Source organism: Variovorax sp. F042, from assembly GCF_057814215.1.
Genome location: NZ_JBVASX010000002.1, coordinates 794,103 through 959,637, shown reverse-complemented (window position 1 = coordinate 959,637; position 165,535 = coordinate 794,103). Strand labels below are relative to the sequence as shown.

Genomic DNA, 165,535 nt, shown 5'->3' with positions numbered 1-165,535 from the left:
CGAATTGCCGGCGCTTCCATCCGCGAAGACGTTGGCGCCTTGCTCGATGGTGATGGTGCTGTTGCTGTTGAACTCGACGGTGTTGGCGCCGATGCCGCCTGGGTACGGACTGTTTCCGTTGGTGGAGCTGTTCTGGACCGTGGCGCCGCTGCGGACCGTGATGGTGGCATTGTTGCCAAGGCTGATCGCGGAGCTGTTGCCCGTGCTGACCAATGCACCCGACTGGACATCCACCGAGGTGTTGTCAGCCGTGGCCGGTCCCGTCCCGACGGTCGTGCCTTGCGTTCCTCCCGCCGAACTGCAGGCGATGGCCGCACCCGTGGCCACGCAATCCGCCGCGGCCGGCATTGACACCGTGGCCAGAGCCAGTGTCACCGCTGCGCCTGCCGCGCTCACAGTGGCGCGAGCCTTCGCATGACCACGACTCAATTCCGAAGCTACTGTCCATGCTGCGAGAGCATCGTTCCACACGATTCGAAAGACTTTGTTCATGATGTTCCTGGTTGATTCCGCCGCCGCGGAGTAGCGACGCAATCCAAGCCAAGATCAGGGAGAACGGCCCTTGCCGAACAAGCCCTCAGTACTGGAGCGTCTAGCGTGAGGGCGCGAGCATATGTAACAAGTGGTCGCGCAGGGCGATGCTTTGTTAACTCTAGTTAACTTTTATTAACTAGTTCACACATATAACGGGATTTCGCTTCAAAACCTTGTTGCCTGGGCCCGACAGGGCTTGGAGGACGACGTCGATCATGGTCCTCAATACAACCCCGTCAGACGGAGCGGAGACAGGCGAGGGCCGACACACCAACCGACGTGAACATCATTGCGCGTGCGCGGCAACTGATACCACGGCACGCAGACCGAGCAGGTAGCTGTCCACGCCAAAGCCGCAGATCTGTCCTTTCACGATCTCGGCGAATACCGAGTGATGGCGAAACGTCTCGCGCGCATGGATGTTCGACATGTGCAGTTCGACCACAGGCACGGTGAGGATCGCCAGTGCGTCGCGAATGCCGTAGCTGTAGTGCGTCCAGGCACCGGCGTTGATGAGCACCGCGTCCACGCCCTCGGTGAAGCCGCGGTGGATGCGCTCGCACATCGCGCCTTCGCTGTTGGTCTGGAAGCTCTCGACCTCGGTGCCCAACTCCTTGCCGAGTGCCTGCAATAGCGCGTCGATCTCGGCCAGCGTCACCGTGCCGTACTGCTTCGGGTCGCGCTTGCCGAACATGTTGTGGTTGATGCCGTGCAGCATGAGGATCTTCATGGGGGTCGTCTCCTGCTCGTCGGGTCAGACCAGGGGAATGGTCATGCGGTCGATGAGGCTGCGCGTGTCGGGCCGCACGCCGCGCCACCACAGGAAGGCTTCCGCAGCTTGTTCCACCAGCATGCCGACGCCGTCGGCCAGCTTCGGCACGCCGGCGTTCTGCGCCAGCCGCAGGAAGGGCGTCAGGCCCTTGCCGTAGGCAAGCTCGTAAGCCAGCTTCGCACCCTGCAGCGCCTGCGCGGGCAGGGGCGGCAATTCGGCCCTGAGGCTCGCGGAGGTGCCGTTGATGACGATGTCGAATCGCTCGCCTGCCAGATCGCCGTAGCCGCAGCCTTGCACGCGGCCGTGCCCGGCGAACTGTTTTGCCAGGTCGACGGCCTTGGCCTGCGTGCGGTTCGCCAGCACCACCACGGCTGGTTGTCGCGCGAGAAACGGCTGCAGTGCGCCACGCACCGCACCGCCCGCGCCGAGCACCAGCATGCGCGCGCCCTCGAGCGGGAAGCCCAGGTTGCTCTGGATGTCGTTGGTCAGGCCCACGCCGTCGAAGTTGTCGGCAAGGATGCGGTCGCCATCGAACTTGAGCGCATTGGTGGCGCCTGCGAGTTCGGCGCGTTCGAGCCGTTCAGTGGCCAGTGCATAGGCCTGCAGCTTGAACGGGGCGGTGACGTTCATTCCGCGCCCGCCCGCCTTGCGAAATGCGTGCACGTCGTCGGCGAAGCGCTCCAGCGAGCCTTCGATCGCGCTGTAGTTGATGTCCTGGCCGGTCGCTTCGGCGAAGCTGCCATGGATCATCGGCGATTTGGTGTGTCCTATCGGGTTGCCGATCACGGCGTACTTGTCGGTCATCGCTGTTTCCTTACTTGCTGTAGAGCACGCCGTCGGCCTGCATGTCGGCGATCTGCGCGGCGTCGAAGCCGAGGCTGGCCGCGATTTCCGCGTTGTGCTCGCCCAGTTCGGGCGCCACCTGCGTGATCGAGGTGTCGCAACCCGACATGTGGAAGGGCAGGTTCGGCAGGCGGATCTTTCCGAGCACCGGATGGTTCTGCTCGACCACCATGCCGCGCGCGCGGATCTGCGGGTCGGCCAGCACTTCATCGATGCGCTGGACCTTGGCGGCAGGCACGTCGATGCCGTCCAGCATCTTCAGCACCTGCGCGACCGGCCGCGCAGCAACCCACGGCTTCACCACTTCGAGGATCCCGGCGCGATGGGCATTGCGCCCGGCCGACGCGTGCAGCCGCTTGTCGCCGCCGAAACCCGCGGGGCCGCCGTTCTGCTCGACCAGTGCGGCAAAGCGCTTCCAGGCGTCGTCCACCTGCGCGGCGATCACGAGGTCGCCGTCCTGCGCGCGGAACACGCCGTAGAGCGTGGAATTGGGCATGTCGTGCCCGGTCTGCACCGGCACCTCCTGTCCGTTGGAGAGCGTGTAGCACTGCACCGCGTACTCGTGCATGGACACCAGCGTGTCGTACAGCGCCATGTCGATGTGCTGCCCGCGGCCGGACTTCACGCGCCCCAGCAGCGCGGCGTTGATTGCGGCGACCGCATGGATGCCGGTGTACATGTCACCCAGCGAGATGCGCAGCAGCGGCGGTGCCTCGCCCGGGTTACCGACCATCTGCATGATGCCGCTCTTGGCCTCGGCGATGAGGCCGAAGCCGGCGCGGTGCGAGTCGGGGCCGGTGTGGCCGTAGGCCGAGATCGAGCAGTACACCAGGCCGGGGTTGGTCTGCGCGAGTTCGGCGTAGCCCAGGCCCAGTTTGTCGAGCGCACCGGGGCGGTAGTTCTCGACGAACACGTCGGCGCTGTCGGCCAGCTTCTTCATCAGTGCCCGGCCGCGTGGGTCCTTCGTGTTCACGCTGAGCCCCTTCTTGCCCATGTTCTGCTGCAGGAAATAGCCGCTGTGGTCGCCGACGAACCACGCATGCTGACGTCCTGCATCGCCCGTGCCGGGACGCTCGACCTTGATGACTTCGGCACCGAGCGCGGCAAGGCAGCGGCCGACATAGGGCCCGGCCAGGAAGTGGCTGTAGTCGACGACGCGGAAGCCGGCCAGCGGCAGCGCTTGCTTCGGCGACGCGCTCATGCCGGCTTTCTCGGCACCATCACGCGGTGCTCGCCCTTTTGCACGACCTCGTCGCGCTGGTTGATGAGTTCGGACGGCAGCACGAGGATGCCCCAGCCCGGCTTGCTCTTCGATTCGCGCTTGCTGCCGACGTGGAATTTCACGCGCACCGTGTCGCCGAGCTTGATGGGGCCGACAAAGCTCCATTCCCAGCCGAGCGACATGCCCGGCATGAAACGCATGTCGCTCTTCGTCTTGAGCCCGTCGGCCACCGACAGGCCGAACAGCCCGTGCGCCACGCGGGTGCCGAAGGGCGTGGTGCGTGCATAGGCTTCGTCGGTGTGAACGGGGGTGTGGTCGCCGGTGAGGTCGGCATACGCCATCACGCGCGCCTCCGTCACTTCATAGGGCGGGCTGGTGCACTCCTGGCCGACGACGGCGTCGTCCCAGTACTTGTCTTCGATGGTCAAGGTGGTCATTGGTGTGTGTCTCTGTATTGGGGGAGCGGCTCTTCAGGCGCGGGGATCGATGGCGAGCGCGCGTGCCACGGCGCCGGCGCTGGCCTGGATGAATTCGACGGCCAGGCCGTCCGGCAGGCGCAGCCAGTTGCGGCCCTGCGGCATTTCGGTCACGCCGAAGGCCTGTGCGGCGGCGAGTGCGGCTTCGAGGTCTTCGCACATCACGCCGAGATGGCCGAGGCGGCCTTCAGGCCCTGCGTAGTCGGGCTTGGCCATGAACTGCATGCCGCCGAGGGTCCAGTACTGCACCGGCTCTTCGAGCGTGCCCTGCACTTCGCGCATCGTCATGCCGCAGACGTCGTGGAAGAACTTGATGTGCCAGTGGATGTCCTTCACCCAGATGGCGACGTGCTCCACGTAGGCGCGCGGCGTGCTCATTTCGCCTCCAGCCGGCGTTCGATGCCCTTGATGGCCGCAACCAGCGTCTGGTTGACCGGCGTCGGCACGTTGTGCAGGAGCCCGCCGCGCACTACCGCGCCGTTGATGAAATCGATCTCGGTGATGGAGCCTTTCTCCAGGCTCTGCAGCATGGAGGTCTTGAACTCGTAGGGCAGGCCTTCGGCGGCCATCACCCATGCATCGCGCGGAGACTGAATCGACAGCTTCACGCCGACGGCCCGCGCGACGGCCATGGCCTCGGCCACGGCGGCGATGGCCGTGGCCTCGATCTCGGGCACCGCGTAGAGGCTGCCGTACACCTGGCCCGTGATGCCGCTCAGCGCGCCGGTCGAGACGTTGATGAGCAGCTTGTCCCACATCACGCCCAGGATGTTGTCGCTGACCTCGCAAGGGAGTTCGGCGCGCTCGAATTCGGCCGCGATGGCCCTGGCGCGTTCGCTCACGCTGCCGTCGAGTTCGCCGATCACCGTGCGCTTGCCGTGCGTGCCGGCAATGATGCGGCCCGGGCCGAGCAGGACGCCGCCGACGTAGGTCTTGCCGGCCAGCACGTGCTCGCGGCCGGCGACGTCGGCCAGGATTTCCTCGTGGCCCATGCCGTTCTGCAGTGACATCAGCGCGGTGTCGGGTCCGATGATCGACAGCGCGCCTTCGATGGCCGAGCGCGTGTGGAAGGACTTGACCAGCACGATCACCAGGTCGGCCGGCGGCAGGCCCTCGACGCCTGTAGCTGCGCGCACCTTGATGCGGCGCTCCGAGTCGCCGTCCTTCATGAGGAGGCCGTCGCGGTTGACGGCGTCGACGTGCGCCTGGAACGGGTCGATGAGCGTGACGTCCGACCCGCCGGCGGCGAGCGTGCCGCCGATGGCACAGCCGAGGGCGCCGGCGCCCAGGAAGTAGATTTTCATGCCTGTCTCTTGAAGGAGTGTTTCGAAGGGATGCGTCGAAGATAGGGTTCGACGAACATTTCGTCCATGACATGGAGCGAATGGTCTACATTCCGTTTTGAAATGAATGCGGACGACGACAACCTCGATGCGAGCGCGGGCCTGCTCAGCCTCAAGCTGCTGCGCCTGTTCGACCTGATCTACACCACGCAGAGCGTGACGCGCGCGGCCGACCAGCTCGGCCAGAGCCAGCCGACGGTGAGCAACTGGCTGGGCCGGCTGCGCAGGCATCTGGGCGACGAGCTGTTCGTGCGTACCGCGGCAGGCATGCAGCCGACACCGCGCGCGGAAGAACTGATCGTTCCGGCGCGCGAGGCCCTGGCGGCGCTGCGCCGCGTGGCCGCGCCGCCGGAAGTGTTCGACCCGTCGAGCGCGACGCGGCGCTTTCGCATCTGCATGACGGATGCCAGCCACATCACGCTGCTGCCGCAACTGCTGGCGCACGTGCGCGCCGTGGGCCCCGGCATTCGCCTGGAGGCTGCGCGCATCGACGAGCAGACCGGGCAAGCGCTGCAGTCCGGCCAGGCCGACCTCGCGATCGGGCTGGTGCCCTGGCTCGAATCAGGCTTCTACCAACAGGTGCTGTATCCGCAGGATTGGGTGTGCCTGGTGAATGCACGGCATCCGCGCGTCGGCTCGAAGGGCATGGGCCTGCGCGACTACAAGGCCGAGGCGCACATCGGCATCGTCGGCGGTACGGGCGTGCAACTGCTGGAGGCAGCGCTGCTGCGGCACCGCGTCGAACGGCGCATCCTGCTGGAGCTACCCGGCTTCCTGGGCCTGGCCGCCATCGTCTCGACCACCGACCTCGTCGCCACAGTGCCCCGCCAGATCGGCGAGACGCTGGCCCGCACCAACGGGCTCGCCGTGTTCGATTGCCCGGTGCCCGTGCCGCCCTTCACCGTCAAGCAGCACTGGCACGCGCGCTACAACCAGGACCCGGCGAATCGCTGGCTGCGCGGTTTGTGCGAACGGCTTTTTGCCAAGAAGTCGAACGCGCGTAAATAGAGGATCGAGCCTGTCGACGGCCAGGGTGAAGAGCACGATGCGCTTTTGAGCGCCTGCTCCGGGCGATAGCTTCAACCCGGAGCGCGGTGAACGAAGTGGCCTTGATGGTGCGGCCCGACGGCACGACCGAATGGCATTGCGAGACCGACCTGGGCCCGATCACCGTCGCCCCAAGAAAACCCGAGTGGCCGATCAAGCTCTTGAGGGCCATGACCGAGCGCGTTTCGACGACCACGTTGGGCAGCGCAAGGTTCTGCCGCGCTGCACGTTTCGCCGTTTCGGAGAAATCCAACCGTCGCTTGGGTGGCACGCGCCACTGTTGGTAAAGACAGAGCCGCATCACCTGATCAATGCATTCACGCGTTGTCAGGCGAGCACCCCTCGCGAGACATCGAGCGAATCAGCTTCGCGCTTCCGGGGATGTCAGGTGCCGTTCGGCGTGTTGCGTGAGCGGCTCGCCGACATGGCTGTGGAGAAGCTCAGTCATCGGGATTGGGTGCCAGCATCCAGTGCATAGCGTTCAGAGGCTGCGCGCACGCGTGAGAGAACAACGCCATTCCTATGAAAAATGAATGAGTGAATCTCGATTTTCGACGCATTCAAAAAGCAAGAGATGAAGTCTTGGTTGCTCTACTCCGTCGATCGCTGCATCGTGAATGGAGCGCCTTGTAATGCACAAGTGTTGGTTGATGTTAGGCCTGATGCGCCGGTATTTCCTTTTTTGTCGGACTCCACTTAAGAGCTGGCCATAACTTGTCACACGGTTAATCCGAAGCGACGCTCCGCGTCACTTTCCGGGATCAATTGGCGCGTTCTCCTCCGGCGGGGTCTGAGGCATGAATCGTGCGCCTCATGGCGTGGTCGGCGAGTGCATCCGGGCCCGAGCCTGCGACATACATGCTGGCCATGCACGACGAAAGTATTCCCCCGCATGCGAAGTACGCAACGCGTGCGGCGGCTGGTTCTCTTCAATCTCAAAAAAACATTCCCATGATGATGTTCCCCCGAGGATGCGTTTCCGCACTGATGCTTTTGGTGCTCCTGTCTGGCTGCGGCGGTGGGGGTGGCGGCAACCAGGGCAGTGGCCTGGCCGGCCTGTCCGGTCTGGGCGGTGGCAGTCAAGGCAGCAATGGCACCGGCCAAAGTGGCGGTGGCACAGGCGGCGCGAGCGGCACAGGGGGCGGCATAGATGGGGGCACTTCGCCCGTCGCAGCGACCACAGCACTGGTGACCAGGCTCGGCAAGCCCGCCCGGGTGCTGTTCGGGCTCGGCTCCGGTTCCATCGACGAGATGAAGAAACAGGACATTCACCCGGACATCGTGGACACCTACCTGGTAGGCACTGGCGCAGGCGCCTGGCCTACCTGGAACAGTCCCGACGGCGCGTACCTCACATACACCGCGCAGGCCAAGCAGGCCTACGGCGCGATTCCGATGTTCACGCTCTACCAGATGCAGGGCGATCTAAGCGGCATCAACGACGCGGCCTTCATGAACAAATACTGGGGGCAGACGCGGCTGATGTACCAGCTCATTGCGGACCTGCGCGGGCCCGTTCTGATCAACCTGGAGCCGGACTTCTGGGGATTCCTTGCGTCGAAGAGGCCCGACCACGACGCGACGCAAATTCCGGCCGTCGTGAACAACCAGCCGGAATGCGCTGGGCTGCCGAACACCGCCGCGGGCCTCGGCCAATGCCTCGTGCAGATGGGCAGGCAGATCGCGCCCAAGGCGCTGGTGGGATTCCCGCCCTCCTTCTGGAGCGGCACCGCTGCCGAGATCGGCGCGCAGATGCGCGTGGTCGGGGCAGACAAGGCGGACTTCATCGTCGCCCAGACCAGCGACCGCGACGCGGGCTGCTGGGAAGCTGACTCGCCGCCCGACGAATGCAGGGGCCGAACCGGAACGTTCTACTGGGACGCAAGCAACAAGACCAGTCCGAACTTCCACGACTCCCAGAAGCAGATTTCGGACTACCGTGCCGCACTGGGCAATGGCCTGCCGATCCTGTGGTGGCAAACGCCGATGGGCGTGCCGTCCGACACGCCCGGCGGCACTGACCAGCACTACCGCGACAACCACGTCGACTACATGCTGCGCAATACCCAGGAGTACGGCGACACGCACACGTTCGCGATCGTCTTCAGCCCAGGAGGTAGCCACCAGACCTCCATCACCACCGATGGTGGCCAATTCGCCCGCCTTTCGGGCCAGTACCTCGCGCGAGGCGGTGCGGCCTTGAAGTAGCGATCGGACGCCGGAATCGCACTTGATCCGACGGCGACGTATTCGACCACCATGTATGTGGAAGGCGCCCCGGTTCTACATCCTCTTCCAGGATGAACACCAGGATCAGTCAGCCTCGCGAGCCGAAAGGCCTTCCAGGCGGATCGCAGGCTTATCAATGAAATCAGCGCCTCCAGGAAAGCTGGCGGCCCGTGCCGGGCTCCGCGACTTTTCAGCGCATTAACCAACGGCTCCCATGTTTGACAAAACTGATTTTGCTGCTGCGTTGCTCGTGTTGAGCGCGGTCGTGCTCCCGGGTTGCGGGGGCGGAGATTCGGAAAATTTCCAGGCAGGCGCTACGGTCCCTGTTGTCGCAGGGGGCACCCCAGAGGTCCCAGCTGTCGCGGGAGGCACACCGGAGACTCCCGCCACCACGGGAGTCACCCCCGAAGTCCCCGCCGCCCCGGGAGACACCCCGGTGGCCCGCGTCATCAAGCACCCCGGTGTTGGGGTCACCCTCTCGGATCTCGCGACGCTCAAGGCGTACGTCGATCAGGGCAGGGAGCCATGGGCGTCCGGCTTCGAGCAAGTGGCGGGCAGTCCCATGTCCAGGCTCAGCTACGGAGGGCATGGCCCGTTCGCGAAAGTGAGCCGCGCCCCTGACGAGAATCTCTGGGCCTGGCGCAACGACATGGTCGCGATCTCGAATCTCTCGCTGATGTGGTACTTCACCCGTGACGAGCGATACGCGGAGAACGCGCGCAAGTTTCTGCTTGGGTGGGCCACCACCCAGACCGAGTTCTCGGGTCGCGAGTCGATGCTCGACCTGGGCGACTACGCGCTCCAGTTCGTGGGCGGCGCGGAAATCCTGCGCGCCACATGGCCGGGCTGGAAGGAGTCCGACACGGCGACGGTGAAGAAGTACTTCAAGGACGTCCTGATGCCGGCGGCGAACCCCTACGGCGAAAGCTCGTTCGGCGCCGCCAACAAGGGCGCACTGTCCCTCACCGCGCTTGGGCTGATGGCGATCTACAACGACGACATCGAGGCATTGGACAAGGTCGTCTACCAGGCCCGCACGCTGGCCCACATCGGGCTGCGAAATTCCAACGACATCGGCATGCTCGGCGACTCGCTGCGCGACCAGGGGCATGCCTATGGGCAGCTCAAGTCGCTGACCATGCTCGCCGAGGCGCTCTGGAGCCAAGGCATCGACATCTATTCCGATTTCGACAACCGCCTGCTGGCGGCGGGTGAGTATTTCGCGAGGGTGAACGAGCGCGTGCCCACGGCAGCGCTTCCTTTCGGCACCACCGATCGCTACTACCTCACCGACGTCACCGGGCACGGCTGGGACGGCGCCAATGGCGGGAGCGTGGCGCTGACCCAGATCTATGGCGCCTACGTCCTGCGCAAGGGTCTCCAGGCCCCCTTCATCGCGCAGAGGCGCCTCCGGATGCCGGTGGACGGCAGCAGCTTCATGTTCCTCAAGGACGCCGACACGTCGAAGGCGACACCGCCGCCGGCGCTGCCCATTCCTTCGACCGCCTCGATCACCTCGGGATTCAGCAATGCCGACATCGGGGGCGCCAGCCCGGCCGGCACGGCCACATACGCCGACGGCAAGTGGAACGTGGCTGGGGCAGGCCGGGGTATCTGGGGCGCACTCGACAGTTCCCACTTCACCTACAAGGCCCTCACCGGCAACAGCGCCATCATCGCGAAAGTCGAGTCGCTCCAGAACACCCACCCGTCCGCAATGGCGGGCGTGATGATGCGCACAAGCCTGGATCCAGACGCTCCGCGCGCCTGGATGGCGATAAATTACAAAGGTGAAGCCTTACAGAACATGACGAAGCTGGCGGTGTATGGCGGCTCGAACTACGCGAACAAGGTTGCGAGCTCCGGGCCCACTTACTGGGTGAAGCTCGAGCGCATCGGGAACATCATCACCGGCTACGTTTCTCCCGATGGCACCAATTGGGCCGCCACCGATGTCGGCCGCATCAACGCCCCCGTTCCCGACACGGTCTATGTCGGATTGGTGGTCTCGTCGGTCACCAGCCAGCTAAACAACAGCGTCTTCAGCAACGTGCAGATCACCGGCGGCGACGGTGGTGCGCCGAGCGTCATCCCGGCGGCGCCCGCCATGCTGCTGGCCTCGCCGGGCGATGGCACCGTCCCGTTGCGCTGGCAGGCGTCCTTCGGCGCCAACGGATACACGGTCGGCCGCTCCGAGTTCAGCGGCGGACCCTACGAGACCGTCGCGTCGGGCGTCACGGGCAGCAGCTATACGGACACCTCCGTGGTCAATGGCACCACCTACTACTACACCGTCACGGCGAGCAACTCCGCCGGAACGAGCGGCCGTTCTCCCATGGACAGCGCCACGCCGGCCCGTCCGATGGTGAACGTTGCCACCGGCGGCACCGCAAGCGACAGCGCGGGCAATGCGACCCAAGCGAAACGCGCCTTCGACCGGAACTCGCTGTCGCAATGGCTCTACGTGGGCACGACCGGCTGGCTGCAGTACGACCTCGGCCATACGGAGCGCGTCCGGCGCTATGCGATCACCAGCACCACCAACCCGGTCCCGCGCGATCCGAAGGACTGGCAGTTCCAGGCCTCCAACGACGGCGTCACCTGGACCACGCTGGACACGCAAAACGACCAGGTGTTTGACTACCGCCTGGAACTGAAGACCTATGCGATCGCGAATCCGGCCTCCTATCGCTACTACCGGCTCAACATCACAGCCAACAACGGCGACAGCACCCTCACAGATCTTTCCGAACTGGGGCTGTTCGTTTCCAAGTAGCCGTAGTGAACCCGATGCGCGATGGACGGGCACGCCCATGGCACATCTCTTCCAGCTCCAAGCAATACGCCAAAAAATGCCACAGATTTCAAGAAAAATGAGTGAGGTGTCCATTGGCAGATCGTCTCCAGTTTCATCGACGTTCCCCCGTAACTGGAATTGCGCGCGGCTCATAGCGATCGGCCTGCTGAGCACATGGGTCGCGGCTTGTAGCGGTGGGTCGTCGGGCACTTCGACAGAAGCACTCATTGCAGGCACACCCGCAATCGCACCTGCACCTGCACCTGCACCTGCACCTGCGCTTGAACCCGCACCCGCCCAGGGCACCTCCTGGAAGAGCGTGAAGTTCGGCGGCATCGGCGTGATGGCGGCAGATCAGAACATCTATGGACGCATCTACGTGAGCGGCACCGGCCGGGGTGCGTTCTACAGCAACTGAACCCCGTCGCTTCATCCCCGCATCGCTCATGCGCAAGACCGTGCGGGGTGCTTCACATATCGACGCAGCGCTCGACTGCTTGTTCTTGCCGCCCTTCCAGTTGGCGATCTTGTGCCGGCCTTCAATGGCACTGAACACCTCCGCTTGCTGCCCTACGGAAGCTCCCGTGCGCTGACCGGATCGGCCGTCGGCGGCAGCGCACCGCGCGGGGAGCCGGGCGCAAGCTTGCGCGTATCGGGCAGCACCGGCGCGGCGTTCACCCCGCGCAGCATGATGTTGTCGGTGTTGGGCTGCGTCTGCAGCTGCTGGCCGCGGATCTCGTCGTAGCGGTCGTAGGCGAAGGCCTCGGTCGAGGCGCCATCGCGCATCACCGCCGGGCGCAGGAACATCATCAGGTTGCTCTTGGTGCGCGTGCGGTTCTCGTTCTTGAACAGGTTCCCCAGCACCGGGATGTCCCCGGCCAGCGGCACCTTCTCGATGTTGTTGTTGTAGGTGTCCGACAGCAGCCCGCCCAGCATCACCAGGCCGCCGTCCTCCACCAGCACGCTCGACTCGATCGAGCGCTTGTTGGTGGTCGGGCCGTTCACGTTGGTCAGCGAGTTCTGGTCGACCGTGGAGGTCTCCTGGAAGATCGTCATGCGCACCGTGCCGTTCTCGTTGATGGTGGGGCGCACGCGCAAGGTCAGGCCCACGTCCTTGCGCTCCACGGTGGTGAACGGGTTCACGCCCACCGAGCCCGAGGTGCTGGCATACGAGCCCGTAGGGAAGGGCACGTTCTGGCCGATGATGATCCTGGCCTCTTCGTTGTCCAGCGTCAGCAGGTTGGGCGTGGAGAGCACGTTGGCATCGCCATCGCTGTTGAAGAAGTTGGCGATCGCGCCCAGGATGTACTGGCCGCCGATCTTGCCGGCGATGCCCAGGTTCAGCCCCGGCTGGATCGAGGAGGCCAGCCCGGCGGCATTGCGGGTGGCCAGCGCCTGGGTCAGCGCCAGGATGTTGGTCTTGTTCAGGCTGGAGTTGGTGCCGATGACCCCGTTGTTGCCCAGCGCGCTTTGCCACTGCACGCCGAAGTTGGCGGCCTTGCTGGCGCTGACCTCCACGATCAGCGCCTCGATCATGACCTGTGCGCGTCGGCCATCGAGCTTGTCGATGACGGCGCGCATCTGGCGGTACTGGGACTCGGGGGCGGTGATGATCAGTGAGTTGGTCGTCGGGTCGGCCTGGATCTGGCCGCCGGTGGAGGGCTGGTTGGCGGCTGGCGAGCCGCTTTGGCCGCCCGTGCTGTTCTGCGTGGCCTGCTGTGGCACGGCGCTGCTGCCGTCAGCCGCACCCGCGCCCGTGGTGCCCGATGGCCGGTTCGCCGCCATCGCGGCGCGCAGCGTGGCCGCCAGGCGCACCGCTTCGGCGTTCTTCAGGTAGACCACATAGATGTTGCCGGCAGCGCCATTGCTGCTTTCGGCAGGCGGGCGGTCGAGCTTCTCGATCAGCGTGCGCACGAGTTGCGCGCGCGCCGGATTGGCCGCGCGCATGAGCACCGAGTTGCTGCGCGCGTCGGCCAGCAGCGTGGTGCGAAACGATGCATCGGCGCCACCCGGCGCTTCGCTGACGCTCGGTGCGCCCGACGCACCGCCATCGATGAGCCGCTGCACCAGCGGAATCAGGTCGGTGGCGATCGAGTGCTTCAGCTGGATGACCTCGACATCGGAGGCATTCGGCACATCGAGTGCCGCGATGATGCGTGCGAGCCGCCGCATGTTGTCGGCGTAGTCGGTGATCACGAGCGAGTTGCTGCCCGGGTTCACGTTGATGGTGTTGTTCGGCGGAATCAGCGGACGCAGCACCGGCATCAGGGCGTTGGGCGACTCGTGGTTGAGCCTGAAGATCTGGGTGACGACCTGGTTGCTTGCCGACGCTGGCACGGCACCGATGGAGGTGTTCACGGCGACGCTCTGCAGCTTGGCGTTGGCTTCGAGCACCACCTTGTAGAGGCCGTCGGCCTCCACCACCGCAAAGCCCTGCAGGCGCAGCGCCGCGGCGAACTGGTTGAAGGCGGCGGCCGGCTGCACGGCGCGGTCGGTCACGAGGTCCATCGTGCCCTTCACGCGCGGATCGACCACCACATTGCGCCCGGTCACCACCGCCATGGTGCGCGCCACGGCCTCGATGTCGGCGTTGGAGAAATTGAGCGTGATCGGACTGCTGCGAACAACAGGCGCTGCCGCGGCCTCGGCCGGCGCGGGCGTCTCCACCGTCCGTGGCTCGACAACGGCAACCGCCTGAAGCGTGACCCGCACCGAATTGCCTTGCAGCTCTGCCGTGTACGGCACCGGCTGCCGGAGATTCAACACCACCCGGCTGCGCTCGCCGGCCTGCACCACATTGATCGAGCGCAGGTTGGGTTGATTCACTTCGATGGCCGCGCGCCCGACATCGTTGGTGGCGCCAAGGAAGTCCAGTGCGATGCGCGCGGGGCTCGCGACCGAAAAACTGCTGGGCACGGCGGCGAGCGGTCGTGCCAGGTCGATCTGGATCACCTCCACACCCTGTTGCATGGCGCTTGCGACCGCCTTGATCGCGTTCTGCGCGCAGGCGGTGTCGACCGCGCCGGCTGCAAGCAGGCCCAGGCACACGGCCCGAAGGCGGAACCGGAGAGCGCCCCGTGCGCCGAGGTCTTTCACTGGCGGGCGGTTTGTCTCAGATCGAATGACCGAGCACCATCGCGACGCCGGGTTGCTTGTTCGGCCGGACGAAGCTGTCGCGTGTCAGGCGTCCCATCTTGATGGTGAGCGTCTGGGTGCTGAACCACTTGTCATAGAGCGCATTGATCTCGCCGCTGGCGTACAGCTGCGAGAGGCTCCGGTCGACCGCCGCGAGCAACGCGGTGTCGCCCTTGCGCACCATCACTGCGTACGGTTCGACCGACAGCGCAAGCCTGCTCAGGCTGAGCGTATCGATCCCCTTGTCGTTCGACACGAGGCCCTGCAGCAGCGAATCATCCTGCGCAAACGCTTGCACCTTGCCTTCCTTCAGGGCTTTGTAGGCCTCGCCGTTGTTGTCGTATGTGGTGAACTTCGCGTCGCGCAGCTCGCCGTCGCCCAGTTGCTTGAAAAGCTTCTCCGAGGTCGAACCCTTGGCCAGCGCGATCGGCATGTTCTTCAAGTCCTTTACCGTCTCCACGTGAAGGCTCTTGTTCGTCAGCACGCGCATCCCGGCGACGAAGAAGGTGTAGCTGAAGTCCACCTTGTCCTGGCGCGCCATCGTGTTGGTGGTCGAGCCGCACTCGAGGTCGATTTCGCCGGCGAGCAGCTTCGGAATGCGCTCCGGACCGGCCACGAGCTTGTACTGGACCTTGATGTCGGGAAGCTTGAGTTCGCGCTTGATCTCCTCGACCGCGTGCAGGCACAGATCGATCGAATAGCCGACCGGCTGCTTCTGTGCATTGACGAACGAAAAGGGCGGCACGGCTTCGCGCACGCCGAGCACGATCGTGTGCGTTTCGCGGATCTTGCTCATCGTGTCGGCGGCCTGCGCCGGCAGTGCCGCCAGCGCCATCAGCACGGAGACCAGGGGAATCATTGCGGCATGCAGCAGCCGCAGGGGAAAAGGGAACATGGGGGTACTACGCCAACGGCGGTTTGAATTTCGATGTCGATCACACGCCGTTGCTGTCTCGCCGACCCTCGGGGGTCGCGTTCGCACCCACCGCCCGGCATCGCTCGCAAGAGATTCGGTTCTTGCGAGCGATGCGGACCCCATGTGTCATTCGGTAACCTTGCGCGCTGATTGTTTACTGAAACGTGTGCCTTCCATTGGCATGAAAAATGGAATTCAAACGCTCGTTTTTCGAGGCAATCGCCACGTTCTGCCGGCGCTCGAGGGAGCCATGGTCGTTCCAGCTTTGTCCTGGACTTGCGACAACTCGCCCATCGGGTCAAAGACGCTCACGTTCCAGTAGGTCGGAACGTAGTCGTGTCCTGCCAGCGCAAGGGCATTGCCGATAACGATGTGCACTATATTTCTAAACGCTGATGACGAAAAAGGCCGAATCCAGACTGCTTTGTTGAGCCACTTCACTCACAGCCACTGCACGGCGTATTCCCTGACAGCGGGATAACCCGTACAAGCGAAGTTTGTGAAAGCTGCCTAATAGTTCATGTTGCATTTGAAGGCGGGCAAAAAAATGCACTTTCTTGCAGCTGGCCCTAACTTGAAGGAGACACATGAAAACTCATCAGCCTTTGGCAGTTTCCGCAATCGTTGCAGCCGTTCTCGCCAGTGGGTGCGGTGGCGGCGGCAACAACAACACACTTCCTTTCATCGGATTCGGCAATCCCCCTGTCGCCACGGTGCCGCCCCCGTCAGGCCCTGCGGCGCTGACATGTGATGACACGCTCAAGGCCAATTTCAAGCCTGACGCCAGCACCAGTGTTGTTGCGGTCAAGTCATTCAAGAAGGGAGACGCCCTCGTCCTGGGTGGCGCGGCGACGGCGACAACGCCGGTGGCTGCCAACGACGTCTGCATGGTCAAGCTCAATGTGGGGCCTGGAAACCCTGGACCCGAAGGCGCCCCTTCAACGTCGCCCGGCATCGGCATCGAGATCTGGCTGCCATCGAAAGCAGCCTGGAATTCGCGCATTCATGCGTTGGGAGGCGGTGGTTGGCAAGGGGGTGTCGCCGGCAGTGCGGCAGCGATTGCGAGCAGCGACGCGGCCAACGTGGCCGGCAAGGAAGGCGCTGTCTCATCGACCACGGATACCGGGCATTCCTCGCTCGCGGGCGGGTCGTTCGCAATGAACCCGGATGGCACCATCAACAAGACGTTGTGGACCGACTTTGCCAGCAGAGGCATTCATGAACAGGCCATCAAGACGAAAGCGCTGGCAGCGGCCTACTACGGAACGCCGGCCAAGTACGCCTACTGGGACGGGGGCTCGACAGGGGGACGCCAAGGCCTGAACCTGGCGCAGAACAATCCCACCGACTTCGACGGCATCGTCGCCAACTATCCTGCGATCAACTGGACGAGGTTCATCACCGCGGAGCTGTATCCGCAGATCGTCTTCCAGCGTGACCTGGGTGGTGTTGCACCGACCCAGGCTCAGCAGGATCTGGTTTCCAACGCTGCCATTGCCGCATGCGATGTGGTGGCCGGCCAGCACCTGGGCTATGTGCTCGACCCCGCGTCTTGTACGTACGACCCGACGACAGATCTCACGGTTCTCTGCACATCCGACGGTGGAACGAACGGCACGAGCGCGTGCGTCACGAAAGCACAAGCCACGGCCATCAACAAGGTCTGGTACGGCATGACCGCCGACGGCTCGGCACCGTCGCCGGCGACCGACAACGGCTGGTCTGCGGCTTCGTCCTCCACGCTGCTTGGCTCCGCAAACCAGCGCTGGTACGGACAGAGCCGCGGCACTTCGCTGTATGGCGCCATGTTCGCTTCTTTTGGTCTGAACGGCCTGACCAGCCCGAACGGTGCATTCCCCATCGCGTCTGATCAGGTGGCGCTCGAGTTGCAGAACTCGACCATCGGCGACCCTTCGTTCGTGAATGCGACCGGCAACGGCCAATCGCTTTGGAAGCAACTGAGCTACGCGCAGTTGAGCAATGCCTACGACCGCGGCGTGACGCTGCAGCCGCAGTTCGGAAACATCAACACGGACAACCCGGACCTCTCCGCGTTCAAGAATCGCGGCGGCAAGATGCTGACCTGGCATGGTTTGGCCGACGAGCTCATCATGGCGCAGGGGACGGTCAACTACTACAACAGCGTGGTAGCCAGGAACGGCGGGTTGAGCGATGTCCAAGGCTTCTATCGACTCTATCTGGTGCCAGGTGCCGGCCATGGCGATCCGAACGGAACGTCCAACCCGACAGCGGAAGTTCCCTACTTCACGCCGACCCAGTTCTACGACGCACTGACGGCGTGGGTGGAAAAAGGCACCGCTCCGGATGCCCTGACCCTGCAGACCCTTGGCGGTGCCCCGACGAAAACCCGTCCCATCTGCGTGTACCCGAAGAAAATCACCTACACCAGTGGAGACATCGGCTCAGCGGCGAGCTACACCTGCTCGTAGTTGCGGCCACTGTCAGAACTCGTGGTGTGGAGTCAGGCGACTGAACTGCGCTTGCAGCCACTCTGCGAGTGGATCCCAGCCATATCAACCCATGGTGACTGCCGTCAGGGTCAAAGCCGGCAGGTGCCGAGAGACTTCCTCGTTCCACATCGTCAGCCGCTAGCACGAGCGGACTGAGAGCCACACCCAGGCCGGCAGACGCAGCTTCCACAAGCGCGGCGGCGAGCAGGGCGTTGGCGTTGTTCGCCTGCAGTCTGCCGCTCGCCGGGATGGCGATTTCACGGCCATCGCGCAGGAACTGCCAATCGGTCGACGGCGAGCGAGTGCCCACGAATGCCAGGCATTCGTGGCCCTCAAGGTCTTTCGATGGCGCAGCACGCCAATGCCATGGCGGCAAAGCTCGCATCCGGCATCACCTCGGCGGGCCACGCACTGGCTGCGGATACCGAGACCAACCAGGTGTTCCCCATCCTGCCGGACCCGGTGATCGCTGCGTTGCAGAAAGACTTCGCGTTCTATGTGTGGGGAAGGGCGGGCGACGGCCACTCCGTGATCCGCCTGGTCACCTCATGGGCAACGGACGAAAGCCAGGTCGACTTGTTCTTGTCTCGCCTCGCCATTGCCGGTAGCGGCGCGTGAGCCGCTGCGTTCTTGCAAGCATCAAGACCGTGCTGACCAGCGGCGAATAGGCCCGCCGATTCGATCGCCCTTCACCAAGCGCCCAGAGCCGGCGCTTGACCATTGCCATCGATGCGAGTGCGGCCATGGTCTTGTCCTTCCAGCGCACAGGGGTGGTGTCGCCCGTCGGGTGCTTGCCTGCCAGCCACTGTGCGGGCAGATCGGGCACGAGTGCGAGCGCGGTGGCCATGCCGGCAATGGCCACGCCGCCTGCGATGACCTTCTCTGCCACCGCCATGCTCCGGATGCCACCCGTCGTCATCAGCGGCATCTTCGCCACGGCCGCGAGCTTCGATGCGAACTCGAGAAAGTACGCCTCGCGGGCCAGCGTGCGGCCGTCGGCGGTGGCGCCTTGCATTGCAGGGCTTTCGTAGCTGCCGCCGGACAACTCGACCAGATCGACTGGCAACTCGTTCAGCCAGAGAATGACTTGCCGCGCATCGTCTTCCGAGAACCCGCCCCGCTGGAAGTCGGCCGAATTGAGTTTCACCGCGACACAGAACCCCGGCGAGACACGCGTTCGGACCGCTTTCACGACCTCGAGCAGCAATCGCACACGGTTGGCGAGGCTTCCGCCCCAACGGTCGTCGCGCCGGTTGGTCAATGGCGACAGGAACTGCGAGATCAGGTAGCCGTGCGCCGCGTGGATTTCAACGCCGGTGAAGCCCGCGCGTTCTGCCGCCGTCGCAGTGTCGGCAAAGCGGGTGATGATCTCGGCGATCTCGGCCTCGCTCATTGCTTTCGGCATGGCGAACAGCTTGCTGTGCTTGCCAAGATCGAGCGCAACCGCAGACGGCGCCCACGCTTCTTCGCCCATGTTGGCGCGCACCTGCCGGCCTGGATGGTTGATCTGCATCCACGCTTGCGCACCGCGGCTGCGCGCGACCCTCGACCACTCGATGAACGGCTCGATGGCCGTTCCGGCGTCGAGCACGATCCCGCCAGGCCCCGTCAGCGCCCGCCCGTCGATCATCACGTTGCCGGTGATGATCAGGCCGGTGCCGCCACTTGCCCACGCCCTGTAAAGCTCGAAGATCGCGGGCCCGGGCAACTGCCCGACGGCCGCCATGTTCTCTTCCATGGCCGCCTTGGCGATGCGGTTGGGAACGACGCTGCCGTTGGGCAGGGTCAAGCTGGAGAAGAGGGGACTGTTCACGTTGCGCTGGCCTTCCGTACTCACGAAGAGAAGAATGCGGGTGATGCTAAGTTTGAAGTCAACTTGAAGGTCAAGCGCCATGAAGATCGGTGAACTTGCCGCGGCAACGGGCGTGGCCCCGTCCGCCATCCGGTTCTATGAAAAGAGTGGCCTGCTGCCGGCGGCACAGCGTGGCAGCAACGGCTACCGGAGCTACTCGAACGATGCGATCGAACGGCTCAGGCTGATCCAGGTCGCGCAATCGCTCGGCTTCTCGCTCGACACGCTTGGGGGCGTCTTCGCAAGCGCCGAAGGATTCAGGAAGGACGAGTTGATGCGCAACCTCGACGTTCGGCTCGCCGAGATCGACGGGCTCATGTCGACGCTGAGGTCGCAGCGCCGCGAGCTTCGTGATCTTCGGGAAACGCTGCGCAGCAGCTGGGCTGCGGGTGATTGTGTCGATGCGGTGGCGCTGGCAAAGGAGATGTCGGCGAAACCGGCGCCGATGTCGCGGCGCCTGACTATCCGGTCTTCAGAGGCCCGTTGAACCTGTAAGCACTGAGGATGATTCCGGACGGCATTGCTTTCGTGCTGACGAGCTCGAAGGAGCGCGGTGGCGTTCCCTCCGCAAAGAGGCGCTTTCCAGTGCCCAGCAGGACCGGATAGACGATCAGCATGGCTTCATCTGCAAGCCCATGTTCGAGCACCGTCGATGTCAGCGTGGAGCTGCCCCAGAGGACAAGGTCCGGGCCAGCTTGCGACTTGATGCGTTGAATGCCCTCGACGATGTCCGGTCCAAGGCCCTCGAACGGGCCCCACTCAAGACTGTCCGGACGGTGGGTAACGACATATTTGGTGGCCGCATTCAAGCCGTCTGCCATCGGGCTGCTCGGTGCCTTTGGCCAGAAGCCCGACCACATGTCGTAGGTGCGACGACCGAGCAGCAGATCGAAGCGCCCGCCGTGCGCGGCGAAGACTTCATCCCGGCCCTCGGGCGTCCGATAGGGCGCGGTCCAGTCAGCGTAGGGAAAGTCGTCTTCGCCGGAGGACTGGATCACGCCGTCCAGCGACACGTGCTCCATGATCTTGAGCTTTCTCATTCGGGTCTCCTTGCTTGGGGCCGATAGTACCCATCCGCACGTATGGGTGGAAGGCCGGCATCAAGCCTTCTCGGGAGCCAACGCGCCGGCCTTGGCTCTGGACTGCCGAAACAGGATGACAAGTCCGGAAATCAGAAAGTACACAGCCCCGACCGCCGCATAACCGCCAAAGGTCTGCACAACGGGCGCCGCACTGCCTTGCTGCACCACAAAAAATCCCCCGGCCAGCGCAGACTGCGCCCCGCTCAGCATCATCACCCACTGCCCCCGATCGCTCTTGCGGCGACGAATGGCCGTCGCCAGCTGAAGCAGCCCCGCAACGATGGCCCACACCCCGAAGATCACCAAGATGATCTGCAGCTTGAGCACGAGCGAAACCACCACGGCAACCGTGACCAGCCCGCTCATCCAGGCATTCAGGACCTGCGTGGGGTTGGCCTTTGCGCCCCCCGTCATCCTGGCGTCCAGCAGGTTTGCCAGCGCATCCCATGCGGGGTAGACGATCAGCAGGCCGCTTGCGAGTGCGGGCAACCCCTTGGCTGCGGTGAACGCCAGCGCGACCCACGCGAAGGAAAAAGCGGCGCGAGTGAAGTAGAGCTTGCGCAGCCACGCGGCTCGCTGAAGAGGGGACTGGTTGGTGTTGGACATGGCATTGGCGGTGAAGACCGCGAGATCGGGTAGGAAGGAAGGTCGCAGCCCCTTGAGCGGGGCAGGTGCAGGAGATTCTGTTTCGGCGGCACCATGCGCGGTATCGGTCGAATGACCGACAGGCCCCGAAAAAGAGCGACTGTGCGATGCTGGGCTTTTGCCCCAGCCATTTCATGTCCGACGACACGACCATTGCCGTTTTCGACGCAGTCCGCGCGCTTGCTTTCATCGGCGACCTGAGCATGGGCCAGCCGACCGACCATTCGCTGCGCACTGCGTGGCTCGCCGGCATGATCGCGACGCAGGCCCGCTGCGACCCATCGCAGGTCGAGGCCGCCCGGCACGTCGCGCTGCTGCGCTGGTCGGGTTGCACTGCCAATGCCCAGGAGTTCGCGGACTTTCTGGAAGACGACGTGCAAGGGCGAAGCGCCCTTCTTGCATCGCAGAAGCCGCGAACGGCGCAGCAGCCGTCCCGCAGCGTGCCCATTCCCAACGCCATGCTCGCCATGGCCAACATTCACTGCGAAATCGCCGGCGACATCGCGAACACGCTGGGCCTGGGTTCCGATACCGAAGCTGCGCTGCGCGCCATCTTCGAGACCTACGACGGCGGCGGCGTGCCCGGCCTTCTGCAAGGCAACGACGTGCCGCTTGCGACGTACGTCGTGGCCCTGGCGAGCGACCTCGAGATTTTCAGCCGCCTGTACGGGCTCGACGAAGCGCTCGCGCTGGCCCGCGGACGCGCGAACAGCGTCTACCCCGGCGCTCTTGTCGACGCCAGCGCACCGTGGGTCTCGACGTGGATGAAAGCGCTGGATTCCGCCGCCCCGCCGTGGACCGACGCTGCCGACCAGCCCGCTTCGATGCTTCGACGGGTCGGGCTGGAGCTCGTGGGCGACGTGATCGATCTCAAGCTTCCCTGGATGACGGGTTACTCGCGTCGCGTGGCCCAACTGGCGCGCGATTGCAGCGCGCGTGCCGGCCTGGACGAGGCCTTGTGCCGCCGCACGTACAAGGCTGGACTGATCCACGGCATCGGGCGGGCGTCGGTGCCCAATGCAATCTGGAACGCGCCCGAACCGCTGCCGGCCTCGTCACTGGAACGCCTGCGGCTCGTGCCGTACTGGACCTCCCGCGCCGCCGGACAGATCGACGGACTCGCGCTCGAAGCAGAAATCGCATCCTTCGCCTTCGAACGGCGCGATGGCTCCGGCTATTTCCGCGGCCGATCGGGTGCGGCGATGCCGCAGGAGGGACAGATCGTTGCCGCAGCCGAGCAGTGGGTTTCTCTTCGAACCCGCCGTCCGTGGCGAGCGGAGTTCACCGAAGCGGAGGCGCTCGATCGCATGAAGGAAGAGGCCGAGGCGGGCCGCTTCGACCAGGAAGTCGTTGCCGCTTTGCTTGCCAGTGTTCTGTCGCATACGTATACGCATACGCCCGCGAAACCCGTGGCGCCGGCGCGCGGCGAGCAGTCTCTGTCAGAGCGCGAACTGGAGGTTTTGCGCTGCATCAGCCGGGGCGAAAACACCAAGCAGGTTGCTCGTGCGTTGGGCATCAGTCCGCGCACGGTGCGAACGCATGTCGAGCGTCTGTTCCTCAAGCTCGAATGTTCGACGCGAGCGGCCGCGACGTTGAAGGCGGCGACCAGAGGGCTTATCTGACGAGACCTCGGGCATGGGTGACCCCAGCCCTTGCGGGACTCCTGAGCAAGCTCGCCACGCTCCCGGCCAATGCAGCCAGGGCCGCCACCGCCAGACCCCAGTGCACTGCGCTGTGGGACGGCAGCAGCCCGAACATCAGGCTCATCAACAGGCTGCCGAGCGTCAACCCCGTGAGTCGGGCGGTGCCCTGCGCGCCACCGGCCGCGCCACTGCGCTCCTTGGGTGCTGAAAGCAGCATGTTCTGGTTGTTGGGCGTCTGGAAGAAGCCGAAGCCCAGGCCGGCGAGGCTCGTGAACACGGCGATCGGCAAAGCCGGGTTGCTGCCATGCAGCGGCCACAAGGCACACAGCGCCAGCCCACTCGCGAAACAAGCGCTTCCAGCCGCGCAGAGCCATGCGCTCGGCACGCGCTGGGCCAGGCGCGCCGACAGCGGCGCGGCCAGCATCACCGCCAGAGGCCAGGGGGTCATCAAGAGGCCGGCGGTCACCGCGCTCTGGCCCAGCTCGTGCTGGATGTAGAACGGCAGCGCGACAAGGCTGGCCATCTGGCCGGTGAAGCAGCACACGGAGGCAATGACTGAGACCCGAAAGGAATGCACGCGCAGCAGGTCGAGCGGGATCAACGGCGCCGCCTTCGGCTTCTCGCGCCGTACCAGCAGGATCATGCAAGCGGCCGACAACACGAGCAACGCGCCGCCGTGCAACGGATGCACCACGAGCCGGTCGCTCCCGAGCACGAAGGAGGCGAACATGACCGCGTTGAGCGCGATGCTCCAAACGTCGATGCGGCGCACCGAGCGCGGCGGGCTCGGCAACCCCGCACAGGCGGCGAGCACGACCAGGCCGATCGGCAGATTCACCGCAAAGAGCCACGGCCAGCTTGCCGCGGAGAGTATGAAAGCGCCAAGCGTGGGCCCCGACGCGGAAGCGGCCGCGACGGCGAGCGCATTCCAGGCGATCGAGCGCGCCAGCAATCGACGCGGATAGGTAAAGCGCAAGAGCGCCAGCCCAAGAGGCATCACGGCCGCACTGCCCAGGCCCTGGAGGCACCTCGCGGCCACGAGCCATGGCAGCGACGGAGCCAACGCGCACAACACCGACGCCGCGGTGAACAGCGCGACGCCGCCAGCGAACACGCGCCGATACCCGAACCGCTCCCCGACAGCGGAAGCCGGCAACAGGAACATGACCACGGCCAGCTGGTAGGCCGTGATGATCCAGACGGCATCGGCGGGTGTCGCCTGCAGTTGCTGGGCGATGCCCGGCAGCGCGATGTTGGCGATGGCGCCGTCGAGCACCACCAGCACGCCCGCGCCCAGGATCGCGGCGACGGCTGCGAAGCGCCGCGGCAGAGGCAAGCCATCGGCGTCATGCACCGCGTTCACCTCCTGGGTTTCGGCGGTGCGGGCCATGGTGGAAGAAGAGTTCGGTCGAAGCGTGGAGGACAACATGATTGGGCAACTGGGAGAGGCACGCTCTATTGCGCCAAGCCAGCTTAGGACTGCACACACGGCTTGCCCAGCGCGTGGCGCGCAGCTTGTTCCTGCATGCGGCGCCTGTCGAAACCATCGCAGCCGTGCTAGGTTTCGGGCATGCCAACAGATGCCGACCTGAACCTGCTGTTTGCGTTGAACGCACTTCTTTCCGAGGGCAGCGTCGCGAAAGCTGCCGAGCGCCTGGGTCTGAGCGAATCGGCCATGAGCCGGGCGCTCGCGCGATTGCGGGAATCGACCGGGGACGAGTTGCTCGTTCGCGCGGGTCGCGCGATGGTGCTCACGCCGCATGCGCTGGCACTGCGCGACCGCGTCAGGGAGTTGGTGCAAGAGTCACGCGCAGCGCTTCAGCCCGCCGGCGCGAGCATGGACCCTCGCACGCTCCAGCAACTGTTCACCATACGGGCCAACGACGGCTTCATCGAGGGCTTCGCGCATCGGCTCGTGGCTCGCACGGCGCACGAAGCGCCCGGCGTTCGCCTGCGCTTCGCGCCCAAGCCCGACAAGGACGTTCGTCCCCTGCGCGAGGGATTGATCGATCTGGATGTCGGCGTTCTCGGCGAGGCGGGCCCGGAGGTGCGCGTTCAGGCGCTCTACCGCGACCGCTTTGTCGCTGCGGTGCGCGAGGGCCATCCCCTGCTCGCCGAACCCGGGATCACTGCCGAACGCTACGCAGCCTGCGACCACGTGGTCACTTCACGCCACGGCCGGACTGTGGGGCCGGTGGATGACGCTCTCGCAGCGATGGGCCTGGTGCGCAATACCGCAGTCGTCGTGCCCAGCTTCAGCACTGCCTTGTCGATAGCGGCTGCGACTGACCTGGTGGCACTGATACCGTCTTCGTACTTCGAACACTTGAGGGCGCGGGGCACGCTGCGCTCGTTCCCGCTGCCGATGCCCACGGAGCAGATCACCGTGTCGCAGATGTGGCATCCGCGTCTTGACCGGGACCCCGCGCATCGGTGGCTTCGCGCAGTGGTGCTGGAGGTTTGCCGGCCGCTGAATGAGCAAACAGGAGCGACGTGAGTTCGTGCTCCCGGCCAGAACCGGACACTCCATGAACGGTGGGTCAGGGCGTGGTGGAAGTCGCCGTGGTGGCTTGAGTCATCACGGTGGCCCATGCACCGTCGATGCGCTTCCAGACTTCCACTACCCATAGCCCGCCGCTGAAAAAGCGAGTGACTACAAGGTCTCCTTGCTGTTCGTGTTGCTCGCGTTCGCGTGGGACACAGGGCCGCTGCTTCTGCGTTTGAAGGTTGCCGATACGTTCGGCCCGAGACATGAACTGGCCGTTCTGCTGGACAGTCGTGAAGTCGCTTGCGGTGTACTTGCCCCACTGCGCCGAATCGACGGTATAGAAGGCTTCGTCTCGTGCACGCATGGCGGCTTGCAGGTCAGGAGGGAGCATGCTTGTGTCGGTCATGAGAGCACTGTAGCTTCCACAGTCGCCGCCGCGAATGCCGCGACGGGCAGGAGGCCGAGCTTTTCCACTTGTGCCCACTATGGAGTCCAGTGCGACCTGCCACGCATAAGATGCGAGGGTCGGGAGCGATTTCTCTTTGAGACGCTGGAGTCTTCCAATGACTACGATTGCCGAGAACACAGGTTTCGTCACGCTCATCAACGTATGCGTTCAAACCCTGTCACGTCTCCATCCCTTCCAGCGAGGGAGACGTGCAGCATCTGGCTTCGCCCTCCGTCGCCCGCCCCTCATGTCATCCGTTAGGCCTAGGAGCGCCATTCATGCCAAGCGAACTCACACTAGTAAAGCCGGTTGCTCTCCCCAGGCAGTCTGCCGTCGCTACTATTTATGAATCAACGAATCTCGCGGACGCATTTGCGGTTCAACTTCCCTTTGGCACCTCCAGCGATCCAGATGTCCTGTGGCGATTCCTTATTTCGCAGCAGCCATCCTGGATCGGATGGCTCACCAACGCCCGGGATGCAATCGTTGCGTGCTTTGGTCTGAAGACCGCCAAGCACCTCGCGACTCTCTCCAGCGAAGCCAACGCCGACCGCATTGGCATCTTCAAGGTCTATGCCAAAAGCGAAACCGAGATCGTCTTGGGCGAGGACGACAAGCACCTCGATTTCAGACTGTCGGTACTCCACACCCCCGACTTGTCTCCAACGCTCGGTGGCCAACTGACTGTCTCAACCGTCGTCCACTGCCACAACCTCCTGGGCCGAGCCTACATATTGGTTATCGCTCCTTTTCATCGCCAGGTTGTGAAAGCCAGTCTTCGTCGCGCCGCACATATCGGTTGGCCCAAGGCAGCCGCAAGGTAGAGGCGTGCCAGCCGCAACGACAATGCAGGGCATCACGCGCCGCCACCCGCCATGATCTCGCCCGACCTTCTGAAACGAATGTGCGATGCCCGCCATCGCCTCCAGTTCGAACTGGAGCCGCCGGCAAGCGTGGCGCATCTGGCGCAAGAGGCTGGCTTGTCGACTTCGCATTTCATCACCCAGTTCAGCGCGCTCTTCGGCGAGACGCCCTTGCAATGCCGGACGCGCGCACGCCTGGACCGCGCGCGCGAAATGCTCCTTGCCACTGACGAGCCCGCCACGCAGATCGGCCTGGCGCTGGGCTTCGAGAACCCGGGGAGCTTTTCGCGCCTGTTCAGCAGGCGCTTCGGTGTGCCTCCGCGGGCATACCGTCGGACGGCCAAGCTCATCGTTGCGCCTGCAGGGTGCATCGCGCTGATGAACCAGGCCCATGCGGGCGACCTCAATTTCGGCGAAGTCGTGCCGGGCCATGTCGGGCAGGATGGTGGCCTCACACCTCACTGATCCCATTCATCATGCGCATCAACCTCACGAGCATCTTCGTCGACGACCAGGACAAGGCCCTGGCCTTCTACACGCAGGTCCTCGGCTTCGTGAAGAGCCAGGAGATCCCGCTCGGGGCATACAAGTGGCTCTCGGTACGGTCTCCTGAGGGCGGCGACACGGAGCTTTCTCTGGAACCCAATGCCAACCCCGCGGCCCTCGCGTACCAGCAGGCGTTGATGAGCCAGGGGATCCCATCGACGGCCTTCGAGAGCGACAACCTCGAGGCAGACGTGAAGCGCCTGAAGGAGCACGGCGTGCGCTTCACCATGGACCCGATGGACAGCGGGGCGGTCAGGCTTGCGATCTTCGCGGATACGTGCGGCAACCTGATCCAGATCTACCAGCATCGCAAGAAATGAAGCTGGCTTGAAGCCGGGCGCGGTAGCGCCGATTGTCCGTTCCGGCTTGTCAATCCAACAAGCGTTTGCCGTCTATTCGGGTGTGGGTGCGGCTCCTAGACTGCGTGGATATTGCGTCCGCGCAGCCAACCTGGGAGAACCCGATGAAGCATTTCGCCGCAGCCGCGCTGGCCCTCTCGATGTTGCCGCCCGTGGCAGCCGCCGAGCCCGAGTTGCAGATTTCCCGGGCCGGCACACGCACGGCAAACAGTGCGCCTGCACAGAATTTCACAGGCAGCGTGCGTGTCGAGATGCTCTACACGCCGGCCGGGCCTGAGCGCACGTCCGCCGGCTCGGTGAGCTTCGCCGCCGGTGCGCGCACTGCGTGGCACACACATCCGCTGGGGCAGACCTTGATCGTCACCGCCGGCGTTGGCCGCGTGCAGCGCCTCGGCGGCCCGATCGAAGAGATCAAGGCAGGCGACGTCGTGCACATTCCGCCGGGCATGAAGCATTGGCATGGGGCCGCTCCCACCAGCGCGATGACGCACATCGCCATCACGGAAGCTCTCGATGGCAAGGCGGTGGATTGGCTGGAGCAGGTCAGCGATGCGCAGTACGGCGCGTCGCAGGCTGCCGCGGCCGCCGGGCCGTCGCAGGCCCAGCGCCTGCTTGGCGACGTCGCTCCGAAGCTGGCACAGCTCACCGACGACGTGCTGTTCGGCGACGTGTGGGCGCGGTCGGGTCTTTCGCCGCGCGACCGGGGCCTGATTACCGTGAGCGCGCTCATCGCAATGAATCGGCCCGACCAGTTGCGCTCGCACATGTCCCGCGCGCTCGACAACGGTTTGTCCAAAGACGAGCTGGCCGAGGCACTGACGCACCTCGCCTTCTATGCCGGTTGGCCCAACGCGGTGACGGCAACCGGCGTTGCCCGCGAAGTGTTCGCGACGCGGCCTTGATGAAAGAACTCGATATGCAATACGTGACTTTGAACAATGGCGTGCGGATGCCGATCCTCGGCTTCGGCGTCTTCCAGATTGCCGACCCGGCGCAGTGCGAGCAAAGCGTGGTCAATGCCATCGAGGCCGGCTATCGCTTGATCGACACGGCAGCTTCGTACATGAACGAAGAGGCTGTCGGCAAGGGGCTGCGCCGCAGCGGCGTGGCGCGAGACCAGCTGTTCGTTACGACGAAGCTCTGGGTCGAGGACAACGGCTACGAGCGCACCCTGCTGGCCATCGACAAGTCGCTGCGCCGCCTCCAGCTCGACTACCTCGATCTGTACCTGATCCATCAGCCCTTCGGCGACGTTCACGGATCGTGGAGGGCGATGGAAGCAGCCCACAAGGCCGGCAAGCTCCGCGCTATCGGCCTGAGCAACTTCCATCCCGACCGGCTGATGGACATCAAGGTTTTCAACGAAGTGGCGCCCGCGGTGAACCAGGTGGAAGTGAATCCCTTCCATCAGCAGACCGACAGCGCGACGTTCATGCACCACAACGGAGTGCAAGCCGAGGCGTGGGCACCGTTCGCCGAGGGCCGCAACAACCTGTTCGGCAACGAGGCCTTGCTGGACATCGGTGGAAAGTACGGCAAGTCGGTCGGGCAGGTCGTGCTGCGCTGGCTTGTTCAGCGCGGCATCGTGGTGCTCGCCAAGTCGGTGCGCAAGGAGCGGATGGCGGAGAACCTGAACATCTTTGACTTCCAGCTGGACGACTCGGACATGCTCCGCATCGCAGAACTCGAAACCGGCACGAGCAGCTTCTTCTCGCATCGCGATCCGGCAATCGTCAAGTGGATGAGCGAACGGCGGCTCGGCGTCTGAGATGCATTCCAGGCAGAACAATTCGCCAGTGACTGGCGTACTCATTGCCGCTGCACTGGCGCTCGCGACCTGCGTGGTGCCCGCCGTGCCCGCCCATGCGGCCGATGACAGAAACGCGCAGCCGGCTGCGCTGATGATCAAGGAACAGGGCAGCTTCGCCGTCGGCGGCACGGTGATCCGCAGCCCCGGCGCAGAGGGCCAGACTTTGCACGGCGACCATGCGCGTGTCTTCTATCAGGTGCCGCTCGACGCCCGCAAGCTTCTGCTCGTGATGTGGCATGGCTTCGGGCAGTTCGGCAAGACGTGGGAGACCACCACCGATGGCCGGGAGGGCTACCAGACCATCTTCCTGTGACGCCGCTTCCCGGTCTACCTGGTCGACCAGCCCCGGCGCGGCGGTGCGGCGCGAAGCACGGTAGGCACGACCATCAGCGCGGCACCGGACGACCAGCGCTGGTTCAACATGTTCCGTTTGGGCCGCTGGCCGATTTCTTCGCGGACGCGCAGTTCTCGCGAGATCCTGAGGCGTTGAACCAATACGTCAGGCAGGTGGTTCCGGACACCGGGCCGTTCGACTCGAAGGTCGCGACCGATGCCGTTTCGGCGCTCTTCAACCGCGTGAGAGGCGGGTCCGCGACGAATATGACTTCCTAAGGTGCTGTATGAGCATTTCAGACAGCAAACCCGCGATCAGGGTGATCGGGGTGCAGACGTTGTTGACGGTCCTTCCTGTCCTGTCTGGCGAGTTGTATGTCGTCGGTGTCCTGCTTCATCGAGGCCGTCGTCCGACGGCGTGCTGATCGACTGCCTCCACAGCACGACGCCTCCAATCGATGCGAAGACGCGGCAGCGCACCGCTGACGCGCGACAACGATCTTGCATGACAAGCAAGTGCGACGAGCCGTGGCTTCGCCCCGCTCGTGGGCAAGGCGAGTCTTCGCAGCCTTGATGCCCCGCGGAGCTTTTTGCGCACCAGGCAGGAGTTGATTCGGCGCGTTGTGGACGCAAGACTTGGCTTTCAATTCTCGAATCAGGTTTTGCCATGTCACTCTTGGTTTTTCGAACGCATGCCGCTCGTCTGCTCTGTCTTTTCGGGGCGCTCGCCTGTATCGGTATTGCCTGCGCGCAGTCGTCAGGCGCGAATCGCCCCGGTCCCGGCCTGGCGGGTGCCCCGAGCGCCCATCCTGCCGGCCTGAACTGGCCGACGCGACCGCTGCGGCTGGTCGTCGGCTTCGGCGGCGGCTCGTCGCCGGACTTCGTGGCGCGCATCCTGGCCGCTCCCATGGCGAGGGCGCTGGGCCAGCCTGTGATCGTCGAGAACCATCCAGGCGCCAGCGGCAACATCGCGGCGGACATCGTCGCGAAGTCCACCGACAGACACACGATCGGCATCCTGATCAACGGCAATATGACGATCGCCAAGATCCTCAATCCGGCGACCTCCTACGACCCGCAGAAGGACCTGGTGCCGCTGAGCATCATCTGCACGGCGCCACTGGTGCTCGCCACAACGTCGGAGGTCTCGAAGGCCGATCCCCGCAGCTTCCTCGAGGCGGCGCGGGTCGCAGGAAGCAAGTGGAGCTATGGCACGCCTGGCATCGGCACGATCGGCCACCTCGGCATGGAGCTTTTCAAGGCCCGCACAGGCATTGGCGCCGTGCATGTGCCCTACCAGGGAAATCCGCAGGTCATCACGGGTCTGGTCGGAGGGCAGTTGCAACTGGCGCTCCTTCCGCCGGGCCTCGCCCAGGAGCAGGTCAAGGCCGGAAAGCTGCGCGCAATCGGCGTGACCTCGGCGCGCCGCTCCGAACTTGTGCCGGACTACCCGACCCTGCAGGAAGCGGGCCTCAAGGATTTCGAACTTGAGATCTGGACCGCCGCGGCGGCACCCGCCAGCCTACCGGCTCCCATCGTGCAGCGCTTGACCCAGGTTCTCTCGGACGTCACTCGTCTGCCCGAGGTGCAGCAGAAACTCTTCCAACATGGCTACGAGGCCGCCGGCATCTCGGGCGAGGCGCTGGTGCGCCGGGTGAAGGCCGACACGACCACGCTCACCGAGATCATCTCGAGCCAAGGCATCAAGCTCGAATAAGGAGATATCCATGAATTCAGAACAAGGGCGCCCGAGCGGGCGCCAGGAAACCGCGGCAGCGGTCCATGACACAACCCCAGTTGATGCCGGCAGCCGAGAAGACGCCCAACGGATCCTGGGGTCGCTGCGCGACGAACTCGACGGGTTGGACAGAACGCTGCTCGAGACCGTAAGGCGCAGGCTCGATTGCTGTTGCCGGATCGGACTGCACAAGCGCGACCATGCGATTCCGATGATGCAGCCCCATCGCATCGGCGTGGTTCAGGCGCGTGCAGCCGCCTTTGCCGCCGAGCACGGCCTGAGCCCGGCGTTCCTGCATGCCCTCTACGAACTGATCATCACGGAGACATGTCGGCTTGAGGATGAGATCATCGGTGCGCCCTCGACGTCTGCATGAGTCGCTCGTTTTGCGCTCGAGCAAGCGCGGGTTCCGGCTTTGCCGACGCTCGCGCATGCCGCGAACCCCATCAGATGGCCGTCGAGGCCGACCCACTGTCACCGTCATGCGGCACCGCCAAGGCGAACACATGCTGATCTTTTCAACGCTGGGCCACGAGGGCAGCAACCATCACTTCGTTCTCCAGCAGTACCTTGCTGCGCATGGCATTGCGCAAGCCTGCCGCATCGTGTTGTTCGACGACTTCCACAGCGGTGCACGCGCGCTGATCGCCGGGGAGGCGGATTACCTGCTTCAGTGCGCCGTGCATCCGACCGCGGCCGAGATCACGGGCACCTATCGCACGGCCATGGTGGTGGTCGACGCCTTCATTTCTCCCAGCCAGCCCATGGCGCTGGTGCGGTCCATGGCAAGCGGGCAGGGCGTTGGCAAGGTGGGCGTGCAGACTGCGACGCAGAGCTATGCCGACCTTTCCGCCTGGCCGATCATCGTCCACGAGCCGACGGTGCTTGCGGTCCAGTCCGGTCTGACAGAAGGACGCTACAGCGCGGGTATCGTCTTCACTTCCTTCGCGATGGCGCATGCAGAGCGCTTCGAGGTGGTCCAGTCCATCGGCACCGTCTGCGATGCATGGATCGTCTACGGACGCAAGGCCGTCGACGATGGCAGGGCCGTCGTCTGGGACGACAGTCCGGTCGCACGGCAGTTCCGGATGCGGATCAAGCGATCGTCGTAGTCAGGCGGAAGTTGAAGCCGTGGTCCCCTGTCGTGGCGGTGCGTAGCTCCGGTGCTGTGAGGCGCTGTTCATCAGTGCGGATGCTGATGCCGATGTGGGGCGAAGGATTCGAATCGAGGATTTGTGTCTGCGTGGCGGCGGCGTCCCCTCTATTCATCCGGATGTCGCAGCCACCTGCGGTGAGCCGTCGATCGACAGCAGGCCGTCGAGGTGCGCGATGGTCCTTCGCAGTCCTTCGGCGAGGCTCACGTGGGGCTGCCAGTCGAACATCTGCTCGGCCATGCTGACCTCGGGCCGCCGCTGCACCGGGTCGTCGCGCGGCAGCGGCGCGAAGGCGAGCTTCGACGAAGAGCCCGTGAGCTCGATGACCAGTTGGGCGAGATCGCGCACGGTGAATTCTTGCGGATTGCCGATGTTCACCGGCCCGGTGCCGCCCGGGGCGGCCTCCATGAATCGGTGCAGGCCGGCGACCATGTCGTCAACGAAGCAGAAGCTGCGCGTCTGCAGGCCTTTGCCGTAGATGGTGAGCGGCTCTCCGCGCAAGGCCTGCACGATGAAGTTCGACACCACGCGCCCGTCCTGCGGATGCATGCGCGGACCGTAGGTGTTGAAAATGCGCGCGACGCGGATGTCCACGCGATGCTGGCGGTGATAGTCGAAGAACAGCGACTCGGCGCAACGCTTCCCCTCGTCGTAGCAACTGCGCATGCCAACCGGGTTGACGTTGCCCCAGTAGCTCTCGGGCTGCGGATGCAAGCCGGGGTCGCCGTAGACCTCGCTGGTCGAGGCCTGCAGGATGCGCGCGCGTTCGCGTTGCGCAAGGTCCAGCATGTGAAGCGCCCCCAGCACGCAGGTCTTCGTGGTCTGCACGGGGTCGCGCTGGTATTGCACGGGCGAGGCCGGACAGGCGAGGTTGTAGATCCGGTCGACCTCCACGTGCAGCGGCGCGGTCACATCGTGGCTCATCAGCTCGAAGCGCGGGTGGCCGAGCAGGTGTTCCACGTTGCGCCGGGCACCGGTGGAGAAATTGTCCACGCACAGGACGTCGTGGCCCTCGGCGAGCAGCAGCTCGCACAGATGGCTGCCGAGGAAGCCGGCTCCCCCGGTCACAAGAGTACGCCGCTGGGCGCTGTCGACACGCATGGGAGGGCCTTTCGGGTTCTTCACCGGCCTACGGCCCGGTAGTCGAACCCCCGGTCGCGGATCGCGGGGTCGTAGAGGTTGCGGCCGTCGAAGATCAGCGGCTGCCTGAGCGTCGTCTTCAGCGCGTCGAAGTCCGGGTGCTTGAATGTCTTCCAGTCGGTGAGGATCACCAGCGCATCGGCGTTGTCCGCAGCCTGCAGGGCATGGCCTGCAAAGCGCAGCCGGACCGCTTGGTTCGGCTGGCCGTCGAGGTCGCTCGCAAGCGCCTTGCGGGCCTCGGCGATGGCTACCGGATCGTGCGCGACCACCTCCGCACCGCGCCTGAGCAGCGCCTGGATGACGATGCGGCTCGGCGCCTCGCGCATGTCGTCGGTGCCGGGCTTGAAAGCCAGGCCCCAGATGGCGAAGCGGCGCCCGCGCAGGTCTTCGCCGAAGTGCCGCACGATCTTGCCGACCAGCACGAGCTTCTGCGCATCGTTGACCGCGTGCACGGCCTCCAGCACCTGCAGGCGCTGGCCGTGCGTGGCGGCCGTATGCACCAGCGCCTGTACGTCCTTCGGAAAACAGCTGCCGCCATAGCCGACGCCCGCCTGCAGGAAGCTGTCACCGATGCGCGGGTCGGCACCCACGCCGCGGCGCACCTGCTCGATATCCACGCCCACCTTCTCCGCCAGGTTCGCGAGCTCGTTCATGAAGCTGATGCGCGTGGCGAGCATCGCGTTGGCTGCGTACTTGGTGAACTCGGCCGACTCCACGTCCATGTGGATCGTGCGGTCGCGCTCACGGTTGAAGGGTGCATACAGGTGGCGCATGAGCTCGCGCGCGTATTGCCCCACTTCCCCTGGCTCGCTTCCGAGCACGATGCGATCGGGTTGCATGAAGTCGGCGATGCCCGTGCCCTGCTTGAGGAACTCGGGGTTCGAGACGATCGAGAGGTGAGGGCGCTGCGCCAGGTCGTCAGCAGCAGCGTCGCCGCCCGTGCGCCGGGTTGCGAGCTCTTCCTCGATGACGGCGCGCAGCCTGAGGCCCGTGCCGACCGGCACGGTGGACTTCGTCACAACCACCTTGGCTCCATGCATGTGGCGGCCGATGTTGCGGGCCGCGGCCAGCACCTGCTGGAGGTCGGCACGCCCATCTTCGCCGGCAGGCGTGCCGACAGCGATGAAGATCAACTCGCCGTGGTGCACGGCGCGCGCGATATCGGTCGTGAAGGCAAGGCGCGCGGCGCGCACGTTGCGCTCGATGAGTTGCGGCAGCCCTTCCTCATGGATCGGTACGTCGCCCGAGCGCAGCATCGCCACCTTGCGTTCGTCGACATCGAAGCAGACGACGTCGTTGCCGGTCTCTGCGAGGCAAGTGCCAGTGACAAGGCCGACATAGCCGGTACCGAGGACGGAGATTTTCATGGAATGGCGACAGCGATCAGGCCTTCGATTTCGCCGGCTGGGAGCAGATGCGAAACCACAGCAGGTACCACAGCGCCTTGAGTCCATCGCGCCAGTTGATCTTCTTGCCCTCTTCGAAACTGCGGCCGCGATAGCTCACGGGCACCTCGGCGATCTTCCAGCTGCCGGATCGCACGATCTGTGCGCTCATCTGGATCTCGCAGCCGAAGTCGGCGCAGGTCACATGCAGCGTGTCGTTCACCTCTTTCGTAAACATCTTGTAGCAGACCTCGATGTCGGAGAACCTCTTGCGATAGAGAACGCCGAAAAGGCTCGAGATCAGCCAGTTGGCCGACACCTGCGACAGGGAAATGAACTTCGCACTCCCGGTTCGCCGTCCTTCGAAGCGCGATCCGTACACCACATCGGCGACTTGGCGGTGCACGATCAGGTCGTACATGGCTACCCAATCGGCGGGGTCGTATTCGAGGTCCGCATCCTGGATGACGATGACGTTGCCGGTGACCGCGGCCAGGCCGGTTGCCACGCCTGCGCCCTTGCCCTGGTTGTGCGCGTGATAAAGCGCACGCACCGTGAGTCGCGAAGCCGCAGGCTCAAGGTTCCATGCCAGATTCCCGTCGCCGCCGATCGCCAGGTGCGAAGCCGTGCGCAGCCCCTGGGGCACATGGGTTTGGATCCATTCCCGGGTTCCATCGGTGGATCCGTCGTCCACCAGAAGGATCTCCTTGTCCACCTCGGGAAGCACGTTGGACACAGCAACGAGCACGCGAGGCAGCGTGTGGACTTCGTTGAGGACGGGAATGACGATGGAAAGCATGAGGCGTTGGATGAGGGGGGTGCGGGGTCTGGCGCCGGACGATGCGGTTACCAAGGCACAACGGTGGCCAGCATGGCCAGGCCGATGACCACGTGGATGTTCCTGTAGACGGTCTGCAGCCGGCGAACGCTCGCGTAGGTCAGGCCGTCGCGCAGAGCCTGCCACGCCGCGCCCAGGTGCAGGGCGTACAGCACGATGGCCAGCGACAGCACAAGGGGGACGAGCCCGCGCAACGCCATCACGGTCAGGGTGATGTAGGCCATGCTGAAGAGAAACAGGCCAGTGAGGAACGATGTTTTCTTGCCGAACGCGACGGCGTTCGTGCGGATGCCGTTTCGCAGGTCGCTGTCGTGGTCACGGGTCTCGTGGACCAGATGCCCTGCGGCAAAGACGAGCCCGAAGTAGCAACCGATGACCACGCCCTGCGGCGACAGGGGCGACAGCGCGAGGTACCCCAGCAGGAAGTGCAGCGTGCCGCCGACGACGTGCAGCAGGGAGTTCAGCATCGGCACGCCCTTGCCGTTGAGGCCCGGCAACGAATAGATCGCGCTCAGGAGCGCGATGAGCAGTGCGATGACGAACGGCGCTTGGCCGATCAGGGCGAAGACCAGCAACGCGAGCGCGAGCAGCGTCCATGCCAGGCGGCCCATCCTCGCGGCGTTTTCGCCCTTGGCCAGGTAGGTCCCGTCGGCGCGCATCGGATCCCTCTGGTCGCCATGCGTCCCCGCCCAGTCGTTGAGCACGAACACATGCGCCACGAGCAGGAGATTGCCGGCGATCAGCGCGGCAATCGTGAACAAGGTCGCGGCACGGAGGTCGGTCATCGCGAAGCACGCACCGATCACTGGCGCCCCCTGCAGCACGCAGACCTCGTCGAAGCGGATGCACGACAGCAGGCGCCACAGCGAGGCGGGGCGCCGATGGGCGAGGCCGGTCCTGGCCTCCGGCCGCGTCATGGAACGTTCCCTTGCTGGGCGCCGCCGGACGGCTCGGGCGGCAACTCCAGCCCCCTCGTGGAGTAGTAGAGCCGCAACCAGAGCGCATAGCCCATTTCCTGCGACCAGTAGAAGCGCCGCACGGAGGCGCTCATGTCGTTGTGATATAGCAATGGCGGATTGCCAGCCAGCGCGGCGAATTCATGGGATGCCAGGACCTGCAGCAGTCGCGTCGCTTCGGTTTTCTGCCCGGCGGTGGGCGCCGCGCTCTGCAGGTGCGTCACGAGCGTGGCGACCTGCGCCCATATTGCCTGCGCGGGAACTGCGGGTTGCAGGCGCGATGGCGGCACCTCCAGTGCACAGCCGGCACTGCGTAAATCCGCCAGCCTCAGGCTCATGACCGGCGGCGCACCGGCGTAGTAGACCCAAAGGCGGCCGTCGTCGGCGCGACGCATGACCGATGCGCACAGCGAGCGCGCTGCGGGCGGATCCTCCTGGGCGAGCAGCAGGTACAGGTGCATCTGGATGCCGATGTCCGCCGGATTCGAATCCGTTCCCGGATCGAGACATTGGTAGTCCGCGCGTGCTGCGAGCCAGGTGCGGTACAGGCCATCGTCGGTGCGAAAGCGCCGCATGATCTGCATCGCGGTCGCCAGCTTCGCGCGGTCGTCGCCCGGTGCCACGCGCCACACCAGCGCGGTGTCGTCCGAGTCCGGCGTGATCGCGCATCCGAGCACGCCGATGGTCGATGCATCGGGCCTGCCGTGATAGCGCACGAGGCCGTTGTCCTCGATCTGCCGCGCAAGGAAGCCGCGCGCGCGGGCCAGCATCTCCTCCATGTGCGCGACGTGCGCAATGGGCGCCGCGATGTCGAGCATGATCGCGTTGAGATAGGTGTTGAGTTCGGGCTGCGGCTGCTCGAAGCGCGTGCCGCTGGTGAACGCGGTGAGCCAGTAGCCCGGCGCCTGCTGGCCGGCGGCGATGCGCTCTACGGCCTGGCGCGATGCCCTGTCGAGGAACCGCGCCACGGCGTCGCCCATGCCCTTCGGCGCCAGATCGAAGGCCCGCTCCCGCAGCAGTCGCGCCTCGCCGCCGGGGTTGGCGCGTACGAGGACAGTCAGCGTGTGGCGTCCGGGCTTCAGTTCGCCCGCCGGCACGCGTAGGCGCCACCCGGCCGGACTCTTTTCGGCCAGCGTCCGGGCCACGTCAGGGCGCTCGAAGAAGTGGCTCGTGCCGCCCACCTCGCGCCCATCGATCAGCACCGCGATGTCCCGGGGCGAGTTGAAATCGACGAGCGCCCATCCGGCCACATCGAGTTGCCGCTCCAGGCGATCGCCCGTTGCCGCGTCATGCACGACCACGTCGAGCGTCTCGATCAGATCTACATTGCCGCGCAGATCCATGAAGAGATCGGCCGGCACGCGCGGGTGCGACAACTCCGCCACGAAGGCCGCGTTGCGCACGTCCCACATGGGTCGCATCCTGTCGTCGGTCTTCATCGTCAATACCGCCGTGTCGACGGCGCCGGTGTACCAGAAGGCCCCGATCACCTGGATGGCGATGGACACGACGCACGCCGCGGCGAACAACACGCGCGCGTTGCGCGACAAGCGCGCCACGATGGGCGGCAGCATCCACACGAGCAGCGGCACGATGTCCGTGAGCCAGCGCGGGCCCCAGGCGATGCCTTGCCGCCAGTCGACCATCGCATAGCCGATGACCTGCACGACGATGGCCACGCACAACGCCAGCGTCAGGCCGCGTGCGTCGCGATCACGGAGCGCAAGAATCAGCAGGCAGGGTACAAAAAGCAGAAAGGGCGAAAAGACGAACAGCCCGCGCGTCGGGCTGAACAGCAGGCCGGCGATGCCCTCGAGGGTGTTGTCGTTGAAATCGCTGGGGTGCACGGTCAGGGCATAGGCACCGGCCACGTGGCCGACCGTCCCAAGGTTGTAGGCCAGCGTGAGGAGGACCGGCGCGACGCCAGCCGCGATCAACCAGCCCCATCGCTTTCCCGCCCACCGCAGTCCGCACAGGCCGAGCGCAGCGGCCAGGATCGCGTCGGGCGGTCGATTCGCCGCAATTAGCGCGCACAGGAAACCGGCCATCGCCACGCGCGCCGGCGTCGCCTGCCCGGTGATCAGCCACATCGTCGCGAGGATGAGCAACTGCGCCAGGCCGTGCATCCACAACGCCTGGCTGCTGATCACCCATGCGGTGGTGCCGAACGCGAAGACAAGACTGAGCACGGATGCAGTGCGCGCATCGCAGCGCCGGCGCAGCAACAAGTACATCAAAGCGACCGATGCCGCCGCGATCAGAGAGGCACATATCTTCTCCATGATGCGGGCCACCTTGTCGACGACGTGCGGGTCCCAGTTGATCGTGTCGAGGTAGTGCACCGCCGGCAGGTACAGCGGCGCGACGACCAGCGGTACGACGACGGGATATTTGGAGACAAGATGCCCGTTGCGCCCGCGTTGGATCCAGAACGCCGTGCCGTCGTCGCCTGCTGAGGGGGCGGAGCGCCCCAGCGCGACGGCGCCAACGATCGGGTCGAGCAATACGGTGTGATGACGCAGAATCGAGAACGGCAGGTAGCGCGCCGCGAAGGTGTCGGCGGCGGAGATCAGGCGGCCGTTGGCGTTGTAGATCAGAAACGCGGCGATCGCGAGCACCAGAGCGATCGCCACGTCATGAAGAGGAAACCTCGCCCGCGGTCGTTGTTCTGTGCTGCTGCTTGGCCGTCCGGGTTCGTTTCCGCTCATCGCCATGCTTTCTGGATGCCAACTCCGCACGCCGTTGGCGGTTCTGCTGCCGGGCGGGATTATGCCTTTGCAAACTATAGTAACAAGGTCTCGCCGCCTCGCGGCCGGAGTTTTCAATGCTGCGCCGCCATTCTCTCGATCGGTATCCCACGTCCACCGATCTCGCCGTCTTCACCATCTGCGCAAGCAACTATCTCGCCCACGCCTGCGTGCTGGGCGCCTCGTTGCGCAAGCACCAACCAGGGACCACGCTGGTCGTTTTCCTGCTCGACGAGCCGCCCGAAGGCACAGAGCTGCCGGAACACGTGACCCTTCTCGCGGCCGAAGTGGCTTTCGAGCGCAGGGAATGGAACCATCGACGCAGCCACTACAGCCTGCTGGAGTTCGCCACTAGCGTGAAGCCGGCCTGCTTCCGCTATCTGCTCGACCAGGGCATGCAGCGTGTGGTCTATCTCGACCCGGACATTCAGGTGTTCCAGCGGATCGATCAGCTCTGGCAGGGCGATGGGAACGATGCCGAGCTCGTGCTCACGCCGCATGCCTTGTCGCCGCTGCCGGACGACGGATGCCTGCCAGACGATCTCGTCATCCTGCGTGCCGGCCTGTACAACCTCGGTTTTGCGGCGCTGCGAGACACACCGCGTGTGCGCTTCCTGCTGCAGTGGTGGGACCACAAGCTACGCACACTGTGCCTCGAGGACGTGCATACGGGCGTGTTCACGGACCAGAAATGGATGGACTACGCACCGCTGCTGGTGCCGGGTACGACCGTGCTGCGGCACATGGGCTTCAACGCCGCCTATTGGAATCTCCACGAGCGCGCCCCGTACTGGCTGGACGGCCGCTGGCGAATGCAAGGCCAGGCGGGCGATGTCCAGGATCTGGTCTTCTTTCATTTCAGCGGCTTCAACCCCGATTTGAAGCAACTCTCGCGCTACGAGAGCCGCTTCGGCTGGGACCTGCCCGGCGACGCGCGACGCCTGTTCGGCGAGTATGCGCAGTCGCTGCTGGACGCCGGCATTCACGAATTCCGCGCGCTCGGCCTTCCGCAGGTCACCTTTGCCGATGGCACCGGCTGGGACCGGGTATGCCGTGCGGTGTACCGTCAGTCGCTCGCGGAAGGTGTGGGCCTGGGTGACCCGCTGGAAGACCCAGCGTTCTTTCATTGGGCGGCAGGCGAGGCGCCGGGCGATCACCTGACGCGGTACCTGCGGGCGGTGCTGTGCATGCGCGGCGATCTCGTGAGCACCTTCGCCGATGGCCGAGACGCAGTGGGCCTGATGGCCTGGATGCGAACCTCGGGCGTGCGCGAGCTGGGCCTAGATCGCAAGCTCGTGGAACGCCTGGGCATGACCGGCAAGGCCCATCGCACAAGCGTGAACTATGTCGGCTACCTCTGCGCACATCTGGGCGTCGGGGAGGCCGCGCGCAACAGCGTCGCGGGTCTGGATGCGGCAGGCGTCGCGGTCCATTGCCACGACATCTCGTTCGACGCGTCGGCTCCAACGGGCAGGTACACCCTTCCGGCCCCGCGCTGGGCCGCTGGCGCGCCCACAGCGACCATCCTGGGCTGCAATGCGGACATGCTGCCCGACGTGCTGTCGAAACTCCCGCCGGAGCTTCTCACCCCCTATCGCATCGGCTGCTGGTATTGGGAAACGCCCGACTTCCCCGACGAATGGGCGGATCGTTTCGACCTGGTCGACGAGATCTGGGTCGGCACGCAATTCATTGCCGATGCCATCCGGCGCAAAACGAACCTACCCGTCAACGTGATGCCACCGATGGTGATGCCTCCACCTGTCCTGCGAGACCGCGCATGGCTTGCGACCGTGCTGCCGGAGGCCACGCACGACGAGTTCGTGTTCCTGTTCCAGTTCGATGTGGCCTCCGTCCCGTTCCGCAAGAATCCCGAGGGGGTGGTGGCTGCGTTCATCAACGCGTTCCAGTCGTCCGACGCCGTGCGCTTGATCGTCAAGGCGCTCAATGCGCAGGCGGCGCCGGCGCTGATGCAGTCGCTGCGCGATGCGGGCGCGGGCCACCGCGTGTCGTTCCTTACCGATGCGATGGAAAGCGACGATCGCTTTCGCCTGCTGGCGTCCGCAGACAGTTTCGTCTCGCTGCACCGCGCCGAGGGCTTTGGCCTCTCGATTGCAGAGGCGATGGCCTATGGCCTGCCTGTCGTGGCGACGGGCTGGAGCGGCAACGTCGACTTCACGCATGCCGGCAACGCCGCGCTGGTGCCCTTCGACCTCGTTCGCAGCAATGTCGCAAACGGGCCCTATCCGGCCGGCACGCTCTGGGCAGAGCCAAGGCTTGACGCCGCTGCCAGACTGATGCGGCGTGTGTGGTTGGACCTGGCATGGCGCGCACAGATCGCGCAGGCCGGCCAGGAGACCGTGGTCTCGACTCTTTCTGCCGGCGTCGTCGGCCCTGCCATGCGAGAGCGCCTCGATCAGGTCGCCGGTCTGCGCCGAGGCCAGGCCGCTCCTCGGCAACAACCGGCGACCGAGCGCGCCGCGCGAGCACCAGCCCCGCGCGGCACGCCGCTCTTCGTCAGGGTGCTGCGCGACATGCTGCGCTATCCCGGCTATTACTTTGTGCGGCTGCCGCGCGTGCCCTTGCTGCTGTGGCGCCATGGCATTTCCGGCGTGATGGCGAGGGCCGAACTGGTCGCCAGCACGGCCGTGGACGTCAAGGGCCAGTACTTCGTCGCACGCATGTTCACGCGGCTGCGCAAGCGAATCCTGCGCTGGCGATACGGCGGTTGACGCGCGCTAGCTGTTACGGCACTGTAGGTGGGCGAGCTGAAACACCTCTCAACTCGGTCGGTATCCCCCATTGATGATCAAACACTGGTGCTGAATGCCGCCTCCCCGAACCGCCTCATCGTTGGCGCGAAAGTAGGCTTGCGAACAATTGCGCAGACCCACCGCTCGCACGGTATTGCTCGATGAACGCGGCTGCTGGGGCGCCACTTGACACCATGATGATTGCCTGCGGCGAATCATCATGGTGGCGCAAGCGCGCTTGATTTGCCGGGCTGACATGCAACATCGCCCGAAAGCTCGGCAGTCACTTGCGAAGGCTTGCCACAGGTTCTTTCCAGTCATGCGGGTCTCAGCACCATAGCAATCAGTGACAGATGCGCAGGGTAGTAGGCGTAGAAGACCCATCGACAGCGGCGCAACGGAATGTCGACATGCCGGGCGCCCAAGATCAAGGGCAGGGCGGCCAGCGCGGAAAAGTTGCCGTTGACGATTGCGAGCGAGGCTGTCGCCAGGGCCCACAAGAGCAAGGTGACCCCATCGGGACGGCGTGCGAACCCCCAGGCACCGAGACAGCAGAGCAGTGCGGGCCACCAGAACTCCACCAGCGCACCTCCTATGAGGAAGGCGATCAATGCCGCGACGCGCGCCACCGCGCCGCCGCGTTCGAGGAGCCACACGATCAAGGTCGCCAACCCAAGGGTCACAAGTATGTTCAACGGCCACCAGCCGACAAGGCGAACGAAAGCGGGTGTCGCCAGCAGCGCGAAGACCGCCAGCCGCCTCATGACGCGCAGATGCATGCCGGCTTGAAACGCGCCGGGCCGCGCCAGGTTGGCCATGAGGACGAAGCCAAAAAGCGGCATCACCATGCGCCCCAGTGCGTAGAGCGTGGGACTCGCGTCCAGCAGCAGGTACTTGTTGACGTGATCGCCGGTCATGAGCGCCAGGCCGACCCATTTGAGCGCCTCGAGGGAGCCGTCCGAGATCGACCACGCCGTCGCGGGCGCTGCGGGCTTCGCCAGGAAGGGCATCGACACGCCCCCGCACACCTGGTTGGTTTTTTCGGAATTTCTTCGTGCCTTCACTTGCCGGCCGTCGTTCGATGGTGTGGTCCCGCGCCGCCTAGACGCGCTCATGGTTGGGCGCTGCTCGGTCTCTGGCCATGCGCTGGCGCACATGCACCGGTGCGGGATGCGGGCGGCGATCCGAGAGATGGAGCGAATGGCCTTGCGCCAGCGCGTCGGCGATGCGTTCCCGGATCAGTTGCACCAGCCGCTGCTGGGAGTCCTGATCGCTGGTCACGCGCGTCGCGTACTGCTCGGCCAACGCCAGGCCGGCAGCCGCGGCGGCCAGTTGTGGATGCTGACGACGAATCTCGGGGGACACCGTTTCGCCGCTTCGTATGCGCATCGCGCGCTCCTCCACGGCGCGAAGGTAGTCCGGTGTCTCGATGCTCCATACGGCACGCTGCGTGACGATTCTTTTCTCTCCAGTTAGCTCGCCCTGCGCATTGCGCTGCGCCACCAGGACTTTCACCGGACGTGCGCCGTGCCTCGTGAGGACCACCTGGTCGCCGGTGCGCGGTCGTGACGCGGATTCCGCGAGCGCGCGTTCGAGGTCCGAACCCCAAACCGTGCGCTTGCCAGTCTCGGTGCGAACCGTCACGTAGAAGGACACGTGCTGCGCCGGATCGAATTGGTAGGGTGCGGCGGCCGCTGCAACCAGCAGCCCTTGAACGGTCGACCCGGGGGCCGCGCGCGCCATCGCTGCCCCGCGTTTCTCCGGTGCGGTTCGGGGTGCCGGCGCCGAAGCGTCGCCCTTTTCATGGGATGGCTGAGATGGCTTCGAGGCGCGCTTCATCTGAAGGATTTCCACCTCCGTAGGTTCGTAGCCTTGGACCTCGATGCCGCGCAACGCGGCTTCGCGCCACATGCCTTGCCGGAAGCTCTTGGTGCCCTTGACGGTGAGAGCCCGCCAGCCGCGCGCTTCGGTGATCGCCACCACGCCGTGCAGCACCTCGCGGTTCTCGGTCTGCACGCGGATGCGGGCGCCGTCGTCGATGAAGGCGAGGGTGCGGTCCGGAAAGAAGTACCGGTTGTCGACGCGCAGGTAACGGCGTTCGATGGCATCGGGGACGCGGGGATGGCCGCGTCCCGCAGGAGGCGCACTGCCCTGGACGGAGCCGGCCTCGTCGTGCGAAGTGGAACCCGAGGCGCCGGAAGGCGGCGGGCTTTCGGGGGAACGGTCAGTGGACATCGCGGCTCCTTTTGCGCTGTGTGTGTTGTCGTGCGGGGCGACTCGGACTTTCCGAACGGACGGCGGGCGTCAGTCCAGGATGCGCGCCATGAACTCGTCGGCATGGCGCTTCAGGTCTTCCTCGCTGAGCTTCTCGGTGGGAATCTCCACGTCATCGAAATCGAACGAGAAATTGTCCAGCTTCAGGTCGGCGGCGAGCGCGTCGCCGCCCCTGGTCGCGGCGGCCGTGTTCACTGGTGCTGGGCCATCGTCTTTCGGCGTGACGCCGGTGACGGCTCCCGAACCCGTGCCAGCCGCAGCGTTCCGTTCATCGAACATGGCCCGCTGAACGGGCGCCAGCGCACCGCCGGGCCTGCTCATGTCGAGCCTCGGCACCGGCGGCGGCGGTCGCTCGCGGGGGGCGAAGAACCGGTCGCGAAAGTAGAGTACGCGATGCGCCAGCACAGGCCGCAGGCCTTCGTAGAACAGGAGCATCCGGTCGGAACCGAGCTCCTTGACCTCTTGGGGCAGCAGCAGGCGGCGCGGTTGCTCGCTGATGCTCACCGTCGGTGGCTTGCCCGCCCCGCCCCACATCGGGCGGCTGACGTTCTTCTGCCGGACGGTGTAGGTCCCGAGCTCGCGGGAGATGGCCTCGGCGTCCTCGTACTCCTTGGGCGGGAACACGATGCGTGCGGCCAGCATCTTGCGGATCGACTTGGCGCCCTCGATGCCGTACTTCTCGATCAGCTGCGAGTGGGATTGCAAGATGACGACGGTGCGCACGTTGTAGCCCGGCAGGAAGGCCGTGGAGTCGGCGATGACCGGGATGCGTCCGAGCGCCGCGAATTCGTCAAGCATCAGGAGCAGTTGGTGGTGAAGCTGCGGGTCGCTTTCGGGGAGCACGCGCGTCTGAAGCCCGATCGCCTGCTGGAAGAACAGGTTCAGCAGCGGCTGCAGCCGGGCGATGTTGTCGGGGTTGATCTGCACGTAGATCGAGATCGGACGCTTGCGCAGATCCCGCAGGTCGAAATCGTTGGCCGAGGTGGCCGCATCGATCATCGGGTTGAGCCACAGGTCTAGGCGGCTGGTGAAGGTTTTGCGGATGCTCGAGGCCGTGGTGGGCGCCAGGTCGATCACGTCGTAAAGGCTCCGCACCGCCTCCTGCGACAAGGGATAGCCGGCGCGCTCGCAGGCGTCGATCACGCGTTTCCAGTGCTTCTGGAAGCCCTCCGCATCGCTGGCCATGCCCTGGCGCAGGACCTCGCCGAGGGTGCGCGTGGCGCCTTCGGTCTCGAAGAGGTAAAGGGCGATGCCCAGGAACAGCGACCGGGCCGACGAGCTCCAGAAGGGGTCCCCGGCCTGCGGATCGGGAAAGAGCATCGTGCCGATGCGCTGCAGGTCGTCGATGCAGCGGTAGGGCGCCTCGGACACGTAGCCAAGCGGATTCCAGCGTGCCGAGCACTCGCGTTCGGACAACGGATCGAACAGGTGCACCTCCTGCCCATGGGCCGCGCGAAAGCCCGCCGTGCGCGTGAAGTTCTCGCCCTTGATGTCACTGACGATGGTCGAACCGGGCCAGTTCAGCAGATTGGGAATGACCACGCCGACGCCTTTGCCGCTGCGCGGCGGGGCTTCAAGCTCCACACCTTGCTGGCCGGGCAGCACCAGGTAGCGGTTGCCCAGGCGCCCGAGGATGATGCCGTGCTCCTGAAGCAGCCCGGCGCGTGAAATCTCGCGCCGGCTCGCGAACCGGGCCTCGCCGTGCAGCGCCCGGCGACGCGGCAGCATGGCGACGCCCACCAGGCCCAACGCCAAGCCCTGGGAACCCGCCAGTGATGCCAGGAGGGCGCGGCGCACCTCCGGCCGATCGCCGTAGGCCTGCCAGTATGCGTGCAGGGTCAGCAGCGTGACTTGCTGCGGGGGCAGCTTCATCGCCGTCAGGAACGCGTGGCCCGCGACGTAGACGCCGACGGTCGCGGCCACCAGCAATGCGACCGCAATCCTGAAGGGGCTAGGCAAGCCTTCGGTTCTTGGTGCCAGGGTCATACCAGATCTCCCGCACGATGCGCCGTGGCCGGTCGTCCCGGCGTTCGCGCGCGCACTGCACGACGATGTCCACGCTCATCTGCGCCAATTCCACGCCGTCGCGCGTGCTCATGCCCTGGCCCGCCTGGCTGCGCTTCATCAACTGCGCCAGTGCCACGAAGGCCATCTGCGCGCTGTCCGCATGCACGCTGGTGATCGAGCCGGGGTGGCCGGTGTTCACAGACACCAGGTAGTCATAGACCTCTTCGCCGGTCCGCAACTCGGACACGAACACGCGGTCGGGGCGCTGCCGCTTGGCACCGGCGAGCAGCTGGCCGGGCGTGACCTCGGCTTGCCCCTGGGCGCCTTGCGAGTAGAAAAGCCTCACATGGTTGGGCTGATTGCGCAGCGACAGTTCCTTCACGTCCTCGATCGTGATCAGACGGTCCTCGGGTGGCACCTCGAGGATCAGTGCCTTGCCGACCGTGGTCTTGCCGGAGCCGGTGGCACCGGACAACAGGATGTTCTTGCGCCGCTGCACCGCTCGGCGCAGGAAAGGCACGAACTCGCGACATGCGAGAAGTCCCGCCAGTTCCCGGTCCTCCGGTGCCAGGTTGTCCAGATCGGTTGGCCGCAGCGGGCAGGCGGGGACGCTGCATGTCGGCTCGAAGACGCGCAGATCCGCCAGCTCTTCGAGGCTCCAGAGCGTGTGGGATGGACGCCGGATCGTGATCGAGACGGTCCGCTCCAGCGTCGCCGGCGGCAGCACGATCTGGATTCGTTCGCCGCCCGGGAGGGTGGCGGACAGGAGCGGCTCGTTGGCCGAGATGCGCTGGTGCGTGAAGTTGGCCACGAGCTTGGCGATGGCCATGCACCAGTCGAAGCTCGCGAACGGCAACTCCTCGCGCAGCCAGCCCGAATGCCGTTCCACGAAAGCCACGCCGGGCTCGTTGATGCAGATCTCGGTGACCTCGGGATCGTCCAAAAGACGACTGAGCGGACCGAGGAAAAGGACAAGGGACGAGGGCGGCTCCGCGGGTGCCGCGACGGTCACGGAGCTGATCGCCAATGGCAGGTCACCGGTGGCGGCGCAGGGCTCGCGTTCAGGGGTTGGCTGGGTCGCTTCGAAGCGCATAGACGCTCCTGAAATCCACATCGCGTGCGACCAGGATCTGGATTCGCTCGCCCTGGTTCTTGATGACGGTCGGCGGAATTGACACGGTGCTGCGCAGCACCTCCGTCATGACGTCGCGGCTGCCCTGCGGACCGAGCACCAGGCCGCCGCCGCTGCCGACCCTGGTGCCGCTTTGCTGCTGGGCGGCGATCGCCTGCATCGTGCCGTCGATCACCGAGATCAGGATCGCGGCACCGAAGCGATCCCAGAAATGGGTGTCGACGAAACCGGGCAACCCGCTGCGTCCCAGTTCGTCGGTTCCGGGGGAGGCAAGCTGGACCACGTTGCCGGTCGGGGTGCGCGCTTCGTTCCACACGATGAAGACGCGGCCCTGTCCCTGCCGCGGCGTTCCGCGCTGCTCGCCCACGTACTTGGTGCCGCGCTCCAACAGCACGACCTTGCCGTCAGCCCCGTAGATGTCGCTGGCGCCGATGCAGGTGGTCATGCCCTCGTAGGTGGAGTCGATGGCGGTCTCCAGCGTGCAGTCGATGAATGCGCCCTTGGGCAGAAGCATGCGCCGTGTGGGCAGGGTCTGGGCGAGGACCGCCGGGGTCGGCGTCGGCCGGAGACTCGCCGCAAGCTGACCGCCGCCGGATGCGGCCGAGCCGGCGCCAGGCGGCTGCAGCGCGCCGAACAGCTGGGACATGCCTGGCACGCCGCCGGCGGGCGGCGCTGCCGGATCTGCGAACGCGTGCGGTGCTGAAATGCCCGAGGGCTGGGCGGACTGCGCACGCCGAAGCACTGGGGTGCCCAACTGCCGTTCCAGCGCGATCTGCTCGGGCGTCTTCTGCGGGGTGCCCGCGTTGACGGCCGCGGTCGACGGGGCGGGGGGAGTGCCGGTGACGGGCGGCGCCTCCGGCGGTGTTTTCGGCGGATCGATGCGGCCGAGTGGTGGCACCCTCATCTCGCCGCCGGCGCGTGCCGAGGCAGCCTTTCTCGCGGCCTCTTCGGCCTCGCGGGTCTTGGTGTACTGCGTGTTGTAGTACCAGAACAGGAAGCCGCCGCCGAGGAGAATGATCACAGTCAGCGCCAGGAACCCGCTGATGCGCGACTGGACAGAGCGCTCGCGATTGACCGACGGCATGGCGCGTTCGCCTCGGACCTTGGCGCGCTCGTCGGCGACCCGGGATGCGGCGCTTCCGGTGGCCGCCGCTGGTTGCCCAGAGAGGATCTCCCCGGTGCCGGGGTCGATCTCGGACGCATCGGAATGCGTCGGCGGATCCATTCGGGCGCCGCGGCGAGGCTGGTCGATCCAGGTCACGGCCGCTCTCCCGTCGCGGTGTGGCGCACATCTTCTGCGCTCGTGTGGGTCGGGGTGCGCGCGCTGTCGCCGACGAACGATCGGTTGACCACGCAGCCGACCAAGCCACCACGCCGCAGCACGAAGCGACGCGCCACGCGGTGGATCACGACCTCATCCGCTTCGACGTTGAAGTTCAACAGCGACTCGGATCCGTCGTCGTTGCGCACGAACATGGCGGGAAAGTCTGATTGCGCTTGGAAGCGCAGTCGCGTTTGCACGCCGTCGTCGTGGGCACTCTCGGGCCTGAGCGATTCGCTGCCGCAGAACCAGTAGTCGGCATTGCGTGGGCGCTTAGAAGCCTCTTCGTTCATGCGCGCTTCGGTCCGGCGTCGTTCCTGATCCGCTGCCGCGGCGCGGGCATCGTCCTCCGGGTAGGTGAAACGAATCGAATACACCATGCGCTTGGTCGCAGCGCCCGCGGGCGCGACGGGAGACACGATGAAGTCGAAGTGGTAGACCCGCCGGTTCGTGAGGAGGGTGAAGTTGGTCGAGGCGCGCGCTTCCTTGGGCTTGATGAAGAAGTGGTTGCGCTCGGCGCCGACATCGAAGGCACCGTTGTCGCCAGCGCCGAGGTTCACGAACTCCTCGCCCTCGGCAAACTGCAGATGGATCTGGTAGCCCACATAGCCTTGCAGCGTGACGACGTCCTCGGGGTCGTAGGCAACCACACGCACCCGGGCATCGACCTTGCCCACCGGCGGCATGGTCGCGGTTCGGCCGCACGGCGCAGCAAGCGCCAGACTTGCCGCCAGTCCGATCGCGAAGGGAACCCTGCGGTGCATGCGCCACGGCTTCATCGCGCCTCCTGCCTGCTCGGTGCAGCGCTGGCTGGGGCGACCTCGGGCTCGCGGCGATACTCGACGACGCGAAAGCCCAGTGGATTGAGCGATCGCATCTTGTTGTCCGTCGATGGCGGGACATAGGCGAACTCGATCGTGGCGACCCAGTGGCTGGCCTGCTCCTCGCCAGTGCCGCCTGCGCGCGTCGAGCGGGCGAAGCGGACCTGTGCCAGCTTGTCCTTTCCGCTCTCCAGCTTGAGGAAGGTGACCGATCGCACCTGCGCGCGGATGGACGTGCCATCCTTGTAGGCGTTCAGAGGTGAGGTCGGGTTGTCGACGGCCCAGGAAGCGGCCCACTCCTGGTTCAACCGAGGCGAGTTCTGCGAGGCGACCAGCTCGTAGTCCGCCTCCGCGGTGCCGTAGAAGTAACGCTCGCGCGCGATCACGTAGTTTTGCAGCAGGTTGCGGGTCACCACCTGCTCGATGTCGGTCGTGCCCTCGTAGGTGGGAACGATGTCGACGATCCCACTGCTGCTGTCGACGCGGATGAGAACGGGAACAGGCTGCTTCAGCGGCGTGAGCCCGCTGACGGCCGCGACCGAGAGCATGGCGACCAGTGTCGCCGCTGCAGCCACGGCCCAGGCCATCTTGCTTGATCGCTCCGCGCGGCGCGCGCGGTCGAGTTCCCAGCTCTGGGCCTCGCTCAGGTAGTTTTCAAGGGCGGCGTTCGGGCACATGGACCCCTCCTGATTCGGGAACGCCATCCGGGATGTTGATCGGTGTGAGCAGACCTTCGCAATCCGGCGGCGTCGGCGGGCGAGTGCCGCACGCAGCCAGCAGAAGGGCAAACAAAAAAAGGATCGTCGAAGGCTTCATCTGCCCGCCCTCCGCTAACGATTGCGCGACAGGCCCGGCATGACCTGTTCTCTTGGAAGCACGGTGCCGCCGCGACGCGCAGCGCCGACACTTGCCATCGAAGCCACGCTGGCGCCGACGCGATTGCCTGCCAAGCGGCGGAACGAATCCCAGCGACTGCGGGGCTCCCGCCGCAAGCCGTCCAGCACGCCGCGACCGAACTCGTAACTCGTGCGCTTGGCCCCGCCCATTGCCCACCGCGCCAGTCCGCTGGCGACGCCGAATGAACTGAGTGCGATGCCGCTCGCAAGCCCAGCCGCGATAGACATGATCTGACGCATGACCAGCAGCACCAGCGAAGCACACAGCACCATATTCAGTGCATCCACGGTCACGATGGCTGCGCCGCGTGCGGCCGTTTGCGCGGCGTAAGAAGAAACGATCTGGAGCATGAGGCTCGCCACCAGAGAGGTTAGGACGGCGACCAGTGCATAGTTGGCCAACTGGGCAATCCACGCCTCAAAGAATCGGCGTGTGGCCTCGAAGAAAAGCAGACAAATGAAAACGGGCCCCAAGGCGAGGATCAATGCCAATGCGAGCCTGGACAAAACAAGCAGGAAGAGCGCGTAGACGGCCACGCCTCCGATGATGAAGTAGACGATGGCTCCAGCCAAATAGAAACCAAAGTCACCGTTCAATACACCGCCTTTGTTCCAAAGGTTTGAAGCAACGGTACCGCCTTTGTCCCATATCGTGTCAATCACTGACACAGGGTTCGATGCACCTGTGATCTTGGCCGCAAGTTGGACTGGTGCGTTGAAGAAGGTGTCCACGATGACTCCGTTGTAAAGCCAAAGTCTCAGACCGACGCCCAGTACGATCGCGATGAAAAGGATGCGCTTGACCCCCTCCCATATCGGCTCTTGAACTCTTCCGGTCAGGCTGAGGAATCCCCAAAGCATTACGTAGATCGTCGCGAGCGTTACCACTGCAGGCTCAATGGCACCGGCCACAGTCGCGGTTTTGGCCGCGAGGTATTCGGTCAATTGGTCGTTGAGCCACGTCCAGAATTGCTGAAAGAACATTGCTCGCCTCGTCGAACTTCATTTTCCGGAGCCGCTAGCGGGCGGCATCGTCGGCTGAAATCGATTCTGGAAGTCCCCATGCTCGGCCCTTGATGCTGCCGGCTTGGTCGTTTCGGACGGTAAGCTCCCGGGGGACGCCGTTGGAGTCGAGCCCTGTCTTAGGAAGCGATAAACGCCGCCCACAGTAAATACTGCAATCACAACGATGACGATCGTTGATTTGGACATCTCGATTCAGGGGGTGGGAACGAACCGTGCGTTGAATCCGCCATGGCCTGAGATGACTTGCTCCCGAGTGCGCTGCTGCTGGGCCGCTTCCTCGGCCCTTGCAATCTGATAGAGGCTCTGCAGCTTCGTCTGCTCATTGGTGAGCATGTTCTGCTCGGCCTGGATCCTCGCCTGCAAGTCCTGGATCGCCTTGGGGTCCTGTGCAGAAGCGATGCGACTGATGAGCAGTTGCAGCGCCGAGAAACGCTGACTGGTGTTCTGGTATGCGCTCTGGGTCATGCCGTTGAGCAGCGCCGCCGATTGCCGCCCTTGCTCGACGATCTGCCGCAACTCGGGACTGAGCGCCTCCATCTGCGTTCCGGAGAGGATGCTGTTGGCCTTCATGATCGACTGCACCTGGCCGGCCAGCCCCGCATAGCCGCCCGAAGTGCCGTTGAGCGTGTTCATCAGTTCGCCATAGCTGGGCGGCAGGTAGTTGCGCGCGAGCTCCGAGGTGGGTAGTAACTGCTCCATGCCGCGACTTCCCGTCATCGCGTTGTGGGTCTGGGTCAGCTGGTCCTTCGATTCCTTCAGTTGATCGTATTGCTTCTGCATCCCGGAGATCTGCTGCTGCCAGTACATGACCTGCTGAATCAGGTTGGCGACGGCCGTGACGTCGATCACAGGGATGCCGGCTTTGGCGTGCAGCGGTGCCAGCGAAGCCGCCGCAAGGAGGAAGGCAAGAAGGAACCTATGCATGGGAGTTCTCCTGGTGTGAGAGCGAACGGGGAGGGCGGTCAGCCAGCGCCTTGCGGAAGGGCGCGAGCCATTGGTCGGGATCCGGTCCGAAGGTCGCGATGCACTCGCGCATGAGGCGGACATTGCTCGTGCGCCCGGAAATGACGTGCAGCGCGTCACCGAAGCCGTGGAGATCGAGCTGCGCGATCACGCTGACATGGTTCTGCTTGATGAGGAACTGCCGAGAGCCAGGCTCGAGTTCCTGCTTGATGAGCGCGAACTCCCTGTCCGTCAGGTTGAAGCCATGGGTGTACTCGTCGTAGTCCGCCTCCGGATTGGGAAACAGGATCTTCGTCGGCGTCTGCTCGACGATCGCGCGCGCGATGCCGGAATCGAGCACATGGCTGGTGCTCTGGGTGAACGTCGCGATGTTCGCGTTCTTCTTGCGCCAGGTTTCCAGGCCGTTCCTGGCGAACTTCGCGAAGGCCGGGTCGCTCAGGAGCTTGGCGAATTCGTCCATCCAGCACACCAGCGGGCGCCCATCCACCATCCGGTTGACCAGATGAAAGAGGTACATGGTCAGCGGCGCGCGCACGACCTCGTTGTCGAGGAAGTCGGTCACGTCGAACCCGACGAGGGCGTGCCGGGCCAGCAGCGGAGCCACGTCGTCGCGATCGTTGTCGAAGACCCAGGCATAGTCGCCGCGCTCCGAGGCGCACCATCTGCGAAGGCGCGCGTGCATCCCCTCGGGGTCCGTGATGTCGAGGAAGGCAACCAGACGGGACAGGCGCCTGAACGAGCGTTCGAGCTTCAGGGTGCCATGCAACGCTTGGTCGAGGTCGTCCTCCTGACGGACGCTCAAGCTATCGGTCGGCGTGCGCATGACCAGGCGCCTGAGCCAGTGCCGCATGAACTCGACGTTGTCGGTGACCGCATCGTCGAGCTGCAGCGGATTGCAGCCGGTTGGCACGCCGTTCTTCAGCGGGAGGTACCGGCCGCCCAGTGCCCGCACCAGAATGTGCAGCCCTTCGTCCTTGTCGAAGATGACCTGCGTGGCATCCAGGCGATTGCAGATCGCCACCATGCAGAACCCCAGCAGCGTGGTCTTGCCGGTGCCGACCGGACCCACGCCGGTGATGTGTCCGACGTCACGGCGGCTGCCGCCGTCCGGGCTGCGCGGGTCGCTCGCATGCAGCGAGAAGTAGTAGGGCGAGCCGGCACGCGTCATGAACATGGCCAGCGCGTCGCCCCAGTAGTTGCCCGTGGCGCGGCCGGTCGGGAAATTGTGAAAGGGCGACATCGCGGCGAAGTTGCGGCTGGTCACGGGCGCCTTGCGGCTGCGGTAGCCGAAGTTTCCCGGCAACTGAGCCCAGAACGCCGCCTCCAGCGCGAGGTCCTCGCGCGCCACCACCATTCCCGTGTCGCCCAGCAGGTAGCGGGCGCGGGCCACGTTGTCGTTGAGCTGCTTCAGGCGGGGCCGGCCTTCGGCCTCGCCGACGCCGTCGTAGGTGTCGGCCAGCACGTGCAGGCTGAAGTGGTGGTCGCCCATCACGAAGCGGTTGCTCATCAGGTCGTCCAGCGCGTCCTTGAGTTCCTCGGCCTGTGAGACCGCCAAGTCTCCGGCGGCCGCCATCCGGTGATGCTGGCGGCTCATCATGTCGGTCGCCGTGCCCTTGGCCAGGAAGGTGAAGCTTTGCGTGAGCACGAAGGGGAAGGGTGCGGTCAGCAGCGCGCTGAACATGCCCGGCGCCGTGGGCGTGGGGTACTCCTTGATGCCGAGGAAGGCGCCGATCCGCGTCTGGGTGCCCGTGCGGTATTCCATGGCTTCGTTGCCGAAGAAGGGCCGGGTGGTGGCCAGAACCTCGTTGAGGGGTGAGCGCGGCAGCGGCATGCGCTGCCATTCCCCGTTGACCAGCAGGCCGTGGAATTCCATCAGGGAGGAGAACAGCACATCCTCTTCGTGCAGGCGATAGATGCCCAGGGCTTCGGGGTCGTAGCGCTCCAGCGCCGCGAGCAGTTCCTGGCGCAGCTTGCCGCAGGCATCGAGGGCGTCGCGCAGTTCCGCCTGTGCACCCTCTGGGTCCGTGCGCCTGAACAGCCGCAATGCGGCGTTGCCTATGCGGGTCGGCTGCGGCCGGAAGACGACCGACAGGTACAGCTCGTTGACCATCAGGCGCTCGCCGGCCATCTTGCGGCGGTACCGCTGCTCGATTTCATCGGCGAACCCGGGAACCGTCCGCCCGGCGGGAACCGTCCGCCCGGCAGGATAGCCTGTCTCGCGACGCCGGATCACGTGGGTCCACAGGGCCAGGTTGGGCGAGGCGATGTTGCGCAGCAGGACATTGAGGCGCTCGTGCCAGCTGTTGATGTCATCGTCGTCCGCGCTTTCGAAGCTCGTGCCGGCCAGGCGCAGCGTCTGCACATAGTCGCCCGCGCGCGTGCGGGCCACATGCTCGTCCACATGCGACGACAGTGGGACCATGGTTGCGGCGCCGGCTTCGCGGCGCAGCGTGTGCTCGGAGCGTGACAGCAGCTTCATGGCGATGCCGTGTCAGACCACCGCCACGGGCCAAGTCCGCATCCGGCGGCGCCCTCGCCAATCAGGCATGTCCAGCGCCAGGGGGCTGTACGAATTCGCACGCCAGAACCGCAGGTTGCCGCCGAGCATGGCGGGCAGTCGGGTGCGGCCCCACAGCTGCAGCAGGTCGAAGAAGCGCGGCTCGTACAGGCAGACCAGGTAGAGCACCCCGTGGATCGGCACGAAGGCCAGCAGCCACACGAGGCTCTTGGTCACGATGAACGACTCGGTCGTGACCACGATGTTGAACATCATGGCCGAGTAGGTGACGCCCCAGACCATCGACGGGCGTGTCATGCCGACGAACAGAGGATCCGCAGCGATGCCCTGGTTGCGACTCACGGTTCGCTCTCCCTCACACCCCGAACAGGCCCCGGATCCAGGAGACGATCTGGGGGCCGCCGAAGACCAGCACGGTGCCGATCACGACGGCGACCATCCACCACCAGCTCAGGCGGCCGAACCAGGCCATGGCGCCGGAGACCATCACGGCGACCGCCGCCAGCGGCGTCAGGATGGCAACGAGTTGCTGCTGGGTCGCGTTGGCGCCCGTCGCGAACGGGCTTCCGGCCCAGACGATGTCGGCAGGTGCGGCCGCGAGCACGGCGACCAGCAGGCATCCGATCCATCGGATTCGGACGCCGAATCGCGCTGCGGGCCGGATGTGGTGGATCGAGCATGCGGTCATGGCGAGACTCCAGTGGCCGAGGAAGATCCCGCGGGCACTTGCCCAGACGGGGGCGCGAGAGAAACTGAAGCCGATGGGTCAATGCGCCGACGGCCGTCGTAGACGTCCCACCAGGGCGTCGGCGCCGCGCGCTTGCCGGCGGGGGCAGGGCCCTTGGTGGCCTGAGCGGCCATGGGCTTGGCCGCCGCGGTCTGGGCGGAGGTACGCGAGGTGGACGCGATCTCTCGCTGGATGGCCGCGATATCGCCGATCGTGCGAACACGCTGCGCCTCGGCTTCGGTCGCTGCCTGCATATCGGACGCGGCGAGCCGCTGAGCCTTACGGCGCGCGAGATCCTCCAATTGCGCTTGCGACTTTCCGAGCTCTTCGCGAAGGATCGCGATGCGGTCGTGGTCGCGCGCCGCCTGCTGCTGTGGACCGATGACTTGGGATGTGCCGGGCTCGGCCTGTGCCCACAGGGCGCAGGCGTGCGTCATCAAGCCAGCGACAACAAGCACGGGAGGCCAGGGCGCGTATCGGCCTTTGTCGGTCGCATGCCTGTGTTGAACATCGAGTGCTTGCATGGGCGCAATGTCCGCCTCCGCGCATGCGTGTGTCGACTATTGTTTGTGACAGTTGCATCGCAAAGCGAGGGCGGCGATATTCGTGAGCGACGCGGCATGGCGATCCATCACGGACCAACGAGGCAGGGCCGCCTGCGCCGGGATGGCCCTGTCGCAGTTTTCGGCGGCAGCCGCGCAGCGTGCCATGTGGTGTAGGGGACCCGCATGGTTCGCGTCGAAGCCTGAGGAGCAAGGCATGGGCAACGTGGTCATCTTCGGCAACCAGAAAGGTGGCGTCGGCAAGTCGACCCTGGCGGTGCTGTACGCATGCTGGCTGGCCGAGATGCGACGCCAATCGGTGTGTCTGATCGATCTCGACGCGCAGGCGAACAGCTCGAAATCGCTGCGCAGTTCCTCGGCGATCGCCGAGGCGGTGGAACTTTTCGGAGGGGACATCGGCGCGATCGTCCCGGCCCGCGCGCAGACCATTGCCCTGGTACCGCGCAGCAAGAAGCTGGCCGACGTCGAACTCGCGAGGGCGGAAGTCGTGATTCCCCCATTTCGCAGGAACGTGATTCGCCTGGCGCAGGAATTCGACGCAGTCGTGATCGACACGCCGCCAGCACTGGGCTTGCGCATGAGCGCGGCGCTGATCGCTGGCCATGCTGTGGCCTGCCCGATCGAGCTCGAGGAGTACAGCATCGATGGCGTCGCCGACATGCTCAGAACCATCTTTGGCGTCAGACAGCGCTACAACCCGCAACTGCGGCTGGCGGCCATCGTTTTGAACCGGTTCAATCCGCATTCGTCGCGGCAGAAGGCCGCGATGCAGGATCTGGCCTTGAACTTCCGGGAGTTCGTGATACCGGCACGGATCTCGACCCGCTTGGCCATTCCCGAGGCGCTGGCCGCGGGCGTGCCGGTATGGCGATTGCCCAAGAGCGCGGCCCGGGAGGCGAGCCTTGAGGTGATGCGGGTGTTCGAGTTGCTGCAGCAACGCATCGACGCCTCGAGCATGCCGGTGCCTGCGGACGAGCAGCCATGAATGCGCCCGACGGGCTGGACCTGAGTGTGCTGTCGCAGTTCAGGGCGGCTGATCTGCTCGCGGGCGAAGCGACCCCTGCGGGCGTGGGCACGCCGATGCAGGTGGCGCTCGATCGAATCGACCTCGACCCTCGCCAGCCACGCCGTCGCGTCCGGAGCGAACGCATCGAGGAACTTGCCGCATCGATCCGAGAGCATGGCGTGCTGGAGCCGGTATCGTTGCGATGCCATCCCGAACATGCGGACCGGTACATCGTCAACCGCGGCGAACGCAGGGTGCGCGCCGCGCGCCGGGCAGGGCTCGCCACAGTTCCGGCATTCGTGGACGAGCGGGTCGACCCGTTCGCCCAGGCCGCGGAGAACCTGCACCGCGAGGACATGTCGCCATTCGATCTGGCTTCCTTCATCGCCGACCGGGAACAGGAAGGCCATTCGCGCGCCGAGATCGCGCGACGCTTGGGCAAACCGCGTTCCTTCATCACCGAGGCCGCGCGGCTCAGCGACGCACCGCCGCAATTGCGGCAGGCGGTGGAGGACGGGCGGGTCGGAGGGGACGTGCGATTGCTCTACAAGTTGGTGGCCATCGCCAGCGATCGCCCGCACGAACTTGAGGAACTGCTGGCGCGGGGCGAGCCGATCGGACGTGCGCAGGCAAGACATCGCCCGCCGTCGTCCCAGTCCCTCCGCAGCTCGACGCCAGCGGCGCCCGGGAGCGGGCTTGCCAAGGTCATCAGCGCCGGCCGCACGGTGCTTGTGGTCGAGCATGGTGGACGGCGCGGATCGCTGCGCATCAAGGCGAAGGACGGCGACGTCGGGGAGGTCCGCTTCGGCGACGACACGCGTGCCTTGCTGCCGCTGGCGGACTTGCGGCTGGTGTGCTGGGCCACAGAAGATTAGGGACGCGGCCGTCGGTTGACGAGTTCTTGCGCCTGACGTGCGCGCGTCGCGGCGGGCGGTCTGGCGATGGGCAGTCGCTGTTGCGCCGGGTAAGACATGGGCCTGCTAGGCCACGCCCGCACCTTTCATCGTGGCGAGCCGCCGCCGGTATTCGCGCGGCGTCATCTGCAGGTCGCGAACGAAGGCTCTGCGCATCACCTCCTGGGACCCGTAGCCGCATTGCCCGGCGATGGTCTTGAGGGGAAGTGGGCTCGTTTCGAGCAAACGGCAGGCGGCGTCGAGGCGGAACTGCTGTACGCTCCGTCCGGGCGACAGACCCGTCGCGCGTTCGTAGAAGCGTGCGAAGGAGCGCGTGGACATGTGGATCTTCTGCGCCAATCGGGCGACGCTGAGGTTCTCTTGCAGGTGCGCCGCGATCCACAGATGCAGCGTGCCGATCCGCGCATCGCTCGTGGGTGGCTCGATCGGCACCCGGCGACGGCGTGGCATGCCGTAGCGACGGCTGCGTGATCCGGCAAGGCGCGCGGCGAGCATGTCCGCGAACGCGGCACCTCGATCCTCCGCGATCCACGACAGCGCCAGGTCTTCTCCCTGGTCCGGTTCGATGACGCGCCAGCCATGCGCTTTGGTGCAGGCCGCGGGCAGGTCTGCACGCTGCCCACGGCGCGGTGCCGGCGGCGCAGCGCGGCGTTGTCGCCGCACGGCGTGGACGTCTGGCGCACGCGGCAGCAAAGCTCGGGCGCCCAGGACGGCGCAGCGGCTCAATCGCCTCCGGTTCCGGGAGAGCCATTCGCGCAAATGCCGCACACCCGCCGGTCCAGCCGGGTCCGGATCGGGCTCGCCACTGATGAAGAGCGTGCTCGCCCGACCGACGAGCCTGTGCGGCAATGCACGCGTCGAGAGTGCCACGCCACTTGAACTCAGGGCTTGGCCGCCCGTTGCCGAGGCCAATCGAACGTCGTAGCCGACGAGCTTGCCGCGCGTCCTGCGCAAGGCGGCATTGGCGGCCTTGAAGACCGCGAGCACGCGGATGATGTCAAGAAGAAGGAATCCGGGAAGCAGCAGGAGCCAGACCTTGTGCATCGTGAGGAGCCACCGTAGGGAGGATCAATCAGGAATCTCACGACGCTGCGCCGCACCGCGCCAGTGCGCGAAGCGGGGGGCTCGCGAGATTGGCAGAAATGGTGGTGAATTTTGCCTCCGGGCTCGGCCGGGCGCTTCTAGACTGTCGCATCCTTTGCCTCCATCACATGCTGAGTGGCCACCGGGTGCAAACAGCAGGTCGGTCCAGTGCGGGTCGGTTCAAGGACTGGAGCCGCTGGCCTTCTCGCTTGGCGGACTCCACACCGGGATCCTCGATGGTGCTCGCGAAAAAGGTGGGGGTGCCGACGACGCAGGAAGCGCACCTATGAACGAGTGGACCCAGGATGTTCTCGGTCGGTTGAGCCAGGCAAACGAGCCTTCTGAGGTGCTCGCGCTGATCAGCGTGGCAACCAGGCACCTTGGCTTCGAGCACTGCGCCTACGGGCTGCGCACGCTCGTGCCCTTCACCCGGCAGAAGACCTTGATGTTCAGCACATACGACGAGCGGTGGAACCACCGTTACATCAACGCCGGATACCTCCAGGTCGATCCCACGGTCGCACACGGCGTGCACAGCGGGACGCCCATGATCTGGAGCAACGAAGTCTTTCGGGAGGCACCACAGATGTGGGATGAGGCGCGCTCGTTCGGCCTGCGCGTCGGCTGGGCGCAATCGGTCTTCGAGCCCGATGCGCGGATCGGCATGCTGACGCTTGCGAGGTCGAGCGAACCGCTGACGGCCGCGGAGATGCTCGCCAAGGACCCGTGGCTGCAGTGGCTGGTGCATACCGCCCACCGCGCGTTCTGCGGCCTCCTGGGAGGCAGCCCGCTGGAGCGGCTCGAATCGCTCACGAGACGGCAGGTGGAGGTGCTGTGCTGGACGGGCGATGGCAAGACAAGCGACGAGATCGCATCCATCCTTTGCATCTCGAAACCCACGGTTGAATTTCATTTGCAAAACGCAATGGCCAGATTGGGCGCGCCCACCAAGAGCTCGGCCGCAGCATTCGCTTCACGGCTGGGGCTCCTGAACTGAGTGGAGGGCCGCAGAGGGCGCGCCAGCCCGGCTGCAGGGGATTCAACCGGCCGCGTCGGCGTGCCGGTCTTGGCGCGGACACCAGCTCGTGTCCACGTCGATGAAACAGGCAAAGAGATGCTGGCCCTCGATCAGCACCGGCGGCGCCGCGCGGTGCACGGACAGGCCCGTGCGACGCAGGATGCGCTCGATGCCCATTGGCGAGGCGCTGATGAGCCGCCGTCCTCCCTGCTTGGCAACGGTCCGCATTGCGACGCTCAGCATGTCCAGCGCGAGCGACCAGCCATGTGGACTCTCGCCCGCGCCGAGCCGCATCCAGTCGTCAGCGGTAAATCGCGACAGTTCCCAGACGTCAGGCGAGCACGGCGCGGGCGTGTCGCCGAGCAGTTGAGGAAAAACACTGGCGAGCAGATAGGGCCGGTGCGTGGGCAAGAGGCGGCTCGTGCCGACAATCTCCCCTTCCGTGTTGCGCGCGATCAGATAGATGGTGTCCTTCCGGTCAAATTCGTCCAGCTCCAGCCGACCGCGCGTATCGAGCTTCCAGCCCAGCTTCTCGACGAAAACCTCGTGCCGGTAGCGCGCCATGTCGAACAGAACGTCCGCCGAGAAAGAGTCGATGGTTCCCGCAATGATCTTCATGAGGTCACCTCGTTGAATGAGGTCCGCATTACAGCGTGATGACAGGAGCGGGGACACTGTCAAAGTTGATAGGGCGGCGAACGTCGCGACGAGCGCTCCATCGAGCGCCTGCGAACCATGGCGGATGGAAAGTTCGGTCTTTTTACCTATGGCCGCCGCGCGGTCCAGACGGTGAAGGCACCGGCCGCGACGATCAGCAGCACGCCGACGGCGGCCTGGGGCCGAGGCACGTCGGCCCAGACGAAAAACCCCAGCAGCAGGGCCCAGACGATCAGGCTGTAGCGAAAAGGTGTGACGACCGAGAGATCGACGCCGCGGCAGGCGACGATGAGCGCGAAGTTGCCCAGCGCCGCGCAACCCGCCGCCGCCGCGAGCATGCCGAGCTCATACCGCGTGAGCGTCGTCCAGCGTTCCACGAGACCCAGCAGCAGGCCCGCAAGGCACACAGCGAGCGTGGTCGCGATCGCAATGGTCGACGAGGGGATCGTGGCGGGGATGCGCCGTGTCACCAGGTCGCGCGCAGCCAACGAGGCGGCGCACAACAGCGCACAGGCAAGACCGACTGCGGGGACATCCGGCCGAGCGGCCGGCTGGATGACCAGCAGGACACCACCAAATCCCGCGGCAGCAGCCAACAGACGCCCACCACGCCAGGGCTCCCACCGCAGCGCCATCGCCGTGGCGGCGATCATCAGTGGCGCGGTCATCATGAGCGTGCTTACAGTCGCAAGCGGCGCCAGCGACAGGGCGACCACGGAGGCGAGGGCCGTCGTGACCTCGAGTCCGCAGCGCACCCCCACGAGCGGGCGCAGTGCCATTCGCCAGCTACCGCGCGTGCCTCGCGCGATGGCCAGGACGAAGATGGTTGCGAACGCACCGCGCACGGCAAGAACCTGCCCGGGCGGCAAGCTCTGCGCGGCCAGCTTCACGAAGACATCGTTGAAGACGTAGCAGCCCATGGCCACCAGCATGAGCAGGATCCCCCGGCGATTGGCCTGTGCGCTAGCCATTGGCGGACGATGGCGGCGTCGGGGTGGTGTGCGGAGCCATAGGGTCGGATGGCGGCTCCGGGAGCACCGAAGCGCCAGCGACACTTGCATCCACGCCCGTGCCTGGCCGCGTGCCGAGCGGCGCACCGCAGCGCCTGAGAACATCCCACAGCGCCTGTGCCTTCAGCACGATCTCCTCGACTTCGGCATCGGGATCGGACATGGCGACGATGGCACCGCCAGCACCGATGGAGATCCGGCCGTTGGCCGATACCAGCGTGCGGATCACGATGTTGAGCTGGGCCGCGCCGTTGAGCGACAGATAGCCGATGCTGCCCGAATAGATGCCGCGGGCGGCCCCCTCGAATTCGTCCAGGATCTTCATCGTGCGCACCTTGGGGGCGCCGGTCATGGAGCCGCCGGGGAACGCAGCGCGCACACAGTCGATAGTCCCCAGGTCCGCTCGCAGCTTCCCGCGGATGGTGCTGACCAATTGGTGCACGGTGGCATAGGTCTCGACGGCGAACAGGCTCGGCACGTGAACGCTGTCGATCTCGCACACGCGGTTAAGGTCGTTGCGCAGCAAGTCGACAATCATCAGGTTCTCCGCGCGGGTCTTCTCGTCGGCGACCATGGCGTCTGCGATCGCGTCGTCTTCGGCCGGTGTCGCGCCGCGTGCGGCGGTCCCCTTGATGGGCTTCGATTCCACCTCCCGGTCGCCGGAGATGCGCAGGAAGAGTTCAGGCGAGGCGCACAGCACGGCATAGCCGCCGATGCGCAGGTAGGCCGCATAAGGTGCCGGATTGTGCTTGCGCAGGACCCGATAGACCTCCAGCGGTCGGATGCGTCCTTCACCGATCAGCTGGTTCGTGAGGCAGACCTCGTAGGTCTCGCCCTGCAGGAGCTCGTACTGGCAGCGCAGGATGAGCTCCCGGTAGGTCGCCAAGTCCACCTGCCAGGCCAATGAATGCAGCTCGCGGGCTGCGTTTGCGCCGTCCTCCGGCCTCGCCACCTGTGCTTCTTCCAGTCGCTCGCGCATGGCCTGCATCCAGCGGCGATTCTCATTGCATGGTGCCTCCTCATCGAGGCAGACGATCCAGACCTGCTGCTCGAGATGGTCGAAGGCAAGAAAGCGATCGGCGAGGATCCACATCGCGTCCGGGGTGTCCGCGTCGTGGGCGCGTGCACCGTCGAGCTCGCGCTTGAGCTCGTAGCCGAAGTAGCCTACGAAGCCACAGGCGAAGTCAAAGGGAAGTTTCGGGCCCGCTGGCGACTGGCCAGGGAGGTGGTCGCGCAGGTAGTCGAAGATGCTCTCATCTCGCACCTGGACGACGTTGCCCCGGCGCACCATCAGTTCGCGCGGTGCGGTACGGTAGTTCAGTACTTGGGTGCGCGGACCGCTCGCATCGCCCATGAAGGAGAAGCGCGCCCGCCCGGCTTCGGCGAGACTGCTGTCTAGCCAGAAAGCGCAATCGCTATGCGCAAACGAGCTCATGAACACGGCCTCGGCATCGGCCGCGGTGTCGATGCACTCGGCATGCAGCGACAACGCCTGCGGGCCTTCAAGGTGCAATGCGGGTCCGAAGCGATCCCGTGCCTCGCGTCGCGGCGCCTGCGCGAGCCATTCCAGCGTCAAGTCCCTGAAGTTGCGCAGTAGCCGCGCGCCGAATTCGGTGCAGATCGACTCCGGATGGAACTGCACCCCCCACCAGGGCAGCGAGACGTGGCGCAAGCCCATCAATGTGCCGTCGGATGTCCAGGCGAGCGGCTCCAGGGATGAGGGAAGCTGCGTGACCGCGAGGGAGTGGTAGCGGACCGCCTCGAAGCGGTCTGGAATGCCGGCGAAGAGATCGCGCTGCGCGTGCGACACACGATCGAGACGCCCGTGCATCGGCCGCACCGCCAGATCGACCCGGGCGCCGCAGTGGTGGGCGATGGCCTGGTGGCCGAGGCAGACGCCGAGCACGGGTTTGCGGGAACGCTGCAGCGCATCGGCCGAGATGCCGAGGTCGGCGCGTCGCTGCGGACGCCCGGGCCCCGGCGAGATCACGATGTTGTCGAAGTGCATGCGCTCAACCTCGTCCCAGTGCATCTCGTTGTTGCGCAGCACGATCGGTGGTTCGCCGTTGCAGGCCGCCAGGTACTGGTAGAGGTTGTAAGTGAACGAGTCGTAGTTGTCGATCAGCAGCGTGCGCATGGGATGCTCCTTGGCGGTAGGCGGTAGGCGGTAGGCGGTAGGCGGTAGGCGGAGCTGTGCATCGTTGAAGATCCCTGCCGACGTCGCAACTGCGCAATGTGCTAGTTGCTCGGCGTGGGCTGCTTGCCGAAGGGGCGCTGCAGGTCCCTGGTTGATGAGGGGCCACTCATCCTCTGCCCTGAACCCCGATCGCGGTGGGCAGGAACGTCTCCCATGCGGTCTCGCTGCCCGACGCTTCTCGTCTCATGGCCGGTGCGCGAACCCGATACTGCCGTCTGCGCCGACGCTCGCCGTCAGCCTGCGGCCAAGACGGGTTCGATCGACAAGGCCGCAGCCGATACGCGGGCGCTTCGACAATGCGCGGGTGATGACTGCGGCCGTCGTGAGCAGAAAAGTTGCGGATCGATCTGCGTACCGCACGGCGGTGTCAATCGAGGTCATGCCGAGCGATGCCTGCTCGAACGAGATGAAACACGCCGGCGCAGGGCGCGCTCTTCCCGCGACCTCGAGCCACTGCGCCGATGATGTTCCATGGGCCGTTGCCTGAGCGAGAAGGTGCGTCGCAGGCGGAACGAGCCGCCTTCACGCGAGTCCACTCCGGCTCCTCGAACACACGTCCCATGGACTTGTGCTGGGATTGCTTCTGTCACTGCTTGCCGGCGCGTGTGGAGGGGGAGCAGAGACGGTCCTTCCATGCCCGCTTCGGGACGCGCAGCCAAGCTGGGTTCCGGGCCAGCACAGGTCTGATGCAGCGATGAGGAGTTTTTGGAAGCGAGACGCCGCGCGCCATCAGGCCGGCCATCCGATTCGGGAGCACCTGAACGGCGACGAAGAGCTGCAGCTTCTTCACATGCATCCGGACCACACCCACATTCAGGTCTGGCTGCCTGGCGTGCAGCTGTCCGCCATGGCGCACTGGAAAGATGGAGGCAGCGCCCCTCAGGAAATGATGCTCGACGGCGTCCATGTGGATCTGAACTCCGATCTGGCGACGGTCTATCTGACGTGGCGATGCTGGGTGCCCAAGCGGTCAGGCATTCATCTGATGGAACTGCAGGTCGAGAACCCTTCGAGACTCCTGGAAGCAGGGCGCCAGCACGTCAACCATGACCGGTTGCCGGGAGCGCCAGCCAAGGGTTGAGTGAAGCAGAAACCATAGTTCGCCGCTATGAATTCAATTCACTCAATTGGGTTGATTGACGGAAGATCCAAACCTAGACTGGTCTCGGACCCCACGTGCGATCACCAACCAAAGGAGAACCCCTTGTCCGATGAAACAAAGTGCCCCTTCCCGGGCCACCAGCGTACACACAGCTTTGCCGGCGCTCCTGCGAATACAGACTGGTGGCCCAGCCAGCTGAACCTGAAGCTCCTGCACCAGCATTCCGCCGAGTCCGATCCCATGGGCGAAGCGTTCGACTACGCCGAGGAATTCAAGACCCTCGACCTTGATGCCGTGATCAAGGACCTCCATGCCCTGATGACCGATTCGCAGGACTGGTGGCCCGCCGACTACGGCCACTACGGACCTCTCTTCATCCGCATGGCCTGGCACTCCGCCGGCACGTACCGCATTGCGGACGGCCGCGGCGGCGGTGGCCACGGCGCTCAGCGCTTCGCGCCCCTGAACAGCTGGCCGGACAACGGCAACCTCGACAAGGCGCGCCGGCTGCTGTGGCCGATCAAGCAGAAATACGGCCGCAAGCTTTCGTGGGCCGACCTGATGATCCTGACCGGCAACGTCGCGCTGGAGTCCATGGGCTTCAAGACATTCGGCTTCGCCGGCGGCCGCCCCGACATCTGGGAGCCGGAAGACGACATCTTCTGGGGCCCCGAAGGCAAGTGGCTGGCCGATGAGCGCTACAGCGGAGACCGCGTGCTGGCCGGCCCGCTCGCCGCCGTGCAGATGGGCCTGATCTACGTGAACCCCGAAGGACCGAACGGCAACCCCGATCCGCTCGGCTCGGCCCGCGACATCCGCGAGACCTTCGCCCGCATGGCCATGAACGACGAGGAAACCGTGGCACTCACCGCCGGCGGCCACACCTTCGGCAAGGCCCACGGCGCGGGCGACCCGGGCCTGGTCGGCGCCGAACCCGAGGGAGCCGACATCGAGGAACTGGGCCTGGGATGGAAGAATGGCTTCGAAAGCGGCCTGGGTGTGCATGCCACCACCAGCGGTATCGAAGGCGCCTGGACCCCCACGCCCACGAAATGGGACAACAGCTACTTCGAGACGCTGTTCGGCTACGAATGGGAACTCACCAAGAGCCCGGCGGGCGCCAACCAGTGGAAGCCCAAGGGCAGCACGGGTGCGGGCACCGTGCCAGACGCGCACGATTCGGGCAAACGTCATGCCCCGATGATGACCACGGCCGACATGGCCATGCGCATGGACCCGGCCTACGAAAAAATCTCGCGCCGCTACATGGCGAATCCGGCGGAGTTCGCCGATGCGTTCGCCCGCGCCTGGTTCAAGCTGACGCACCGCGACATGGGGCCGCGCGCACGCTACCTCGGCGCGCTGGTGCCGAAGGAAGAGCTGATCTGGCAGGACCCGATTCCCGCCGTGAACCACCCGCTGGTCGATGACAAGGACGTCGCGGCCCTGAAGGCCAAGGTGCTCGCCTCTGGCTTGGGCATTGCGCAGCTCGTGGGCGCCGCATGGGCTTCGGCTTCGACCTTCCGCGGCAGCGACAAGCGCGGCGGTGCCAACGGTGCGCGCATCCGCCTCGCCCCGCAGAAAGACTGGGAAGTCAACCAGCCGGCCCAACTGGCGAAGGTGCTTTCGACGCTCGAAGGCATCCAGAAGGAATTCAACGGCGCGCAGTCCGGCGGCAAGAAGATCTCGCTCGCCGACCTGATCGTGCTGGCCGGCAACGCAGCGGTCGAGGCCGCGGCGAAGAAGGCCGGACAGGACGTGACGGTGCCTTTCTCGCCGGGCCGCGGGGACGCTTCGCAGGAGCAGACCGACGTCGAATCCTTCGCACCCCTGGAGCCGCAGGCCGACGGGTTCCGCAACTATCTGAAGAAGGGTATCGACTCGGCCACCGCCGCCGGCCTGCTGCTCGACAAGGCGCAGCTGCTGACCCTGAGCGCGCCCGAGCTGACGGTCCTGGTCGGTGGCCTGCGCGCCCTGAACGCGAACGTCGGGCAGTCGCAAAACGGTGTGTTCACCAAGCGTCCGGAGACTCTCAGCAATGATTTCTTCGTGAACCTGCTCGACATGAACACCGGGTGGAAGAAGTCAACGACGGCTGAAGGCGTGCTGGAAGGCCGCGACCGGAAGACGGGCGAACTCAAGTGGACGGGCACCGTCGTCGACCTCGTGTTCGGCTCCAACTCGCAGTTGCGCGCGCTCGCGGAAGTCTATGGGGCCAGCGACTCGCAGAAGGCCTTCGTACGGGACTTCGTGGCCGCCTGGACCAAGGTGATGAACCTCGATCGCTTCGACCTCAAGAAGTGATCGGGCGGTGATTGAAGGCGACCGGTTCCGGTCGCCGCCGAGTGAGTGACAGCAGTGCAGCCCCGGCCTGGTTTCGGATGATCCCGAACCAGGCCGGGGCGCATCCAAAAAAATGACGGCAGGAGACAACCATGCTAGTCGTGAAGAAGGCGCCTGCGGAGTCGATGGAATTCTTCCAGCCCGAGCAGTGGATGCATCTGCTCGAGCAGCTCGACATCATCCTGGCGACGGTGCAAACCGACGACACCAATCCCATACTTCGCCGTTTCGGCGTGCGCCGGCGCTCTGCCATATTCCGTCGCCTGATGCAGGAGCGATGGCGTCTCGTCAAGGAGATGGAAGCATTCGGCCAGGCCGGACTTCTCGCCTTCGCGAAGAACCAGATGCTGGACGCATCGCCGTCGCGCCGCCATCTCGACGTCGAGTTCAAGCTCCTGGGCGAAGCGTTCGATCAGTGCTCCAAAGACCTGTCGCCCGATACGCAGGCCGCGCTGAGAAAGTGGCTGCTCGCGCGCTCGCACATGCATCAGGAGCACGCAAGGTTTCTGGAGACCTACTGACGGGCGCGGTGTGGAGGCTGCTACTGTTGTCGGTAACGGCTATCGGCCTTCAACACCAGGAGCTTCCATGAAACCCCAGCCCATCGAATACGCCAATGCCTCCGACGAAGTCAGGGCTGTCTTCGACGACATCAAGACCTCGCGCAACGTGCCCGACGTCAACAACTTCTGGAAGTACCTGGCCAACGACCCCGTGGCGCTCAGGCGCACCTGGGGGAGCCTGAAGGAAGTGATGGCACCGGGCGCGCTCGACCCGGTGGTGAAGGAGATGGTCTACCTTGCCGTGAGCGTCACCAACAACTGCGGCTACTGCATCGCGAGCCATCACGCCGGCGCCGAGAAGGCCGGCATGACGCCCGCGATGTTCGCCGAGCTGATGAGCGTGGTCGGCATGGCCAACGAGACCAACCGGCTCGTCAATGGCTACCGCGTGCCGATCGATCCGGCGTTCGACAAGTAAAACCGATCAGCCGATCGTCATCAGGCTCGCGTTGCCGCCGGCGGCCGCCGTGTTGATGCTGAGCGCACGCTCCACCACCAGGCTTTCGAGCGGAATGTCCGCATCGCCGGGCGCAAAGGCGCGCACGCCGACGATCGGGCCCGGCCGCGCTGCGATGCGCTGCATCACGCCCGACAGGCTCTGCATGCTGCCGTGGTGCAGTGCGGCGTCGAACATCACCGTGTCGGAAGCCCAGTCATTCGCGATGGCCACGCACTGCTGCACCTCGGCCGGCAGCGATGCGCGAAGGCTTTGCGCGGCGGCATTGGCGGGCCAGATCGCGGTGCTGCCCACCGACAGCACTGCGGCCAGCTGCACCAGCCGGTCGGCTTCCGTATCCGCTCCCGAGTCAACCAGGCACAGCACCGCCTCGCGCGGCTCCAGCGTGTAGACGTTGCGCTCGCCGGTCGGGCCGGCCAGCGTACGCGAACTGCCTGAGCGCGACTGTTCGGCGAAGCGCGCGCATTGCGCCGCCAGCGCGGGGCGGTCGGTGGCTTCGGCCCAACGTGACAGTGCTGACAGCCCGGCCCGTGAGGCAACAGCACCACCTCCCACCGCGCGCTCCATTGCATCGTCCGGCCGCGCCGACAGCATGCGCAGCATGTACAGCGGACCACCAGCCTTCGGCCCCGTGCCCGACAGCCCCTCGCCGCCGAACGGCTGCACGCCCACCACCGCGCCGACGATGTTGCGGTTCACATAGACATTGCCCGCCTTGGCGTGCTCCACGATCTGCGCGATGGTTTCGTCGATGCGTGTGTGCACGCCCAGCGTCAGCCCGTAGCCCGTGCCGTTGATCTGCCCGATCAGCGCGCCCAGGTCGCGGCGGCGGTAGCGCACGACATGCAGCACCGGTCCGAACACTTCGCGCTGCAGCTCCGCGATGCTGTCGAGCTCGATCAGCGTCGGCATCACGTAGGTGCCGTTGCGCGTGTCGTGTGCGTACTCGCGGCCCTGGCGATAGACCTTGCGGCCCTTCGAGCGCATGGTCGCGATGTGGCGCTCGATGCCGTCGCGCGCTTCGGCGTCGATCACCGGGCCCACGTCCACGGCCAGCCGCGCGGGGTTGCCGATGCAGGCTTCGGCCATCGCGCCCTTGAGCATCTCCAGCAGCCGGTCGGCTGCTTCCTCCTGCACGCACAGCACGCGCAGCGCCGAGCAGCGCTGGCCGGCGCTGTCGAAGGCAGAGGCCATCACGTCGGTGACGACCTGTTCCACGAGCGCGGACGAGTCGACGATCATCGCGTTCTGTCCGCCGGTTTCCGCGATGAGCGGCACCGGCGCGCCATGCGCGCCGAGCCGCTGCGAGAGCGTCTTCTGCAGGATGCGCGCAACCTCGGTCGAGCCGGTGAACATCACGCCCTGCACGCGCGCGTCGGCCACCAGCGCGGCGCCGACGGTTTCGCCGCGACCCGGCAGCAGTTGCACAGCGGCATGCGGCACGCCGGCTTCCCACAGCGCGCGCACAGCTTCGGCCGCCACCAGCGGCGTCTGTTCGGCGGGCTTGGCCAGCACGGGGTTGCCCGCCGCAAGCGCGGCCGCCACCTGGCCGGTGAAGATCGCCAGCGGAAAGTTCCACGGGCTGATGCACACCATCGGGCCGAGCGCGCGGTGCGTGTCGTTCGAGAAATCGCTGCGTGCCTGCGCCGCGTAGTAGCGCAGGAAGTCGACCGCCTCGCGCACTTCGGCGATGGCGTTGGCATAGGTCTTTCCGGCCTCGCGCGTCAGCAGGCCGAGCAGGCGGGGCATGCCTTCTTCGAGCTTGCCGGCGGCGCGGTCGAGCAGGGCGGCGCGCTCGGCAGGCGGCGTGGCGGCCCATGCCGGGGCGATGTCATGGGCATGGGCAATGGCCGATTCGACATCGGCCAGCGTGGCTTCCTGCACCCGTCCGACGATGTCGCGGTGGTCGGCGGGGTTCAGCACGCTGACCGCTTCGCCAGCTGGCGCTGCTTCGGCGAGCATCGGCGCTGCATGCCAGCTTTCACCGGCGCTGCCGGCGAGCACATGGCCCAGCGCGCGCAGGCTGTCGTCGTTCGCCAGGTCGAGCCCCTGCGAGTTGGCACGCTGCGTTCCATACAGCGCCGCGGGCAGCGCAATGGCCGGATGCGGCAGGCCCATCGTGCCCTCCTGCTGCGCCATGCGTTCCACCGTGGCGACCGGGTCTTCCACCAGCGCATCGAGCGAGATCGTCGGGTCCGCGATGCGGTTCACGAACGAAGTGTTCGCGCCGTTCTCCAGCAGGCGGCGCACAAGATAGGCCAGCAGCGTCTCGTGCGTGCCCACCGGCGCATAGATGCGGCAAGGCCGACCGAGCGGGCCGACCACCTGCTCGTACAGCGGCTCGCCCATGCCGTGCAGGCACTGGAATTCGTACTGCCCCGGCTTGTAGCGCGACGGGTCGGCCGCCGTGTAGATGGCGGCCAGCGTGTGCGCGTTGTGCGTGGCGAACTGCGGGTACACGGCCTCCGGCGCATCGAGCAGCTTGCGTGCGCAGGCGAGGTACGACACGTCGGTGTAGGCCTTGCGCGTGTAGACCGGGTAGCCGTCGAGTCCGTCGATCTGCGCGCGCTTGATTTCGCTATCCCAGTACGCGCCTTTCACCAGCCGCACCATCAGCCGGTGCCGGCTGCGGCGGGCGAGATCGATCACGAAGTCGATCACGAACGGGCAGCGCTTTTGATAAGCCTGGATCACGAAGCCGATGCCGTTCCAGCCCGCGAGCGCCGGCTCGAAGCAAAGGCGCTCCAGCAGGTCGAGCGAGAGTTCGAGCCGGTCGGCTTCCTCTGCGTCGATGTTCAGGCCGATGTCGTACTGCTGCGCCAGCAGCGCAAGCTCGCGCAGCACCGGGTACAGCTCGGCCATCACGCGTGAATGCTGCGCGCGGCTGTAGCGCGGATGCAGCGCCGACAGCTTGATCGAGATGCCCGGCCCCTCGTACACGCCGCGATGGTTCGATGCCTTGCCGATCGCGTGGATCGCCTCTTCGTACGCGACGCGGTAGCGCTTCGCGTCTTCCATGGTGAGCGCAGCCTCGCCGAGCATGTCGTACGAATAGCGAAAGCCCCCGGCCTCCAGTTCGCGCGCGTTGCCCAGCGCTTGCGCGATGGTTTCGCCGGTGACGAACTGCTCGCCCATCATCCGCATCGCCATGTCCACGCCCTTGCGGATCAGCGGCTCGCCGCCCTTGCCGATCAGGCGCGTGAGCACGGCCGACAGGCTGGTTTCGCTGTGCGTGGCCACGAGCTTGCCCGTCAGCAGCAGGCCCCAGGTCGCGGCGTTGACGAACACCGACGGGCTACGGCCCGCATGCGACTGCCATTGGCCGTGCGCGATCTTGTCGCGGATCAGCGCGTTGCGCGTCTCGGCGTCGGGGATGCGCAGCAGCGCCTCGGCCAGGCACATCAGCGCCACGCCTTCCTGCGACGACAGCGCGTATTCCTGCAGCAGGCCCTGCACGAGGCCGGCACGGCCGCCTGCGTTCTTGCGCTCGCGCAACTGCTGGGCGATGCGGTAGGCGAGTTCCTGGGCTTCCTCGGCCTGGCCGCTTGGCAGGCGCGCCTGTGCGAGGAGCGGCGGCAGCGCCTGCGGTTCGGCGCGGCGCCAGGCTGCGGTGATCTGCTCGCGCAGCGCTGAGGAGGGCTCGGACAAGCCATCGGCAAACGCCGCGAAGGAAGAGGGCAGGGGGTCGGCGCTGGTGGTGCTCATGAGTGGCTCGTGCTGGTGATATGTTGGATGATCCGCGTCCTTGTGGCGAATTTGTGTTCGAAGAGAGGCGCTTTGGTAGAGCAAATCGCTAGGTCAGTCAGGTTCACAGCTTGTGGCGGGCAGAGAATCCGCGTTCCGTCCCTGGAGTCTCGCGAACATGCACAGCTACAGATGGTCCCTTCCTTTTCTGATGGCCGTATGCCTGCCGGCATCCTGGCCGGCGCACGCGGCGGCAGCCGACCCCTCCGCCTGCACGTCTTCGGCGGCCACGGACTGCTTGCGCAGCTTCACGCCGGCCGGTGCCGGAGGCGTGCTGCACTACTACTCGTCGCTCGCTCCGGATGCTCCGACGGCAACCACCGGGCCGACGAAGGCGCTCATCGCCATGCATGGCCATTCGCGCGACGCCAACAAGACATTCGAGGCAACGCTGCGCACCGTCCGCAACGCCGGTGCGCTGGACGACACGCTGGTGGTCGCGCCGCTCTTCCAGGTGCCTGCCGACAAGGCTGCCAGCCGGTGCAACTCGCCGGGCCTGCCCGCGCCGCAGCCCGGCGACCTGCTGTGGACCTGCGGCTCATGGCTCGAAGGCGGCCGCTCGGCGTCGGGCAGCCGCATCGGCTCGTTCGCGGTCATGGACGCGCTCGTGGCCGAACTGGTGCAGCGCTGGCCGAGCCTGCGCACCGTCACCATCGCCGGCTTCTCGGCCGGCGGGCAGTTCGCGCAGCGCTATGCCGCCTTCGCGCAGAACGGCGGCACGGCGGGCAAGGTGGCCATGCGCTACGTGGTCGCCGATCCGAGCACGTGGCTCTATTTCGATCCGGTGCGCCCGCAGCTGTCGTCCGACGGTGCGTCAGTCTCGGGCTTCGCGGTGCCCGATGCCGCGGCGTGCCCTGAGATGAACCGCTGGAAGTACGGCACCGACGACCTGCCAGCGCACCTCGGGCGCAGTGCCGCGCAGGCGCGCCGGCAGTATGCGGAAGCCGACATCAGCTACCTCGAAGGCGAACTGGACAGCAACGATGCGCGGGGCACGGCCTACCGCGTGCTCGACAAGTCCTGTGCGGCCGCCGCTCAAGGCCCGTTCCGCCTGCAGCGCGGCCTTGCCTACGCGCAGTACGACCGCACGCTGCTCGCGCCGGCCAAGCGCCGCGAGGTCGTGGTGGTGCCGGGCTGCGCGCACGACGTGGCGTGCGTCTTTCCGTCAGAAGCGGCGCGTGCCGCGTTGATCGGCCCTCCGCGCTGAGGGCGGTTCGCCGGGAGGCTTGACGCATTTTCCTTTATGGTGGATATTTAATCCAATATGAAGGAAATAGAAGAAACACCGTCCGGCCTGAACGACCGCATCGCGCAGCGCGTGCGCGACCTGCGTGCGCAACGCGGCCTCTCGCTCGATGCGCTGGCCACGCACTGCGGCGTCAGCCGTTCCATGATCTCGCTGATAGAGCGAGGCGAAAGCAGCCCCACCGCCGTGCTGCTCGAAAAGCTCGCGACGGGTCTCGGCGTGTCGCTGGCCTCGCTGTTCGAGGTGCCCGCGCCCGCCGCCGATCCGGTGTCGCGCCTGGCCAGCCAGCTGCAGTGGCGCGACCCGCACTCCGGCTATGTGCGGAGGAACGTCTCGCCGGGCAGCTTTGCATCGCCCATCCAGATCGTCGAGGTGCTGTTTCCGCCCAAGGCCCGCGTGGCTTATGAAACCGCGGCGCGCGAGCCGGTCATCCACCAGCAGGTGTGGGTGCTCGACGGCGTCATCGAACTCACGCTGGGCGACGACCAGCATCGGCTCGCCACCGGCGATTGCCTGGCGATGGTGCTCGACCGCCCCATGAGCTACTACAACCCCTCGCGCACTACCACCCGCTACGCCGTCGTGATCGCGACCGTGCCCTCTTCGTGGAGATGAACAACATGACGAATTTCGAAGCGCCCCGCATCCATGTCCTTTCTACTGTGAGCGATGCCCAGGTCCAGGCGCTGGCCGACCTGTTGATCGATTGCGTCGAGGGCGGCGCGTCTGTCAGCTTCATGCTCCCGCTGGCCCGCGAGCGCGCCCTCGCGTTCTGGCGGAAGGTGGCCGACGGCGTGGCGCGCGGCGAACGTGCATTGCTCGTGGCTGAAGACGCCGAGGGCCTCCTCGGAACAGTGCAGATCGTGCTCGACCAGCCCGAGAACCAGCCTCACCGCGCAGAGGTCTCGAAGATGCTGGTGTACCGCAGGGCGCGGCGCCGGGGCATCGGCGCGCTGCTGATGCAGGCCGCCGAGGACCAGGCGCATGCGCACGGCAAGACCTTGCTGGTGCTCGACACGTCGAGCGCCGAAGCCGAGCGGCTCTATGCCCGCATGGGCTGGCAGCGCGTGGGCGTGATCCCCGGATTCGCATTGCTGCCGGAGGGCGAACCGTGCAGCACCACCTTCTTCTATCGCGCGCTGCAGGCCCGCGCACAGGTACCGGCGGCAGGCTGAGCCGGACAGATTTGTATCGCACCTTGTCTGGCACGCGGCCAGATACGGAGCGCGACCATTCAGTGCCTGCCCCGACACACTGCGAAGGCAGGTGCTGCGATGCAATGGGTGCTTCATCCACTCGACACGAAGCCCGCCATGACCATGCACTCGTTCCATCGTCCATCAGGCCGCGCGCTGGCCGCCGTCCTGATGCTGACCGCAGCCTTCGCCGCGCAGGCACAGTCGTCTTCCGCGGCAACCGATCCACGCGGCCGCTGGATCACCGCGAACGGCAACCTCGAAGTGGAGCTCGCACCGTGCGGCACCGCGCTGTGCGGCACCGTCACCAAGGTCCTCGGCAATCGATCGATGGCGCCCGGCGGCGGCGACATGCAACCCGCCGACAGCCGACCGGCCCTCGGCATGACGCTGCTGAAAGACTTCACGCCAGTCGATGCGACCGATCCGTCCCGGCCACCCACCGAATGGGCCGGGCAGATATACAACCGCGAGAACGGCAAGACCTACAGCTGCAACATGTCGGTCAGCACCACCGGCAATCCGGCGGGCGAGCTGCTGCTGCGTGCGTACGTCGGGCTGCCGCTGTTCGGCAAGACACAACGCTGGGTGCGTGCCGCGTCGGACAACTGAGTTGCCATGCGCGGCCGGTCGGTCAGTCGGTCAGGCGCACCACGCGCCCGCTGCGCACGCCCAGCGATTCGCCATCGCGCCACGCAGGCCGCCCGTTGACGATGACGGCATCGATGCCCTCCGCGCGCAGCGTGGGGGCCTCCCAGGTTGCGCGGTCGGCAATCATGTCGGCATCGAACACGGTGATGTCGGCAAAGGCGCCTTCGCACAGCACGCCGCGGCCGGGCAGGCGGAAATGCCGGGCCGTCAGCCCCGTCATCTTGTGTACCGCCTGTTCGAGCGAGAACAAACCGACGTCGCGGCAGTAGTGGCCCAGCACGCGCGGAAAAGTGCCCCACAGGCGAGGATGCGGTGACGCGTCGTGCGGCATGCCATCGGAGCCGATCATTGTTTGAGGAAAGGCGAGCACGCGCCGCACGTCGGCCTCGTCCATCAGGAAGTAGATGGCGCCGGCCGGCTGCAGCAAATCGACCGCATCTTCCATCGACACACCGAGGCGCTGCGCGATCGCGTCGAGGTCCATGCCCGCGAACTCGGGGTGTGGCTGTGACTGCGTGACAATGATCCGGCTCGACACCGCAATGCGGTCCTTGCGCAGGATGGTGGAGCCCGCGCAGTAGGGATAGCAGTCGAGCGCGATCGGCTGCTGCGCCATGGCCTCGCGCACGTGGGCCAGGGTTTGCACCGAACGGCCATGGTTGCGCGGGCCGATGAGCTTGTGGTGCGACACCACCACCGGTGCCTGCGCCGCGCGGCCGATCGCGAAGGCTTCGTCCAGCGCGGCGAAGACATGGTCGCCCTCGTCGCGGATGTGGCTCGCGTACACGCCTCCGTAGGGGCCGATCACTTCGGCGACTTGCGCCATCTCTTCGGTCGTGGCCGGCATGGCCGTGGGATAGGCCGCGCCGGTGGACAGCCCGATGGCGCCGCTGGCCATGGCCTCGGCGAGCAGCGCCCGCATGCGTGCGATTTCTTCCGGCGTGGCGGCCCGGTCTAGGCGCTCCATCGTCGCCGCGCGCAAGGTGGTGTGGCCCACCAGGCAGGCCGCGTTCACCGCGGCGGGCGCAGCTTCCAGGCGCGCGAGGTAGGCCGCGAAGGTGGCGTCGCCGAATAAGGCGGGGTCGTGGCCCAGCAGGTTCAGCGGTGGCGGCACGGTGGCGCCGGCCGGAGCGCCCCAGGGCGCGAGGCTGATGCCGCAGTTGCCGGTGACGACCGTCGTCACGCCCTGGCTCAGCTTCGCCGGCATGTCCGGCTCGAGCAGGAGGTAGCGGTCGTCGTGCGTGTGCGAGTCGATGAAGCCCGGCGCCACGATGCGGTCGGTGGCGTCGATCTCGACCGTGCCACGCAGCGCCGACAGCTCGCCGACGGCAGCCACGCGCGCACCGCGGATGCCGACATCGGCCTGGTGCCGTGCGCTGCCGGTGCCGTCGATCAGTGTGCCGTGGCGCACCACGAGGTCGAAGTCGGCCATGTGCGTGCGCGCGCTTCAGTCGAGCTTGGCGCCCGAGTGCTTGACCACGTCGGCCCACACGGGGCGCTCTTTCCTGGCGAGGTCGAACAGGTCCTGGCGCGGACCGGTGTGGACCTCATAGGCCTGGGCGGCCAGCTGCTGCTTCACCGCGGGCGAATTCAACGCCTTGTTGAAAGCCGCGTTGAGAGCGTCGAGGATCTTCGGATCGACGCTGGCCGGTGCAACGTAGCCGGTCCACGCCACGGCCTGGTATTTCTTCAGGCCGGTCTCCGCGATGGTGGGCAGCTCGGGCAGGCGGCTGTCGCGCGCGGCGCCGGTCACGGCCAGCGGCGTGATCTTGCCGCCCTTGAGGTGCGGGGCGATGGAGGTGATGTTCTCGAACACCAAGTCCACCTCGCCGCGCATCAGCGCCATGTCGGCTTCCAGCCCGCCCTTGTACGGGATGTGCACGATGGACACGCCAGCCATCGACTTGAACATCTCGGCACTCAGGTGGCCGGTGGTGCCGTTGCCGCCCGAGGCCACGGTGAGCTTGCCGGGCTGCTTCTTGGCCATGTCGATGAGGCCGGCCACGTCCTTCACGCCGAGGTCGCTGCGCACAGCCAGCAGGTTCTGCACGAAGCCGGTCAGTGCCACCGGGGCGAGCTGCGTGTCGGCGTCGTAGGGCAGCTTCTTGTAGAGCGACTGGTTGATCGCCAGCGTCGCCACGTTGGCGTAGGCGATGGTGTAGCCGTCCGCGGGGGCGGCGATGGTGGCCTGCGTGCCGATGATCCCGGAGGCGCCGACGCGGTTCATCACCACCACCGACTGGCCGAGGTCGCGGCCCACCGCATCGGCGAGCAGCCGCGAGACGATGTCGGGCGTGGTGCCGGCGTTGAAGGGCACGATCAGGGTGATCGGCTTGTCGGGGTACGCGGCCTGCGCGTAGCCGCACAGGGCGAGTGCGGCCAGCGGCGCGGCCAGCACATTCAAGAGCCAGCGGCGGGAGGCAAAGGAACGGACGTTGAAGAACGACATGGTCAAGGCTTTCTGAAGAAGATCGATGGAGGGGCTTGCGGTCTCCTGGGCGACGCTGCGCCGGGGCATGGCGGCGTCTGCCTCGTTGCTATGGGAATGGATGAAATGGGCGCTACGCCATCACGGACTGCAGGACCGGCAGGTCGACGTTGCCGCCCGAGAGAACGAGCACGGCGCTCTGCCCGCGCAGCGAGACATTGCCGGCCAGCATGGCCGCGAGCGCCACGCTGCCGCCGGGCTCGACGACGAGGTGCAGTTCCTCCAGCGCGAATCGCATCGCGCGGGCCACCTCCGCATCCGTCACGGCGACGGCCTCGTGCAGCAGCGGCTGGTTGATGGCGAACGGCAGCTCTGCGGGCGTGACGGCCTGCAGGGCATCGCACAGCGTGCGCGCGCCGGGTGCATTGGTCTCGCGCCGGCCGCTGCGCAGCGAGCGCACGGTGTCGTCGAAGCCCGCGGGCTCGACGGCCACGCGCCGCGCGCCGGGGCTCAGCGCATCGAGGGCCAGGCAGCAGCCGGCCATGAGGCCGCCGCCGCCGCACGGCGCTGCGAACAGGCCCAGGGTTTCCCGCGCACCGGCCGGCAGGTCTTGCAGCGCTTCCAGTGCCACGGTGCCCTGCGCGGCCAGCACCTCGGGGTGGTCGCCCGGCGGAACCAGCGTGCCGCCGGTCTCGGCCAGCAGGCGCATGCCGATGTCCTCGCGGCTTTCCCTCTCGCGGTCGTAGTGGACGACCTTCGCGCCGTGCGCGAGCGCGCGCGCCACCTTGGTCTTGGGGGCATCGACCGGCATCACGATGGTGGCCGGCACGCCCAGTTGCCGCGCCGCCCAGGCAATCGCCTGGCCGTGGTTGCCCGTCGAATAGGCCACCACGCCGCGCTCCCGCTGCTGCGGCGTGAGCGCCAGCAGGGCGTTGAAGGCGCCGCGGGCCTTGAAGGAGCCGGTGACCTGCAGGCTCTCGGGTTTGATCCAGACGGTGCCGCCCGCCAGCGCGTCCAGTGCGGGCGAGCGCAGCAGCGGCGTGCGCTGCACGTATGGCGCAATGGCTTGTGCGGCGCGCAGCACGTCTTCGAAACGGGGCACGCGCATCGTGCCGAGCATCGCGTGCTCGATGTGGTCCGGCAGCGCCGCGGCAGAAGTGGAGGAGGTGCTCGTCATCGCGCAGGCCTCCTTCACGCCGGTTGCCACACGGGGGGCTCGGTGCTGCCGGTCTGGCTGGTGAGGCGGGTGTAGGCCTCCAGGCGGCGGTGCTGGGCGAAGTTGAAGATGGTGTTGCGGCCCAGCTGGCACATGTCCAGGTTGCAGTCGGCCACCACCAGCTCGTCGTCCCAGCTGGTGGCCATGGCCATGATCTCGCCCTGGGGGTTCACGATGACGGAGTGGCCCATCAGCTCGAAGCCGTCTTCATTGCCGGCCTTGGCCACGCCCACGCCGAAGGTGGCGTTCTGGTAGCACCCGGCCTGGATGGAAAGCTGCGAGTGGAAGTTGCGCAGGTGGTGCGCCTCGAAGCCGCGGTTTTCCTGGTTCACCGCCGGCGTGTTGTAGCCCAGCATGACCAGCTCGACCTGCTGCAGCCCGAGCTCGCGCCACGCTTCGGGCCAGCGGCGGTCGTTGCAGATCAGCATGCCCAGGTTCACGCCGTCCATCTGGCCCACCGGCGCCCGCACGACCGGGAAGCCCAGGTTGCCCACCTCGAAGTAGCGCTTCTCCAGGTGCTGCACCTTGCGGATGGTGGAAAACTCCTTGTGCCCCGGCAGGTGCACTTTGCGGTACTTGAGCACGATCTCGCCAGAAGGCGCGATCACCACCGAGGTGTTGAAGCGCCGCTTGCGCACCACGCCGGTCTCGTCGGCCTCGTGGGCGATCTCGGCGTAGCCCAGGTAGCAGGTCAGCCCATAGCGGCGAATGGCATCGAAGATCGGCCGTGTGGCGGGCGAGGGCAGCGCCTCCTCGTACCACGCGTCGGCCTCGTCGAGGTTCTCGACGTACCAGCGCGGAAAGAAAGTGGTCAGCGCCAGTTCGGGAAACACCACGACATTGGCGCCGCGCTGATGCGCGCGCTCCAGCAGGCGCACCATGCGGGCCACGACGGCATCGCGGCCTTCGGCTTTCTGGATGGGCCCGAGCTGGGCGGCGGCGACGGTGATCAAGCGGTTCATGGCGGCAGAAAAGTTGGTCTGAGCCAAATGATCTGGCCCGCCGCCCCTGCGGCCAACTGCGCCTGAACCGCCCCGGCAGGCCGCGAGGGCATGCTTCGGATCTGCCGCAAGTGATTGATTTCAAACACAAAACCCGTGGCGCTCAAGGCGCCCCGATCCGCTCGTCGATAACCGCGCGTTATGCCCTGGGGACAAAAGGTGATGAACGTCCGGCCCGCGCTGTCAATGGCGCGCAACGAATGGCCCGGCTCAGGGGCGAGGCGCACGCACGGGCGCATCCTCGCCCGGGTGCTCCGGCAGCGTGAGGGCGAGCGCACTGTCGCGCCCCTCCTGCTTCAGCAGCCGCTTGAATACGGCCAGGAATTCCTTCGCCATGGCCGACAGCGGGCTGACGTTGGTGTGGATCAGGTAGATGCGGTGCGCGAGCGCGGGCGAGAGCGGCTTGAGCACCACGCCATCCGTCATCACCGAGCGCCGCGCACCGAAGGCTTCGATCAGCGCCACGCCGACGCCTTCACGCACCAGCGCCATCGCCTCGGGCGTGGAGCGGATCTCGACGTCGGCGCGCAAGGGCAGGCCCGACGCGGCGAGGAAATCGGCAGTGAGCCGGCCGAAGGGCGTGTCGCGCCCGTAGCCGATGAAGGTCTGGCCCACCAGGTCGCTTGCGCTGATTGCCTCGGCCTGCGCCAGCGGATGGCGCTCGGGCACCGCGCATTCGATGAAGCTGTGGCCGATCGCCCGCGATGCCGCGTTGGCACTGGCCGGCGGCGGCATCGAGGAGATCGCCAGGTCCGCGTGCCCCAGCAGCACGTGCGGCAGTAACTGGTCGAACGGCAATGGCCTGTACTTGATGCGCACGTCGGGATAGCGGGCCCGGAAACGCTTGATCGCCACCGGTATCAGCCACTCGCTGAAGCTGGGGCTGGAGACCAATGACAGCTCGCCTTGCGAACCGCCGACCAGGTCGGCCGCCAGTGCATTGAAGCGACGCACGCCTTCCAGGATGCTTTCCACTTCCGAGAACAGGCGGCGCGCCTCGGGCGTTGGCTGCAGGCGCCCGCGCACGCGCTCGAACATCAGCATGCGCAGCCGGCTCTCCGTCGTGGCCAGCACGCGGCTGACGGCCGGCTGGGAAACGCACAGCATGCGTGCCGCCCCGCTCAGGGTGCCGGCAATCATGATGGCGTGGAAGACTTCGATCTGCCGCAGATTCAGCGGCACCGGCGGGGTCAGGAGCGTGGCGGGCATGGCGTGGGACACCATGCAAGTAGCACGCCACTGCGCGGAGGCTGCGCGGAGGCTGCGCGGCCTGCAGCCTGCTAGCGCGCCCCGAACATCGCGTTTTCGAACAGATCCTTGAACTCGCGCGGCTGCGAGCGCCAATACTGATGCGGCGCTTTTACCTGCGCGCCCAGTTCGGCGGCGGCATGCCACGGCCAGCGCGGGTCGTAGAGGATCGCGCGTGCGAGCGACACCGCATCGGCCTGCCCCTTGGCAATGATTTCCTCCGCCTGCCGCGGCTCGGTGATGAGGCCCACGGCAATGACTGGCATGCCGACCTCCGACTTCACGCGCTCGGCAAACGGCACCTGGTAGCCCGCGCCGAGCGCGATGGCCTGCTTCGGCGACACGCCGCCGCTCGATACGTGGATGGCCGCACAGCCACGCGCTTCGAGCGCCTTTGCAAAGGCGACGGTGCCGTCGAGGTCCCAGCCGCCCGGCACCCAGTCGATGGCCGAGACGCGCACCCACACTGGCTTGTCGGTGGGGAAGACTTCGCGCACCGCATCGAACACCTCGAGCGGAAAGCGCATGCGGTTCTCGAGGCTGCCGCCGTATTCGTCGTCCCGGTGATTGGCCAGCGGCGAGAGGAACTGGTGCAGCAGGTAACCATGCGCCGCGTGGATCTCCAGGCCATCGAGGCCCAGCCGCGCCGCGCGCCGTGCGGCTTCGACGAAGGCGTTGCGGATGCGGGCGAGCCCTGCAGCATCGAGCGCGATGGGCGGGTCTTCGGTGGGCGCATGGGGTACGGCCGAGGGCGCATACGCCTTCCAGCCGCCGGGCTCGTCCGGCCGGATCTGCTTGCCGCCTTCCCACGGTGCACGGCTCGATGCCTTGCGCCCGGCGTGGCCCAGTTGCATCGCGACCTTGATGGGCGAGTGCGCACGCATCGCATGCAGCACGCGCGCCAGGCCTTCTTCATTGGCATCGGAATACAGCCCGAGGTCGCCGGGCGAGATGCGCCCCTCGGCTTCCACCGCCGTCGCTTCAAGGATCAGCAGCCCCGCTCCCGAGAGCGCGAGATGGCCCAGGTGGATCAGGTGCCAGTCGCCCGGCGTGCCATCGACGGCGGAGTACTGGCACATCGGCGCGATGACGATGCGGTTGTCGATCTGCAGGGGGCCGAGCCGCAGGGGCTCGAAGAGACGGGGCTTGCTGATGCTGTCGTTGCTCATGACGATGCGGCTCCACAGGTGCTGTAGTTGCGCGAATTCTGCGGGGTCTTCGCGATCGGTGCCGGGGCCGGCGCGGAAGCCTTGCGGCTCAGGGCGGTATGGATCAGCAGCGCGCCGACCACCATCGCCATGCCTACTGCCTCGTTCACCGTGGGCAGCCTGCCCAGCGCCGCGCTCATCAGCAGCGCCGACACCGGCACGAAGTTGATGAAGGCCGTGCCCGTCACCGCGCCCAGCGTGCGCACGCCGTAGTTGAAAGCCAGCACCGCGATGGCCGAAGACACCAGGCCGACGTACAGCAATGCCTGCCACGACAGCCGCAGGCCTTCCATGCTGGGCGCATGCGTCCAGCCCAGCAGCGTGCCGACCAGAGCCATGGCCAGCAGCAGCGGCCACGAGGCCAGCACCGTGAGCGCGGTGTACTCGATCACGTCGAGTTCCGGAAAGCGCGCCGCGCCGCGCGTGTACCAGACCCAGCCCAGCGTTCCGATGAAGGCCACCGCGTCGCCGAAGAGCGTCGATTCGCCCGAAGCCCCGGCGCCGAACAGCAGCCCCGACACGATGGCCACGCCCAGCAGCGACAGCGCCGTGGTCAGCAGCGTGGAGCGGCTCGGCCGCACGCCGTCGAGCGCCCAGCGCAGCAGCTGCGTGGTCATGGGCGTGGTCGCCATGATCACCGCGCCGTGCGAGGGCACCGAGTGCGCCAGGCCCGCCAGCAGCATCACGCTGAAGATGCCGAAGCCCGCGAACCCGCGCACCGCCAGCGGCCCGGCATGCTGGCGCAGCTTGCGCCACGGCGCCGCCCCGCGCGGAACGATCAGCAGCACGAACAGCAGCGCGGACATGCTGTAGCGGATGAGCGTGAACCACGCCGGCTCGACGTGGTGCAGCACGCCCTTGCTGACCAGGAACATGCCGCCCCACCCGGAGGTGGCGAGCAGCAGCGCGGCGATGCCGAGCAGGCGTTGGCGATGGGACATGGGGAAGCCTTTTCTTGCAATGAATCAATGCCCCAAGAATCGGTGCTGGGGCCCGCAAATGCCATTCGCTTCTTTGGACAGGGGTCTCCAAAAAAGCGAACAGACTGAAGCGGCCGCCAAGCTCACAATCCGCTCCCATGGAGCTCTACCAACTCAAGACCTTCGTCGCCATCGCCAAGGAAGGCAGCCTGACCCGCGCCGCCGAGCGCGTGTTCACCAGCGCACCGGCAGTGAGTGCCCAGCTCAAGGCGCTGGAAGACGAGCTCGGCGTGAAGCTGTTCGAACGCACGCCGAAGGGCATGTCGCCTACCGAGGCCGGCCTCAGCCTGCTGGAAGAGGCCGAGCGCACGCTGGCTTCCGCATCGCGCATGCGCTCGGCGGCCGACCAGCTGCGTGGTGCGGCGCAGGGCGTGGTGCGCTTCGGCACCGTGGTCGATCCGGTGGCGCTGCGGCTCGGAGAGGTGCTGGTGAAGCTGGCGGAGCGCCATCCACAGGTCGCGCTGCAGCTGAAGCAGGGCCTGTCGTACGAAACGCTGTCGGCAGTGCAACGCGGCGATCTCGACTGCGCTTACGTTCTCAGCGACGGCGAGCAGATCGATGGGCTGGAGCTGCATCGTCTTGGCGTGATCGACCTCGTCGTGACCCTGCCGCTGCCGGTGGCCGAAGCGCACCCCGACCTCTCGCTGGACCAGCTTACGAACCTGCCATGGGTGGGCACGCCGCCTTCGTGCATCCTGCGCGTGCATCTCGAAAAGCTGTTCGCCGGCGCAGGCCGTGAATACCGCCAGGGCCGCACGGCCGATGGCGAGAGCGCCATCCGCAGCATGGTCGCAAGCGGCATGGGCGCGGGCCTGATGCGGCTCGATCAGGCAGAGCAGGGCGAGCGTAATGGCGAACTCGCGATCTGGAACGGATGGCGTTCGCACACGTGGCTGTGTTGGGTTGCGCCGGCAGAGGGCAGGCGGCCTGTGGCGGTTGATGCCGTGCGCAGTGCTGTGATGGAGGCGTGGGCTTGAAGTGTTGGCGTGGCTCGTTCGGGGCGCGATCGTTCAGCGAGCAGGGACAAATTTTCACCACCCAGTGCTCATTCTTAAAAGCTTCTTCTTAACAGGCATGCCAAACGGCTTATTGCCCGCACAACGAGCCGCCGATACCTTCGAATCGCGCCTCATCCGAGGCGCGATTCGCATGGAAAACGGACAACCACAATGGCTCATTCACTCCCCGCGTTCCGGCCCAACTTCGGCCGGCGCCTGCAACAACTACTGGCGTGTGCCGCGCTGCTCGCGGCCGCCACCGTCACATCGGCCGCCGAGCCCGCCAAAGATCATCCGCTGGTCGGGCGCTACGAAGGCTCGGTGATGGATGCCTTCCAGAGCAAGGACTACGACGAAGTCGGCCTGCTGCGCGAACCGATCCAGAACTGGGGCGACCCCGTGCCCAAGCCGCGCCTGCTGCAAGTCGCGGGCAAGGTCTCGCTCTACTACTACCGCCTGCCCGATGGTCGCTCGCTGCTCGAAGTGCAACGCAACTACGAGGCTGGCCTGAAGGCCAAGGGCTTCCAGACACTGTTCGCGTGCGCCACCACCGACAGCAGCTGCTACAAGAAAGACCCCGACCGCGAAACGCCGTTCACCGACGTCTCGGTGCTGGCCAACACCATCGACACGCCCGAATGGCCGATGATCGGCCGCGGGCGCCAGTTCGTGAGCAACTATTTCGACAACAGCGGCCGCTACCTCCTCGCGCAATACGACGGCCCCAACGGCAAGGTCTACGCCAGCATCGCGCTCGCCGAAGGCAACAGCCGCGGCAACTTCGCCTTCGTGCGCGTGGTCGAGAGCAAGGCGATGGAGAGCGACAAGATCGTCTTCGTCGATGCCACGGCCATGCAGAAGGGGCTGGCGGAGAACGGCCGCATCAGCCTCTACGGCATTCACTTCGACCTCGACAAGGACAGCATCAAGCCCGACTCGCAGCCCACGCTCGACGAGATCGCCAAGCTCATGCGCAGCAACCCGCAACTGCGCGTGCAGGTGGTGGGCCACACCGATGCGCAGGGCGAAGAGCCGCACAACGCAGACCTCTCGCGCCGGCGCAGCGTGTCGGTCATTGCGGCGCTTGCGAAGACGGGGCTCGATGCGCGGCGCTTCACTTCGCGCGGCGCCGGTTCCAAGGAGCCGGTGGCGCCGAACACCAACGAAGAAGGTCGCGCGAAGAACCGTCGCGTCGAGCTGCTGCGGCTGTAGCCGCGCGGTCAGTCGGCGGTCAGCTGACGGTCGTCAGATCGGGGCCGGCTTGCAGTCGGTTTCCATGGATTGCCGGGATGGCAGGCCACGCTTGGGCCTGTCATCATTCGCGGCTGCATGAATAACGACTCGAAGAATTTTCTTGCCGATCTGTTGAATCGCGCCAGACAAGCCCTGGCGGACCCGGCGGGTGTGCTGCCCGCGGCAACGCCCGCCACCGGCGAAGCAGGGTGCGTGGTGTTCCTTGCCACTGGTGAAGACGACAGCCGGGCTCGCGTGGTTTCTGGGCGTGGCGCAGACATCGACGCCGCATGGCGCGCCGCCGCCGAGAAAGCCAAGCGCACCGGCCAGGCACCACAGCGCCTGCGCGCCGAGGTGGTCGACAAGGTCACGCCCATGAGCTGGGCCGCGCTGAAGACGAAGCTCGCCAAAACCAAGCGCAACTACTTCAACGAAGGCATCGCCTTCGATGCGCGCTTCGAGTTCGCGCTGCTCGCGCAGGAAATGCACGGCAGCGCGATCCTCTACAACGGCGACGTGGAGCATGCCGAGCCCAACACCGGCAACCTGCGCCTGCACTGCAAGCGGCGCTTCGGCCGCGAGATCGACTTTCCGACTGACGACGCAGCGCTCGTATGGTGCTTCACCACGCGGGCCGTGTACGTGGATGCGAAGGGTGCATGGCTCATCACCGCCGAAGGCCAGGCGGCTGGATTTCGCGAGCTGCGCGAATGGAATGCGCGGCAAGTCCATGCGCTGGTCGACAACGCCGGTAACTACCTCGCCGAGCAGGTCAAGCCAACGGGCGAGTTCCACTACGGCTGGTTTCCCTGCTTCGACCGCGCTATCTCCACCTACAACACGCTGCGCCACGCCAGCTCCACCTACGCGATGCTGGAAGCGTGGGAGTTCACGCGCAGCGACACGCTCAAGGCCGCCATCGACCGCTCGCTGGCCTTCCTCACCGGCACGCTGATCCGCCCGGCCCATCTGCCGGACGGCACACGCGCCGCCTACCTGCTGGACATCGGCAGCGAGATCAAGCTCGGCGGCAACGCCGTGTGCCTGCTCGCGCTGGTCAAGTACACCGAACTCACGGGCGACAGGAAATACCTGCCGCTGCTGGAGCAGCTCGCGCTCGGCATCCGCCACATGCAGGATGCGGAGACGGGCAGCTTCGTGCACGTGCTGAATGCGCCCGCGCTCGACGTGAAGGACAGGTTCCGCGTCATCTACTACGACGGCGAGGCCGCCTTCGGCCTGATGCGGCTGTACGGCCTCACGCGCGACGAGCGCTGGCTCGCGGTCGTCGAGAAGGCCTTCGATCATTTCATTGCCGCCGAACACTGGCGCGCACACGACCACTGGCTGAGCTACTGCGTCAACGAACTCACGCGCTACCGGCCCGAGACGCGCTACTACCAGTTCGGCCTGCAGAACGTGGCGGGCTATCTCGACTTCGTGCTGGAGCGCATCACCACCTTTCCCACGCTGCTCGAACTGATGATGGCCGCGCGCGACATGGTGCTGCGGCTCGAAGCCGATCCCGCATTGCGCCCGCTGCTGGCCGGGCTCGACCGCGACAAGTTCGACCGTGCGCTGGCATACCGCGCGCGCTACCTCGCCAATGGCCACTTCTGGCCCGAGCTGGCGATGTTCTTCCGCAACCCCGCGCGCATTGCCGGCTCGTTCTTCATCAAGCACCACAGCTTTCGCGTGCGCATCGACGACGTGGAGCATTACCTCTCGGGGTATGTGGCGTACCACCGGATGCTGAAGGAGCGCGAGGCACAGCAAGACGCGCAGGCAACAACAGCTACCGGCATCATTGCCTGGGGCGGTGACGTGAATCTCGCGCGCCGCCAGCACTACCGGCTGCACGAACTCGGCGGCGCGAAAAAGATGCTCGGCGACATCGCCGCGCTGCGCGAGGCAGACCTGCGCATCGCGAACCTCGAGTGCGTGGTTGCCACCATCGGCGAGCAGGGCGTCGACAAGGACGAGACGGCTCCCTACTACTACCGCGCCCGCCCCGAAATGCTCGCGGTGCTGACCGAGGCCGGCATCGGCATGGTCACCACCGCCAACAACCACAGCGGCGACTATGGCCCCGATGCGCTCATGGAGCAGCAGGGCCTGCTGGACGCGGCGGGCATCGCCCACGCCGGCACCGGCCGTACGCCAGAGGCCGCGCTGCGCCCGGCGTTCCGGCGCGCGGGCGGTGTGCGCGTGGCGCTGTTCTCGCTCGACGCCACGCAGCCCGAATTTGCCGCCACCGCCGAGCGTGCGGGCGCCGCCTGGCTGTCGCTGGACGACCCTGCTGCGTGGACCGCCACGCTCTCGCCGCGCATCGAGGCCGCGCGCCGCGAGGCCGATGTAGTGCTGGTGGCTGTGCACTGGGGCGCCAACCTCGAGACCGAACCCACGCAGGCCGAGATCGAAGTCGGCCACGCCATCGTCGATGCCGGCGCGGACGCGGTCCTCGGTACTTCGGCGCATGTGCTGCAGGGCATCGAGATCTATCGCGGCCGGCCGATCCTGCATGACGCCGGCGACCTGCTGTTCGACTCGGTGCGCAACGACTTCGGAGACTCGGGCGTGTTCTCGCTGACGCTGGGGCCGCGCGGTGTCGAGGAGGTGATGTTCACACCCATTGGCGTCGGCTTCGGTTTCTCGCGGCAGCTCGAAGGCGACAAGGCGCAGGCGCTGAGCGAGCGCTTTGCAGCGCAATGCCGCGCGCTCGGGACGGAGATGTTTCTGGTGTCTGGCGGCCGTTGCGCGGTGCGACTGTCGCCGCCCGAGCGGCCTGCCTTTCGGCCCGACTTGGCCTCTGCGGCCGCACCAGCTTTCCGCCAGTCGCCCGTCGTCGGCCCGGTCCAGGCGCCGCGGCCGGAATGGCTGGTCGACGCCGTGCCCGACGACGCGCGCATCACGCCACTGCAGATCGGCCCGCTGCGCCTTGTGGGCCTGCGCTGCACGCCGCGGCAGATCGTCGGGCGCCGCATGCTGTGGGTCGAATCTTTCTGGACCGCTGACGAGCCTGTTGCGGTCGACCTGCGCTTGTACTTCCGCGCGATGCCGATGCGCAGCATCCGCATGCCGCCCTGGGGCGAGAGCATGGACCACGACCCCTGCGACTGGATGTGGCCTACCAGCCGCTGGGAGCCCGGCCGCATCTACCGCGACCGCTACGGCCTGCGCCCGCCGCGCGGCGGCCTGCTGGAAAGCGACGTGCTGCAGCTCGAAGTGAGCGTGCGCGGCACACTTCCTGACCTGCCACCCGCGCGCCGTCTCGCGCTGTGGTGCGGCCTGCGCGTGCCGGACGCTCCTACGCCCTTGCCGGAACGCACAGCGCCAGTGCTCATGGCCGACCGCCCCGGCGCGGGCCCCGACCCCGCGCCCGTGTGGACCGCCGAGCAACTGCAAAAGGCCACGCGCGGCCGATGGCTCGTCGAGCCGCCGCCGGGCTGGTTCGCCAACTCGGTGGTGCGCGGCCCGGTCCACATGGGGCTGCTGCCGAAGCCCTCGCTCTTCGTCGCCTCCGACTACCGCACACTGGCCGCGCACGAGAACTACAGCAAGCCGCGCACCGACAACTGGGACCGCCACCTCGAACTGCCCCGCCTGCACTCCGAGCTGGCCGGCGCCGTGGTCGCGCATGCGGTGGACGGGCTCGACCCGGCCTTCCCGCTGCTGCAGGTGGACGACCCCATTGCCGCAATGCTCGCCATGGGCGCCGCCGCGCGGTCGCGCTACAAGGGCTTCGTGGTGGGCGTGACCGGCACGGTCGGTAAGTCGTCCACCATCGCGATGCTGCGCGACCTGCTGCCCGAGCGCGCGCGCGTGCACACCACCATCGACAACTACAACTCGCGTGTCGGCGTGCCGGCCATGCTGGCCAACCTCGGGCCCGACGTGGACGTGTGCATCCTCGAAATGGCGCAAAGCGGGCTATGGATGGACCGCGGCCCTATCTCACTGGTGGCGCGGCCGCACGTGGCACTCATCACCGAGATCGGCCTGTCGCAGACGCGCCAGGCCTCGACGCTGGAACTCACGGCCGAATACAAGTCGCGCATCTTCCTGGGGCTGGAGCCCGGCGGCGTGGCGATCGTGCCCGATCACATTCCCTGCCTGCAGCAGGTGGTGGCAGCGGCTGCGCGCACGGCGGGCGCCGTCTGGGTGGTGGGCACCGGGCCCGACGCGAACGTGCGCATTGTCGACACCCGGCCTGAGCCCGGTGGCGGCTGCCGCGTGCGTATTGCCGTGCCAGGGCGCACGCTGGAGTACCTGTTTCCGGTCGAGAGCGCGGGGCTGGTGCGCAACTCGGCGCTCGCATTCGCGGCCCTGCTGGCCATGGGCTTCGATGGCGAGGCCGCCTGCGCGCGCATGCCGCACGTGCGCCTGCCGGCCTCGGTGATGCAGGTGCGCGCGCTGCGCACGCAGGCCGGCGTGCAGGCCACGCTGATCGACGACAGCTGGAACGCCGAAGTCATGTCGATGCATAACGCGATGGAGTTCGTGCGCACCTGGCAGCGCGCGGAGAGCAGCGGCCCTGTGATGCGCAAGATCGGCGTGCTGGGGCGCATCGTGAATCTCGACAACGACGCCGAGGCCATGCACCGCAGCCTGGCCGGGCCGCTGCTGGCCTCGGGCATCCAGCACCTCGTGACGCATGGCGAAGAAATGCGCTGGCTGCGCGAGGAAGTGCCCGCCGATCTGCTCGGCCCGCACTTCGACAACGCCGTGCAGCTCGCGAACTACCTCGAAGGCTTTTTGCGCGACGGCGACCTGGTGCTGGTGAAGGGCGACCGCGACCGATCCGACTTCGGTAGCATCCCCGCACTGCTGCAACGGCTATGACTGCATCGAGCCTCTTCCGTCGATATGCGCGCTGCGCCCTCGTTCTGCTCGCGCTGGCGCAGGCCGCCTGCGCGCAGCGCACCGGCCCCGACGTGCCGCAGCCCTTCGCCGCGGCCAACGACGAAGTGCTGCACTGGAACCAGCCCGCCGACCGCTCCGGTTGCCCCGACCGCAACAGCTACCTGTGGGTGCAGACCCCAGAGGGCCCCGCCTGCATCCGCTACTTCGCGAGCGACGACATCGAGGGCGCGCGCATCGCCATCGTGCAGTTCTCGGGCGACCGCGACAGCGTGATGGACCAGGCGCCCACGCGCATTCCCGATAACACCGAAGACCTGCGCATGCTCGATGCGCAGCGCAGCCGCGACCGCGCGGGCGTGCCGTGGATCTTCGTGGCGCGGCCCGGCACGTACGGCTCTTCGGGTGACCACCGCAAGCGCCGCCAGCTGGTGGAGTTCCACGCGCTCGATGCCGCGCTCGACGCACTCATGCAGCGCCACAGGCTGCAGCGCATCGTCATCGTCGGCCACAGCGGCGGTGCCACCGCGGGCGCCGCGCTGCTCACGCTGGGCCGCACGCGCGTGGCCTGCGCGGTGCTGACTTCGGGTGCCTACGGATTGCTGGAGCGCGCGCGCCTGCTGGGCCGCTCCAAAGACGGCCGCACCGACACCACCGGCAGCGCGCAGTTCTATGACCCGCTGGACCACGTGGGCGGCATCGTGCGCGACCCGGCACGGCGTATCGTGCTGATCGGCAACCGCGACGACAGGAACACGCCGTTCGCGCTGCAGGAGCGCTTTGCCGACGCTGTGTCCAAGGCCGGTCATCGCATCGAACTGCGCACGCACACCGCCGAGCCGCCCGACTACCATGACCTCAAGGACCGCATCGCGCTGCGCACCGCTTCGCAGTGCGCGCGCGAGGCGTTGTTCCCCTAAACAATTCCGGCAGGCAGGAGACACATGAGCAGCAGCATCACATCGCGCGAGTTCGGCCGCACGCCCGACGGCCGCGCCGTCACCGAATACACCCTGGGCAACGGCCGCGGCCTGAGCCTGAGCGCCATCAACCTCGGCGGCATCGTCACCGCGCTGCGCGTGCCCGACCGCGATGGGCGCAGCGCGAACATCGTGTTGGGCCTGCCGACGCTCGCCGACTACCTCAAGCCGCATCCGCATTTCGGCACCATCGTCGGACGCTATGCGAACCGGATTGCGGCGGGGCGCTTCACGCTCGACGGCAAGGCGCATCAGCTGGGGCTGAACGATGGCGTCAACTCGCTGCACGGCGGCGCGAAGGGATTCGGCACGCGCTTCTGGGACATCGTGCCGCTGTCGGCGCAAGAGGCCGGCGACGACATCGCCATCGAGCTGCGCTACACCAGCGTCGACGGCGAAGAAGGCTACCCCGGCGAGGTACAGCTGACGGTGCGCTACACGCTGAGCGCGAGTGCCAACACATGGCGCATCGACTACAGCGCCCTGACCGACAAGCCCACGGTGCTGAACCTGAGCCACCACGACTACTTCAACCTCGCAGGCAGCGGCTCGGTGATGGACCACCGGCTGATGATTCCTGCGAGCCGCTACTGCCCGGTGGATGCGACGCTGATTCCGACTGGCTTGGCCGATGTGGCTTCGACGCCGCTCGACTTTCGCAGCGCGACTCGCATCGGCGAGCGCATCCGCGAAGGCCATGAACAGTTGCTGCTTGCGCATGGCTACGACCACAACTGGGTGCTGGACCGTGCTCAGGTCGATCGCGGCCTTGCTTTGGCGGCACGGCTGGAGCACGAGGCCACAGGCCGCGTCATGGAGGTGCATACCAGCGAGCCCGGGGTGCAGTTCTATTCAGGCAATTTTCTCGACGGCAGCCTGATGGGCAGCGCGGGTGCCAGCCTGCGGCAGGGCGATGGGCTGTGTCTGGAGACGCAGCACTATCCCGACTCACCGAACCAGCCGGGCTTTCCGTCTACGGTGCTGCGGCCGGGGGAGGTGTTTCGCAGCTCGACGGAACATCGTTTCGGCGTTATCGGCTGAACTAGCCCGCGAACAGTGCCGCCGGCACACCCGGGCTGTCGATGCGCACCTTGAACAACCCACCCGCCAGCGGCTCGGCCGCCTGCTGTTCTGCAGTAAGCCCGTTGCGCGCGGTCGTGATGTAGAGCGTGCGCAGGTCGGCATCGCCGAAGGCGCAGTCGGTGACGTGGCTCGCGGGCAGCACGATGCGGCACAGCTCGGCTGCGCTCACCGGGTCATGGCAGGTCACGCAGGAGCCGCCCCAGTGCGCGATCCACAACCGGCCGGCCGCGTCGGTGGTCATGCCGTCGGGCAAGCCATCGGGCTTCGGAAAGCGGTGCCACACGCGCCGGTTCGACACGGTGCCCGCTTCCATGTCGAAGTCGTAGGCGTACAGGTTGTTCAGCACCGTGTTGTTGAAATACATGGTGCGGCCGTCGGCTGACCACGTCGGGCCGTTGGTCACTTCGAAGCCGTCGTCGTGCTTCGTGCAGCGGCCGTCGGCGTCGTAGCGGTAGAGCGCGCCGGTGGGAGCCTTGCAGTCGAAGTCCATGCTGCCGCCCCAGAAGCGGCCGCGGCTGTCGCACTTGCCGTCGTTGAAGCGGTTGCCGGTGCGCTCGGGTTCGGGCTGGTGCAAGTAGTGCGGCTTCGCGCCGGCACCCGGCAGCTGTGTCGTGTCGAAGAGCGCGAAGCCGCGGCGCAGCGTGAGGATCAGGCCCGGTGCCGTCGCGCGCTCGGAGATCGCGGTGATCTCTTCGTCGAACTGCCAGGCCCGTCGTGCACCGTCGGCGGGGCGAAACCAGAACAGGCGCGGCGTGAGGATGTCGATCCAGTAGAGCGCCTGTTCGCGCTGCGACCAGAGCGTGCCCTCGCCGAGCTCGGCGCCGGCGGGCCAGATGCATTCGGGCTCGCCTGCGACCGAAGGCGCGGGCAATGAGGGAAGGGGGCTTGTCTCTTTCATTTGTTCTTTCCTTGTGATGTCTTCTTGACGCGGCGGATCGTATCAAGGCATATTGATAACGGAAATTGAAAATACTGGCATCAACTGATATTCATATTGCAATGTCATGTGATGCGTACCTCGGAGACTTTTCTTGAATTCCCCCCAGCTTTCCATTCATCCCAGCCTGAAGGACCGCACGGTGTTCGTCACCGGTGGCGGCAGCGGCATTGGTGCGGCCATCGTCGCTGCTTTTGCTGCGCAGGGCGCGCGCGTAGCCTTCGTCGATATTGCCGAGGGCGCCAGCGCGGCGCTCGCGCAGCAGATCAAAGAGGCCGGCCACGCGGCGCCATGGTGGCGCGCCTGCGACGTGCGCGACATCGCCGCGCTGCAGAAGGCCATTGCCGACGCGGCCGCCGAACTCGGCGACTTCGCTGTGCTGGTCAACAACGTGGCGAGCGACGACCGCCACACGCTCGAATCGGTCACGCCCGACTACTACGACAACCGCATGGCCATCAACGAGCGGCCCGCGCTGTTCGCGATCCAGTCGGTGGTGCCGGGCATGAAGCGGCTGGGCTTCGGGTCGGTGGTCAACCTGGGCTCGACGGGCTGGCAGACCAAGGGATCGGGCTACCCCTGCTATGCAATTGCCAAGTCGTCGGTGAACGGGCTCACGCGCGGGCTCGCGGTGGACCTGGGCCGCGACCGCATCCGCATCAACACCGTGTCGCCCGGCTGGGTGATGACCGAGCGGCAGGTGAAGCTGTGGCTCGATGAAGAGGGCGAGAAGGCCTTGCAGCGCAACCAGTGCCTGCCCGACAAGCTGATGCCGGAAGACATCGCGCGCATGGTGCTGTTCCTCGCGTCTGACGACGCGAAGATGTGCACGGCGCAAGAGTTCACCGTCGACGCCGGCTGGACGTAATCAGGCACTCCCCCAGGCTTCGCGCACTTCGTGTCGCTTCGCCAACCCCCTCGCCGGGGGCAAGGCCAGCGGCCCGGCAAAGCCGGTTCCGCGGCATTCCGCGAATGAATCCGGTCAATCGATTTCGAGTTTGCGTCCGTAGACGCTCATGCTGGCCGTCTTCAGCGCCTTCATCATCACTTTCGCCGCCGGCGACAGCAGCCGGTCGGTGCGCGTGATGATGCCGAAGGCGTCCATGTGGCAGGGCATGTCCAGCGGCAGCAGCGACACGATGCCGTGCGCGGCGTAGTAGCGCGCTACGTCGGTTGCGAGCACGGCCACCATGTCGCTCTGTTGCAGCATGCGCGTGATGAAGAGCAGGGCCGAGCTCTCGATGGTGTTGGTCGGCGGCGCGAGCCCTTCTTCCTGGAACATCAGCTCGAAGCGGTGGCGCAGCACGCTGCCTGCGGGCGGCACGATCCAGCCGGCGCTCACCACGTCGCGCAGCGTGAGCCCGCTCACGCCCAGCAGCGGATGGCCGGGGCGCACCAGCGCGCACACGGGCTCTTCGGTCAGCGCCTCGTAGCGCAGCTGTGACTTGTCGTGCTCGGCGAACAGGCGCGCCACCAGGATATCGAGCTTGCCTTGCTCCAGCCGTTCGATCAGCACCGGGCTGGTCTCGATTTCCAGCGACACGCGCAGGTCGGGCTGCTCGCGCTTCACCATGGCCACGGCGGGCGGCATCAGCGTGAGGCCCGGCGCGGTGATGGCGCCCACGCTCACCTGGCCGAAGCGGCCGGCCTTGAGCGCGGTGAGTTCGTCGTGCGCCTGGTTCAGGCTCGCTAGCGCGACGCGGGCGTGGCGGATCATGGTCTCGCCGTACCAGGTCGGGCGCATGCCGCGCGGCAGGCGGTCGAACAGCGGCACCTCCAGCACGTCTTCCAGGTCTTTCAGCAGCTTGGAGGCGGCGGGCTGCGTCATGTTGAGCACCTGCGCCGCGCGGTGGATGTTGCCTTCCTCGGCCAGGGCCACGAGCAGCAGCAGTTGCCGGGTCTTGAGCCGGGCGCGGATGAACCAGTGGTTGTAGTTGGTCATGTCGTCTCTTGAAACGAAGGACTGATCGGGTTTTCCAGAATCCGATGATCGATATCCATTTTGCTTAAAAAACGATTGGATTGATATCAAATCTATTCATAGACTCGCAGCACTCCAAAAACAACAGAGACAAGGTCCGCGCCCCGGTGATTCACGGCGAGCTCCATCAGAACGTGCGGCAGTACATCAATGGCCGCTGGGAAACCAGCGCGACCACGGGTGTGAGCGCCAATCCCTCGGACACCAGCGAAGTGGTGGCCGAGTACGCACGTGCCGATCGCCGCCAGGCCGAGGCCGCCATCCGCGCGGCCACCGAGGCCTTTCCCCACTGGAGCCACAGCACGCCGCAGCGGCGCGCCGACGTGCTCGACCGCATCGGCGCCGAGCTGCTCGCACGCAAGGACGACCTGGGCCTGCTGCTGGCGCGCGAGGAGGGCAAGACCCTGCCCGAGGCCGTTGCGGAAGTGGCGCGCGCGGGCCAGATCTTCAAGTTTTTCGCGGGTGAAGCCCTGCGTGGCGGCGGAGGCGAGAACGTGGCCTCGGTGCGCGCGGGCGTGCAGGTCGACGTCACGCGCGAGCCGGTCGGCGTGGTGGGGCTCATCACGCCGTGGAACTCGCCCTTCGTCATTCCGGCCTGGAAGATCGCGCCCGCGCTGGCCCATGGCAACAGCGTGGTGTTCAAGCCGGCCGAACTGGTGCCGGCCTGCGGCTGGGCGCTGACCGAGATCATCAGCCGCGCGGCCTTGCCGGCCGGTGCCTTCAACCTCGTGATGGGCAGCGGCCGCGAAGTGGGGCAGGCGCTGGTCGACAGCGCGCTGGTCGATGCGCTGAGCTTCACTGGCCCCATGGCCAACGGCGAGCGCATCCTGCAGGCCGCTGCCGCGAGGCGCGCGAAGGTACAGCTCGAAACAGGTGGCAAGAACGCGCTGGTGGTGCTGGCCGATGCCGACCTCGACCGCGCCGTCGATTGCGCGGTGCAGGGCGCGTACTTCTCGGCAGGCCAGCGCTGCACCGCGTCGAGCCGGCTCATCGTCGAAGCGGCGGTGCACGACGCCTTCGTCGCAAAGCTGCGCCAGCGGCTCAAGACACTGAAGATCGGCCACGCGCTGGAGCGCGGCGTCGACATCGGCCCGGTGGCCGACGAAGAACGCCTGGCGCAGAACCTCGCCTGGGTCGACGTGGCGCGCGAAGAAGGCGCCGAGCACGTGTGGGGCGGCGAAGCGCTGGAGCGCGCCACCGTCGGCCACTACATGAGCCCCGCGCTGTTCCTGGCCAAGCCCTCGCACCGCATCGCGCGCGAGGAGATCTTCGGCCCGCTGGCCTGCGTGCTGCGCGCCGACGACTACGACGAAGCGCTCGCGCTGTGCAACGACACGCCCTTCGGCCTGTGCGCGGGCATCTGCACCAATTCGCTGAAGCACGCGATGCATTTCAGGCGCCATGCCGTGGTCGGCATGACGATGGTCAATCTGCCGACCGCGGGGGTGGACTTCCACGTGCCCTTCGGCGGCCGCAAGGGGTCGGGCTACGGGCCGCGCGAACAAGGGCGCCACGCCGCGGAGTTCTACACGACGGTGAAGACCGGCTACATGCTGGCCTGAGCCGCGACGAAAAACGGTTCTCAACAAGCAAGTCAACAGAAGGAGACATTCCATGACCATGAATCGCCGCACCCTCAACACCGCGCTCGCCGCCGCTGCCCTCAGTGGCATGCTGCCCCTCTCTGCGCTCGCGCAGAAAAAACTGGTGCTCGGCTTTGCGCAGGTGGGGGCCGAGAGCGAATGGCGCACTGCCAACACCGAGTCGATCAAGTCGTCGGCCAAGGAGGCGGGCATCGATCTCAAGTTCTCCGATGCGCAGCAGAAGCAGGAAAACCAGATCAAGGCCATCCGCTCGTACATCGCGCAAAAGGTGGACGTCATCGCGTTCTCGCCGGTGGTGGAGTCGGGCTGGGAAACGGTGCTGCGCGAGGCCAAGGCCGCCAAGATCCCGGTGGTGCTGACCGACCGCTCCGTCAACACCAAGGACGACTCGCTCTATGTGACTTTCATGGGCTCCGACTTCACCGAGGAAGGCCGCAAGGCAGGCCGCTGGCTGGTCGAGAAGATGAAGGACCAGAAGGGCGAAGTGAACATCGTCGAGCTGCAGGGCACCGTGGGCTCGGCCCCGGCCATCGACCGCAAGAAGGGCTTCGAGGAAATCATCAAGGCCGACCCGAAGTTCAAGATCATCCGCTCGCAGACCGGCGACTTCACGCGCGCCAAGGGCAAGGAAGTGATGGAAGCCTTCCTCAAGGCCGAGGGCAAGAAGATCAATGTGCTGTTCGCACACAACGACGACATGGCCATCGGCGCGATCCAGGCCATCGAGGAAGCCGGCCTGAAGCCGGCGAAGGACATCACCATCATCTCCATCGACGGGGTGAAGGGCGCCTTCGAAGCCATGATCGCCGGCAAGCTCAATGTGTCTGTCGAATGCAGCCCGCTGCTCGGACCGCAGCTTATGCAGGCCGTGAAGGACATCAAGGACGGCAAGACGCTGCCCAAGCGCATCGTGACGGTCGAGGGCATCTTCCCGATGGAAGTTGCAGCCAAAGAATTCCCCAATCGCAAGTACTGAGAGCCCACACCCATGAAACGCAAATTCCTCAAAGCCTCTCTCGCGGGCATCGCGTTCGCCATCGTCGGCTTCACGCCGCTGGCCAACGCGCAGGACAAGGGCCTGATCGCCATCTCGATGCCCACCAAGTCGTCGGCCCGCTGGATTGCCGACGGCGCCAACATGGTCAAGTACTTCAAGGACAAGGGCTACAAGACCGACCTGCAGTACGCCGACGACGACATCCCGAACCAGCTCGCGCAGATCGAGAACATGGTGACCAAGGGCTCGAAGGTGCTGGTGATTGCGGCCATCGACGGCACCACGCTGTCCGACGTGCTGCAGAAGGCGGCCGACAAGGGCGTGAAGGTCATCGCGTACGACCGGCTCATCAAGGGTTCGAAGAACGTCGACTACTACGCCACCTTCGACAACTTCCAGGTCGGCGTGCTGCAGGCGCAGTCGATCGAAGCGGCGCTGGGCCTGAAGAGCGGCAAGGGCCCCTTCAACATCGAACTGTTCGGCGGCTCGCCCGACGACAACAACGCCTTCTTCTTCTACAACGGCGCGCTCTCGGTGCTCAAGCCCTACATCGACAGCGGCAAGCTGGTGGTGCGCAGCAAGCAGATGGGCATGGACAAGGTCGGCACGCTGCGCTGGGACGGTGCGGTGGCGCAGGCGCGCATGGACAACCTGCTGTCGGCCTACTACACCAAGGACCGTGTCGACGCGGTGCTGTCGCCGTACGACGGCCTGTCCATCGGCATCCTGTCGTCGCTCAAGGGCGTGGGCTACGGCTCGGGCTCGCAGCCGATGCCCATCGTGTCGGGTCAGGACGCCGAGGTGCCCTCGGTCAAGTCGATCCTGCGCAAGGAACAGACTTCCACCGTGTTCAAGGACACGCGCGAGCTGGCCAAGGTCACGGTGGCGATGGTCGACGCCATGCTCTCGGGCAAGACGCCCGAGGTGAACGACACCAAGACCTACAACAACGGCATCAAGGTCGTGCCCTCGTACCTGCTCAAGCCGGTGAGCGTTGATGCATCGAACTGGAAGACCGTGCTGGTCGACAGCGGCTACTACAAGGAAAGCCAGATCAAGTGAGCATCGAAAGCAGCATCGCCGATGCTGGTGCAATCCTCGAGATGCGTGGCATCACCAAGACGTTTCCCGGCGTGAAGGCGCTGAGCAACGTCAACCTCAGCGTGCGCGCCGGGGAGATCCACGCAGTGGTCGGAGAGAACGGCGCGGGCAAGTCGACGCTCATGAAGGTGCTCAGCGGCGTCTACCCGTGCGACTCTTACACCGGCGAGATCCATTTCGAGGGCGAGCTGCGCCGCTTCCGGGGCATTGCCGACAGCGAGAAGCTGGGCATCATCATCATCCACCAGGAGCTGGCGCTGGTGCCGCTGTTGTCCATTGCAGAGAACATCTTCCTGGGCAACGAGATTGCCAGCGGCGGCGTGATTGACTGGTTTGCCGCCTATGCGAAGACGCGCGAGCTGCTCGCCAAGGTGGGCCTGAAGGAGCCGCCGACCACGCTGGTGACCGACCTGGGCGTGGGCAAGCAGCAGCTGGTGGAAATCGCCAAGGCGCTGGCCAAGGAGGTGAAGCTGCTGATCCTCGACGAGCCCACCGCCAGCCTGAACGAGAACGACAGCGATGCGCTGCTGATGCTCCTGCTGGAGCTCAAGCGCCAGGGCATCGCGTCGATCCTCATCTCGCACAAGCTCAACGAAATCGCCAAGGTGGCCGATTCGATCACCGTACTGCGTGACGGCGCCACGGTCGAGACGATGGACTGCGCGCGGCAGGCGATCAGCGAGGACCGCATCATCCGCGGCATGGTCGGGCGCGACATGGCGCACCGCTATCCGCAGCGCGACCCGAAGATCGGCGAGACCGTGTTCGAGGTGCGCGACTGGCGCGTGCACCACGCGCTGCACGCCGACCGCGAGCAGATCAAGGGCGTGAGCCTGAATGTGCGCAAGGGCGAGATCGTCGGCATTGCGGGCCTCATGGGCGCGGGCCGCACCGAGCTGGCCATGAGCGTGTTCGGCAAGTCCTACGGGCAGCGCATCAGCGGCTCGGTGTTCATGCATGGCAAGCAGGTGGACGTGAGCACGGTGCGCAAGGCCATCGACCACGGCATCGCCTACGTCACCGAAGACCGCAAGGGCCTGGGGCTGGTGCTGGAGGAAGACATCCGCAAGAACATCAGCCTGGCGAATCTCGATGCGATTTCCGAGTCTTCGGTGATCGACAACGGGCGCGAATTCAAGGTGGCCAACGAGTACCGCAAGGCGCTCAACATCCGCTGCTCGGGCGTCGAGCAGCTGGTGGTCAACCTGTCGGGCGGCAACCAGCAGAAGGTGGTGCTGAGCAAGTGGCTCTTCACCAAGCCCGAGCTGCTGATTCTCGACGAGCCCACGCGCGGCATCGACGTGGGCGCCAAGTACGAGATCTACACCATCATCGACCAGCTCGCGAGCGAGGGCAAAGGCATTCTCATGATTTCTTCGGAACTGCCGGAACTGCTCGGCATGTGCGACCGCATCTACGTGATGAACGAGGGGCGCTTCGTCGCCGAGTTTCCGGCCGCCGAGGCCTCGCAGGAACGCATCATGCATGCCATCGTGAGTGCGGGGAGTTCGGTTCATGTCGCAGCCTGAAGTCAACGCGGTGAAGGCCGCCATTCCCGCTTCCGAAGCGCCGAAGCTGCACGTCGGTTTCCTGAAGAACAACCTGCGCGAATACGGCATGCTGATCTCGCTGGTCGCGATCATGGTGCTGTTCCAGGTGCTGACCGACGGCACGCTGCTGCGGCCACTGAACCTCACCAACCTGCTGCTGCAGAACAGCTACGTGGTCATCATGGCGCTGGGCATGCTGCTGGTGATCGTGGCGGGGCACATCGACCTGTCGGTGGGCTCGGTGTGCGGCTTCATCGGCGCGCTGGCTGCGGTGCTGATGGTGGAGTACGAGTGGCACTTCGTGCCCACGGCCATCGTGAGCATTCTTGCGGGCGCAGTCATCGGTGCGGCGCAGGGCTGGTTCGTGGCGTTTCGCAAGATCCCTTCGTTCATCGTCACGCTCGCGGGCATGCTGGTGTTCAAGGGGCTCACGCTGGCGCTGCTGGCGGGGCAGTCGGTGGGGCCGTTCCCGGTGGAGTTCCAGCGGCTCAGCTCGGGCTTCATTCCTGATCCGCTGGGTGGCGATGCATTGCGCACCACCTCGCTGGTGGTGGGCGCGCTGGCCGCCGCGGCGCTGGTGTTCTTCAAGCTGCGCGGGCGCGCCAAGCTGGCGGCGCACGGCATGGAGCAGGAGCCGTATGCCTTCTTCCTGGTGAAGAACCTGTTCTTCGCCGCAATCATCCTGTTCTTCAGCTACCTGCTCTCGACCTACAAGGGCCTGCCCAATGTGCTGATCGTGATGGCGGTGCTGATTGTGGTGTACGACTTCGTCACCAACCGCACGACCATCGGCCGGCGCATCTATGCGCTGGGCGGCAATGAGAAGGCGGCGCGACTGTCGGGCGTGAAGACGCAGCGGCTTGCGTTCCTCACTTTCGTGAACATGGGCGCGCTGGCGGCGCTGGCGGGCCTGGTGTTCGCGGCACGTCTCAATACGGCCACGCCCAAGGCGGGCCTGGGCTTCGAGCTCGACGTGATCGCGGCCTGCTTCATCGGCGGCGCATCGGCCTCGGGCGGCGTGGGCCGGGTGATGGGCGCGGTGATCGGCGCCTTCATCATGGGCGTGATGAACAACGGCATGTCGATCCTGGGCATCGGCATCGACTACCAGCAGGTCATCAAGGGGCTGGTGCTGCTGGCGGCGGTGTTCATCGACGTCTACAACAAGAACAAGTGACGGCTGTACATGGCTGACGACGACACTCCCTCGCCCGTGCTGGAGCTCAAGGGCATCCACAAGCAGTTCGGCGGCATCCCGGTGCTGCGCGACGTGCAGTTGCGGTTGTACCCGGGCGAGATCCACGCACTGATGGGGCAGAACGGCGCGGGCAAATCGACGCTGATCAAGGTGCTGACGGGCGTGCTGCCGTCGAGCGGTGGCGAGATATTCCTCGACGGCCAGCCGATTCACCCGCACTCGCCGCTGGAGGCGCAGAAGCTGGGCATCAGCACGGTCTACCAGGAGGTGAACCTGTGCCCGAACCTGTCGGTGGCGGAGAACGTGTTCGCGGGGCGCTATCCGCGCTGCGGCGTGGCACAAGGCTTTCGCATCGACTGGGCTTGCGTGAACCGGCGCGCCGAAGAGCTGCTGGCGCGCATCGGGCTCGACATCGACGTGACGCGGCTGCTGTCGAGCTACTCGGTGGCAGTGCAGCAGATGGTGGCGATCGCGCGAGCGCTGGGCGTGTCGTCGAAAGTGCTGATCCTCGACGAGCCGACGTCGAGCCTGGACGACGACGAAGTGGAGAAGCTGTTCGAAGTGCTGCGGAGGCTGCGCGGCGAGGGACTGGCCATCGTCTTCGTGACGCACTTCCTCAACCAGATGTACGCGGTGTCGGACCGCATCACGGTGCTGCGTAACGGCAGCTGGATCGGGGAGTGGCGCGTGGCCGATCTCGGGCCGCAGGCGCTGATTGCCGCGATGCTCGGGCGTGAGCTGGCGGCGCAATCGGCACGGCCTGCTGCGTTGCCGGCGTTCGATGAAGCGGCACCGGCTTTGCTGCAGGCCGAAGGGCTAGGTCAGGCGGGGCAACTGCAGGCGACCGACTTGCGCGTGCGTGCCGGCGAGGTCGTTGGTATCGCGGGGCTGCTGGGCGCGGGACGCACGGAACTCGCGCGGCTGCTGTTCGGGCTGGAGTCGCCGGACCGTGGTGTGCTCAAGGTTGATGGCCGCGCTGTCAGCTTTTCGAATCCGGCGGATGCAATCCGTGAAGGGCTCGCGCTGTGCCCCGAGGAACGCAAGACCGATGGCATCGTTGCCGAACTTTCGGTACGCGAGAACATCGCGCTTGCCTTGCAGGCACGCCTGGGCACGCGGCGATTCCTGTCGCACGCCGAGCAGACCGAGATGGCCGAGCGTTTCGTCAAGTCGCTCGGCATCAAGACGGCGAGCGTCGAGACGCCCATCGGGCTGCTCTCGGGTGGCAACCAGCAGAAGGCGATGATCGCGCGCTGGCTCGCGACCGAGCCGCGTTTGCTGATCCTCGACGAGCCGACGCGCGGCATCGACGTGGCGGCCAAGCAGGAAATCATGGAAGAAATTCTGAGGCTCGCGAAGGCGGGCATGGCGGTGATCTTCATCTCGTCGGAGATGAGCGAGGTGGTGCGAGTGGCGCATCGCATCGTGGTGTTGCGGGACCGGAAGAAGGTAGGAGAGCTGCCGGGCGGCTCTTCCGAGGACGAGGTCTACGAAATGATTGCTGCGGCATGAACAACCTCCTGTCCTTGGGGCGCGATCACGTCGACGGGAGACATTCGCGGAGGGGAGCACCCGGTGTCATTCACACACGCCCCGAATACAACGCGTGCCGGAGCAACTGACCATGGCCGACAAAAACCACAACCGCCTGGCGAACGCAATGCGCCACAGACTTGCGTGGCCACTGATCACGCTGTTGCTCCTGCTCGCAGTCAACACAGCCTTCAACTCCAGCTTCCTGCATCTCGAATGGCGAGAAGGCCATCTCTACGGCAGCCTGATCGACATCCTCAACCGCGCCGCGCCACTGGTGCTGGTGTCGCTGGGCATGACGCTGGTGATCGCCACGCGCGGCATCGACATCTCGGTGGGTGCAGTGGTGGCCATCGCGGCGGCGCTCGCGGCCTGGATGATCGGCGGCTCGGTGGCCAATGACGTGAGCCGGTTCCCGATGTCGCTCGCGATCCTCGCGGCCATCGGCATTGCGCTGCTGTGCGGGCTGTGGAACGGTCTGCTGGTGGCCAAGGTAGGCATGCAGCCGATCATCGCGACGCTGATCCTCATGGTGGCCGGGCGCGGCATTGCGCAGCTGATTGCCGATGGGCAGATCATCACGATCTACTACAAGCCCTTCTTCTTCCTCGGCAGTGGTTATCTACTGGGGCTGCCGTTCTCGCTGTTCATCGTGGCGGCGGTGTTCGTGTTGCTCTATCTGGCGATCACGCGCACGGCGCTGGGGTTGTTCATTCAGGCTGTGGGCATCAACCCGACGGCGGCGCGCGTGGCGGGCGTGCAGGCTCGGCGGCTGATTGTTGGTGCCTATGCCTTCTGTGGTGCTTGCGCGGGCGTGGCGGGGCTGCTGATCAGCTCCAACGTGAAGAGCGCGGACGGCAACAACGCGGGTCAGCTGATCGAACTCGATGCGATCCTGGCGGTGACGCTGGGCGGCACTGCGCTGACTGGTGGGCGCTTCAGCCTGGTGGGTAGCGTGATCGGCGCCCTCATCATCCAGACGCTGACCTATGCGATCTATTCGCTGGGGGTGCCGCCGGAGATCAATCTTGTGGTGAAGGCCGGCGTGGTGTTTGCGGTGATGCTGTTGCAGTCGCCCGAGTTCAGGGCGGAAGTGCGGTCGCTGGTGCAGCGGCCGGCGCATGAAGGGGCGAAGGTATGAGCGCGGTGATTGATGCGACACCCTCACCCCAGCCCTCTCCCGCGCGCGGGACACAGGGGAAAGGGAGCAAGAGGCTCAACCCGAAGTACCTGCCGCTGGCAGCGACCATCTCGCTGTTCGTGCTGGTGGCGACGCTGGGGTCTGTTTTCTACGACGGTTTCTTCTCGGCGCAGGTGTTCCTCAACCTGCTGATCGACAACGCCTTCCTGATCGTCGTTGCCGTGGGCATGACCTTCGTGATCCTCTCGGGCGGCATCGACCTGTCAGTGGGCTCGGTGATCGCGCTCACCACCATGGTGTCGGCCTCGCTGGTCGAGAAGCACGGCTGGAGCCCGGGCATCGTGATTCCGCTGGTGCTGGTGATGGGCACGGCTTTCGGCGCATTCATGGGGCTGCTTATCGAGCGCTTCCGGCTGCAGCCTTTCATCGTCACGCTGGCAGGCATGTTCCTGGCGCGCGGGCTGTGCTACCTCATCAGCATCGACTCGATCAGCATCACCAACGAGTTCTACTCGGAGGTCTCGCAGATCCGCATTCCCATCTGGGGCGAGGCCTCGGTGTCGATCAGCGCGGTGATCGCCATCGTGGTGCTGCTGGCGGCGATTTTCATTGCGCACTGCACGCCCTTCGGCCGCGCGGTTTACGCCATTGGCGGCAGCGAGCACTCGGCAATGTTGATGGGCCTGCCGGTGCGCCGCACGCTCATTGGCGTGTACACGCTCTCGGGCTTCTGCTCGGCGCTGGCGGGCGTGATCTTCACTTTCTACATGCTCTCGGGCTACGGCCTGCACGCGATAGGGCTGGAGCTCGACGCCATCGCAGCGGTGGTGATCGGCGGCACGCTGCTCACGGGCGGTGTGGGCTATGTGGCGGGCACGCTGTTCGGCGTGCTGATGCTCGGGATCATCCAGACGCTCATTTCATTCGACGGCACGCTGAGCTCGTGGTGGACGCGCATCGTCGTCGGTGCGCTGCTGTTCGTGTTCTGCCTGCTGCAACGCTTCTTTACCTCGCGCGCTCCACGGCGCTGACTTTCAATTTTTCCCAGGACACCTCGCATGCCGGATACCCCTCCGAAGAAACTGCGCTCGACCGAATGGTTCGGGTCGGCCGACAAGAACGGCTTCATGTACCGAAGCTGGATGAAGAACCAGGGCATTCCGGACCACGAGTTCGATGGCCGGCCGATCATCGGCATCTGCAACACCTGGTCGGAGCTCACGCCGTGCAACGCGCACTTCCGCAAGATCGCCGAGCACGTGAAGCGCGGCATCTCGGAGGCGGGCGGCTTTCCGGTCGAATTTCCGGTGTTCTCCAACGGCGAGTCGAACCTGCGGCCCACCGCGATGCTCACGCGTAACCTCGCGAGCATGGACGTGGAAGAGGCCATCCGCGGCAACCCGGTCGATGCGGTGGTGCTGCTCACGGGCTGCGACAAGACCACGCCCGCGCTGCTGATGGGTGCGGCGAGCTGCGACATCCCGGCCATCGTGGTCACGGGCGGGCCGATGCTCAACGGCAAGCTCGAAGGCAAGAACATCGGCTCGGGCACGGCCGTGTGGCAGCTGCATGAATCGCTGAAGGCGGGCGAGATCAACCTGCACCAGTTTCTCTCGGCCGAAGGCGGCATGTCGCGCTCGGCGGGCACCTGCAACACCATGGGCACGGCCTCGACCATGGCCTGCATGGCCGAGGCGCTGGGCACTTCGCTGCCGCACAACGCTGCCATTCCGGCCGTCGATGCGCGGCGCTATGTGCTCGCGCAGATGTCGGGCATGCGCGCGGTGCAGATGGCGAAGGAGGGGCTCACGCTGTCGAAGATCCTCACGCGCGAGGCTTTCGAGAACGCGATCCGCGTGAACGCGGCCATCGGCGGATCGACCAATGCGGTGATTCACCTGAAGGCGATCGCGGGGCGCATCGGCGTCGAGCTGGAGCTGGAAGACTGGACGCGCATCGGCAGCAACACGCCGACCATCGTCGACCTGATGCCTTCGGGGCGCTTCCTGATGGAGGAGTTCTATTACGCTGGCGGTTTGCCCGCTGTGCTGCGCCGGCTGGGTGAAAACGGCCTGCTGCCGCACCCCGATGCGCTCACCGTCAACGGCCAGTCGATCTGGGACAACGTGCGAGAGGCGCCCAGTCTCGACGACGAAGTGATCCGCCCGCTGAGCAACCCGCTGATTGCCGACGGCGGCATCCGCATCCTGCGCGGCAACCTGTCGCCGCGCGGCGCGGTGCTCAAGCCCTCGGCCGCGACGCCGGAGCTGCTGAAGCACCGCGGCAAGGCGGTGGTGTTCGAGAACCTGGAGCACTACAAGGCGCGCATCGTCGATGAAGACCTCGACGTCGATGCCAGCTCGATCCTCGTGATGAAGAACTGCGGCCCCAAGGGCTACCCCGGCATGGCCGAGGTCGGCAACATGGGGCTGCCGCCGAAGCTGCTGCGCCAGGGCATCAAGGACATGGTGCGCATCTCGGACGCGCGCATGAGCGGCACGGCCTATGGCACCGTGGTGTTGCACGTTGCGCCCGAGGCGGCGGACGGCGGGCCGCTCGCGGCGGTGCGCGACGGCGACTGGATCGAGCTCGATTGCGATGCGGGGCGCTTGCATCTCGACATCAGCGACGAAGAGCTGGCGTCGCGCCTGGCGTCGCTGACCGCCTCCGACGCACAGCCGATGAGCACGCGCGGCGGCGGCTACCAGAAGCTCTACGTCAACCACGTGCTGCAGGCCGACGAAGGCTGCGACTTCGATTTTCTGGTCGGCTGCAGAGGCTCGGCCGTTCCCCGCCATTCACACTGATTCATCGTCATGACACCCAGATACCGCGGCATTTTCCCGGTGGTGCCCACCACCTTCACCGAACAGGGCGCGCTCGACCTCGAAAGCCAGAAGCGTTGCGTCGATTTCATGATCGACGCGGGCTCGGACGGCCTGTGCATCCTCGCCAATTTCTCGGAGCAGTTCGTGCTGTCCGACGAAGAGCGCGAAGTGCTCACGCGAACCATCCTCGAACACGTGAAAGGCCGCGTGCCGGTGATCGTGACCACCACGCACTACAGCACCAAGGTGTGCGCCGAACGCAGCCGCCGCGCGCAGGACATGGGCGCTGCGATGCTGATGGTGATGCCGCCGTACCACGGCGCGACTTTCCGCGTACCGGAGCCGCAGATCTTCGAGTTCTATGCGGGGCTGTCGGACGCGGTGGGCATTCCGATCATGATCCAGGACGCGCCGGCCAGCGGCACGGTGCTGTCGGCGCCGTTCCTCGCGCGCATGGCCAAGGAGATCGAGCATGTCGCGTATTTCAAGATCGAGACCGCCGGCGCGGCCGCGAAGCTGCGCGAACTGATCCGCCTGGGCGGAGACGCTATCGAAGGCCCGTGGGACGGCGAAGAAGCCATCACGCTGATGCCCGACCTCGACGCCGGCGCGACCGGGTCGATGACCGGTGGCGGCTACCCGGACGGCATCCGGCCGATCATCGAGGCGCACCGTTCAGGCGACCGCGACAAGGCCTTCGCGCTATATCAGCAGTGGCTGCCGCTGATCAACTACGAAAACCGGCAGGCGGGCCTGCTGGCTTGCAAATCGCTGATGAAGGAGGGCGGGGTGATCGCCTGCGAAGCGCCGCGTCACCCGTTGCCGGCGATGCACCCCGACACGCGTGCCGGCCTGATCGAAACCGCGAAGCGGCTCGATCCGATGGTGCTGCGCTGGGGGAAGTAGGGACGGGGAAAGAGGCCGCTCAGGCCTCGGGGGTGCTGCTGTTCTTTTCGAGTTCGCTGACCTGCAGCGACAGATCGAACAGCTTGGACTTGCTGGCGTAGTAGCGGTCGAGCCGCCATTCCTTCAGGATGTCCATTGCGAGCTGGAAGCTCTTGTAGTCGAGGTTGTAAAGCGTGACCAGTTCGAAGCTGCGTTCGGACTCTAGAGCCAACACGAGTTGGGCCAGGATCTTGGCCGATTCGTTGGCCGGGTCCGTTTCGATGAATCGGCGAGCGACCTTGATGGCATTCATGGGAAAGGATTCCTCGGTAGGCAGGGACCGAGAACTATAGCTAGCGTGCAACTGCCTTTTGTGACAGTACTGTGACAGTAGGGGCATCGCCAGCCCACCGCGCGGGTTGGCGACGCCTCCGGTGCAAAGCTCACTCAGCGCAGGGGCGCGGGCATCGGTTGGGGCATCGGGCGAGGCATCGGCCGAGGCATGGGCATCGGCTCCGGTGCCATGGCCGGCGCGGGCATCACGATGGTGGTGACCGACTCGCGGATCACGCCACCGCCCATCACGCTGCCGTCGACGTTGGCCTGGGTGTTGCCGCTGCTGCCGAGCACGCGGGCTTCGCAGGCGGCGCGGTCGTCCGGCTGCTGCTGCAGGCCGCAGCGCGCGAGCGCATTGGCGCGGTAGTCGGGTGCGCTGGTCAGGCCGCCCTGGGCGGCTGCCTGGCGTGCGGCGCCGGCTTCGCGGATGCAGGCAGCGCGGTCTTGCTGGTTGTGGCCGCAGACGGCCAGTTCCTGCTGGTAAATGCCGGGAGCTTCACCGCGGCGCGGCGACGCGGCCGAGACAGCGGTGGAGGCCGCCAGAGCGCCAACGGCGAGCACGGCGAAGAGCATTGAACGAGTGTTGCGAGTAGTGCTTTTCATGGATGACTCCTTGAAGCGAGCTGAAAAACCAGGGAAATGTTCGACCTCCCGCAGGAGGCCGGGTTCAGTCAACGTGCCGGCAGGGTCTGCGGCGGCAGGGGCGTCACGGTTTCGCGGATCACGCCGCCGCCCATCACGCTGCCTTCGGTGGTGGTGCGTGCTCCCCCCTTGATGCGGGCTTCGCAGTCGGGCTGTTCGACGGCGGGTAATTCGCTGCAGCGGGCGAGGGCGTTGACCTGTTCGCGGGCGGGGCTGGGGCTGGTGAGGCCGCTGCGTCCGGCTTCCTGGCGGGCTGCGCCGGCTTCGCGCAGGCACGCGGCGCGATCCTGCTGCACGCCGTCGCAGGTGGCGCGTTCCTTTTGCATGCGGGCTTCGGAGCCCGGTGCTTGTGCGCTGGCCGTCTGTGCGCCGAAAACGATGAAACCACTGGCGGCGAAGAGGGCCGTGGCAGAGAGGATCGAACGAACTGTTGTTGTCATGCGGGCTCCTGGTGAAGCCACGCCCTCCGGGAGGTGCGTGACCGGAGCCACAGTCTGGTGCCGGTCGGGGCCTGCGGTCTGTGGGACAGCCGCACCCATGGACTGGGCCGGACGCGCCCCTGCATGTGGGACGTGTCCGGCAAGCGGGGCTTCAGCCCGCTGCGATGCGCTGTGCCAGGTGAGCGAGCGCTTCCTCGACCTGGTCGACAAGGATCAAGGACAGGTCGCCGGGCTGTAGCCGCGCCAATGCCGTATCGATTGCCACGAACTCGCCGCGGATCTCGTCGATGTAGCGCGTGCGAGCCGCGCCCTGCAGGCCCTGGCGCAGCAGCGCCATGACTTCGCCGTCGGCGCGGCCGCGTTGCGCCGCATCCTGATAGAGGATCACGTCGTCGAAGGCCTGGCCGAGGATGGCCGTCTGGTCGCGGATGTCCGAATCGCGCCGGTCGCCCGCGCCGCTGATCACCACCGAGCGCTTCTTCGCGGGCATCGTGTCCACGGCAGACACCAGTGCGCGCATGGCGTCGGTGTTGTGGCCGTAGTCGGCGATCACGGTGGCGCCGCGGTAGTCCATGACGTTGAAGCGCCCGGGCACGCCGGCCGCGTCGTTCATGAAGCTCGCGAGGCCGCTGCGGATGGTGTCCCAGTCGAGGCCCACGGCCCAGGCCGCGGCCACGGAAGCCATGACGTTATCGACCTGGAAGCCGATGGTGCCGCCGCGTGTGATGGGCACGTCGCGCAGCGCGATGCGTTCGCGCCACGAGCCCTCGGCCGCGACCAGCGTGTCCTGGTCGACGTACACGGTGCGCTTGCCTTGCGCGCGGTGCGTGGCCATGACCGGGTGCATGCGGTCGGCGGTGAAGAAGATCACGTGGCCGGGGCAGCCGGCCGCCATGGCAGCGACGTTCGGGTCGGCTGCGTTGAGCACCGCGTAGCCGTCGGCCGCCACGTTGCGCACGATCACGCGCTTGAGCACCGCGAGGTCTTCGACGGTGGTGATGTAGTTCAGGCCCAGGTGGTCGCCGCTGCCGATGTTGGTGACCACGGCCACCTGGCAGCGGTCGAAGCCGAGGCCTTCGCGCAGCACGCCGCCGCGAGCCACTTCGAACACGGCCGCATCCACGTCGGGGTGCATGAGCACGTTGCGCGCGCTCTTGGGGCCGCTGCAGTCGCCGCTGTCGGTCTGGCGGCCGTCGACGTACACGCCGTCGGTGTTGGTCATGCCGGTGCGCAGGCCGCTCGACGCGAGCAGATGGTTGATGAGGCGCGCGGTGGTGGTCTTGCCGTTGGTGCCGGTGACGGCAACCACGGGAATGCGGCCGTCGTCGCCATGGGCGAAGAGGGTGTCCATCACTGCTTCGCCGACCGCGCGGCCGCGGCCGAACGAAGGCGAGATGTGCATGCGAAGGCCGGGCGCGGCATTCACTTCGACCACGCCGCCGTGCTGCTCTTCGAGCGGGCGCAGCACGTTCTCGCACACCATGTCGACGCCGCAGATGTGCAGGCCGACCATCTGTGCCGCATCGACGGCGCGCGCCGCAACTTCAGGGTGCACGGTGTCGGTCACGTCGGTGGCGGTGCCGCCGGTGGAAAGGTTGGCGTTGTTGCGCAGCACCACGCGCTGGCCCCGCGCGGGCACGCTGTCGGGCGCGAGGCCCTGGGCTTCGAGCCGGCCGATGGCGATGTCGTCGAGGCGGATCTTGGTGAGCGAGGTGGCATGGCCCTCGCCGCGGCGCGGGTCGAGGTTCACGGTATCGACCAGCTGGCGAACCGTGGAGCTGCCGTCGCCGATCACCTGCGGCGGGTCGCGCCGCGCGGCGGCCACGAGGCGGTCGCCCACCACCAGCAGGCGGAAGTCGAAACCGGGGAGAAACTTCTCGACCATCACCTCGCCGTAGGCGGCGGCCGAGTCGTAGGCCGCGAACAGTTCTTCGCGCGAGTTGATGTTGACCGTGACGCCCTTGCCCTGGTTGCCGTCCTGCGGCTTCACCACGACCGGCAGGCCGATCTCGTTGGCGGCGGCCCAGCCGTCTTCGGCGCTGCTCACGGGCCGGCCCAGCGGAACGGGCACGCCAGCGGCGTTGAGCAGCTGCTTGGTCAGTTCCTTGTCCTGTGCGATCGATTCGGCCACGCCGCTGGTGCTGTCGACTTCGGCCGCCTGGATGCGGCGCTGTTTCGAACCCCAGCCGAACTGCACGAGGCTGCCGCTGGTGAGCCGGCGGTACGGAATACCGCGTGCCACGGCGGCATCGACGATGGAGCCGGTGCTCGGGCCCAGGCGCTCGGATTCGTCGAGGTCGCGCAACTCGGTGATGGCGGCGTTGGCGTCGAAGGCGGTGTCGGTCAGGGCGGCGGCGATGAGCTGCTCGGCCACTTCGATCGCGCGGCGGCCGACGGCTTCTTCGCTGTACTGGAACACGACCTGGTAGACGCCGTCTTCCACGGTTTGCGAGGTGTGGCCGAAGTTGACGGCGCAGCCGGCCTGGGCCTGCAGCGCCACGGCGGCGTTCTCGAGCACGTGGGCCAGGGCCAGCGGCTGGCCCAGCACCATCGGGTGCAGTTCGCCGATGGTGGGGAAGCGCGCACGCAGGCGCGCCTCGAAACCGGCCAGCTTGCTGATGGCGTTCTCGTCGCCTTCGCAGGCCACGACTGCCTCGATGGCGGTGTGGCGGCTCCAGAGATTGGGCCCGCGAAGGGCTCGGATGCGGGTGACTTTCATGGGGCTGCGAGGGCTACGGTCTTGACGAGGCGGGAGCGAGGCGATGCGGGTGCAACGCTCAGGCGAATTGGGGTTGGAGGGGCTGGGTCTGAGACAGCTGCAGCGAGGCCAGCGCCGCCTGCAGGTCGGCCTCGAAGGCCTCCACGCCGGCGCCGATCAGGTTCAGCGGAATGCCCATGGCCCAGGCCGCGGCCACGGCGGCCAGCAGGCTTTCGAGGCTCACGCCGGCATGAGTGGCGCGCCACACGGTCAGCCGGCCGAGGCCCGGCAGGAACGATTCGCTGCTGCCGTTGGCCAGCACCACGCGGTCTTGCCGCACCAGCACGGCCTTGCCGCCGGCGGTCTGGTGCGCGGTGAGGTCGGCGGCCTGCGAGTCGGCCGAATACAGGATGACGGCGCCATCGCACAGCGGCGCGAGGCCGGCTACGCGCGGGTCGGCCGCGTTCAGCACGGCGGTGCCTTCGGACAGCACCACGTCGACCTGCGTGCGCAGCACCTTGACCATCTGGTCGCTCTCGGTGATGTCGTAGTCGGCCAGCGTTTCAGAGCCTTCGAGGTCGGTGACGATGCCGACTTCGCAGCGGTCATAAGAAAGGCCGTCGCGCAGGATGGTTTCGGCGCCGTTCTCGATCACCACGGCTTGCACGGCGCGGTTCACGAGCAGGCGGTGGCCGGCGTCCCAGTTGGCGCTGTCGCGTGCATCGACGCGGCGGCGTTCGAGGAACAGGCCGTCGCGGCAGGCGAGGCCGGTGTGGCGTCCGCCCAGGCCGATCAGCCAGGCCACGAGGCGCGCCAGCACGGCGGTGTCGCGCGAGCCGGCCACGCCGACCACGGGAATGCGCCCGGGTGCGTCGTTGGGGAACAGGTGGTCGCAGATGGCGCGGCCCACCGGGCGCGGCGAACCGACGGCCGGCTTCAGGTGCATCAGCAGGCCGGGGCCGGCGTTGACTTCGACGATCGCGCCGCGCTGCGGGCCCAGCGGCTTGGAAATGTCTTGCGCCACGAGGTCGATGCCGGCGATGTCGAGGCCCACCACGCGCGCGGCCAGCACGGCGGCGTGCGCGACTTCGGGGTGGACCTGGTCGGTGCAGTCGTTGGCCATGTTGCCGTTGCGCTGGATCGTGACCACGCGGCCGGCGGCCGGCACGGCGTTGGCGTCCAGCTCCTGGCGCTTGAGTTCGAGCTGCAGCTTGGCGTCGGTGTCGATCACGATCACGTCGAGCGGAAACTCTTCTTCGGCGCCGCGGCGCGGGTCGCTGTTGAGCTGCTTGTCGATGAGGTCGCGCACGCTGCTCTGGCCGTCGCCGGTCACGGTGATGATCTCGCCGCGCGCGGCTGCGACCACCTCGCCGCCCACCACCAGCAGGCGGTGTTCGTGGCCGCGGATGAAGCGCTCGACCATCACGTCGCTGCCCTCGGGCTCGGCGACCGCGAAGGCGGCAAAGACTTCTTCGCGCGTCGTCAGTTCGAGCGACACGCCGCGGCCGTGGTTGGCGTCGGAGGGTTTCACGACCACCGGCAGGCCGATGTCCTCGGCGGCTTCCCAGGCTTCTTCGGCATTGGCGACCACCTGGCCTTCGGGCACGGGCACGCCGCAGCTTGCGAGCAGGGACTTGGTCAGTTCCTTGTCGCTGGCGATCGATTCGCCGATGGCGCTGGTGTAGTCGGTTTCGGCCGTCCAGATGCGCTGCTGGTTGGCGCCGTAGCCCAACTGCACCAGGTTGCCGCTGTTCAGGCGCATGTGCGGAATGCCGCGGTCGGTGGCGGCGGCCACGATGGCGGCGGTGCTCGGGCCGAGGTAGCAGTCTTCCACCTTGGCCTTGACCGCGTCGACAGCCTTCTGCACGTCGGCGGCGGTGAACGGGTCGTTGTTGATTGCGGCCATCAGCAGGCGGTGGCCCTCGGCCAGCGCCACGCGGGCGACCTGCTCGTCACGCGCGCGGAACACCATGCGGTAGACGCCGTGCTCCGAGGTGCTGCGGGTTTGCCCGAAGCCGGTCGGCATGCCGGCCAGGTTCAGCAGCTCGATGACGACGTGTTCGAGCACATGGCCCGACCAGGTGCCTTCGGTCAGGCGCTGGATGAAGCCGCCGCGCTCGCCCACGCCGCAGTGGTGCTCGATGAGCGCCGGCAGCAGGCCGGTCAGGCGGTCGGTGAAACCGTCGATCTTGTTGGAAGGGTAATCTTCCAGTTGGCCCAGATCGAGCCAGACTTCGAGCACCGGACGGTAGGTCCAGAGGTTGGGGCCGCGCAAATAGTTGATGCGCAGCAGTCGGATGTCGTCGAAACGGGTCATGCAAACGTTCGATGTGCTTTGGCCGAGCACCACGGCGCCTTCAAGCGCGCCCATGGCGATCAGTCAGAATCGGCGCCCGACGAAGGGCGCCATGACGCGGTCCATGCGGCCCGCGACGGGCAAGAGTCAAAGAAACACAATGCAACATCACGATCCAGTCGGCACCCGGGAGGGCGAAACAGAGGCGGCTTCAGACGCGCTGAAAAACCGGCTCGCAGTCGCGGAAAACGTTCTGGTAATACTGTCGGTTGACCTCGACGACCAACTTCGCTTCGCTTCCGCCCTAGTGGCCCTGACTGACCAGAGGCTGATCGCGCTCGAACCGGGCGGCGAATGGCGTGAGTGGCCACTAACAGACGCGGCCCTCGAACTGCGCCTGTCCGACCACTCAGGCGTCGGAACACTAGATCTGACGGGGCCTGCGGGCCGGTTGGGCCGCTGGCGCTACACCCTGGCCGGGCAGGCCGCGGCCCTGCGGCTGCTCAAGCTTTTCGGCCAGCGCATGACTGGTGTCGCCAAGGAGACAGCCGAAGTCATCGAGGTCGCCGATGGCGACGAACCGGCCGACACCGAGCTCCAGACCCCCCCCTCGACCTGGGTGCTGCTGCGCCTGGGCCGCTTCGCCAAGCCCTACCGCAAGCAGCTGATTGCAGGGTTTCTGCTGACCCTGATCTCCACCGCCGCCACCCTGGTGCCGCCGTACCTGACCATCCCGCTGATGGACGACATCCTGATTCCGTTCCAGAACGGGCAGAAGATCGACACCATGCGCGTGGGCCTGTACCTGGGCGGCCTGCTGATCGCGGCGCTGGTCGGCTGGGGGCTGGGCTGGGCGCGCACCTACCTGCTGGCGCTGGTGTCCGAGCGCATCGGCGCCGACCTGCGCACCACCACTTACGAACACCTGCTGACCCTGCCGCTGGACTATTTCGGCGGCAAGCGTACCGGCGACCTGATGGCGCGCATCGGCTCGGAAACCGACCGCATCAACGTTTTCCTGTCTTTGCACGCGCTCGATTTCGCCAACGACGTGCTGATGATCGTGATGACCGCGGCCATCCTGTTTTCCATCAACCCGCTGCTGGCCGTGGTCACGCTGGTGCCACTGCCCTTCATCGCCTGGATGATCCACGTCGTGCGCGACCGCCTGCGCACCGGCTTCGAGAAGATCGACCGCGTCTGGTCCGAGGTGACGAACGTGCTGGCCGACACCATTCCCGGCATCCGCGTGGTCAAGGCCTTCGCGCAGGAGCGCCGCGAAGCCGAGCGCTTTCGCATCGCCAACGCCTACAACCTGCAGGTGAACGACAAGCTCAACCGCACCTGGTCGCTGTTCACGCCGACCGTGTCGCTGCTGACCGAAATCGGCCTGCTTGTGGTCTGGGCCTTCGGCATCTGGCAGGTGGCGCGCGGCAGCATCACGGTGGGTGTGCTCACCGCCTTCATCGCCTACATCGGCCGCTTCTACACGCGGCTCGACTCGATGAGCCGCATCGTCTCGGTCACGCAGAAGGCTGCGGCGGGCGCCAAGCGCATCTTCGACATCCTCGACCACGTGAGCAACGTGCCCGAGCCGGCCAACCCGGTGAAGGTGGAGCGCGTGCAGGGCCGCATCGAGATGAGCGGGCTGGGCTTTCGCTACGGCTCGCGCGCGGTGATCCACGACCTCGACCTGGTGATCGAGCCCGGCGAGATGATCGGCCTCGTGGGCCACAGCGGCTCGGGCAAGAGCACGCTGGTCAACCTGATCTGCCGCTTCTACGACGTGACCGACGGCGCCATCAAGGTCGACGGCACCGACATCCGCCGCTTCGCCGTGGCCGACTACCGCCGCCACGTGGGGCTGGTGCTGCAAGAGCCGTTTTTGTTCTTCGGCACCATCGCGCAGAACATCGCCTACGGCAAGCCCGACGCCACGCGCGAGGAAGTCGTCGCCGCAGCCCGTGCGGCCCACGCACACGACTTCATCCTGCGGCTGCAGCACGGCTACGACTCGCTGGTGGGCGAGCGCGGGCAGGGCTTGTCAGGCGGCGAGCGCCAGCGCATCAGCATCGCGCGCGCGCTGCTGATCGACCCGCGCATCCTGATCCTCGACGAGGCGACCTCGGCCGTGGACACCGAAACCGAGAAGGAAATCCAGAAGGCGCTCGACAACCTCGTGCAGGGCCGCACCACCATCGCCATCGCGCACCGCCTGTCGACGCTGCGCAAGGCCGACCGGCTCGTGGTCATGGACCGCGGCGAGGTGGTCGAAGTGGGACCGCACGACGCCTTGATGGCGAAGCAGGGCGCCTACTGGCGGCTCTACCAGGCGCAACTGCGCCAGGGCGACGACGACGCGAGCGAAGGAGCCGCCGACGAGCGCGCCAACGCGCAGGCGCCGCTGGCCATCAGCCACGCAGCCCATCCGGCGGGGGACGCATGACCGAGCACAACACCCCATCTTTCGAACTCGAACGCGATGCCTTCGGCCGCCTGGTGCTGACCGACGCGCAGGGCGAGCGCCATGTGGGCGTCGTGCCTGTGCGGGCCTTTCCGCTGAGCGCGCCCGGCCATGGCATTTCGCTGGTCGGCAGCGAAGGGCGCGAACTGGTCTGGATCGACAGCGTCGATCAACTGCCAGCGCAGGCCAGGACGCTGCTTGAAGAAGAGCTCGCAGTGCGCGACTTCGCGCCCACGCTGCTGCGCCTGCACGGCGTGTCGAGCTTCGGCGTGCCCAGCACCTGGACCGTCAGCACCGACCGCGGCGACACCACCTTCGTGCTGAAGGCCGAGGAAGACATCCGCCGGCTCGAAGGCGGTGCGCTGCTCATTGCGAGCGCGCACGGCGTGCAGTTCCGCATTCCCGACGCGAAGACGCTCGACCGGGCCTCGCGCAAGCTGCTCGAGCGCTTTCTCTGAGGCGCCCGGCCCGGTTCGATCAGTCCAGCAGGTCGGAGTACTCGCCGCGCTCATAGGCGTCGGCGATCTGCCATGGCAGCGTCTTCGGCGCCGGGATGGCCGAAGCCGTCATCACGTTGAGCGAGGTGCCGTGCGCATTGCGCTGCTCGATCTTGCGGGCGTAGCGGCCTGCCACGTCCCAGTCGATGCGCAGAGTGCTCTCGCCCTGCTGCACCTCGTAGCGCTGCACGCCCTTGCTGCCGGCCGTGCCCAGCGCCTTCATGTGCGGCAGGCTGGCGGGGTCGACCAGCCAGTAGGCATTTGCCCACGAGCCGCCGTAGCCCACGTTGCCGTAGTTGGCCTTGTCGACCTCGATCAGCTTGCGCTGCTGGCGCAGCACCATGCCCACCTGCACCTTGCCGGCTGCATCGCGGCGCAGCCACAGCGGCGCCGCGGTGTTGTCGGCATGCGAGTGACCGATGTGCACCTTGCCTTCGCTGGCCTCGTGGTCGTGGTCGGCGCGCAGCGCGGGCGGCAGCTCGCGCTCGATCCACACCGTGCCGGCACGGCGGAACATCAGGTCGGCGTAGCGGCTTTCGCGCTGAACGCCGTCCTTGCCGATCGTCAGCACATGGTGCTGGATGCGCAGGTTCTGGTCGGGCGCCTCGGCATCGCCGGCGGCGCTGGCTGCCAGCGGAATCGCTGCGAGGGCCGCAGCCGCCAGCAGCGTCTTGAGCGTCGAGGGAACGCTCACAGGCCTGCCGCCTCTTTGACCTTGTTGAACACCTTGATGTTCTCCACGGTGCCCTTGAAGATCTTCGAGCCCGCGCCGCCGGCGAACAGCATCACGTCGCCGCCGCCATGGGTTTCCGCGCCGGGCGTGCCGAGATTGATGCCGACTTCCTGCAGGAAGTTGTCGTCCTCGGTGTCCATCGCGGTCTGGTCGTCGCGCGATGTCGCACGGGCCGGTGCGATCCACGGCTTGTTGCCGTCTTCCGCGTTGACCTGGCTGGAGCCCGTTGCGTTGGGCCGGCCGCCGTTGCCGAACACCAGCGTGGTGTAGGGCTTGCCATCGGTCGCCTTTGCCAGCTTGCCGTCGGAGTAGCTGTTGACCTTGCCGAGAATCGGGTTGCCGATCTTCGGATAGCCGTTGAAGGCAATCGCATGGTCATGGTCGGCCGTGACCACCACCAGCGTGTTCTTCAGGCCCGGGTCCTTCTTCTCCATGTAGTCGAGCGCGGTCTGGATGGCCGCGTCGAAGGCCAGGGTGTCTTCCAGCGCGCGCTTGGCATTGGTGCCGTGCAGCGCATGGTCGATGCGGCCGCCTTCGACCATCAGGAAGAAGCCCTTGTCGTTCTTGCTGAGCACGCCGAGCGCCTTCTCGGTCATGTCCGACAGGCTGGGCTGGTCGAGGCTCTGCTTCACGCGGTCGAGCTCGTAGGCCATTTCGCTCTGCGAGAACAGGCCCAGCAGCTTGCCGGTGGCCGCCGTGTCGACGGTCTTGAGCTTGGTGCCGGTGTCGACGTAGGTGTAGCCCTTGGCCTTCATTGCGGCCACCAGGTCGGCGCCGTCGGTGCGCTTGCTGCTGGGGTTGGTCGCGACCGGCAGGTAGTTGCGCTGGCCGCCGCCCATCAGCACGTCGATGCCGTCGAGCAGCTTGGGGTTGTAGTTGGCATGGCCCGGCACGCTCTGCTCGGCGATGGTGTTGTAGCCATTGCGATTGCAGATGTGCGAGTAGGTGGTGGCCGGCGTGGCATGGCCGACGCGCGTGGTCGACACCGCACCCACCGCGCGGCCCTTGGCCTTGGCGAGTTCGAGCAGCGTGTCGACGGCCTTGCCGTTGGTCGGCTGGCAGGTCGTGTCCTCGCCGTTGATGTACTGCTTGCCGGTGCTGTCGACGGCGGTGGTGTCGCCCGACATCGAGATCACCTCGTTGCGCATCTTCACGCCGGTCATGTAGGCGGCCATGGAGGGCGCGCTGTCGGTGGTCTGGCCGTCGAGCGAGAAGGTCTTCACGCGCGCCGCGTACGGCAGCGACTGCATGACGAGGTTGGCGCGCTCGGGGCTCACCAGCGAGCCGGGCTTGGCGGCCAGTTGCTTCTCGCCCTTGTAGATGCGCGCGGCGGTCACCGTGACGGGACCCATGCCGTCGCCGAGGAAGAAGATGACGTTCTTGGCTTCGCCGGCGGCGTGCGCGGTGCCGGCCAGGGTGCCGGCGGCGGCGCAGACGAGGGCGGCTGCCAGGCGGGTGTTGCGGGTGATGCGGTTCATGGTCGTGTTCATGGTTGTGTTCGTCGATGAGCGCTCGCTGCCCTTCACAGGCCGACCGCCTTCTTGATGAGGCCGAACACGTCGGTGTTGGTGATCACGCCGGCGAAGTTGTCGGCGCCCAGGCCCTGCGCGCCGAGGAACACGTCGGCACCGCCATGGGTTTCGGAATCGCTGGCCGCATCCATCGGCACCACGGCTTCCTGCCGGTAGTCCTTGTTCTCCAGCTCGGCGTCGGAGATCGGGCCGCGGGTGGCGAGGCGGCGCGGGCCGTTGCCGAAACCGATGATGGTGTAGGGGTTGCCGTCCACGTCCTTGCTGGTCTTGCTGGTGTCGACGTAGTCCTTCACGAGGCCCAGCACGCCGGGCTTGCCCGCTTCGGTCTTGCCGGTGCGCGCGGCATAGCCGTTGAGCTGCAGCGTGTGGTCGTGGTCGGCCGTGACAACCACCAGCGTGTTCTTCAGGCCCGGATCGATGGCCTGCATCTTGTCGAGCGCGAGCTTGATGGCGTCGTCGAAGGCACCGGTGTCCTGCAGTGCGCGGCGCGCGTTGGTGGCGTGCAGAGCATGGTCGATGCGCCCGCCTTCCACCATCAGGAAGAAGCCCTTCTTGCGCGCGGCCAGCGCGTCGATGGCCTTGCCGGTCATCTCGGCCAGGCTCGGCTCCTTGGTGGCGTCGCGGTCGAGGTCGTACGCCATGTGGCTCTTGGTGAAGAGGCCGGCGATCTTGGTGGCGCCGTCGGCCGGCAGCTTGTCGAACTCGGTCTTGTTGGCGGCGAAGCTGTATTTGGCGGTCTTCAGCTCGGCGATCAGGTCGCGCTTGTCGTTGCGCTTGCCGCCGGCTTCCTTGGCGATGAAGTAGTCGGTGCCACCGCCGAAGAACACGTCGACGCCGTCACCCAGCTTGCCGTTGTAGCCCGCGCCGCCCGGCACGAGCGCGGCGGCGATGGTGTTTTCGGCGTCGCGGTGGCACACGTGCGAGTACGTGGCGGCAGGCGTGGCGTGGGTGATGCGGGTGGTGGTCACCACGCCGGTTGCGTAGCCCTTGGCCTTGCTCTGCTCCAGCAGCGTTTCAACGGCCTGGCCGTTGCCCGAGGGGCAGGTGCTGTCGAAATTGACCTGGTAGGCCTTGCCCGAGGCGTCGGCGGCCTTGGTCTCGGGGCTCATCGAGATGACTTCGTTGTTCATCTTCACGCCGGTCATGTAGGCCGACATCGAGGGGGCGCTGTCGGTTACTTGCGCGTCGTTCGAATAGGTATGGACGAAGGCCGTCTCGGGCAGCGTGTCCATCGTGAGGTCGCCGTCTTCGCCGACCTTGTAGATGCGCGCGGCGGTCATGGTGGTGATGCCCATGCCGTCGCCGAGGAAGAACAGGACGTTCTTGGGTGCCTGCGCGGCCGGCGGCGGGGTGGTCGTCGGCGGAATGAACGGCAACACGACGCCGTTGTTGTTGCTGCCGCCGCAAGCGGACAGCAGTAGTGAGGCGCCCAGCAGCGCCGGGGCAATGAAGCGTTGGGTCATGATTCCCTCGGGTGGTTGTTTGACCGGTGCACCGGGCGTGCACCATTTCTGGAGGTGAAATCTAAAGACGTCAGATGACCCGGCCGTGACGAGTTGAAAGCCGAATGAAAGTTCAGCGCTCTTGTCGAAATAAAGGCGCGAACTGTCTTCGGCGCGTCACGCACGCCGGCTAGCTGAGGCGACTACTCAGCGCGACGCGAACCAGCGCAGCGCCGCTGCGCCGGCTGCCGCGGCAAGGCCGCTCACAAGCGTGCCCCATGCCAGGTCGATGAACGACAGCGCAAGCGGCCAGTCGCGGATCACGGCGAGGTTGGTGAGGTCATAGGTGCCGTAGCAGAACAGGCCGAACAGCCCGCCCAGCAGCGCCGCCCGCGTCACGCCGCGTGCCCGCAGGCCGGGCACGATCGCGAACACCAGCAGGCCAACGGGGTAGGTGAGGTAGAACAGGGCCGCGAAGCCCAGCCGCGGATTCGGCGACATCAGATCGCCCATGGCCTGCTGGTACATGTTCTTGGCGACGAAGCCGAGCCAGAGCACGTCGAGCGCCAGCAGCACCGCGAAAGTGGCGACCCATGCAAGCAGGTGTTTGGCGTTCATGTGGGAGATCGTATCCACGCCCCCGGGGCACCTGCGAAAATCGCGCCTTTGGACTACGGCGGCATGCACCGCCGCCGACGGATATGCCCCTGCACACCACCGCCCTCGTTCTGTTCTCCGGCGGCCAGGACTCGACCACCTGCCTCGCCGATGCGCTCTCGAAGTACCAGCGCGTCGAAACCCTGGGCTTCGACTACGGGCAGCGCCACCGCGTCGAGCTCGACGTGCGCGGCACCATCCTCTCGAAGATGCGCGAGCGCTTTCCCGACTGGGCGCCGCGCCTGGGCGAAGACCATGTGCTCACGCTTGCAGCGCTGGCGCAGCTCGGCGGCTCCTCGCTCACCGAAGAGGTCGCCTTCGCCATGCAGGCCGACGGCCTGCCCAACACCTTCGTGCCCGGGCGCAACCTGTTGTTTCTCACGCTGGCCGGCGCGCTGGCCTACCGGCGCGGGCTGCAGGTGATCGTCACCGGTGTCTGCGAGACCGACTTCTCGGGCTACCCCGACTGCCGCGACGACACCATGAAGGCGATGCAGCTCGCGCTGTCGCTCGGGCTGGAGCGCCGCCTCGTCATCGAGACGCCGCTCATGTGGATCGACAAGGCCGAGACCTGGACCATGGCGCACCGTCTGGGCGGCGAGCCGCTGGTCGACCTGATCGTGGAAGAGACCCACACCTGCTACCTCGGCGACCGCGTGCACCGCCAGGCCTGGGGCTACGGTTGCGGCGAGTGCCCTGCCTGCGACCTGCGCAAGAAGGGCTGGGAGCGCTACGCCGCGGCGGGCTGAACCCCCGCTGAGGTGTTCAGCCGGTAGCGTGCGCCGCCGGCGGCGCCGTCTTCCTGCGGCACCAGCGTCCATCGCTGGTTGTGGAAGTCGCCCACGGCCGCGCGGTGCGCGATCGACACCATCGCCCCGCCGGCGGCGTGCACCGTGGCGGCGAGCCGCTTGTAGAGCACGCTCTCGGCCTGCGCATCGAGCGCGCTGGTGATCTCGTCGGCGAACAGCCATGCCGGTTTCTTGAGCAGTACCCGCGCGATGGCCAGGCGCTGCTGCTCGCCGCCGGAGAGCTTCTGGCTCCAGGCGTCGCTGTCGTCAAGGCGGCTCACGAGGTCGGGCAACAGCGCGTCGGTCAGGGCCTGGCGCAACTGGTCGTCGCTGAAGTTCGATGCGGGGTTGGGGTAGGTCAGCGCATCGCGCAGCTTGCCGTCGGGCACGTAGGGCCGCTGGGGCATGAAGGCGACGTTGTCGGGCACCTGCAGCTTGCCCTTCGAGAACGGCCAGATGCCCGCGAACGAGCGGAACAGCGTCGACTTGCCGCTGCCCGAGGGTCCTTGCAGCAGCACGCTGTCACCGGGCTTCACCGCCAGCGTGGCGCCGGCGAGCAGCGGCGTGCCGTTCGGCAGCGCGACTGCGAGGTCGTCGGTTTGCAGCATCTCCGAGGGCGCACGCTGCAGGGCGTCGTCCCGCGAGGCATGGGCCGTCATGCTGTCATCGAAGCTGGTAAGGCGGTCGGTGGTGGCGCGCCACACGGCCACGCTGTCGTAGTTGTCGACGAACCAGCTGAGCGACTCCTGCACCTTGCCGAAGGCCGAGCCGATCTGCATCAGGTGGCCGAGCTGGAACGCGCCGCCAAAGTACTGCTGCGCCGCCACGAGAAACGGAAAAATCACCGCCGCTTGCCCGAAGAACGAGGTGAAGGTGACGAGGTTCTTCTGCTGCTTGATCAGCAGCAGGTAGTTGCGCAGCACATCGCCGAAGCGCAGGTCGAGCTGGCCCCGCTCGACCTTCTCGCCGTGGTCCAGTGCGATGGCTTCGCTGTACTCCCGCACGCGCACGAGGTGGTGCCGGAAATCGGCCTCGAAGCGCTGCTGCCTGAAGTTCAGCCCGATCAGCGGACGGCCGATGAAATGCGTGACGACGGTGCCGACGATGGAATAACCCAGTGCCAGCCAAACCATCGCGCCGACGATCTGGTAGGTGGTGCCGCTGAAGGTGAACGAGAAATTGCCCGACAGCCCCCAGAGCAGGCCGATGAAGCTCAGGAGCGTGACGACGGCGTTCAACAGGCCCATTGAGAGCGTCATCGTGGAACTGGTGAAGATCTGCATGTCTTCCTGGAGGCGCTGGTCGGGGTTGTCCGGCGTGTGGCCGTCCTTGTTGGCGTAGCGCGCGAGTTCCAGGTGATAGAAGGTGCGGTCCGCCATCCAGCGCGACAGGTAGCTGCGCGTCATCCAGGTGCGCCAGCGCAGCTGCAGCAGCTGGGTTATGTAGAACTTCAGCACCTGCACCGCGATGTTGAAGAAGGCGATCCAGCCGAACACGCGCACTTCGCGCCAGAAGGTCGTCACGTCCTTGTTCTGCAGCGCGTCGTAGAAGCGCCCGTACCACTGGTTGCCCAGCACCGCCACATATACATAGAAGAGGTTGAGCGCGACGATGGCCAGCAGCATGGCGCGCGCGCGCCATTTCTCCTCGGACCGGAAGTAGGGCGCCGCGAGCGAGAAGACGCGGCGCAGTACCTGGATGAACGTGCTTGCGCGCGCGGTGACGGATGAAGACATGTGGTTTCCTCGCAGGCGCCCGTGCGGCGCCGGTCATCATGAAGAAACCATCGTAGACAAGAGTTTCTTAATCCGGCCTGAAATCGGCCTGAAACCTTGCCCAGCCTCCGAAAAACAGGCCCGTCAGTGCAACATGACCCTGGCCGCCGTCGCCAGGAAATGCGCCAGCGGCGGCGTTTGTAGCCCTTGCGCCTTCGCCTCTTCGTCCCAGAGCCGCAGCCGCACAGCGTCGCCCGACCAGCGGTGCGTGGCAAAGCGCTGCGCCGCTTCCGCGTCCATCACGCCGCCCTGCAGGGCCAGGCTGCGCACCGAATCGGGCGAGAGCTTCGAGAAATAGTCGGGCCGCGTCGCGCACAGGTAGCGCTTGGCGTCCACATGCAGGCGGATCGGCTCGCGCACTTCGATGTCGAAGGCGCCGCGCAGCAAGGGCAGTGCGATGTATTGATGGCGGTCGTCGATGCCCAGTTGGGTAGGAGACTGCGATAGCGTCTGGTGCTCGGCGATCAGCAGGTGGCCCAGGTCATGCAGCAGCGCGGCGGTGACCAGTGAATCGCTCGCGCCGGCCTGTTCCGCGAGCCAGGCGCATTGCAGCGCGTGTTCCAGCTGGGACACGGGCTCGCCCGCGTACGCGACTCCACCGCGTTCGGCGAACAGGCGGGCGATCTCGGCAAGGTCGAGTGTCATGAAAGCGAAGCGAAAACACAGGGAATAACTCCGGCAGCTTGACGCGACGCAATGACATGCGGATGACGAAGCCGCCGCGACATCGCCGGCCTAGGGTGTATTTATGGGTATTTGGGTGTTTCTGGGGCATCTGACAAATTCTTGTCACATGCCGGTGCCAGCATCGCCCGCATCGCTGAACGGCACTTGCGTACTTTCGCTTGCCTGCCCGTGTGTCCCGCATCGCGTCCTTTCTACTTTTCCCAAGAGAACCTCCACCATGCTGCATCGTCAACTCCGCTGGGCCTTCGTGCCGGCCGCCCTGTTCTCGCTGGCTTTTGCCGCATCGGCCCAGGGCCGCACCGAGCTGCTGGTCTACACCGCGCTCGAAGCCGACCAGGTGCAGGCCTACAAGGCCGCATTCGAAAAGGAGAACCCGAGCATCGAGCTGAAGTTCGTGCGCGACTCGACCGGTATCGTCACCGCCAAGCTGCTGGCCGAAAAGGCCAACCCGCAGGCCGACGTGGTGTGGGGCCTGGCCGCCACCTCGCTGATGCTGCTCGACAAGGAAGGCATGCTCCAGCCTTACGCGCCCAAGGGCCTGGACGCCATCAAGCCGACCATGCGCGATGCGGCCAACCCGCCCAAGTGGGTCGGCATGGACGTGTGGTCCTCGGCCATCTGCTTCAACACCGCCGAAGCGCAGAAGAAGAACCTGCCCAAGCCCACCAGCTGGGCCGACCTGACCAACCCGGTCTACAAGGGCCAGATCACCATGCCCAACCCGGCCGCCTCGGGCACCGGCTACCTGATGGTGTCGGGCTGGATCCAGATGATGGGTGAAGAAAAGGCGTGGAAGTACATGGACGCGCTGCACCAGAACATCGGCATCTACAGCCAGTCGGGCAGCAAGCCCTGCCGCCAGGCCGGCGCCGGCGAGTTCGCGCTCGGCATGTCCTTCGAATACCGCGCCAACAAGACCAAGCGCGACGGCGCTCCCATCGACATCGTGCTGCCGAAGGAAGGCCTGGGCTGGGACATGGAAGCCACCGGCATCATGAAGACCAGCAAGAAGCAGGACGCAGCCAAGGCGCTGGCCGACTGGGCCGTGACCAAGCAGGCCAACGAGTTGTATGCCAAGAACTTCGCTGTGCTCGCGCTGCCGGGCATCCAGGAAAAGCTTGAATTCGTGCCGGGCGACGTCGAGAAGCTGCTCGCCAAGAACGACTTCAACTGGGCGGCAGCCAACCGCGACCGCATCCTGACGGAATGGTCGAAGCGCTACGAGTCCAAGTCGGAAAAGAAGCCGCTTTGATCCTGTCGTTGAAGCCAAGCGGTACCCGGTCATGACGAGCAGCAGCTTTCTTTCACTTCGCGGCATCGGCAAGGCCTTTGGCGCCACACGCGTGCTCGACGGCATCGATCTCGACATCGAGCCCGGCGAGTTCGTGTGCCTGCTCGGCCCCTCGGGCTGCGGCAAGACCACGCTGCTGCGCATCGTCTGCGGCATCGAGCGCGCCGACAGCGGCCAGATCCTGCTCGGCGGCCAGGACATCGCGGGCCTGCCGCCCGCGGCGCGCGGATTCGGCGTGGTGTTCCAGTCGTACGCACTGTTCCCCAACCTGACGGCCGCGCAGAACATCGCCTACGGCCTGCACCCCACGGGCGCACTGGCCCGCGAGATGGCCAAGCGCTCGCGCGAGATGCTCGACCTCGTCGGCCTGGCCGCGCATGCCGACAAATACCCCGTCCAGCTCTCGGGCGGACAGCAGCAGCGCATTGCACTGGCGCGTGCGCTTGCGCCTAACCCGCGCCTGCTGCTGCTCGACGAGCCGCTCTCCGCGCTCGACGCGCAGGTGCGCGCCAGCCTGCGCAGCGAAATCCGCGCGCTGCAGAAGCGCCTGGGCATCGTCACCATCATGGTCACGCACGACCAGGAAGAAGCCCTCTCGATGGCCGACCGCGTGGTGCTGATGCACAACGGCCGCATCGAGCAGGCGGGCACGCCCGACGAGTTGTACCGCCAGCCGCGTACCCGCTTCGTGGCGGGCTTCGTGGGCCGCATGAACATGCTGCCGGCCACCGTGCTGGCCGACGGCAAGGTGCGCGTGCGCGACAGCGAGCTGTTCTGTGCGCCCGGCAGCCTCAGCGTCGGTTCGCAGGCAACCGTGGGCATCCGGCCCGAGCACGTGGTCGTGAAGCGCTTCGGCACCGAGCTCGGCGCCAACAGCTTTGCGGCACGCCTGCTCGACACCGAGTTCTTCGGCAACCGCACCTCGGCCCGCCTGGCCTGCGAGCCGCTTGGCATCGAGATCGAGGCCGAGTTGCCCGCCGATGCGCGCGGCGGCGGCAGCGATCCGCTGGTGCCTAGCAGCATGGTGCATATCCAGCTGCCCCTGAACGCGCTGTCGGTCCTGGCGAACTGAGCATGAGCAGTTCTCCCGACGCCATCGCCGTTGTGCCGGTGGTGGTGGCGCGTGGCAGCGCATTCGACCGCGAGCGCTGGCTGACGGGCGCGGCCGTGTTGCTGGTCGTGCTGCTGCTGGTGGTGATCGTCGCGTTGCCGGTCGGCGCATTGGTCGGCCAGAGCTTCTTCGACCACGCGGGCGCGTTCGTGGGCCTTGCCAATTTCGCGCGCTACCTCGACAACCCGGCGCTGGTGCAGTCGGCCTTCAACAGCCTGGGGCTCGCGGCCCTCAGCGCCGTGATCTGCACGGGCATCGCCTACGTGTACGCCTACGGGCTCACGCTGTCGTGCATGCCGGCCAAGGGCCTGCTGCGCGCGGTGGCGCTGGTGCCGCTGCTCGCGCCTTCGCTGCTGCCCGCGATCAGCCTCGTCTACCTGTTCGGCAACCAGGGCCTGTTCAAGGGGCTGCTGGGCGGCGCGTCCATTTACGGCCCGCTGGGTATCGTGCTCGGCTCGGTGTTCTGGACGCTGCCGCATGCGCTGCTGATCCTCACCACCGCCATGGCCACTTCCGACGGCCGGCTCTACGAGGCCGCGCAGACGCTGGGCGCCTCGCGCTGGCGCATCTTCCGCACGGTGACGCTGCCGGCCTCGCGCTACGGCCTCATCGTGGCCGCGATGGTCGTGTTCGTGCTGGTCATCACCGACTTCGGCGTGCCGAAGGTGGTGGGCGGGCAGACCGGCGTGCTCGCGACCGACATCTACAAGCAGGTGGTCGGGCAGCAGAACTTCCAGATGGGCGCTGTGGTCGGCCTCGTGCTGCTGATTCCGGCGGTGCTGTCGTTCCTGGTCGAGCGCCATGTGCGCAGCAAGCAGGCGGCGGCGCTGTCGGCGCGTGCCACGCCCTATCAGCCCGAGCCTATGAAGGTGCGCGACCGCGCACTGCTGGCCTTCTGCGTGCTCACGGCCTGCGGCATCCTCGTGATGATCGGCATGGCGGTGTTCGCCTCGCTGGCCACCTTCTGGCCCTACAACCTCGTGCCGTCGTTCAAGAACTACGACTTCAGCAACATGGACGGGGGCGGCTGGGGCAGCTACTTCAACTCGCTGCGGCTGGCTGTGAGCGCGGCAGTGGCGGGTGCATTCATCACGTTCATCTCGGCCTATTTCGTCGAGAAGCCGCGCCACTTCGGCCTGCTGCGCGAACTGCTGAACCTGCTGGCCAACCTGCCGCTCGCGGTGCCAGGGCTGGTGCTGGGTGTGGGCTACATCTTCTTCTTCATCTCGCCTTCGAACCCGCTGCGTGCCATCTACGGCAGCATGACCATCCTCGTGGTGTGCACGGTGGCGCACTTCTTCTCGGTGGCGCACCTGACTTCGCTCACGGCGCTGCGCCAGCTCGACCGCGAATACGAGCTGGTGTCCGAGTCGATGGGCGTGCCGTTCTGGCGCACGCTGTGGCGCGTGCACCTGCCGGTGGCGCTGCCGACCGTGCTGAACGTGGGCGGCTATTTCTTCGTCAACGCGATGACGACCGTGTCGGCCGTCGTGTTCCTCTATTCGCCGCAGACCACGCTCGCAGCCATCGCCGTGCTCAACATGGACGACGCCGGCGACGTCGCGCCCGCCGCTGCCATGGCTTCGCTGATCATGCTCACCGCCGCCATCGGCCGGGGCGTGTTCGCGCTGGCGGGGCAGTGGGCGCTCAAGCGCACCCAGGCCTGGAGACAACGGTGATCACCACCCCCGCACACGACCCCGACAGCTTCGATCTCATCGTGGTCGGCGCTGGCATCGTCGGCCTGGCCCACGCCTACAGCGCCGTGCAGCGCGGCCTCAAGGTCTGCGTGATCGAGCGCGACGCAGCCTGCATCGGCGCTTCGATCCGCAACTTCGGCTTCATCACCATCACCGGCCAGGCGCCGGGCGACATGTGGCGCCGCGCGATGCATTCCCGCGGTGTGTGGAACGAGGTCGCGCCGCAGGCCGGCATCGAGGTCGTGCACCGCAACCTCTGGCTCGCGGCCTATCGCCCCGAGGCGCACGACGTGCTCGAAGCCTTCATGCGCACGCCGATGGGCAAGGGCTGCGAACTGCTCGACGCCGCCGATGCGCAGGCCAAGGCGCCGGCGCTGAGCTTGGCGGATGCGCGCTCGGTGCTTTTCAGCCCGCACGAACTGCGCGTCGAATCGCGCACCGCCATCGGCCTGCTGACCAAATGGCTGGCCGAGGCGCACGGCGTGACCTTCCGTTTCAGCGAAGCCGTGCTCGAAGTCGAAACGCCCCGCGTGCGCACTTCGCGCGGCACGCTGCATGCCGAGCGCGTGGTGGTCTGCACCAACACCGATCTGCACGGCCTGTTCGCTGGCCGTATTGCCGCGCACGACCTCACGCTGTGCCGCCTGCAGATGCTGCGCGTGAAGCCTGAAGCGGGCTACCGTTTGCCCGGCTCCGTGATGATGGACCTGAGCCTCGTGCGCTACGAGGGCTACAGCACGCTGCCAGAGGCCGCCGCGCTGCGCGCGCGCCTGCAGCAGGAAGAGGCCGCATCGCTCGCTCACGGCATCCACCTGATCGTGGTGCAGAGCGCCGACGGCTCGCTGGTGGTCGGCGACTCGCACCACTACGCCGACGCACCCGAGCCCTTCGCGATGGAGGAGGTCGACCAGCTCATCCTGAGCCACCTGCGCAGCACGCTGAACCTCGACGCCGCGCAGATCACCGAGCGCTGGACCGGCGTGTACCCCTCATCGAAGACCACGCCCTGCGTGATCGACGCGCCCGACGACGCGACGCGCGTGGTGCTGGTCACCAGCGGCAGTGGGGCGAGCACCGGTTTCGGCATCGCGCACGACGTCTTCAACGCCTGGTGACGGCTGCAGGGCCGTTGCCTTCCTTCCGAACCTCTTCATCTCAGCCGCCATGAACGCCCACAACCACTCCCAGCTCCAGGCCGTCGTCTTCGACTGGGCCGGCACCATCCTCGATTTCGGCTCCTGCGCCCCCATGGGTGCCTTCGTGAAGCTGTTCGAGCAGTTCGGCATAGACATCACCATCGCCGAGGCGCGCGGACCGATGGGCGTGGCCAAGTGGGACCACATCAAGGCGCTGGGCACGCTGCCGCGCATCAATGCCCAGTGGGAAGCAAAGCACGGCCATGCGTTCAACGACGCCGATGCCGACAAGCTGTATGAAATCTTCACGCCCATGAACGCAGCCAGCGCACGCGACCATGCCGACTTCATTCCGGGCGCGCTCGAGGCCGTCGGCGTGCTGCGCCAGCGCGGCCTGAAGATCGGCTCGACCACCGGCTACAACCGCCTGATCATGGAAGTGGTCGCGCCCATCGCCGCGGCCGGCGGTTATGCGCCCGACAACCTCGTGTGCGGCGGCGACCTCGCCGAAGGCCGCCCGTCGCCGCTCATGATGTACCGCTGCTTCGCCGACCTCGGTGTGTGGCCGCCGCACACCGTGGTGAAGGTCGACGACACCGGCGTTGGCCTGCAGGAAGGCCTCAACGCGGGCACCTGGGCCGTGGGCGTGGCTGTCAGTGGCAACGTGAACGGTCTCACGCTGGCCGAATGGCAGGCGCTCGATGAAGGCCAGCAGCAAGAACGTCGCGCACGCGCCACCGCCGAACTCGAAGCGGCCGGCGCGCATTACGTGATCGACAGCGTGGCCGACCTGCCGCAGGTGCTGGAAGACATCGAACGCCGGCTGCAGCGCGGCGAGCGGCCTGTCGTCGCCTGACCTGTAGCCAGAAGCGGCAGCGTCCGACTTGACGCACGCCTTCGCGGGCATAGCATGCCTGCCATGATGAGAAGCACAAGCCTTGTTCTTCTTCTGTTCTGCGTGGGCCTGCTGACGGCCGCGTGCGACGACAGGCCGAAGCCGGGTGGCCCCATGCCGAAGGCTTCGATGAGCTTTGTCGCCACACCCGCGCCATTCGCACACTGAGCCAATGCCGAGCCTGAAGGTGGTTTGACACCACCGGGCTCTATGCGTGCCTCGCGTTTCCGCGTCACGGGGTATCCTCGTCGCGGAGACAAAAATGAAGACAAACGAGACAACCACCCATCAGGCGGATTCACGCTACGCCATGGTGCGCCTGGGCCTCACGCTGCTCGTCATGACGGTCGGCAGCAGCGGCATGTACGTGGTGTCGGTGATGCTGCCCGCGGTGCAGGCCGAGTTCGGCGTCGCGCGTGCCGACGCCTCGCTGCCCTACACGCTGCTGATGCTGGGCTTCGGCTTCGGCGGCGTGCTGATGGGCAAGCTGGCCGACCGCGTCGGCGTGATGCGGCCGCTGCTGATGGGCTCCGTGTTTCTCGGTGCGGGGTACATCGTGACTGGCCTCTCGGGCGGCATCGTGTCCTTCACCATCGCGCAGGCATTGTTGGTCGGCCTGCTCGGCAGCTCGGTGGCTTTTGCGCCGCTGGTGGCCGACACCTCGCTGTGGTTCGTCAAGCGGCGCGGCATCGCGGTGGCGGTGTGCGCGAGCGGCAACTACCTCGCGGGCGCGGTGTGGCCACCGATCGCGCAGCACTTCGTCGAAACGGTGGGCTGGCGCCAGACCTATATCGGCATGGGCATCTTCTGCGGGCTGACGATGGCGCTGCTTGCCCTGTTCTTCCGCACGCGGCCGCCTGCGCTGGCTGATGCACCGCCCGCCAACGCTTCGAACAGGGCCGCGGTGCGCGACATGAAGCGGCCTTTCGGCCTGAGCATGGGTGCGGCACAGAGCCTGTTGTGCGTGGCCGGCGTGGCCTGCTGCGTGGCGATGGCAATGCCGCAGGTGCACATCGTGGCCTACTGCGGCGACCTGGGCTACGGGCCGGCGCAGGGCGCGATGATGCTGTCGCTGATGCTGGGCTTCGGCATCGTGAGCCGGCTGGTGTCGGGCGCCATCTGCGACCGCATCGGCGGGCTGCGCACGCTGCTGCTTGGCGGCTTGCTGCAGTGCGTGGCACTGCTGCTGTTTTTGCCTTTCGACGGGCTGGTGCCGCTCTACGTGATCTCGGCGCTGTTCGGGCTGTTCCAGGGCGGCATCGTGCCGTCGTACGCAATCATCGTGCGCGAGCACTTTCCGCCGAAGGAGGCGGGCGCGCGCGTGGGCACGGTGCTGATGTTCACGCTTTTCGGCATGGCGCTGGGCGGGTGGATGTCGGGCAAGGTGTTCGACCTCACGGGCAGCTACCACGCGGCCTTTCTGAACGGCATCGGCTGGAACCTGGTGAACGTGAGCATCGCGGCTTTCCTGCTGTTCAGGACGCTTCGGCAGCCAGCCGGCCGAGTGTCTGCATCGCCTGCTCGCTGAGCGCGCTCCACGGGTGGCCGTAGTTCAGCCGCAGGCAGTTGGTGAAGGCGCGCGTGGCCGAGAAGATCGGCCCGGGCGCGACGCTGATGCCGAGCTCCAGCGCCTTGCGGTGAATCTCCAGCGCGTTCGCGCGCGCCGGCAGCTCGACCCACAGGAAGTAACCGCCCAGCGGCCGCGTCGCGCGCGTGCCCGGCGGAAAGTAATGGCCCACGGCCTGCGCGAAGGTGGCCTGCTGCATCGCCAGCGTCTGCCGCAGCTTGCGCAAATGCTTGTCGAGCCCGCCTTTTTCGAGATAGCCAGCTAGCGCCAGCTGCGCGGGCGCCGAGGTGCTGAGCGTGGTCGTGAGCTTCTGCCGCGCGACCTTGCGCGCGAAGCGGCCGGCCGAGGTCCAGCCGATGCGATAGCCGGGTGCCAGGCACTTCGAGAACGACGAGCAGTGCAGCACCAGCCCCTGTGTGTCGAAGGCCTTGGCTGGCGCGGGACGGCGCTCTCCGAAGTAGAGCTCGGCGTATACGTCGTCCTCGATCAGCGGCAGTTCGTGCCGCGCGAGCAGTTCCACCAGTGCCTTCTTCTTCGCATCGGGCATCAGGCTGCCCAGCGGGTTCTGGAAGGTGGTCATGAGCCAGCACGCGGTGGGCTTGTGTGCCGCGATGGCCAGCTCCAGCGCTTCGAGGTCGATGCCTTCGCCCGGATGCGTCGGCACCTCGATGGCCCGCAGGCCCATGCGCTCCAGCGCCTGCAGCGCGGCATAGAAAGTTGGCGACTCGACGATCACCGCGTCGCCCGGCCGCGTGACCGCCGCGAGGCAGAGGTTGAGCGCTTCGAGTGCGCCGTTGGTAATGACGATCTCGTCGGCCGGCACTGGCATGCCGTCGGCCAGGTAGCGCAGCGCGATCTGCCGGCGCAGCGCCGCGCTGCCGGGCGTGAGGTCGTCCACCGTGCTCCATGGGTCGAGCGACTTGGCACTGGCGGCCATGAACTGCCCGAGTCGCGCCAGCGGAAACAGCAAGGGGCTCGGAAAGGCCGAGCCGAAAGGCACGACCTTGCGCGACATGCTGGCCTCGAGGATGTCGAACACCTTGTCACTCACGTCGAGCGACAGCGGCCCGTCTGCCGGGCGCGAGGTGTGGGTGGACTCGGGCGGCGCATCGCGAAGGCCGCCTCCAGCCACGTAGTAGCCCGAGCGGTCGCGTGCACGCACCAGGCCGCGCGCCTCCAGCAGGTAGTAGGCCTGGAACACGGTCGATGCGCTGACCCCGCGGCTCTGCCCGGTGTGGCGCACCGAGGGCAGGCGGTCGCCGGTCTTCAGGGTGCCGTTGCGGATCGAGGCCTCGATGTCGGCGGCCAGGGCTTCATATCGCTTCATCGCGGGGTGTTCTTCATTCGGCAGCACTTTATCTGCACCGGTCAATTGGTGCGGATCTGCATCTGTTTTTTCTGGCCCGACTGGGCCACACTCGACCCCATGTCGAATCTCATGCGCGCGGTGCGCGCCGTTCTCTGGAGTTTCATCGGGCTGGGTGGCCGCCGCGCCGACGCCGACAAGCGGACCGCGCAAGTCGGCATCCTGCCGCTGATCGGCGTGGCATTCGTGATGGTGCTGCTGCTGATCGCGGGGCTGCTGGCGCTGGCGCACTACGCTGCCGGTACATGAAGCTGCACATTCGCCTCGTCGTTGCCGGGCTGCTGCTCGCCGTGCAGGGCATGGCGGGCGCCGCGACGCCGGCCACGGTGCCCGACACCATCGAGCAGCGCGTGGCCGCCTGCATCGCCTGCCATGGCCGCGAGGGCGCGACCACCAATGCGGGCTACTTTCCGCGTCTGGCGGGCAAGCCGGCCGGCTACCTGTTCAACCAGCTCGTGAGCTTCAGGGACGGCCGGCGCTTCAACAGCGACATGGCGTACATGGTGCAGCACCTGTCGGATGCGTACCTGCGCGAGATGGCCGAGTACTTTGCCGGGCTGCAGCTGCCTTATCCGCCGATTTCCCCCACCAGCGATGCAACGCCCGAACAGCTTCAGCGCGGCCGCCAGCTCGTGCGCGAAGGCGATGCGGCGCGCGGCATACCCGCCTGCGTGCAATGCCATGGCGCGGCGCTCACGGGCGTGCAGCCGGCCATTCCGGGGCTGCTGGGGCTGCCGCGGCTCTATGTGTCGTCGCAGCTCGGCGCCTGGCTCACGAGCGAGCGGCATGCGCTGCCGCCCGACTGCATGGCCGACGTCGGCCGGCGCATGAGCACCGCCGACATCAACGCCGTTGCGAGCTGGCTTGCCGTGCAGCCGATGCCGGCCGACACGAAGCCCGCGGCCTCGCTGCCCGCGCCGCTGCCGGTGACTTGCGGCGGCATGCCGAAGTGACGGAGCAGCGCCCATGAAACTCCGACACCTGGCCTGGACGCTGCTGGCGCTGATCGTGCTCGGCGCAGCCGCCGCCGGCGGCATCGTGGCCATGAACCTGCGCGGCGAAGACCCGCTGCCCGCGCAAGCCGAAGCCTTCGCCGCCACGCCGCAACTGGTCGAGCGCGGACGCTACCTCGCGCTGGCCGGCAACTGCGCGGGCTGCCACACCACGCGCGGCGGCCAGCCCTATGCGGGCGGCCTGCCGATCGAAACGCCCTTCGGCACCATCTATTCGAGCAACCTCACGCCCGACGACAAGGCCGGCATCGGCGGCTGGAGCAGCGCGCACTTCTGGCGCGCGATGCACAACGGCCGCAGCAAGGACGGGCGGCTGCTGTACCCGGCGTTTCCGTACCCCAACTTCACGCAGGTGACGCGCGAGGATTCGGACGCGATCTACGCCTATCTGCGCAGCGTGCCGCCCGCAGCCGAGCCCAACAAGGCGCACCGGCTGCGCTTCCCCTACGACACGCAGGCGGCACTGGCCGTGTGGCGCGTGCTGTCGTTCAAGCCCGAGCCCTTCGTGGCCAATGCCGGCAAGCCGGCCGAATGGAACCGGGGTGCCTACCTGGTCAACGGTTTGGGCCATTGCATCGCCTGCCACGGCAGTCGCAATTCGCTGGGTGCGACCGAAACCAGGCTGGGCCTTTCGGGCGGCCTCATCGCCGTCGAGAACTGGTACGCACCTTCGCTCAACGATCCGCATGAAGCCGGCGTGGCCGACTGGCCCGCGGCCGACGTGGTGGCGCTGCTCAAGAGCGGTGTCGCACCGCGCGGCTCGGTCATGGGCCCGATGGCCGATGTGGTGTTCCGCAGCACGCAGTACCTGAGCGAAGCCGACCTGACGGCCATGGCGAGCTATCTGAAGGACCTGCCCGACGCGCCGAAGCCCGAGGCCGACGCCGTTATCGCGAAGGCCCCCATCCGCCGCGATGCCGGCACGATGACGCGCGGCGCGAAGATCTATGACCAGCGCTGTGCCTACTGCCATGGCGACCAGGGGCAGGGCGCGGCAGGCGCCTACCCCCCGCTCGCGGGCAACCGCGCAGTCAACATGGCGCGGCCCACCAACCTGATCCAGGTGATCGCACATGGCGGCTTCCTGCCCTCGACCCCCGGCAATCCGCGTCCCTACGGCATGCCGCCGTTCGGCCAGACGCTGGATGCGGCCGAGGTCGCGGCCGTGCTCACCTACGTGCGCGGTTCGTGGGGCAACGACAGCGCGCCCGTCACGCAGCTGGACACCATGCGCCGCTGAGCGGCGCCCGCATCCGCTTCAGATGTTCGTGCTCGAAGGAATGCGGCTCGGCAGCAGGTGCTCGTAAGGCCGCGTGCGCGTGGTGTTGCGCTGGCGGATGGTGTTCTCGATGCCGACGAGCGCGTTGCGGAAGCGCTCCAGCGGCCCGCCTTGCCCGGCGATGGCAGGGTCGAGCAGCACTGGCAGATGCGGGAACATGTTGTCCTTGTACTCGCCCAATGGCCGGTAGTACACGCCGCCGAGGATGTGGAACAGCAGGATCTGCTCCTGCGCCGCCAGCCGCGAAGGCAGCATCTGCGACCAGCTTGCTTCGTTCTGACCAGCACTGCTTGTCGGCGCCGGCACACCGCCCGCGCCGGCGCTGAAGGGCGCATAGGTCATCACCGAGTACTGCGGGAAGTTCACCGCCGCATGCTGCGCGCTGGCGTTGAAGATGATCGCGGTCAGCACGTCGATGAGCTGCGCGCGCGTGGTGATCGGCCGGAAGCCGTGCACCTTGCCGCTGGTCGCGAGCTCGGTGGCCCAGGCCTTGAGCTCGTAGTCGCCGGTGACATCGGCGTCGCTCAGGTAGTAGGTGGCCACGTAGTCGCCGACCCATTGCGCGATGGCGTTCCACACCAGCAGCGCGTCGTCGCGGTACGGGTAGTCGGGCAGCGCCGCCGTGTCGTCCACGCCGCGCGTGTGCAGGTCGTTGGGCAGCATCATGCGGTCGTAGAAGTCGTAGGCCAGCCGGTCACGGCCGCACTCGCGCTGCAGCGTATCGATGGGCGCGGTGAGGATCACGTCGCCCGTGGTCAGCGGCGCCATGATGATCAGCGTCGCGAACTCGTTGATGAACATCGCGCCCTCCAGGTGCGGCGACAGCAGCCGGCTCAGCGGATGCGCGGTCGCGAACTGGCGCTGCGTGGCCATCGCGAAGGCCTCCGACATCAGGTGCGTGCGGCCCAGGTGCACGAACATCTCGTGGTAGTTGAAGTCCGCCACCTGCACCGCGGTCTTTGCCGATTGCCATGCCCAGTAGGCCTCGGCGTTGGCGGTGTCGTCCACGCGAAGGAAGATCGGGCTCAGCGTCGGGTCTTGTCCGCACTGGATTGCGACCGGCACCAGCGAGCGGCCGGTCTTGGGTCGGGCGAACAGCGCGATGGGCGCATGGATGTAGGCAGTGCCGGTGAGCGGCTTGACCTGCGGACCTGCCGGCGCCATGTCGCCCAGGCCTTCGTAGTCGAGCAGGTAGAGCCGGCCGGAGGCGGCCGCATCGGCGAGGCTGTCGCCGGCGCCCATCACCTGCCGGTACTGCGCGTCGCTCAGCGGAAACTTCGCCGGCAGCGCCGTCGCTCTCTGGATCAGCATCGGGTTGGGCCCGGACACGCGCATGGCCGCGAACAGGTCGTTGTCGTGCAGCAGCTGCGAGATGGCCGGCTTTTCGATGGTGACGAACAGCGCGTCGTACTGCGCCACCGTCTTCGGCCCGTTCAGCGCACCCAGCGGGCCCTGCGACAGCAGATCGTGGTGTATCTGCTTGAGCTGCGTGGCGATGTCGCCCGCCGTGCCGGTGAGCGTGCCCAGCAGGCTCAGCACCGCGGCCGGCAGCGTCGCCAGTCCGCTGTTGGCGGCCAGCAGCTGGTCGAAGCTGGCCTGCAGGCCAGCAAGGCGCGTGCGCAGGTTGTCGAGCGACTGCAGGCTGCCCGAGGCCAGCGCGCTGGTGGCGAACGAGGCCGCGAAATTGGTAACGGCTTCCAGCGCCTTCGCGATGGTCTTTAGCTGGTGCTCCAGCGCCGGCAGTTCGCCCGGGGGCACCACCGCGCCCATCGGCACGCCGGCCAGGTTGATGTGCGATTCGGTCCAGAGGTAAGTTGTCTGCCGTCCCACCAGTTCGAGCCGCCGCAGCGTGGCGCTGATCGGGTCGATCTTCTGCGGCAGCGTGGGCTTGAGCACCGGCAGGGCGGCCGATGCGGTGGATGGTTTGCCGGCCAGCAGGCCCAGGCCGCCCGCCGAGGCGGACCATTTGAGGATGTCTCTGCGCTTCATCGAGCAATTCCCTGTTGTTGTGAATCTTGGGAAGGCCGATGGCGTGCTCGGCCACTGAATAGAACGGTCGTTCTATTCAGTGGGCGGATTCTGCGGAGGGGCTCTGGCGTTGGCAATAAGGGTTGGTGCCTAGGGCTCGAAGGCACTCAACCGGCGCTGCCGGGGAGCTCAGGCCGTGTGCGGGTGCTGCGCGCCGTCGTAGAGCGTGCGTGCAAGGTCGCGATGCCTTGCCAGCAGCGGAGCCAGCTCCAGCCCGGTAAAGCCGCCGTCGCGGATGCGGACCGCCCCGTTGATCACGCTCAGCGACACCGTCCCTGGCGTGCAGAACACCAGCGCCGCCACTGGGTCATGCCCCGCGCCCGCATGCGCCACGCCGCGCATGTCGAAGGCGACGATGTCCGCCGACATGCCTGGCGCGATGGCGCCGATGTCGTCGCGCCCCAGCACGCGCGCGCCGCCCAGCGTGGCGATTTCCAGCGCCTCGCGTGCCGTCATCGCCGCCGGGCCGTAGCCCACGCGCTGCAGCAGCATGGCCTGCCGTGCTTCGCCCAGCATGTGCGCGCCGTCGTTCGACGCGCTGCCGTCCACGCCCAGCCCCACGGGCACGCCCGCGCGGCGCATTGCGCCGATGGGCGCGATGCCCGAGGCCAGCCGCATGTTGGAGCAGGGGCAGTGCGCCACGCCGGTGCCGGTGCGGCCGAACAGCGCGATGCCGGCCTCGTCGAGCTTCACGCAGTGCGCGTGCCACACGTCGCGGCCGACCCAGCCGAGGTCTTCGGCGTACTCGGCCGGCGTCATGCCGAACTTCTCGCGCGAATAGGCCACGTCGTTGTCGTTCTCGGCCAGGTGCGTGTGCAGCGACACGCCGCGCTCACGCGCCAGCTCGGCCGAAAGCCGCATCAGGTCGCGCGACACCGAGAACGGCGAACACGGCGCGAGCACGATGCGGCGCATCGAATGGCGCGACGCGTCGTGCCAGCGGCCGATGAGCCGTTCGCTGTCGCGCAGGATGGCTTCTTCCGTCTCCACCACCTCGTCGGGCGGCAGGCCGCCTGCGCTGCGGCCCACGCTCATGCTGCCGCGCGCCGCGTGGAAGCGCATGCCCATGGCGTCCGCCGCCTCGATCGAATCGTCGAGCCGCGAGCCGTTGGGAAACAGGTAGAGATGGTCGCTGGTGGTGGTGCAGCCGGATAGCATCAGCTCGGCCATCGCGGTTTGCGTCGACACGCGGATCATCTCGGGCGTGAGGCGCGCCCACAGCAGGTACAGGTTGGTGAGCCAGCCGAACAGTTCGGCGTCTTGCGCCTCGGGCACGGCGCGCGTGAGGCTCTGGTACATGTGGTGGTGCGTGTTGACCAGCCCGGGCATCACCACATGGCCGTGCATGTCGATGGCCTCGGCCTGGCCGTTGCGCAGAGCGTCGTGATACGCGATGGGAAGGTCGGCCGTGGGGCCTGTCCAGGCCACCGCGGGCCCGTCGCACACCACGGCGCCGTCGGCGATCTCGCGCCGGGCAGCGTCCATGGTGAGCAGAACGTCGGCATGTCGAAGAATCATCAGCATGCCGGCATTCTTGCCGGGGCTCAGAGGTCGGGCAAGCCCATGGCCGGATCGCTCACCGTGTGCTTGCCGGTTTCGACGCGGCCGGCGAAGCGGCGGTAGTAGGCCGGGTCGGCATCGCAGGTGACGGCGAAGTCGTACCACTGGCCGCTGGCTGCGAGATCCCAGTGCTGGTCTACGTTGGCGCCGCCGTTCACCGTCGCGGTCCACGGCCCGTCTGTACGGTAGGCCTTGGCGACGATGGTGAGCTTGCACGTTGCCTTGCCGTCGTTGCGCATGTTCAGGTAGACATTGCTGTTGGCGATGTCGTAGCACACGCGCACCTCGGGCTGCGCCGCATCGCCCGCGCGCAGCGTGTTGAGGTTGCCCTTGAAGTGACGGTGAAAGCCGTTGGGACCGAGCACCCACAGGTCGTAGAGACCGGCGTCGTCGGCCATTGCGGCCCAGGTGTCGTCGAGCTTCTTGCCCGCTTCGACCATGTAGCGGCGCGGCAGGCGGTCGAGGTGGCGCTTGTCGTAGACGTGGAACACGGCAGCCGCCTTGCCGGTGTTGAGGAACAGCAACTGCAGCTTGCCGTTGACCACGTCGGCCTTGGCGCTGGTGTGCAGTTCGTACGGCAGGGCGCGCGAGGGGCGCGTGCCGATGGGCTGCTTCGGCAACTGCGGGTCGAGCGGCAGCGGCACCTGCGTCAGCGCTTCCTGGTCGAGGCGCAGCTTGTCGGCCTCGGTCCTGTTCTTGCGGCCGGTGAGCGTGGGCAGGGCCTCGCTGTTGGGCGTCGCGAAGTTGAAGGCGCTCGTGAGGTCGCCGCACACGGCGCGGCGGTAGGGCGAGATGTTGGGCTCCTTCACGCCGAAGCGCGCTTCGATGAAGCGCAGCACCGAGGTGTGGTCGAACACCTGCGAGTTGACCCAGCCGCCGCGGCTCCATGGCGAGAGAACGTACAGCGGCACGCGCGGGCCGGGGCCGAACACGCGGCCGTCGGGTGCAGGCTGCGAACGGCTGCCTTCCGGTGGCTGCTGCGTGAAGTACTCGTGTGCCAGGTCGGCATCGGCGAGCGTCGTCTTGCCCGCGGCGGCGCTCCTGGAGTCGATGGGGTTGATCAGCGATGGCGCGGACGGCGACGGCACATGGTCGAAGTAGCCGTCGTTCTCGTCGAAGTTGACCAGCACCACGGTCTTGCTCCAGACCTCCGGCACGGCTGTCAGCGCGTCCAGTATTTCCTGCAGGAACCAGGCGCCTTGCACCGGGCTGGATGGGCCCGGGTGTTCGCAATAGATGGACGGGGCGTTGATCCAGCTCACCTGCGGCAGGCGGCCGGCCTTGATGTCGCTGCGGAACGCATCCAGGTACTCCTCCGGCTTGTTGCCCGGCAAGGTGTTGGCGATGCCCTTGTAGAGCGGGTTGCCCGGGTTGTCGCTGGCGGGGTCGTAGGCGTGATAGGGCGTTGCCTGGCCGCTGTTGGAATAGGGCGCGTTGGGAGCGCCGCCGCTGGAGACCGGAAAGGGCGAGGCCCGGTTGGCGCGCCTGAACTGGCGGAAGGCGCCGAGCATGTTGTCGCCCCATTCGTCGGGCATGTTCTGGTAGCAGATCCAGCTCACGCCTGCGTCTTCGAGCCGCTCGGCGTAGGTCTTCCACGTGTAGCCGGTGTTCACGGCAGAAGCGCGTCCGTCGAGCCAGTCCCACTCGTTGTTGACGAAGGCAACGTTCTGCGCGGTCGAGCCGTTGGTGCCCGTCAGGTGGAAGGAGCGGTTGGCGTCCGTTCCGGTGTGCATGGCGCAGTGGTAGCTGTCGCAGAGCGTGAAGGCGTTGGCCAGCGAGAACTGGAACGGCACTTCGGCTTCCATGAAGTAGCCCATGGCTGCGCTGGTCTTGTAGCGCGGCCATTGGGAGAGGCGGCCGCCGTCCCATGCTTCCTGGCTGTCGAGCCACTCGTGGGGCGTGCCGCTCACGCGCTGGGCGTTGCCCTTGGTCTGGTCGAGGTGGTAGGGCAGCACGAGCTTGCCATCGGCATCGCTCTGCTGCCACACGTTGCGCCCGCCCGGCAGCGGAACGGTGAAGCGGTCACCGAAGCCGCGCACGCCCGGCAGCGTGCCGAAGTAGTGGTCGAAGGAGCGGTTTTCCTGCATCAGCACGACGATGTGCTCGACGTCCTGGATGGTGCCGGTCTTGTTGTTGGCCGGAATGGCGAGTGCGCGGCGGATGCTGGGCGGGAAGGCGCTGAGCGAGAGGGCGGCAAGGCCGGTGGTGGCCGTGCCGGTGAGGAATTTGCGGCGTGAATTCATGGGCAGCTTGTTGTGGTTCTTCGGGCGATCAGGGAGCGCAGCGCTTTTCGGGCTTGACGCCCGTATCCGGTGGGGGTGTCGTGGTGTCCGGTGTGGGCAGGCCGGCGAAGCCGCCACCGTCGCTGCCGCCGCATGCGGAGAACGTGCAGGCAATGAAGAGCAGCGCGCACGCGAGATGCGTGCGCGAAGTGATGAATCGCATGGGGAGATCCTCTCGATGTTGTGCGCCGAGGCTAGGAAGCCCGGGTGACATCGAGATGAACCCTTCGATGCCGAGGTGTAAGCGCGCATTGCGCGCTCCACGCCTCGCCATCGATGCATGGCGAGGCTCAGAGGTCGGCCATGCCCATCGCGGGGTCGCTTACCGTGTGCTTGCCGGTTTCCACGCGGCCGGCAAAGCGGCGGTAGTAGGCCGGGTCGGCGTCGCAGGTGACTGCGAAGTCGTACCACTGGCCGCTGTTCGCAAGCTCCCAGTGCTGGTCTACGTTGGCGCCGCCGTTCACGCTCGCAGTCCACGGGCCGTCTGTGCGGTAGGCCTTGGCGGTGATGGTGAACTTGCAAGTCGCCTTGCCATCGTTGCGCATGTTCAGGTAGACATTGCCGTTGGTGATGTCGTAGCACACGCGTACTTCGGGTGCAGCGTTGCTCGTGCCCAGCGCATTCACATTGCCCTTGAACTGTCGATGGAAGCCGTTGGGACCGAGCACCCACAGGTCATAGAGGCCGTTGTCTCCGGCGGCGGGCGTCCAGGTGTCGTCGAGCGTCTTGCCCGCCTCGACCATGTAGCGGCGCGGCAGGCGATCGAGATGCTTCTTGTCATACACGTGGAAGACTGCCGCGGCCTTGCCGGTGTTGGCGAACAGCAGCTGCAGCTTGCCGCCGGTCGCGTCGACCTTGGCACTTGTGTGCAGTTCGTAGGGCAAGGCGCGCGAGGGCCGCGTGCCCGTGGCCTGCTGCGGCAATTGCGCGTTGGCCGGCGGCACCACCTGCGGCAGCACGTCCTGGTCGGCGCGGACCTTGTCGGCCTCGGCCTTGGTGCGGCTGCCCGCGAGCACCGGCAGCACCTCGGTGTTGGGCGTCGCGAAGTTGAAGGCGCTCGTGAGGTCGCCGCACACCGCGCGGCGGAACGGGCTGATGTTGTCCTCCTTCACGCCGAAGCGCGCCTCGACGAAGCGCAGCACCGAGGTGTGGTCGAACACCTGCGAGTTGACCCAGCCGCCGCGGCTCCACGGCGAGATCACGTACATCGGCACGCGCATGCCGGGGCCGTACACGTTGCCGTCGGGCGTGGGCTGGGCGGTGGGAATGCCGGGCGGCGCGGGGTGCGTGAAGTACTCGTAGCTCATGTCCTGCGCAGGAAGCGTGCTCTTGCCAGCGAGCGTCGATGCATCGGGGTTGGGCGAAGGCGCGGAGGGCGAGGGCACGTGGTCGAAGTAGCCGTCGTTCTCGTCGAAGTTCACGAAGAGCACCGTCTTGCTCCACACCTCGGGCACGGCGGTGAGCGCGTCCAGCACCTGCTGGATGTACCAGGCGCCCTGCACCGGGCTCGACGGGCCGGGGTGCTCGGAGTACACGTCGGGCGGAATCACCCACGACACCTGCGGCAGCCGGCCGTTCTTCACGTCGGCGCGGAACGCATCCATGATCGCACCCGCGTCGAAGGCGGCCTGATCGGCCACCGGCAGCGTATTGGCCGTGCCCTTGTAGAGCGGGTTGCCCACGTCGTCGCCGGGCGCGTAGGCCGGCGACGCGCCTTGCGGCAGCGAGGTGCTCACCGGCTTGCCCGAGGCTTCGTTCGCCTTGCGGTAGGGCTTGAAGCCCAGCAGCGGGTTGCAGCCGTAGTTGTTGGGAATGTTCTGGTAGACCATCCAGCTGACTTTGGCCTCCTGCAACCGCTCGGCGTAGGTCTTCCATTCGTAGCCTTCGGTCGACGGGCCGGTCGAGCTCCAGGCATTGACGTTGTTCACGTAGGCCACGTTGGCGCCGGTGGGGCCGTTGGTGCCGGTCCAGTGGAAGGAGCGGTTGGCGTGCGTGCCGGTGTGCATCGCGCAGTGGTAGTCGTCGCAGATCGTGAAGGCATTGGCCAGCGCGAACTGGAACGGCAATTCGGCTTCCTTCAGGTAGCCCATGGACTGCATGAATGGCGTCTTGCCGGCCTTCTTGTAGCGCGGCCACTGGTACATGCGCCCGCCATCCCAGGCGTTGTGCGCATCGACCCAGGTGTGCGGCGTGCTCGACACGCGCTGGGCGCTGCCCTTCGTGCTGTCGAGGTAGTAGGGCAGCACCACGTTGCCGGCGTCGTCGAGCTGCTGCCAGACCTTGCGGTCAGCAGGAAGCGGAATGGTGAAGCGGTCGCCGAAGCCGCGCACGCCCATGAGCGTGCCAAAGTAGTGGTCGAAGGCGCGGTTCTCCTGCATCAGGATGACGATGTGCTCGACGTCCTTGATGGTGCCAGTGGCGTTGTTGGCCGGTATGGCCAGCGCGCGGCGAATGCTGGGTGGGAACGCGCTGAGCGCGAGGGCGGCGGCGCCCGTGGTGGCGGTGCTGGTGAGAAATTTGCGGCGTGATGTCATGGGTGTGTTGTTGTGGTTCTTCATGGACGGGGTCAGGGGTACAGGCCGTGATGATGAGCGCAGGCACGAGGTGCTTGCACTCATCCTCTCATCGGAATGTATCGGCGCTCAGAGGTCGGCCATGCCCATGGCCGGGTCGCTCACCGTGTGCTTGCCCGTTTCGACACGGCCTGCGAAGCGGCGGTAGTAGGCCGGATCTGCATCGCACGTGACTGCGAAGTCGTACCACTGGCCGCTGCTCGCAAGCTCCCAGTGCTGGTCGACGCTGGCGCTGCCGTTCACCGTCGCGGTCCATGGGCCATCGTTGCGATAGGCCTTGGCGTTGATGGTGAACCGGCACGCCGTCTTGCCGTCGTTGCGCATGCTCAGGTAGACGTTGCCGTTGGCGATGTCGTAGCACACGCGCACCTCGGGCGTCGCATTGCTGGTGCGCAGTGCGTTGAGGTTGCCCTTGAAGTGGCGATGGAAGCCGTTGGGCCCGAGCACCCACAGGTCGTAGGCGCCGCCGTCGTCGGTCATCGCGGCCCACGTGTCGTCGAGCATCTTGCCGGCCTCGACCATGTAGCGGCGCGGCAGGCGATCGAGATGCAGCTTGTCGTACACGTGGAACACGGCCGCGGCCTTGCCGGTGTTGGAGAACAGCAGCTGCAGCTTGCCGTTGACCACGTCGGCCTTGGCGCTGGTGTGCAGTTCGTACGGCAGGGCGCGCGAGGGGCGGGTGCCGGTGGGCTGGCGCGGCAGCGCGGGCGTGGAGGGCAGCGGCACCTGCGCCAGTGCTTCTTGGTCGAGGCGCAACTGATCTGCTTCGGCCTGGGTCTTGCGTCCCGCGAGCGTGGGCAGCACTTCGCTGTTGGGCGTTGCGAAGTTGAAGGCGCTGGTCAGGTCGCCGGCAATCGCGCGGCGGAACGGCGAGATGTTCGTTTCCTTCACGCCGAATCGCGCTTCAAGAAAACGCAGCACCGAGGTGTGGTCGAACACCTGCGAGTTGACCCAGCCGCCGCGGCTCCATGGCGAGATGACGTACATCGGCACGCGCGGGCCGGGGCCGTAGACGCGGCCGTCCGGCTGGGGCACGCCGCTGGGCGTGCCGGTCACCAGCGGGTGGTTGTAGCGCTCGAACGCGACATCGGCGTCGCCGAGCGTGGTCTTGCCCGCCGCGCTCTTGTCGGGGTTGATCGACGGCGCGGAAGGCGACGGCACGTGGTCGAAGTAGCCGTCGTTCTCGTCGAAGTTGACGATGAACACCGTCTTGCTCCACACGTCGGGCGATGCGGTGAGCGCATCAAGCACCTGCTGGATGTACCAGGCGCCCTGCACGGGGCTCGAAGGTCCGGGGTGCTCGGAGTAGTCGGCGGGCGCGACGATCCACGACACCTGCGCGAGCTTGCCGCTGGCCACGTCCTGCTTGAACGCGCCGAGCAGGCCGCCGTCGGGCATGGTGTTGGCGATGCCCTTGTAGAGCGGGTTGCCCGCGTCGTCGCTGGCGGGGTCGTAGGCCGGCAGCGTCGTGCCCACGGGTGGGCTGGCGTCGCCGTCGTAGCGCTCGTTGTTCTTGCCTGAAGCCTTGTTGGCCACCCGGTATTGCTGGAAGCCGGCCAGCGGGTTGTCGGTGAAGTTGTCGGGCAGGTTCTGGTAGACGATCCAGCTGACCTTGGCGTCCTGCAGGCGCTCCGGGTAGGTCTTCCAGTTGCAGCCGAAGGTGGTCGAATCGACACCGGGGTTGTCGGTGGGGTCCCATGGAAACCGCAGGTTCTCCCAGGTGTTGTCCACCGAGGCGACGCCCGCCACGCCGGCGCTGGTCTGGCCCGAGGGGCCGTTGGTGCCGCTCCAGTGGAACAGGCGGTTGGAGTTGGTGCCGGTGTGCATGCCACAGTGGTAGCTGTCGCACACGGTGAAGGCGTTGGCCAGTGCGTACTGGAACTGCAGTTCAGCCTCTTGCAGATAGCCCATCGATTGCGTGAAGGGCGCCGTGCCAGTGGCCTTGTACTTCGGCCATTGGTTGAGGCGCCCGCCGTCCCAGGCGTTCTGCGCGTCGAGCCAGCTGTGCGGCGTGCCGCTGACGCGTTGCGCGTTGCCCAGGGTCTGGTCGAGGTGATACGGCAGCACCACCTTGCCGTCGGCGTCGCTCTGTTCCCACACGCGGCGCCCACCGATCAGCGGAATGGCGAAGCGGTCGCCGAAGCCGCGCACGCCCATGAGCATGCCGAAGTAGTGGTCGAACGAACGGTTCTCCTGCATCAGGATCACGACGTGCTCGACGTCCTGGATGGTGCCGGTCTTGTTGTTGGCGGGAATGGCGAGCGCGCGGCGGATGCTCGGCGGAAAGGCCGAGAGTGCGAGGGCGGCAGCGCCAGTCGTGGCTGTGCCCGTGAGGAATTTGCGGCGGGAGGTCATTGAGTAGTTCCTGGCGGCGCTCAGGGCGCGCAGCGCATCTCGGGCTTCGGAGTGTTGTCGGGCGGGGTGGGTGTGGTCGGCGTCGTCGGCGTGCCGCCGAAGAAGCCGCCGCCACCGCTGCCACCACCGCACGCAGAGAGCACGCAGGCCAGGAACAGCACGGGCGCAAGCCGCGTGCGGAGAAAAAGAAGTCGCATGGATCGGTCCTTTGTTATGTGGTTCTGGAAGGTGCGTGAGGGGGCGCACCTGGGCCACGAGACTAGGGATAACCCGTTACCGACTGGTTAACTTGGGATGACGCAGAGAAGTCAGGCGCGTGACAGCGCCCCGCCCAAGTGGCGGCGTCAAATCAGTGGAATGACGGCGCGGCGCGGCCTGGCGCCGCGTTCAAGCGCAGCGCTCAGGGCTCGTTGCTGATACCGCTCGATACATGCCCGGCGGGCACGTGGCGCGAGGCCGCATCGACATGACCGGTCTGGTCGTCGAAGAAGAAGTCGGGTTCGAACTCGCGCAGGAACTCGCCCTTGGGCAGGCCGCCGAGGAACATGGCCTCGTCGACGCGGATGTTCCACTTCATGAGCGTGCGGATGGCGCGCTCGTGCGCCGGTGCGCTGCGCGCGGTGACGAGCGCGGTGCGGATGCGCATCTGCGCGTTGCCGGCCATCTGCAGCCGGTGCAGCGCCATCAGCAGCGGCTTGAACGGCCCTTCGGGCAAGGGCAGGTCGGCCTTGCTGAGCTCGTGGGCCTGGAAGGCGTCGAGCCCTTCGGCCTGGAACACGCGCTCGGCCTCGTCCGAGAACAGCACCGCATCGCCGTCGAAGGCAATGCGCACTTCGTTCGGCCAGGCGTCGCTGGCCTTTACCGATTCGACCAGCACGCGCGCAGCCGGAAAGCCCGCGATGAGCGCCTCGCGCACGTCCTGCGCGTTGACCGAGAGAAACAGGTGAGCGCGCAGTGGGCGCAGGTAGCCGAAGGGCGGGCGGCCCTGCGTGAACACGCCGCGCTGCAGCTTGATGTCGGCGGCCGCGCTTGACTTGAAGATGCGCATGCCCGAGACCGGGTCGTTGCGCGAAAGAATCACCACCTCGACGCGCTGCACGCCGTCTTCGTTGAAGCGCAGCAGCTTGCGGATCAGCGAGTACGCAATGCCTGGTGCGGCCGGCACGTCGATGCGGTCGAGCTGCAGCTTCATGTAGCCCTCGTTGTCCCCGGCCTCGAAGATCTTGTTTTCTTCTTCGAGGTTGAACAGGGCACGCGAGGAGATCGCGACCACGAGCTTGTCTTCGAGCGTTACGGGCATGGTGCGCCTTGCTGGCTGGCCGTTGTTACTTGACGAACTGGTTCAGCTGGATGATAGGCAGCATCACCGCCAGAACAATCAGCATCACCACCCCGCCCATGGCCACGATCAGCAGCGGCTCGAGGATGGTCGCCAGGTGCATTGCGCGGCGCTGCACTTCGGCGCTGAGCTGATTGGCCGCGCGTTGCAACATCAGCGGCAGGGTGCCGGTCTGCTCGCCGAGGCGCGCGAACATCGACACCAGGCCCGGAAAGCGCTTCTTCTGCGCCAGCGCCGAGGCCAGCGGCGCGCCTTCGCGCACCAGCACCAGTGCGTCGAGCGCGTCGGCGCGCATGGCGCGGTTGCTCAGCGTCTCGGAAGCCGCCTGCAGCGCACGCAGGATCGGCACGCCTGCCGTGGCCAGCATGGCGAGCGTGCTCGCGAAGCGCGCTGCGTTGTAGCCGCGCGCGAGCTTTCCGACCAGCGGCAGCCTGAGCCAGACGGCATCGAACTTCAGGCGGAAGGCCTCCTGCGCCAGCGCCACCCGCGCGCCGATGGCCGCGACCACGACGGCGCACAGCATCCACCAGCCATAGTTGCGCACACCCGCGCTCAGCGACAGCATCACGGTGGTGAGAAAGGGCAGCGAGCGCTTGGTGCCCGCAAAAACCTGCGCCACCTGCGGCACCACGTAGCTCACGAGGAAGATCACGATCACGATCGCCACCAGCGTGACGATGGCCGGGTACAGCGCCGCGCCGATCAGCTTCTGCTGCAGCGCCTGGCGTTCTTCGAGGTCGTCGGCAAGGCGGTCGAGCACGAGGCCGAGGTTGCCGCTCTGTTCGCCGGCGCCGATCACGGCCGTGTAGATGGGCGAGAACTCGCGCGGATGTGCCGACAGCGCACGCGCGAACGGCGAGCCCGCGTTGACTTCGGCGCGCAGCGACGCGACAAGGTTGCGCTGCTGCTCTGACTCGGCTTCGTCGGTGAGTGCCGTGAGCGCGCGTTCCAGCGGCAGGCCCGACGAGACGAGGCCCGCGAGCTGCCGCGTCCACACCGCGAGGCCGGTGGAATTGAAGACGCGCTTGCCGCCGCCGAGCCAGCGGCTGAGGGTGCTGCGCTGGCCGGTGCCGTTGACGTGGTCGCTTCCGACCGGCTTGACCGACAGCGGAATGAGCGCCTGCGCCCGCAGCAGGCTGCGCGCGCTGCGTGCGGTGTCGGCCTCGAGCACGCCTTCGCGGCTCTGGCCGCTGGCGTCGATGGCTTCGAAGGAATAGGCGGGCATGGGGAGCGCCGGGGCGGCTTAGTCTCGCGTGACGCGCAGCAGTTCGGCGCGCGAAGTGACGCCAGCCTGCACCAGCCGTTCGCCGTCTTCGCGCATCAGGCGCAGGCCGCCGCGCGCGCCGGCCTTGAGCAGTTCGCTCTCGGCCGCCTTGCTGTGGATCAGGCCCTGCACGGTTTCGTCCGCCACCAGCAGCTCGAAGATGCCGGTGCGGCCCTGATAGCCGGTCTGGCCGCACACTTCGCAGCCCGCGCCGGCGCACACCGTGCACACCTTGCGCACGAGGCGCTGCGCGAGCACGCCGAGCAGAGACGAGCTCAGAAGAAAAGGCTCCACGCCCATGTCGGTCAGGCGCGTGACGGCGCTGACCGAGTCGTTGGTGTGCAGCGTGGCCAGCACCAGGTGACCGGTCAGCGAGGCCTGGATGGCGATCTGCGCGGTCTCGAAGTCACGGATTTCGCCGATCATGATGACGTCAGGGTCCTGCCGCAGGATCGCGCGCAGGGCCTTGGCGAAGGTGAGTTCGATCTTGGCGTTGATCTGCGTCTGGCCCACGCCCGGCAGCTCGTACTCGATGGGGTCTTCCACCGTCATGATGTTGCTGCGGCTCGCATCGAGCCGGGCCAGCGCGGCGTACAGCGTGGTGGTCTTGCCCGAGCCCGTGGGGCCGGTCACGAGGATGATGCCGTGCGGCTGCGAGATGAGCTTCTCGAAGCGCTCCAGCGTGTCGCCCTGCATGCCCACCGATTCGAGCGTGAGCTTCGATTCGCTCTTGTCCAGGAGGCGCAGCACCGCGCGTTCGCCGTGCGCGCTCGGCAGCGTCGACACCCGCACGTCGACCGCGCGGGTGCCGATGCGCAAGGAGATGCGCCCGTCCTGCGGCAGCCGCTTTTCGGAGATGTCGAGGTCGGCCATGATCTTCAGGCGCGAGATCAGCGCGGCGTGCAGCGCGCGGTTGGGCTGCACCACCTCGCGCAGCGTGCCGTCGATGCGAAAACGCACGGACGAGGTGCGCTCGTAGGGCTCGATGTGGATGTCGCTCGCACCGTCGCGCGCGGCCTGCGTGAGCAGCGCGTTCAGCATGCGGATGATGGGCGCGTCGCCAGCGCTTGCCAGCAAGTCTTCGACCGCGGGCAGCTCCTGCATCATGCGCGAGAGGTCGGCGTCGTTCTGCACCTCGCTCACCACCGCGGCGGCGCTCGACTCGCCCTGCGCATAGGCCGCGCTGATGCGCTGCGCCAGCGCGCCGTCGGCCAGCACCTCGAAGGCCTGCACGCCGTACTTGCGCGACACCTCGCCGACCGCGCTGCGTGCCGGGTGGCTCGACATCCACAGCGTGTAGCGGCCGTCGTCGGTCTCCTCGAGCAAAAGCTGCTGGCTGCGTGCGAAGGCGTAGGGCAGGGGGTAGCGCATGGACATCAAGGCAGTATCAAGGCAGTTCGCGCGAGGTCACTGGGTCGGCGGTCGGCGGCAATGCGCCGCGCAGGGAGCTCGGCGCCAGCTTGCGGTTGTCGGCGGGCAGCGCGGGCGGCGGGATCAGTTGGGTGCCTTGCTCGCGCAGGCCGCCCCGGCTGTTGCTGCTGGTGCCCAACGGCGGCGACTCCGGCAGCACGGGCGCGGCATTCACGTTGCGCAGCATCACGTTGTCGGTGTTGGGCTGGGTCGCCTGCTGCAGGCCACGGATCTGGTCGTAGCGATCGAATGCAAAGGCTTCGGTCGCCGTGGCGTCGCGCATCACCACCGGGCGCAGGAACATCATCAGGTTGTTCTTGACGCGCGAGCGGTTCTCGCTCTTGAACAGGTTGCCGACCACCGGGATGTCGCCAGCAAAGGGCACCTTTTCAGTGTTGGTGCCGTAGGTGTCCGACAGCAGGCCGCCGAGCATGACGAGCCCGCCGTCTTCCACCAGCACGCTGGATTCGAGCGAGCGCTTGTTGGTGGTGGGGCCGTTGGGGTCGGTGGTGGTGCCGGGCGCGACGTTCGAGATCTCCTGGAAGATTGTCATCTTCACGGTGCCGTTCTCGTTGATGGTCGGACGCACGCGCAGGGTGAGGCCGACGTCCTTGCGCTCGACGGTGGTGAACGGGTTCACGCCCACCGAGCCCGAGGTGCTGGCGTAGGAGCCGGTCGGGAACGGCACGTTCTGGCCGATGACGATCTTGGCTTCTTCGTTGTCCAGCGTCAGCAGGTTGGGCGTGGAGAGCACGTTGGCGTCGTTATCGTTGCTGAAGAAATTCGCCACCGCGCCCAGGATGTACTGGCCACCGATCTTGCCGGCAATGCCGAGGTTCAGGCCGGGCTGGATCGACGTTGCAAGGCCTGAGGCATCCTTGGTGGCCAGCGCCTGGGTCAGCGCCAGGATGTTGCCGCCGTTGAGGGTGGAGTTGGTGCCGATGACAGCGTTGTTGCCCAGCGCGCTTTGCCACTGCACGCCGAACTTGGCGGCCTTGGTGGCGTTGACCTCGACGATCAGCGCCTCGATCATGACCTGCGCGCGCCGGCCGTCGAGCTTGTCGATCACGGCGCGCATCTGGCGGTACTGCGGCTCGGGCGCGGTGATGATCAGCGAGTTGGTCGTCGGGTCGGCCTGGATCTGGCCGCCGGTCGAGGGCTGGTTGGCGTTGTTGAGCGGCGCGTTGGCGGCGGCCGAGCCACCGCTCTGGTTGCCGCCGCTGTTCAGGTTCACCTGCATGGCCTGCGGCGCGCTCTGCTGGGGCGCCGCGCCGCCACCCGCAGCACCGGCAGCGCCTGGCGTGGTGTTCTGCTGGTTCGCCGCCATCGCGGCGCGCAGCGTGGCCGCGAGGCGCACCGCGTCGGCGTTCTTCAGGTAGACCACGTAGATGTTGCCGGCCAGGCCATTGCTGCTTTCCGTCGGCGGGCGGTCGAGCTTCTCGACCAGCGTGCGCACCAGCGCCACGCGTGCCGGGTTGGCCGCGCGCAAGATCAGCGAGTTGCTGCGCGGGTCGGCCATGAGCGTGGTGCGGAACGACGCATCGGTCGCACCGGGTGCGGCGCCGCCCGGGGCGCCGGAGCCGCCGCCGTCGACCAGGCGCTGCACCAGCGGCACCATGTCGGTGGCAACCGAGTGCCTGAGCTGGATGACCTCGATGTCGGACGCATTCGGCACGTCGAGCGACGCGATGATGCGCGCCAGCCGGCGCATGTTGTCGGCGTAGTCGGTGATCACGAGCGAGTTGTTGCCCGGGTTCACGTTGATGGTGTTGTTCGGCGGAATCAGCGGGCGCAGCACCGGCAGCAGGTTGTTCGGCGACTCGTAGTTGAGCCGGAAGATCTGCGTGACGATCTGGTTGCTGCCGCTGGACGCCGTGGCGCTGATGGAGGTGTTGACGGTGCTGCTCTGCAGCTTGGCGTCGGCCTCGGGCACCACCTTGTAGAGGCCGTCGGCTTCCACCACCGCGAAGCCCTGCAGGCGCAGCGCCGAGGCGAACTGGTTGAAGGCGGCGGCTGGCTGGATGGCGCGGTCGGTGACGAGGTTCATCGTGCCCTTGACGCGCGGGTCGACCACCACATCGCGGCCCGTGACCACCGCCATGGTGCGGGCCACGGCCTCGATGTCGGCGTTGGAGAAGTTCAGCGTGATCGGCTCGCCGCGGCGCGGCGCATCGCCGGCCTGCGCGAACGCAGCGGGGGCACCCTGCAGGAACGTGGCGGCGATCAGCACGCGTACGGCGAGTGCGACGGTGCCGGTCGAAAACAGTGGCTTCATCATGAGGATCAACCCAGGGTGATGATCGAACGTGCGTTCTCGCGCCGTCCGATGATGTTCAACAAATTGGAAAGCGCGTCTTCGCGGCCGGGGGCGGCACTGGCTTCGCCGTTGAAGCGGAAGGAAGTGCCGTTCCAGCTGCCGCTGCCGTTCAGTTCGAGGCTGCCCTCGCGCGTGCTGAGCAGCAGCGTGGGGCGGGTGCCGCCTTCGAGTGAGAGCCGGTAGCTGCCCATCGGCCGCAGGGTCGACAGGCTGGAGGAAACATCGGTGGCGTCGAGCGTGGCCTGGCCTGCAACGCGCAGCGCGGGGCCGTCCCACTGCATGGAGAAGGCCTTGGTGGACAGGTCGAGCGCGCCTTCGAGCTTGAGCGTGTTCCAGGGCGCGCCCAGGCCGGTGAGCAGGGTGGCGGGCCAGCGCGAGCGGCTGTCCTGCCATGCGAGCTGCATGCCGCCGGCGCGCGGGCTGGCCTTGAGTTCGAGCGGCTGCGCGGCGCAGCAGGGCAGGTCGAGGCTGGCGGCGATGCCGCTCCAGCCCGGGCGCATGCGCCAGTGCAGCAGGCCGGGCAGCGACACCGCCTGCGCGCCGCCGGCGCCGCTGGCGAAGACCACGGCGGCCGTACCGTTCCAGACGGTGCCGCGCGGGTTGGCCAGCACGAGGCGGCCATGGCTCCAGTTCGACAGCGCCGCCGCGAGCCAGCGCGCCGGCGCGAACAGCACCACCGCCAGCAGCGCGCCGACCGTGATGCCGAGCAGGGCCCAGCGCCAGCCGCGGTGCGGCCGGGGTTCGGAGATCGGAGGGCGGGTCAGCATGCGGGCCTGTTGCTCATCGCGCTCATCGCGCCGCGGGCAGCGCCATGACGACGGTGCCGTCCCAGCGGACCTGCGGCGTCTTCGGCGCGTCCTTTGCGCCGGGCGACGGTGTGGCCGGCGCTGCGGTCGGCGCGCGGGTCAGATGGACTTCGCGCGGCACGGCATGCGCGTTGCCGCGGGCCTGGCCGAGCCATTGGGCGACGGTGGCAGCGGGCGCGGACCGCAGCGAGACGGCGGCAGCACCATCGCCGCCGGTCGTCACGAGCTGCGCGTTGCCGGCGCCGAAGCTGTCGCGCACCGAGGTCTCGAGCGCGCGCAGCGCGTCGTCGCGGTTCAGGCGCGGCTGCGATTGCAGTGCCTTCGCGCGGTTCTGCAAGGTGGCCATCTGCTGCAACTGCGCATCGAGTTGCGCATGTTCGGCCGGTGCCGCGGCCAGCGTGCGCAGCGCGGGGGCGAGCGCAATCCACCAAAGCAAGGCCAGTGCCACGAGCGCGGCGGCGGCGTAGACCATGCGGCGCTCGCGCACCTCCAGGGTGGCCCAGTGGGCCTTGAGCTGTTCGCTGAAATTCATCGGTTGGCCTCGGCCTGCACCAGCAGGAGGTCGCCTTCTGTACGCACGTTGTAGCCACGCGGCGCCAGCGCGCCGGTGATCTGCGAGACCTCCGACGGCTGCAGCCCGAGGCCGCGCAGGCGCAGCTGCCCGGCGCCGTAGTCGACCGCGCTCGGCACCTTGCCGGGCGGCAGGTTGGCGGCGAGTGCGCCGACCATGGGTTCGAAGTCGCTGCCCGCCACGTCGCCCACGGCCTGCTGCAATGCAGCAACTTCGCGCTGCATCTGCACCGGCGCGTCGACCACGATCTTCACCGAGGGGAAGGTCTGGGTCAGCATGGCCTTGGCGGCCTGCCGTTTCGATTCGAGCGCACTGCGTTCCTTCCAGGCCCAGGCGTTGAGTCCGATCAGCTGGGTCAGCAGCAGCACGACCACGCCCCAGCGCGCGGCGCGCCACTCGGGCGCATAGCGCAGCGTTTGCAGGACTGATGCGAATTTCTTGCCGGCGCGTGCGCGGCCGGTTGCGGCGAGGTCGAACTGCGCGAGCTCCCAGGGCGTGCGCGCGGCCTGCAGCCAGCGCTGCGGCGATTGCACGATGGGCACGCGGCGCTCGAGCAGCTGCTCGGCCGCTTCGGCCACGGCGGGTTCGGTGGTGATGACGGCGGTGTCCAGCGGCAGGCCGCCCGACAGGGCCAGCCCCGCGCCGGCCAGCGGCAGCGAGACCACGCCGTCGGCGTCGCACACCGTGAGCTGCGGCGCCTCGGGCTCGCCCGTGACCAGCAGCAGCGGCGGGCCGTCGACCGGCTGCGGCGCGAATTCAGGGACGATGCGCACCACGCGACGGCCGGCCGCTTCGAGCCCTTGCACGACGCTGCGCAGCCAGATGCGATTGCAGGCCGCGACCCACACGGGCGCGCCGGCCTTGGCGTCGGGTTCGAGCGCGAAGTGCAGGGCCTCGGGTTCGTCGAGCAGGTGTTCTTCGAGCAGGCCGTCGAGCACCGCGCGCAGCTTCGACGCGCTGCCCATGCTGCCCTTGGGCAGCGTGACGCGGTGCCACGAGAGCGCGACGGAAGGAATGCCGAGCATGACCTCGGCGCTCGAGGGCAGGAGCGCCAGCAACGCACGGCCCTGGTTGCGCAATGCAATGCCGTCGTCGCCTGCCTGGGCCCAGTCGTACTCGCCCGCGGCATCGGCCGGAGGGAGGGGGGCAATGAGCAGCAGGGGAGTCATGTGGATCTTGGAAAAGCCGGTGATTGTAGGTGCGCGTCTGACAGGCTGACGCTCTTGTTTCGATAGCGTGTTGCGCAGACGCCATGCGCGTTCGAAGGCTTTTTGTCTACAAATAGGGCATCGAAATCAGGGTTTGACCGTAGTGTCTGTTGCGCCGGCGCCGCGGGTGCGCCAGATCGTCGTTACCGTGACACCGTTGCGCTGTAGAAGCGAGCGCTCCTCGACGTAGGTGCGCTCCAGCCGCAGCCTGCCGTAGACCTCGAAGTACTGCGTGCCCACGCCGTGCTGCGCTGCATTGAAGGGCGCGCTGCCGCTGGGCAGCGCGGCGTTGGCGGCGGCAATGTCCTTGAAGAAGGCGCGCGTGCGGCGCTCCACAAGTTGGCGCGCGCTGGCGATATTGAGCGACTCCATGCTGGCGCTGATGGCTTCGGCGCTCGCGGTGTTGAGGTTGAGCGTGGTCTTCACCGGCAGGATCGTCACGTACGGTTCGAGCGCGGCGGCGGTCGACGGCGACAGGCCCAGCCACACCAGTTGCGAGACCTGCTGCGGCATCAGCGGCGCGGCGCTGGGATCGCCGCCGTCGCTGCCGTCGGTCGCGGTGCCCGTGGCAAGGGCGGCCACCAGGCCCGTGGTCATCCGGCTGAGCTCCGACGCCGGCAGGCCCAGCAGGTTGAACAGCCGGGTGAAGGTGGCGACGCTGGCGGGCACCGGCTTGCCGTTGTCGACCAGCGACAGCACGTTGAGCTTGGACTGCGCATCGACGATGCGGCCCGAGAGGAAGGCATCGGGCAGTCCTTCGAGACTGTCGCTAGACACGTTCTTGTCGGCGGCCAGGAAGCTCGTGAGCCGCGCTTCCTCGAGCGGCACGGCCCAGGGCTCTGCCAGGTTGTCGGGGCCGCCGGTGCGGCCGTCTTCGCTGAGGATCAGGCGCGACCAGTCGAGCGCGCCGACCAGCACCCAGGCAGCCTGCACGCGCGCGCGCTCGGCGCCTTCGACCTCGGCCGCGCGCCATTGCTGCCACAGCGCCGCGGCGGCGAAGGTGGCCACGAGCATCACGGTCAGCATCGCGGCGAGCAGGGCGGCGCCGGACTGGCGCTTCTTTGTTGCCGTCATGATGATTTCGCCGATCCGACGGTCGGCTTGACCCAGTCGCGCGTGAGCGTGCCCGAGAGGCCGTCTCCGGGCGGCAGCGTGATGACGAGGCGCACGCCGTCGGGCATGGCGACGACGGGGCCCGCGGGGTTGTTGGGGTTGGGCACGACGGTGGGCAACTGGCTGGCCGGCACCCAGGTGTTGTCGCGGAAGAAATAGAGCTGCCAGTTGCTGGCTGGCACCAGCGGCACGTCGCTGTAGCCGCCTCCGGCCGCGCTCGCACCGCCGTCCTGTGCCCAGGCGGCTGCGAAGTTCCAGGCCTGCTGCCATTCGCCGCGCGTGGTGAAGGGCTGCGATTGCCAGCGCCGCCAGCGCACGCCGTCGGAGCCGGACTTCAGCATCCAGGCCACAACCTGCACCGAAGGCGCCGCGTCGTCGCTGCCGCGGCGCGTGAGCCGCAGCACGCGGCCGTCCCAGTCGATCGGGCGGGTCTGCGCGAGCGTGGTCACGGCGTCGAGGTCGGCGCTCCACTGCGCGAGCGTGGCCTGCAGCGTGAGGACGGCGTCGGCGCGCTGCTGGTTCTGCGTGGTGGCGCGGGACATGCTGTCCAGCCCGCGCCAGCTGATGAGCGAGAGCAGGGCCATCACCGCGATGGCGACGAGCAGTTCGATCAGCGTGAAGCCGCGGGACCTGGAGACGAGCATCAGTACCTCCCCACGATGGTGGAGATGCGCAGGATCGGCGCGTCGGCTTCGTCGCGCACCTGCACGTCGACGCGCCGGAAATTCGGGTTCAGCGTGGACGTGGTCGAAGTGGTCACGTTGAACGAGACGCCGGCCTGCAGGCAGATGGAGCCCGAGTCGCCGATTGCCGGCATTTGCCGCGACAGGCGGGCCTTGGCGAGTTCGTTCTCGGCGCACAGGTCGGCCAGCACGAGATCGGACTGGCGCTGCGCATTGCGCGTGAGCGACATCGTGGCCTGCGAACCCGCGGCCAGCGCCAGCGCGACGATGCCGAGCGCGATCAGCACTTCGATCAGCGTGAAGCCGGCGATGCGAGAGGACGGGGCAGGGCGTCGCGCGCTCATTGCACGGCCGATACGGTGAAGGGGCGCACCCCGTCGGTCGCGATGCGCAACGCGCGCGCGGGCGGGCCGGCGGAATAGAGCATGACCTGCTGCGCCGCGATGATCGGATCGGGCCCGAGCTGCAGCGCGGGAACCAGCGTGCCGTTGGCGAGAGAGGCCTGAGCTGTGATGCCCTCGGCGGCCCAGTTGGCGGGCAATGCGCCAGGCGGGAGGCCGTCGAACACGAAGCTGCCTTCGACGGGCCGCCACCGCACCACGATGCCGCTGGCGCGCGACTGGGCACGGGCCGATTCGAGCAGGGCGGCGAGCCGGTCGGCTTCGCGGTCGAGCTTGGCGGCGTTGGTGTCGCGTATCGCGAAGCTGACGGCGGCGGTGGCGATCGCGATGATGGCGATCACCACGATCAGCTCCAGCAGCGTGAAGCCGCGGGCCGGGTGGATGTGGGGGCGTGGATACCGGTTGCGGCGCAGCGCGCCCGAGCCGCTATTGCCAGCTGCCGATGTCGGCATTCTTGCCCTCGCCGCCGCTTTGGCCGTCGGCGCCGAACGAGAGCACGTCGATCTCGCCCTTGATGCCCGGGTTCATGTACTGGTACGGATGGCCCCAGGGGTCGTTGGGCAGCTTCTCGACGTAGGCCTTCCAGTTGGGTGCGGCCGGACCGGTGGTCGGGCGCGTGAGCAGCGCCTGCAGACCCTGCTCGGCGGTGGGGTAGCGCTGGTTGTCCAGGCGGTAGAGCTTGAGCGCCTGCATCAGGTTGTTGATGTCGGTGCGGGCGGCCGTCACGCGGGCGTCGTCGGCGCGCTCGATCACGTTCGGCACGATGAGCGCCGCCAGCACGCCGATGATGACCAGCACGACCATCAGTTCGATCAGCGTGAAGCCGCGTTGGGCGGTGCGGGTGGCGGCACGGAGGAATTTGTTCATAGCTTGGGCGGACATGATTCGGAAAGCGCGCTGCATGATAATCCGCAGCCATGACAAGTCCCTACTCAGCCGCTCGCTGGCATGCCCCACTTGCAACGACGGGGCTTTGGGCGCTGGCGGCCGGTGCCGCGGTGTTCTGGGCGCTGCGCCTGGCTTCACCGGCCGACGCCGTGGCGGCAGCCGCGACGATGCCGCGGCCTTCGGTGACGGCCGATTCGGATGCGGTGGCGCGGCTGCTGGGCGTGCTGCCCGCGTCACGCACGGCCCAGGTGGCGCCCGAGGCGGCCAGCCGCTTTGCGCTGTCGGGTGTGGTGGCCGACCCTTCGAAGCAGGGGGCCGCGTTGATCTCCATCGACGGCAAGCCGCCGCGGCCGTTCCGTGTCGGTTCGTCGGTCGGCGACAACTATGTGCTGCAGTCGGTGGGCCTGCGCTCGGCGACCATCGGCACGCAGGCCGACGGCCCGGCGGCGTTCACGCTGCAATTGCCGGTGCGTGCGCCGATCAGCGTTTCCAGCCCCGGGTTGCCGGCGGTGCCGATGTCCGCGCCGCCAGGGCCGCTGCCTGCGACGATGCCGGCCGTGGTGGCTCCGCCGCAGTTGCCGCAGCAACAGCAGCAACCGGGTGGCCCGCTGTCGCAACCTGCTGCTATGGCACCGCCGCCGCAACAGGCGCCCGCGCAGTAGCAGTGGACAGTTGAACGATCGAAGCCGGCCTTGAGCCGGCTTCTGCTTTTTCAGGCCTGCAGAAAGAGCCGGTACGCCGGGTTGGCCGTTTCCTCGACGTAGGGATAGCCCAGCGTTTCGAGGAAGGCGTCGAACTCGGCACCTTCGCCGGCAGGCACCTGCAGGCCCACGAGGATGCGGCCGTAGTCGGCGCCCTGGTTGCGGTAATGGAACAGGCTGATGTTCCAGTTCGGCTGCATCAGGCTCAGGAACTTGAGCAGCGCGCCGGGACGCTCGGGAAACACGAAGCGCAGCAGGCGCTCGTCATGCGCGAGGCCAGTGCGTCCGCCCACGAGGTGCCGCAGATGCTCCTTCGCAAGCTCGTCATGGGTGAGGTCGAGCGTGTTGAATCCGTGCTCGTCGAAGGTCCGCGCGATGAAGGCCGACTCGCCGCGCGCCGAGGTCGTGAGACCGACGAACACATGCGCCTTGGCTGCATCGCTTATGCGGTAGTTGAACTCGGTCACGTTGCGAGGTGCGCCGCCGCCCGTGGCTTCGGCGTCGCTCGCGGGCATCTCGCCGATCAGCTCGCAGAAGCGGCGGAAGCTGCCGCGCTCTTCGGGCATGGTGACGGCGAACAACGCCTCGCGCTCTTCACCGACTTCGGCGCGTTCGGCGACGAAACGCAGCCGGTCGAAATTCATGTTGGCGCCGCACAGGATGGCTGCATAGGTCTCGCCGTGGCGACCGTGCTGGGCAACGTATTCCTTGATGGCCGCGACCGCCAGCGCACCGGCCGGCTCGACGATGCTGCGCGTGTCCACGAAGATGTCCTTGATGGCGGCGCACACGGCGTCGGTGTCGACGGCGATGTATTCGTCGACCAGCTCGCTGGCGATGCGGAAGGTTTCCTCGCCGACCAGCTTGACCGCCGTGCCGTCGGAGAACAGGCCAACGTCGGGCAGGTTCACGCGCTGATGAGCCGCGACCGATTGCATCATCGCGTCGGAGTCGTTCATCTGCACGCCGATCACCTTGATCTCGGGTCGCACGGCCTTGATGTAGTTGGCCACGCCGGAGATCAACCCGCCGCCACCGATTGCGACGAACACTGCATCGAGCGGGCCCTGGTGCTGTCGCAGGATTTCCATTGCGATGGTGCCCTGGCCTGCGATGACATCGGGGTCGTCGAAGGGATGCACGAAGGTCAGGTTTTGCTGCGCCTGCAATTCGAGTGCGTGCAGATAGGCATCCGAATAGCTGTCGCCATGCAACACGATTTCGCCGCCAAAACCACGCACCGCATCGATTTTCAGTTTGGGCGTGGTCACCGGCATCACGATCACCGCGCGCGTGCCGAGCTTGCGCGCACCCAATGCAACGCCTTGCGCGTGATTTCCAGCCGATGCGCAAATTACGCCGCTTGCCAATTGAGCAGCACTCAGATGCGCCATCTTGTTATAGGCGCCGCGCAGTTTGAAGCTGAAGACCGGTTGCTGGTCTTCGCGCTTGAGCAGCACGGTGTTGCCGAGCCGTTCGCTGAGCGCGCGCGCCTTCTCGAGCGCGGATTCGACGGCAACGTCATAGACCCGAGCATTAAGTATTTTTCTGAGATAGTCGGCGGGCGTGAGCGCCGGATTAACAGGCGCATTGCGCACGATTTTTTCCATGGGAGTTTTCATTTGCTAACTGTTGATGATAAGAGGCATCGGGATTGCATGCGAGATATGACATGGACACAAATGTCATAAACCTCTTCGGCAAAGCCCCAGCTGCAAATGATTCGGGATTTTTTGGACGCACCTATCCCGCGATTCATCCGACCGCCAATCAATTTACAAATGAGCAGAATCTGTTATCAATTTCTGTCAGTGACCTTTCGAAAGGGCTGATGCAGGCGGAGGCTGCGCGCGTTCAGCGAAAAGAAATTGGGCGTGCCACATGGCAGGTGATGGGCAACAGATTGCGTGCGCACATCGTTCCGTTGCTCGGCGACGTGTCGGCGCAGTCGTTTGCAACCGCCGACGCGCAACGCTTGATCGATCACCTCGGAGAGCAGGGCTTCACCAGCACGACGATTGCCCAGTACCTGGTGCTGTTGCGCAAGGTGGTGATGCACGGCGTGCACATCGGTGTACTTCGCGATGCGCCTCCTTTTCCGAAGGTCAAGGTGCGCAGCCAGCCGCGTGGCAGCTTTAGCGTTGCGGAATACCGGACGATCATCAAGACCGCGCGCAGCTTGCGCGGGCACTCGCATCCGGTGCTCGATCAACTCGCGGCCGGCGAACGTTTCTGGATTGCGCGCGAACTGCTCGTCATGCCGGACGAGCTGCCCTGGCTGATCCGCTGGATGGTGAACACCTTCGTGCGTCCGAGCGATATCAAGCTCATGAAGCACAAGCACATCGAGGTCGTGCGCGGCAAGCACGTCTATCTGCGGATGAACCTGCCGGAGACCAAGCGGCACAGTCAGCCCATCGTGAGTCTGTGTCCTGCGGTGCGGGTCTATGAATGCTTGCTCGCTTATCGTGGCGAGCATGGGTATGGCGGAGCGGAGGACTACATCTTCCTGCCGCAGTTGAAGAACCGCGAGCATGCGCTGGCGGTGCTCAACTTCTTCTTTCACTGGGTGCTCGAAAAGGCAGGGCTTGAGAAAGGGCCACTGGGCCAGTCGAGGACGCTCTACTGCCTGCGTCATAACGCGATCACGCTGCGGCTCTTGTACGGGCAAGGGATCGACATGCTGACCTTGGCACGCAATGCGCGCACGAGCGTCAATATGGTCGAGCGTTTCTACGCATCGGTGTTGAGCGGAGAAATGAATGTGGGGCTGCTGCAAAGCCGGCGTAGCCGGGCGAGCTGAGAAAAAGAGAGAGAAAGGACAAAAAGCCGCCCGGCGTGAGCCGGGCGACTTGAGGCTTTGCTGATTCGAACTGGCAAGAGCCAGCATCGGGATCAAACGAGGAAGATCAGAACGCGTGACGGATGCCGAAGTCGTAGCCCGTCGAGGTCTTCGGCGTGAACACGCCAGCAGCCGCGTTGTAGAAAGCCGGGCCACCCACGGTCAATGCCGCGCCGTTCTTGTTGCTCACGCGAGCAACCGTGGCGTAAAGGGCCGTGCGCTTCGACAGGTTGTGCACGTAACCAAGTGCCAGCTTGTTGGCCTTCGGGTCGCGTCGGGTGGCCGACAGGTTGTCGTCGTACTTGACAGCCGAGTAGGACGCTCGGATCAGGCCTGCACCAACTGGCACAGTCAGGCCAAGTAGATAGCCGTTCAGATCGACGTCGGGACGACCGCCGGCGATCGGCCGGTTTTTGTAGTCACGCGAGTTCTCGGCACGCGAAAGTTCACCGAACAGCTTCACGGGGCCGAAGTCATACGAGGCACCCAGGTTGAAGATGTTTACCGAGTCAGTGGTGCCAGCGTAGTACTGATCGCCAACCGTGCTGTTGCCGTAGGCCACTGCGACGTCCAGAGGACCGTTTGCGTAGCCGAAGCGACCACCGATGTAACGGCCTGCGCGGCTCTTCGAGGTTGAGCTGTCCGCCGGGGTGAAGCCGCCGTTGCTGTACTTGTCGTTCTCGTGGAACGCATACATCACCTGGCCGTAAAAGCCGCCAAGGTTCGGTGGCAGGAAGTAGCCGATCGAATTGCTGGCGCGAGAGTAGTTCTGGTTGCCGCCGAAGCCGCCGGTGTCCTTGGCGCCGTAGGTCACGGCGTTGAAGCCGTTGGCCGTGTTGATCAGGTTGGAGCCAACGCCGTTGGTGCCGAACGGATCGAAGACGGTGTCGTTCCAGAACGTCGGGGTGTAGTCGCGACCCAGGCGGAGTTCGCCGAAACCACCCGACAGACTCACGGTCGAGCGACGAACGAAGGTTGCGAGGCCGGTGGCGCCGTCGTCATTGGTGATGGGGGCTTCGAGCCAGAAGCTGGCTGCCAGGCCGCCACCCAGATCTTCCGTACCACGGAAGCCCAGGCGGCTCGAGTTGTAACCCGAGTTGGCCAGCGCCGTGCGGCTGACCTTCACGCTGCCCAGATTCGTGGGCCTCAGGTCGCGCGAACTGGACGAGTAACCGCTGATCGACGCGTCGACCACACCAAACAGCGTGACGGACGACTGAGCCGAGGCAACACCGGCAACAGCCAGGGCAGCCAGAGCAACTGCCCTTTCTGTGCGAAAACTAGAGTGGCGGCAAGGCCGGTGAGGGTGGCCTGGAAAGAAAAAAGCCCCGAGCTTTGCAGCTCGGGGCTAAATCCACCAATTGGAAGGGTGGAGGAGACAACTGGGTGCGCATACGTTTGCGCAATGAAATAAAGTATATCGACTGTTTGTTGCGTTGCAACAAGCGAGTGATGCTTTTCCCACACACAAATGGATGTCGGCGTGCATTTTTGCCCGACATCCCAGACTTGGAACTCCGAAAACCATGGAATGCACAGTAAGTTGGACCGGTGACGCAGGCACGCGATCGGCCATGGGCTTCGTTGCCGAGACGGGCAGCGGCCATGTCCTGATGATGGATGGCGCACCGGATGCCGCGAAGCCCGAGAACGGCGGACAAAACCTCGCGGCGCGGCCGATGGAGACCGTTCTTGCCGGCACCGGGGGATGCACTGCCTACGATGTCGTGCTCATACTGAAGCGCGGACGCCATCGCGTCGAGCGCTGCAGCGTCAAGCTGACCAGCGAGCGCGCCGAAAAGGACCCCAAGGTCTTCACGAAGATCCACATGCACTTCACCGTGGCGGGCAAGGGAATT

Annotated in this window: 141 protein-coding genes (1 of these 141 running past the window's edge); 61 read left to right on the top strand and 80 right to left on the bottom strand. The window is 66.5% G+C overall.

All coding sequences use genetic code 11. The features are described 5' to 3' along the window. The 7 genes from ACZYSP_RS12915 to ACZYSP_RS12885 all read right to left on the bottom strand — a co-directional run. Nucleotides 1-492 (bottom strand): ESPR domain-containing protein (locus tag ACZYSP_RS12915; RefSeq protein ID WP_489014506.1); only part of this gene is annotated, 492 nt, incomplete at its 3' end. A 328-nt stretch (nt 493-820) separates the two neighbouring features. Next, nucleotides 821-1,264, bottom strand: a complete 444-nt coding sequence (gene aroQ / locus ACZYSP_RS12910) for a type II 3-dehydroquinate dehydratase (RefSeq protein ID WP_354339445.1) — start codon at nt 1,262-1,264, stop codon at nt 821-823. A gap of 24 nt (nt 1,265-1,288) precedes the next feature. Then, on the bottom strand, nt 1,289-2,110 hold the full coding sequence (gene aroE / locus ACZYSP_RS12905) for a shikimate dehydrogenase (RefSeq protein WP_354339444.1): 822 nt from the start codon (nt 2,108-2,110) through the stop codon (nt 1,289-1,291). Between the two features lie 10 nt (nt 2,111-2,120). After that, on the bottom strand, nt 2,121-3,350 hold the full coding sequence (locus ACZYSP_RS12900; RefSeq protein ID WP_354339443.1) for a CaiB/BaiF CoA transferase family protein: 1,230 nt from the start codon (nt 3,348-3,350) through the stop codon (nt 2,121-2,123). Further along, nucleotides 3,347-3,799: a MaoC family dehydratase gene (locus tag ACZYSP_RS12895; protein ID WP_093082734.1), complete on the bottom strand. Its 453-nt coding sequence runs from the start codon at nt 3,797-3,799 to the stop codon at nt 3,347-3,349. The genes ACZYSP_RS12900 and ACZYSP_RS12895 overlap by 4 nt, the downstream gene beginning before the upstream one ends. A gap of 42 nt (nt 3,800-3,841) precedes the next feature. After that, on the bottom strand, nt 3,842-4,225 hold the full coding sequence (locus ACZYSP_RS12890; protein ID WP_093082719.1) for a VOC family protein: 384 nt from the start codon (nt 4,223-4,225) through the stop codon (nt 3,842-3,844). Beyond that, nucleotides 4,222-5,151, bottom strand: coding sequence for a ketopantoate reductase family protein (locus ACZYSP_RS12885; RefSeq protein ID WP_354339442.1), 930 nt, complete (start codon nt 5,149-5,151; stop codon nt 4,222-4,224). Before ACZYSP_RS12885 ends, ACZYSP_RS12890 begins: the two co-directional genes overlap by 4 nt. A 102-nt stretch (nt 5,152-5,253) precedes the next feature. Between ACZYSP_RS12885 and ACZYSP_RS12880 the strand changes: the two genes are divergently transcribed. From ACZYSP_RS12880 to ACZYSP_RS12865, 4 genes are all read left to right on the top strand, one after another. Then, nucleotides 5,254-6,198 (top strand): LysR family transcriptional regulator, encoded by a 945-nt coding sequence (locus tag ACZYSP_RS12880; RefSeq protein ID WP_258352917.1) that lies wholly within the window; start codon nt 5,254-5,256, stop codon nt 6,196-6,198. A gap of 1,026 nt (nt 6,199-7,224) precedes the next feature. Then, nucleotides 7,225-8,445, top strand: a complete 1,221-nt coding sequence (locus tag ACZYSP_RS12875; RefSeq protein WP_354339441.1) for a hypothetical protein — start codon at nt 7,225-7,227, stop codon at nt 8,443-8,445. A 457-nt stretch (nt 8,446-8,902) separates the two neighbouring features. Further along, on the top strand, nt 8,903-11,242 hold the full coding sequence (locus ACZYSP_RS12870; protein ID WP_489014501.1) for a discoidin domain-containing protein: 2,340 nt from the start codon (nt 8,903-8,905) through the stop codon (nt 11,240-11,242). Nucleotides 11,243-11,279: 37 nt separating this feature from the next. Continuing rightward, complete coding sequence (locus tag ACZYSP_RS12865) at nt 11,280-11,681, top strand: hypothetical protein (RefSeq protein WP_489014499.1); 402 nt, start codon at nt 11,280-11,282, stop codon at nt 11,679-11,681. 152 nt (nt 11,682-11,833) lie between these two features. Here ACZYSP_RS12865 and gspD (ACZYSP_RS12860) read toward each other — a convergent pair whose 3' ends face one another. Continuing rightward, nucleotides 11,834-14,359, bottom strand: coding sequence for a type II secretion system secretin GspD (gene gspD / locus ACZYSP_RS12860; protein ID WP_354339438.1), 2,526 nt, complete (start codon nt 14,357-14,359; stop codon nt 11,834-11,836). 16 nt (nt 14,360-14,375) lie between these two features. Then, nucleotides 14,376-15,293 carry an amino acid ABC transporter substrate-binding protein gene (locus ACZYSP_RS12855; protein WP_489014497.1) on the bottom strand — a complete coding sequence of 306 codons (918 nt, stop codon included), beginning with the start codon at nt 15,291-15,293 and terminating at the stop codon, nt 14,376-14,378. Nucleotides 15,294-15,901: 608 nt separating this feature from the next. Here ACZYSP_RS12855 and ACZYSP_RS12850 point away from each other — a divergent pair. Continuing rightward, nucleotides 15,902-17,764 carry a tannase/feruloyl esterase family alpha/beta hydrolase gene (locus ACZYSP_RS12850; RefSeq protein WP_489014495.1) on the top strand — a complete coding sequence of 621 codons (1,863 nt, stop codon included), beginning with the start codon at nt 15,902-15,904 and terminating at the stop codon, nt 17,762-17,764. Here the strand turns inward: ACZYSP_RS12850 and ACZYSP_RS12845 are convergent. Continuing rightward, nucleotides 17,712-18,170: a LysR substrate-binding domain-containing protein gene (locus ACZYSP_RS12845; RefSeq protein WP_489014493.1), complete on the bottom strand. Its 459-nt coding sequence runs from the start codon at nt 18,168-18,170 to the stop codon at nt 17,712-17,714. The two genes, ACZYSP_RS12850 and ACZYSP_RS12845, sit on opposite strands and share 53 nt — an antisense overlap. Between ACZYSP_RS12845 and ACZYSP_RS12840 the strand changes: the two genes are divergently transcribed. Next, on the top strand, nt 18,131-18,403 hold the full coding sequence (locus ACZYSP_RS12840; protein ID WP_489014538.1) for a hypothetical protein: 273 nt from the start codon (nt 18,131-18,133) through the stop codon (nt 18,401-18,403). The two genes, ACZYSP_RS12845 and ACZYSP_RS12840, sit on opposite strands and share 40 nt — an antisense overlap. Here ACZYSP_RS12840 and ACZYSP_RS12835 read toward each other — a convergent pair. Then, nucleotides 18,327-19,598, bottom strand: a complete 1,272-nt coding sequence (locus tag ACZYSP_RS12835; RefSeq protein ID WP_256217022.1) for an NADH:flavin oxidoreductase/NADH oxidase family protein — start codon at nt 19,596-19,598, stop codon at nt 18,327-18,329. The genes ACZYSP_RS12840 and ACZYSP_RS12835 overlap by 77 nt on opposite strands. Nucleotides 19,599-19,677: 79 nt before the next feature. Here ACZYSP_RS12835 and ACZYSP_RS12830 point away from each other — a divergent pair, with 79 nt between their 5' ends. Continuing rightward, entirely contained in the window at nt 19,678-20,124 is a 447-nt protein-coding gene (locus ACZYSP_RS12830) for a MerR family transcriptional regulator (protein WP_354339433.1), read from the top strand. Here ACZYSP_RS12830 and ACZYSP_RS12825 read toward each other — a convergent pair. Further along, nucleotides 20,099-20,677, bottom strand: coding sequence for a dihydrofolate reductase family protein (locus ACZYSP_RS12825; RefSeq protein ID WP_354339432.1), 579 nt, complete (start codon nt 20,675-20,677; stop codon nt 20,099-20,101). The two genes, ACZYSP_RS12830 and ACZYSP_RS12825, sit on opposite strands and share 26 nt — an antisense overlap. Nucleotides 20,678-20,737: 60 nt before the next feature. After that, complete coding sequence (locus ACZYSP_RS12820) at nt 20,738-21,325, bottom strand: DUF308 domain-containing protein (RefSeq protein WP_354339431.1); 588 nt, start codon at nt 21,323-21,325, stop codon at nt 20,738-20,740. Between the two features lie 173 nt (nt 21,326-21,498). Here ACZYSP_RS12820 and ACZYSP_RS12815 point away from each other — a divergent pair, with 173 nt between their 5' ends. Then, nucleotides 21,499-22,986 (top strand): HD domain-containing phosphohydrolase, encoded by a 1,488-nt coding sequence (locus ACZYSP_RS12815; protein ID WP_489014490.1) that lies wholly within the window; start codon nt 21,499-21,501, stop codon nt 22,984-22,986. Here ACZYSP_RS12815 and ACZYSP_RS12810 read toward each other — a convergent pair. After that, the gene (locus ACZYSP_RS12810) at nt 22,979-24,397 is read right to left on the bottom strand and encodes an MFS transporter (protein ID WP_256217021.1); all 1,419 of its coding nucleotides are present in this window, start codon (nt 24,395-24,397) and stop codon (nt 22,979-22,981) included. The genes ACZYSP_RS12815 and ACZYSP_RS12810 overlap by 8 nt on opposite strands. A 180-nt stretch (nt 24,398-24,577) precedes the next feature. Here ACZYSP_RS12810 and ACZYSP_RS12805 point away from each other — a divergent pair, with 180 nt between their 5' ends. Next, nucleotides 24,578-25,504: a LysR family transcriptional regulator gene (locus ACZYSP_RS12805; protein WP_489014487.1), complete on the top strand. Its 927-nt coding sequence runs from the start codon at nt 24,578-24,580 to the stop codon at nt 25,502-25,504. Nucleotides 25,505-25,547: 43 nt separating this feature from the next. On the opposite strand, the gene ACZYSP_RS12800 is transcribed toward ACZYSP_RS12805, so the two are convergent. Continuing rightward, a complete protein-coding gene (locus tag ACZYSP_RS12800) occupies nt 25,548-25,901 on the bottom strand; it encodes a nuclear transport factor 2 family protein (RefSeq protein WP_489014485.1) in 354 nt (117 codons plus the stop codon). A 320-nt stretch (nt 25,902-26,221) separates the two neighbouring features. Between ACZYSP_RS12800 and ACZYSP_RS12795 the strand changes: the two genes are divergently transcribed. From ACZYSP_RS12795 to ACZYSP_RS12755, 9 genes are all read left to right on the top strand, one after another. Continuing rightward, entirely contained in the window at nt 26,222-26,767 is a 546-nt protein-coding gene (locus ACZYSP_RS12795; RefSeq protein ID WP_093082678.1) for a DUF2867 domain-containing protein, read from the top strand. A gap of 51 nt (nt 26,768-26,818) precedes the next feature. Continuing rightward, the gene (locus tag ACZYSP_RS12790; protein ID WP_489014483.1) at nt 26,819-27,271 is read left to right on the top strand and encodes a helix-turn-helix domain-containing protein; all 453 of its coding nucleotides are present in this window, start codon (nt 26,819-26,821) and stop codon (nt 27,269-27,271) included. An 11-nt stretch (nt 27,272-27,282) separates the two neighbouring features. Further along, the gene (locus tag ACZYSP_RS12785) at nt 27,283-27,672 is read left to right on the top strand and encodes a VOC family protein (protein ID WP_093048029.1); all 390 of its coding nucleotides are present in this window, start codon (nt 27,283-27,285) and stop codon (nt 27,670-27,672) included. Between the two features lie 143 nt (nt 27,673-27,815). Next, nucleotides 27,816-28,613, top strand: coding sequence for a (R)-mandelonitrile lyase (locus ACZYSP_RS12780; RefSeq protein WP_489014481.1), 798 nt, complete (start codon nt 27,816-27,818; stop codon nt 28,611-28,613). 14 nt (nt 28,614-28,627) lie between these two features. Beyond that, on the top strand, nt 28,628-29,479 hold the full coding sequence (locus ACZYSP_RS12775) for an aldo/keto reductase (RefSeq protein WP_489014479.1): 852 nt from the start codon (nt 28,628-28,630) through the stop codon (nt 29,477-29,479). 28 nt (nt 29,480-29,507) lie between these two features. After that, nucleotides 29,508-29,834: a hypothetical protein gene (locus ACZYSP_RS12770; protein WP_489014477.1), complete on the top strand. Its 327-nt coding sequence runs from the start codon at nt 29,508-29,510 to the stop codon at nt 29,832-29,834. Nucleotides 29,835-30,521: 687 nt separating this feature from the next. Then, nucleotides 30,522-31,571 carry a Bug family tripartite tricarboxylate transporter substrate binding protein gene (locus ACZYSP_RS12765; RefSeq protein ID WP_093082667.1) on the top strand — a complete coding sequence of 350 codons (1,050 nt, stop codon included), beginning with the start codon at nt 30,522-30,524 and terminating at the stop codon, nt 31,569-31,571. Nucleotides 31,572-31,581: 10 nt separating this feature from the next. Next, nucleotides 31,582-31,968 carry a chorismate mutase family protein gene (locus ACZYSP_RS12760; RefSeq protein ID WP_093082664.1) on the top strand — a complete coding sequence of 129 codons (387 nt, stop codon included), beginning with the start codon at nt 31,582-31,584 and terminating at the stop codon, nt 31,966-31,968. A gap of 130 nt (nt 31,969-32,098) precedes the next feature. Continuing rightward, entirely contained in the window at nt 32,099-32,704 is a 606-nt protein-coding gene (locus ACZYSP_RS12755; RefSeq protein ID WP_143062657.1) for a hypothetical protein, read from the top strand. 153 nt (nt 32,705-32,857) lie between these two features. Here the strand turns inward: ACZYSP_RS12755 and ACZYSP_RS12750 are convergent, their stop codons facing one another. Genes ACZYSP_RS12750 through ACZYSP_RS12730 form a run of 5 tightly spaced genes read right to left on the bottom strand, consistent with a single transcriptional unit; the run spans nt 32,858 to nt 39,698 of the window. Beyond that, a complete protein-coding gene (locus ACZYSP_RS12750; RefSeq protein WP_093082659.1) occupies nt 32,858-33,847 on the bottom strand; it encodes a UDP-glucuronic acid decarboxylase family protein in 990 nt (329 codons plus the stop codon). Between the two features lie 20 nt (nt 33,848-33,867). Continuing rightward, nucleotides 33,868-35,253 (bottom strand): UDP-glucose dehydrogenase family protein, encoded by a 1,386-nt coding sequence (locus tag ACZYSP_RS12745; protein WP_093082656.1) that lies wholly within the window; start codon nt 35,251-35,253, stop codon nt 33,868-33,870. Between the two features lie 16 nt (nt 35,254-35,269). Further along, a complete protein-coding gene (locus ACZYSP_RS12740) occupies nt 35,270-36,070 on the bottom strand; it encodes a glycosyltransferase family 2 protein (RefSeq protein WP_489014473.1) in 801 nt (266 codons plus the stop codon). 47 nt (nt 36,071-36,117) lie between these two features. Beyond that, nucleotides 36,118-37,026 (bottom strand): UbiA family prenyltransferase, encoded by a 909-nt coding sequence (locus tag ACZYSP_RS12735; protein WP_093082651.1) that lies wholly within the window; start codon nt 37,024-37,026, stop codon nt 36,118-36,120. Further along, entirely contained in the window at nt 37,023-39,698 is a 2,676-nt protein-coding gene (locus tag ACZYSP_RS12730; RefSeq protein WP_489014471.1) for a hypothetical protein, read from the bottom strand. The genes ACZYSP_RS12735 and ACZYSP_RS12730 overlap by 4 nt, the downstream gene beginning before the upstream one ends. 191 nt (nt 39,699-39,889) lie before the next feature. Here ACZYSP_RS12730 and ACZYSP_RS12725 point away from each other — a divergent pair, with 191 nt between their 5' ends. Then, nucleotides 39,890-42,544 (top strand): glycosyltransferase family 4 protein, encoded by a 2,655-nt coding sequence (locus ACZYSP_RS12725; protein WP_489014469.1) that lies wholly within the window; start codon nt 39,890-39,892, stop codon nt 42,542-42,544. A gap of 338 nt (nt 42,545-42,882) precedes the next feature. Here the strand turns inward: ACZYSP_RS12725 and ACZYSP_RS12720 are convergent, their stop codons facing one another. The 13 genes from ACZYSP_RS12720 to ACZYSP_RS12660 all read right to left on the bottom strand — a co-directional run bounded on the left by ACZYSP_RS12720 (nt 42,883) and on the right by ACZYSP_RS12660 (nt 56,774). Continuing rightward, nucleotides 42,883-43,575, bottom strand: a complete 693-nt coding sequence (locus ACZYSP_RS12720; RefSeq protein ID WP_489014533.1) for a TraX family protein — start codon at nt 43,573-43,575, stop codon at nt 42,883-42,885. Nucleotides 43,576-43,666: 91 nt separating this feature from the next. After that, entirely contained in the window at nt 43,667-44,800 is a 1,134-nt protein-coding gene (locus tag ACZYSP_RS12715) for an LPD7 domain-containing protein (protein WP_489014468.1), read from the bottom strand. A gap of 69 nt (nt 44,801-44,869) precedes the next feature. Next, on the bottom strand, nt 44,870-46,762 hold the full coding sequence (locus tag ACZYSP_RS12710) for a type IV secretory system conjugative DNA transfer family protein (protein ID WP_489014531.1): 1,893 nt from the start codon (nt 46,760-46,762) through the stop codon (nt 44,870-44,872). 28 nt (nt 46,763-46,790) lie between these two features. Next, nucleotides 46,791-47,939, bottom strand: coding sequence for a P-type DNA transfer ATPase VirB11 (gene virB11 / locus ACZYSP_RS12705; protein WP_489014466.1), 1,149 nt, complete (start codon nt 47,937-47,939; stop codon nt 46,791-46,793). Beyond that, on the bottom strand, nt 47,908-49,239 hold the full coding sequence (gene virB10, locus ACZYSP_RS12700) for a type IV secretion system protein VirB10 (RefSeq protein WP_489014464.1): 1,332 nt from the start codon (nt 49,237-49,239) through the stop codon (nt 47,908-47,910). Before virB10 ends, virB11 begins: the two co-directional genes overlap by 32 nt. Further along, nucleotides 49,236-50,078, bottom strand: a complete 843-nt coding sequence (locus ACZYSP_RS12695; RefSeq protein WP_489014462.1) for a TrbG/VirB9 family P-type conjugative transfer protein — start codon at nt 50,076-50,078, stop codon at nt 49,236-49,238. The genes virB10 and ACZYSP_RS12695 overlap by 4 nt, the downstream gene beginning before the upstream one ends. Further along, entirely contained in the window at nt 50,075-50,797 is a 723-nt protein-coding gene (locus ACZYSP_RS12690) for a VirB8 family type IV secretion system protein (RefSeq protein ID WP_489014460.1), read from the bottom strand. The genes ACZYSP_RS12695 and ACZYSP_RS12690 overlap by 4 nt, the downstream gene beginning before the upstream one ends. Before the next feature lie 153 nt (nt 50,798-50,950). Beyond that, nucleotides 50,951-52,000 (bottom strand): TrbL/VirB6 family protein, encoded by a 1,050-nt coding sequence (locus ACZYSP_RS12685; RefSeq protein ID WP_489014458.1) that lies wholly within the window; start codon nt 51,998-52,000, stop codon nt 50,951-50,953. A gap of 234 nt (nt 52,001-52,234) precedes the next feature. Further along, nucleotides 52,235-52,966, bottom strand: a complete 732-nt coding sequence (gene virB5 / locus ACZYSP_RS12680) for a P-type DNA transfer protein VirB5 (RefSeq protein WP_489014456.1) — start codon at nt 52,964-52,966, stop codon at nt 52,235-52,237. Continuing rightward, on the bottom strand, nt 52,959-55,484 hold the full coding sequence (locus ACZYSP_RS12675; RefSeq protein ID WP_489014454.1) for a VirB4 family type IV secretion/conjugal transfer ATPase: 2,526 nt from the start codon (nt 55,482-55,484) through the stop codon (nt 52,959-52,961). Before ACZYSP_RS12675 ends, virB5 begins: the two co-directional genes overlap by 8 nt. A 12-nt stretch (nt 55,485-55,496) precedes the next feature. Then, nucleotides 55,497-55,865, bottom strand: coding sequence for a VirB3 family type IV secretion system protein (locus tag ACZYSP_RS12670; RefSeq protein WP_489014452.1), 369 nt, complete (start codon nt 55,863-55,865; stop codon nt 55,497-55,499). Nucleotides 55,866-55,878: 13 nt separating this feature from the next. Beyond that, nucleotides 55,879-56,211 (bottom strand): TrbC/VirB2 family protein, encoded by a 333-nt coding sequence (locus ACZYSP_RS12665; RefSeq protein WP_489014450.1) that lies wholly within the window; start codon nt 56,209-56,211, stop codon nt 55,879-55,881. Next, a complete protein-coding gene (locus tag ACZYSP_RS12660) occupies nt 56,208-56,774 on the bottom strand; it encodes a hypothetical protein (RefSeq protein ID WP_489014448.1) in 567 nt (188 codons plus the stop codon). The genes ACZYSP_RS12665 and ACZYSP_RS12660 overlap by 4 nt, the downstream gene beginning before the upstream one ends. Nucleotides 56,775-57,009: 235 nt before the next feature. Between ACZYSP_RS12660 and ACZYSP_RS12655 the strand changes: the two genes are divergently transcribed. Both ACZYSP_RS12655 and ACZYSP_RS12650 read left to right on the top strand, forming a co-directional pair. Further along, entirely contained in the window at nt 57,010-57,798 is a 789-nt protein-coding gene (locus tag ACZYSP_RS12655; RefSeq protein WP_489014446.1) for a ParA family protein, read from the top strand. Further along, entirely contained in the window at nt 57,795-58,694 is a 900-nt protein-coding gene (locus tag ACZYSP_RS12650) for a ParB/RepB/Spo0J family partition protein (protein WP_489014444.1), read from the top strand. The genes ACZYSP_RS12655 and ACZYSP_RS12650 overlap by 4 nt, the downstream gene beginning before the upstream one ends. 105 nt (nt 58,695-58,799) lie before the next feature. Here ACZYSP_RS12650 and ACZYSP_RS12645 read toward each other — a convergent pair whose 3' ends face one another. Continuing rightward, nucleotides 58,800-59,777, bottom strand: a complete 978-nt coding sequence (locus ACZYSP_RS12645) for a helix-turn-helix domain-containing protein (RefSeq protein ID WP_489014442.1) — start codon at nt 59,775-59,777, stop codon at nt 58,800-58,802. Between the two features lie 325 nt (nt 59,778-60,102). On the opposite strand from ACZYSP_RS12645, the gene ACZYSP_RS12640 reads away from it, so the two are divergent. Next, nucleotides 60,103-60,813: an autoinducer binding domain-containing protein gene (locus ACZYSP_RS12640; protein ID WP_489014440.1), complete on the top strand. Its 711-nt coding sequence runs from the start codon at nt 60,103-60,105 to the stop codon at nt 60,811-60,813. Between the two features lie 42 nt (nt 60,814-60,855). Here ACZYSP_RS12640 and ACZYSP_RS12635 read toward each other — a convergent pair whose 3' ends face one another. The 3 genes from ACZYSP_RS12635 to pabB form a co-directional block, all read right to left on the bottom strand. Beyond that, entirely contained in the window at nt 60,856-61,452 is a 597-nt protein-coding gene (locus ACZYSP_RS12635) for an acyl-homoserine-lactone synthase (RefSeq protein WP_307613883.1), read from the bottom strand. A gap of 146 nt (nt 61,453-61,598) precedes the next feature. Continuing rightward, complete coding sequence (locus ACZYSP_RS12630) at nt 61,599-62,462, bottom strand: DMT family transporter (protein ID WP_256328765.1); 864 nt, start codon at nt 62,460-62,462, stop codon at nt 61,599-61,601. After that, nucleotides 62,455-64,638 (bottom strand): aminodeoxychorismate synthase component I, encoded by a 2,184-nt coding sequence (gene pabB / locus ACZYSP_RS12625; protein ID WP_489014437.1) that lies wholly within the window; start codon nt 64,636-64,638, stop codon nt 62,455-62,457. The genes ACZYSP_RS12630 and pabB overlap by 8 nt, the downstream gene beginning before the upstream one ends. A gap of 754 nt (nt 64,639-65,392) precedes the next feature. On the opposite strand from pabB, the gene ACZYSP_RS12620 reads away from it, so the two are divergent. The 4 genes from ACZYSP_RS12620 to ACZYSP_RS12605 all read left to right on the top strand — a co-directional run bounded on the left by ACZYSP_RS12620 (nt 65,393) and on the right by ACZYSP_RS12605 (nt 69,124). Further along, complete coding sequence (locus tag ACZYSP_RS12620) at nt 65,393-65,779, top strand: DUF2169 domain-containing protein (protein WP_093076042.1); 387 nt, start codon at nt 65,393-65,395, stop codon at nt 65,777-65,779. Nucleotides 65,780-65,902: 123 nt separating this feature from the next. After that, complete coding sequence (katG, locus tag ACZYSP_RS12615) at nt 65,903-68,104, top strand: catalase/peroxidase HPI (protein WP_093076040.1); 2,202 nt, start codon at nt 65,903-65,905, stop codon at nt 68,102-68,104. A gap of 131 nt (nt 68,105-68,235) precedes the next feature. Continuing rightward, on the top strand, nt 68,236-68,664 hold the full coding sequence (locus ACZYSP_RS12610; RefSeq protein WP_093076038.1) for a hypothetical protein: 429 nt from the start codon (nt 68,236-68,238) through the stop codon (nt 68,662-68,664). A 67-nt stretch (nt 68,665-68,731) separates the two neighbouring features. Then, nucleotides 68,732-69,124 carry a carboxymuconolactone decarboxylase family protein gene (locus ACZYSP_RS12605; protein ID WP_093076036.1) on the top strand — a complete coding sequence of 131 codons (393 nt, stop codon included), beginning with the start codon at nt 68,732-68,734 and terminating at the stop codon, nt 69,122-69,124. A gap of 6 nt (nt 69,125-69,130) precedes the next feature. Here ACZYSP_RS12605 and putA read toward each other — a convergent pair whose 3' ends face one another. Further along, the gene (putA, locus tag ACZYSP_RS12600; RefSeq protein ID WP_489014433.1) at nt 69,131-72,868 is read right to left on the bottom strand and encodes a trifunctional transcriptional regulator/proline dehydrogenase/L-glutamate gamma-semialdehyde dehydrogenase; all 3,738 of its coding nucleotides are present in this window, start codon (nt 72,866-72,868) and stop codon (nt 69,131-69,133) included. Nucleotides 72,869-73,025: 157 nt separating this feature from the next. Here putA and ACZYSP_RS12595 point away from each other — a divergent pair, with 157 nt between their 5' ends. From ACZYSP_RS12595 to ACZYSP_RS12580, 4 genes are all read left to right on the top strand, one after another. Next, on the top strand, nt 73,026-74,114 hold the full coding sequence (locus tag ACZYSP_RS12595) for a hypothetical protein (RefSeq protein WP_489014431.1): 1,089 nt from the start codon (nt 73,026-73,028) through the stop codon (nt 74,112-74,114). A gap of 57 nt (nt 74,115-74,171) precedes the next feature. Further along, nucleotides 74,172-74,768: a helix-turn-helix domain-containing protein gene (locus ACZYSP_RS12590; RefSeq protein WP_093076031.1), complete on the top strand. Its 597-nt coding sequence runs from the start codon at nt 74,172-74,174 to the stop codon at nt 74,766-74,768. Nucleotides 74,769-74,773: 5 nt separating this feature from the next. After that, nucleotides 74,774-75,328: a GNAT family N-acetyltransferase gene (locus ACZYSP_RS12585; protein ID WP_371258800.1), complete on the top strand. Its 555-nt coding sequence runs from the start codon at nt 74,774-74,776 to the stop codon at nt 75,326-75,328. Between the two features lie 99 nt (nt 75,329-75,427). Beyond that, a complete protein-coding gene (locus ACZYSP_RS12580; protein WP_256216712.1) occupies nt 75,428-75,961 on the top strand; it encodes a DUF2147 domain-containing protein in 534 nt (177 codons plus the stop codon). Nucleotides 75,962-75,983: 22 nt separating this feature from the next. Here the strand turns inward: ACZYSP_RS12580 and ACZYSP_RS12575 are convergent, their stop codons facing one another. The 7 genes from ACZYSP_RS12575 to ACZYSP_RS12545 all read right to left on the bottom strand — a co-directional run bounded on the left by ACZYSP_RS12575 (nt 75,984) and on the right by ACZYSP_RS12545 (nt 84,042). Continuing rightward, nucleotides 75,984-77,432 (bottom strand): N-acyl-D-amino-acid deacylase family protein, encoded by a 1,449-nt coding sequence (locus tag ACZYSP_RS12575; RefSeq protein WP_093076028.1) that lies wholly within the window; start codon nt 77,430-77,432, stop codon nt 75,984-75,986. A gap of 15 nt (nt 77,433-77,447) precedes the next feature. Next, nucleotides 77,448-78,449 carry a Bug family tripartite tricarboxylate transporter substrate binding protein gene (locus ACZYSP_RS12570; protein WP_489014427.1) on the bottom strand — a complete coding sequence of 334 codons (1,002 nt, stop codon included), beginning with the start codon at nt 78,447-78,449 and terminating at the stop codon, nt 77,448-77,450. Between the two features lie 112 nt (nt 78,450-78,561). Continuing rightward, nucleotides 78,562-79,548, bottom strand: a complete 987-nt coding sequence (locus ACZYSP_RS12565; protein WP_489014529.1) for a threonine ammonia-lyase — start codon at nt 79,546-79,548, stop codon at nt 78,562-78,564. Nucleotides 79,549-79,619: 71 nt separating this feature from the next. Then, a complete protein-coding gene (locus ACZYSP_RS12560; protein ID WP_489014425.1) occupies nt 79,620-80,606 on the bottom strand; it encodes an N-carbamoyl-D-amino-acid hydrolase in 987 nt (328 codons plus the stop codon). Nucleotides 80,607-80,855: 249 nt separating this feature from the next. Beyond that, nucleotides 80,856-81,854, bottom strand: coding sequence for a LysR substrate-binding domain-containing protein (locus tag ACZYSP_RS12555; RefSeq protein ID WP_093172680.1), 999 nt, complete (start codon nt 81,852-81,854; stop codon nt 80,856-80,858). Between the two features lie 71 nt (nt 81,855-81,925). Next, nucleotides 81,926-83,062, bottom strand: coding sequence for an NADH:flavin oxidoreductase/NADH oxidase (locus ACZYSP_RS12550; protein WP_489014422.1), 1,137 nt, complete (start codon nt 83,060-83,062; stop codon nt 81,926-81,928). Beyond that, nucleotides 83,059-84,042: a DMT family transporter gene (locus ACZYSP_RS12545; protein ID WP_489014420.1), complete on the bottom strand. Its 984-nt coding sequence runs from the start codon at nt 84,040-84,042 to the stop codon at nt 83,059-83,061. Before ACZYSP_RS12545 ends, ACZYSP_RS12550 begins: the two co-directional genes overlap by 4 nt. Nucleotides 84,043-84,179: 137 nt before the next feature. Here ACZYSP_RS12545 and ACZYSP_RS12540 point away from each other — a divergent pair, with 137 nt between their 5' ends. The 5 genes from ACZYSP_RS12540 to ACZYSP_RS12520 all read left to right on the top strand — a co-directional run bounded on the left by ACZYSP_RS12540 (nt 84,180) and on the right by ACZYSP_RS12520 (nt 93,193). Then, nucleotides 84,180-85,058, top strand: a complete 879-nt coding sequence (locus ACZYSP_RS12540; protein WP_093048165.1) for a LysR family transcriptional regulator — start codon at nt 84,180-84,182, stop codon at nt 85,056-85,058. Between the two features lie 192 nt (nt 85,059-85,250). Further along, a complete protein-coding gene (locus ACZYSP_RS12535) occupies nt 85,251-86,291 on the top strand; it encodes an OmpA family protein (RefSeq protein ID WP_093076020.1) in 1,041 nt (346 codons plus the stop codon). 117 nt (nt 86,292-86,408) lie between these two features. Continuing rightward, nucleotides 86,409-91,154, top strand: coding sequence for a CapA family protein (locus ACZYSP_RS12530; protein WP_489014417.1), 4,746 nt, complete (start codon nt 86,409-86,411; stop codon nt 91,152-91,154). After that, nucleotides 91,151-92,092, top strand: coding sequence for an alpha/beta hydrolase family protein (locus ACZYSP_RS12525; RefSeq protein WP_489014415.1), 942 nt, complete (start codon nt 91,151-91,153; stop codon nt 92,090-92,092). The genes ACZYSP_RS12530 and ACZYSP_RS12525 overlap by 4 nt, the downstream gene beginning before the upstream one ends. A 24-nt stretch (nt 92,093-92,116) precedes the next feature. After that, the gene (locus ACZYSP_RS12520) at nt 92,117-93,193 is read left to right on the top strand and encodes an aldose epimerase family protein (RefSeq protein ID WP_489014413.1); all 1,077 of its coding nucleotides are present in this window, start codon (nt 92,117-92,119) and stop codon (nt 93,191-93,193) included. Between the two features lies 1 nt (nt 93,194). Here ACZYSP_RS12520 and ACZYSP_RS12515 read toward each other — a convergent pair whose 3' ends face one another. Continuing rightward, nucleotides 93,195-94,133 carry an SMP-30/gluconolactonase/LRE family protein gene (locus ACZYSP_RS12515; protein WP_093048181.1) on the bottom strand — a complete coding sequence of 313 codons (939 nt, stop codon included), beginning with the start codon at nt 94,131-94,133 and terminating at the stop codon, nt 93,195-93,197. A gap of 133 nt (nt 94,134-94,266) precedes the next feature. Here ACZYSP_RS12515 and ACZYSP_RS12510 point away from each other — a divergent pair, with 133 nt between their 5' ends. Next, on the top strand, nt 94,267-95,040 hold the full coding sequence (locus tag ACZYSP_RS12510; protein ID WP_093048184.1) for an SDR family NAD(P)-dependent oxidoreductase: 774 nt from the start codon (nt 94,267-94,269) through the stop codon (nt 95,038-95,040). Between the two features lie 114 nt (nt 95,041-95,154). Here ACZYSP_RS12510 and ACZYSP_RS12505 read toward each other — a convergent pair whose 3' ends face one another. Continuing rightward, the gene (locus tag ACZYSP_RS12505; protein WP_093048190.1) at nt 95,155-96,114 is read right to left on the bottom strand and encodes a LysR family transcriptional regulator; all 960 of its coding nucleotides are present in this window, start codon (nt 96,112-96,114) and stop codon (nt 95,155-95,157) included. A 146-nt stretch (nt 96,115-96,260) separates the two neighbouring features. Between ACZYSP_RS12505 and ACZYSP_RS12500 the strand changes: the two genes are divergently transcribed. From ACZYSP_RS12500 to ACZYSP_RS12455, 10 genes are all read left to right on the top strand, one after another. Continuing rightward, nucleotides 96,261-97,715, top strand: coding sequence for an aldehyde dehydrogenase family protein (locus ACZYSP_RS12500; protein ID WP_489014409.1), 1,455 nt, complete (start codon nt 96,261-96,263; stop codon nt 97,713-97,715). 52 nt (nt 97,716-97,767) lie between these two features. After that, nucleotides 97,768-98,733, top strand: coding sequence for an ABC transporter substrate-binding protein (locus tag ACZYSP_RS12495; RefSeq protein WP_093076011.1), 966 nt, complete (start codon nt 97,768-97,770; stop codon nt 98,731-98,733). 12 nt (nt 98,734-98,745) lie between these two features. Continuing rightward, a complete protein-coding gene (chvE, locus tag ACZYSP_RS12490) occupies nt 98,746-99,816 on the top strand; it encodes a multiple monosaccharide ABC transporter substrate-binding protein (protein ID WP_093048199.1) in 1,071 nt (356 codons plus the stop codon). Nucleotides 99,817-99,857: 41 nt separating this feature from the next. Continuing rightward, nucleotides 99,858-101,384 carry a multiple monosaccharide ABC transporter ATP-binding protein gene (gene mmsA, locus ACZYSP_RS12485; protein WP_093050256.1) on the top strand — a complete coding sequence of 509 codons (1,527 nt, stop codon included), beginning with the start codon at nt 99,858-99,860 and terminating at the stop codon, nt 101,382-101,384. Beyond that, the gene (gene mmsB / locus ACZYSP_RS12480; RefSeq protein ID WP_093076010.1) at nt 101,371-102,582 is read left to right on the top strand and encodes a multiple monosaccharide ABC transporter permease; all 1,212 of its coding nucleotides are present in this window, start codon (nt 101,371-101,373) and stop codon (nt 102,580-102,582) included. The genes mmsA and mmsB overlap by 14 nt, the downstream gene beginning before the upstream one ends. Nucleotides 102,583-102,591: 9 nt before the next feature. Beyond that, complete coding sequence (locus tag ACZYSP_RS12475; protein ID WP_093076008.1) at nt 102,592-104,115, top strand: sugar ABC transporter ATP-binding protein; 1,524 nt, start codon at nt 102,592-102,594, stop codon at nt 104,113-104,115. A gap of 112 nt (nt 104,116-104,227) precedes the next feature. Then, on the top strand, nt 104,228-105,277 hold the full coding sequence (locus ACZYSP_RS12470) for an ABC transporter permease (RefSeq protein WP_093172652.1): 1,050 nt from the start codon (nt 104,228-104,230) through the stop codon (nt 105,275-105,277). Continuing rightward, nucleotides 105,274-106,308, top strand: a complete 1,035-nt coding sequence (yjfF, locus tag ACZYSP_RS12465) for a galactofuranose ABC transporter, permease protein YjfF (RefSeq protein WP_354339142.1) — start codon at nt 105,274-105,276, stop codon at nt 106,306-106,308. The genes ACZYSP_RS12470 and yjfF overlap by 4 nt, the downstream gene beginning before the upstream one ends. A gap of 27 nt (nt 106,309-106,335) precedes the next feature. Beyond that, entirely contained in the window at nt 106,336-108,084 is a 1,749-nt protein-coding gene (locus tag ACZYSP_RS12460; protein ID WP_489014405.1) for an IlvD/Edd family dehydratase, read from the top strand. A 9-nt stretch (nt 108,085-108,093) separates the two neighbouring features. After that, a complete protein-coding gene (locus tag ACZYSP_RS12455) occupies nt 108,094-109,011 on the top strand; it encodes a dihydrodipicolinate synthase family protein (protein WP_093048210.1) in 918 nt (305 codons plus the stop codon). 19 nt (nt 109,012-109,030) lie between these two features. On the opposite strand, the gene ACZYSP_RS12450 is transcribed toward ACZYSP_RS12455, so the two are convergent. The 5 genes from ACZYSP_RS12450 to ACZYSP_RS12430 all read right to left on the bottom strand — a co-directional run bounded on the left by ACZYSP_RS12450 (nt 109,031) and on the right by ACZYSP_RS12430 (nt 115,423). Next, nucleotides 109,031-109,303 carry a hypothetical protein gene (locus ACZYSP_RS12450; protein WP_093048213.1) on the bottom strand — a complete coding sequence of 91 codons (273 nt, stop codon included), beginning with the start codon at nt 109,301-109,303 and terminating at the stop codon, nt 109,031-109,033. Nucleotides 109,304-109,437: 134 nt separating this feature from the next. Next, the gene (locus tag ACZYSP_RS12445) at nt 109,438-109,929 is read right to left on the bottom strand and encodes a hypothetical protein (protein ID WP_489014402.1); all 492 of its coding nucleotides are present in this window, start codon (nt 109,927-109,929) and stop codon (nt 109,438-109,440) included. A gap of 68 nt (nt 109,930-109,997) precedes the next feature. After that, nucleotides 109,998-110,408: a hypothetical protein gene (locus ACZYSP_RS12440; protein ID WP_093076001.1), complete on the bottom strand. Its 411-nt coding sequence runs from the start codon at nt 110,406-110,408 to the stop codon at nt 109,998-110,000. 151 nt (nt 110,409-110,559) lie between these two features. Further along, nucleotides 110,560-113,127 carry a cyanophycin synthetase gene (gene cphA, locus ACZYSP_RS12435; protein ID WP_093048222.1) on the bottom strand — a complete coding sequence of 856 codons (2,568 nt, stop codon included), beginning with the start codon at nt 113,125-113,127 and terminating at the stop codon, nt 110,560-110,562. 58 nt (nt 113,128-113,185) lie between these two features. Continuing rightward, nucleotides 113,186-115,423, bottom strand: a complete 2,238-nt coding sequence (locus ACZYSP_RS12430; protein ID WP_489014399.1) for a cyanophycin synthetase — start codon at nt 115,421-115,423, stop codon at nt 113,186-113,188. Nucleotides 115,424-115,562: 139 nt separating this feature from the next. On the opposite strand from ACZYSP_RS12430, the gene ACZYSP_RS12425 reads away from it, so the two are divergent. Together ACZYSP_RS12425 and ACZYSP_RS12420 are read left to right on the top strand one after the other, a co-directional pair. Continuing rightward, on the top strand, nt 115,563-117,848 hold the full coding sequence (locus ACZYSP_RS12425; protein WP_489014397.1) for a cyanophycin metabolism-associated ABC transporter: 2,286 nt from the start codon (nt 115,563-115,565) through the stop codon (nt 117,846-117,848). Continuing rightward, a complete protein-coding gene (locus ACZYSP_RS12420; protein ID WP_489014395.1) occupies nt 117,845-118,324 on the top strand; it encodes a cyanophycin metabolism-associated DUF1854 family protein in 480 nt (159 codons plus the stop codon). The genes ACZYSP_RS12425 and ACZYSP_RS12420 overlap by 4 nt, the downstream gene beginning before the upstream one ends. A gap of 19 nt (nt 118,325-118,343) precedes the next feature. Here the strand turns inward: ACZYSP_RS12420 and ACZYSP_RS12415 are convergent, their stop codons facing one another. The 4 genes from ACZYSP_RS12415 to ACZYSP_RS12400 form a co-directional block, all read right to left on the bottom strand. After that, nucleotides 118,344-119,057 (bottom strand): hypothetical protein, encoded by a 714-nt coding sequence (locus ACZYSP_RS12415; protein WP_489014393.1) that lies wholly within the window; start codon nt 119,055-119,057, stop codon nt 118,344-118,346. After that, complete coding sequence (locus ACZYSP_RS12410; protein ID WP_489014391.1) at nt 119,054-120,586, bottom strand: alkaline phosphatase; 1,533 nt, start codon at nt 120,584-120,586, stop codon at nt 119,054-119,056. The genes ACZYSP_RS12415 and ACZYSP_RS12410 overlap by 4 nt, the downstream gene beginning before the upstream one ends. A 32-nt stretch (nt 120,587-120,618) precedes the next feature. Continuing rightward, nucleotides 120,619-122,091, bottom strand: a complete 1,473-nt coding sequence (locus ACZYSP_RS12405) for an alkaline phosphatase (RefSeq protein WP_426391596.1) — start codon at nt 122,089-122,091, stop codon at nt 120,619-120,621. A gap of 186 nt (nt 122,092-122,277) precedes the next feature. Then, nucleotides 122,278-122,688: a DUF2177 family protein gene (locus ACZYSP_RS12400; RefSeq protein ID WP_093075993.1), complete on the bottom strand. Its 411-nt coding sequence runs from the start codon at nt 122,686-122,688 to the stop codon at nt 122,278-122,280. A gap of 83 nt (nt 122,689-122,771) precedes the next feature. Here ACZYSP_RS12400 and queC point away from each other — a divergent pair, with 83 nt between their 5' ends. Beyond that, complete coding sequence (gene queC, locus ACZYSP_RS12395; protein ID WP_093048241.1) at nt 122,772-123,476, top strand: 7-cyano-7-deazaguanine synthase QueC; 705 nt, start codon at nt 122,772-122,774, stop codon at nt 123,474-123,476. Here queC and ACZYSP_RS12390 read toward each other — a convergent pair. Next, nucleotides 123,458-125,251, bottom strand: coding sequence for an ABC transporter ATP-binding protein/permease (locus ACZYSP_RS12390; protein WP_489014387.1), 1,794 nt, complete (start codon nt 125,249-125,251; stop codon nt 123,458-123,460). The genes queC and ACZYSP_RS12390 overlap by 19 nt on opposite strands. A 123-nt stretch (nt 125,252-125,374) precedes the next feature. Then, on the bottom strand, nt 125,375-125,935 hold the full coding sequence (locus ACZYSP_RS12385; protein WP_093048247.1) for a phosphonate degradation HD-domain oxygenase: 561 nt from the start codon (nt 125,933-125,935) through the stop codon (nt 125,375-125,377). 259 nt (nt 125,936-126,194) lie between these two features. Here ACZYSP_RS12385 and ACZYSP_RS12380 point away from each other — a divergent pair, with 259 nt between their 5' ends. The 6 genes from ACZYSP_RS12380 (at nt 126,195) to ACZYSP_RS12355 (ending at nt 133,638) form a co-directional block, all read left to right on the top strand. Further along, nucleotides 126,195-127,229, top strand: a complete 1,035-nt coding sequence (locus ACZYSP_RS12380; RefSeq protein ID WP_093048250.1) for a putative 2-aminoethylphosphonate ABC transporter substrate-binding protein — start codon at nt 126,195-126,197, stop codon at nt 127,227-127,229. A 31-nt stretch (nt 127,230-127,260) separates the two neighbouring features. Then, nucleotides 127,261-128,340 (top strand): ABC transporter ATP-binding protein, encoded by a 1,080-nt coding sequence (locus tag ACZYSP_RS12375; RefSeq protein ID WP_489014384.1) that lies wholly within the window; start codon nt 127,261-127,263, stop codon nt 128,338-128,340. A gap of 2 nt (nt 128,341-128,342) precedes the next feature. After that, nucleotides 128,343-130,058 (top strand): putative 2-aminoethylphosphonate ABC transporter permease subunit, encoded by a 1,716-nt coding sequence (locus ACZYSP_RS12370; RefSeq protein WP_489014382.1) that lies wholly within the window; start codon nt 128,343-128,345, stop codon nt 130,056-130,058. Further along, nucleotides 130,055-131,194 carry a TIGR03364 family FAD-dependent oxidoreductase gene (locus ACZYSP_RS12365; RefSeq protein WP_489014380.1) on the top strand — a complete coding sequence of 380 codons (1,140 nt, stop codon included), beginning with the start codon at nt 130,055-130,057 and terminating at the stop codon, nt 131,192-131,194. The genes ACZYSP_RS12370 and ACZYSP_RS12365 overlap by 4 nt, the downstream gene beginning before the upstream one ends. Nucleotides 131,195-131,243: 49 nt before the next feature. Further along, the gene (gene phnX / locus ACZYSP_RS12360; RefSeq protein WP_489014378.1) at nt 131,244-132,071 is read left to right on the top strand and encodes a phosphonoacetaldehyde hydrolase; all 828 of its coding nucleotides are present in this window, start codon (nt 131,244-131,246) and stop codon (nt 132,069-132,071) included. 301 nt (nt 132,072-132,372) lie between these two features. Next, a complete protein-coding gene (locus ACZYSP_RS12355) occupies nt 132,373-133,638 on the top strand; it encodes an MFS transporter (protein ID WP_489014376.1) in 1,266 nt (421 codons plus the stop codon). Here the strand turns inward: ACZYSP_RS12355 and ACZYSP_RS12350 are convergent. Then, the gene (locus ACZYSP_RS12350) at nt 133,586-135,004 is read right to left on the bottom strand and encodes an aminotransferase-like domain-containing protein (RefSeq protein WP_489014374.1); all 1,419 of its coding nucleotides are present in this window, start codon (nt 135,002-135,004) and stop codon (nt 133,586-133,588) included. The two genes, ACZYSP_RS12355 and ACZYSP_RS12350, sit on opposite strands and share 53 nt — an antisense overlap. Before the next feature lie 99 nt (nt 135,005-135,103). On the opposite strand from ACZYSP_RS12350, the gene ACZYSP_RS12345 reads away from it, so the two are divergent. From ACZYSP_RS12345 to ACZYSP_RS12335, 3 genes are read left to right on the top strand one after another with little or no spacing between them, the layout of a single operon-like run. Next, nucleotides 135,104-135,292 carry a DUF2970 domain-containing protein gene (locus ACZYSP_RS12345; RefSeq protein ID WP_093050271.1) on the top strand — a complete coding sequence of 63 codons (189 nt, stop codon included), beginning with the start codon at nt 135,104-135,106 and terminating at the stop codon, nt 135,290-135,292. Next, nucleotides 135,289-135,996 (top strand): c-type cytochrome, encoded by a 708-nt coding sequence (locus tag ACZYSP_RS12340; protein ID WP_489014371.1) that lies wholly within the window; start codon nt 135,289-135,291, stop codon nt 135,994-135,996. Before ACZYSP_RS12345 ends, ACZYSP_RS12340 begins: the two co-directional genes overlap by 4 nt. 13 nt (nt 135,997-136,009) lie before the next feature. Next, nucleotides 136,010-137,296 carry a c-type cytochrome gene (locus ACZYSP_RS12335; protein ID WP_489014369.1) on the top strand — a complete coding sequence of 429 codons (1,287 nt, stop codon included), beginning with the start codon at nt 136,010-136,012 and terminating at the stop codon, nt 137,294-137,296. Between the two features lie 18 nt (nt 137,297-137,314). On the opposite strand, the gene ACZYSP_RS12330 is transcribed toward ACZYSP_RS12335, so the two are convergent. The 19 genes from ACZYSP_RS12330 to gspG all read right to left on the bottom strand — a co-directional run bounded on the left by ACZYSP_RS12330 (nt 137,315) and on the right by gspG (nt 160,112). Then, nucleotides 137,315-139,324 (bottom strand): lipoxygenase family protein, encoded by a 2,010-nt coding sequence (locus ACZYSP_RS12330; RefSeq protein WP_489014367.1) that lies wholly within the window; start codon nt 139,322-139,324, stop codon nt 137,315-137,317. 168 nt (nt 139,325-139,492) lie between these two features. Next, nucleotides 139,493-140,887 (bottom strand): 8-oxoguanine deaminase, encoded by a 1,395-nt coding sequence (locus ACZYSP_RS12325; protein WP_489014365.1) that lies wholly within the window; start codon nt 140,885-140,887, stop codon nt 139,493-139,495. A gap of 20 nt (nt 140,888-140,907) precedes the next feature. Beyond that, nucleotides 140,908-143,166: a phosphocholine-specific phospholipase C gene (locus ACZYSP_RS12320; protein WP_489014363.1), complete on the bottom strand. Its 2,259-nt coding sequence runs from the start codon at nt 143,164-143,166 to the stop codon at nt 140,908-140,910. Nucleotides 143,167-143,194: 28 nt separating this feature from the next. Continuing rightward, a complete protein-coding gene (locus ACZYSP_RS12315) occupies nt 143,195-143,368 on the bottom strand; it encodes a hypothetical protein (RefSeq protein ID WP_179830479.1) in 174 nt (57 codons plus the stop codon). Between the two features lie 127 nt (nt 143,369-143,495). Further along, nucleotides 143,496-145,739, bottom strand: coding sequence for a phosphocholine-specific phospholipase C (locus ACZYSP_RS12310; protein WP_489014361.1), 2,244 nt, complete (start codon nt 145,737-145,739; stop codon nt 143,496-143,498). A 108-nt stretch (nt 145,740-145,847) separates the two neighbouring features. Beyond that, nucleotides 145,848-148,133 (bottom strand): phosphocholine-specific phospholipase C, encoded by a 2,286-nt coding sequence (locus tag ACZYSP_RS12305; protein ID WP_489014359.1) that lies wholly within the window; start codon nt 148,131-148,133, stop codon nt 145,848-145,850. A gap of 20 nt (nt 148,134-148,153) precedes the next feature. Further along, nucleotides 148,154-148,330 (bottom strand): hypothetical protein, encoded by a 177-nt coding sequence (locus ACZYSP_RS12300; RefSeq protein WP_177142251.1) that lies wholly within the window; start codon nt 148,328-148,330, stop codon nt 148,154-148,156. 203 nt (nt 148,331-148,533) lie between these two features. Next, nucleotides 148,534-149,433 (bottom strand): 5'-nucleotidase, encoded by a 900-nt coding sequence (locus tag ACZYSP_RS12295; RefSeq protein ID WP_056509256.1) that lies wholly within the window; start codon nt 149,431-149,433, stop codon nt 148,534-148,536. A gap of 25 nt (nt 149,434-149,458) precedes the next feature. Beyond that, nucleotides 149,459-150,697, bottom strand: coding sequence for a type II secretion system inner membrane protein GspF (gene gspF / locus ACZYSP_RS12290; protein WP_354339169.1), 1,239 nt, complete (start codon nt 150,695-150,697; stop codon nt 149,459-149,461). A gap of 18 nt (nt 150,698-150,715) precedes the next feature. Further along, the gene (locus ACZYSP_RS12285) at nt 150,716-152,107 is read right to left on the bottom strand and encodes a GspE/PulE family protein (protein ID WP_093048284.1); all 1,392 of its coding nucleotides are present in this window, start codon (nt 152,105-152,107) and stop codon (nt 150,716-150,718) included. A gap of 16 nt (nt 152,108-152,123) precedes the next feature. Continuing rightward, entirely contained in the window at nt 152,124-154,424 is a 2,301-nt protein-coding gene (gspD, locus tag ACZYSP_RS12280; RefSeq protein ID WP_489014355.1) for a type II secretion system secretin GspD, read from the bottom strand. A gap of 5 nt (nt 154,425-154,429) precedes the next feature. Further along, nucleotides 154,430-155,230, bottom strand: coding sequence for a type II secretion system protein N (gene gspN, locus ACZYSP_RS12275; protein WP_093048289.1), 801 nt, complete (start codon nt 155,228-155,230; stop codon nt 154,430-154,432). Between the two features lie 22 nt (nt 155,231-155,252). Then, entirely contained in the window at nt 155,253-155,801 is a 549-nt protein-coding gene (locus ACZYSP_RS12270; protein WP_093075969.1) for a type II secretion system protein M, read from the bottom strand. Then, the gene (gene gspL, locus ACZYSP_RS12265) at nt 155,798-157,009 is read right to left on the bottom strand and encodes a type II secretion system protein GspL (protein ID WP_093048295.1); all 1,212 of its coding nucleotides are present in this window, start codon (nt 157,007-157,009) and stop codon (nt 155,798-155,800) included. The genes ACZYSP_RS12270 and gspL overlap by 4 nt, the downstream gene beginning before the upstream one ends. Before the next feature lie 126 nt (nt 157,010-157,135). Continuing rightward, nucleotides 157,136-158,122, bottom strand: coding sequence for a type II secretion system minor pseudopilin GspK (gene gspK / locus ACZYSP_RS12260; protein ID WP_093048298.1), 987 nt, complete (start codon nt 158,120-158,122; stop codon nt 157,136-157,138). Further along, nucleotides 158,119-158,805: a PulJ/GspJ family protein gene (locus ACZYSP_RS12255; protein WP_093048300.1), complete on the bottom strand. Its 687-nt coding sequence runs from the start codon at nt 158,803-158,805 to the stop codon at nt 158,119-158,121. Before ACZYSP_RS12255 ends, gspK begins: the two co-directional genes overlap by 4 nt. After that, a complete protein-coding gene (gene gspI / locus ACZYSP_RS12250) occupies nt 158,805-159,188 on the bottom strand; it encodes a type II secretion system minor pseudopilin GspI (protein ID WP_093048303.1) in 384 nt (127 codons plus the stop codon). The genes ACZYSP_RS12255 and gspI overlap by 1 nt, the downstream gene beginning before the upstream one ends. Next, nucleotides 159,185-159,697, bottom strand: coding sequence for a prepilin-type N-terminal cleavage/methylation domain-containing protein (locus ACZYSP_RS12245; RefSeq protein ID WP_093048305.1), 513 nt, complete (start codon nt 159,695-159,697; stop codon nt 159,185-159,187). The genes gspI and ACZYSP_RS12245 overlap by 4 nt, the downstream gene beginning before the upstream one ends. Next, nucleotides 159,672-160,112 (bottom strand): type II secretion system major pseudopilin GspG, encoded by a 441-nt coding sequence (gene gspG / locus ACZYSP_RS12240; protein WP_093048308.1) that lies wholly within the window; start codon nt 160,110-160,112, stop codon nt 159,672-159,674. The genes ACZYSP_RS12245 and gspG overlap by 26 nt, the downstream gene beginning before the upstream one ends. A gap of 50 nt (nt 160,113-160,162) precedes the next feature. Between gspG and ACZYSP_RS12235 the strand changes: the two genes are divergently transcribed. Then, nucleotides 160,163-160,795: a type II secretion system protein N gene (locus ACZYSP_RS12235; protein WP_093075967.1), complete on the top strand. Its 633-nt coding sequence runs from the start codon at nt 160,163-160,165 to the stop codon at nt 160,793-160,795. Nucleotides 160,796-160,845: 50 nt separating this feature from the next. Here the strand turns inward: ACZYSP_RS12235 and ilvA are convergent, their stop codons facing one another. Next, entirely contained in the window at nt 160,846-162,456 is a 1,611-nt protein-coding gene (ilvA, locus tag ACZYSP_RS12230; RefSeq protein WP_093048314.1) for a threonine ammonia-lyase, biosynthetic, read from the bottom strand. 50 nt (nt 162,457-162,506) lie between these two features. On the opposite strand from ilvA, the gene ACZYSP_RS12225 reads away from it, so the two are divergent. After that, nucleotides 162,507-163,637, top strand: a complete 1,131-nt coding sequence (locus ACZYSP_RS12225; RefSeq protein WP_489014349.1) for a hypothetical protein — start codon at nt 162,507-162,509, stop codon at nt 163,635-163,637. A gap of 106 nt (nt 163,638-163,743) precedes the next feature. On the opposite strand, the gene ACZYSP_RS12220 is transcribed toward ACZYSP_RS12225, so the two are convergent. Continuing rightward, nucleotides 163,744-164,931 (bottom strand): porin, encoded by a 1,188-nt coding sequence (locus tag ACZYSP_RS12220; protein ID WP_093048321.1) that lies wholly within the window; start codon nt 164,929-164,931, stop codon nt 163,744-163,746. Between the two features lie 271 nt (nt 164,932-165,202). On the opposite strand from ACZYSP_RS12220, the gene ACZYSP_RS12215 reads away from it, so the two are divergent. After that, a protein-coding gene (locus ACZYSP_RS12215; RefSeq protein WP_007834112.1) for an OsmC family protein crosses the window boundary here: on the top strand, nt 165,203-165,535 show its 5' portion. Its footprint extends 117 nt past the window's final position; 333 of the gene's 450 nt are visible here — the first part of the coding sequence; the start codon lies at nt 165,203-165,205; its stop codon lies beyond the right edge, outside the window.

What these genes read in the sequence shown, in the direction of transcription:
- aroQ (WP_354339445.1), bottom strand. Translation starts at nt 1,264, where the DNA reads ATGAAGATCCTCATGCTGCACGGCATCAACCACAACATGTTCGGCAAG.
- aroE (WP_354339444.1), bottom strand. Translation starts at nt 2,110, where the DNA reads ATGACCGACAAGTACGCCGTGATCGGCAACCCGATAGGACACACCAAA.
- ACZYSP_RS12900 (WP_354339443.1), bottom strand. Translation starts at nt 3,350, where the DNA reads ATGAGCGCGTCGCCGAAGCAAGCGCTGCCGCTGGCCGGCTTCCGCGTC.
- ACZYSP_RS12890 (WP_093082719.1), bottom strand. Translation starts at nt 4,225, where the DNA reads ATGAGCACGCCGCGCGCCTACGTGGAGCACGTCGCCATCTGGGTGAAG.
- ACZYSP_RS12885 (WP_354339442.1), bottom strand. Translation starts at nt 5,151, where the DNA reads ATGAAAATCTACTTCCTGGGCGCCGGCGCCCTCGGCTGTGCCATCGGC.
- ACZYSP_RS12880 (WP_258352917.1), top strand. Translation starts at nt 5,254, where the DNA reads ATGAATGCGGACGACGACAACCTCGATGCGAGCGCGGGCCTGCTCAGC.
- ACZYSP_RS12875 (WP_354339441.1), top strand. Translation starts at nt 7,225, where the DNA reads ATGCTTTTGGTGCTCCTGTCTGGCTGCGGCGGTGGGGGTGGCGGCAAC.
- ACZYSP_RS12865 (WP_489014499.1), top strand. Translation starts at nt 11,280, where the DNA reads ATGGCACATCTCTTCCAGCTCCAAGCAATACGCCAAAAAATGCCACAG.
- ACZYSP_RS12855 (WP_489014497.1), bottom strand. Translation starts at nt 15,293, where the DNA reads ATGTTCCCTTTTCCCCTGCGGCTGCTGCATGCCGCAATGATTCCCCTG.
- ACZYSP_RS12850 (WP_489014495.1), top strand. Translation starts at nt 15,902, where the DNA reads ATGAAAACTCATCAGCCTTTGGCAGTTTCCGCAATCGTTGCAGCCGTT.
- ACZYSP_RS12840 (WP_489014538.1), top strand. Translation starts at nt 18,131, where the DNA reads ATGGCGCAGCACGCCAATGCCATGGCGGCAAAGCTCGCATCCGGCATC.
- ACZYSP_RS12845 (WP_489014493.1), bottom strand. Translation starts at nt 18,170, where the DNA reads ATGCGAGCTTTGCCGCCATGGCATTGGCGTGCTGCGCCATCGAAAGAC.
- ACZYSP_RS12830 (WP_354339433.1), top strand. Translation starts at nt 19,678, where the DNA reads ATGAAGATCGGTGAACTTGCCGCGGCAACGGGCGTGGCCCCGTCCGCC.
- ACZYSP_RS12825 (WP_354339432.1), bottom strand. Translation starts at nt 20,677, where the DNA reads ATGAGAAAGCTCAAGATCATGGAGCACGTGTCGCTGGACGGCGTGATC.
- ACZYSP_RS12820 (WP_354339431.1), bottom strand. Translation starts at nt 21,325, where the DNA reads ATGTCCAACACCAACCAGTCCCCTCTTCAGCGAGCCGCGTGGCTGCGC.
- ACZYSP_RS12815 (WP_489014490.1), top strand. Translation starts at nt 21,499, where the DNA reads ATGTCCGACGACACGACCATTGCCGTTTTCGACGCAGTCCGCGCGCTT.
- ACZYSP_RS12810 (WP_256217021.1), bottom strand. Translation starts at nt 24,397, where the DNA reads ATGGCCCGCACCGCCGAAACCCAGGAGGTGAACGCGGTGCATGACGCC.
- ACZYSP_RS12805 (WP_489014487.1), top strand. Translation starts at nt 24,578, where the DNA reads ATGCCAACAGATGCCGACCTGAACCTGCTGTTTGCGTTGAACGCACTT.
- ACZYSP_RS12800 (WP_489014485.1), bottom strand. Translation starts at nt 25,901, where the DNA reads ATGACCGACACAAGCATGCTCCCTCCTGACCTGCAAGCCGCCATGCGT.
- ACZYSP_RS12795 (WP_093082678.1), top strand. Translation starts at nt 26,222, where the DNA reads ATGCCAAGCGAACTCACACTAGTAAAGCCGGTTGCTCTCCCCAGGCAG.
- ACZYSP_RS12790 (WP_489014483.1), top strand. Translation starts at nt 26,819, where the DNA reads ATGATCTCGCCCGACCTTCTGAAACGAATGTGCGATGCCCGCCATCGC.
- ACZYSP_RS12785 (WP_093048029.1), top strand. Translation starts at nt 27,283, where the DNA reads ATGCGCATCAACCTCACGAGCATCTTCGTCGACGACCAGGACAAGGCC.
- ACZYSP_RS12780 (WP_489014481.1), top strand. Translation starts at nt 27,816, where the DNA reads ATGAAGCATTTCGCCGCAGCCGCGCTGGCCCTCTCGATGTTGCCGCCC.
- ACZYSP_RS12775 (WP_489014479.1), top strand. Translation starts at nt 28,628, where the DNA reads ATGCAATACGTGACTTTGAACAATGGCGTGCGGATGCCGATCCTCGGC.
- ACZYSP_RS12765 (WP_093082667.1), top strand. Translation starts at nt 30,522, where the DNA reads ATGTCACTCTTGGTTTTTCGAACGCATGCCGCTCGTCTGCTCTGTCTT.
- ACZYSP_RS12760 (WP_093082664.1), top strand. Translation starts at nt 31,582, where the DNA reads ATGAATTCAGAACAAGGGCGCCCGAGCGGGCGCCAGGAAACCGCGGCA.
- ACZYSP_RS12755 (WP_143062657.1), top strand. Translation starts at nt 32,099, where the DNA reads ATGCTGATCTTTTCAACGCTGGGCCACGAGGGCAGCAACCATCACTTC.
- ACZYSP_RS12750 (WP_093082659.1), bottom strand. Translation starts at nt 33,847, where the DNA reads ATGCGTGTCGACAGCGCCCAGCGGCGTACTCTTGTGACCGGGGGAGCC.
- ACZYSP_RS12745 (WP_093082656.1), bottom strand. Translation starts at nt 35,253, where the DNA reads ATGAAAATCTCCGTCCTCGGTACCGGCTATGTCGGCCTTGTCACTGGC.
- ACZYSP_RS12740 (WP_489014473.1), bottom strand. Translation starts at nt 36,070, where the DNA reads ATGCTTTCCATCGTCATTCCCGTCCTCAACGAAGTCCACACGCTGCCT.
- ACZYSP_RS12735 (WP_093082651.1), bottom strand. Translation starts at nt 37,026, where the DNA reads ATGACGCGGCCGGAGGCCAGGACCGGCCTCGCCCATCGGCGCCCCGCC.
- ACZYSP_RS12725 (WP_489014469.1), top strand. Translation starts at nt 39,890, where the DNA reads ATGCTGCGCCGCCATTCTCTCGATCGGTATCCCACGTCCACCGATCTC.
- ACZYSP_RS12720 (WP_489014533.1), bottom strand. Translation starts at nt 43,575, where the DNA reads ATGCCCTTCCTGGCGAAGCCCGCAGCGCCCGCGACGGCGTGGTCGATC.
- ACZYSP_RS12715 (WP_489014468.1), bottom strand. Translation starts at nt 44,800, where the DNA reads ATGTCCACTGACCGTTCCCCCGAAAGCCCGCCGCCTTCCGGCGCCTCG.
- virB11 (WP_489014466.1), bottom strand. Translation starts at nt 47,939, where the DNA reads ATGCGCTTCGAAGCGACCCAGCCAACCCCTGAACGCGAGCCCTGCGCC.
- ACZYSP_RS12695 (WP_489014462.1), bottom strand. Translation starts at nt 50,078, where the DNA reads ATGAAGCCGTGGCGCATGCACCGCAGGGTTCCCTTCGCGATCGGACTG.
- ACZYSP_RS12690 (WP_489014460.1), bottom strand. Translation starts at nt 50,797, where the DNA reads ATGTGCCCGAACGCCGCCCTTGAAAACTACCTGAGCGAGGCCCAGAGC.
- ACZYSP_RS12685 (WP_489014458.1), bottom strand. Translation starts at nt 52,000, where the DNA reads ATGTTCTTTCAGCAATTCTGGACGTGGCTCAACGACCAATTGACCGAA.
- virB5 (WP_489014456.1), bottom strand. Translation starts at nt 52,966, where the DNA reads ATGCATAGGTTCCTTCTTGCCTTCCTCCTTGCGGCGGCTTCGCTGGCA.
- ACZYSP_RS12675 (WP_489014454.1), bottom strand. Translation starts at nt 55,484, where the DNA reads ATGAAGCTGCTGTCACGCTCCGAGCACACGCTGCGCCGCGAAGCCGGC.
- ACZYSP_RS12665 (WP_489014450.1), bottom strand. Translation starts at nt 56,211, where the DNA reads ATGACCGCATGCTCGATCCACCACATCCGGCCCGCAGCGCGATTCGGC.
- ACZYSP_RS12660 (WP_489014448.1), bottom strand. Translation starts at nt 56,774, where the DNA reads ATGCAAGCACTCGATGTTCAACACAGGCATGCGACCGACAAAGGCCGA.
- ACZYSP_RS12655 (WP_489014446.1), top strand. Translation starts at nt 57,010, where the DNA reads ATGGGCAACGTGGTCATCTTCGGCAACCAGAAAGGTGGCGTCGGCAAG.
- ACZYSP_RS12650 (WP_489014444.1), top strand. Translation starts at nt 57,795, where the DNA reads ATGAATGCGCCCGACGGGCTGGACCTGAGTGTGCTGTCGCAGTTCAGG.
- ACZYSP_RS12645 (WP_489014442.1), bottom strand. Translation starts at nt 59,777, where the DNA reads ATGCACAAGGTCTGGCTCCTGCTGCTTCCCGGATTCCTTCTTCTTGAC.
- ACZYSP_RS12640 (WP_489014440.1), top strand. Translation starts at nt 60,103, where the DNA reads ATGAACGAGTGGACCCAGGATGTTCTCGGTCGGTTGAGCCAGGCAAAC.
- ACZYSP_RS12635 (WP_307613883.1), bottom strand. Translation starts at nt 61,452, where the DNA reads ATGAAGATCATTGCGGGAACCATCGACTCTTTCTCGGCGGACGTTCTG.
- ACZYSP_RS12630 (WP_256328765.1), bottom strand. Translation starts at nt 62,462, where the DNA reads ATGGCTAGCGCACAGGCCAATCGCCGGGGGATCCTGCTCATGCTGGTG.
- pabB (WP_489014437.1), bottom strand. Translation starts at nt 64,638, where the DNA reads ATGCGCACGCTGCTGATCGACAACTACGACTCGTTCACTTACAACCTC.
- ACZYSP_RS12620 (WP_093076042.1), top strand. Translation starts at nt 65,393, where the DNA reads ATGAGGAGTTTTTGGAAGCGAGACGCCGCGCGCCATCAGGCCGGCCAT.
- ACZYSP_RS12610 (WP_093076038.1), top strand. Translation starts at nt 68,236, where the DNA reads ATGCTAGTCGTGAAGAAGGCGCCTGCGGAGTCGATGGAATTCTTCCAG.
- ACZYSP_RS12605 (WP_093076036.1), top strand. Translation starts at nt 68,732, where the DNA reads ATGAAACCCCAGCCCATCGAATACGCCAATGCCTCCGACGAAGTCAGG.
- putA (WP_489014433.1), bottom strand. Translation starts at nt 72,868, where the DNA reads ATGAGCACCACCAGCGCCGACCCCCTGCCCTCTTCCTTCGCGGCGTTT.
- ACZYSP_RS12595 (WP_489014431.1), top strand. Translation starts at nt 73,026, where the DNA reads ATGCACAGCTACAGATGGTCCCTTCCTTTTCTGATGGCCGTATGCCTG.
- ACZYSP_RS12590 (WP_093076031.1), top strand. Translation starts at nt 74,172, where the DNA reads ATGAAGGAAATAGAAGAAACACCGTCCGGCCTGAACGACCGCATCGCG.
- ACZYSP_RS12585 (WP_371258800.1), top strand. Translation starts at nt 74,774, where the DNA reads ATGACGAATTTCGAAGCGCCCCGCATCCATGTCCTTTCTACTGTGAGC.
- ACZYSP_RS12580 (WP_256216712.1), top strand. Translation starts at nt 75,428, where the DNA reads ATGCAATGGGTGCTTCATCCACTCGACACGAAGCCCGCCATGACCATG.
- ACZYSP_RS12575 (WP_093076028.1), bottom strand. Translation starts at nt 77,432, where the DNA reads ATGGCCGACTTCGACCTCGTGGTGCGCCACGGCACACTGATCGACGGC.
- ACZYSP_RS12570 (WP_489014427.1), bottom strand. Translation starts at nt 78,449, where the DNA reads ATGTCGTTCTTCAACGTCCGTTCCTTTGCCTCCCGCCGCTGGCTCTTG.
- ACZYSP_RS12565 (WP_489014529.1), bottom strand. Translation starts at nt 79,548, where the DNA reads ATGCTCGGCACGATGCGCGTGCCCCGTTTCGAAGACGTGCTGCGCGCC.
- ACZYSP_RS12560 (WP_489014425.1), bottom strand. Translation starts at nt 80,606, where the DNA reads ATGAACCGCTTGATCACCGTCGCCGCCGCCCAGCTCGGGCCCATCCAG.
- ACZYSP_RS12555 (WP_093172680.1), bottom strand. Translation starts at nt 81,854, where the DNA reads ATGCCCGCCACGCTCCTGACCCCGCCGGTGCCGCTGAATCTGCGGCAG.
- ACZYSP_RS12550 (WP_489014422.1), bottom strand. Translation starts at nt 83,062, where the DNA reads ATGAGCAACGACAGCATCAGCAAGCCCCGTCTCTTCGAGCCCCTGCGG.
- ACZYSP_RS12545 (WP_489014420.1), bottom strand. Translation starts at nt 84,042, where the DNA reads ATGTCCCATCGCCAACGCCTGCTCGGCATCGCCGCGCTGCTGCTCGCC.
- ACZYSP_RS12540 (WP_093048165.1), top strand. Translation starts at nt 84,180, where the DNA reads ATGGAGCTCTACCAACTCAAGACCTTCGTCGCCATCGCCAAGGAAGGC.
- ACZYSP_RS12535 (WP_093076020.1), top strand. Translation starts at nt 85,251, where the DNA reads ATGGCTCATTCACTCCCCGCGTTCCGGCCCAACTTCGGCCGGCGCCTG.
- ACZYSP_RS12530 (WP_489014417.1), top strand. Translation starts at nt 86,409, where the DNA reads ATGAATAACGACTCGAAGAATTTTCTTGCCGATCTGTTGAATCGCGCC.
- ACZYSP_RS12525 (WP_489014415.1), top strand. Translation starts at nt 91,151, where the DNA reads ATGACTGCATCGAGCCTCTTCCGTCGATATGCGCGCTGCGCCCTCGTT.
- ACZYSP_RS12520 (WP_489014413.1), top strand. Translation starts at nt 92,117, where the DNA reads ATGAGCAGCAGCATCACATCGCGCGAGTTCGGCCGCACGCCCGACGGC.
- ACZYSP_RS12515 (WP_093048181.1), bottom strand. Translation starts at nt 94,133, where the DNA reads ATGAAAGAGACAAGCCCCCTTCCCTCATTGCCCGCGCCTTCGGTCGCA.
- ACZYSP_RS12505 (WP_093048190.1), bottom strand. Translation starts at nt 96,114, where the DNA reads ATGACCAACTACAACCACTGGTTCATCCGCGCCCGGCTCAAGACCCGG.
- ACZYSP_RS12495 (WP_093076011.1), top strand. Translation starts at nt 97,768, where the DNA reads ATGACCATGAATCGCCGCACCCTCAACACCGCGCTCGCCGCCGCTGCC.
- chvE (WP_093048199.1), top strand. Translation starts at nt 98,746, where the DNA reads ATGAAACGCAAATTCCTCAAAGCCTCTCTCGCGGGCATCGCGTTCGCC.
- mmsA (WP_093050256.1), top strand. Translation starts at nt 99,858, where the DNA reads ATGCGTGGCATCACCAAGACGTTTCCCGGCGTGAAGGCGCTGAGCAAC.
- mmsB (WP_093076010.1), top strand. Translation starts at nt 101,371, where the DNA reads ATGTCGCAGCCTGAAGTCAACGCGGTGAAGGCCGCCATTCCCGCTTCC.
- ACZYSP_RS12475 (WP_093076008.1), top strand. Translation starts at nt 102,592, where the DNA reads ATGGCTGACGACGACACTCCCTCGCCCGTGCTGGAGCTCAAGGGCATC.
- ACZYSP_RS12470 (WP_093172652.1), top strand. Translation starts at nt 104,228, where the DNA reads ATGGCCGACAAAAACCACAACCGCCTGGCGAACGCAATGCGCCACAGA.
- yjfF (WP_354339142.1), top strand. Translation starts at nt 105,274, where the DNA reads ATGAGCGCGGTGATTGATGCGACACCCTCACCCCAGCCCTCTCCCGCG.
- ACZYSP_RS12460 (WP_489014405.1), top strand. Translation starts at nt 106,336, where the DNA reads ATGCCGGATACCCCTCCGAAGAAACTGCGCTCGACCGAATGGTTCGGG.
- ACZYSP_RS12455 (WP_093048210.1), top strand. Translation starts at nt 108,094, where the DNA reads ATGACACCCAGATACCGCGGCATTTTCCCGGTGGTGCCCACCACCTTC.
- ACZYSP_RS12450 (WP_093048213.1), bottom strand. Translation starts at nt 109,303, where the DNA reads ATGAATGCCATCAAGGTCGCTCGCCGATTCATCGAAACGGACCCGGCC.
- ACZYSP_RS12445 (WP_489014402.1), bottom strand. Translation starts at nt 109,929, where the DNA reads ATGAAAAGCACTACTCGCAACACTCGTTCAATGCTCTTCGCCGTGCTC.
- ACZYSP_RS12440 (WP_093076001.1), bottom strand. Translation starts at nt 110,408, where the DNA reads ATGACAACAACAGTTCGTTCGATCCTCTCTGCCACGGCCCTCTTCGCC.
- cphA (WP_093048222.1), bottom strand. Translation starts at nt 113,127, where the DNA reads ATGAAAGTCACCCGCATCCGAGCCCTTCGCGGGCCCAATCTCTGGAGC.
- ACZYSP_RS12430 (WP_489014399.1), bottom strand. Translation starts at nt 115,423, where the DNA reads ATGACCCGTTTCGACGACATCCGACTGCTGCGCATCAACTATTTGCGC.
- ACZYSP_RS12425 (WP_489014397.1), top strand. Translation starts at nt 115,563, where the DNA reads ATGCAACATCACGATCCAGTCGGCACCCGGGAGGGCGAAACAGAGGCG.
- ACZYSP_RS12420 (WP_489014395.1), top strand. Translation starts at nt 117,845, where the DNA reads ATGACCGAGCACAACACCCCATCTTTCGAACTCGAACGCGATGCCTTC.
- ACZYSP_RS12410 (WP_489014391.1), bottom strand. Translation starts at nt 120,586, where the DNA reads ATGAACACGACCATGAACCGCATCACCCGCAACACCCGCCTGGCAGCC.
- ACZYSP_RS12405 (WP_426391596.1), bottom strand. Translation starts at nt 122,091, where the DNA reads ATGACCCAACGCTTCATTGCCCCGGCGCTGCTGGGCGCCTCACTACTG.
- ACZYSP_RS12400 (WP_093075993.1), bottom strand. Translation starts at nt 122,688, where the DNA reads ATGAACGCCAAACACCTGCTTGCATGGGTCGCCACTTTCGCGGTGCTG.
- queC (WP_093048241.1), top strand. Translation starts at nt 122,772, where the DNA reads ATGCCCCTGCACACCACCGCCCTCGTTCTGTTCTCCGGCGGCCAGGAC.
- ACZYSP_RS12390 (WP_489014387.1), bottom strand. Translation starts at nt 125,251, where the DNA reads ATGTCTTCATCCGTCACCGCGCGCGCAAGCACGTTCATCCAGGTACTG.
- ACZYSP_RS12385 (WP_093048247.1), bottom strand. Translation starts at nt 125,935, where the DNA reads ATGACACTCGACCTTGCCGAGATCGCCCGCCTGTTCGCCGAACGCGGT.
- ACZYSP_RS12380 (WP_093048250.1), top strand. Translation starts at nt 126,195, where the DNA reads ATGCTGCATCGTCAACTCCGCTGGGCCTTCGTGCCGGCCGCCCTGTTC.
- ACZYSP_RS12375 (WP_489014384.1), top strand. Translation starts at nt 127,261, where the DNA reads ATGACGAGCAGCAGCTTTCTTTCACTTCGCGGCATCGGCAAGGCCTTT.
- ACZYSP_RS12370 (WP_489014382.1), top strand. Translation starts at nt 128,343, where the DNA reads ATGAGCAGTTCTCCCGACGCCATCGCCGTTGTGCCGGTGGTGGTGGCG.
- phnX (WP_489014378.1), top strand. Translation starts at nt 131,244, where the DNA reads ATGAACGCCCACAACCACTCCCAGCTCCAGGCCGTCGTCTTCGACTGG.
- ACZYSP_RS12355 (WP_489014376.1), top strand. Translation starts at nt 132,373, where the DNA reads ATGAAGACAAACGAGACAACCACCCATCAGGCGGATTCACGCTACGCC.
- ACZYSP_RS12350 (WP_489014374.1), bottom strand. Translation starts at nt 135,004, where the DNA reads ATGAAGCGATATGAAGCCCTGGCCGCCGACATCGAGGCCTCGATCCGC.
- ACZYSP_RS12345 (WP_093050271.1), top strand. Translation starts at nt 135,104, where the DNA reads ATGTCGAATCTCATGCGCGCGGTGCGCGCCGTTCTCTGGAGTTTCATC.
- ACZYSP_RS12340 (WP_489014371.1), top strand. Translation starts at nt 135,289, where the DNA reads ATGAAGCTGCACATTCGCCTCGTCGTTGCCGGGCTGCTGCTCGCCGTG.
- ACZYSP_RS12335 (WP_489014369.1), top strand. Translation starts at nt 136,010, where the DNA reads ATGAAACTCCGACACCTGGCCTGGACGCTGCTGGCGCTGATCGTGCTC.
- ACZYSP_RS12330 (WP_489014367.1), bottom strand. Translation starts at nt 139,324, where the DNA reads ATGAAGCGCAGAGACATCCTCAAATGGTCCGCCTCGGCGGGCGGCCTG.
- ACZYSP_RS12325 (WP_489014365.1), bottom strand. Translation starts at nt 140,887, where the DNA reads ATGCTGATGATTCTTCGACATGCCGACGTTCTGCTCACCATGGACGCT.
- ACZYSP_RS12320 (WP_489014363.1), bottom strand. Translation starts at nt 143,166, where the DNA reads ATGAATTCACGCCGCAAATTCCTCACCGGCACGGCCACCACCGGCCTT.
- ACZYSP_RS12315 (WP_179830479.1), bottom strand. Translation starts at nt 143,368, where the DNA reads ATGCGATTCATCACTTCGCGCACGCATCTCGCGTGCGCGCTGCTCTTC.
- ACZYSP_RS12310 (WP_489014361.1), bottom strand. Translation starts at nt 145,739, where the DNA reads ATGACATCACGCCGCAAATTTCTCACCAGCACCGCCACCACGGGCGCC.
- ACZYSP_RS12305 (WP_489014359.1), bottom strand. Translation starts at nt 148,133, where the DNA reads ATGACCTCCCGCCGCAAATTCCTCACGGGCACAGCCACGACTGGCGCT.
- ACZYSP_RS12300 (WP_177142251.1), bottom strand. Translation starts at nt 148,330, where the DNA reads ATGCGACTTCTTTTTCTCCGCACGCGGCTTGCGCCCGTGCTGTTCCTG.
- ACZYSP_RS12295 (WP_056509256.1), bottom strand. Translation starts at nt 149,433, where the DNA reads ATGCCCGTAACGCTCGAAGACAAGCTCGTGGTCGCGATCTCCTCGCGT.
- gspF (WP_354339169.1), bottom strand. Translation starts at nt 150,697, where the DNA reads ATGCCCGCCTATTCCTTCGAAGCCATCGACGCCAGCGGCCAGAGCCGC.
- ACZYSP_RS12285 (WP_093048284.1), bottom strand. Translation starts at nt 152,107, where the DNA reads ATGCGCTACCCCCTGCCCTACGCCTTCGCACGCAGCCAGCAGCTTTTG.
- gspD (WP_489014355.1), bottom strand. Translation starts at nt 154,424, where the DNA reads ATGATGAAGCCACTGTTTTCGACCGGCACCGTCGCACTCGCCGTACGC.
- gspN (WP_093048289.1), bottom strand. Translation starts at nt 155,230, where the DNA reads ATGCTGACCCGCCCTCCGATCTCCGAACCCCGGCCGCACCGCGGCTGG.
- ACZYSP_RS12270 (WP_093075969.1), bottom strand. Translation starts at nt 155,801, where the DNA reads ATGAATTTCAGCGAACAGCTCAAGGCCCACTGGGCCACCCTGGAGGTG.
- gspL (WP_093048295.1), bottom strand. Translation starts at nt 157,009, where the DNA reads ATGACTCCCCTGCTGCTCATTGCCCCCCTCCCTCCGGCCGATGCCGCG.
- gspK (WP_093048298.1), bottom strand. Translation starts at nt 158,122, where the DNA reads ATGACGGCAACAAAGAAGCGCCAGTCCGGCGCCGCCCTGCTCGCCGCG.
- ACZYSP_RS12255 (WP_093048300.1), bottom strand. Translation starts at nt 158,805, where the DNA reads ATGCTCGTCTCCAGGTCCCGCGGCTTCACGCTGATCGAACTGCTCGTC.
- gspI (WP_093048303.1), bottom strand. Translation starts at nt 159,188, where the DNA reads ATGAGCGCGCGACGCCCTGCCCCGTCCTCTCGCATCGCCGGCTTCACG.
- ACZYSP_RS12245 (WP_093048305.1), bottom strand. Translation starts at nt 159,697, where the DNA reads ATGCCGACATCGGCAGCTGGCAATAGCGGCTCGGGCGCGCTGCGCCGC.
- gspG (WP_093048308.1), bottom strand. Translation starts at nt 160,112, where the DNA reads ATGAACAAATTCCTCCGTGCCGCCACCCGCACCGCCCAACGCGGCTTC.
- ACZYSP_RS12235 (WP_093075967.1), top strand. Translation starts at nt 160,163, where the DNA reads ATGACAAGTCCCTACTCAGCCGCTCGCTGGCATGCCCCACTTGCAACG.
- ilvA (WP_093048314.1), bottom strand. Translation starts at nt 162,456, where the DNA reads ATGAAAACTCCCATGGAAAAAATCGTGCGCAATGCGCCTGTTAATCCG.
- ACZYSP_RS12225 (WP_489014349.1), top strand. Translation starts at nt 162,507, where the DNA reads ATGGACACAAATGTCATAAACCTCTTCGGCAAAGCCCCAGCTGCAAAT.